This window comes from Arthrobacter sp. 08Y14 (genome assembly GCF_002929455.1).
In the GTDB taxonomy this organism is placed as follows: Bacteria; Actinomycetota; Actinomycetes; order Actinomycetales; family Micrococcaceae; genus Arthrobacter_B; species Arthrobacter_B sunyaminii.
The window spans coordinates 1,016,232-1,246,917 of sequence record NZ_PJIX01000002.1 but is presented as its reverse complement, the minus strand read 5'-3'; the positions used below and the strand labels follow the sequence as shown (position 1 = coordinate 1,246,917).

At 63.2% G+C, this 230,686-nt stretch carries 213 protein-coding genes, 7 tRNA genes, 1 other RNA gene and 1 pseudogene (2 of these 222 only partly in view); 131 read left to right on the top strand and 91 right to left on the bottom strand.

Translation table 11 applies throughout. From position 1 onward, the window contains the following. The 3 genes from CXR03_RS12340 to CXR03_RS18170 form a co-directional block, all read left to right on the top strand. Positions 1-950, top strand: the final stretch of a protein-coding gene (locus tag CXR03_RS12340) for a CDP-glycerol glycerophosphotransferase family protein (RefSeq protein WP_146070504.1). The gene continues 2,008 nt to the left of window position 1, outside the view; 950 of the gene's 2,958 nt are visible here — the last part of the coding sequence; its start codon lies off the left edge, out of view; it ends in the stop codon at positions 948-950. A gap of 347 nt (positions 951-1,297) precedes the next feature. Then, positions 1,298-2,002: an NTP transferase domain-containing protein gene (locus CXR03_RS12335; RefSeq protein ID WP_104103994.1), complete on the top strand. Its 705-nt coding sequence runs from the start codon at positions 1,298-1,300 to the stop codon at positions 2,000-2,002. Positions 2,003-2,089: 87 nt separating this feature from the next. Then, the gene (locus tag CXR03_RS18170; protein ID WP_146070503.1) at positions 2,090-3,214 is read left to right on the top strand and encodes a hypothetical protein; all 1,125 of its coding nucleotides are present in this window, start codon (positions 2,090-2,092) and stop codon (positions 3,212-3,214) included. Positions 3,215-3,764: 550 nt separating this feature from the next. Here CXR03_RS18170 and CXR03_RS12325 read toward each other — a convergent pair. From CXR03_RS12325 to CXR03_RS12305, 4 genes and pseudogenes are all read right to left on the bottom strand, one after another. Further along, positions 3,765-4,300: pseudogene (locus tag CXR03_RS12325) on the bottom strand (integrase core domain-containing protein); the annotation flags it as partial. 804 nt (positions 4,301-5,104) lie between these two features. Beyond that, entirely contained in the window at positions 5,105-8,944 is a 3,840-nt protein-coding gene (locus CXR03_RS12315) for a CDP-glycerol glycerophosphotransferase family protein (protein ID WP_104103991.1), read from the bottom strand. A gap of 90 nt (positions 8,945-9,034) precedes the next feature. Further along, a complete protein-coding gene (gene wecB / locus CXR03_RS12310) occupies positions 9,035-10,153 on the bottom strand; it encodes a non-hydrolyzing UDP-N-acetylglucosamine 2-epimerase (RefSeq protein ID WP_104103990.1) in 1,119 nt (372 codons plus the stop codon). A gap of 122 nt (positions 10,154-10,275) precedes the next feature. Next, positions 10,276-10,524, bottom strand: coding sequence for a hypothetical protein (locus CXR03_RS12305; RefSeq protein ID WP_104103989.1), 249 nt, complete (start codon positions 10,522-10,524; stop codon positions 10,276-10,278). Between the two features lie 174 nt (positions 10,525-10,698). On the opposite strand from CXR03_RS12305, the gene CXR03_RS12300 reads away from it, so the two are divergent. From CXR03_RS12300 to rsmD, 3 genes are all read left to right on the top strand, one after another. Continuing rightward, positions 10,699-11,670: a DAK2 domain-containing protein gene (locus tag CXR03_RS12300; RefSeq protein WP_104104133.1), complete on the top strand. Its 972-nt coding sequence runs from the start codon at positions 10,699-10,701 to the stop codon at positions 11,668-11,670. Beyond that, entirely contained in the window at positions 11,660-13,879 is a 2,220-nt protein-coding gene (recG, locus tag CXR03_RS12295; protein WP_104103988.1) for an ATP-dependent DNA helicase RecG, read from the top strand. The genes CXR03_RS12300 and recG overlap by 11 nt, the downstream gene beginning before the upstream one ends. A gap of 72 nt (positions 13,880-13,951) precedes the next feature. Next, positions 13,952-14,581, top strand: coding sequence for a 16S rRNA (guanine(966)-N(2))-methyltransferase RsmD (rsmD, locus tag CXR03_RS12290; RefSeq protein ID WP_104103987.1), 630 nt, complete (start codon positions 13,952-13,954; stop codon positions 14,579-14,581). Here rsmD and CXR03_RS12285 read toward each other — a convergent pair. Both CXR03_RS12285 and CXR03_RS12280 read right to left on the bottom strand, forming a co-directional pair. Next, positions 14,578-15,381 (bottom strand): spermidine synthase, encoded by an 804-nt coding sequence (locus tag CXR03_RS12285; protein WP_104103986.1) that lies wholly within the window; start codon positions 15,379-15,381, stop codon positions 14,578-14,580. The genes rsmD and CXR03_RS12285 overlap by 4 nt on opposite strands. Further along, positions 15,381-16,625 (bottom strand): aminotransferase class I/II-fold pyridoxal phosphate-dependent enzyme, encoded by a 1,245-nt coding sequence (locus CXR03_RS12280; RefSeq protein WP_104103985.1) that lies wholly within the window; start codon positions 16,623-16,625, stop codon positions 15,381-15,383. Before CXR03_RS12280 ends, CXR03_RS12285 begins: the two co-directional genes overlap by 1 nt. 196 nt (positions 16,626-16,821) lie before the next feature. On the opposite strand from CXR03_RS12280, the gene CXR03_RS12275 reads away from it, so the two are divergent. The 3 genes from CXR03_RS12275 to CXR03_RS12265 all read left to right on the top strand — a co-directional run bounded on the left by CXR03_RS12275 (position 16,822) and on the right by CXR03_RS12265 (position 20,012). Beyond that, complete coding sequence (locus CXR03_RS12275; RefSeq protein WP_104103984.1) at positions 16,822-18,198, top strand: polysaccharide pyruvyl transferase family protein; 1,377 nt, start codon at positions 16,822-16,824, stop codon at positions 18,196-18,198. Between the two features lie 64 nt (positions 18,199-18,262). After that, positions 18,263-18,742, top strand: a complete 480-nt coding sequence (gene coaD, locus CXR03_RS12270) for a pantetheine-phosphate adenylyltransferase (protein ID WP_104053817.1) — start codon at positions 18,263-18,265, stop codon at positions 18,740-18,742. A 4-nt stretch (positions 18,743-18,746) separates the two neighbouring features. Further along, positions 18,747-20,012 carry a polysaccharide pyruvyl transferase family protein gene (locus tag CXR03_RS12265; protein WP_146070502.1) on the top strand — a complete coding sequence of 422 codons (1,266 nt, stop codon included), beginning with the start codon at positions 18,747-18,749 and terminating at the stop codon, positions 20,010-20,012. On the opposite strand, the gene CXR03_RS12260 is transcribed toward CXR03_RS12265, so the two are convergent. Next, positions 20,009-20,653, bottom strand: coding sequence for a YdcF family protein (locus tag CXR03_RS12260; RefSeq protein WP_104103982.1), 645 nt, complete (start codon positions 20,651-20,653; stop codon positions 20,009-20,011). The two genes, CXR03_RS12265 and CXR03_RS12260, sit on opposite strands and share 4 nt — an antisense overlap. 213 nt (positions 20,654-20,866) lie before the next feature. Between CXR03_RS12260 and CXR03_RS12255 the strand changes: the two genes are divergently transcribed. The 4 genes from CXR03_RS12255 (at position 20,867) to mutM (ending at position 23,404) form a co-directional block, all read left to right on the top strand. Continuing rightward, positions 20,867-21,433, top strand: a complete 567-nt coding sequence (locus CXR03_RS12255; RefSeq protein ID WP_104053820.1) for a DUF177 domain-containing protein — start codon at positions 20,867-20,869, stop codon at positions 21,431-21,433. A gap of 2 nt (positions 21,434-21,435) precedes the next feature. Next, positions 21,436-21,639 (top strand): 50S ribosomal protein L32, encoded by a 204-nt coding sequence (rpmF, locus tag CXR03_RS12250; protein WP_055240805.1) that lies wholly within the window; start codon positions 21,436-21,438, stop codon positions 21,637-21,639. A gap of 72 nt (positions 21,640-21,711) precedes the next feature. Continuing rightward, positions 21,712-22,413: a ribonuclease III gene (gene rnc, locus CXR03_RS12245; protein ID WP_104103981.1), complete on the top strand. Its 702-nt coding sequence runs from the start codon at positions 21,712-21,714 to the stop codon at positions 22,411-22,413. 4 nt (positions 22,414-22,417) lie between these two features. Further along, the gene (gene mutM, locus CXR03_RS12240; protein WP_104103980.1) at positions 22,418-23,404 is read left to right on the top strand and encodes a bifunctional DNA-formamidopyrimidine glycosylase/DNA-(apurinic or apyrimidinic site) lyase; all 987 of its coding nucleotides are present in this window, start codon (positions 22,418-22,420) and stop codon (positions 23,402-23,404) included. 338 nt (positions 23,405-23,742) lie between these two features. Here the strand turns inward: mutM and CXR03_RS12235 are convergent, their stop codons facing one another. The 4 genes from CXR03_RS12235 to CXR03_RS12220 form a co-directional block, all read right to left on the bottom strand. Further along, positions 23,743-24,561 carry a serine hydrolase gene (locus CXR03_RS12235; protein ID WP_104103979.1) on the bottom strand — a complete coding sequence of 273 codons (819 nt, stop codon included), beginning with the start codon at positions 24,559-24,561 and terminating at the stop codon, positions 23,743-23,745. Between the two features lie 64 nt (positions 24,562-24,625). Further along, positions 24,626-25,654, bottom strand: coding sequence for an NAD(P)-dependent oxidoreductase (locus CXR03_RS12230; RefSeq protein ID WP_104103978.1), 1,029 nt, complete (start codon positions 25,652-25,654; stop codon positions 24,626-24,628). Beyond that, a complete protein-coding gene (locus CXR03_RS12225; RefSeq protein WP_104103977.1) occupies positions 25,651-28,308 on the bottom strand; it encodes an alpha/beta fold hydrolase in 2,658 nt (885 codons plus the stop codon). The genes CXR03_RS12230 and CXR03_RS12225 overlap by 4 nt, the downstream gene beginning before the upstream one ends. After that, positions 28,302-29,330 carry a 3-oxoacyl-ACP synthase III gene (locus tag CXR03_RS12220; RefSeq protein WP_104104132.1) on the bottom strand — a complete coding sequence of 343 codons (1,029 nt, stop codon included), beginning with the start codon at positions 29,328-29,330 and terminating at the stop codon, positions 28,302-28,304. The genes CXR03_RS12225 and CXR03_RS12220 overlap by 7 nt, the downstream gene beginning before the upstream one ends. A 215-nt stretch (positions 29,331-29,545) precedes the next feature. Here CXR03_RS12220 and smc point away from each other — a divergent pair, with 215 nt between their 5' ends. Then, positions 29,546-33,160 carry a chromosome segregation protein SMC gene (smc, locus tag CXR03_RS12215; RefSeq protein WP_181034569.1) on the top strand — a complete coding sequence of 1,205 codons (3,615 nt, stop codon included), beginning with the start codon at positions 29,546-29,548 and terminating at the stop codon, positions 33,158-33,160. A 31-nt stretch (positions 33,161-33,191) separates the two neighbouring features. On the opposite strand, the gene CXR03_RS12210 is transcribed toward smc, so the two are convergent. Continuing rightward, positions 33,192-33,923: a glutamine amidotransferase gene (locus CXR03_RS12210; protein ID WP_104053825.1), complete on the bottom strand. Its 732-nt coding sequence runs from the start codon at positions 33,921-33,923 to the stop codon at positions 33,192-33,194. After that, positions 33,920-35,188, bottom strand: coding sequence for an MFS transporter (locus CXR03_RS12205; RefSeq protein ID WP_104103976.1), 1,269 nt, complete (start codon positions 35,186-35,188; stop codon positions 33,920-33,922). The genes CXR03_RS12210 and CXR03_RS12205 overlap by 4 nt, the downstream gene beginning before the upstream one ends. A 133-nt stretch (positions 35,189-35,321) precedes the next feature. On the opposite strand from CXR03_RS12205, the gene ftsY reads away from it, so the two are divergent. Beyond that, a complete protein-coding gene (gene ftsY, locus CXR03_RS12200) occupies positions 35,322-36,524 on the top strand; it encodes a signal recognition particle-docking protein FtsY (protein WP_104054772.1) in 1,203 nt (400 codons plus the stop codon). A gap of 116 nt (positions 36,525-36,640) precedes the next feature. Here ftsY and CXR03_RS12195 read toward each other — a convergent pair whose 3' ends face one another. Then, complete coding sequence (locus tag CXR03_RS12195) at positions 36,641-38,338, bottom strand: hypothetical protein (RefSeq protein WP_146070501.1); 1,698 nt, start codon at positions 38,336-38,338, stop codon at positions 36,641-36,643. Between the two features lie 266 nt (positions 38,339-38,604). Here CXR03_RS12195 and CXR03_RS12190 point away from each other — a divergent pair, with 266 nt between their 5' ends. Together CXR03_RS12190 and CXR03_RS12185 are read left to right on the top strand one after the other, a co-directional pair. After that, complete coding sequence (locus CXR03_RS12190) at positions 38,605-39,900, top strand: ammonium transporter (RefSeq protein ID WP_104054774.1); 1,296 nt, start codon at positions 38,605-38,607, stop codon at positions 39,898-39,900. Continuing rightward, a complete protein-coding gene (locus tag CXR03_RS12185) occupies positions 39,897-40,235 on the top strand; it encodes a P-II family nitrogen regulator (RefSeq protein WP_104053827.1) in 339 nt (112 codons plus the stop codon). Before CXR03_RS12190 ends, CXR03_RS12185 begins: the two co-directional genes overlap by 4 nt. Before the next feature lie 347 nt (positions 40,236-40,582). Here the strand turns inward: CXR03_RS12185 and CXR03_RS18465 are convergent, their stop codons facing one another. The 6 genes from CXR03_RS18465 to CXR03_RS12160 form a co-directional block, all read right to left on the bottom strand. Further along, complete coding sequence (locus CXR03_RS18465; RefSeq protein ID WP_104103975.1) at positions 40,583-41,041, bottom strand: DUF6318 family protein; 459 nt, start codon at positions 41,039-41,041, stop codon at positions 40,583-40,585. 110 nt (positions 41,042-41,151) lie between these two features. Continuing rightward, positions 41,152-41,814 carry a DUF6318 family protein gene (locus CXR03_RS12175; RefSeq protein WP_104103974.1) on the bottom strand — a complete coding sequence of 221 codons (663 nt, stop codon included), beginning with the start codon at positions 41,812-41,814 and terminating at the stop codon, positions 41,152-41,154. Between the two features lie 110 nt (positions 41,815-41,924). After that, on the bottom strand, positions 41,925-42,596 hold the full coding sequence (locus CXR03_RS12170) for a DUF6318 family protein (RefSeq protein ID WP_146070499.1): 672 nt from the start codon (positions 42,594-42,596) through the stop codon (positions 41,925-41,927). 225 nt (positions 42,597-42,821) lie between these two features. Further along, a complete protein-coding gene (locus CXR03_RS12165) occupies positions 42,822-43,721 on the bottom strand; it encodes a hypothetical protein (protein ID WP_104103972.1) in 900 nt (299 codons plus the stop codon). Between the two features lie 7 nt (positions 43,722-43,728). Next, entirely contained in the window at positions 43,729-44,406 is a 678-nt protein-coding gene (locus tag CXR03_RS18160; RefSeq protein WP_146070498.1) for a DUF6318 family protein, read from the bottom strand. Between the two features lie 134 nt (positions 44,407-44,540). Continuing rightward, positions 44,541-45,950: a glucose-6-phosphate dehydrogenase gene (locus CXR03_RS12160; RefSeq protein ID WP_104103971.1), complete on the bottom strand. Its 1,410-nt coding sequence runs from the start codon at positions 45,948-45,950 to the stop codon at positions 44,541-44,543. Between the two features lie 129 nt (positions 45,951-46,079). Here CXR03_RS12160 and ffh point away from each other — a divergent pair, with 129 nt between their 5' ends. The 14 genes from ffh (at position 46,080) to CXR03_RS12090 (ending at position 56,315) form a co-directional block, all read left to right on the top strand. Then, a complete protein-coding gene (gene ffh, locus CXR03_RS12155) occupies positions 46,080-47,663 on the top strand; it encodes a signal recognition particle protein (protein WP_104103970.1) in 1,584 nt (527 codons plus the stop codon). 146 nt (positions 47,664-47,809) lie between these two features. Continuing rightward, on the top strand, positions 47,810-48,394 hold the full coding sequence (locus CXR03_RS12150; RefSeq protein WP_181034568.1) for an NUDIX domain-containing protein: 585 nt from the start codon (positions 47,810-47,812) through the stop codon (positions 48,392-48,394). Next, positions 48,384-49,130: an alpha/beta fold hydrolase gene (locus tag CXR03_RS12145; RefSeq protein ID WP_104103968.1), complete on the top strand. Its 747-nt coding sequence runs from the start codon at positions 48,384-48,386 to the stop codon at positions 49,128-49,130. The genes CXR03_RS12150 and CXR03_RS12145 overlap by 11 nt, the downstream gene beginning before the upstream one ends. Next, complete coding sequence (locus tag CXR03_RS12140; RefSeq protein ID WP_104103967.1) at positions 49,130-49,684, top strand: GNAT family N-acetyltransferase; 555 nt, start codon at positions 49,130-49,132, stop codon at positions 49,682-49,684. Before CXR03_RS12145 ends, CXR03_RS12140 begins: the two co-directional genes overlap by 1 nt. 88 nt (positions 49,685-49,772) lie before the next feature. Further along, positions 49,773-50,660 carry a VOC family protein gene (locus tag CXR03_RS12135; protein ID WP_104103966.1) on the top strand — a complete coding sequence of 296 codons (888 nt, stop codon included), beginning with the start codon at positions 49,773-49,775 and terminating at the stop codon, positions 50,658-50,660. Between the two features lie 216 nt (positions 50,661-50,876). Continuing rightward, a complete protein-coding gene (gene rpsP / locus CXR03_RS12130; protein WP_104053841.1) occupies positions 50,877-51,275 on the top strand; it encodes a 30S ribosomal protein S16 in 399 nt (132 codons plus the stop codon). Position 51,276: 1 nt separating this feature from the next. Further along, complete coding sequence (locus tag CXR03_RS12125) at positions 51,277-51,519, top strand: RNA-binding protein (protein ID WP_104053842.1); 243 nt, start codon at positions 51,277-51,279, stop codon at positions 51,517-51,519. A 189-nt stretch (positions 51,520-51,708) separates the two neighbouring features. Continuing rightward, positions 51,709-52,296 (top strand): ribosome maturation factor RimM, encoded by a 588-nt coding sequence (gene rimM / locus CXR03_RS12120; protein WP_104103965.1) that lies wholly within the window; start codon positions 51,709-51,711, stop codon positions 52,294-52,296. Further along, a complete protein-coding gene (gene trmD, locus CXR03_RS12115) occupies positions 52,297-53,103 on the top strand; it encodes a tRNA (guanosine(37)-N1)-methyltransferase TrmD (RefSeq protein WP_104103964.1) in 807 nt (268 codons plus the stop codon). Positions 53,104-53,323: 220 nt separating this feature from the next. Beyond that, complete coding sequence (rplS, locus tag CXR03_RS12110) at positions 53,324-53,683, top strand: 50S ribosomal protein L19 (protein WP_104053845.1); 360 nt, start codon at positions 53,324-53,326, stop codon at positions 53,681-53,683. A gap of 5 nt (positions 53,684-53,688) precedes the next feature. Further along, on the top strand, positions 53,689-54,411 hold the full coding sequence (gene lepB / locus CXR03_RS12105; protein WP_258073611.1) for a signal peptidase I: 723 nt from the start codon (positions 53,689-53,691) through the stop codon (positions 54,409-54,411). Between the two features lie 11 nt (positions 54,412-54,422). Further along, entirely contained in the window at positions 54,423-55,229 is an 807-nt protein-coding gene (lepB, locus tag CXR03_RS12100) for a signal peptidase I (protein WP_104103963.1), read from the top strand. Next, entirely contained in the window at positions 55,226-55,984 is a 759-nt protein-coding gene (locus CXR03_RS12095; protein ID WP_104103962.1) for a ribonuclease HII, read from the top strand. The genes lepB (CXR03_RS12100) and CXR03_RS12095 overlap by 4 nt, the downstream gene beginning before the upstream one ends. A gap of 7 nt (positions 55,985-55,991) precedes the next feature. Further along, positions 55,992-56,315 (top strand): DUF2469 domain-containing protein, encoded by a 324-nt coding sequence (locus tag CXR03_RS12090; protein WP_104053848.1) that lies wholly within the window; start codon positions 55,992-55,994, stop codon positions 56,313-56,315. Between the two features lie 14 nt (positions 56,316-56,329). Here the strand turns inward: CXR03_RS12090 and CXR03_RS12085 are convergent, their stop codons facing one another. Next, positions 56,330-56,950, bottom strand: a complete 621-nt coding sequence (locus CXR03_RS12085) for a GNAT family N-acetyltransferase (RefSeq protein ID WP_104103961.1) — start codon at positions 56,948-56,950, stop codon at positions 56,330-56,332. Between the two features lie 47 nt (positions 56,951-56,997). Here CXR03_RS12085 and CXR03_RS12080 point away from each other — a divergent pair, with 47 nt between their 5' ends. Then, positions 56,998-57,714, top strand: coding sequence for a 2'-5' RNA ligase family protein (locus CXR03_RS12080; RefSeq protein ID WP_104103960.1), 717 nt, complete (start codon positions 56,998-57,000; stop codon positions 57,712-57,714). 272 nt (positions 57,715-57,986) lie between these two features. Here CXR03_RS12080 and CXR03_RS12075 read toward each other — a convergent pair whose 3' ends face one another. Continuing rightward, on the bottom strand, positions 57,987-58,871 hold the full coding sequence (locus CXR03_RS12075; protein ID WP_146070497.1) for an LPXTG cell wall anchor domain-containing protein: 885 nt from the start codon (positions 58,869-58,871) through the stop codon (positions 57,987-57,989). A 225-nt stretch (positions 58,872-59,096) separates the two neighbouring features. Here CXR03_RS12075 and CXR03_RS12070 point away from each other — a divergent pair, with 225 nt between their 5' ends. Beyond that, positions 59,097-59,456 (top strand): YraN family protein, encoded by a 360-nt coding sequence (locus CXR03_RS12070; RefSeq protein ID WP_104103958.1) that lies wholly within the window; start codon positions 59,097-59,099, stop codon positions 59,454-59,456. Positions 59,457-60,535: 1,079 nt separating this feature from the next. Here the strand turns inward: CXR03_RS12070 and CXR03_RS12060 are convergent. Continuing rightward, positions 60,536-60,715: a hypothetical protein gene (locus CXR03_RS12060; RefSeq protein ID WP_104103956.1), complete on the bottom strand. Its 180-nt coding sequence runs from the start codon at positions 60,713-60,715 to the stop codon at positions 60,536-60,538. A gap of 62 nt (positions 60,716-60,777) precedes the next feature. After that, entirely contained in the window at positions 60,778-61,719 is a 942-nt protein-coding gene (locus tag CXR03_RS12055) for a hypothetical protein (RefSeq protein WP_146070496.1), read from the bottom strand. A gap of 247 nt (positions 61,720-61,966) precedes the next feature. Here CXR03_RS12055 and CXR03_RS12050 point away from each other — a divergent pair, with 247 nt between their 5' ends. After that, positions 61,967-63,790, top strand: a complete 1,824-nt coding sequence (locus tag CXR03_RS12050; RefSeq protein WP_104103954.1) for an ATP-dependent endonuclease — start codon at positions 61,967-61,969, stop codon at positions 63,788-63,790. A 415-nt stretch (positions 63,791-64,205) separates the two neighbouring features. On the opposite strand, the gene CXR03_RS12045 is transcribed toward CXR03_RS12050, so the two are convergent. Then, entirely contained in the window at positions 64,206-64,493 is a 288-nt protein-coding gene (locus tag CXR03_RS12045; RefSeq protein ID WP_104103953.1) for a P27 family phage terminase small subunit, read from the bottom strand. 210 nt (positions 64,494-64,703) lie between these two features. Here CXR03_RS12045 and CXR03_RS12040 point away from each other — a divergent pair, with 210 nt between their 5' ends. Beyond that, positions 64,704-65,087, top strand: coding sequence for a hypothetical protein (locus tag CXR03_RS12040; RefSeq protein ID WP_104103952.1), 384 nt, complete (start codon positions 64,704-64,706; stop codon positions 65,085-65,087). Between the two features lie 205 nt (positions 65,088-65,292). Here the strand turns inward: CXR03_RS12040 and CXR03_RS12035 are convergent, their stop codons facing one another. The 3 genes from CXR03_RS12035 to CXR03_RS12025 are packed head-to-tail and all read right to left on the bottom strand — an operon-like array spanning position 65,293 to position 67,114. After that, the gene (locus CXR03_RS12035) at positions 65,293-65,526 is read right to left on the bottom strand and encodes a hypothetical protein (RefSeq protein WP_104103951.1); all 234 of its coding nucleotides are present in this window, start codon (positions 65,524-65,526) and stop codon (positions 65,293-65,295) included. A 49-nt stretch (positions 65,527-65,575) separates the two neighbouring features. After that, the gene (locus CXR03_RS12030; protein WP_104103950.1) at positions 65,576-66,253 is read right to left on the bottom strand and encodes a hypothetical protein; all 678 of its coding nucleotides are present in this window, start codon (positions 66,251-66,253) and stop codon (positions 65,576-65,578) included. 57 nt (positions 66,254-66,310) lie between these two features. Next, positions 66,311-67,114: a hypothetical protein gene (locus CXR03_RS12025; RefSeq protein ID WP_104103949.1), complete on the bottom strand. Its 804-nt coding sequence runs from the start codon at positions 67,112-67,114 to the stop codon at positions 66,311-66,313. 1,085 nt (positions 67,115-68,199) lie between these two features. Here CXR03_RS12025 and CXR03_RS12015 point away from each other — a divergent pair. From CXR03_RS12015 to CXR03_RS11990, 5 genes are all read left to right on the top strand, one after another. Beyond that, positions 68,200-68,649, top strand: coding sequence for a DUF6507 family protein (locus tag CXR03_RS12015; RefSeq protein ID WP_146070495.1), 450 nt, complete (start codon positions 68,200-68,202; stop codon positions 68,647-68,649). Further along, positions 68,646-70,451, top strand: a complete 1,806-nt coding sequence (locus tag CXR03_RS12010) for a hypothetical protein (RefSeq protein ID WP_104103946.1) — start codon at positions 68,646-68,648, stop codon at positions 70,449-70,451. The genes CXR03_RS12015 and CXR03_RS12010 overlap by 4 nt, the downstream gene beginning before the upstream one ends. Positions 70,452-70,461: 10 nt before the next feature. Further along, the gene (locus tag CXR03_RS12005) at positions 70,462-71,268 is read left to right on the top strand and encodes a hypothetical protein (protein ID WP_146070494.1); all 807 of its coding nucleotides are present in this window, start codon (positions 70,462-70,464) and stop codon (positions 71,266-71,268) included. A gap of 284 nt (positions 71,269-71,552) precedes the next feature. Then, a complete protein-coding gene (locus CXR03_RS12000) occupies positions 71,553-72,440 on the top strand; it encodes a LuxR C-terminal-related transcriptional regulator (RefSeq protein ID WP_104103944.1) in 888 nt (295 codons plus the stop codon). 723 nt (positions 72,441-73,163) lie between these two features. Continuing rightward, positions 73,164-73,991: a hypothetical protein gene (locus tag CXR03_RS11990; protein WP_104103942.1), complete on the top strand. Its 828-nt coding sequence runs from the start codon at positions 73,164-73,166 to the stop codon at positions 73,989-73,991. A 121-nt stretch (positions 73,992-74,112) separates the two neighbouring features. On the opposite strand, the gene CXR03_RS18155 is transcribed toward CXR03_RS11990, so the two are convergent. The 4 genes from CXR03_RS18155 to CXR03_RS11975 form a co-directional block, all read right to left on the bottom strand. Further along, positions 74,113-74,682, bottom strand: a complete 570-nt coding sequence (locus CXR03_RS18155) for a hypothetical protein (protein ID WP_181034587.1) — start codon at positions 74,680-74,682, stop codon at positions 74,113-74,115. Next, the gene (locus CXR03_RS18830; RefSeq protein WP_181034567.1) at positions 74,570-75,238 is read right to left on the bottom strand and encodes a tyrosine-type recombinase/integrase; all 669 of its coding nucleotides are present in this window, start codon (positions 75,236-75,238) and stop codon (positions 74,570-74,572) included. Before CXR03_RS18830 ends, CXR03_RS18155 begins: the two co-directional genes overlap by 113 nt. 90 nt (positions 75,239-75,328) lie before the next feature. Further along, positions 75,329-75,637: a hypothetical protein gene (locus CXR03_RS18150; RefSeq protein WP_146070492.1), complete on the bottom strand. Its 309-nt coding sequence runs from the start codon at positions 75,635-75,637 to the stop codon at positions 75,329-75,331. A 177-nt stretch (positions 75,638-75,814) separates the two neighbouring features. Next, complete coding sequence (locus CXR03_RS11975; RefSeq protein ID WP_104103939.1) at positions 75,815-76,312, bottom strand: hypothetical protein; 498 nt, start codon at positions 76,310-76,312, stop codon at positions 75,815-75,817. 330 nt (positions 76,313-76,642) lie between these two features. On the opposite strand from CXR03_RS11975, the gene CXR03_RS11970 reads away from it, so the two are divergent. Beyond that, on the top strand, positions 76,643-77,530 hold the full coding sequence (locus CXR03_RS11970) for a tyrosine recombinase XerC (RefSeq protein ID WP_258073630.1): 888 nt from the start codon (positions 76,643-76,645) through the stop codon (positions 77,528-77,530). Positions 77,531-77,774: 244 nt separating this feature from the next. Continuing rightward, positions 77,775-78,278, top strand: coding sequence for a DUF3145 domain-containing protein (locus CXR03_RS11965; protein ID WP_104103937.1), 504 nt, complete (start codon positions 77,775-77,777; stop codon positions 78,276-78,278). A 135-nt stretch (positions 78,279-78,413) separates the two neighbouring features. On the opposite strand, the gene fabF is transcribed toward CXR03_RS11965, so the two are convergent. From fabF to CXR03_RS11925, 8 genes are all read right to left on the bottom strand, one after another. Continuing rightward, entirely contained in the window at positions 78,414-79,649 is a 1,236-nt protein-coding gene (gene fabF, locus CXR03_RS11960) for a beta-ketoacyl-ACP synthase II (protein WP_104053859.1), read from the bottom strand. A gap of 89 nt (positions 79,650-79,738) precedes the next feature. Further along, positions 79,739-79,984, bottom strand: coding sequence for an acyl carrier protein (locus tag CXR03_RS11955; protein ID WP_104053860.1), 246 nt, complete (start codon positions 79,982-79,984; stop codon positions 79,739-79,741). Positions 79,985-80,068: 84 nt separating this feature from the next. Further along, a complete protein-coding gene (locus CXR03_RS11950) occupies positions 80,069-81,133 on the bottom strand; it encodes a beta-ketoacyl-ACP synthase III (RefSeq protein WP_104053861.1) in 1,065 nt (354 codons plus the stop codon). Then, complete coding sequence (locus tag CXR03_RS11945; protein ID WP_104103936.1) at positions 81,130-82,104, bottom strand: ACP S-malonyltransferase; 975 nt, start codon at positions 82,102-82,104, stop codon at positions 81,130-81,132. The genes CXR03_RS11950 and CXR03_RS11945 overlap by 4 nt, the downstream gene beginning before the upstream one ends. 108 nt (positions 82,105-82,212) lie before the next feature. Next, a complete protein-coding gene (locus CXR03_RS11940) occupies positions 82,213-83,406 on the bottom strand; it encodes a CdaR family transcriptional regulator (RefSeq protein WP_258073610.1) in 1,194 nt (397 codons plus the stop codon). Between the two features lie 118 nt (positions 83,407-83,524). After that, positions 83,525-85,036, bottom strand: a complete 1,512-nt coding sequence (locus tag CXR03_RS11935) for a carboxyl transferase domain-containing protein (protein WP_104103934.1) — start codon at positions 85,034-85,036, stop codon at positions 83,525-83,527. After that, on the bottom strand, positions 85,033-86,256 hold the full coding sequence (locus tag CXR03_RS11930; protein ID WP_104103933.1) for a CaiB/BaiF CoA-transferase family protein: 1,224 nt from the start codon (positions 86,254-86,256) through the stop codon (positions 85,033-85,035). Before CXR03_RS11930 ends, CXR03_RS11935 begins: the two co-directional genes overlap by 4 nt. A 47-nt stretch (positions 86,257-86,303) precedes the next feature. Beyond that, positions 86,304-87,665 carry an SLC13 family permease gene (locus tag CXR03_RS11925; protein WP_104103932.1) on the bottom strand — a complete coding sequence of 454 codons (1,362 nt, stop codon included), beginning with the start codon at positions 87,663-87,665 and terminating at the stop codon, positions 86,304-86,306. Between the two features lie 173 nt (positions 87,666-87,838). On the opposite strand from CXR03_RS11925, the gene CXR03_RS11920 reads away from it, so the two are divergent. After that, positions 87,839-88,534: a FadR/GntR family transcriptional regulator gene (locus tag CXR03_RS11920; protein WP_104103931.1), complete on the top strand. Its 696-nt coding sequence runs from the start codon at positions 87,839-87,841 to the stop codon at positions 88,532-88,534. Between the two features lie 187 nt (positions 88,535-88,721). Beyond that, a complete protein-coding gene (locus tag CXR03_RS11915) occupies positions 88,722-90,482 on the top strand; it encodes an HNH endonuclease signature motif containing protein (RefSeq protein WP_104103930.1) in 1,761 nt (586 codons plus the stop codon). A gap of 153 nt (positions 90,483-90,635) precedes the next feature. Here the strand turns inward: CXR03_RS11915 and aceE are convergent, their stop codons facing one another. Next, a complete protein-coding gene (gene aceE, locus CXR03_RS11910; protein ID WP_104103929.1) occupies positions 90,636-93,374 on the bottom strand; it encodes a pyruvate dehydrogenase (acetyl-transferring), homodimeric type in 2,739 nt (912 codons plus the stop codon). A gap of 360 nt (positions 93,375-93,734) precedes the next feature. Between aceE and CXR03_RS11905 the strand changes: the two genes are divergently transcribed. From CXR03_RS11905 to gndA, 6 genes are all read left to right on the top strand, one after another. Beyond that, complete coding sequence (locus tag CXR03_RS11905; RefSeq protein ID WP_104053870.1) at positions 93,735-94,154, top strand: DUF3052 domain-containing protein; 420 nt, start codon at positions 93,735-93,737, stop codon at positions 94,152-94,154. 5 nt (positions 94,155-94,159) lie between these two features. Further along, a complete protein-coding gene (locus CXR03_RS11900) occupies positions 94,160-94,642 on the top strand; it encodes a redoxin domain-containing protein (protein ID WP_104103928.1) in 483 nt (160 codons plus the stop codon). Further along, positions 94,639-95,610, top strand: a complete 972-nt coding sequence (locus tag CXR03_RS11895) for an NAD-dependent protein deacetylase (protein WP_104103927.1) — start codon at positions 94,639-94,641, stop codon at positions 95,608-95,610. The genes CXR03_RS11900 and CXR03_RS11895 overlap by 4 nt, the downstream gene beginning before the upstream one ends. A 115-nt stretch (positions 95,611-95,725) precedes the next feature. Then, positions 95,726-95,798 (top strand) — tRNA-Val (locus CXR03_RS11890). Between the two features lie 256 nt (positions 95,799-96,054). Then, complete coding sequence (locus CXR03_RS11885; RefSeq protein ID WP_104103926.1) at positions 96,055-97,005, top strand: serine hydrolase; 951 nt, start codon at positions 96,055-96,057, stop codon at positions 97,003-97,005. Positions 97,006-97,082: 77 nt separating this feature from the next. After that, a complete protein-coding gene (gene gndA, locus CXR03_RS11880) occupies positions 97,083-98,519 on the top strand; it encodes an NADP-dependent phosphogluconate dehydrogenase (RefSeq protein ID WP_104103925.1) in 1,437 nt (478 codons plus the stop codon). Positions 98,520-98,612: 93 nt separating this feature from the next. Here gndA and epsC read toward each other — a convergent pair whose 3' ends face one another. From epsC to msrA, 3 genes are all read right to left on the bottom strand, one after another. Then, on the bottom strand, positions 98,613-99,197 hold the full coding sequence (gene epsC / locus CXR03_RS11875) for a serine O-acetyltransferase EpsC (RefSeq protein ID WP_104053875.1): 585 nt from the start codon (positions 99,195-99,197) through the stop codon (positions 98,613-98,615). Positions 99,198-99,239: 42 nt separating this feature from the next. Further along, the gene (cysK, locus tag CXR03_RS11870; RefSeq protein WP_104053876.1) at positions 99,240-100,175 is read right to left on the bottom strand and encodes a cysteine synthase A; all 936 of its coding nucleotides are present in this window, start codon (positions 100,173-100,175) and stop codon (positions 99,240-99,242) included. A 113-nt stretch (positions 100,176-100,288) separates the two neighbouring features. Beyond that, the gene (gene msrA / locus CXR03_RS11865) at positions 100,289-100,813 is read right to left on the bottom strand and encodes a peptide-methionine (S)-S-oxide reductase MsrA (protein ID WP_104053877.1); all 525 of its coding nucleotides are present in this window, start codon (positions 100,811-100,813) and stop codon (positions 100,289-100,291) included. Between the two features lie 132 nt (positions 100,814-100,945). Here msrA and CXR03_RS11860 point away from each other — a divergent pair, with 132 nt between their 5' ends. From CXR03_RS11860 to CXR03_RS11850, 3 genes are all read left to right on the top strand, one after another. Further along, positions 100,946-101,878: a Nif3-like dinuclear metal center hexameric protein gene (locus CXR03_RS11860; RefSeq protein WP_104103924.1), complete on the top strand. Its 933-nt coding sequence runs from the start codon at positions 100,946-100,948 to the stop codon at positions 101,876-101,878. A gap of 70 nt (positions 101,879-101,948) precedes the next feature. Then, positions 101,949-102,689, top strand: a complete 741-nt coding sequence (locus tag CXR03_RS11855) for a zinc ribbon domain-containing protein (RefSeq protein ID WP_104103923.1) — start codon at positions 101,949-101,951, stop codon at positions 102,687-102,689. Positions 102,690-102,773: 84 nt separating this feature from the next. After that, positions 102,774-103,655: a reverse transcriptase-like protein gene (locus tag CXR03_RS11850; protein ID WP_258073629.1), complete on the top strand. Its 882-nt coding sequence runs from the start codon at positions 102,774-102,776 to the stop codon at positions 103,653-103,655. Here the strand turns inward: CXR03_RS11850 and CXR03_RS11845 are convergent. Further along, on the bottom strand, positions 103,652-104,431 hold the full coding sequence (locus CXR03_RS11845) for a YaaA family protein (RefSeq protein ID WP_104103922.1): 780 nt from the start codon (positions 104,429-104,431) through the stop codon (positions 103,652-103,654). The two genes, CXR03_RS11850 and CXR03_RS11845, sit on opposite strands and share 4 nt — an antisense overlap. 88 nt (positions 104,432-104,519) lie before the next feature. Between CXR03_RS11845 and rnpB the strand changes: the two genes are divergently transcribed. The 3 genes from rnpB to CXR03_RS11830 all read left to right on the top strand — a co-directional run bounded on the left by rnpB (position 104,520) and on the right by CXR03_RS11830 (position 107,912). After that, positions 104,520-104,921: RNase P RNA component class A (gene rnpB / locus CXR03_RS11840), an RNA gene on the top strand. A 115-nt stretch (positions 104,922-105,036) separates the two neighbouring features. Then, a complete protein-coding gene (locus CXR03_RS11835) occupies positions 105,037-106,320 on the top strand; it encodes an MFS transporter (RefSeq protein ID WP_104103921.1) in 1,284 nt (427 codons plus the stop codon). A gap of 125 nt (positions 106,321-106,445) precedes the next feature. Further along, positions 106,446-107,912 (top strand): glyceraldehyde-3-phosphate dehydrogenase, encoded by a 1,467-nt coding sequence (locus CXR03_RS11830; RefSeq protein WP_104104127.1) that lies wholly within the window; start codon positions 106,446-106,448, stop codon positions 107,910-107,912. Positions 107,913-108,025: 113 nt separating this feature from the next. On the opposite strand, the gene CXR03_RS11825 is transcribed toward CXR03_RS11830, so the two are convergent. The 5 genes from CXR03_RS11825 to CXR03_RS18460 all read right to left on the bottom strand — a co-directional run bounded on the left by CXR03_RS11825 (position 108,026) and on the right by CXR03_RS18460 (position 112,212). After that, complete coding sequence (locus CXR03_RS11825) at positions 108,026-108,598, bottom strand: peptide deformylase (protein ID WP_104103920.1); 573 nt, start codon at positions 108,596-108,598, stop codon at positions 108,026-108,028. Positions 108,599-108,656: 58 nt separating this feature from the next. Next, positions 108,657-109,814, bottom strand: coding sequence for an acyl-CoA dehydrogenase family protein (locus CXR03_RS11820; protein WP_104103919.1), 1,158 nt, complete (start codon positions 109,812-109,814; stop codon positions 108,657-108,659). Between the two features lie 170 nt (positions 109,815-109,984). Continuing rightward, a tRNA-His gene (locus tag CXR03_RS11815) sits at positions 109,985-110,060 on the bottom strand. 142 nt (positions 110,061-110,202) lie between these two features. Beyond that, positions 110,203-110,805 (bottom strand): oligoribonuclease, encoded by a 603-nt coding sequence (gene orn, locus CXR03_RS11810; protein WP_104053884.1) that lies wholly within the window; start codon positions 110,803-110,805, stop codon positions 110,203-110,205. A gap of 75 nt (positions 110,806-110,880) precedes the next feature. Then, positions 110,881-112,212 carry a hypothetical protein gene (locus CXR03_RS18460; RefSeq protein ID WP_219816228.1) on the bottom strand — a complete coding sequence of 444 codons (1,332 nt, stop codon included), beginning with the start codon at positions 112,210-112,212 and terminating at the stop codon, positions 110,881-110,883. Between the two features lie 337 nt (positions 112,213-112,549). Here CXR03_RS18460 and mptB point away from each other — a divergent pair, with 337 nt between their 5' ends. After that, entirely contained in the window at positions 112,550-114,088 is a 1,539-nt protein-coding gene (gene mptB, locus CXR03_RS11800; protein ID WP_181034566.1) for a polyprenol phosphomannose-dependent alpha 1,6 mannosyltransferase MptB, read from the top strand. Here mptB and CXR03_RS11795 read toward each other — a convergent pair. Continuing rightward, positions 114,051-115,322, bottom strand: a complete 1,272-nt coding sequence (locus tag CXR03_RS11795; protein WP_104103918.1) for a glycosyltransferase family 87 protein — start codon at positions 115,320-115,322, stop codon at positions 114,051-114,053. The genes mptB and CXR03_RS11795 overlap by 38 nt on opposite strands. A 117-nt stretch (positions 115,323-115,439) precedes the next feature. On the opposite strand from CXR03_RS11795, the gene CXR03_RS11790 reads away from it, so the two are divergent. Further along, on the top strand, positions 115,440-115,856 hold the full coding sequence (locus tag CXR03_RS11790) for a DUF3224 domain-containing protein (RefSeq protein WP_104103917.1): 417 nt from the start codon (positions 115,440-115,442) through the stop codon (positions 115,854-115,856). Here the strand turns inward: CXR03_RS11790 and CXR03_RS11785 are convergent. The 5 genes from CXR03_RS11785 to CXR03_RS11765 all read right to left on the bottom strand — a co-directional run bounded on the left by CXR03_RS11785 (position 115,853) and on the right by CXR03_RS11765 (position 119,728). Further along, the gene (locus CXR03_RS11785) at positions 115,853-116,602 is read right to left on the bottom strand and encodes a M50 family metallopeptidase (RefSeq protein WP_258073609.1); all 750 of its coding nucleotides are present in this window, start codon (positions 116,600-116,602) and stop codon (positions 115,853-115,855) included. The two genes, CXR03_RS11790 and CXR03_RS11785, sit on opposite strands and share 4 nt — an antisense overlap. Beyond that, positions 116,602-117,435, bottom strand: a complete 834-nt coding sequence (locus CXR03_RS11780; protein ID WP_104103916.1) for an anti-sigma factor — start codon at positions 117,433-117,435, stop codon at positions 116,602-116,604. The genes CXR03_RS11785 and CXR03_RS11780 overlap by 1 nt, the downstream gene beginning before the upstream one ends. After that, a complete protein-coding gene (locus tag CXR03_RS11775; RefSeq protein ID WP_104103915.1) occupies positions 117,416-117,988 on the bottom strand; it encodes an RNA polymerase sigma factor in 573 nt (190 codons plus the stop codon). The genes CXR03_RS11780 and CXR03_RS11775 overlap by 20 nt, the downstream gene beginning before the upstream one ends. Positions 117,989-118,068: 80 nt before the next feature. After that, positions 118,069-118,749 carry a class F sortase gene (locus CXR03_RS11770; protein WP_104103914.1) on the bottom strand — a complete coding sequence of 227 codons (681 nt, stop codon included), beginning with the start codon at positions 118,747-118,749 and terminating at the stop codon, positions 118,069-118,071. A gap of 157 nt (positions 118,750-118,906) precedes the next feature. Further along, on the bottom strand, positions 118,907-119,728 hold the full coding sequence (locus CXR03_RS11765; RefSeq protein WP_104103913.1) for a DUF4397 domain-containing protein: 822 nt from the start codon (positions 119,726-119,728) through the stop codon (positions 118,907-118,909). Positions 119,729-119,919: 191 nt separating this feature from the next. On the opposite strand from CXR03_RS11765, the gene CXR03_RS11760 reads away from it, so the two are divergent. The 4 genes from CXR03_RS11760 to ettA all read left to right on the top strand — a co-directional run bounded on the left by CXR03_RS11760 (position 119,920) and on the right by ettA (position 123,297). After that, positions 119,920-119,992: transfer RNA gene (locus CXR03_RS11760), tRNA-Arg, on the top strand. A gap of 358 nt (positions 119,993-120,350) precedes the next feature. Beyond that, complete coding sequence (locus tag CXR03_RS11755; protein WP_181034565.1) at positions 120,351-120,947, top strand: single-stranded DNA-binding protein; 597 nt, start codon at positions 120,351-120,353, stop codon at positions 120,945-120,947. Positions 120,948-120,997: 50 nt separating this feature from the next. Continuing rightward, positions 120,998-121,489: a hypothetical protein gene (locus CXR03_RS18635; protein WP_258073608.1), complete on the top strand. Its 492-nt coding sequence runs from the start codon at positions 120,998-121,000 to the stop codon at positions 121,487-121,489. Between the two features lie 125 nt (positions 121,490-121,614). Then, positions 121,615-123,297: an energy-dependent translational throttle protein EttA gene (ettA, locus tag CXR03_RS11745; protein ID WP_104053893.1), complete on the top strand. Its 1,683-nt coding sequence runs from the start codon at positions 121,615-121,617 to the stop codon at positions 123,295-123,297. 136 nt (positions 123,298-123,433) lie between these two features. On the opposite strand, the gene CXR03_RS11740 is transcribed toward ettA, so the two are convergent. Next, a complete protein-coding gene (locus tag CXR03_RS11740; protein WP_104103911.1) occupies positions 123,434-124,318 on the bottom strand; it encodes an acyl-CoA thioesterase II in 885 nt (294 codons plus the stop codon). A 155-nt stretch (positions 124,319-124,473) separates the two neighbouring features. On the opposite strand from CXR03_RS11740, the gene CXR03_RS11735 reads away from it, so the two are divergent. Together CXR03_RS11735 and CXR03_RS11730 are read left to right on the top strand one after the other, a co-directional pair. Continuing rightward, a complete protein-coding gene (locus tag CXR03_RS11735) occupies positions 124,474-124,989 on the top strand; it encodes a thioesterase family protein (protein ID WP_104103910.1) in 516 nt (171 codons plus the stop codon). Then, positions 124,986-125,672: a hypothetical protein gene (locus CXR03_RS11730; RefSeq protein WP_104103909.1), complete on the top strand. Its 687-nt coding sequence runs from the start codon at positions 124,986-124,988 to the stop codon at positions 125,670-125,672. Before CXR03_RS11735 ends, CXR03_RS11730 begins: the two co-directional genes overlap by 4 nt. Before the next feature lie 21 nt (positions 125,673-125,693). Here the strand turns inward: CXR03_RS11730 and CXR03_RS11725 are convergent, their stop codons facing one another. After that, a complete protein-coding gene (locus tag CXR03_RS11725) occupies positions 125,694-126,137 on the bottom strand; it encodes a globin (protein ID WP_104103908.1) in 444 nt (147 codons plus the stop codon). Beyond that, a complete protein-coding gene (locus tag CXR03_RS11720) occupies positions 126,134-126,871 on the bottom strand; it encodes a mechanosensitive ion channel family protein (protein ID WP_258073607.1) in 738 nt (245 codons plus the stop codon). The genes CXR03_RS11725 and CXR03_RS11720 overlap by 4 nt, the downstream gene beginning before the upstream one ends. 96 nt (positions 126,872-126,967) lie before the next feature. Here CXR03_RS11720 and CXR03_RS11715 point away from each other — a divergent pair, with 96 nt between their 5' ends. Next, on the top strand, positions 126,968-127,984 hold the full coding sequence (locus CXR03_RS11715) for an NAD-dependent epimerase/dehydratase family protein (RefSeq protein WP_104103907.1): 1,017 nt from the start codon (positions 126,968-126,970) through the stop codon (positions 127,982-127,984). A 46-nt stretch (positions 127,985-128,030) separates the two neighbouring features. On the opposite strand, the gene CXR03_RS11710 is transcribed toward CXR03_RS11715, so the two are convergent. Both CXR03_RS11710 and pepN read right to left on the bottom strand, forming a co-directional pair. Continuing rightward, positions 128,031-128,507 (bottom strand): OsmC family protein, encoded by a 477-nt coding sequence (locus CXR03_RS11710; protein ID WP_104103906.1) that lies wholly within the window; start codon positions 128,505-128,507, stop codon positions 128,031-128,033. 111 nt (positions 128,508-128,618) lie between these two features. Beyond that, positions 128,619-131,171 (bottom strand): aminopeptidase N, encoded by a 2,553-nt coding sequence (gene pepN, locus CXR03_RS11705; protein ID WP_104103905.1) that lies wholly within the window; start codon positions 131,169-131,171, stop codon positions 128,619-128,621. Positions 131,172-131,446: 275 nt separating this feature from the next. Here pepN and CXR03_RS11700 point away from each other — a divergent pair, with 275 nt between their 5' ends. Continuing rightward, positions 131,447-131,923, top strand: a complete 477-nt coding sequence (locus CXR03_RS11700) for a ribose-5-phosphate isomerase (protein WP_104103904.1) — start codon at positions 131,447-131,449, stop codon at positions 131,921-131,923. Further along, complete coding sequence (locus tag CXR03_RS11695; RefSeq protein WP_104103903.1) at positions 131,923-132,810, top strand: Fpg/Nei family DNA glycosylase; 888 nt, start codon at positions 131,923-131,925, stop codon at positions 132,808-132,810. Before CXR03_RS11700 ends, CXR03_RS11695 begins: the two co-directional genes overlap by 1 nt. A 149-nt stretch (positions 132,811-132,959) precedes the next feature. Here CXR03_RS11695 and CXR03_RS11690 read toward each other — a convergent pair whose 3' ends face one another. Further along, positions 132,960-134,741 (bottom strand): penicillin-binding transpeptidase domain-containing protein, encoded by a 1,782-nt coding sequence (locus CXR03_RS11690; protein ID WP_104103902.1) that lies wholly within the window; start codon positions 134,739-134,741, stop codon positions 132,960-132,962. Between the two features lie 198 nt (positions 134,742-134,939). After that, positions 134,940-135,010: transfer RNA gene (locus tag CXR03_RS11685), tRNA-Gly, on the bottom strand. 140 nt (positions 135,011-135,150) lie between these two features. Between CXR03_RS11685 and CXR03_RS11680 the strand changes: the two genes are divergently transcribed. From CXR03_RS11680 to CXR03_RS11655, 6 genes are all read left to right on the top strand, one after another. After that, positions 135,151-135,224 (top strand) — tRNA-Pro (locus tag CXR03_RS11680). A gap of 56 nt (positions 135,225-135,280) precedes the next feature. Further along, positions 135,281-136,660, top strand: a complete 1,380-nt coding sequence (gene tig / locus CXR03_RS11675) for a trigger factor (protein WP_104103901.1) — start codon at positions 135,281-135,283, stop codon at positions 136,658-136,660. 304 nt (positions 136,661-136,964) lie between these two features. Next, on the top strand, positions 136,965-137,585 hold the full coding sequence (locus tag CXR03_RS11670) for an ATP-dependent Clp protease proteolytic subunit (RefSeq protein ID WP_104054784.1): 621 nt from the start codon (positions 136,965-136,967) through the stop codon (positions 137,583-137,585). Between the two features lie 48 nt (positions 137,586-137,633). Then, the gene (locus CXR03_RS11665; protein WP_104053904.1) at positions 137,634-138,305 is read left to right on the top strand and encodes an ATP-dependent Clp protease proteolytic subunit; all 672 of its coding nucleotides are present in this window, start codon (positions 137,634-137,636) and stop codon (positions 138,303-138,305) included. A 163-nt stretch (positions 138,306-138,468) separates the two neighbouring features. After that, positions 138,469-139,761 (top strand): ATP-dependent Clp protease ATP-binding subunit ClpX, encoded by a 1,293-nt coding sequence (clpX, locus tag CXR03_RS11660; RefSeq protein ID WP_104053905.1) that lies wholly within the window; start codon positions 138,469-138,471, stop codon positions 139,759-139,761. 91 nt (positions 139,762-139,852) lie between these two features. Continuing rightward, entirely contained in the window at positions 139,853-140,464 is a 612-nt protein-coding gene (locus CXR03_RS11655; protein WP_104104122.1) for a DsbA family protein, read from the top strand. A 78-nt stretch (positions 140,465-140,542) separates the two neighbouring features. On the opposite strand, the gene valS is transcribed toward CXR03_RS11655, so the two are convergent. Further along, entirely contained in the window at positions 140,543-143,185 is a 2,643-nt protein-coding gene (gene valS, locus CXR03_RS11650) for a valine--tRNA ligase (RefSeq protein WP_104103900.1), read from the bottom strand. Between the two features lie 314 nt (positions 143,186-143,499). Here valS and CXR03_RS11645 point away from each other — a divergent pair, with 314 nt between their 5' ends. From CXR03_RS11645 to ndk, 6 genes are all read left to right on the top strand, one after another. Then, positions 143,500-144,063 (top strand): NUDIX hydrolase, encoded by a 564-nt coding sequence (locus CXR03_RS11645; RefSeq protein ID WP_104103899.1) that lies wholly within the window; start codon positions 143,500-143,502, stop codon positions 144,061-144,063. A gap of 427 nt (positions 144,064-144,490) precedes the next feature. Beyond that, positions 144,491-145,249, top strand: coding sequence for an SDR family oxidoreductase (locus tag CXR03_RS11640; RefSeq protein WP_104103898.1), 759 nt, complete (start codon positions 144,491-144,493; stop codon positions 145,247-145,249). Between the two features lie 370 nt (positions 145,250-145,619). Beyond that, positions 145,620-148,928 carry an isoleucine--tRNA ligase gene (ileS, locus tag CXR03_RS11635; protein WP_104103897.1) on the top strand — a complete coding sequence of 1,103 codons (3,309 nt, stop codon included), beginning with the start codon at positions 145,620-145,622 and terminating at the stop codon, positions 148,926-148,928. Beyond that, entirely contained in the window at positions 148,928-150,307 is a 1,380-nt protein-coding gene (locus tag CXR03_RS11630; protein WP_258073606.1) for a folylpolyglutamate synthase/dihydrofolate synthase family protein, read from the top strand. Before ileS ends, CXR03_RS11630 begins: the two co-directional genes overlap by 1 nt. Before the next feature lie 5 nt (positions 150,308-150,312). After that, entirely contained in the window at positions 150,313-150,786 is a 474-nt protein-coding gene (locus tag CXR03_RS11625) for a DUF4233 domain-containing protein (RefSeq protein ID WP_104053911.1), read from the top strand. Positions 150,787-150,826: 40 nt separating this feature from the next. Next, positions 150,827-151,246, top strand: coding sequence for a nucleoside-diphosphate kinase (gene ndk / locus CXR03_RS11620; protein WP_104053912.1), 420 nt, complete (start codon positions 150,827-150,829; stop codon positions 151,244-151,246). A 119-nt stretch (positions 151,247-151,365) separates the two neighbouring features. On the opposite strand, the gene mgtE is transcribed toward ndk, so the two are convergent. Next, a complete protein-coding gene (gene mgtE, locus CXR03_RS11615; protein WP_104103896.1) occupies positions 151,366-152,724 on the bottom strand; it encodes a magnesium transporter in 1,359 nt (452 codons plus the stop codon). Between the two features lie 330 nt (positions 152,725-153,054). After that, a complete protein-coding gene (locus CXR03_RS11610) occupies positions 153,055-154,197 on the bottom strand; it encodes an SDR family oxidoreductase (RefSeq protein ID WP_104103895.1) in 1,143 nt (380 codons plus the stop codon). A 99-nt stretch (positions 154,198-154,296) separates the two neighbouring features. On the opposite strand from CXR03_RS11610, the gene CXR03_RS11605 reads away from it, so the two are divergent. Further along, entirely contained in the window at positions 154,297-154,932 is a 636-nt protein-coding gene (locus CXR03_RS11605; protein WP_104103894.1) for a hypothetical protein, read from the top strand. 64 nt (positions 154,933-154,996) lie between these two features. Here the strand turns inward: CXR03_RS11605 and CXR03_RS11600 are convergent, their stop codons facing one another. Next, complete coding sequence (locus CXR03_RS11600) at positions 154,997-155,539, bottom strand: vitamin K epoxide reductase family protein (protein WP_104054787.1); 543 nt, start codon at positions 155,537-155,539, stop codon at positions 154,997-154,999. 504 nt (positions 155,540-156,043) lie between these two features. Here CXR03_RS11600 and CXR03_RS11595 point away from each other — a divergent pair. The 15 genes from CXR03_RS11595 (at position 156,044) to CXR03_RS11525 (ending at position 171,620) form a co-directional block, all read left to right on the top strand. Next, positions 156,044-159,595: an Rne/Rng family ribonuclease gene (locus tag CXR03_RS11595; RefSeq protein ID WP_104103893.1), complete on the top strand. Its 3,552-nt coding sequence runs from the start codon at positions 156,044-156,046 to the stop codon at positions 159,593-159,595. Between the two features lie 326 nt (positions 159,596-159,921). Continuing rightward, positions 159,922-160,233, top strand: a complete 312-nt coding sequence (gene rplU / locus CXR03_RS11590) for a 50S ribosomal protein L21 (protein WP_104053917.1) — start codon at positions 159,922-159,924, stop codon at positions 160,231-160,233. Between the two features lie 90 nt (positions 160,234-160,323). After that, positions 160,324-160,587 carry a 50S ribosomal protein L27 gene (gene rpmA, locus CXR03_RS11585; RefSeq protein WP_104053918.1) on the top strand — a complete coding sequence of 88 codons (264 nt, stop codon included), beginning with the start codon at positions 160,324-160,326 and terminating at the stop codon, positions 160,585-160,587. A 106-nt stretch (positions 160,588-160,693) separates the two neighbouring features. Then, the gene (obgE, locus tag CXR03_RS11580) at positions 160,694-162,268 is read left to right on the top strand and encodes a GTPase ObgE (protein ID WP_104103892.1); all 1,575 of its coding nucleotides are present in this window, start codon (positions 160,694-160,696) and stop codon (positions 162,266-162,268) included. Positions 162,269-162,319: 51 nt separating this feature from the next. After that, positions 162,320-163,588 (top strand): glutamate 5-kinase, encoded by a 1,269-nt coding sequence (proB, locus tag CXR03_RS11575; protein WP_104103891.1) that lies wholly within the window; start codon positions 162,320-162,322, stop codon positions 163,586-163,588. Then, positions 163,585-164,949, top strand: a complete 1,365-nt coding sequence (locus CXR03_RS11570; RefSeq protein WP_104103890.1) for a glutamate-5-semialdehyde dehydrogenase — start codon at positions 163,585-163,587, stop codon at positions 164,947-164,949. The genes proB and CXR03_RS11570 overlap by 4 nt, the downstream gene beginning before the upstream one ends. A gap of 153 nt (positions 164,950-165,102) precedes the next feature. Beyond that, positions 165,103-165,342, top strand: coding sequence for a hypothetical protein (locus CXR03_RS11565; RefSeq protein WP_104103889.1), 240 nt, complete (start codon positions 165,103-165,105; stop codon positions 165,340-165,342). Positions 165,343-165,349: 7 nt separating this feature from the next. Further along, positions 165,350-166,030: a nicotinate-nucleotide adenylyltransferase gene (gene nadD / locus CXR03_RS11560; protein WP_258073605.1), complete on the top strand. Its 681-nt coding sequence runs from the start codon at positions 165,350-165,352 to the stop codon at positions 166,028-166,030. 24 nt (positions 166,031-166,054) lie between these two features. Then, entirely contained in the window at positions 166,055-167,233 is a 1,179-nt protein-coding gene (locus tag CXR03_RS11555; RefSeq protein WP_104103887.1) for a hypothetical protein, read from the top strand. 19 nt (positions 167,234-167,252) lie between these two features. Next, the gene (rsfS, locus tag CXR03_RS11550) at positions 167,253-167,660 is read left to right on the top strand and encodes a ribosome silencing factor (protein ID WP_104103886.1); all 408 of its coding nucleotides are present in this window, start codon (positions 167,253-167,255) and stop codon (positions 167,658-167,660) included. A 9-nt stretch (positions 167,661-167,669) separates the two neighbouring features. Then, positions 167,670-168,353, top strand: a complete 684-nt coding sequence (locus CXR03_RS11545) for a histidine phosphatase family protein (protein WP_104103885.1) — start codon at positions 167,670-167,672, stop codon at positions 168,351-168,353. 150 nt (positions 168,354-168,503) lie between these two features. Further along, positions 168,504-168,579: transfer RNA gene (locus CXR03_RS11540), tRNA-Ala, on the top strand. Between the two features lie 73 nt (positions 168,580-168,652). Continuing rightward, positions 168,653-168,728 (top strand) — tRNA-Ala (locus CXR03_RS11535). 141 nt (positions 168,729-168,869) lie between these two features. Beyond that, the gene (gene nhaA, locus CXR03_RS11530; protein WP_258073604.1) at positions 168,870-170,642 is read left to right on the top strand and encodes a Na+/H+ antiporter NhaA; all 1,773 of its coding nucleotides are present in this window, start codon (positions 168,870-168,872) and stop codon (positions 170,640-170,642) included. Positions 170,643-170,672: 30 nt separating this feature from the next. Then, complete coding sequence (locus tag CXR03_RS11525) at positions 170,673-171,620, top strand: NUDIX domain-containing protein (protein WP_104103883.1); 948 nt, start codon at positions 170,673-170,675, stop codon at positions 171,618-171,620. Here CXR03_RS11525 and CXR03_RS11520 read toward each other — a convergent pair. Further along, positions 171,568-172,305, bottom strand: a complete 738-nt coding sequence (locus CXR03_RS11520; protein WP_258073603.1) for a lysoplasmalogenase — start codon at positions 172,303-172,305, stop codon at positions 171,568-171,570. The genes CXR03_RS11525 and CXR03_RS11520 overlap by 53 nt on opposite strands. A 197-nt stretch (positions 172,306-172,502) precedes the next feature. Between CXR03_RS11520 and CXR03_RS11515 the strand changes: the two genes are divergently transcribed. Together CXR03_RS11515 and CXR03_RS11510 are read left to right on the top strand one after the other, a co-directional pair. Further along, positions 172,503-173,585, top strand: coding sequence for an acyl-CoA desaturase (locus tag CXR03_RS11515; RefSeq protein WP_104053929.1), 1,083 nt, complete (start codon positions 172,503-172,505; stop codon positions 173,583-173,585). 233 nt (positions 173,586-173,818) lie between these two features. Further along, entirely contained in the window at positions 173,819-174,838 is a 1,020-nt protein-coding gene (locus tag CXR03_RS11510; protein ID WP_237686944.1) for an App1 family protein, read from the top strand. An 82-nt stretch (positions 174,839-174,920) separates the two neighbouring features. On the opposite strand, the gene CXR03_RS11505 is transcribed toward CXR03_RS11510, so the two are convergent. Next, positions 174,921-176,036 carry an aromatic acid exporter family protein gene (locus CXR03_RS11505; RefSeq protein WP_146070490.1) on the bottom strand — a complete coding sequence of 372 codons (1,116 nt, stop codon included), beginning with the start codon at positions 176,034-176,036 and terminating at the stop codon, positions 174,921-174,923. 78 nt (positions 176,037-176,114) lie between these two features. Then, the gene (locus CXR03_RS11500) at positions 176,115-177,047 is read right to left on the bottom strand and encodes a LysR family transcriptional regulator (protein WP_104103880.1); all 933 of its coding nucleotides are present in this window, start codon (positions 177,045-177,047) and stop codon (positions 176,115-176,117) included. Between the two features lie 356 nt (positions 177,048-177,403). On the opposite strand from CXR03_RS11500, the gene nrdH reads away from it, so the two are divergent. From nrdH to CXR03_RS11465, 7 genes are all read left to right on the top strand, one after another. Then, on the top strand, positions 177,404-177,649 hold the full coding sequence (gene nrdH, locus CXR03_RS11495; protein WP_104053933.1) for a glutaredoxin-like protein NrdH: 246 nt from the start codon (positions 177,404-177,406) through the stop codon (positions 177,647-177,649). Between the two features lie 130 nt (positions 177,650-177,779). Continuing rightward, positions 177,780-178,220 carry a class Ib ribonucleoside-diphosphate reductase assembly flavoprotein NrdI gene (nrdI, locus tag CXR03_RS11490; RefSeq protein ID WP_258060082.1) on the top strand — a complete coding sequence of 147 codons (441 nt, stop codon included), beginning with the start codon at positions 177,780-177,782 and terminating at the stop codon, positions 178,218-178,220. Beyond that, positions 178,217-180,355, top strand: a complete 2,139-nt coding sequence (nrdE, locus tag CXR03_RS11485) for a class 1b ribonucleoside-diphosphate reductase subunit alpha (RefSeq protein ID WP_104103878.1) — start codon at positions 178,217-178,219, stop codon at positions 180,353-180,355. The genes nrdI and nrdE overlap by 4 nt, the downstream gene beginning before the upstream one ends. A 16-nt stretch (positions 180,356-180,371) precedes the next feature. Next, entirely contained in the window at positions 180,372-181,166 is a 795-nt protein-coding gene (locus tag CXR03_RS11480) for an NUMOD3 domain-containing DNA-binding protein (RefSeq protein ID WP_104103877.1), read from the top strand. After that, positions 181,163-182,137 (top strand): class 1b ribonucleoside-diphosphate reductase subunit beta, encoded by a 975-nt coding sequence (nrdF, locus tag CXR03_RS11475; protein ID WP_104103876.1) that lies wholly within the window; start codon positions 181,163-181,165, stop codon positions 182,135-182,137. Before CXR03_RS11480 ends, nrdF begins: the two co-directional genes overlap by 4 nt. Before the next feature lie 107 nt (positions 182,138-182,244). Then, on the top strand, positions 182,245-182,922 hold the full coding sequence (locus CXR03_RS11470; RefSeq protein WP_104103875.1) for a DivIVA domain-containing protein: 678 nt from the start codon (positions 182,245-182,247) through the stop codon (positions 182,920-182,922). Then, positions 182,919-183,470 (top strand): DinB family protein, encoded by a 552-nt coding sequence (locus tag CXR03_RS11465; protein ID WP_104103874.1) that lies wholly within the window; start codon positions 182,919-182,921, stop codon positions 183,468-183,470. The genes CXR03_RS11470 and CXR03_RS11465 overlap by 4 nt, the downstream gene beginning before the upstream one ends. A 9-nt stretch (positions 183,471-183,479) precedes the next feature. On the opposite strand, the gene CXR03_RS11460 is transcribed toward CXR03_RS11465, so the two are convergent. From CXR03_RS11460 to CXR03_RS11450, 3 genes are read right to left on the bottom strand one after another with little or no spacing between them, the layout of a single operon-like run. Next, positions 183,480-184,046, bottom strand: a complete 567-nt coding sequence (locus CXR03_RS11460) for an MOSC domain-containing protein (RefSeq protein ID WP_104103873.1) — start codon at positions 184,044-184,046, stop codon at positions 183,480-183,482. A gap of 52 nt (positions 184,047-184,098) precedes the next feature. Beyond that, complete coding sequence (locus CXR03_RS11455; RefSeq protein WP_104103872.1) at positions 184,099-184,647, bottom strand: DUF1697 domain-containing protein; 549 nt, start codon at positions 184,645-184,647, stop codon at positions 184,099-184,101. Position 184,648: 1 nt separating this feature from the next. After that, positions 184,649-185,029 (bottom strand): serine/threonine protein phosphatase, encoded by a 381-nt coding sequence (locus CXR03_RS11450; protein WP_104103871.1) that lies wholly within the window; start codon positions 185,027-185,029, stop codon positions 184,649-184,651. 131 nt (positions 185,030-185,160) lie between these two features. Between CXR03_RS11450 and CXR03_RS11445 the strand changes: the two genes are divergently transcribed. Next, positions 185,161-185,826 (top strand): D-alanyl-D-alanine carboxypeptidase family protein, encoded by a 666-nt coding sequence (locus CXR03_RS11445; protein ID WP_219816227.1) that lies wholly within the window; start codon positions 185,161-185,163, stop codon positions 185,824-185,826. Positions 185,827-186,054: 228 nt separating this feature from the next. Here the strand turns inward: CXR03_RS11445 and CXR03_RS11440 are convergent, their stop codons facing one another. Both CXR03_RS11440 and CXR03_RS11435 read right to left on the bottom strand, forming a co-directional pair. Then, positions 186,055-187,536 (bottom strand): amidohydrolase, encoded by a 1,482-nt coding sequence (locus CXR03_RS11440; protein ID WP_104103869.1) that lies wholly within the window; start codon positions 187,534-187,536, stop codon positions 186,055-186,057. Positions 187,537-187,596: 60 nt separating this feature from the next. Next, a complete protein-coding gene (locus CXR03_RS11435; protein ID WP_104103868.1) occupies positions 187,597-188,232 on the bottom strand; it encodes an FMN-binding negative transcriptional regulator in 636 nt (211 codons plus the stop codon). A 97-nt stretch (positions 188,233-188,329) separates the two neighbouring features. On the opposite strand from CXR03_RS11435, the gene CXR03_RS11430 reads away from it, so the two are divergent. Further along, entirely contained in the window at positions 188,330-189,712 is a 1,383-nt protein-coding gene (locus tag CXR03_RS11430; RefSeq protein ID WP_104103867.1) for a CoA transferase, read from the top strand. Positions 189,713-189,721: 9 nt separating this feature from the next. On the opposite strand, the gene CXR03_RS11425 is transcribed toward CXR03_RS11430, so the two are convergent. Beyond that, the gene (locus CXR03_RS11425) at positions 189,722-190,555 is read right to left on the bottom strand and encodes an SDR family oxidoreductase (RefSeq protein WP_104103866.1); all 834 of its coding nucleotides are present in this window, start codon (positions 190,553-190,555) and stop codon (positions 189,722-189,724) included. A gap of 484 nt (positions 190,556-191,039) precedes the next feature. On the opposite strand from CXR03_RS11425, the gene CXR03_RS18630 reads away from it, so the two are divergent. The 3 genes from CXR03_RS18630 (at position 191,040) to CXR03_RS18625 (ending at position 194,430) form a co-directional block, all read left to right on the top strand. Beyond that, complete coding sequence (locus CXR03_RS18630; protein WP_258073602.1) at positions 191,040-192,611, top strand: GH25 family lysozyme; 1,572 nt, start codon at positions 191,040-191,042, stop codon at positions 192,609-192,611. A 186-nt stretch (positions 192,612-192,797) separates the two neighbouring features. Continuing rightward, positions 192,798-192,944: a hypothetical protein gene (locus CXR03_RS18305; RefSeq protein WP_181032299.1), complete on the top strand. Its 147-nt coding sequence runs from the start codon at positions 192,798-192,800 to the stop codon at positions 192,942-192,944. A 181-nt stretch (positions 192,945-193,125) separates the two neighbouring features. Then, positions 193,126-194,430 (top strand): S-layer homology domain-containing protein, encoded by a 1,305-nt coding sequence (locus CXR03_RS18625; RefSeq protein ID WP_258073601.1) that lies wholly within the window; start codon positions 193,126-193,128, stop codon positions 194,428-194,430. Positions 194,431-194,459: 29 nt separating this feature from the next. Here the strand turns inward: CXR03_RS18625 and CXR03_RS11405 are convergent, their stop codons facing one another. Together CXR03_RS11405 and CXR03_RS11400 are read right to left on the bottom strand one after the other, a co-directional pair. Beyond that, positions 194,460-195,440, bottom strand: a complete 981-nt coding sequence (locus CXR03_RS11405) for an SDR family oxidoreductase (protein ID WP_104103864.1) — start codon at positions 195,438-195,440, stop codon at positions 194,460-194,462. A gap of 40 nt (positions 195,441-195,480) precedes the next feature. Further along, positions 195,481-195,819, bottom strand: coding sequence for a hypothetical protein (locus CXR03_RS11400; RefSeq protein ID WP_104103863.1), 339 nt, complete (start codon positions 195,817-195,819; stop codon positions 195,481-195,483). Between the two features lie 72 nt (positions 195,820-195,891). Here CXR03_RS11400 and CXR03_RS11395 point away from each other — a divergent pair, with 72 nt between their 5' ends. Beyond that, positions 195,892-196,626: an SOS response-associated peptidase gene (locus CXR03_RS11395; RefSeq protein ID WP_104103862.1), complete on the top strand. Its 735-nt coding sequence runs from the start codon at positions 195,892-195,894 to the stop codon at positions 196,624-196,626. A 42-nt stretch (positions 196,627-196,668) separates the two neighbouring features. Here CXR03_RS11395 and CXR03_RS11390 read toward each other — a convergent pair whose 3' ends face one another. Next, on the bottom strand, positions 196,669-197,637 hold the full coding sequence (locus CXR03_RS11390; protein WP_104103861.1) for an aldo/keto reductase: 969 nt from the start codon (positions 197,635-197,637) through the stop codon (positions 196,669-196,671). Between the two features lie 158 nt (positions 197,638-197,795). On the opposite strand from CXR03_RS11390, the gene CXR03_RS11385 reads away from it, so the two are divergent. The 4 genes from CXR03_RS11385 to CXR03_RS11370 all read left to right on the top strand — a co-directional run bounded on the left by CXR03_RS11385 (position 197,796) and on the right by CXR03_RS11370 (position 201,148). After that, a complete protein-coding gene (locus tag CXR03_RS11385; protein ID WP_104103860.1) occupies positions 197,796-198,632 on the top strand; it encodes an aldo/keto reductase in 837 nt (278 codons plus the stop codon). A 69-nt stretch (positions 198,633-198,701) separates the two neighbouring features. Continuing rightward, positions 198,702-199,490 (top strand): thioesterase family protein, encoded by a 789-nt coding sequence (locus CXR03_RS11380; RefSeq protein ID WP_104103859.1) that lies wholly within the window; start codon positions 198,702-198,704, stop codon positions 199,488-199,490. Between the two features lie 5 nt (positions 199,491-199,495). Beyond that, on the top strand, positions 199,496-200,314 hold the full coding sequence (locus CXR03_RS11375) for a lipoate--protein ligase family protein (protein WP_104103858.1): 819 nt from the start codon (positions 199,496-199,498) through the stop codon (positions 200,312-200,314). A 48-nt stretch (positions 200,315-200,362) separates the two neighbouring features. Beyond that, positions 200,363-201,148 (top strand): winged helix-turn-helix domain-containing protein, encoded by a 786-nt coding sequence (locus CXR03_RS11370; RefSeq protein ID WP_258073600.1) that lies wholly within the window; start codon positions 200,363-200,365, stop codon positions 201,146-201,148. 23 nt (positions 201,149-201,171) lie between these two features. Here the strand turns inward: CXR03_RS11370 and CXR03_RS11365 are convergent, their stop codons facing one another. The 7 genes from CXR03_RS11365 to CXR03_RS18295 all read right to left on the bottom strand — a co-directional run bounded on the left by CXR03_RS11365 (position 201,172) and on the right by CXR03_RS18295 (position 206,790). Further along, on the bottom strand, positions 201,172-202,047 hold the full coding sequence (locus CXR03_RS11365) for an alpha/beta hydrolase (protein ID WP_104104118.1): 876 nt from the start codon (positions 202,045-202,047) through the stop codon (positions 201,172-201,174). 91 nt (positions 202,048-202,138) lie between these two features. Then, complete coding sequence (locus tag CXR03_RS11360; protein ID WP_104103856.1) at positions 202,139-203,569, bottom strand: lipase maturation factor family protein; 1,431 nt, start codon at positions 203,567-203,569, stop codon at positions 202,139-202,141. Between the two features lie 6 nt (positions 203,570-203,575). Then, complete coding sequence (locus CXR03_RS11355; RefSeq protein WP_104103855.1) at positions 203,576-204,166, bottom strand: recombinase family protein; 591 nt, start codon at positions 204,164-204,166, stop codon at positions 203,576-203,578. A 208-nt stretch (positions 204,167-204,374) separates the two neighbouring features. Next, positions 204,375-204,581 carry a helix-turn-helix transcriptional regulator gene (locus CXR03_RS11350; protein WP_104103854.1) on the bottom strand — a complete coding sequence of 69 codons (207 nt, stop codon included), beginning with the start codon at positions 204,579-204,581 and terminating at the stop codon, positions 204,375-204,377. Further along, a complete protein-coding gene (locus tag CXR03_RS11345) occupies positions 204,581-204,991 on the bottom strand; it encodes a DUF2975 domain-containing protein (protein ID WP_181034563.1) in 411 nt (136 codons plus the stop codon). The genes CXR03_RS11350 and CXR03_RS11345 overlap by 1 nt, the downstream gene beginning before the upstream one ends. 78 nt (positions 204,992-205,069) lie before the next feature. After that, positions 205,070-206,407, bottom strand: a complete 1,338-nt coding sequence (locus CXR03_RS11340; protein WP_104103852.1) for an amidase — start codon at positions 206,405-206,407, stop codon at positions 205,070-205,072. Between the two features lie 218 nt (positions 206,408-206,625). Beyond that, on the bottom strand, positions 206,626-206,790 hold the full coding sequence (locus tag CXR03_RS18295; protein ID WP_181034562.1) for a hypothetical protein: 165 nt from the start codon (positions 206,788-206,790) through the stop codon (positions 206,626-206,628). A 292-nt stretch (positions 206,791-207,082) separates the two neighbouring features. On the opposite strand from CXR03_RS18295, the gene CXR03_RS11335 reads away from it, so the two are divergent. The 8 genes from CXR03_RS11335 to CXR03_RS11295 all read left to right on the top strand — a co-directional run bounded on the left by CXR03_RS11335 (position 207,083) and on the right by CXR03_RS11295 (position 215,373). Beyond that, positions 207,083-207,421, top strand: coding sequence for a PadR family transcriptional regulator (locus CXR03_RS11335; protein WP_104103851.1), 339 nt, complete (start codon positions 207,083-207,085; stop codon positions 207,419-207,421). Then, on the top strand, positions 207,418-208,446 hold the full coding sequence (locus CXR03_RS11330; protein ID WP_104103850.1) for a hypothetical protein: 1,029 nt from the start codon (positions 207,418-207,420) through the stop codon (positions 208,444-208,446). The genes CXR03_RS11335 and CXR03_RS11330 overlap by 4 nt, the downstream gene beginning before the upstream one ends. 106 nt (positions 208,447-208,552) lie before the next feature. Then, the gene (locus CXR03_RS11325; RefSeq protein WP_104103849.1) at positions 208,553-209,533 is read left to right on the top strand and encodes a hypothetical protein; all 981 of its coding nucleotides are present in this window, start codon (positions 208,553-208,555) and stop codon (positions 209,531-209,533) included. Then, on the top strand, positions 209,523-210,791 hold the full coding sequence (locus tag CXR03_RS11320; protein ID WP_146070489.1) for a peptidoglycan-binding protein: 1,269 nt from the start codon (positions 209,523-209,525) through the stop codon (positions 210,789-210,791). The genes CXR03_RS11325 and CXR03_RS11320 overlap by 11 nt, the downstream gene beginning before the upstream one ends. Then, complete coding sequence (locus tag CXR03_RS11315) at positions 210,781-211,482, top strand: ABC transporter ATP-binding protein (protein ID WP_181034561.1); 702 nt, start codon at positions 210,781-210,783, stop codon at positions 211,480-211,482. Before CXR03_RS11320 ends, CXR03_RS11315 begins: the two co-directional genes overlap by 11 nt. Beyond that, positions 211,479-212,708 carry an ABC transporter permease gene (locus CXR03_RS11310; protein ID WP_104103847.1) on the top strand — a complete coding sequence of 410 codons (1,230 nt, stop codon included), beginning with the start codon at positions 211,479-211,481 and terminating at the stop codon, positions 212,706-212,708. Before CXR03_RS11315 ends, CXR03_RS11310 begins: the two co-directional genes overlap by 4 nt. Before the next feature lie 962 nt (positions 212,709-213,670). Beyond that, positions 213,671-214,417: an alpha/beta fold hydrolase gene (locus CXR03_RS11300; RefSeq protein WP_104104116.1), complete on the top strand. Its 747-nt coding sequence runs from the start codon at positions 213,671-213,673 to the stop codon at positions 214,415-214,417. Between the two features lie 71 nt (positions 214,418-214,488). Beyond that, positions 214,489-215,373, top strand: a complete 885-nt coding sequence (locus tag CXR03_RS11295; protein ID WP_104103845.1) for a DUF2268 domain-containing protein — start codon at positions 214,489-214,491, stop codon at positions 215,371-215,373. Between the two features lie 4 nt (positions 215,374-215,377). Here the strand turns inward: CXR03_RS11295 and CXR03_RS11290 are convergent, their stop codons facing one another. After that, on the bottom strand, positions 215,378-216,166 hold the full coding sequence (locus tag CXR03_RS11290; protein ID WP_219816226.1) for a MerR family transcriptional regulator: 789 nt from the start codon (positions 216,164-216,166) through the stop codon (positions 215,378-215,380). A gap of 234 nt (positions 216,167-216,400) precedes the next feature. Here CXR03_RS11290 and CXR03_RS11285 point away from each other — a divergent pair, with 234 nt between their 5' ends. After that, positions 216,401-216,760: an SdpI family protein gene (locus tag CXR03_RS11285; protein ID WP_104103844.1), complete on the top strand. Its 360-nt coding sequence runs from the start codon at positions 216,401-216,403 to the stop codon at positions 216,758-216,760. 105 nt (positions 216,761-216,865) lie between these two features. Then, positions 216,866-217,387, top strand: a complete 522-nt coding sequence (locus CXR03_RS11280; RefSeq protein ID WP_104103843.1) for an adenylyl-sulfate kinase — start codon at positions 216,866-216,868, stop codon at positions 217,385-217,387. 631 nt (positions 217,388-218,018) lie between these two features. Here the strand turns inward: CXR03_RS11280 and CXR03_RS11275 are convergent. Continuing rightward, the gene (locus tag CXR03_RS11275; protein ID WP_104103842.1) at positions 218,019-218,681 is read right to left on the bottom strand and encodes a GNAT family N-acetyltransferase; all 663 of its coding nucleotides are present in this window, start codon (positions 218,679-218,681) and stop codon (positions 218,019-218,021) included. A 106-nt stretch (positions 218,682-218,787) separates the two neighbouring features. Then, complete coding sequence (locus CXR03_RS11270) at positions 218,788-219,504, bottom strand: DUF998 domain-containing protein (RefSeq protein WP_181034560.1); 717 nt, start codon at positions 219,502-219,504, stop codon at positions 218,788-218,790. Positions 219,505-219,557: 53 nt separating this feature from the next. Between CXR03_RS11270 and CXR03_RS11265 the strand changes: the two genes are divergently transcribed. Next, complete coding sequence (locus tag CXR03_RS11265) at positions 219,558-220,124, top strand: TetR/AcrR family transcriptional regulator (protein ID WP_104103840.1); 567 nt, start codon at positions 219,558-219,560, stop codon at positions 220,122-220,124. A 668-nt stretch (positions 220,125-220,792) separates the two neighbouring features. Here the strand turns inward: CXR03_RS11265 and CXR03_RS11255 are convergent. Continuing rightward, the gene (locus CXR03_RS11255; protein WP_181034559.1) at positions 220,793-221,266 is read right to left on the bottom strand and encodes a hypothetical protein; all 474 of its coding nucleotides are present in this window, start codon (positions 221,264-221,266) and stop codon (positions 220,793-220,795) included. A 249-nt stretch (positions 221,267-221,515) separates the two neighbouring features. On the opposite strand from CXR03_RS11255, the gene CXR03_RS11250 reads away from it, so the two are divergent. From CXR03_RS11250 to CXR03_RS11220, 6 genes are all read left to right on the top strand, one after another. After that, entirely contained in the window at positions 221,516-222,439 is a 924-nt protein-coding gene (locus tag CXR03_RS11250) for an aminoglycoside phosphotransferase family protein (RefSeq protein WP_104103838.1), read from the top strand. Between the two features lie 101 nt (positions 222,440-222,540). Further along, on the top strand, positions 222,541-223,185 hold the full coding sequence (locus tag CXR03_RS11245; protein ID WP_104103837.1) for an MBL fold metallo-hydrolase: 645 nt from the start codon (positions 222,541-222,543) through the stop codon (positions 223,183-223,185). A 112-nt stretch (positions 223,186-223,297) separates the two neighbouring features. Further along, on the top strand, positions 223,298-224,497 hold the full coding sequence (locus CXR03_RS11240; protein ID WP_104103836.1) for a S41 family peptidase: 1,200 nt from the start codon (positions 223,298-223,300) through the stop codon (positions 224,495-224,497). Between the two features lie 1,063 nt (positions 224,498-225,560). Beyond that, a complete protein-coding gene (locus tag CXR03_RS11230) occupies positions 225,561-226,334 on the top strand; it encodes a cyclopropane-fatty-acyl-phospholipid synthase family protein (protein WP_104103834.1) in 774 nt (257 codons plus the stop codon). A gap of 300 nt (positions 226,335-226,634) precedes the next feature. Next, entirely contained in the window at positions 226,635-229,184 is a 2,550-nt protein-coding gene (locus CXR03_RS11225) for a hypothetical protein (RefSeq protein ID WP_104103833.1), read from the top strand. A 94-nt stretch (positions 229,185-229,278) separates the two neighbouring features. Further along, positions 229,279-229,788 (top strand): hypothetical protein, encoded by a 510-nt coding sequence (locus CXR03_RS11220; protein ID WP_104103832.1) that lies wholly within the window; start codon positions 229,279-229,281, stop codon positions 229,786-229,788. A 129-nt stretch (positions 229,789-229,917) separates the two neighbouring features. Here CXR03_RS11220 and CXR03_RS11215 read toward each other — a convergent pair whose 3' ends face one another. Continuing rightward, positions 229,918-230,686, bottom strand: the 3' portion of a protein-coding gene (locus CXR03_RS11215) for a replication-associated recombination protein A (protein ID WP_104103831.1). The gene runs 575 nt beyond the window's last position; 769 of the gene's 1,344 nt are visible here — the last part of the coding sequence; its start codon lies beyond the right edge, outside the window — the gene reads right to left on this strand; its stop codon occupies positions 229,918-229,920.

Here is a 230,686-nt window from a genome sequence, read left to right as displayed (position 1 = left end):
TCCCGGTCCCGGAGAACTGCACGCCGGTGCTGCGGGAAAGCCGGGAATGGTTCCGCCTGCTCGCCACTGCCGGCTACCTGGTCAACAACAACAACTTTCCGCACTATTTCCGCAAGCGTCCGGAACAGTTCTATCTGCAGACCTGGCACGGGACACCCCTCAAGCGCGTTGGGTTCGATACCCCCATCGCCGGAACAACAGCCTCCTACCGTGCCCTGCTCCAGCGGGAAGCAAAGGTCTGGGATATGTTGCTCGCGCAGAATGAATTCGCTGCGTACACGTTGGCGGCTGCTTTCGGTTACCGCGGCCGTACCGCCGTTCTCGGGTATCCGCGCAATGACACTCTGGCAGATGTATCAGCACCCTTGCGCCGGGAGGAAGTACGAGAGCGTCTGGGAATTGCTGCGGAGCAGAAGGTGCTCCTCTATATGCCCACATGGCGGGACAGCGCCTCCACGACGGATCCGTATTTGGATTTCAAAATGGCGGAGACACGTCTGGGCGCGGACTATGTGCTGCTGTATCGCGGACACCATAAGATTGCCGGCCGGCGGAAGACCACCGGACAGAGGCTCTACCTCGACGTGACCACGTACCCGCAGGTGAACGACCTTTATCTGGCGGCTGACCTCCTGGTAACTGACTATTCGTCCGCCATGTTCGATTTCTCCGTGACCGGCAAACCGATGTACTTTCTGGCGCCGGACCTTACCCACTACCGGGACGCGGAAAGGGGTTTTTACTGTGATTTCGCGGAACAGTCACCCGGACCTATAACAGACAGCACCGCCGAGTTGATGACAGCAATCCTTTCCGATGGAGCACGCTCAGAGCATTATTCCCTCCGGTACAAGGAATTTGTCGCCCGTTACGCGTCGGCCGATGACGGCGCTGCTGCTGCCAGAGTTGTTCACGATGTTTGGACTCCAGAAACGCATCTGCGGGGATAACCAACTGTAGGCTGACAAACAACGCAGGGCTCCACTCATCACAACAGGCAATTGGGAACGCATGCATGCGTTGCGCCCAAAAAGTGAAGACCCGGGGAGTGAGCACGCACCGCTCGAATAGATCAGTACGCTTGCACCCTGGCTGTCAAAGGTTATGCTGCGACATGACTCTACGGTGCCGTCCTTGATTTGTGGTGCAGGAGAAGAATTCGTCTTTTGTTCCTCCACGCGTACCCTAGGACAAGGAATAAACGATATTGCATCACTAGGGTCGTGCGGCAGGCAAGCCGTATGTACTTATGGGGATATTCCTCTCAAGACACTTCTTCCGAGGGCAGGACGACGCTATGACAGTACAAGCCGTAATACTCGCAGCAGGGATGGGGACCCGTCTGGCTCGACCACATCCTAAATCTCTGACTGAGCTCGACGACGGCCGGACCATCCTGACGCAGCAGGTGGAAAATCTTCGAGCTGCATTCGGTGATGAGCTTCGGCTGACTATCGTAGTGGGCTACAAACTCGAGCAAATTATGGAACATATGCCGGACGCATGCTTCGTCTACAACGAAGCATTTGATCTAACCAACACGTCTAAAAGTCTACTTAAGGCCCTGAATAGTTCATTTGACGGCGGCGTGCTATGGATGAATGGAGACGTCGTTTTTGATCCGCAGATGCTTGAGTATCTAAAAGAGCACATCGTAAGTGATGATTCGTTTGTGGCGGTGGATACTTCATCCGTTTCGGAAGAGGAAATCAAATACACCTTGGACTCGTCAGGATTTGTCAAAGAGCTTTCTAAAACAGTTCGCGGTGGCCTCGGAGAAGCTGTGGGCATCAACTACGTCTCTTCAGGCCATAAGAAAGCACTGATAGCGCGTCTTGAACAGGTTGATGATCAAGACTATTTTGAGCGGGGAATGGAACTAGCCATCGCTCAAGACGGAGTTGAAATCATGCCAGTCGACATAAGCGCGTTTTATGCAGTCGAGGTGGACTTTGCCGAAGATCTGGAGCGAGCTAATATGCAGTTGCCGAAGAGAGTGTGACATTAATCTTCCCATTGGAATGTGAGCTGCTCTTCCGGCACTGTTATCGGGAGAAAAGTCTGAGATTGTCTGTCAGTTAGGATGCGAGTGGAAAATATTACGAGAATGGTAGTGAATCCATCGCCGATTGTATTGCCGCGTCGGATTAGTGGCAGGATACCGCCTCGTCCTGCGAATCAACGCCAAGAGGGCTATGAAGACCTTTTTGATGACCGAACTTTGTTTTATGACGCGGTTTGTACGGACTCCGGAGTGGAACTGATCGGACCACCTCTGCTGAACCTCGAGGCACTAGTCAATGATAGTCTTTTCCTATCGGACAGGCGTCCAGCAGACGTCAGTATTCATTCTTTGAATCGCACGTCGATAACAAAATTACATTACGACACTGCCCCCCAAGGGGTGGTAAATATGATTTCATCAAGTTTGATTGTATCGCTCAATCTGAGTCGAAATTTGCAAGACCTTTTTCGAGATTGCAATGTCTTAGTTACAAAATCTAAAAATAACCGGCTTGAGTGGATATCTGATTGGGTCAAATTTCATGTAACAGAACAGAATGTAAATGCAGTACTCATTTATGATAATGGATCCACTGCGTACGGACCAGAAGACGTCCTGGACGCTATATCAATGCACGGGGTAAAGACCGCAGTCGTTGTTCGCTGGCCCTTCAAATTTGGCCCCCAAGGCGGCAATTGGAATGGGTTGAAAAATGCGCCTTGGGATTCAGATTACTGCGAATATGGAATTATGGAGCACGCTCGGCGAAGGTTCCTTGAAAGTGCGCGGGGTGTCCTGAACGCGGACGTTGATGAATTGGTTATGACTAAGGGAGACGGAACAGTATTTGACGCAGCCCTTGCTTCCCGAACGGGGGCCGTCTACTATACGGGTCGCTGGATCGAAACGGCTGGACAAACAGGAACGTCGGAATCGTTCGCTGACTATACGTATTATGATACTCGCCGTCCTCCTACCACGCCCAAATGGACCATAGCACCGCAAAAAATGTCTCGCGCCATCCAATGGAAGACCCATGCGGTTGTTGGTATAAAGATGGAAGAGTGCAAAGCAACAATGCACCGCCATTTTATGGGAATTAGCTCGGACTGGAAATGGCAACGCACCAAGCAGAAACCGGTGACATCACACCATCAGGTAGATATTGACCTTAGAAGGTCTATGGAGCGCGCGTTTTATACCGAATAGCCTGCGTGTGCTGAATTATGAACTGATGTCCGGTGGTCCCAACGGACTAGTGTGCTGTCTGTACACGGATCAATAGGAGGCCGGGATAATCCACTATCAGAGTGATGATACCTTCCATCTGGTCCATGGCCATCGAGTGTCCGGGTCTGTTGTGGGAATTGGGCCGGATAAGCCTCATCGCCCATCCGGATAGCACGTGAAGAAACTCGCCAAGTTGAATCCTGTGGCATGTCCGGATGGCGAACAGCTCTCTCGGAGTATCCGGCGTGGGTCGGGAACTGATTACATCCCTGGCCAGGGTGCCGTCGGTAGGCAGGAACAGCATCTTTGTTTCGGCCAGGCATTGCCCAGGTCCCTGTCATCACTGCGTATGCGCTGCCGAAAAGGCTGTGCTCCCGGGGCTCGGTAACTGTCCGGTTCGTCAGCGAGATCAGATGAAATCGACCGACCGCGCCTGCGGTGCGGTGCAACCATATCCTCGATGCCTTCCGAATTACTGGCCCTTCAACCTTTAGCGAGGTTGTTTGGGTCCTCGTTAGCAGTCCAGTGCTTATGCGACAGCTAATTGGTTTTCCGTGCGCCCAGTCTTCCCAGTACCGCTTCGGCGTCATACCGCCCAGGGATCGCTGGGGACGTTCATGATTGTAGATAGCTTTCTAATTCTGGGCGAAATACTCTGCTTCAGTGACGGTGTCGATGGTCTCCGAGGCGAGCTGCTCTCTTCGGAACTGGGCGTTGAAGGATTCTATAAACCCGTTCTGCAACGATAAACGCCCAGTCCACCCCGGCAGCGGCACACCGTCAATGAGCGAGCCGGCGGTAAACTCAGGCCCGATGTCGCACCGGACATAGGTCGGTTCGATGCCGGTCTCGGCGATCGCGTTCAGGGCCACGCCAGCACAGAGGAGTTGGGTGCGCAGGTGCCAGCGGGGTTTCCGCCACTCCCACGTCGGATGCTTCAATGCCACCGCACGCAGAGCTGCCCGCAGCTCGGCCTCCTCGAGACCCATGACGGTTTCTTCTTCCGTGAGGCTGATCGGTTCTGGCCCAGAACCGTGCAGCCAGGCGCTCGGACGCCCCGAACTGCGCGGATCCACCTCGTAGACGAGTACGATCCGGACCGAAACGTAATCCCCCAGCTCGGGACGTGTTCGTCCATCGAATGCAGCAGACCTCATGTCTCATGGATTCACCGGTCCGAGAAGTCCCACTGGGGATGTGCCCTGGCCAAGCACGCCTGCCAGCATCGGGTCCGGGCCCACTACGCCCGCATGTCGGACCTTGAGGAAGCCTTGCGGTTGGTGAAGGACAAGCCACATGAACAAACTAAATTTCTGACCAAGTACGCGGCCTACACCCTGCTCGTGGTCGAGAATGGCTTCTCGCCACGCCCGACAAGGGCAGGGGCAGCATGCTGCTGGAACTGAGCGAGCGCTGGTACGACACGGCTTGGAGATTGCTCTTCACCTATTGCTCCAAGAAAGACTGGCACCAGCTATTCGCGACTCCTGTGTGAATGCCAATGCGATCATGGACCGCACGGAGCACAGCGCGATCTGCGTCGATACCAGGAATACCTCCATGAAGCAATATGGGAGCGTCGGTGGGAGCCGGCGGCCTCTTCGACCTCGGTCCTTGGCCCCCACCGGCAATCTCAATGGCATTGAAGGCGATAGCAGGTGGCTTCCAAACCAGTATCCTCGGCCGCGCTCGTGGTCATCGGGGTTCAATCCGTATCTTGGCCTTCGTGACCAAGTACTGTAAACAGCGCACGGACCGGAACAGGCGATCCTATTGCAATGGGACTTGCAATCCCGAATTTCTTGCTATCCCGATTCCAACCACTGCACAGCTCCTAATGCTGCCGGCCTCTGCAATGGAGTGTGCCGTCTAAGCATTTGCGTCTGCCGGCTGTGCTTCCATCAAGGTAGTCAGAAGGAATTGAGATTTTGCGTCTACAGTGTAGGCCGCGGAATCAAACAAATCCTGAGGTACAGAGCCGTTGTGCAGGGCACTCAGACCGTGAAGCAGACCCTCTTCGGAATTGTCGACGATGAGGCCGTAGCGATTTTGCAAGACGTCTCTGGGCCCAGGCATATCAGTACAAATAATGGGCCGTCGTAAGATCATCGCTTCAAACAGCACCATAGGCTGCCCCTCGTGCAGAGAGCTCAATACAAACGCAGAGGCGCTGGAAAGTGCGGGATAGGGGTTTAATCGCTGGCCAGCCAGCATTATGTAGTCTTCAGCTCCTGAACTCGTAATCTGATGCCTAAGGTTATCCCGGAGGGGCCCATCTCCGATTATTATTAGATTGCTGTCCGGATGATCATTGTGGTAGGCAATAAATGCTCTAATGAGCTTGGCATGATCCTTCTCGGGAGAGAGGCGTCCAATTGCCAGGATGTTATGTTCCGTGCGAGAGAACCAGGCTGCGATATCTGCATCAACGGAATCCTTTGCTTTGCTCAGGACGGTTTTGGCATCAATTTGATTGTTGCAATATACGAATCTGCTGGCGTCGATTCCAAAACCGGTACCGAGGTATGCGGCGTTTTTGTTACTGAGGCTTTCCGAGACCGAGATCATGTTCTCGAAATAGTCATATAGCTTAAAGATTGCTTCCAAGTTGGGGAATTTCATTTTCCATTCATTAAACATATCGTTATGAAGATATATCGAATGAGTCGTGTCCGCTGTTCCACCAGAAGCCATCAATGATGCCCAAAAGGGGGAGTATCCGTCGAATTCTATGATGGAATCGAAGGTGGCAGGACCGAATATGCGATAGAACTCCCGTTTCATCGCGCCCATATAGATTTTCCACTGTTCAGCAGAGGCCAGGGAATGCTGCTGCGTAAACTTATCCTGCAGCCAGCGCTCCTCTGGGCGGAGGGATTGCTGTCCTATGCGTCCGACGAGTTGCACATCGGTAGGCAATAGGTCCAGCTGAGAGAGTCGTCCCTGATCTTTGTTCAGTACGTGAGGCTCAACAACCAATACTTTACGAACGTCACTGTTTGGAAGGCTTCGCGCGAGGTTGCGAAATGATGTAGCGATGCCGTTTGGAATAAGGCTGTGATGGAACAGAGCTACGGGCACTTCGTCGGCGGCATCGTCGATGTCTACTTCGTCATTGAAAAAGAAGTCGGTGACTCTTGCCGCCGCGCGGCCGTCTTCGAAGGGGGCAAATTTTTTAACAGCGGCTACGTACTCCTCTCGAGGTCCTGCGGTGGATCCTGACACTGCAGATTCGAGGATTGACGCAAGCTCGCTTCGTTCACGGCAGAAATCGCCCGGCATCTCAGATTCGTCTAGGTACAATCCGCGTTGTTCGCTATATTCGTCGAAGTCGTATGTGTAGTAGACGATGGGACGTTTGGTCGGCATAAAGTCGAAGGCAATGCTTGAATAGTCAGTGACCAGGACGTCAACGGCAGCCAGAAGGTCGCTCGTATCGATATCTGCAGGGACTATTGTTACCCCGAGATCCAGGCCCGCGAGGAGCTTTTCTGTGAGGCGGTGCGCACGGAATATCAAGTGGTGGCCCGAGCCGGCCATTGCCAGCAGATCGGCTTGAATGGCGGCGCTATCCAAAACGCGATCCGTTGTGGATCCTCTCCATGTTGGTGCATATAGCACGACGGGCCGATCGTCACTAAGGTCCAAACGGTTTCGTATCTCACTCCTCAGCGCGTCGCCGATGTTAATCATTCTGTCTAGGCGTGGCGAACCAGTGACACGAATTTTGCCTTTGAACAAGCCGGTAAGGTCATGTCGATCAATTATCGCCCAGGATGTGTGGTCATTTGGCGACATGATATGTGAGGAATGTAGAAAGTTGCGGGCAAGGTTGCTGTGTTCCATGGCCTCGCCCCGCATATCTTTGCCCAGCGTCTTGAAGGGCGTCCCATGCCAAGTGTTCAAGTAACGCTGTCCCTCTCTACGCATGAAGTAGGGAGGGAACGACACATTGTTGATCAAGTGCGATGCAGTTGCCAGCACCCGCAAGTAGAGGTCCGAGTGCGGGGTAGCGAAGAACACGTTGCTGCGGCGGCGCACATCTTCGGGGACGACCGAGGGATCGTTCACAGCCCACACATGGCGATAGCCGCTGAACTCGGGTAGATCAACAAGGTGGCGGAATATGGCCAGAGGGTGACAGCCGACGGTTGACCCGTGGTTGCTTTCCCAAAGGATAGTGCGCGGCCGTATATCTATTGACTCATAGTATTCAAGGTATTGCATCGAATGCTTCTGAGACTTGTTCTTCAAATATTTGGGAACGTCTATGCCGTCTGGGGTCATAAAGATACGAGATTGAATAAGGGTGTGGGCGGCAGCTTCAAATTGCCTGGATTGCGCCAGGGCATTTCCCCACAGATAGTAGAGCTGCGGATCATGACTATTAGATGTGAGGACTGCTCTCTCATAGCCGTCTGCTGCGGCATCCCAGTCATGTGCCGCCGCGAAAGCGTCCGCCGTGCGGCGATGGAATTCAGGGTTTTTTGCGAAGTCCCGGATTTGCAGCCTTCGTGTAGCGATCTGGATTTCGTAAGGGGTGGATTCAGCTTGGTCTGCCAAGTGTCCCTCGGTAGTCGGGAATCCGATCGGCGACGATCTTAGAAGGAAATCGCAAGCTTTCTCAAACTCCCCCATTTTTACGCAGGCAAAACCTGCGCGGTACCACCAGTAGTGATTTCCTGGCTGTTTGGACGCAGCATATTCGTATGCACTGGCCGCGTCACTCCACGCTCCCATGCGTTCATATGAAAATCCCAACTTATAGTGCCAGTATGGTTGGTCTTCATTGAGCGCGATTGCAGAAATATAGTTTTCGGCAGCCTGATCCCAGCGGAAGCACCGATCTTGGGCCAGCCCAGCACGGAAATGGAGTTCTGCATCCAAGGGGTGCTCATTTTTGCGCAGTTCATATGCGCTAGACGCCCTGTCCCAGTCGCCTTTTCCTTGGTAGTACGCACCGATGCCGAACCGGGCCTCAACTGAATCCGGATCAAGAGCTATACCGGCGCTAAAAGCTGCGCGAGCATCCTGCAAATCGCCCGCACGTTCCCACTGTTCGCCTTCCAAGAATAAATGCTTAGCATCGCCGGACTTGAGCTTGTTGGCGATTCGGTAGCTAGCAGCCGATTGCTGGTGGCGACTCAAAGCCGCATAGCTCGCTCCCATTCGAACGTGCCAGGCATGCTCCTCCTCATGGTGCGGGAGGCCGCGTTCAAGAGCCTGCGCTTCTTGCCAGCGTGGGCCCTTGGTTCGCAGATCAGCAGCAACCAGATCGTGGTAACGCGGGTTCGTGGGATCCCCATTTAGTGCCTCAAGGAGGTTGTCCATGGCGCGTTCTTTGTCACCCAAGGCTGAGTAACATTTAAATAGTCTGTAATGCCATGCAGGCTTGTGCGGATCGATGCCAAGGGCGGATTGATAGTGCTCGATGGAAAGTTCATGGCGCCCTTGTCGCTCCAACACGAATGCCAAGCGGTAGTGCCAGGCCGCATTCCCAGGCTCTAGGTCAATCGCACGCCTGAGGAATTGTTCCGCTTGGCCCAAATCGTTAGACCGAAACAGCGCATTACCAAGCTGGTAGTTTATGCGGGCATTGTCTATTTCTCCAGCCTTTAGCAATGATTTGTATATACGAACCGCTGCCGACCAATTCTGGCGCTTCTCGAATTCTCTAGCTGCCTTGAAAGGAGCCTGCCAACCAATCATTTTTCCCCTTTGCCCAACCGGCTTGGCGGTCAGGGTTTTAGTCCGTTTAAAGTTTGCGATTTGAAGGTGGATAGTTCGCCCCACCTGGCGTCACTTCAAGACGAGAATCTTCTGAATTGCGGCAACACTCCTGGCTGCGGCAGTCCCGTCCCCGTAGGGATTCATGGCCTCCGCCATCGAGTTGAAGTACTTCCCGTCGTGCAGCAGGAGGCCCACTTCGTTTACAATCTGGTCCTCGTCGGTGCCGATGAGTTTCACGACGCCGGCGTCCACAGCCTCCGGCCGCTCCGTGTTTTCGCGCATTACCAGCACGGGGACACCCAGGCTGGGCGCCTCTTCCTGAACCCCGCCGGAATCGGTCAGGATGATGTGTGACAGTGAGAGCAACCGGGTGAATTCGCCGTATTCGAGCGGCTCGGTGACCAGGACGTTGCCCAGACCGTCCACATGGGGGAGCACTGCTTCACGGACCAGCGGGTTGGCATGGATCGGCAGGACAATGCTCAGGTCGGGCTCGGCGCGGGCAATGCGTGCCAGAGCACGGCCAATGCCCTGCATGCCTTCGCCCTGGTTTTCCCTGCGGTGCGTGGTGACCAGCAAAACCCTGCGGCCGGACTCCGCAAGGTTTTCCAACTCCGGGTCCTTAAAGGGAACATTCTTTTCCACCGTAGCCAGCAGCGCATCGATGACGGTGTTTCCGGTAACCACGATGCTCGCCGGGTTGATGTTCTCCGCCAGCAGGTTTTGCCGGCTTCCCTCGGTGGGGGCCAGATGCAGCGAGGCAATCTGCGACGTGATTTTCCGGTTGCCTTCCTCCGGGAAGGGAGAAAAGGGATCGCCGCTGCGCAGGCCGGCCTCCACATGGACCACCGGAATGCCGTGGTAGAACGCTGCCATGGCCGCGGCGGTGGAGGTGGTGGTGTCGCCCTGGACAATGACGGCGTCCGGTCGGTTTACATTGAAGAGCTTTTCAAGCCCGTCGATGGTTCGGGCAAGGATGCCGTTGAGGGTCTGGCCGGGCTCAAAGATGTTCAGGTCATAGTCGGGTTCAATCCCAAACAGGTTGTTCACCTGGTCCAGCATTGAGCGGTGCTGGCCGGTCACGGTGACAAAGCAGTCCAGCACGTCAGATTTCTTCAGGGCGGCCACAATCGGCGCCATTTTGATGGCTTCCGGCCTGGTGCCATAAATTGGCATGACAACTGGCATAAATTCCCCACTTAGCTTGACAACAGCCCAATAGCTCGGCTCAGTCTAACCGAAACGCGATTGGGGGGAATAAGAAGTCGGATCCGGGGCAAATGGAGTACTTTGCGCCTCAGCCCACGCGCTTACCCGAAAAGGACCAGCAGGGTTATCAGCGTGGGAACGGAAAGGCACACCAGGGTTGTCAGCACCAGGGCAACCAGACGCTTCTTCCGGTACGCCCGGTCCTTCTCGGATTGGGGTGCGCGGCCGCCCGCAGGCGGGCGGGGCAGAGGATCGGTGCGCTTGCCCCGCTCTGTATCTGTCTGCGGTCCAAGGGGGGCGTCCCTCATATGTCTTGCCGCGGCAACGTCCGCGTACCGCTTGTTGGCCATCCCTCAACTTTCCCACATTTATGCAAATCGTTATCGGCGGCGCCAAGGCGGCTGCGGTAGAGTTCCTACTGACCAAACCGGCACGCAGGCAATGACGCCTGCGGTCCGGATCAGCGGCGCCAGCACGGAAACGGAATCACTTTGCAGACCAAAATCACCGCGAACGCACAAGCGCTGAAGCGATGGTTGAGCAACGCCGAAGTGTCTCTGGGCAATCACAGTGACCGGCTGAACGCGATCAACATCTTCCCGGTGGCCGACGGCGACACAGGCACCAACCTGTATCTCACGCTTCGCTCCGCTTCCCGCGCCATCGCCGACGTCGACACCGCCGACATCGGTGAACTGCTGGCCATCGCCGGACGCGCGGCCATGGAGGACGCCAAGGGCAACTCGGGCACCCTGCTCTCCGTGTTCCTGACCGCCATGGCTGAACCGCTGCAAGGCAGCACCCGGCTTTCTGCGCCGCTGCTGGCCACGGCTCTTCACCGTGCGCAGCTGCGCTCCTGGTCGGTCCTGAGCGATCCGGTTCCCGGCACCATGCTCTCGGTCCTGGAAGAAGCGGCCCGTGCCGCCATGGATGAGGAAGCCGCACAATCCGGCGATGACAGCAATGTGGGCCTGGCCGCCACCCTGCGCGCCGTCATGAATGCCGCCCTCGCCGCCGTCGTCAACACCGAACTCCAGCTGGACGCCCTGACCCAGGCACGTGTGGTGGATGCCGGGGGAGTCGGGTTCCTGCTTGTGCTGGACGCCCTGCGGGCGTCAGCTCTCGGCGAGGAGCTGCAGGAAGAGCTCTTGGACGGCCTGCACGGCTACGACGTGCAGGCCCCGCACATCCATAGCACCATGCCGCGGATGGAGGGGGTGGAAGTCATGTGCACCATCACGCTGAGCCCGCTGGACGCCGCGACGCTCCGCCTGCAGCTGGATGAGGTGGGGGATTCAGTGATCATGAGTGCAGTAAATGCGGTGGGGGAAGGGTACCGCTGGCGGGTGCACGTTCACACGCCCGACGCAGGCACCGCCATTGACCTGCTGCGCACCGTGGGTGAGCCCATGAATCTGACCGTCACGGAGCTGTCCGCCGACGGCCACGAAACCAAGGAAATCATCAGCGAAATCCACGAGGCCCATGAAGTCTAACGTTCCCCCGGAACTGGACTTCCCGCTCGAACGGCGCATAGGTAAGCCCTCCGCCACCAAGCTAGACAAACACCTGGGCCTGAAAACCGTTGGAGATCTGCTGCACCACTTTCCGCGGCGCTACCTGGAACGCGGAGAGCTGACGCCCATCGCGGAAATCCCCTTCGATGAGGACGTCACCCTCATTGCCAGGGTGCAGAGCGCCAACGCCCGGCGCATGCAGACCCGCAAGGGAACCCTCCTTGAAGTGGTGGTCACCGATGACGCCTCCGGAGCGCTGGGCCAGCTGCACCTGACCTTCTTCAACGGCTGGAACGCCCAGAAGGAACTCACCGTGGGAACCCGCGCCATGTTCTCCGGCAAGGTGGGCGTCTACAAGCAGCAGCTCACGTTGACCAACCCCAACTACGTGGTGCTTGATGACGAGGCCGACGACGAGGAAATGGCCAAGCGCCCCATCCCCGTCTACCCCGCCACCGCCAAGCTCAACAGCTGGGACATCAAGAAGGCGGTGGACCTGCTGCTGGACACCATGCAGACCGAACAGCTGCAGGATCCCATTCCCGAGCCCATCCGGAAGACGGAGCATCTGCTGGGCCTGGCCGAGGCTTACGAGAAGATTCACCGGCCCGCGGAAATTGGCGAGGCGTACAAAGCCCGCCACCGGTTCCGCTACCAGGAGGCCCTGGTGCTCCAGACGGCGCTGGCCCGCCGCCGCAGCTACGCAGCCCAGGAAGATGCCACCGCGCGTCCGCCAAAGCCCGGCCGGCTCCTGGACAAGTTCGACGCAGCCCTGCCGTTCACACTCACCGACGGCCAGTTCGCCGTCGGCCGTGAACTCGCCGAGGACCTGGCCCGCCCGCATCCGATGAACCGGCTGCTGCAGGGCGAGGTGGGTTCCGGCAAAACCCTGGTGGCCCTGCGTGCCATGCTTCAGGTGATCGACGCCGGGGGCCAGGCCGCTCTGCTGGCCCCCACCGAGGTCCTCGCCGCGCAGCACTATGAATCCATCACCAAGACCTTGGGCCCGCTGGGGCAGGGCGGCAGGCTGGGGAGCGACGACGACGCCACCCGGGTCACGCTGCTGACCGGATCCATGGACACCGGCGGACGCCGGGCTGCCCTGCTGGACGCCGCGAGCGGGGCCGCCGGTATTGTGATCGGCACCCATGCCCTGCTCTCCGAACACGTGCAGTTCGCGGACCTGGGACTCGTCGTCGTTGACGAACAGCACCGGTTCGGCGTCGAACAGCGGGACGTGCTGCGTACCAAGGGCCGCAGCACTCCGCACCTGCTGGTCATGACCGCCACCCCCATTCCACGGACCGTGGCCATGACCGTGTTCGGCGACCTGGAAGTCTCCACCCTGACCGAACTGCCGGCCGGCCGCGCGCCTATCTCCACCTTCATGGCGCCGCTGGCGGAAAAACCGGCCTGGGGCCGGCGCATCTGGGAGCGCGCCCGCGAGGAGATCGACGCCGGGCGGCAGGTGTACGTGGTGTGTCCCAAGATCGGGGACAAGGAAGAAGAACCGGGAGCCGACCTGACCCTGCTGGACTACGGCCCGCCCCCGGGAGGAAAAGCGAACAAACCGGATCTGGCTTCCGTCGCCGAAATGTATCAGCAGCTCTCGGAGGCGCCGGCGCTCGCAGGAGTGCGGATCGGAGTGCTGCACGGCCGGTTGGATCCCGTGGACAAGACCGAGACCATGGCGGCGTTCACCCGCGGCGACATTGATTTGCTGATCTCCACCACGGTCATCGAAGTGGGCGTGGACGTACACAACGCCTCCCTCATGGTGATCGTGGATGCCGACCGTTTCGGCATTTCCCAGCTGCATCAGCTGCGCGGCCGGGTGGGCCGCGGCGGCCTGCCCGGCACCTGCCTGCTGGTCACGAGGCTGGAACCCGGGCATCCCAGCCGGGAACGGCTGGAGGCAGTGGCATCCACCACCGACGGGTTTGAGCTCTCCCGGCGGGACCTGGAGCTGCGCCGTGAGGGAGACATCCTGGGCGCTTCGCAGTCCGGGGGACGTTCCACGCTGAAGCTGCTGCGCGCCATCCAGGATGAACCGCTGATTGAAAAGGCCCGAGCCTCCGCCACGGCCCTGGTGGCGGAGGATCCGGACCTGACGGAGCACCCGGCGCTGAACGAGGCGATTGAGGACTACCTGAACCCGGAGAAGGAAGCCTTCCTGGACCGCGGCTAAGACGTCCGTTACCCCCAGGCAGGGCAACTGCCAGTGTCCCCGCTCCGATTCAAAGCCCGATAAAGTGAACCCATGAGCCGCATCATTGCCGGAACCGCCGGCGGAACCTCCCTGACCAGCGTTCCCGGAACAGGAACCCGCCCAACCACGGACCGGGTGAAGGAAGCCCTGTTCTCCCGGCTGGAGTCCTATGACGTCCTCTCCGGCGCCCGCGTACTGGACCTCTTTGCCGGATCCGGAGCCCTCGGGGTGGAAAGCGCCAGCCGCGGCGCCGTCTCCGTGGACCTGGTGGAGCTGGCCGACAAGGCCGCGGGTACCTGCAAGCAGAACGCCAAGCTGATCAACGACGCCGCGGGCCGGTCCGTCGTCAACGTGCACCGCGCCAAGGCCGACACCTACCTGCTGCGCGTTCCCGCCGAGGTTACCTGGGACGTGGTGTTCCTGGATCCGCCCTATGACCTGGACGAAGAGGATCTGAACTCCGTGCTGCGGGCCCTGCCCCGGCACCTGGCCGAGGGCGCCGTCGTCGTGCTGGAACGCTCCACCCGCTCACCGGAGCCGGTGTGGCCCGCCGGCATGGAGCGCTTCAGCGAACGCAAGTACGGGGAGACCACGCTGTGGTTCGCAGAGCCGGCGCAGGCCGATGGTGCGCAGGCCGACGACCATGATGCCGAGGACGGACAGGCAGAGGGCGCTTCCTAGGAACCCGACGCGAAGACGTCCAGCCGTTCACCGGTGAGGACGTCGGCCGGATGCGGTCCCGCGGCGAGCAGCTGCACGGTCCAGTCCTCAGGCCAGGGGAAGGCCGTGGCGGCCAGGACAATGTTGCCCGGATAACGCCCGCTGAACATGGACTTCTCTGCCAGCGCAGCGAGTCCCGCGCCGGGAATCCCGGACATCCCCTCCTGCAGGGCGCGGACCTGCCGGCGGCAGAAAGCCAGCCCCGGATCGTCGCCCACATTCACCAGCAGCACCCCTGCCGGGGAGAGCAGGGCCGCGGCTTCGGCGTAAAACTCGGGCGTGGTCAGGTGCTCCGGTGCGTCGGCGCCGGCGAAGACGTCCAGCACGATGGCGTCGAAGGACCCCGGTTCCCAGCGGGGCAGGGCGTCCCGGGCATCTCCTATGACGGTCTCCAGCACGGTTCCCTCCGGCAGCGGCAGATGCGCCAGCACAAAGTCCAGCAGCTCCCGCTCCAGCTCCACGGCCACCTGCTCGGAACCGGGACGTGTGGCCTGGAGGTAGCGGGTGAGGGTCAGCGCGCCGGCACCCAAGTGCAGGGTCCGCAGCGGTTGCCCGGCGGGGGCGGCCAGGTCCAGCACGTTCCCGATCCGGCGTAGGTACTCGTAGAAGATCTCGTCGGGATGGGCGAGGTTCACGTGCGACTGCTCGGCGCCGCCGATGCTCAGCACCCAGGCGCCGGGGGTGAAGCCGTCTTCAGTAATGGTGGCGTGGGCGCCGATGCCGCGCAGCAGCCGGGACGGGGTCTTATCCGAAGCAGCCATCAGAGCACCTGACCCAGCTTCGAGATGCGCTCGGCGGCTTCCTGCAGCACCTCGGTTTTCTTGCAGAACGCGAACCGCAGCAGTGAGCTGGTCCGGCGGGCGCCGTCGTCGTGGCAGAACACCGCCACCGGGATGGCGCCCACCCCCACCAGCTCGGGCAGCCGGCGGGCCAGCGCGGTGGCATCGGTGATGCCCAGGGGTGCGACGTCGGCATTGACGAAGTAGGTGCCCTGCGGCTCAAAAACGGTCAGACCGGCGGCCCGCAGTCCCTCGCTGAGGACGTCGCGTTTGTTCTGCAGGGTCCTGGCGATGCCGGTGAAGAACTCATCCTCCATCCCCAGCCCCAGGGCAATGGCGCTTTGGAACGGAGTGCCGGAGCTGTAGCTGAGGAAGGACTTCACCGCGCGGACGGCGGCGACCAGGTCCGCGGGTCCGGACAGCCAGCCGATCTTCCAGCCGGTGAAGGAGAAGGTCTTGCCTGCCGAGGAAATCGTCAGGGTGCGCTCCGCCGCCCCGGGAAGGGTCGCCACCGGAACATGCCGGGGACCGAAGGTGAGGTGCTCGTACACCTCGTCGGTAACGATCACGGCGTTGTACTTGGCGGCAAGCTCCACGATCCGCTGCAGGGTTTCGGCGGGAAACACGGCGCCGGTGGGGTTGTGCGGATTGTTCACCAGCACCACGCGGGTGCGCTCGGTAAAAGAATCCTCCAGGGTTGCCAGGTCCGGCTGGAAGTCCGGAGCTCTCAGCGGTGCGGTGGTGTGGGTGGCTCCGCTGAGTCCGATCACCGCCCCGTAGGAGTCGTAGAACGGCTCGAAGGTCAGGACCTCGTCGCCCGGACCGGTGAGCGCGAGCAGGGCGGCGGCAATGGCTTCTGTGGCGCCGGTGCTGACAATGATCTGGGTGTCCGGATCCAGGGACAGGCCGTAGAAACGTTCCTGATGGGCGGCGACGGCGTTGCGCAGCACCGGCAGGCCCTGGCCCGGAGCGTACTGGTTGGCACCGGCGCTGATCGCCTCGCGGGCGGCTTCGCTGATGACCGAAGGTCCGTCCTCGTCCGGGAAGCCCTGGCCCAGGTTGATGGCGTTGTGCTTGCCGGACAGGACCGTGATCTCCTCGAAGATGGTCACTCCCAGGGCCCCGTCCGGACCGAGCAGATTGGCGCCGGCGGCGGTGCGCTGCCAGGGCGGGGTGCCGGAAGCCGAAGCGGAGCGGAGAAGACTGGTGCGGTCGAGAGAGCTCATGCCTACCAGTATTACCCGCACTACTGCCAAATTCGAATGGCCTCGCAGAGGGATAACAGGGCGGCGGCAAGCAACGTCAAGGAGAAATGCGTTGATAAAGTGATCTTGAGGTAATGTCTAAGTTGATAAACAGTAGCAGTCTCAGTATATCTACCGTCATGCTATCCTAGCCGAGTTTCATTAGACAGGGTTACGAATGCCAGCCCCAAAAGTACATGTTGATAATATTATTTCATGCCTCAAGCAATCGGCTGAAATCGCTGATGTATGCACCAGCGTGTGGGCCTATAAAGCCAATACGGCCGTAATTGAGTTCGAGAGCAAAGAACTTAAATTCGCATTGGATTTAACCTACATTCAGGGGGGGTTTGTAGGTAGCGTACTAGGGCGAAGCGATCCGGCTCGGAGAACGCTGAGGAACGCTCTTGTTGGTACGTATGAAATGGCTAAGGCTGGCGGCGAAAGACATATACTCGGGGAGATTCCCCTATCTCAGGACTTGCCTTATATTGCTGCAGTGAAATGTCATGAATGGCTCACCCGTGTTATTGGGTTAATCGGTAACCAATTATATATCTCCGATTCCCATATGGAGGCCGACTGTATCAATGCGCTTTGGTGGGATAAGAAACCGAATTTTGGTGATGCAATTGGTCCATGGTTGATCTCGAAGATAGCAAACAAGAGTCCGATTAACGGGCACGGAAGGAAATTGTCTAGCCCGCCCTTGATGACGGTTGGTTCCATACTCAACTTAATAGAGCGGGACGAAACCGTAGTGTGGGGCACCGGACTGATGGGTCCCCTTTCGGATGCAGCAGTGCAGCAGCTAAGTACATTCGAGAACGTTTCCGTCCGTGCAGTCCGGGGCCGGTTAACGAGGGATGAGGTTGTGGAGAAGTTGGGGTGGGAGGTGCCTGAGGTCTTTGGTGATCCAGGTCTTTTGCTGCCTCGATTCCTCCCGATTCCGAAAGGGCGCGAGCAGAAAGACTTAGTCGCAGTCGTACCGCACTACCTGCATATGGACTATTTCAAGCAGTTGGAGTCTAATTCGGTACGTGTGTTGGATGTTCAGGATGGATTGGAGCGCGTCGTTCGACAAATTGCCACCGCACGCGTCTGCTTATCCACGTCACTACATGGAGTAATCATCGCCCAGGCCTACGGGGTTCCATGGGTTTGGGTCCGTGTTGAGGACCACAAATTGGGTGGGGATACTTTCAAATTCGAGGATTTCTTTAGCACGTTAGATGTCTCGGCTGTGAGGTCCGTCGATGTGGCCAAGGACGATATTGCTGCGTTCGACGTCCACGCTGTCGCAGATGCCGCAGCTCTTCCCGAGTTGCAAATTTCCCTTGATGCGCTCCTGTTATCGTTTCCGCTCATGGCACAGGTGGGTGTGTCCAGCAAGGAAACGCCTCATTCGAGTACCACTCCGCAGGGTGTGGAGGAAGTAGAAGTGCCTGAAGATATCGTCAGCTACGTTGAAAATCTCTTGCAGAAAATCGATACGATCGCTGGAGAACTAGCAGAGCAACGCCGGTTGCTCGAACAGTTGGCGAAAACTCACTAGATAAATTTCGGTGTTCGTCTATGAACGGGCGCCTATTGCCCGTTACACCGGGTAGATTCGACCTATGCGACGCGCTGTATGCCCCGGATCCTATGACCCCATCCACAACGGACACGTGGAGGTGATCGCTCGGGCCGCCAGCCTGTTCGATGAAGTCCTCGTAGCGGTGTCCACCAATTACGCCAAGAAGTACCGTTTTTCCGGGCCGGAACGGCTGGCTATGGCGCGTGAAACCCTCGGCGGGCTGCGCGGCGTGTCGGTGGTGCCGATGGGGGAGGGCCTGCTGGCGGACTTCTGCCGCGAACACGGCGTGAACGCCATTGTGAAGGGCCTGCGGTCGGTGCAGGACTACCAGTACGAGCTGCCGATGGCTGTCATGAACCGACACCTAACCGGCATCGAGACCGTGTTCCTGCCGGCCGAAAGCCGCTACACGCATCTCTCATCGACCCTGATCAAGGAAGTCTCCTCCCTGGGCGGTGACGTTTCGGAACTGGTGCCCCGCGCCGCGTATCGCCGGCTATACCAGGAACAGGGCGCTTAGCGGCATGCCGCCGAGGGTCCGCCCGCTCTTCCCGCCCGGGCAGACACCGGAACCCGTGGTCTTCGAGCTGGAATTCCCGGAACTGGCTGGCTCCGGGACGGCGGGCGTCCGGCTTGCGTTGGAGCTCATTGAACTGAACGACGGCGCCGGCGGTCCGCGCACAGCTGTTTCCGTCCGTGCCGTTTCCGTCCGTGCCGTTTCCAGGGCCGGCGGGGGAACGGAAAGCCTGTCACCGGATGCCGTCCCCGGCGCGACGCTCCTCCGTAATGCCTTGCTGGGCGAAGCCGACCTCATCCGTGACGAGGAGTCCCCGGCGGGACCCGGCATCGAGCGCCACCTGATGTCCAACCTGCCGCCGGATGCCACACCCGAACAGCAGTGGGCGGCACTGGAAGATGTCCGACGGCGGCTCCCGGCCATGCTGGCACCGTCGGCCGCTGTGGCGTCCGGTGCCCGGGAGGTCCCGGAGGGCTGCGTCAACCTGCTGTGGTGGGATGAGCGCCCGAACTTTGGCGACGCCGTCGGCCCCTGGCTGGTCCGGCAGATCAGCGGCCTGAAACCGGTCAACGGGTGGCGGCGGCAGCTTAACGTTCCGCCGCTGGTCACCGTGGGTTCCACGGCGGGCTGGCTGGAACAGGACGGCACCCGGGTGTGGGGTGCGGGCCTGATGCGGACGCCGGAGCCCGCGGTAATTGAACGCCTGGCCGGACTGCACGAGGTTCGGGTCCATGCCGTGCGCGGCGCACTCACCGCCGCCGAGCTGCGTTCGCAGCTGGGCTGGACAGTCCCTGAAGTTTACGGCGATCCTGCGCTGCTGCTGCCACGCTTCCTAACGGTGCCGGACGGGCAGCCGTCCCAAGGGAAGGTGGCGGTGGTTCCGCATGTGGATCACCGCGGACTGTTCGCGGATGCGCAGGAAACGGGCGCTCATGTTGTGGATGCCAGGCAGGGGATGGAACAGGTGGTTCGGGAGATCGCCGGATCCCGGTCCTGCATCTCCAGCTCGCTGCACGGGATCATTGTGGCGCAGGCCTACGGGGTGCCGTGGGTCTGGGTGCGAATCAGCGACGCCGTGATTGCAGGGGATACCTTCAAATTCCGGGACTTCTTCACCACCCTGGAGGAATCCGCCGTCACCCGCGTGGACGTTACCGCCGCCCAGGCCCGCACGCTGGATCCGGTGCGTCTTGCCCGCCGTGCGTCTCTGCCGCGGCTGCGCATTTCCCTGGATGTGCTGCAGGACGCTTTTCCGTTGCCGCGGCCGGCTTAGATTGCGCTGGCGCAGGCCGGGCGCAGCAGTGCGGCCGCCAGCCCGCCGGTTTCCTCCACGAACCTGTCCAGCCACTGCTTGGCCGACAGATCCGGTTCCGACGCCACCATGGTGAGCTTCGCCGTCGTGCATTGGCTGATGTTGGTTTCCGCCCGCAGCAGGTGATAGCGCGAGGTGACCACAATGAGCTCGTCCCAGCCGTTGTCCGCGGCCAGGCGGGCGACGGCGCGGGCCTCGCCGCGCGTGGTCATGGGCTCGGGGAAGAAACAGGTCACGGCGGCGCTGGCGGGATCCTCGGTGACCGTGTCACCGGCCATGTAGTCGCAGTACTGATCAGTGGTCACGTTCCCCGGGGTCTCCGTGCTGGAGAGCACCAGTTCCGGAGCTGCGCCCTCGCGGATCAGCTCGCGCCCCACCGGAAAGCGCTCGGAGGCTGCGCCGGCAAGGACCACCACGGCGTCGGCCTTTCCCGGGCTGCCTGCGGAAGCGGCCTGCGGATAGAAGAAGAGGTTGGCGGCGGCGAAAAGCCAGATCAGCAGGACCGAAACCACGCCGGCCACCGCCACATCCACGCTCCGGGGAACTCCGCGCTGCAGCCGGAGCACCAGGCGGTGCGGCAGGGCGCGGAGGGAGGACGACATTCCGTCAGCCTATGCGAGCAGGACGTCCGCCGGTAAACCGACTGCCGCTTGGCCTGTAAACTGGAATGAGCAGCCCGTGCCCTGCCCGATTTGGTGCTTGGTGCGGCGCAGTTTGAGAGAATCGGCCGTATCAGGCTAAGATGATATGTCGGTCTATGTTCTACAGGAGTTCTCATTAGCGTTCAGTCGCGGATTAATCCGGGTTCGTCGCCCTTGACCATTAGTGTCAAGGATCTCGGGCGCAGCCCGGGAGTCATGCGGACTATGCATGAACATGTTCCGGCACCGAAGGACTTCGGTGTTGCGCTTATCGGCGTGCCGGAAGGAGCAGATCTCGATCTGGACCTGAGGTTCGAAGCCGTGCACGAGGGGATTTTAGTATCCGGAACCGTCATCGCTCCCGTTCAGGGAGAATGCGGACGGTGCCTGAAGCCCATCGCGTACGACGAAGAAGTCGATGTGCAGGAACTCTTCTACTACGAGGACGCTGAGTCTTTCGGAACAGAAGAGGAAGAAGAGCAACACCGGATCGAGCGAGATGTCATCGATCTTGAGCCGGTTTTGCGGGACGCAGTGGTCACCACCCTGCCGTTCCAGCCGGTGTGCCGGGAGGACTGCGAAGGCCTTTGCTCCGAATGCGGAGCGCGCCTTGAGGAGGATCCGGGTCACCACCACCAAACAGTGGATCCTCGCTGGGCAGCCCTCTCCGGGCTGGCTGGCAGCGCCGCAGACAATTCTGCGGCAACAAGTACAGAGTCAGACGAGAGAGAAGAGAGTTAGTCGTGGCTGTTCCCAAGCGGAAAATGTCCCGCTCGAATACGCGTGCACGCCGGTCCCAGTGGAAGGCAACTGCCCCCAACCTGGTGAAGACCGTTGAGAACGGCCGCGTTACCTACAGCCTGCCTCACCAGGCCAAGGTCGTGACCGACTCAGCTGGTACCGCGCTGTTCCTTGAATACAAGGGCCGCAAGGTAGCGGACGTCTAAAACAGTGTTCCTTTCCCGGTGCGGTCAGCCGGACCGGGACTTGAATACTGCTTTTCGGGTCAGAACCAAAAAGTGAAGAATACTGAAGAGCTTTTGAAGCGTCTCGGTGTCGATATCGACGCCGGGACGCTTCGTCTTGCGCTCACGCACCGCTCCTACGCTTACGAGCAGGGCGGCATCCCCACGAACGAACGCCTCGAGTTCCTGGGTGACTCCATCCTGGGCTTCTCCGTCACCGACGCGCTGTACCGGGACAACCCGGAGCTGTCCGAGGGCGATCTGGCCAAGCGCCGCGCCGCCGTCGTCAGCACCCGTGCTTTGGCCGGTGTGGCCCGCGACCTTGAACTGGGACAGTACATTCTGCTGGGCCAGGGCGAGAAGCTGACCAACGGGCGGGACAAGTCCTCCATTCTGGCGGATACCACCGAAGCCCTGATCGGCGCCGTCTACCTCTGCCACGGGATGGAAACCGCCCGGGCCATGGTGATGCGCCTGATCGGTCCGCTGCTGCGCAACGCCGAGGCCCTGGGCGCCGGCACTGACTGGAAGACCAGCATCCAGGAGATCGCCGCCAGCCGGAAACTCGGTGACATCCACTACGAGGTCACCGGCTCCGGCCCCGACCATTCCCGCAGCTTCGTTGCCGTGCTCCACATCGGCGACAAAGCCTACGGTTCCGGCGTGGGACACTCCAAGAAGGAAGCGGAGCAGGAAGCTGCCGCCGCCACCTGGAAGATCATCTGCCCCTCAGGCAGCACGGCCGCCGGAGCCTAGCTCCGTGCCCGAACTGCCCGAAGTGGAAGTGGTCCGCCGCGGACTGGCCTCATGGGTCCGCGGCCGGACCATCACCGGCGTCGACATCCTCGATCCCCGCTCCGTGCGGCGCCACGCCGCCGGTCCTGAAGACCTGCGCGGCAACCTCGAGGGCGCGGTGGTCACCGACGTCGTGCGCCGCGGCAAATTCCTGTGGATGCCGCTGGTGGAAGCCTCCGTTACTGACGCTGTCCCTGACGGGCACGACGACGGCGTTCCCCGCCTGGCGCTGATGGCGCACCTGGGCATGAGCGGGCAGCTGCTGATGGAAGATCCGCACCTGCCCGACGAGAAACACCTCAAAGTCCGGTTTACGCTCAGCCCCGCGGTGACTGCCGACGGGACCCCCATGCCATCGGAGCTGCGCTTTGTGGACCAGCGGATTTTCGGGGGAGTCTTCCTCACCGACCTGCTGCCGACTCCCGACGGAGCTCCCGGCGGTTTGTCCGAAACTGAGCTGCCGCTGATTCCGGAGGAAGCTGCCCATATTGCCCGCGATCCGCTGGACCCGGCGTTCTCCTTCGACGAGTTTTACGCTCGGCTGCGCAGGCGTCGGACCGGCATCAAGCGTGCCTTGCTGGACCAGGGCCTGATCTCCGGTGTCGGAAACATCTACGCGGACGAGGCCCTCTGGGCTGCGAAGCTGCACTTTGCCCGGCCGACCGACACCATGCGCCGTGCCGACGCGCTGCGCCTGATCGATTCAGCCCGCGATGTCATGACCCGGGCGCTGGCTGCCGGAGGAACCAGCTTCGATTCCCTGTACGTCAACGTCAACGGGGCATCCGGTTACTTCTCGCGGTCCCTGAATGCCTATGGCCGCGAGGGCGAACCCTGTCCCAGGTGTGCCGCCGCCGGGCTCTCCACGCTGATTCGGCGTGATTCGTTCATGAACCGTTCCTCGTACAGCTGCCCGGTCTGCCAGCCGAGGCCCCGGAACGGCCGCTGGTAGGGACCTTTTAGCGGCTGGGCGGCTTCCCGCTGTCTCTTGCTCTGCTGTGGTCCGCCCGCTACTCAGAATCCGTTGTACAGATAACGGGCTTATCAGGCGGACTTAGGCCCGTTATCTGTACAACGGACGCCACCTGCAGCCGGTTTCGATCCTTCGTGCAGATCACGGGGCTTTGAAGAATCCTTCGTGCAGATTCTGGGATCAAACGGGCGAAAATGGCCTGAATGAGCCCGTTAGCTGCACGATGAATTCCGGAGAAGCCGCAATGAGCCCGTTAGCTGCACGAAGGATTCTCCGCCGAGTGCAAGCCACCACTCACCGGCCCTGATCAACCGAGGTCAGGCCCCGCGAAGCTCCGCCAGGACGCCGTCGGTGAACGGCGGCCATACCTCGGCCGCCCAGGGACCGAAGTCCCGGTCCGTCAGGGTGACGGCGGCAGCACCGGCGTCGGGGTCCACCCACAGGAACGTGCCGGACTGGCCGAAGTGCCCGAACGTCTTGGGAGAGCTGTTCGCGCCGGTCCAGTGCGGAGACTTGGAATCGCGGATCTCGAAGCCCAGCCCCCAGTCGTTCTCCTTCTGCCGGCCGAAACCGGGAAGGACACCGGCCAGGCCGGGAAACACCACAGTGGTTGCCTCGGCCAGACGGCCAGGAGTCGTGAGCACCGGGTTCTGCAGCTCGGCGGCGAAACGGGACAGATCGGCCACAGTGGAGACCGCGCCGGCAGCAGGGGAACCCTCCAACGCGGTGGACGTCATACCCAGGGGAGCGAGCACGCCCTCGCGCAGGTACTCCGCCATGGAAATGCCCGTGGCCTCCTCCAGGGTTTCCCCGAGGACTTCAAACCCTGCGTTCGAATACAGCCGCCGGGTGCCCGGTGCGTAGCGGACGGTGCGCTCGGCGAAGTCATACCCGGCCGAATGTGCCAGCAGATGCCGCACGGTGGAACCCTCGGGTCCGGCGGGCTGGTCCAGTTCCAGCGCCCCTTCGTCCAGCGCCACCAGCATGCTGTACGCCGTCAGGAGCTTGGTGACCGAGGCCAGCGGAAAACGCCGCTCAACGTCGCCGGACGCACCGGCCACGCTGCCGTCGGCCAGAATGACGGCGGCGGCGGCATGCTCGACCGGCCAGTTCTCAATAACCTTGACGCTGTCCATGGGGTTCCTCTGCAGTGAAGCGGTCGTGGCGAATGGATCGGTTGGCTGACGCAGCCCGGCGCAGTTAGGCCGCGGCGCCGCCGTAGTGGGCCGCGAGCCGGCGCATACCGTCCTCCACCGTAACCTCCGGCGTCCAGTCCAGCACTTCCCGGGTGCGGCGCTGGTCAAACCAGTGCGACGTGGAGAGCTGCTCGGCGAGGAAACGCGTCATGGGCGGCTCGTCATGCACCAGCCCGCGGGTTCCGGCGGCCAGCCAGGCGCGTTCGATCACGGATCCGGCGCCGCGGGCCAGCCAGCCGGGAACACTCCACGCCGGCGGGGTGACGCCGGCGGCGGTGCAGATGCCCGCCAGCAGTTCTCCCACCGGGCGGGGCTGGCCGTTGGTCACCACCAGCGCCTGTCCGTGTGCGTGGTCCATCCGTTCGAGTCCGCGGACAATGGCCGCCGCGGCGTTGGCAATGTACGTGGTGTCAATCAGCGCGGTGCCGCCGTTAAGCAGCGGCAGCCGGCCGGACCGCGCGCGGTCGATGACCCGCTCCACCAGCTGCGTGTCACCCGGCCCCCACACAATATGCGGGCGGATGGCTCCCACACGGAACGACGGCGAATCCTCCGCCAGCGCAAGCAGCTCGGCCGCGGCCTTGGACCGGGCATAGAAGCCGCGTGCCCTCTCGGGGTCCGCCGTACCTGCACCGGCGCCGGCAATGGGCTCACCGAAATGTGCCACGGACGGAGAGGAGACAAAGACGAAATCCCGGACCCCGGCACTCTTTGCCGCATCGATCAGCGTGCGCGTTCCGGTGATGTTGGTGTCCACGAAGTCCTGCCACTCGCCGGTGAAGGAAACCTTCGCGGCCAGATGCACGACGGCGTCCATCCCCGCCACAGCGCGCGCTGTTGCCGCCGGGTCGGAGACGGAGCCCGCGACGGACTCCATACCAACAGTCCCGCTTCCGGCCATCGGTGTGCGCTGCAGGGTCCGGACCGTATGGCCCTTCTCTGCCAGCAGGCGGGCCACGGCGCCGCCGAGCAGGCCGCTGGCACCGGTCACCAGGACCCGCCGCGGTGCAGCAGGAGTGGGAACAGAGCTCATTTGCGTCCGCCCGTGCCAGGCACCTTGGCGCTTCCTCCGGCCAGGATCGTCTCCGCCCAGCCCGCCAGGGCCGTGCGGTCAATCTTGGAATTGTGCCGGATGTCGGTGGGCATGGCCGGCAGCACCAGGACCGCTGCCAGCTCCAGTCCGGTACCGGTGGCAACAGCTGTCCGCACCGCGGCGGCCAGATCCTGCGGGGCAGTACCGGGACGGCGCACGGGGTCGGTCAGTTCCAGCACGGCCACCGGTACCTGTGCTCCGGCCGGTCCCACGCCGACGACGGCGGCACGGCCCACGGCAGCCACGGACTCCGCGGCCTGTTCGGCGGCGACCGGGGTGACCACGCCGCCGGGCGTTGTCAGGATGTGGCCGAGGCGGCCTTCCACCCAGAGCCGGCCCTGCTCGTCCAGATGCCCGACGTCGCCGGTGCGGTGCCAGCCCGGCAGCGACGAACTCTTGGACTCAGTGATCCACAGCCGGTCGTAACGGTCCTTGACGTGCGGGGCGGAGACCAGGATTTCACCGGTGAGGTTCGGTTCCACCAGCGGTGTGTCGCCAACGGTTCCGTCGGGCGACAGGGCGGCAATGGCCACCTGCGCTTCGGACACCGGGGTGCCCACGCAGACACCGTTGCCGGCACCGGCGGCCCGGATTTCGTCCAGGCTAATGTCGGTCACCGGCAGTGCTTCGGTCATTCCGTACGGGGTGTGCAGCTCGGCGTTGGGCGTCAGAGCGGAGACCCGTGCCAGCAGCGGTTCGGGAATGGGCGCTCCGGCGGAGAGCAGCAGTTCCACCTGCTGCAGTGCCTTGCGCTGGTCCTCGGTCAGGTCCCCGGAGGTGGCCAGCACATTTCCCAGAGCCGCGGGAGACGCGAACACGGTGGTCGCGTTGACGGCGGCAGCGGCGTCGGCCAAAGCAGCAGCGGTGAGGGTGCGCGGCGAGGTGACGTCCATGTCCGGGGTGACGGACGTGGCACCCAGCGCCGGACCCAGCAGGGCAAAGGGCGCAAACCCGGCCACCAGCGAAGTGCCGGCCTGCAGGTTGTAGGTGTTCTTCAGGGCATCGCGCATGGCGGTGAGTTGACGGTGCGTGTACACCACGCCCTTGGCCGGGCCCGTGGAGCCGGACGTGAAGAGCACGGCGGCGTCGGCGTCGGGATCGGTGCGCAGCCACGGCTCGTCGGAGTCCAAGACGCCCGTGGCGTCCTTGCCGGCGGCGATCAGTTCGGGCACGGAGTGCTTGACGCCCAGCAGCCGGGCCTTGGCGGGGGACAGCGTTTCGGCGCTGATCCGGATGCCCGGCCAGCCAAAAAGACGCGCACCGGTCAGGGCACGTTCGATACCGATGATGTATGCCGGTCCGGCGCCCTTGATGGCGCGGCTCATGCCCTTGGTGCCCAGTCCGGCGTCGGCGACCACGATGACGGCGCCCAGCCGCAGGCAGGCATAAATCAGCGAGGTCAGTTCAATGCCCGGCGGCACGAGCAGGTTGACGCGGTTCCCGGCGCGGACGCCGGCGGCGGACAGGCCGGCGGCCAGCTGGTTGACCCGGGCTGCGAGCTCCGCCCAGGACAGGGTGGCCGGCGGAGTGCCGGCCGGTGCGCCCAGCGGGGCCATGTCGACGACGGCGGGGGAGGAGTCGCCGTCGCGCTCGTCCAGTTCGGCCAGCATGGGGCGGAAGACGGACAGGCCGGCAACATTGCGGCTGCGGATTTCCCGGTTTTCGGTGCCCGGGCCCTTCTCCAGCCAGCTGAAGACGGGCGCGGTGATGTCCACGTCTTCGGGCAGCAGGTGGCTGGCTCCTTCAAAGCGGTGCACGTCGGCCTGGGGCAGGCGGTCCATCAGGTCCCGGAGGTAGCGGTCCGAGAACACCGGGTCCTTGGGTCCCCACAGCAGCAACGCGGGCACGTCCAGGCGCTTGATGCCGTCGGCCACCCGGTTCAGGGTGCGCCAGCTCGGATGCGTGGAATCGGCCGGGATATCGGCGACAAAGTTGGCGACGCCCTCCCGGCGGGCGGAGCCGCGGTACGGTGCGGCGAAGGCGGCCCGCACGTTCGGAGCCAGAGCCGGCTGGGCCAGAGAGTGGGTGACGCGGATGAACGCGTCAGTGGTTTGGGTGCCCCAGCCGTGGACGGCCGGATGCAGGGCAAGGCGCAGCGCGGGCGGCACATCGAAGCCGGCAGGATGGACCGCGGTGTTGGTCAGGATGATCCCGGCGAGCTGGCTGCGGTGCTTCAGCGCCCAGCCCAGGGAGATGAGACCGCCCCAGTCATGGCCCACGGTGATGACTTTGCCGGTCAGGCCCAGCGCGTCCGTGAGGTCCCCAAGGTCCGTGATGCGGTCCTCAAGCCGGCGGAAGGCGCCGGTCCGGACGGAGAAGCCCATGTCCAGCTGGTCGACGGCGATGACCCGCCACGGCTGCTGCGCTTCCGAGCCGGCAGCGAGCAGGCTGCGCCAGAGGTAGGACCAGGTGGGGTTTCCATGGACGCACAGCAGGGTGCCGGCGGGTTCGACGCCGCGGGCCGCCAGCTCCGGGCCGTTGTCCAGCACGTGCCACTTGTGAACGGTTTCGGGACGGTCAACGGCCGCCGTCGAGGGCACCTGGACAAAGGAAGACCAGGATTCCGGGACACCGGGCCAGAGCTGCGCTACCACGCAATCTCCATCATGGTGGTGTTCAGGCCCGAGCCCACGCCCATGCACAGCACCCGGTCACCCGGGTTCAGCGTCCGGGCTTCCTGGGCCAGAGTCATCGGCAGTGATGCCGGTCCCACGTTGCCCCAGCGCGGGAATGTGATGGGAACCCGTTCCCGGACCAGATCCACGGCCTTGATGATGGCGTTGGTGTACGAGTTGGAGACCTGGTGGGTGACATAGCGGTCCATGGAACGCCAGTCCCAGCCCTTGTCATCATGGGCCTCGTTCCAGGCGTCCACCACGAGTTCCAGGCCGCCGTCCAGCAGCCCCTTGGTGTCCGTGTACATGCCGTCAACACCGCCCACGCACAGTTCATGGTGCTGGGTGCCGGCCCGGGAAACTCCGCCCACAATGCGGTGCGAGCCCGGATGGTCGTCGGCGCGTCCAATCACAGCGGCAGCGGCGCCGGAGCCCAGGGTCAGCGTGGCGAACTCGCGCAGGTAGTCCTGGCGGGTGGAATCGGGGCTGTTCAGCCGCTTGAAGGTGGCTTCCTGGGTTCCCTGCGCGTCTTCGCCGGCAACAATCAGGGCGTACTTGATCTGGCCGGATTCGATCATGTTCGCGGCCATGGTGATGCCGTTGACGAAGCCCAGGCACGCGTTGGCCAGGTCAAAGTTCAGGGCGGAGGACGGCAGCCCCAGCTGGTGGTGGATTTTCACGGCCACGGAGGGCTCAAGGTTCCGCCGGGTGACCGAGGTGTTAATGAGCAGCCCGATTTCAGACGGTTCGACGCCGGCCTCGGCAATCGCCTTGGCGCCGGCTTCGATGGCGGCGTCGTCAAAATCGGTCCCCGGGGACCACCAGCGCCGTTCACTGACACCGGCCACCCGCTCCAGCAGCCGTTTGGAGAGCCTTAGCCGTTTCAGCGACGGCGCCAGCCGTTCATCGAATTCGGCTGAGGTCATAACTACCGGTGCTTCAACGCTTGTGACGCTGAGAAGAGCCGTGTTGTTGTGCTGGAAGTTGAAGTTCCCGGTCAAAATGCCTGCCTTGTCTCCTGCTGAAGTGATCGCGCTGGCGGGCTGGAGGCAGCCTGCATCCACGGTTTGATTCACTTATTCCTTAGAGAATCCTACGTTCCCCCTGAGGCCAAAGGGACGTGCAGGCCGTGATTACGCTCTGCGAGTACTGCAGTTAAGTCTCAGGCACCAAGTAGATTTAAGGAATCACCCCTCAGTAGGAAAGATTGGCCCCCGTGCATTTGAAGACGCTGACCATGCGTGGATTTAAGTCCTTCGCATCAGCCACCACCTTCGAGTTTGAACCCGGAGTGACTGCCGTGGTGGGGCCCAACGGCTCCGGAAAATCCAACGTGGTGGACGCGCTGGCGTGGGTTATGGGGGAGCAGGGAGCCAAAACCCTGCGCGGCGGGAAGATGGAAGACGTCATCTTTGCCGGCACCAGCGGCCGCCCGGCTCTGGGCCGGGCGCAGGTGTCCCTGACCATCGACAACGCCGACGGCGCCCTGCCGATCGAATACTCGGAAGTCACCATTTCCCGGACCCTGTTCCGCTCCGGCGGCTCCGAATACGCCATCAACGGTGCACCCGCCAGGCTGCTGGACATCCAGGAACTGCTCTCCGATTCCGGCCTGGGACGTGAGATGCATGTCATAGTGGGCCAGGGCCAGCTGGACCGGATCCTGCACGCCGGGGCCGATGAACGCCGCGGGTTCATTGAGGAGGCGGCCGGCATCCTCAAGCACCGCCGCCGGCGGGAAAAAACCGTGCGCAAACTGGACGCCATGCAGGCCAACCTTGCCCGCCTGACTGACCTCACCTCGGAGCTGCGCCGCCAGCTGGGGCCGCTGGGCAAGCAGGCCGCCGTCGCCCGCCGTGCCCGCACCGTGCAGCAGGACGTCCGCGACGCCCGGGCCCGGCTGCTGGCCGATGACCTGGTGACACTGAACAACGCCATGGCCCGCGACGCGGCAGAGGAGGCCGAGCTCCTGGCCCGCCGGGATAAAGCCGCCGCCGCACTGGCTGCCGCCCGGGCCCGCCAAGCAGAGTTGGAGACCCTCGCCGCGCAGGCCACCCCGCAGGTCAATGCCGCCCGGGACACCTGGTATGCGCTGTCTGCCCAGCGGGAACGGTACCTGTCCCTGATCGCTTTGGCACAGGAACGGCGCCGGCTGCTGGGATCCTCGGACCACCGGGAAGACTCCGGACAGGACCCGGAACGGCTGCAGGCGCAGGCCGAGCGGGTCCGCGCCGAGGCCGCCGCGCTGAAGCAGGCAATCGAGGAACGCCGCAGCGCCCTGGCGGAGGCCGAACAAGTCCGTGCTGCAGCGGAGCAGGATGCCGCCGCCGAAGAACAGCGCCTGGCTGCCGTGCTCCGGGCGGCAGCGGACCGGCGCGAAGGCCTGGCCCGGCTCGCCGGCGCCGTGGGCTCGGCCCGCTCCCGGGTGGATTCCGCCGAAGCGGAGCTGGGCCGGCTGCGTGCTTCCATCAGCGCCGGAGAGGAGCGCCGCCGGCAGGCGCAGCAGGAATTCACCGCGCTGGAGAACTCCGCAGCGGGCGCTGAGGAGAGCGAAGAGAGCCTGGACGCCGAGTACGAAGAAGCGCAGGCCGAACTGGACCAGGCCACCGCTGCACTGGAGGAGCTGCGCCGCACCAAGCAGGAGGCCGACCGGGAACGGGAAACCCTGACCGCCCGCCGCGACGCCCTGCGGGTTGGCCTGGACCGCCGGGACGGTTCCGCCATGCTGCTGGACGCCGGCGTGGAGGGCGTGCTGGCCCCGCTCGCCGCGCAGCTCACCGTCCGGCCCGGATATGAACGCGCCGTTACGGCGGCCCTGGGTTCCGCGGCGTCGGCGGTTGCGGTGGCCGATACTGCCGCTGCGGTCCGCGCCCTGGTCCACCTCAAGGAGGCCGACGGCGGGCAGGTGGATGTGGTGCTGGCGTCCGTGCCGGCGGGGGAGACAGGTGCCGCTTCCCGGCGGCCCGCACCGGTTGAGGGAGCGGTCTGGGCCCTGGACGCCGTTGACGCGCCCGAGGAGCTGCGTCCGGCACTCGGGCGGCTGCTGAAGGACACAGTGGTTGTGGCGTCCCTGGCCGATGCGGCCGAGCTGCTGGTGGAGCATCCCGAACTCACCGCCGTGACGTCCGGCGGGGACGTTCTGTCGGTGTTTTCCGGCCGGGGCGGGTCCGCCTCAGCCCCGGGGCTGCTTGAACTGCAGGCCGCCGTGGAGGAAACCGAGGCGCGGATCCGGGCTGCCGCGGCCCGGTCCGAACAGGCCGGGTTTGCCCTGGCCGGAGCCGTGGCCCGTCGGAACGCCGCTAAGCAGCGCACCGATGAGGCCCTGGCCGGGCTGCATGATTCCGATGCTCGGCTCGCCGCCGTCGCGGAGCGGCTGGGAACGCTGGGTTCGGCGCTGCGCTCCGCCGTGGGTGAATCCGAACGATTGAAGCAGCTCGTCACCGCGGCCGAGGCCAATCTTGCGGCGGAACAGGAAGCACTGGCAGCGGCACGCCTGGCTGCAGCAAGGGAGGCACCGGCTGAGGCGGAACCGTCCACGGAACAGCGCGAGGCCCTGGCGCTCGCCGCAGCGGCTGCCCGGCGGGTGGAAACCGAGGCACGCCTGGCCCTGCGCTCAGCTGAAGAGCAGTACAAAGCTGTGGCCGGCAGGGCAGCAGGCCTGGAACGCGCGGCGGACAGCGAACGCCGTGCCCGCGCCGCCGCAGAGGTGCGCGCCCGCGGCCGTGCCCTGCAGGCCGCGAAGGCCACCGCAGTGGCGGAAGCCGCGCAGGCCGTGCTGGCCTACCTCAACGTGTCGCTGGAAACGGCAGCGGCCGAGCGGGACTCCGCCGAAGCGGTACGCACCGCCTGGGACTCGGAACTGGCGCAGGTCCGGACGGCAGCAGCCAATGCCGCCGCTGAGGTAGCCCGGCTGACCGACTCCGTGCACCGCGATGAACTGGCCCGCGCCCAGCAGCAGCTGCGCGTGGAAGCCGTGGAGACCCGTGCCATCGAGGAGCTGGGGATGACACCGGAACATCTCGTGGCGGAGTTCGGGCCGGACCAGCCGGTCCCGGTGCCGGTCGGCCCGGACCCCGGTGCGGCGGAAGCGTCCGGCGACAAATGGGCTGCCCTGCACGCGCCGGTGGACGAGGACGGAAATCCGCTCACCAGCGGTGTCCCTTACAACCGGGCGGCACAGGAAAAGCGGCTCAAACAGGCCGAACGCGACCTGGCCGCCCTGGGCCGGGTCAATCCGCTGGCCCTGGAGGAGTTTGCCGCACTCGAGGAGCGGCACACGTTCCTCAGCACCCAGCTGGAGGATTTGAAGGCCACCCGCCGGGATCTGCTGGACATCATCAAGGATGTGGACCGGAAAGTGGAGGAAGTCTTCACCGCGGCCTACCGGGATACGGCCGAACAGTTTGAGCGCGTGTTCGCCACCCTGTTTCCGGGCGGTGAGGGCCGGCTGGTCCTGACGGATCCGAGTGACATGCTGACCACCGGCATCGAGATCCAGGCCCGGCCCGCCGGCAAGAAGATCAAGCGGCTGTCGCTGCTCTCCGGCGGGGAGCGGTCCCTGACCGCGGTGGCCCTGCTGGTGGCGATCTTCAAGGCGCGGCCCTCACCGTTCTACGTCATGGACGAGGTGGAGGCGGCGCTGGATGACACCAACCTGGGCCGGCTCATCACCATCTTCGAGGAGCTGAAGGAATCCAGCCAGCTGATCGTCATCACGCATCAGAAGCGGACGATGGAAGTCGCTGATGCACTCTACGGCGTGACGATGCAGGGCGACGGCGTCTCCACCGTGATCAGTCAGCGGCTGGATAAGGACAAGGCTGCCGGCTGACGCTGTCTCTGGCGTCCCTCGGCCCGGCCGTCTACCGGGCGTAGCGCCGCACGAAGTTGCGCAGGATCAGCGGCGGCACTCCCACATCGGCGTGGCGCACGGAGGCCCGGACGGCGTCGGCTTCCTCCGGCGGGAAGTAACCGGCATGCCGGTACACGGTGATGCGGGTCAGCAGGCCCGGAACGTCCAGCTCGGGATGGAACTGGGTGGCGTAGAGGTTCTCCTTGATCCGGAACATCTGCACCGGGCAGGAGGAGGAGCCGGCCAGGTTCACCGCGTTGGGCGGCAGCACGGAGATGGCCTCGCGGTGCCCCACAAAGGCGCTGAAGGAATCCGGAACACCGTCGAGCAGCGGATCCTGCCGGCCGTCGGCCGTGAGCTTGATGTCCACGGCGCCGATCGCCTCGCCGTACTGCCGGTCAACAACGCCGCCCTGATGCCGGCCCAGCGTCCCCACGCCGTAGCAGGCGCCCAGGAAGGGGAAGTCGCGCTCGACGACGTCGTCAAGCAGCGCGCCCAGCTCGCTTTCGACCCGCAGCTGCAGCTCGGATTTGGCGCTGTCCGGATCACTGGCATTGAACGGACTGCCGCTGACAATGATCCCGCTGTAGTCGTCCAGATCGAGGCGCGGCAGGGGACCGGCCTCGAGCCGGATCCGCTGCAGCTGGTCAGGTTCCAGGTTTCCGAAACGGAGGAACGCCTCATATTCTTCGGCAGCGGCGTCGTCTTCGGCCCGGGAGGCCAGCAGGAGGAAAGGCTTCATTCCTTGATCGTAGTGCCGCCGGGCCCTGCCGAGGTGTCCGGCGTCGTACCCTGTGCCGGCGGAACCGGGGCCGACGTTTCAGGTTCCAGGGTCTCGCGGGCGCCAATCCAGGCGAAACATGCCATAACCACGATGGCTCCGGTCACGCCGAACGCCCAGTTGAAACCCAGCGAGTCGGCGAGCAGCCCGGCCAGGATGGGGCCCACAATGGCGCCGCTGTCGCTGGCCATCTGGAATGTGGCCAGCACTTTCCCGCCGCTGCGGTCATTGCCCACCACGTCGCCGACGGCGGCCTGCTGCGCCGGGTTCAGCAGCCCGGTGCCCATCCCGGCAATGGCGGAAACCACCAGAAACATGGGGACGTTGGTGCTGAAACCGATGGCGGCGGTGGCCAGGGCGTTCACGGCCAGCCCGGTCAGCACCAGCGGCCGGCGGCCCCAGCTGTCGGCGAGCCGGCCTGAGAAAGTCAGGACGACGGCGGTTCCGGCGGCGAACGCGGTCAGCGAGATGCCGGCGATCTCCGGACCGGCGGACAGGGCAGCGGCGGCGAAGAGCGGCAGCAGCGAGTTGCGGACGCCGAATGAAGACCACCCGTTGGCGAAGCTGGAAGCCAGCGCGGCCCGGTAGGCGGAATCACCCAGCGCCTCGCGGACGGTCAGCACCGGACGCGCCGCGGGCTTGGGTTCGCCGTCGGCCAGCCGGGCATCCTTGAGCTGGAGGGCCACGACGGCGGCCGCCACCACCAGGGCGCCTGCATAGACGAGGAACGGAACGCGCAGTCCGAAACCGGCCATCAGCCCGCCCGCGAGGGGCCCGGCGATATTGCCCAGCAGGAACGAGGAGGCATACGCACTGGAGACCCGGCCGCGCACCGAAGGTTTGGCCAGCCGGATGATCAGCGCCATGGCCGAGATGGTGAACATGGTGGAGCCGATGCCGCCCAGCCCGCGGAAGACCAGCAGCTGCCAGTAACTTTCAGCGAAGGCACACGCCCCGGTGGAGGCGGCCACAATGAGCAGCCCCGCAATGTAGACCGGGCGCTCGCCAAACTTCTCCAGCAGCGCTCCGCCGGCCGGCGCGAAAACCAGCCGGGTGAAGGCAAACGCGCTGACAATGACGGAGGATGCGGCAACGCCCACGTTGAAGCTCTGCGCAAACTGCGGGAGCACCGGTGCCACCAGGCCGAAACCCAGGGCGATGACAAAGGCGGCGGCAATAAGGACTTTGATTTCCCGCGGAATCGCGAGACGGGGAGGTCGGACCATGATGCTCTGATTCTCTCAGACAGTTCCCGCTCCCGGATGCGTATCCGGGAGGTCGACGGCGGGATCCTCCGTGCGCTCGCACACACGCGCAAACGGGTGCCCGGGAACACACCGGTATGACATGCTAAAGAGCGTGAATGAGACTCTTGCGATTGTGATCTATGTGGTCATCGCTCTTGCGGTCGTCGGCTCTGTGGCAGCTCTGCTGGTCCGGACCCGACGCACCCCCAAGGGCATGTACCCCACCACCCGTGACGCCAATGATCCGGTGACCGGAGCAGGCGCGCATGCCGCCGGCACGGACGTCCTGGACGCGCCCCCGGCGGAGACCGACGTCGTCGTGCCCGATGACCTGCGCGACCTGGAGGCGGCGCCCGCGCCCGCCCCCGAAGCTCCGGCGCTGGAAACCCCCGACCCCGTACAGGGCCGCCTGGCCCGGCTGCGTGCCCGCCTGTCCAAGTCCAACAATGCCCTGGGCAAGGCGCTGCTGGCGCTGCTGTCCAGCGACAAGATTGACGAGGATGTCTGGGACGAGATCGAGGAGACGCTCCTCCTGGCGGACCTCGGCACCGAACCGACCATGGAACTGGTGGACGCCCTGCGCGAGCGGGTGAAGATTTCCGGCAGCCGCGACCCGCAGGAAGTGCACCAGATGCTCCGCGAGGAGCTCATCAAGGTTGTTGACCCGACCATGGACCGCTCCCTGGCCACCACCCGGCACGCGGACAAGCCTGCCGTTGTCATGGTGGTGGGCGTGAACGGCGTCGGCAAGACCACCACGGTGGGCAAGCTGGCCCGCGTGCTGGTGGCCGAGGACAAGGACGTGCTGCTGGGCGCTGCGGATACCTTCCGTGCCGCCGCTGCCGAGCAGCTGGCCACTTGGGGACAGCGCGTGGGCGTGCCCACGGTGAAGTCCGACGTCGACGGAGCAGACCCCGCGTCCGTTGCCTTCGAGGCTGTGAAGGCCGGCATCGACGGCGAAGTGGACGTAGTCCTGATCGACACCGCCGGGCGCCTGCAGAACAAGGTTGGCCTGATGGACGAGCTCGGCAAGGTCAAGCGCGTCATTGAAAAGCAGGCCGAGGTGGACGAGGTCCTGCTGGTCCTGGACGCCACCACCGGCCAGAACGGCCTGATGCAGGCCAAGGTGTTCTCCGAGGTCGTCAACATCACCGGTATTGTCCTGACCAAGCTGGACGGCACCGCAAAGGGCGGCATCGTCGTCGCCATCCAGCGCACGCTGGGTGTGCCCGTGAAGCTGATCGGCCTGGGCGAGGGCGCCGATGACCTGGCACCGTTCGAAGCCGAGGGCTTTGTGGATGCGCTGCTGAGCTAAGCGACCGCACTACGCAAAAGGGGCTCCGCACTTCCGAAAGGAAATGCGGAGCCCCTTTTTATGTGGGGGACGGCCCCTTGAACGGGGACGACCCCTTGAAAGGGGAGGCCTCCGGGCTAGAACGTGAAGTTCAGGACCGTAACCGTGCCCGCAGTGAGCGGGAACGTCTGGGTGCTGGAACCGTATTCGAAGCCCGGCACGGTCAGCCGTTCGGCGGCCGGTGTGCCTTCGGCGGCAGCGCCGTCGATCAGCGTGCCGTCCTGCGTGGCGTAGGAGGTGCCCGTCATCTGGGACATGGTTCCGGTCAGCGCCTTCCCCGGGAGTTCCAGGGTGACGTCCACGGGGGCGTCGGTCTCTGGATTGTTGTTGTTGACCACTGCCACGCTGACGCTGCCGTCCGCGTGGCGTACCGCGTAGGGGTAGGCCAGTCCGCCGCCGGCGGTATCCAGTTTCAGGAACTCACCCGCCGGCATTTCAGCCACCATGGACATGCCGTAGTAGTTGGCCCGTTCATCCACTGCTCCGTTGGGCTGCAGGTAATCGCCGCCGGTGCAGATGGCGGACATGGGCGGGCCGCCCTGGCAGGTGATCAGTGAGCTGTGGAAGGAGACCCGGGAGATGCCCATCTGCGCGGCGCTCAGGGCATAGTCGGCGCTCCAAAGGGCCGAGGCGTGGGTTTTGGTGGTCTCGTTGGAACCGGGGCAGGCGGAGACACCGGTTTCGGGGATCCAGGTTTCCAGTCCCGCTGTCAGGGCCGGCTCCATGGCTTTGCCGCGGAAGTTGTTGGCGTGGTCGTGCAGATGCCGCGTGGTCAGGTTTGCCATGATCGGCTCGCCCAGGGGATCGGCGCCTTCGCAGGAGGACAGCGGATAGTGGTGGAAGGAGAGGATCTTCTTCTGCGGCAGCTCCACCTCGGCGAACGGACCCCACCAGGTCTGCTCATAGGTGCCCGGGCCAACAATGGGAACTTCCGGGGCAACGGCGTGCATCGCCGCGGCGTAAGCCTTCAGCTCGGTCAGGTAATCCTCAATGCCGTAACCGGAGTCCCGCAGCCCGGTCTTGGCGAAGCCGTTGGGTTCGTTGCCCACAGTGATGCCCACCAGGCGCTCGCCGAACGCGGCGGCGGCGTACTTGGTCATGTCCGCTGCGCGGGCAGGGTCATAGTTGCCCAGGTCCACGGTCAGGGCGATCTGCCCGTCTACGGCTTCCAGCAGGGTGTTGACCCGCTCCAGATCCGCGGGGGTGACGGCGCGGACGGGATGGGCTTTGTCCCCGGACAGGTTTCCGGGAATGGCCTCACCTGCCGAGGTCCAGAAGAAACGCCGGTCCACGGCGTTCCCGCCGAAGCGCAGCAGCGGACGGCCGAGTCCGGAAATGGACTCGACCATTTCCGGGTTGTCGCCGGAGAGTGAGGGGTCAGCCAGGTCCGTGGCCTCCAAGGACAGCCCGATCAGACCGTCGGGCAGGGCGGTGCCGGTGGTTGCCGCCGCCACGTTGATGCTCAGCGGCTCCACGGGATTCAGCGGCGAACCGGCGGGCGGGCCAACCTGGTCGTAGTACGTGACTTCCGGAGCAGGGGGCAGTGTCGGCGCCGCCGAAACCGTGAACGGGGTACCGGTGGGTGTGGGAGCTGCGGCCGGGGCGGCGTCGTCGTTCATCACCATCGGCGCAACAACGGCGCCGGCGGCCAGAACGGCTACCAGGGCGGTCCCGGAGATGATCCATGTTTTCTTCTTGTTCTTGCCTGGGTTTTTGTCCTTGCCGTCGTTGGCCGCGGAATCGGGGCCCTCGGACGGCGGAAACTGCTCGGGCATAAAGGATGTACCTCCGGGTAGTGAGACTTAGGGTCCATCCTAGCGGCGGGGTCGGGATGCAGAGTCCGTCCGGACTGCCCGCGAAATTCCGCGTTCTTGAGCGCCGGAGAAGCCGCGAAACGCTGTGGAAACTTTTCCGTCACCGACTGTTCACACCGACCCGCGGTTTGTAATGTTCCGGCAACGTCCCCGGGCCATTGCCGAAATCTTGCCCCGGCAAAGTTCATGGTGCGGGAAGGGCCCGCGGTAGGTGAAGGGACGTGAAGATGGATCTGTCAGCAGGTCACGTCTGGGTGATGATTTCAGCGGCGCTGGTGCTGCTCATGACGCCCGGAGTGGCATTCTTTTACGGCGGCATGACCCGCGCCAAGGCAGCACTGAACATGATGATGATGAGCTTCGTCTCCATCGGACTGGTGGGGGTTGTCTGGGTTCTCTGGGGCTTCTCCATGACCGGGGGCGACGGCGTGGGCGGGCTGTTCGGCAACCCCTTCACTTCCTTCGGACTTGAGTCCCTGATCGGTACAGAAGACCTCATCAGCGCCGGCTTCGGCGCCACCTTCGCCATCATCACGGTGGCCCTGATCAGCGGAGCCATCGCGGACCGCGCCAAGTTCAGCGCCTGGGCCGTCTTTGTGCCGGTCTGGGTGACCCTGGTCTACTGCCCGCTGGCCTTCATGGTCTGGGGTGGGGGACTGCTTGGTGAAGAGGGCGCCATCGGCTCAGTGGTTGGAGAAGCCATCGACTTTGCCGGCGGCACCGTGGTCCACATCAACGCCGGTGTGGCGGCCCTGGTGCTGGCCCTGATCATCGGCAAGCGCAAAGGGTTCGGCAAGGACCCGAGCCAGCGGCCCCACAACATTCCGTTTGTCATGCTGGGCGCCACCCTGCTGTGGTTCGGCTGGTTCGGTTTCAACGGGGGAGCCGCCGGCACCGCCGAAGAAGCCGGCCTCATCTGGGTCAACACCATGGCGGCTCCGGCCGCTGCGATGGTCGGCTGGCTGCTGACCGAACGCATCCGTGACGGACGCCCGACGTCGCTCGGCGCAGCCTCCGGCATTGTTGCCGGACTTGTGGCCATCACCCCGGCCTGTGCGAACGTGAGCCCGCTGGGCGCCGTCGGGCTGGGTCTGCTGGCCGGAGTCCTCTCCGCGCTCGCCGTCGGCCTGAAGTACAAGCTGGGCTACGACGATTCACTGGACGTGGTGGGCGTGCACCTGGTGGCCGGCATTGTGGGCACCCTGGCGCTGGGCTTCATCGCCCTGCCGGTTGAGGGAGAAGGCGGCGGCCTCTTCTACGGCGGCGGCTTCGCACAGCTCGGAGCTCAGCTGGTTGCCATGGTTGTAGCGATCCTCTTCTCCGCCGTCCTGACCCTGGTGATCGGCCTGGCCATCCACAAGGCGATCGGCTTCCGGGTCTCCGAGGAACAGGAAATCAACGGCGTGGACCTGAGCGAACACGCAGAAACCGCTTATGAATTTGGCGGCCTGGGTGTGGGCGGTTCCTTCCGTCCCACTCACGAAGCCGTCCGCACCGCCACGAAGGAGAGCGTCAACTCATGAAACTCGTAACGGCCATTGTCCGGCCCGAAAAACTCGATGCCGTCCGCGGTTCCCTGGAAAGCTACGGCGTGCAGGGGCTGACCGTCAGCCAGGCCAACGGCTACGGACGCCAGCGCGGCCACACCGAGGTTTACCGCGGCGCCGAATACACCGTGGACCTGCTGCCGAAGATCCGCATCGAGGTCCTGGTGGCCAACGAATGGCTCAACGACATTGTGGATGTGCTGGTCTCCACCGCCAACACCGGCCGCGCCGGCGACGGCAAGGTGTGGGTGGTCAACGTGGAGGAAGCCCTCCGGGTCCGCACCGGGGAACGCGGGGACTCCGCCCTGTAGGTATGGGGGACAGGAAGACCCCTTGGGAAGGCTGTGTGGTTGCAGCCAGCCCGAGGGGTCTTCCTGCGTTTGGTGTTTGCGGACTGGGCCGGTTGCCCCCGTCCAGCGCACGCATTCACTGTTGCACTACCAGCGTTTCCAAGGTCCTAACATGCCAGCCACCATCAAGGAACTCGGCCTCCATGATTTGCTCAAGGGGAATGCCGATGCCCTTGGCGGTTCCCTGGTAGCCCTCCGGACCGTAATACACCAAAGGTTCCTGGGTGATCGTGATGATCGCCTGGAAGTAACCATCAGCAGTTGGAACGAAGTCGTAGGAAGGGGTGGTGACACCTTCAACGTGGACTTCACCCCCCGGCTATCCAATCACCGTCCACGTACCCGCTGGCCAAGGTGCGGTAGTAACCGTCGCAGACAAGACAGGTGTCACCGCTGACGGCGCGTACCGGTTCAACGTCTCCGGTTGCATAACCGTAGTTGGCCAACTCGTACCAGTGCGCTGCGAAGGCCTCGAGACCTTCCCTGGATTCCTGCCTTGCGAGCTCAGGCATGACAGGCAGCGGGGCATTCTCGGCAGGACCCTTCACGCTCGCAGGCTTGTATGCGGGAGCGACCGGCGTTGGAGGCGGGGCTGGAACGGCGGTTTCACCGGCATCAGTGGTTTCATGTGGCTCGGCGCTGTTCGTGGTTTGATCGGCAGCCTGCGCTGCGGGATCCGTTTCCCCTCCGGAGCACCCGCTCAGCAGAAGGATGGCGGCTAGGCCCAGAGCACCCAGCCGGAGCGGAGCGACAGCAGAACGGATCATCAAAGTACCCCTTGCGGACAATCGTGCGGGACAGGTTGTGACAGCAAGGGTACGAGGCTGCGGCACGCATCCTGGGTTATCCACAGAGTGATGCCAGAAGCCGTCAGTGCTTACATATTTTCAACCAAGTTCACTATCCAGCGCCCTGAATCATATGTGGCCTCCATGATCTGTGCCGTTGATGCTTCATCACCTGGTCCCTGACCGTAGACCTTGCCGTTCGGGCCGCGGTTTGCACCTGCTTCCTGAATAACCGACAGAAGCAATTGATAGCGTCCTTCAGGTGTCTTTACGAACTCGGTACCGCTCGAGAGAACGTTGAGTTTTCCACCCTGAATCCAATCCTCGTTGACGTAGCCTTCTTCCAAGTCCTCGTAGAAAGATTGGCAGATTGAACACTCCGGTGCGCTTATTTCCTTTACCGGCGCAGGGTCTCCGGTTTCGTATCCGTAATTAATCAAACTGAACCAGTAGTCCCCGAAGGCCACCAAACCTTCTTTGGACTCTTCCTTCGCAAGCTCAGGCATGACAGGTAGAGGCACATTCTCGGCTGGTCCCTCAGCGGTCGCCGGTTTGTAGGCGGCAGTAGGGGTTGGCGTCGCAGAGGGAGTGGCGCTTTCCGTGGGGCTCTCACTCGCTGAGGGGCTGCTGGAGTTTTTCTCGGCTGCCTCGGCGTTGGGGTCGCCGCCGGATTCGGAACATCCGCCGAGCACCAGGATGGCTGCTAGGCCCAGGGTACCCAGCCGGAACGGAGCGACAGCAGAACGGATCATCAGAATACCCCTTGCGAACAATCGTGCGGGACTGGTTATGACAGCGAGGGTACGAGGCTGCGGCACGCATCCTGGGTTGTCCACAGAGTGATGTCAGATGCTTTCAACGGTTACATGTTCTCAACCAAGTTCACGACCCAGTGGTCGGAGACGTACGTTGCCTCCATTATTTGTGCTGTTGTTGTCTTATCGATCGGGTGCTCGAAAAATACCTTGCCGTTAGGACCTCGGTTAGCGACCGCTTCCTGTCTGATCGATAGAAGTAGCTGGTAGCGTCCTTGAGGCGTTTTCACAAACTGGGTTCCAGCAGAGTTGATGTTGATCTTCCCGCCGTGAATCCAGTCATCGTTGACATATCCTTCTTCAAGGTCCGCATAGAAGATATTGCAGCGTTCACAGTCTTGCGCGCTTATTGCCATCACCGGGGCTGAGTCTCCGGTTTCGAACCCGTAATTTACTAAGCTGAACCAATACTCTCCGAAAGCCCGCAAGCCCTCTGCGGACTCTTCCTTCGCGAGTTCGGGCATGACCGGCAGGGGCACATTTTTGGCGGGTCCCTCAGCGGTTGCCGGCTTGTAGGTGGCGGTGGGTGAGGGTGTGGCAGAGGAAGTGGCGTTTTCCGTCGGCTCGGACCTCTCGCTGGCTAACGGGCTGTGCTCGGCTGCCTCGGCGTTGGGGTCGCCGCTGGATCCGGAACATCCGCCGAGCACCAGGATGGCTGCCAGTCCCAGCATTCCAAGCCGTGCAGCGGGAACAGCAGGTCGGGCAGAAGTGCGGATCATCGGATTACCCCCGGGAAAATGGTGCAGGACTGGATGTGGTGCAGGACTGGATGTGATGCCAAGGCTGCGAGGCTCAACGACTGCAGGCAGCGTTATCCGCAGGCCAACAAGCGAACACGAAACTAACGATGGCACTCTCAAAGGCTAGATATTGCCGGGTCCGAGGGAGGTGACGTGTGTGCTTTTGTATCCCGGATCCATGCGCGTGACGGTGGCCCTGCAAATCTAGCAACCGTATCCAGCAGGGTTCACGAGGCAGTCGTCGGCGACGTTGCGCGAATCCGCCTTCCAGACGCTGATAGGTTCCGGGGCCGTATCGAAAATGCCGCGCCCGTCGATTGATATCTCAGGGCCACCATTCATTGAATAAACAGCGGTGAAGTAAACGGTTGCGTACATTTCGAAGTTGCCCGTTGAAGAATATGCATGGCTCGTGGCGGTAGGTTGGCCCACTCGCGACTCGGGTAATGCTGATCCGGGGTCGAAGGTCAATCCACTGCTCGATCCGTCACCGTAGTGAAGGACGTATTCAGTTGGAGTCGCAGTGATCTTTATGTCCTGACCCAGAATCTCGGTGTTGATTATTTGTATTTGGGAATCAACGTAGACGTTGGTCTCTGCACCGATCATTGTGTGCGGCCCGGGCTGTGCCGCCACTTTGCCGGCGGCCACCGGGTGCTCCTGAAACTCCGAGAGAAGACGTGCGGTCACTTCCTCAAGGAGCTTTGCCGGATCTTCGGAGTAGACACAAGCCGGACCGTTCCCGATGAAGTCTTCCCAAATGGGCGGGTCGAGCCTGAGCGATTGTTTCCAAATAACGTATTGTCCGCCTGGTCCCTCGTCACAGGAATTTTCGTCCAGGCAGCGAAGGTACCCAACGTCTTCTGTGAAACACACGAGTTCGTAGGTGTAAATGTAACCCGAGTCGCCGAGGGTTGCTGAGTCGGACCAGACGTTCGTGCCCGGGACGTGGTTCCACCTGCCGAGTTCGATTCCACCTTTGTTCCAATCCTCAAAATCGCCACCGCCAGCAGATGCAGGTTCCATATGAACGATCATGGATAGGCTGAAAATAACCGAAGTGATCAGAAACAAGCCAACGCGATAGATCGGGATCCTAGTCATCTATGACTCACATGTTCTCAACTAAGTTCACTACCCAGCCATCAGGAGTATATGTAGCCTCCATTATCTGCGCCGTAGAGCTTTGACTTCCTGAACTTTCCCCATAAGACACTCCGTTGGGACCCCGATTAGCTCCTGCTTCCTGCTGGACTGACAGCAGGAGCTGATAACGTCCGTTCGGTGTTTTCTCAAACTGGGTGCCGCTTGAGGTGATGTTTATTTTCCCACCCAGAATCCAATCGTCGTTCTCATATCCCTCTTCCAAGTCCACGTAGTAAAACTCGCATAATTGACACTCGGGCGTACTAAGTTCTTTTACTGGTGAGGCGTCTCCGGTTTCGTATCCATAATTCAACAAGCTGAACCAATAATCGCCAAAGGCGATCAGCCCTTCCTTCGACTCTTCCTTCGCAACATCAGGCATGACCGGCAGAGGCACATTCTCGGCGGGACCCTCAGCGGTCGCCGGCTTGTAGGCGGCGGCAGTGGGCGTCGGTGTCGCGGAGGGACTAGCGCTTTCCGTGGGGCTCTCGCTGGCTGTAGGACTGCTTGAACTGTTCTCGGCAGCCTCAGCGCCGGGTTCGCCGCCGTCTCCGGAACAACCGCCGAGCACCAGAATGGCGGCCAGACCCAGCGCTCCCAACCGTGCAGCGGGAACAGCAGAACGGGCAGAAGTGCGGATCATCGAATTACCCCCGGGAAAAATGGTGCGGGACTGGATGTGACGCCAATGCTACGAGGCTGGACGACAGCATACGGAGTTATCCACAGTGCACCAGAGGAATTCCAAAGCGGTCAAAACGACGGCGGTAGGAGCGGTCACAAATCAGAACGGCTGGATTCCCACTCCGGAGGGCCCATGGTTCCGGCAGGGTATGTCTCGAGCGGCACTTCTCCGGATGCCCATGCCTTAAGTACCGGATCCACAATCCGCCAGCATTCCTCGGCGATGTCCGCGCGCACCGAGACCAGCGGATCGCCTGAAAGGATGCCGTCCAGCACTTCGCCGTACGGGGTCATGGCTGATTTGTGCATCGGGGCGCTGAGCCCGGTCCGCTCCAGCGTGAAGACACTGTCCGGACCGTTGACGTTCAACTCCAGTTCCAGCCGGGCCGGGGCGAAGGAGATCCGCAGCCGGGAGGCTTCACCCGCCGAACCGGTGAATCCATCAGGAAGGTGGCTCACCGGCTTGAAGGTAATGACGGCTTCCTGCCGCGTTTTACCCAGAGCCTTGCCCGAGCGCAGGATGAACGGAACACCGGCCCAGCGGTCATTCTCGACCCGGATTTCAACTTCTGCGAGCGTCTCCGTCTCCCGGTCCGGATCAACTCCGGGGGAATCGGCATATGCCTCAACCCCTTCGCCGTCGATCTCCCCGGCGGACCACCGGGCCCGGCGCGTACTGCGCTTATAGTCCTGCGGCACGCTGGATGCCCGAAGCGTGGCGGCGATCAAGTCCCGCACATCCCGCTGGCCAAGCGTTGCCGGAGAGCCCATCGCGATGACGGCCATGGTGTGCAGCAGATGGCTCTGGATCATGTCGCGCAGGGCACCGGCGCCGTCGTAGTACTTCGCGCGTCCCTCGAGCCCCAGCTTCTCGTCGAAGACAATCTCCACGCGGTCAATGTGAAGGTTGTTCCACACGGGCTCCAGGATGCGGTTGGTGAACCGCAGCCCGAGGACGTTCATCACGGTGGCCATGCCCAGGAAGTGGTCCACCCGGTACACGTCGCTTTCGGGCAGCAGGTCCGCGAGCATCCGGTTCAACTCACGGGCCGAGGCTTCGTCGCTGGCAAACGGCTTCTCAAGCACCAGCCGCGTGTTCTCCGGCAGGTCCCCGGGCTTCAGTGCCGCCACGGTGGACTGCGTAACTTCCGGAGGCAGAGCGAAATAGACGGCCAGGGGTGTGTCCAGGCTGCGGATGTCGTTTACCAGCCGCTGGGGATCCTTCAGGTCCACCTGCTGATAGCTGCCGTTCCGGACCGCGGCGTCGAGCGCTTCCTTCCCGTCGTCGTCGGCCTCGGTGCGGGCAGCGGCGAAGGACTCTTTCAGCAGGTCCTGCCAGGTGTCGTCGTCCCAGTCCCGTGAACCTGAACCGATGACGCGGAGGTCGGCGGGGGCGCGGCCGCTGCCGATCAGCTGGCCCAGCCCCGGCAGCAGCAGCCGCTTGGAGAGGTCGCCGGTGCCGCCGAGGATTAGAAGGGTGCGCAGGGGAGAAGTTTCACTCATGGCTCCACCCTGCCATCCGGGCTGCACAACCGGTTAGGGTTTTGCGGAAGTTTTCCAACCCGCCTTGGTACCCTTAACAGCTGGGCCTGCCAAACATGGCGAAGATCTGACGAAAGAAGTGCGCGGCACGTGTTCAATTCACTGTCTGACCGGTTGACTACAACCTTCAAGAACCTCCGCGGCAAGGGCCGGCTGACCGAGGCCGACGTCGATGCCACGGTCCGCGAGATCCGTCGCGCTCTGCTGGACGCCGACGTCGCCGTCCCCGTGGTCCGCGCCTTCACCGCCTCCGTCAAGGAGCGCGCGCTTGGCCTCGAGGTGTCGCAGGCACTGAACCCGGGCCAGCAGGTTGTGAAGATCGTCAACGAGGAGCTCGTGGGCATCCTCGGCGGCGAGACCCGCCGGCTGCGCCTGGCCAAGAACCCGCCCACGGTCATCATGCTCGCGGGTCTGCAGGGTGCCGGTAAGACCACCCTGGCCGGCAAGCTCTCCAAGCACCTGAAGTCCCAGGGCCACAGCCCGCTGCTGGTGGCCGCTGACCTCCAGCGCCCCAATGCCGTCAAGCAGCTGCAGGTCAACGGCGAACGCGCCGGCGTGCCGGTCTACGCCCCGCATCCCGGCGTCTCCTCCGAGTTTGAGTCCGCCACCGGCGATCCCGTTGCCGTCGCGCGCCAGGGCATCGAAGAGGCACGCACCAAACTGCACGACGTCGTTATTGTGGACACCGCCGGCCGCCTGGGCGTGGACGCGGAACTGATGAAGCAGGCCGCGGACATCCGCGCCGCCATCAACCCGGACGAAGTCCTCTTTGTTATCGACGCGATGATCGGGCAGGACGCCGTTAATACGGCTCAGGCATTCAACGAGGGCGTCAACTTCACCGGCGTCGTCCTGACCAAGCTCGACGGCGATGCCCGCGGCGGTGCCGCACTGTCCGTTGCGTCCGTGACCGGCAAGCCGATCATGTTCGCCTCCACCGGTGAAGCCCTGACCGATTTTGAGGTCTTCCACCCGGACCGCATGGCCAGCCGCATCCTGGACCTCGGCGACGTCCTGACCCTCATTGAGCAGGCCGAGCAGAACTGGGACAAGGACGAAGCCTCCCGGATGGCGAAGAAGTTCGCCGACCAGGAAGACTTCACCCTGGATGACTTCCTCCAGCAGATGCAGCAGCTGCGCAAGATGGGCTCCATGAAGAAGATGCTCATGATGATGCCCGGCGCCGCCGGCATGCGTGAGCAGCTGGAGAACTTCGACGAGCGCGAAATCGACCGCGTGGAAGCCATTGTCCGCTCCATGACCCCGCACGAGCGGGTGGCTCCCAAGATCATCAACGGCTCCCGCCGCGCCCGCATTGCCCGCGGTTCAGGCGTGCATGTTTCCGAGGTCAACGGCCTGCTGGAACGCTTTGTGCAGGCACAGAAGATGATGAAGAAGATGGCCTCGGGCGGCGGAATCCCGGGCATGCCCGGCATGGCCGGCCCCGGCGGATTCGGCGGCTCGCGGAAGAAGCAGCAGGCAGCCAAGGGCAAGAAGAAGGCCAAGTCGGGCAACCCGGCCAAGGCGGCTCAGGAGCGCGCCGAGGCCGAGGCACGCCGCGCCGGAGCCCGCAAAGCGCTCCCGACCGGCAGCGCTTTCGGTGGCCAGGATGCCGATTTCGATCCTGCCTCGCTGAATCTCCCCAAGGGCTTCGAAAAGTTCCTGGGCAAGTAGGCTTTACTGCGCACCGCCGGACCAAAAGTCCGGCGGTGCGTGTTTAACGGTCCGGCGTATGCTGGCTGCCGGGCCGGACGACGGCGCGCCGGTCGGTTCCGGCGCGGCACATTGGGGAAGTCCGGCAGCAGGGGAAGAGGCCAAGGGTGGCAGCACAGGGACTGAACGGATTTTACGGGTCAGTGTTCAAGCGCAGCACCGCTGCCTTCGCTCTGATCCGCACCGCGGACGGGCGGATTTTGATGGTGCGCTCCGGCACCGGGGCCTGGGAGCTTCCCGGCGGCGTGGTGAAGGGCGGGGAGGACCCCCGCTCCGCCGCACGCCGCGGGGCGAGCGAGGCGCTGGGAGCCGGGTTCGACGTCGGGCGCTTGCTGGTGCTGGACTGTGTTCAGGGCGGGGACCGGCAGGGCGGCGGTCAGGGAGACTCCATCGCTTTTGTGTTCGACGGCGGCACGCTGGTCACGTCGGTGACAGGGTTTAGTGGAGCCGGAGGGGAGCGCGAAGCCCGCTTCGTTGCCCTGGGGGAGGGCACGGAGGTCTTCGGCTCTGCGACGGCCGGCCTGCTGGCCGGCGCGGTGGAAGCCCTGGACCTGGGAACCGTGACTGAACTGATTGACGGCAAGCCGGCCCGCGGCGAGCCGATTCTCCCGCCGGTTTCCCGTCGGATGATGCCTCCGGTGGACGGTTACAAAGGAATTCTAGGACGTCAGGAGTCCCGTTTTGCCCGCTGAACGAGTGGTATTTGTGCACGGCGCCGGAAGTTTCGGAGCTGCAGCCTGGCCCCGGCAGCACGGACTGGCCCTGGACTACGACTGCCTGTTCCTCAAGCGTCACGGCTTTGACGACGTCGCGGCCCCACAGGCCCCGGATCTGGAGGCCGATGTTGCCATCATTCGCGAAGCCTTGGGGGACGGCGGGCACCTGGTGGCGCATGCGGCGGGCGCCGTTCCGGCCATGCTGGCGGCTCTGCGGGATCCGGGCCGCGTGTATTCCCTGATCCTGTGCGAGCCGGCAGTCTTCTCACTGACCCGTGACCTGCCGGCCACCCGCGCCCACCGCGAACTGCTGCAGCCGTTGTTTGACGCGGCGCCGGAGATGACTGACGAGGAGTACGAGCGCGAATTTGTCCGCCGGGTCTTCGCAACCGACGCGGCCGCCGCAGGCCGTGCCGCCAGGCCGGGCCATACTGCTCCGGCCGATGAAGCTGCCAGACGGTCGGCTGCGCGTCTGCGGCTGCAGACTCCGCCCTGGGAAGCTCCGCTGGAAATCGTTCCCGGAGTCCCCACTCTGGTGCTCACCGGAGGATGGGAACCGCTGTATGAGGAGGTTGCGGATTTCCTGGTCTCCACCGGCGCCGAGCACCTGCAAGTGGGCGGGAATCACCGCCCGCAGGACACCGGTGCCGGCCGTAAAGCCATCCGGGAGTTCCTCTCGGCGAACCGCGGACGCTCGACCCTGGGCGCATAATGCCGATCGGGCAATCCGGCGCTCTCCCCGGCCGTCCGCGTGTGCGCAGTGCCACCGCTGAGGATTTAGTTCAGCTCCCCGCCCTTGAAGCGGCGTCGGACACCTTGCTGGAGGGCCTGATAGGGCCCGACCCGAACGGTTCACTCACTCATGCAGGTGCCCTGCCGCCGCCGGCCAGCGTGGCCGAACTGGCCTCAGCCTGCGGCATTCTGGTAGCGGGAGAACCGCCGGCGGGATTTGCCCGGATCGAGGAAGTGGACGGCCAGGCACACCTGGAGCAGCTTTCCGTTCATCCCTCGGCAGCCGGTGCCGGGTTGGGCCGTTTGCTGGTGGAATCCGCGCTGCAGTGGGCACGGGAGCAGGGTTACCGATCCATGACCCTGTGCACTTTTGCGCAGATTCCGTTCAATGCTCCGTTTTATCGGAGCTGCGGCTTTGAAGAGGTGCCGGAACCGGACGGGCAACTGCGGGAGGTTCGGGAGCACGAGCGGCTGCTCGGACTGGACGACATGGGGCCGCGGGTGGCGATGCGCAGGGACCTGAATCCGAGGTAGACCGGCGGCAGGCGCAGATGCTTGGGAACATGATGACGCCGTCGTCGTGCGTCTTGGAATTAGATGAAGCTTCAAGTAAACTTATTGCATGAACCTTCAAGTAAATGCTTCCGATCTCCTGCCTGCCGATCTGTCCATGGGTACCGTCATGCTCAAAGTCGGTGACATGGCGAAGGTCTCCGCTTACTACCGCGGTGCGCTCGGACTCGAAATCGTAGCGGAGGCCGACGGCGGCCAGTACCTGGGGCGCGGAGCCGTTCCCGTGGTGCACCTGGCTCCGGCACCCGGTCTTCGCGTGGCGGCCCGGGGTGAGGCCGGGCTGTTCCACACCGCGATCCTTTTCGAGACCCAGGCCGATCTGGCAGCCACTGTGGCCGCAGCTGCACAATATGATCCGGCCGCCTTTGTGGGTTCCGCGGACCACCTGGTGAGCGAGGCTTTCTACTTCACCGACCCCGAAGGCAACGGGATCGAGCTGTACTATGACAAGCCCCGGGATACCTGGAACTGGGATGACACGGCGTCCGGCCGTGAGGTGCGCATGGCATCTCTTGCCCTCTCGCCGCAAACCTACTTCCGCGAACATTTGACCGAGGCTGCGTTCGACGGACTGCGCACGGCCGCCGCCGGTGTGGGGCACGTACATCTGCAGGTGGGGGACACTGACACGGCCGCAGCGTTCTACGTGGATACCCTCGGGTTTGATCGCACCGCCGGGTTCCATGGGCAGGCACTGTTCGTTTCGGCCGGCGGCTATCACCACCACATGGCCATGAACGTCTGGAACAGCCGCGGCGCCGGTCCCCGCCGCGACACCCTGGGTCTGGGTGAGGTGCTGATCTCGGTGCCGTCGGTCGACGACGTCGCAGGCCTGGCCGACCGGCTGAAGGTTGCCGGGATTTCCAGCCACCACACGGGCGCTGAGCTGCGGTTCGAGGATCCCTGGCGCAACCGGCTGCGCGTCGCTGTCGGCTAATCCAGCCGTTCCCCGCCCCGCTTGGCCCGGCAAGCGACCCGCCGGAACCCGAGTCGCCAAAGATGGACTCATCTGGCACAATGGTCAGGTACTCGATCTGCGCGGCCCCTCTCTCCGTGCATGCATCTTGTCCTTTTTGAACCCCAACGTTATGGCCCGCCCCACGGGAGCAGAAGTACGGGTTCGCCCCATTTCAGATCAGGAGTGACCACTAAAGTGGCCGTAAAGATTCGCCTTAAGCGCCTCGGCAAGAAGTTCTCAGCACACTACCGCGTTGTTGTCATGGATTCCCGTGCCAAGCGCGATGGCCGTGCCATCGAGGAGATCGGACTGTACCGTCCGACCGAGAACCCGTCGTACATCGACATCAAGTCTGACCGTGCGCAGTACTGGCTCAGCGTCGGCGCCCAGCCCACCGAGCAGGTTGCAGTTCTGCTGAAGATCACCGGTGACTGGCAGAAGTTCAAGAACATCGAAGGCCAGGAGGGCACCCTCCAGGTCAAGGCTCCCAAGGAAGCTTTCGTGGCTCCCGAAAAGAAGTCCGTGATTGTTCCCGAGGCCATCACCCCGAAGGCCAAGAAGGACGAGGCTCCCGCAGAGGCTGAGGCCGAGTAACTTGCTGGCCGAAGCGCTGGAGCATCTCGTCCGCGGAATCGTTGACAGTCCTGAGGACGTCAAGGTTTCCGCCAAGAGCAACCGCCGCGGGGAAACCCTCGAGGTGCGAGTTCATCAGGATGATCTGGGCCGCGTCATCGGACGCCAGGGACGGACGGCACGTGCATTGCGCACCGTGATCGCCGCCCTCGCGAACGGAGAGCCGGTTCGCGTCGATGTAGTGGATACCGACCGCCGCCGCTGACAATCCGCGGCACGGCCGGACTGCATCGGCAGTTCACAGCACTTTCATAGCAGTACCAGTTGAACGCAGTTCACGGCATCCGGCCCCTGCACCAGATAATGGTGGAGGGGCCTGATGTGTTTTCCGGGCCCTAACCTGCCCAACCCCCGGTTGCAGCACCCCGCCGCACCAATACAAGGAGATTCCCCCATGCAGTTACAGGTGGCACGCATCGGCAAGCCGCACGGCATCCGCGGCGAAGTAACCGTCCAGGTACTGACTGATGCCCCCGAAGACCGCTTTGTGCCCGGAACCGAGCTCATCGTCGAGCCTGCGTCCAAGGGCCCGCTCACGGTCATCAGCGCCCGCTGGAACAAGGACATCCTTCTGCTCGGATTCGACGAAGTGGTGGACCGCAACGGCGCTGAGGAGTTGCGCGGGGCAATGCTCTCTGTCGACATCGATGAACTGGACGACGAGGACGACGACGAGGGCTGGTACGAGCACGAGCTGGTGGGATTGAAGGCTCGAATCGGCGACGACGTCGTGGGTACCGTCAGCGGCCTGCGCACCCTCACCGTCCAGGACCTGCTGGTGATTGACGACAATGAGGGCCGTGAGGTCTTTGTTCCCTTCGTCGAAGCAATCGTGCCCGAGGTCAACGTTGAGGGCGGCTACGTGCTGCTGACCCCGCCGGAGGGCTTGTTTGAGCTGAATCTCCCCGAGGACAAGCAGGACAAGCAGGGGAAGGAAAGCGGCGTCAAGGACAAGGACGCTCAGAACGAGGCCGGCCGCTAAGTGCGTATTGATGTAGTCAGCATTTTTCCGGAGTACCTGGCCGCGCTGGATCTGTCGCTGATCGGCAAGGCCCGGCAGGACGGGCTGCTGGACCTGAACGTCCACGACCTGCGGGACTTCACGACGGACCGCCACCGCACCGTGGATGACACCCCCTACGGCGGCGGCGCCGGCATGGTCATGAAGGCCGAGCCCTGGGCGCAGGCGCTGGGTTCCGTTGCGGAGGCGGGGACCGGCGACGGCGGCACCCCCTGCGCTGAAACCCGCCCCGTGCTGATCGTCCCCTCGCCCGCCGGTGCCGTGTTCACCCAGGCCATGGCTTATGAGCTGGCCGAAGAGAAGCACCTTGTGTTTGCCTGCGGACGCTACGAGGGTATTGATGAGCGCGTCCTGGAGTGGGCTGGTGAGCGTTTTGACGTGCGTCCGGTGAGCCTCGGGGATTATGTGCTCAACGGGGGAGAGGTTGCCGTGCTGGCCATGGTGGAGGCCATTGGCCGCCTGGTGCCCGGCGTCGTCGGCAATCCCGAATCCCTGGTGGAGGAATCGCACTCCGACGGCCTGCTGGAATACCCGGTCTACACCAAGCCCTCTTCGTGGAGGGACCGGAATGTGCCGGACATCCTGCTCAGCGGCAACCACGGCAAGATCGCCCAGTGGCGCCGCGAGCAGCAGCTGCAGCGCACCGCAGTCCGCCGGCCGGACCTGCTGGAAAAGTTCGACGTCTCCCAGCTAACCAAGGCCGACAAGGCAGCCCTGGCATCCATGGGATACGAAGTGACGAAGGACCGGATCCTGCCCCGCGGGTGATTGGTGGCGTTTGTTCGGGTGTGGCAGAATAGATAACTGTGTCATCTGGGTCCGCACCTGCCACAGGGGGAGCGCGGCCAACAGAATACACACCGGCGGCCAATCCTCGGCTTCGCCGGTCTTATAGCTTCGGCAGCATCTGTGCAGTCCTTCGTGGCCGCATCCTTGCCTGCCGTTACCAAAGTGAATGACCTGTGGCGTTCACCAGGAGTGATAAACAATGCACATCCTAGATTCTGTTGATGCAGCCTCGCTGCGTTCAGACATCCCCGAGTTCCGCGCCGGTGACACGGTCAAGGTTCACGTAAACATCATCGAAGGCAAGAACACCCGTGTTCAGGTCTTCCAGGGCTTCGTCATGAAGCGCCAGGGCGACGGCCTGCGCGAGACCTTCACGGTCCGCAAGGTCAGCTTCGGCGTCGGCGTGGAGCGTACCTTCCCGGTGCACTCCCCGGTTCTCGACAAGATCGAGGTCGTCTCCAAGGGTGACGTCCGCCGCGCCAAGCTGTACTACATGCGCGACCTGCGCGGCAAGGCAGCCAAGATCAAGGAAAAGCGCGACGCACGTCCCGCCAAGTAATTTTCTTGATCCACGCAGCATCCGCTTCCGGGGAATCTTCGGACTCCTCCCGGAAGCACACGAAACGCCGGTCCACAATTGTGGGCTGGCGTTTTGTGCTCTGCGCTCTCGCCGCAGCCGTTGTGCTGGCGGCACTGGTCCGCGCGTTCATTGTGGACGTCTATTACATTCCGTCCGAATCGATGCAGCCGCTGCTGGAACCGGGCGACCGCGTGGCGGTCTCACGCACGGAGTACCGCTCCGGTGAGATCCGGCGCGGAGACGTGGTGGTCTTTGACGGCCGAGGGTCCCTCGCCCCGCTGAACAGCGGAGATGCCGCCCCGGTTGCGGCGCTGAAGTCCCTGGCCCGCTGGGTGGGGCTGATGGGCAGCGACACGGTCTATGTGAAACGGGTGATCGGACTCCCCGGGGACCGGGTTACCTGCTGCACCGCAGACGAGCCGCGGTTGACGGTTAACGGAACTCCACTGGATGAGCCGTACGTTTATCCTTCGGACGCTCCCAGCGACAAGAACTTCGATGTCATCGTCCCCGAGGGAAGGCTGTGGCTCCTGGGTGACCACCGGTCCGAATCAGCGGATTCGCGTTCGCTCCTGGGCGCCCCGGGCGGCGGCCTCATTTCCGAGGAACGCGTCATTGGCCGTGCGACGGCCATCCTGTGGCCGCTGGAGCGCAGTTCGGATATTGAGCGGCTAGAGTTAGGAGCCGAGTGGAACACGGCGAAATAAGAGGACAGCACATGGCTCAGAACGTCCCGGACGAGCCCACCCGGAATCCCGGACCCAACGTTCACGGAGCGCATTCAGCGCGTCCCCGGGCAGCAGGCCCGGGCCGGAAGGGCAAAGAAAAGCACCGCGGTTTCGGCGGCTGGCTCCGCGAAGTCGCCACCATCATCGTGATCGCGCTTCTCCTGTCCTTCCTCATCAAGACCTTCCTGTTCCGGGCGTTCTACATTCCCTCGGGCTCCATGGAAGAAACCCTGGAAATCAACGACCGGATCTTTGTGAACCTGCTGGTTCCGGAACCCTTTGACCTGAACCGCGGCGACGTGGTGGTCTTCAAGGACACCCAGGGCTGGCTGCCCGAGCTTCCTCCGGCCACCGAAGGACCCGGCGCCTGGATCCGTGACGCCCTCATTTTTGTCGGCCTGATTCCGGACACCTCCGAGCAGCATCTGGTCAAGCGCGTCATCGGCACAGAGGGTGACCACGTGGTCTGCTGCGACGCCGATGGCCGGATCACGGTCAACGGCGAGCCCCTGGACGAGCCCTACATCTATCCCGGCGCCTCGCCGTCGGACATTCCGTTCGACGTGGTTGTTCCGGAAGGCAAGGTTTGGGTCATGGGGGACCACCGCAACGCCTCCGCTGATTCACGTGAACACCTCCAGGATGCCGGCGGCGGGTTCATCGACGTCGAGGACATTGAAGGCAAAGCCGCAGTGACCGCCTGGCCGTTGAACCACGCCGGCTTCATCGGCAGCTACCCGGAAGTCTTCGAAAATATCCCCGATCCTTCCAGCTCCCTTCCGGCCGGATCCCGATGACCGCGACGTCCGCCCGGCCGCGGCCCAAGACGGGCGCCGGAAGCAAGGCTCCCACGCTGCGGCACGAACGGTCCTTTGCCGCCGTCGGCTACAAGGTCCTGGCAGGCTGTGACGAAGTGGGCCGGGGTGCCCTGGCCGGTCCGGTGAGCGTGGGCCTGGTGGCTGTTGACCTGGCCACCGTCCGTTCGCTCAAGGGCGTGCGGGACAGCAAGCTTCTCTCACACAGCGACCGGGAAACGCTGGTGCCCCAGATCAAGAAGTGGGCCCGGGGCTGGGGAGTGGGGCATTCCAGTGCCGCGGAAATCGATTTACACGGCATCATGGGTGCGCTGCGCCTGGCCGGCACCCGCGCCTGGGACCAGATCTGCGCGGACCTGACCCCCGACGTCGTCCTTCTTGACGGCAACTACAACTGGCTTTCACCGGCGCGCCAAGCCAGTCTTTTTGACCTTCCCGGGAACGACGATGACGGTGGCTGCCAGGCGCCCGTGCACACCAAAATCAAGGCGGACATGACCTGCCTCAGTGTGGCCGCGGCCAGCGTACTTGCGAAGGTGGAGCGGGACACGATGATGGTGGACTACGCTGTGACACATCCTCAGTACGGCTGGGAAGTGAATAAGGGATACGCCACGGCGTCCCATCGGCTGGCGATAGACGAGTTTGGGCCCACGCCCCTGCATCGGATGTCCTGGCAGCTGGGAACACGTCCGGAAGCGGATGCCCGGGACCATGAGAGCGTCGTTGGGGGATGATGGAAATATGAGTGCCGAAGACCTTGAGAACTATGAAACGGACATGGAGCTCCAGCTCTACCGTGAATACCGGGACGTGGTGGGACTCTTCAGCTATGTGGTGGAAACCGAGCGCAGGTTCTATCTTGCCAACCACGTAGACCTGCAGGCACGGTCCGCGGACGGGGAAATCTACTTTGACCTGACCCTGCAGGATGCCTGGGTCTGGGACGTCTACCGCTCGGCCCGGTTCGTGAAAAGCGTCCGGGTGATTACGTTCAAGGACGTCAACGTCGAGGAACTCACGCGCAACGACGACCTGACCATTCCCAAGGCCGACGAACTGGGCTGAACCCGCTCAGCCCCCTAGGACCGAAGCGTCGGTGTGAACAGCGGCGGCGAGGAGGGCTGCGGAAGGCTGGCGGCGACGTCGTTCCACTGTGCCCAGGACCCGGAGGGCTTCCGCGGTGCTTCGGCGGCGAGGCTCGAAACCCAGCCTTCAACCATCTTTCCCCGGTGCGGCAGAAAGTGCGGAACCGCAATGGGTGGCGGGAAACCGTTGCGCCACACCGCTTTGTAGCTGCCGACGTTGCCCGCATTGGCCGACCAGCTCACCACATCCCAGCCGAGATCATCCAGGGCATAGGCCACTGCCAGGCCGACGGCACGCGACATGAGTCCCTTTCCCCGGTACTCCGGAGCCGTGACGAACCCCAGATCGCCCGAGTTGGCACCCTTGAACCGCAGGTCCAAAGTTCCGGCGTAGGCACCGCCCGCCTCGAGCGCCCAGGAAATCTCCTTTTCCTGCGGCACCGAGATGGCGGCCACGTACTCCACGGCCATCTCCCGCGTGTACTCCAGGGGAACGGTGGTCCACCGGCGTGTCAGCGGGTCAACGCAACGGGAGAGGACCGGATCAATATCGGCCTCGTCGTGCGGGCGCAGCGTGAGCTCTGACTCGGAGAGGACGGGAATGTCATAAGGCATGGGTCCACCCTAGTGCAGCTGTGAGCCGCGTCTCCTAAACTGCTGAAATGGCGCTTCCCGAGTCACCGCTGTCCGGATACCTGTCCGGCAACCGAAGGTTGTATGCGCAGATGCGGCCCGACGCCGGATCGCTGGAGCTTATCCTCGCCCTCCAGCAGGCGCTGGCAGCACTTACCCAGGTGAACGACGGCGGCCGCCCGCGCTGGATCCCCGAGCGGCAGGTCCACCTGACACTGATCCATTTCGGTAAGGTTCGGGATGTTTATGCAGCGGTTTCCGCTGCCGGAAACATTTCCTGGGACGAGTATGAAGAGCGTCTGGCTGATTACGTGGCGGCGACCGAAGCCGCGATGCCGCGGGAACCCATCCTGCTGGAGCCGGCCGTGCTGTCCCGGTTTGGGCGGCACGGGCGGACCCTGGTCCTGGAGTATTTTCCGTCGTCGGCGCTGCTGCGCGCCCACGAACGGGCGTACGCGGCACTTGAAGTGTTCCTGAACAGCTGCGGGATCCCCGACGTCGGAGCCTTCACTGCTGCGGATCCCAACTTCATGTTTGCCTCCGCTTTGCGTCCCCACATCACGCTGGCGCGCGGCTTTGCCGGGACGCTGCCGGCACCTGTGCACGGAGGTTCGCCCTGCGGGGGTTCACGGCACGGCGTGCACTACGGTTCTGCCCCGGAAGACGGCAGTATTGTCCCGGCCCGGGTTCGGCTGGAGTCCATGCCGGTGGTGTATCCGGAGGCCGGTGACGCCGTCGTTGTATAAAGCGGCGACGGCAGCAGCTTTCGGGGAAATGGGGAACGGAATGCCAGGAATGGGTGCGGGTGTGGGTGTGGGTGACGGGGGATCCGGTCTGCACTACCCGGCGCCGGAGAATCGGACGCGGCCGAAGCCGGCGCCGCCTGGCAGGAACCCATCACCATCAGGCAGTGAAGCGGCGTTCCGTGGCGTAGCCCGGGCGAACAGACGCAGGGAGGGGAACAGGTTGGCCCCGGTGCAGAGCACCGGGGCCAACCTGTCATTTGAGCGACTGCAGGTTAGCTGTCGCTTACCTCAGTGCGTCGGCGGTTGCGAACCAGGGCGGTAGCGCCCAGGCCGGCAAGCAGCAGTCCTGCTCCGGCCATTGCAGCCGTCGTGGAATCAGCTCCGGTATTCGGCAGCCGAGGAGAGTCGGTGGCTACCGGCGGTACCGTCGGATCATCTTCCGGAACGGTGGGTTCCGGGGTGGGCTTGGGATCCGGTGTCGGTGTCGGGTCCGGGGTTGGTTCCGGTGTCGGCTTGGGGTCCGGCGTGGGCGTGGGCTCCGGTGTCGGCTTGGGGTCCGGCGTGGGCGAGGGCTCCGGGGTGGGCGTGGGGTCCGGGGTCGGTTCCGGTGTCGGCTTGGGGTCCGGCGTGGGTGTGGGCTCCGGTGTCGGCTTGGGGTCCGGCGTGGGCGTGGGCTCCGGTGTCGGCTCCGGTGTCGGATCCGGCGTGGGCTCCGTTTCGCATTCTGGAATCGGGCCGTAGACCTCAAGGTCATCATGCCTGTTATCCGTCAGCGTGACCGGTCCCTCAAACCCTTCAGGGTAGACAATTGTTTCGGGCCAGACGAAAGCCCCTGTGATGTCCAGTTTGTCCTGCTGGATGCCCCAGCCCGGTCCGCAGACGTAGTCGGGCAGCAGGCTGACTATGTCCGTAAACCAGTCTGTACCCTCTTGGGTGGCCAGGAGGCTCTGGGGACCAGAGTTTTCCCAAGCAGCAGGCTTCGCAGGGTCATTCTTTTTGTAGACGTACGCGCCGACTTCCTGGGATACGGAAGTATCGGTGCCCGCGCCGTCATCGGGACCGGTTGCCACAGCCGGTTGTATGACGGCCAGAGAGAAGGCCCCTATCGATAGTGCAGTGGCGGCCGCAGCGGCCGTTGGTTTTAAGACCTGTTTCATGGTTCCTTCGACAATCGGTTAAAACTTCAGTGTTCTCTCGGGGGGCCCGTTCATCCTGCCGAAGCATCCTCAGGTCGCACTCAAGATGGCATCAAGATCACGACAAGACTTGCTGTGCGGCGCAATTCCTCCCCAAAGACGCGCTCGCTACTAGAACGGGAAGGGTCATCCACAGCCCCTGGCCGTCGCCCGGCGAAGGTTCTGAGAAGAGCGCAGGGTGGGCATATGAGAGCTAAGGACACCCTGGGACAGCGCGGTGAGGAGCTTGCCGCCGCCTATCTGACCGCAATCGGCATCGAAGTAGTGGACCGCAATTGGCGGTGTGCCGACGGTGAAATTGACCTCGTGGGCATCGACGGCGACACGCTGGTGATCGTAGAGGTCAAGACCCGTTCCTCCCTGGACTACGGGGACCCACTCGAAGCCATCACGCCGGCGAAGCTGGCACAGCTCCACCTGCTGGCGGCCCGATGGCGACGGGCATCCGCCCGGCACTATCCCTCGTTCCGCGTAGACGCCGTTTCGGTTCTTGATAACGGTTCCGGCGCACCGTTGATCGAGCACCTGAAAGAGGTTGCGCTGTGACGCTGGGACGCACCTACGGAGTGGGACTCGTTGGGCTGGACGGCCACATGGTGGAGGTTGAGGCAGACATCGGTCAGACAATGTCAACCAAAAGACACATGAGCTGAGGTTTCACTCGAGGACGAGGACAACCTTCGGAGGGTGCCGAGCTAGTCCATCAGACAGAAAAGTGTGCCCGGCGACACGCCCGTACGCACGCAACACGCTTTCAAATTGTGGTCTTTTCGTCGCTTTCAGGCTGTGCATTCATTCTGCACAGCCTGTGGAGAACCGGTGCCAGATCGGCGGAAATCCACAGAATTTCTCGTACTGCCCTGTGCATTAACTGTGGACGACGGGATCGGCTAATGACATACTTGTAATACAACATGTTGTGTTTTTCGGGCGTCTGCGCACTAGATGTAGTGTCTGGATGTACTATCGTCATGTAAACGCAAAAGGCCTGCTAAGGACTGGAATCCTTAGCAGGCCGTGATGCGGTTGCTCATTACATAAGCAAGAGTCAACAAGTTTGTTCTAGTTCTTCGAACATTTTGCGGTGTGAAAAGAGACTACATCCTTGGTCGCTGAGTATCAAAGATCTTTGGTACGAGGTGGCGACTCCTGCTGTCATATCCATCTACAGACAGGAGGCCCGTTATGGGTCGCATTATCAGGCCTGGCAACGCCGCGCCGAACTCAGGACAGTATTCGATCGTCGGCCCCCGCGGCGGGGCTACAAACCAGGAGCGCACGGCTGTACGCGGGAAGCCGATGCCGCCCACGCCTAAGCCGGGACAGACTTACGTCCTGGTGGACCGCACCAAAAACGGCGCCGGAAGGGGCAGCAAATGAGCCTCGTTAGGGCACTCGCCGGGCTGTCTCCAGAGACACCCGTGCGCCGCGTCCGATCAGTCCTGCCAGGTTCAAAAAACTACTGGGAGGTTTTCGACGCTTGCCGCAATGAGTGGCAGCGTTTGCGTGTCCTTAGCTAGTTCATTCGCCTGGTCCTCCTCCAAGGACTAGACCGATGTATGTGCGCGAGACAAAGTATGCCCCGGCACCGAATAGGTGCCGGGGCATCTTGTGGGATCAGGGATCTAGGAGGCGCGCAGTAGCTTCGCGAAGATGCTCTTTCTTTCCCGACGCACAGGGGAAGCGATCTTGCGTCGATTCTCAGCTGCTTGCTTCGCCTCGAAGAGCTTAGCGAGCTCCTTGATGTCGTAATCGACACGCTCGGCTAGGCGCTTGTCAATGAGGTTCTCGGATGTAACCGTCACGTCTGCCCCTCCTTCTGGGTTGATCCAAAGCTACATGAAGCATAGGACATTTTGGGATACCTTCATCGATTCGCCATGGAAGAGTCAACGGAACCCAGTCCTGCGGCACGGTCGGATCGCAGCCTATCGAGACTGTCTTCGAGCTCCTTGAGTGCAGGCGGTTCATGGGCCAATGAAAGCGTCGTTGCCATGATCCTGGCTGCTACTAGCACCGCCATCCGGTCTGTTTCCGTTAGATCTTCGCTCTTCGGCGCGTTCAGCGACAGCAAGCCGAATTGCACGCCGCCTGCTTTGACTGGCACTGAGATGAAGGACTTGTATCTCTTGTTGTCCCAGTCTGCCCAGTCCTTCTTGTCTTCGTCGGTCGACCGCACAATGGGGGCATTGACGTCTTCGCCATCCATGATTCCCCAAACAGAATGGGCGGGATCTTTGGCTTCCTCCCAGATTGTTGTTGATTCCTCGACTCTGCCATGGCTAACAGGCTCGCCCAAGACTCGACCGTCTGCCGTGGTCTTCAACGTGTAGTAGGTCGCCCTAGTTTGCGGCGCGATGGACAATCCATGCGTGGCTGCGACGGAGACTGTTCGTAGATCCTTTAGGAGCGTTTTCTTTCTGCTGGGTGGGTCTTTGGCAATACCTGCACCCCAATTCGCAATCAAGAGGAGACTAGAAATCGACTGCCTATACGCCTTCTGTGCCTCCTGCGAGGCTTCGTTGGCGTCGCTCTTGGCGTCTGCTTTGGCCTGCACATCCGCGGTTTTGTCGGCGGCAGCGAACAACGGGATAAGCACCATGCTCACGACACGGATGATGATAGTCCACTGGTATGCATTGCCATCGGCGTCAACTAACACAGGATAATACGGGCAGAAGGAGAGGGCACTGATTAACGAGGCGATTAGCGTTCCCGCAATAAAGACATGATGCTCGCGTAGTTCCAGCATCAGCCCACAAAACCGCTCACGAATCGGGTGCTTTTTAGCCGTTGTCGTTTCACTCACCCACGAAGTATGCCAGACCCTCTGTACCTGTAGGCCCAAGATGCCCGAAGGCCTCGTGCGTTACAACGCCACGTACCCGGGGCCAGAATATTATTCTTGGCACCATAACCTAAGCGGATGGTGAGAGGGCACCATAGGCACCGCGCCCTCAGCTGACGAGTCTCCGTGGACAGATCGGCCAGGACTCTAGCTACCAACTTGTTCCGTAGCCTTCAGGCTTCTCCAGCACTCGGTGTAAATTCGCGTCATGACTCCATCTAGTTTCCGCCATGACGCCCTGCTCACCGACCTGGGGATGCAGCGTGGTGATGCAGACAACTTCAGTCTGAAACTGATCAGCGCAACTCTCCAAGGTGGCTCGGTAATCGAGTTTGAGGCTAAGGGCGTGACAGCCATCGCAGGTGCCAACAACTGCGGCAAATCGACGCTGCTTAGTCAATTGGGGCAAAAGCTCCTCAGCAGCTCTAACTTTCCGCAACCACCGCTCGTAGCGTCTGTCATGGAGGAACAAACCGGGAACGAGACCGACTTTCTAGATTGGCTCTGCCGTAATGCGGCTTTTTCGTATAGCGAGGAAAATCCGGCGGGATCTACTTTTCAACGCTTGGAACAATCGATTAGCCTAGATAACTTTCGGACTTGGGGGCAGTATGAGACGACTGGCCATCTTGGGGCTCATCCCATGACCAAGCCCTTTCTGGTCCGCCAGATGAGCGCCGGAGAGCGTAACGTCCAGGGGGCCGGGCGGAAGGCCACCGTTTTAGAGCCGGCTTCACATCCGTTTCATCACTTGTCTGAAAGCTTGGAACTGATGGACGAGCTAAATCGGCTGACGCAGAAGATTTTGGGAAAGACGCTTTCGCTCGATGACTTGAACTACCAGATCGAACTTCGAGTCGGTGTTCCGGAAGTCAACTATCCTCAGCGATTTGAGGATCCCACAGAATATCAGACTGCTATTAACCGTCTCCCGACGTTGTCCTCACAGGGTGACGGCATGCGTAGCCTATTGAGCATACTGATTCCGCTTGTTACTGCGACATACCCCGTCTTCATAATCGATGAACCCGAAGCTTTCCTGCATCCGCCTCAGTCCTTCGCTTTGGGACAGGAGCTCGGGCGGATAGCTGCAGACAAAGACGTACAAATCGTTCTAGCTACACACGATAGAAACCTCTTGGCCGGGCTTCTAAACTCCTCTGCGCCCCTGTCAGTGGTAAGGCTAGTTCGGACAGACGACTCAACCTTGGCCCACCAGCTGCGATCACAAGAGTTGAAGGAAATCTGGGACGACCCGGTTCTCAAATACAGCAGTGTCCTTGATGGGCTTTTTCATGAACTTGTCGTCATGGCAGAGAACGAAAGGGATTGCAGATTCTATGAGGCGGCGCTTGACGCCAGGGATACGACAGCTGAAAGGGATGACAGCACGACACTGCCTGCTACTGATGTACTTTTCGTTCCCACCTCCGGGACGAGTGGAATGTCGAAGGTTGCAAGAGCCCTAAAGGCGCTTCAAGTGCCGGTGATCGCTTGTCCCGATATCGATGTCCTGGACAACGAGATCATCATCAGGGGGATTGTTGAGTCGTTGGGGCATGAATGGACCGCGCAGATGCATGACGATTGGACAACGGTAACTCGCCGGTTTGGTGGCAGCGACGAGCCGGAATTGGTGTCGGTGGTGTATCTCCGCGTGGCCAAAGAGTTCGAGAAGATCGTGGAAGCCGAACCCCTAGCTAGATATGACGCAGCAAACCGCCGCCGCGTGAAAGAAGCACTCGGCGTTGCTCAACGGCCGTGGGATGAGGCCAAGAATTACGGGGTGAGGGTACTGGAACGCGTGAGCGGTGACCCCGCAGCCGTCCAAAGGCTCATCTCGGGATTGGCAGAGCGCCAGGTCGTAATTGTGCACGAAGGAGAGCTGGAGAGTTTTGGTCACAGTCTGGGCGTGCCGAAGGGCAAGGGATGGTTGCCCGCCGCCCTGGTCAAAGGGCTGCAATCATCTCCGGAAGTGCAGGCACAGATAGCATTCCTTCTCGACGCCGCCAAGCCAATCTTGCGCAGATGAAACTGCAACATCTAGATGTCGTGAGAGCTGCAGAGACTGCTTGGCGGCGGGGATATACAATCTGCCCACCACCTCACAAGGGGGGGCTGATGGGGAAAAGAATCTGACAGGCGTCGAGGGCTTTAAGGCTGTTGGCTGTCGGGTATTGCAAGCCGCGCCACTAGGTCGGCCCTGTGAAGGTCGGGGACAGTGCAAAGGAGGCTGAGGTAGGCGCACTTTCCAGACGAGGGGTCGGCGGCAGGTCAACGCGTCCTAGCAGAGCGTGAGCATAATCCTGAGCGGCTTCCCTAGCGGCCGAGAGCGTCCAACCGCCGCGAGGCACCTCTGGTGTCCAGACCGGAAGAAGCTCGCGACCCGATCTGGGCTGCAGCGTATACGGATAGAGCTCCTGGCCAGAGTTATTTCGGTAAAGCATTTACCCGATCACCCTTACGCCGGGGGTGCGACCGTGGTGGCGCTTCATCGCCAGCGCTGCCCCTGCCCTGGATGCGCCGGACTGACCGGGAGAAACTCCGAAGGATTTCAGGGCGGCGATCGCCTGGACACGGGCGAGGCGGATTTCGGAGAGCAGTCCATTGGGGACCATTTGCCCGGAAGATCCGGAGATCATGAGGCCGTCCTCGTTTACACGCTCTTCCATGTGATCGGCAATGGCCAGGAGGTTGCAGGCCTCATAGAGGGCGGCAGCACTGGCAGCGTCCATATTCGAATGCTCGCGTTCGACCTGGAGATAGGTTTCTTTTGCGGAATCGCTCCATGTTTCGGGCAGACCAGAATAAGGGTCCCCTTCTTGGTTTTGAGTCTTTGTGGGGTGGGGTTGAAATGACACGTTTCTCCTTGGTTAGTGAGTCATGGTCGGCTGCGCTCCACAGCGTATTCTGGTGTGTCCGGTTGCTACTTAGGGGAGTTGACAGTGAACGACACGATCGAGTGGACCTGCGATGAATGTGGGCGGGCCATTGAAAATGGCGAGGGGTACGTGACAGTGAATGGGGCCGAGGTGAAGGAAGCCCAGCGCCAGACCGCCGAGTGGAAGAGTAAGCACCGAACGAGCACTATCGATGTCGCTGACTACGCGGACCTGACGAGTACCGTCAAGTGGCAGGCCATACACAACGCGTGTGATCCCCGCTCTGAATTGGGTGACTTCATCATCGACGTAGATCGCCTTGGGACTGCCCGTCATGCATTGGGCTGGACCCTAGAGTTGCACCGCATGGGCTGGGTGAGAGCGACCAACTGGGATTCCTACATCAAGGTCCGGGCTGGAGCGACCATGAGTAGATCGCTGGCTTAGCCGAAATTCAGAAAGCTCTGCGCATCCAGAGGCAGAAGCTATGCCGAACCGGGCAAGCGGCACGGGGGAGGGGGAGTCCCTCCCCAGGTGCGCCGGCCCCTGAATGGAGCAATCTCCACGCAGGGGCGGCGCTCCGTCGAAGCCTTGTGCGTACGTTGTTGATGACATTCGTTCGTCGCCAACGGACTTCGGTTCCTTGAAGGGCCTACCGACGGGCGTGCAGGGCGATGCTTCGTGCTTCTTCGGCCTGTGACCGTTCTTTCGCCTGGCGTGTGCGGTATCCGCGCCAGTATGCGTCCGGGCTGATGCCTTCTGCTTCTGCTCCAGCTGTGACCTGGTCGAGGAGCTGTGGGTGCAGGTCGGCGAGGCGCTCTGGCAGCGGCGAGTTTGTAACGACCTCGGCCACGATGTTCTGGATTGATCTGATATCGATTGCCATCTTGGTTTGTCCTTCTGGGTGGGGTGGGTGTTCGCGGGAGGGGCGGCTGTTAGCGCCGCTTACGGATGGCCAAGGCAGTCTCGGCGGCGGTCTTTGCCGCGTGTGCCTGTGCGGCGGCATGCTTTTCAGCTTCTGTGGGAACCGTTTCGCCCGCGGCGAGGATGCTCAGTGTCTCGATATCGAAGTGGCCTACTCGGGCTTCCATGATGTTGCTGACGTCGGTGACGCCGCCGTCGAAACGGTTGGGCACCGCCCCACGGGCTTTCTTCCAGTCCTGTCCTGGGCGGCCGATTGCGCTGTAGGCGGCGTCTCGTTCGGAGAGAACGCTCTGCAGCTCCTCCCAAAGCTGGACGGCTCGGGCGTGTGTGGTGAGCGTGTGGGCGGCGATCTTCCGGGTGCGCGTTTTCTGTTCCTCGGGGGGAAGGGAGCCGATGAGTTCGTCCAGGCGCTTGCGGGCAGCGTCCACTCGCCGGTCTTGCGCGGTGATCTTGCGGTTCATATCGACATTGGCTGCGGTCAAGGCGTCATAGTCGGCCGTTGCGATTTCCGGCTTTTTCACCAGTGCGCCGTTCTGCCATGTGCTGGCAGCGACCATTCGGTTGCTGATGCTCCGATACTCACTGTTGAGACGGACGCGTTCGGCGATTTCGGTGTTTAGGGCGTCTTGGGCTTTCGTGGCGCCGGGTGTGGTGCCGACGAGGATTTGCGGGTGGGTTTGGGTGGTCATTCTGGGTTGTGCCTTTCTTGGCTTATTGGGTGGAGCCGTCCGGGTGGCTCTCGGGGGTTAGTTGTGGGTGCTGGTGGCAGGGATGGTGTAGAGCATCGCGGAGCCATGAGGTCCTCGACGGCGTGGGCCGAGGAAGTCGTCCGCTACGGCGTAGAAGATGCGTCGCCGGGGCATCACGTAGTCGCCGCCGTCTGTGCGTTGTTCTTCGCAGTCGATAAAGTCTTCGATCGTTTCGGCCGCTGAGGCGTAGAGTCCGGCGGCGGGCCAGCGGGAGCCAGGGGAGGGCGGGGCTTCGTCGCCGTCCCAACCGGTAAGAAACGATGCGAGCCAGTCTCGGGCGGTGAGTTCCTCCTCCTTCCGGGCTTTGGAACGGTGGGCGGCGAGGCGCTCGGCTCCCGTTTTGGCAGGGGCGCGTTCCTCCGGTGTGGGCGTGGGCGCGCGGTATGCGGGGAGGAGTGATCGCAGTTGCGCGATCACGTCTGCTAGATATTTTGCGCGGGCACCGGGGGTCGCTTCGGTTATGAAGACTCGGAGGTCCCGGTAAGGGCGGCCGGCTTCTTGTGTGCCGAGGTCGGGCAGGTTGTGCAGGGCGTTAAGCAACTCCTTCTTGAGGTGTTCCAGGTGGAGCGCTTTGGGTTCGCCGGTGTTGCCTTTGGGGCGGGTCAGGATTGCGGAACCGGAGCGGTAGGCGTCGAGGCGGGCGCCGAGCCAGGGGACGGCGTAGATCTGGGCGAGGACGTGTGGTCCGGGGATTTCCAGTGAGACGCCGGAGTCGGTCTTTAGCGTGACGGGCTTCTCGGCTTTCTTGGAGTAGTAGTGTCCGTCGTGGAGCTGTGCGAGCGAGGATTCGTAGGAGAGCATGGGTGGGCCTTCGGTGAGAGTGGGTGGCCGGTGGCCGGGCTAATTGGTGAGGGCACGGGTGGGTGGCCCGAACATGCAACGATGACGTTTACACGTATCTATTGATTACTTTGTAGAGAGAGACACTCTCTCTAGGAGTAAGAGGAAGAGCTTCCTTGTCCGTCATGTTGCACGTTTGGACCACTCTCCTTGGGTCTTCCCGGCGTACCCGGCGGGCCTAGGAAGGCGTTGACACCCTGGGCGACCGCCCGCCATCGGCGAAGGGACGAGGGAATCAGCAGCTGGGCGGCGGGGCAATTTTGGTTCATATGACTCCTCTCAGCAGCAGGAACAAACACGGATCAGGGAAGAGGGACTGGCGGAGCTCGCGCGACCTGCAAGGACGCGGTGCTCTACGCCAGTCAGCCGCCGCGCACCCCGACGGGCCCGAAGTACGGCGGCAGGGGTGGCAACTCTGCCGCACCCACCGCTTGGCGTCAGAGCTACCAGATGACCTCTGCCCAAAGCACTCTGTTCTGGGCCGCACGAGTAGTGTCGGCGATGCACAACAGGCGAGGCAGAGGGTCATTCCCGCCCCTACATAGGAGGAGTCGGCCAGGGATCACCTTTCTGCTCATTCGGAACACGAATGAGTCCAGGCTCACGGAGAAAACGGCTACTCAGGATGCTTCGAGGACGTAGTACTAAAAAGTGAAGGCCGCCCCGGCTCTGAGCGGGACGGCCTTCACATGTGCCTACTGCTTATCGTTCTTTTGGCGGTTCTCGGCTATCGCGATTACCTTCCTGGCTTCGAACAGGACCCTCTCGGCGGGGGATAAGGAATCAGGGCTCCAGATCAATCGCGTTGGCGCCCCCTCGCTTGTCCAGCGGGGATGCGTGGGTTGAGGCAACCCGTTGTCAGACGCGCTAGACCTCGGTCGTTCACTTTTCGCCTGCCGCATGGTGCATGAGCACCGGTCCACCCCGCTGTCAAGTTCCGCCATCTTAACTGTTATCCACAGCTCCGCCTCACTCTGTTGACCACCCCTTAGCACTCCGTTTGGATAAGGCACCAGACAGCATCAGCGCGGTCATCAGGGGTGGGGATGAAATTCGATATGCAGGCACCATCCGCACCTGCACTTTCAATCGGCAACGGCGGTGACGGGGACTTTGACGTTTCCCCCTCGGTTGTGGGGTCGATCCTCACTGGTGTGGCGGCGAAGGCTCAGACGTACAACAACCTGGCGCGGGCGCTGGAGGTGGCAACCGCCGGAATCGGCGAGGCCGCAAACGCCTGGCCCATCGCCGAGCAGATGAACGGACTGAATACCTATCTCCTGCAGCGCTACATGCGCATCATCGGTGCCCGCACGGTCAAGAACATCACCACCGTTACCGATGTGGTCACCATCCTCATTTCCGCGGATCAGGAAATGAGCGATACGGCGCGCAGCAGCGCCGCGCAGGCAGCCCAGACATCCATCGGCGATGATCCGCTTGCCGACCCCAACGCTCCGGTCCGCGTCGGTCCCGGACCGGGAGCCGTCCAATGATCGGCCAGTGCGGTGACGGGAACGCCGCCATAGATCTGCTCACCTTTGAAGGGCAGTTCCCGGCAACGGATGCCCTGCGGGAACACGCCGTCACCCTCACGTTCGCCGCCCGCAGTGTCCAGGAGGATGCCGAGGAAAGCTCGCGCATCTGGTCCGCGCTGCAGAATCCCGGAACCTATTCGGCCCCCGGCCAGGACATCGTCTACCGCGCCATGATTCCCGTGACGACCGCCGCTGACGGACTCCTGGAAGCGGCGGAAGAGGCCGCCGCCGCTGTGAACGCCTACGCCGACGAGGCCGCGGAAATCAAAACCAGATACCGCCACGGCGTCAAAATCGAGGCCCAGGCCTTCCTTCAAGAGATCGCCGGCGACCCTGAATGGAACAGCACCCGCCGGCTGACCGAGAAACAAGACAGCATCTTGGGCGCCCTCTCCAGCCTGACCATGGAGCTGGAAGCCTCCCAGCGCAGTTGCGCGAACACCCTGGGAAGGATCCGGGGCGGCAAAACCTACAGTGCCTCCGATGAAAACGGCGAAACCACACCCGGGCACACGGCATACGGCCTCACCGGTGGCGCCTACGAGGCGGCGGGTGAAGCGAACCTGCACGCCTGGGGCAACAACGCCGAATGGAACTACACCGGGTTCAAACAGGGCACGATGCTGCAGGGGATGCTCATGGGCTTCGGAGACGGCGTCGAGGACACCGTGGCCTTCGCCGGATCAATGGCCTTCCTCCGCGGAATCGAGAACGGAAAAGCCGCCTGGCGGGGGATGTTCGAGCTGGGCATTCTCAGTGTCCTAGCGATCCAGCCCAATGGGCGCGGCGACGGGGCACGCGACAGGCTCAAAGAAATGGGCAAGGACGCGATTGGTCTTGAGCTGTGGGAGACGGATCCCGCCCGGGCCGGGGGCCGGAACATCTTCGACATCGTCACCATCGTCGTCCCGGGCGGCATTGTCGCGAAGGCCATCAAGATCGGCCATCTGGCCCCCGGGAAACGAGAGGATGTCGGCGGTAAGAAGAACGAAAGCGGTCAGCCGAGCGGCACCTCCGGTCCAAAGGAAGCGGAGGCCGGAGCGGGATCAAAAGTCGTACCCGAGTTCGCAGGCATACCACGGGAGTTCTTCGAGACCGAGAAGCGGCCCGTCTGGGAGAGCACCATGCCCCCCGCTGGCTCTGGAAGCCCATCGTCGGGCAGCTCGGAGGACAGGCCACCAACGGGTCCACCGGAGTTCGGTGTCCGGATCCCGGACCAGAGAGACCCACGGCCCGGGTATGTGGGCCGTGACCCTGCTCTCCAGCCCGAAGTGGGAGAAACAGGTGCAGGTGGCGGCGCCTGGGGGTTTGAACATGCCCAGGACAAGGGCGGCCCGTACCAGGAATTTGTCACCGGGGTAAAAGGCCGTGACGGTAAATGGCTTGAGTATGTCGTCCCAGTGGAGAAGACAGATTTGACGCCTACAGGGCAGGTAAAGTTCGACGGTTACCTCACCGAGCCTGGACCTCCCCCGGCATATGTGTTCCAGGAAGCGAAAGACCACTACGCGTTTATGGCGAACATTCCAGGACGATTGGACGACCAGCTTTTTGAGTGGTTCCAGGGCGAACACGGTCAGTTCCGCAAGCAAGCTACCGCCATCCAGAACATCCCTAATGCCAGGCTGGAATGGAACTTCTCCGAGGAATCAATGAGAGACGCTTTTCTGAAAGCCGCCAGCAAGAATCCCCTCGCACAGGAACTGCTCGAAGATGGGAAGCTCGTTGTGAATTGGGTACCAATGCCGGTAGGGAGATAGGTTGACCATCATGAGATCCGTTGAGGAAATATTCGGAGCTGACAGAAGCGACGCCTACATCAATCTCAACTGGGCCGGCAGGAGGGAAACCCCGTCGGTTCTCGCCGGGCGTCTGGCATCCACGCTGTCCATGCTGTCTGACCGGACGGGGATGAGCTGGTACCGGGACACCGCTGACAGGAACAGCCACGACGTTAATTTCGAGTTGGTGCCAACCGGCGCAGAGGCGCTGGCCGAATTCCTTAACCCCCGTACCGATGAGGGATGGATGGACCTTCCCCCGTGGATGGGATTTCACATCCTCCTTCGCGCCAGCTCCGACAGGAACGCCAAGACGCTGGCGACGCTAAGCGGCTCCACAGCATCAAGCATGGAACGGCGCAACGAGATTCACTTGGAGTTGGCAGATGATTTCCCTCTCGGCACTCCGTCCGAAGCAGCGCGCTGGTTTCTGGAACTGGTCCGAACGTGGCAACCGGACCATGCCAGACTCAGCAACTCAGCCGCACAGCGTGTGACCGGGTTGACCCGCGCAGCGTACTTGTCCTGGACTTCGGCCATAGCCTATACAGAACCGGAAAGCGCCCAGGAAATCGGCATTGCGTTCGGGGACGGCAAGCTGCGCGCAGCTCGCGTATGGACCCCAGAGGGCATCGTTGCTTTGAACCGAGAACTCGCCCAGGCCGGAGCCCCGAGATACAGCAACCGGCCCACCCAACAGAACCCGCCTACGTTCCCGGAGGATTATCCTGAGGAGCTCTCCACCCTCGACCGCGAGATCATCGTGGAATACGGAGTTTCCGCTACTGACGAATGAGGTACGCCACGCCCAACTGACCAAAAATCCAGAAGCGTCACGGCTTAAGGAATGCCCCTCATCGGGAGGTTGGTGCTGGGGGAATGCCTGGTTCAAGGGGATTCCGGTATGTCTTCCAGAGGTTCGGACTAGCGGGGGAAAATCGGAATGTCCAGTTCTGGAGGATCTACGGTCTGACCCGCGCCGCGTATGTCGTGACTCACGAAACTTGTGCACAGTGTCAAGGGGTTCCTGGTTCCGAAGCGCAGTACCAAACAGGAGGGCGGGGAGTGTAGATTCTTAGTATGGATACGGAAAAGACAATGGGTGAAATTGAAGCCCATCCAAGCGCTGTCGCACGCAAATCGGTATTTGTTATATCGCCGATTGGTAGCCCTAACAGTGAGATTAATAAGAAGGCTAATCTGGCGCTAAACTATATTTTCAAGAAAGCGTTTGATTCTTCGGAATGGAATGTTAGTCGGGCTGATGATGGTGACAGTCCGGACTCGATTGGTCATCATGTTATAAGGAGCATTGTTGAATCAGACCTGATTATCGCCGACCTCACAGACCATAATCCCAACGTATTTTACGAGTTGGCCGTGGCGCACGGATATCGGAAGCCGGTGGTCCACCTGATAACAGACGGGCAGTCGATCCCCTTTGACCTAACGGACCAACGCACTATCTCATACGATCTCACTGATCCGTCATCTGTAGATTCAGCGATCAGGAAGCTTAGGGCCTCTTCGGTGTCTGCCATGAAGTCACCGGAAGACCTCATCACTCCACTCTCCAGTTTCGACTCGTTTGACACGCTGCGGCGGGAACTCGGAGGCAACAGTCAGGCTAAGGCTCTTGCCGATGTCCTTGAGGAAGTATCGACGCGGTTGACGAATCTGGAAGGCCGCAGTAGGACTACGGAACGCGCTAAAACCTCTGAGAACCTCGCAAGATGGGTGAAGAAGAAGGAATACGAAAAGACCCTTGAAAAAATTAATAACCTCTCACCCAGGGAGAAGGTGCTAATGGAGTTGGCCGCAGAGGGGCATACCTTTGAAAAAATGGGGACCATGCTGAATGTATCTCCGGAATCTGTAGCCGAAGGTGTAATGAAACTGATGAACAAGCTCGACATAGACAGCTCAAGCGAATTCCGCATCCTGCTCGATCTTCAGGAAATGTTGTAGAAGATCGGTGCCGGCGACTTCATTTAGAGAGCCTCGGTCAGTCTTACCGTAGGAGCTCAACGCTCCGCACGTAGAGCCACCAGTTTGCCGGTTTTCTTGACGGGAACAGTATTGCTTTGAAGGCGCGCGAGGTCTTTCAATCCTGACAGGTAGGCAGCTGAGAGCCTGGTGCTTGGGTTGGGACCAGCCGAGTCCATTTGGTCCGCCAAGAGTCTGCAGAGTTCTGTGTGTGCGGCATGCCGGTCATCTAGGACTTGGGCGCTGGCGGCGAGGTTCGTTTCCAGAGCACTCCGCATGCGTTCCATGGACATGCCTCCTTTGCAGATGGGTGTGAAAACTATTTAGGGGGAGGGAGGAGGCTGTAACGGGGGAGCCACCTACCTGGTTACCACTTTGCGATCTGAACGCCCCTACCCCGTGGGGTTTGGACAGCAGCGCCGCCCGAATTCGGTCACCTGATATCGGGCGGCGCGCCGGCCCTGGTTAGCCTGCAGGTAGCAGAGCGATCTTTGCAACGGCCTGAGGGGCGATAACATTCAAGCTGAACCTGCCTTCGGCCACGATCTGGTTCCTGGAGAACGCATCACCTGGTGTACCCCATTCGGTGACTAGCCCGGCTCGGTCGATACCCAGCACTGTCGGACGTTCGGAGAGCAGCCAAGCCGTACCGGCAGGAACCTTTCGGTTAAAGAATGAGGCATTGTTGAAATGAATGAGTACTGAATGATGCGCCATGAGTTCGAAATGGTTACATCAAGGCAGCAGGTGGCCGCAGTGGTGAATTCCGGAACCTATTCGAGTCGAGCAGGGTTGCAGATCCGTGTGGATGGAATGGTTCGTACGGGGCATATCTTCGCTTTTGCCAATAAGAAGAAGCCTCTCCGCTTCTGCGTTGGAGACCCAGACAGTCACTCCTCCGCATGGAGTGTCTTTGCCAACCGGACATCTAGCGATGTCTACATTGTCCTCCGCACCAGCGCTTCGCTGCATAAGATCAGTCTCCACGAATCCGGTGATTTCCGACATCAACTCATCGGAATGGATGCTCGGACCCTAAACCTCCCGGAGCTTTCGGTCCACAGTCCTGAGGCTCAGGAAGGCAGGATCTTGCATAGGTGGGTACGCGAGAAAGGGTCCAAAAGTGGTTGGACTGATTGCATGCGTATTCTTGTGCCGGCAAGTGAACTGCGTCCGGGAGATGCGAAGCTGGACGGTGTGACATGGGTCCCGGCGCCACCCACGGGCTACGCGACTGAGATCAGATTCTTCATGGTTGCCCCAGGGCGAGGTGAATTCGACCTCACTGAAGGTTTGTCCAAGGAGGGTGCTCTTTCCGTAATCGGTGGTTTCAAGCTGGTCAACGGGGAAGTCCTAGTAGTCATCTCCGCAACCATTCCCGTTTCGGACAACGATCAGCGGATGATCAGGAAGGTGAAGCGTGCAGGACCCAGCATTGCCCACGCCAACTTCGACTGGTCACAGGAGCGACGCCCGAGGACCCTCATAACCACCGGAATTGAGACTCCGACCTTTTGGGACTTGGATGCCTGAGGGGCATAGCAAACCGTCAGGCAGGAAGGCCTTGTCACTGAAGGTGTCTTCTGGGTCTGGACTAGCGGTACGCCCGGCAACATGACCGGAGCGCTAGAGCGCCTGGCTGAGGCACTCGCCTCTAAAAGCGCTCGACGCCATTAGATGTAAGGCGGACAAACACGCCCTCTCTCGGGTCAGGCCATACCGCCCCAAATCCCTGACTTATAAGCAGGTCCTGGAGATCTGCATGCGGTTCTGTGGGCAGCAGAAGGGAAAACTCCTTGACAGATTTCGGTGTGTATCGCTTGTAGTCAAGCAACTGGCCCAGTCCCATCCGAATATTGTTTCTTGTAGCCTCTGCCTTTGCCTCGTATAGCACTCCAGTAGTCTCATCGAATATGTCGCTGTATAGAGGACAGACGGAGGCAGGCGGAGTAATCATCCATCGGGATAACTGGTGGTCACGTCTGGTTAATTCAACGGAGAACTTTTCGACTAGTGCCTGTTCGCGCTTTTCTGCAATTTCTGGAGTGGAGGCAGGAGTGCTGAACTTGGAAACAGTGTGGTTTTCCAGAGGCACCTTTTTTGCTGTTCCCTCATGCTTGGGGGGAGTGGGGGAGTCGCTGAAGTCTTGCGGCCGGCGAAGAGGGCTTCCTACCGGCTTGAGGCGGAACACGTAGACAGTGCGCATCTGTTTGTCTTCGTCCAAAGCGTCTTCGATCGAGTACGGAAGCGCTGTCCTGAAGATCGTGCAGGGTAGTAGCGCTGTCCAGGGCGATCGTGGCAAACGTGTGCCGTAGGCTGTGTGGGCTGATCTGTCCCTGTATGCCCGCCTCGCGGGCCAGCCGCTGAATGGTGCGGAAGACTTCCGATCGGTTCCATGGCTTGCCGGTTGCTGTCGTGAAAATGGGCAGGCTCCCGCCTGCCCCAGTCGCCAGCTCGACACCGGTCGTGTTGAGGTAGGCGTTCAATGCAGCGATGGCGGGAGCGGGTACCGCGACCTTAGCTCCCTTCCCGCCTTTGCGGTGGATGGTGAGGGTTCGGTGCCCAGCGTCGTACCCGTAGTCGGCGGTGCTGGCGTTCAGCGCTTCGCTGACACGGATGCCAGTAAACAGGAGCAGACTGACTAGGGCTTGCGATCGGGGGCTTTCATCCTGAGCTACTGCCAGCAGCACCTTCGCTTGGTCTCGGGTGAGTCCCTGCGTGGCGCTGTGGTCCGCGTCGATGTTCGGGCGGGAAACCGTCTCGACCGGATTTTTATCCACCAACCCGTCTGCGAGCGGCGGACACTTGAAAGTATTGGACGAGCCTGCTTAGGTCTCTATTCCAGCTTCATCTGCTCACCCGGTTCCCGGCTAGAAATATGAATCAGACAAGAAGTCATCTTCGGGGTTTAGCGGTGCGGGATGGTCGTCAAGAAACTCTCGGGTGGTATCGACATTACGAGGATCATAAGTGCCCATGTCGCGATACATGACTTCCCTGTACCGGACCGGTCCAAATTCATGGAGACTCCCGCCCTCTTCAGGGTCGTTCGGGTCTTCCAGATTTACCCAGACGCTCCAGTTGCGGATAAGTTGCAGGTAGTGAGCTCCCCATTTATCCAGTAGTGGAATCAGCTCAGCAGTAAGAAGAAGAGCCTCGTCACCGTCGACAACCGTCATTCGATATATCGATTGACCTGGGGCTATATCAGCCCAAGCGTCCAACATTCCTTCGAGGGCTGGCGCAACATGGGGCAAAGGGCCCTCGTGTTTCATCGTCCTATACTTCCAGCGGCCCGGTTTTACGTTCATGGGCTTAGTCTCCTGAATGTTTCCGCGTCCTCTGTTGACTCGACTTTAGTCTCGATCATTTTCAAGCATATTGCTCTTGTACGTTTCTACATCGAGGCCGAACATCTCGGCCCGTTCGCGATCCTGCCAACCGAGCTGGGGGTTATCTCCATACCACTCATGCTGCATCTGACGCCGTGATGGCGAAGTGTCAGCACCTGAATAAGCCGGCCTTAGTCGTCGCTCATATCGTATGCGCTTCTTGAATGCGGCCACCCGTTCATCGCGGGCTTCTTTCGCCCTGGTATCGACCCGCCTGGCCATCAAGATCGGAATAGGAATAAGAAGCATAAAGATGACCGTCAGTATGATGAACGTAGATTGAAGATCATCACCCGTGGCATCATAATACGCAAACAGAATCATGGACCCGCACGTAAGGACCAGCCAGACGGTGAAAACGACCCACGTACATATGACATCGTCCCGACGCGGCTTGACCTTATCGATACGCTCAAACTCGTCGCTTTCGTCATCGGTGAGAAATTCACTTCTTACGGACATCTCTACTCCTAGTGCGGGCGGCAAATATGCCGATGGTACCTTGTCATGTCCCGGCGCCGCCTCAGCGAACAAGGTCAGCGAACAGTGTGGTGGACACGGTGCTGTCCCATCGTGGCCCCGCCTGGCGAAGCAGTGCCGGGACGTGGAAGATGCCGGATCCGCAGGGTAATGCCCTTCAACTCGCCGCCATGACGGAGGTAGATCAGTCCGCCGCCGGTGTGCCTGCTTGAGGACAGACAGCGATGCGGGGACAGTAAAGGGGTGAATAAAGAGGCGAGCGAAGAATCCCGCGCCGAGACCCCTGCCTGGCCGGGAGAGTTCAGCCGGGCCCTGCGCCGGTTCAGCCGCTACCTGACCAGCGAACGCGGCCGGTCCGAGCACACTGTCCGGGCATATGAGGGCGACGTTGCCCAGCTGTTGAACTATGCGCTGGCCGGGGGAGTGCGGACTCTGGAAGGCCTCGATCTGGGCGTCCTGCGCGGTTGGTTGGGTGCGCTCAGTGCGGCTGGTCTGGCCCGGTCTACGCTGGCCCGCCGGGCCGCCACTGCGCGCAGCTTTACCGGGTGGGCCCTCCGCGAGGAGCTTATCAGTGCGGACCCGGCGCTCCGGCTCCGTGCACCGAAGCGCGACAAGACCCTGCCCGCAGTGCTGCGCGCCGGACAGGTCGGGGCCCTCTTTGACACGCTCGCGGCAGCCGCCGCTGAAGGAGACCCCGTCGCAGTCCGGAACCATGCTGTCGTGGAGCTGCTTTATGCCACCGGGATCCGGGTGGGGGAGCTAACCGGATTGGACATCGACGACCTGAATCCGGAACGCCGTACGCTGACGGTGATCGGCAAGGGAAACAAGGAGCGGACCGTTCCGTACGGACAGCCCGCAGCTGCAGCCGTAGACGCCTGGCTGCGCCGCGGCCGGCCGGCACTGGCAACTGCCGAAAGCGGTCCGGCTCTGTTCCTGGGCCAACGCGGCAGGCGGGTCGACCAGCGGCAGGTCCGCTCGGTCGTCTCCGGACTCTTTGAAGCACTGGGAGACACCGGCGCCACCGGACCGCACGCGCTGCGGCACTCAGCCGCAACTCATCTGCTCGACGGCGGTGCGGATCTGAGAGCCGTGCAGGAAATCCTTGGACACTCCTCCCTGGCCACGACGCAGCTGTATACGCACGTGTCCGTGGACCGCTTGCGCGCGAGCTACCAGCAGGCCCATCCCCGGGCCTGAGCGCAGAATGGAAGGTGCCGAAAGGGCTTCACCGTTTATTGGCGCAAATGGATAACTTGCGGCACAATAAGGCTAAGTTCACATCGAACGAAAGTCTCAGAGAATCACGAGAGTCTCGTCCAATCGAAAGGCATCAGCAGGGTTTATTAGGCGCAGTTCGTACTGGGGTCAGACAAGCAACACAAGGATTTCACTCAGGTTGAAGGTCGTTGGGGAAGACGTACCTACAGCTATGGAGGATGGAATGTCTGTTGTGATGGCCCACGGCGTGTTATTCATACACTCCGCCCCGTCTGCGTTGTGCCCCCATATCGAGTGGGCTATCGGATCCGTCGTGGAAAAGCGAACGGATCTAAAGTGGACCCCTCAGCCGGCTGCTCCCGGGATGCTGCGGACCGAATTGGAATGGACCGGTCCGCAGGGAACGGGATCCCTTCTGGCTTCCGCGCTGCGCGGCTGGGCCCACCTCCGTTATGAAGTCACCGAGGACCAGAGTCCCGGAGCTGACGGCAGCCGCTGGTGCCACACTCCCGAACTGGGCATATTCCACGCCGCCACTGACGTCCACGGCAACATCATGGTGTCGGAAGACCGGATCCGGTACGCCTACGAGAACGGGGCCGGTGACCCCTCAGCTGTTTATCATGAGCTGTCCCTGGCCTTGGGCGAAGCATGGGATGACGAGCTTGAACCCTTCCGGTATGCAGGTGACGGAGCCAATGTCCGCTGGCTTCACCAGGTCGGATAACTGCCCGGGTTACAGGCTGGCCGCACATAAACGCTGGGCCGTACATAAACATAGAAGCTGTACATAAACGCAGAAGAGGGAGGACCTGTTGGTCCTCCCTCTTCTGCGTCGGTAATGAGCTGCCAGCAGGTAGCCTCAGTAGCTGCGCAGGGCGATAACGGCGTTATGCCCGCCGAAACCAAACGAATTGCTCAGGACCACAATGTCGCCGCCGGGCAGGGTCCGGGCCGATGTGACGACGTCGAGCGGGATCTCCGGATCCTGGTTATCAAGGTTGATGGTGGCCGGTGCCTGGCGGTCATAAACGGCCATCGCGGTCATGACCGCTTCCACGGCGCCGGACGCGCCCAGCAGGTGGCCTGTCTGTGACTTGGTTGCGGACACCGCAACGTTGTCCACGTGGGACCCCAGTGCGGCCTTCAGCGCCGTGTACTCAGGCTTGTCACCCACCGGTGTGGAGGTGGCGTGCGCGTTGACATGGACTACGTCCTCGGCCTGTGCCCGCGCGTCGTAGAGAGCCGCTTTCAGGGCGCGGGTGGCGCCCAGGCCCTCGGGGTCGGGAGCGGTGATGTGGTAAGCGTCGGCGGTGACGGCCGTGCCGGCAAGCTCGGCATAGATCCTGGCGCCGCGGGCCAGGGCGTGTTCCTCGGCTTCAAGTACCAGCGCGCCGGCGCCCTCGCCCATGACAAAACCGTCGCGGTCCTTGTCATACGGGCGGGATGCGCGTTCGGGATCATCATTGCGCTTGGAAAGGGCCTGCATCGAGGCGAACGCCGCCATCGGCATGGGGTGGATGGCAGCTTCGGCACCGCCGCAGACAACGACGTCGGCCTTGCCGGAACGGATCAGTTCCAGTCCCTGGTGCAGGGCTTCAGTGCCTGAGGCGCAGGCGGACACCGGGGTATGGGCGCCGGCGCGGGCCCCCAGGTCCAAGCTGACGGCGGCGGCGGGGCCGTTGGGCATCAGCATGGGAACGGTCATGGGGAGGACCCGGCGGGGGCCCTTTTCACGGAGGGTGTCCCAGGCATCGAGCAGGGTCCACACGCCGCCGATGCCCGTGGCGAAGGAGACCGCGAGACGGTCATGGTCTACGTCCTCGATGCCGGAGTCGGCCCATGCTTCCCGGGCGGAAACCACGGCAAACTGGGTGGACGGGTCCATGCGCTTGGCTTCAACGCGGGAGAGGATGTCAGTGGCCGGGGTGGAAACACGCGCGGCGAAGGTTACGGGAAGGCTGTACTGGGCTACCCAATCGTCCTCGAGGGTACGGGCGCCGGGGACACCTTTGAGGGCGTTCTTCCACATGGTGGGAACATCTCCGCCGATGGGCGTAGTGGCGCCCAGACCGGTGATGACTACTTTGCGGGCCATGATTCACTCTCTCGAAAACGTTGGTGTAGCTTCAGGTTCATGCGCTGACGCGGCGGCCGCCGCCGGGATGGGCAGCGGCCGCCGGCGGATTAGGCCTGGGCTTTGGAAATGAAGTCCACGGCGTCGCCGACGGTCTTCAGGTTCTTGACCTCTTCGTCCGGGATGCGCACGCCGAACTTCTCTTCGGCGTTGACGACGATCGTCATCATCGAGATGGAGTCGATGTCCAGGTCATCGGTGAAGGACTTGTCCAGTTCGACGGACTCGGGGGCCAGACCGGTTTCCTCGTTGACGATCTCGGCGAGGCCGGCCAGGATTTCTTCGTTGCTAGCCATGTTGGCTCCTTTTTCTCGTGATGCCGGCAGGAACCGGCGGGGTGGTCCAACCGCGGAGCGGTGTGGTGAATGGGGGCGGACGGGTTACGGAAGAACGATAACCTGTGCGCCGAAGACCAGGCCTGCTCCGAAGCCGATCTGGAGGGACAGCTTGCCGCTGAGCTCAGGGTTTTCCTGCAGCAGCCGGTGCGTCGCCAGCGGGATCGAGGCCGCGGACGTGTTGCCGGCGTCGGCGATGTCGCGGGCAATGATCACGGACTCGGGAAGCTTTAGCTGCTTGGCCATTTCGTCGATGATGCGCATGTTGGCCTGGTGCGGGACGAAGGCCCCGAGATCCTCGGCGGTGACACCGGCGGCGTCGAGGGCGCGCTGGGCTACCTTCGCCATTTCCCAGACAGCCCAGCGGAACACGCTCTGGCCGTCCTGGCGCAGAGTGGGCCACAGCTTGGTGTCGCGCTCGGCGACGTCGGCCGCATCAACGGTGTCGCCGGCCGCTTCGGCGGCGAGGGACAGTTCGCGGATGTCCAGCATGGAATGCGTCATGCCGATGGTGGTGGACTTGCTGCCGTCCGAGCCCCAGACGGACGGGCCGATGCCCGCAGAATCTGACGGACCGACGACGACGGCGCCTGCGCCGTCACCGAGCAGGAAGGAGATAGTGCGCTCGGTGTTGTCGATGAAATCGGAGAGCTTCTCCACGCCAATGACCAGCACGTACTCTGCTGCACCGGAGCGCACCAGGGCGTCAGCCTGGGCCACGCCGTAGCAGTAACCCGCGCAGGCGGCCGATACGTCGTAGGCCGGAGCGGGGGCGGCGCCGAGCAGATGCGCGATCTCGGCTGCGGCTGACGGAGTGGCGTACGGGTGGGTCACGGTGGAGACGATGACTGCGCCAAGCTGCGAGCCGTCGATACCTGCGCTCTGCAGGGCGTCACGGCCGGCAGCTTCCGCCATGTCCACCACTGAAGTGCCCTTGTCTGCACGGTGCCGGGTGATGATGCCCGTGCGCTGACGGATCCACTCATCGGAGGAATCAATCCACTGGCAGACGTCTTCGTTGCTCACGATGACGTCGGGACGGAAAGCGCCAATGCCGTGAATCCGGCTGAACTGGTGGACGGGGGACTGCTTCAGGGTGGGCGTGCTCACGCGTTACCTTCTCCGGTGGTGGTTGCTGCTGCTGCTACTGCGGCGGCCGTACCGGAATGTTCAGCGATGAACTCCCGAGCGGCGTCGAGGTCTTCGGGGGACTTCAGGGCCAGGGTGGGCATGCCCTTGAGCCCGCGGCGGGCCAGGCCGGTAAGGGTTCCCGCCGGCGGCAGTTCCAGCATGCCGGTGACACCCATGGCTGCCATGGACTCCATGCACACGTCCCAGCGGACCGGGCGGGAGACCTGGCTGATGAGGCTGTCCAGGTTGGCTTCGCCGGACACCACGGCGGCGCCGTCGTAGTTGGAGAGCAGCGTGGGCAGGGGAGCGGCCGGGCGCAGCTGCGGGCGGAGGTTCTCCAGCACGCTGACCGCCGGGGCCATGTGGGAGGTGTGGAAGGCGCCGGCAACCTTCAGCGGGATGACGCGGGCCTTGGCCGGGGGTGCTGCGGCAAAAGCGGCCAGCTGTTCCAGGGTTCCCGCTGCCACGGTCTGTCCGCCGCCGTTGGCATTGGCCGCGGTGAGGCCGGCAGCGGCAAGCGCAGCGGCAACTTCCTCGGGGTCTCCGCCAAGCACTGCACTCATGCCGGTGGGAGTTTCCGCGGCGGCGCGGGCCATGGCGTTGGCGCGTTCGCGGACGAAAATCAGGGCGTCGGGTTCGGTCAGTGCGCCGGCGAGGGCCGAAGCCGTGATCTCACCGACGGAGTGCCCCGCGACGACGGTGGAAGCGGTGAGTGCCTTCGGTTCCACGAGGAGCCGCGCCGCCATCAGTCCGGCGGCAACGATCAGGGGCTGGGCCACTGCGGTGTCCTTGATGGTTTCCTCATCAGAGACGGTGCCGTGAGCGATCAGATCCAGACCGGCGATGGCGCTGAGGGATTCGAGGTGTTCCCGAACTCCGGGCAGTTCAAGCCACGGAGAAAGGAAACCTGGCGTTTGGGACCCCTGGCCGGGGCAGACAATTGCGAGCACGTATCAAGCTTTCCAAAGAGACGGTCAGATCCCGGGTGTTTGCGTAGACCAAGCTCCCGGTGCGGTGTTGTAGGAAGTCTACAAGGTGGTTGAGCGCATGCAACCGGCTCAGGAGCGGCTGGCGGAACGCTCGGGAACGGCTTTGCCCGGCGGCGCGAGGCGGCCCACCACCAGGGCCGTCTGCAGCACAAAAGCTTCACGCGGCAGCATCGGATCCCATCCGGTGACATCACAGACCCGCCGCAGCCGGTACCTGACCGTGTTGGCATGGACGAAGAGTTCACGTGCCGTTGCCTCCAGGGAATGCCCCAGTGAGAGGTAGGCGGAGAGTGTCTCGGCCAGCCCGTTGGAGGCGCTCAGCAGTGGTCGGTAAATGCTCCGGACCAGGGCCTTGCGGGCGCTGTCATCGCCGGACATGACCCGTTCCGGCCAGAGGTCGTCAGCCGCCACCGGGCGCGGTGCCGCCGGCCAGGCACGGGCTGCGGTGAGCCCGGCGAAGGCAGCCTGTGCCGACGGTCCGGCGTCGACCAGCGAATCCGCGGGAGGCCCGTAAACCACGGGTCCGGGGCCGAAGAGTTCCGCGAGCCGGCCATAGGAGCCAGCGCTCTCATCCATGCCGCCCAGCACCAGGATGAGCCGTTCGCCTTGGATTCCCACGAGGGCGTCTTCGCTGAGGCGTGCAGTGGCCCGCCGCAGCTCGTTGACGAAGGAGGCATTGGTGTCCGACGGCGAACTGCCCACCATCACGGTGATCCGTGCGGTGGAGGTCCAGCCCACGGCGGCGATGCGGGAACGCAGTGCATCGGAGCTTTCGCCGCGCAGGATGGCATCCACCACGAGTGCCTCGAGCCGTGTGTCCCAGGCGCCGCGGGTTTCCGCGGCGCGTGCGTAGACGTCTGCTGCGGCAAAGGCCACTTCCCGGGAATAGCGCAGGACGGCTTCACGCAGCGGCCCCTGGACGTCGTCGTCGGCCAGCTCGGGCACCCGGTCTTCCACCACTTGAACCACCACCCGGATCAGCTGCAGGGCTTTCTGCAGGCTGATGGAACGGGTGAGTTCGGTGGGTGCTGTGCCGAAGACGTCGCTGAGGACCCAGGCCGGGGAGGCCGGACGCTCGTACCAGTTCACGAAGGAGGCGATGCCCTTCTGGGCCACCATGCCCAGCGCGGAACGTTCATCCGGGCGCAGTCCCCGGTACCAGGGCAGGGAGACGTCCAGCTGCTTCAGCGTGGCAGTGGATAGTTTTCCAATGTTGGCTTTGAGGCGTTCGACGGTGGTGGAATCCGCTGGTTCGGCACGCATCCCGTGTCTAGGCGCGGCTGTGCTGCGAGTCACTGGCATAAAGCTGAGCTTACGGGGTTCGCCGAACAAGCACCATTTTGTGCGAAGGCTACAACTCGGGGTATGTGGTGGCCCTGCATCATCCTGCCGAACCGAGCCTGCGGAACCGGGCCGTGCGCTGCTCAAACCGCACTGCGGACGGCACCGTCCGCAGAGATGCAAGCTCGTATTCCACGGCCTGGCCCATCCTCCGGCAGAAAGCGGGTGCTTCGGCGGCGGCGTCGGGTTCCTCCGGAACGACGTGGTCCACGATGCCGTGAGCCGCCAGGGCGGAGACCGTCACACCCTGTTCCTGCGCCATTTGTGCCCCGTGTTCAGTATCACGGTAGACAATGGCGCTCGCCCCCTCCGGCGGGAGAGAGGACAGCCACGCGTGCTGTGCGGCCACCGTGCGGTCTGCGGGCAGCAGCGCCAACGCTCCGCCTCCGGCGCCCTGTCCAAGCAGCACAGACACGGTGGGACAGTTCAATCCGACCAGGTCATTCAGGCAGCGGGCGATTTCCCCGGCGAGCCCGCCCTCCTCGGCTTCCTTGGAAAGGGCGGCTCCGCCGGTGTCGATAACCGTCAACAGGGGAAGGTTCAGCTCTTCGGCCAGACGCATGCCCCGGCGCGCCTCCCGCAGGGACGCCGGTCCCAGCGCCGGCTGCTTGGAACCGCGCTGGCGGTCCTGGCCCAGCACCACACAGGAAGTCTGGCCAAAACGGGCCAGGGCCAGCAGCAGCCCCGGATCCTTTTCGCCCTGGCCGGTTCCGTTCAGCGGCAGGACGTCGGCGGCTGCAAAGTGCAGCAGCTGGCGCACTCCAGGCCGCTGCCGGTTGCGGGAGATGGTGATGGATTCCCAGGCCGGCACCTCTGCGGGGGACGCGCTCAGGGATGCCGGCTCCGGCAGGGGGTCAACGGGTCCCGGCAACAGCATGGACAGGGCACGGTGGATGGTGCCGGCGAGTTCCTCGGGTGGAAGCACCGCATCCACCAGGCCTCGGGCCTGCAGGTTTTCCGCCGTCTGAACACCTTCCGGAAACGGCTCTCCATACAGGGATTCGTAAACCCGCGGGCCGAGGAATCCCAGCAGTGCACCCGGCTCGGCGACGGTGATGTGCCCCAGCGAACCCCAGGAAGCCATGACGCCGCCGGTGGTGGGATGACGCAGGTACACAAGGTAGGGCAGTCCCGCTTCCTTGTGCCGGCGGACAGCTGCAGTGATTTTCACCATGGAGAGGAAAGCCAGAGTGCCCTCTTGCATCCGGGTACCGCCGGACGCCGGACCAGCCAGCAGCGGCAGTCCTTCCCGGGTGGCGCGTTCCACGGCATCGGTCAGGCGATCTGCCGCGGCAACGCCAATGGATCCGCCGAGGAAACCAAATTCACAAACAACCAAAGCCACCCGCCGTCCGTGCACGAGCCCCTCTCCGGTCAGTACGGACTCGTCTTCCCCCGTTTTTTCCCTGGCAGCGGCGAGATCTGCTTCATAGGCCTTGTTGTGCTCGGTGTAGGTCACAGGGGTGTCCCAAGAGACGTACGTTCCGGGATCAACCACGAGATCCAGCAGGCCGCGGGCATTAAGACGCCGGGGCCGTGTTTGGACACTCATGCGCCCGGTCCCTGAACTCCGGCCTGTCCGGAGTCCCCGGCCAGCCAGTTCCGGATCTCGCTTCCGTGCTGGTCCAGCAGGGGCGGCGCCGCGTGGCTGCGGTTGGTGGTTTCGGTACCTTCCTCAGCGTCAAAGAAACGCAACGGCGGTCCCGGCAGGGCAACCTTGCCCAGGACGGGATGTTCGACGTCGACCACGAGGCCCTGCGAATGCACCTGTTCCCATTCGTAGACTTCGTCCAGCGTCCGCACCTTGCCGGCCGGAATGCCCGCGGCCCGCAGCTTCTCCAGCAGCGGTTCAGCATCAAATTCGGCAAACGCTTCTTCGACGGCCTCAATGACCGCAGGGCGGTTGCGCACCCGCTGCGCATTGCCGGCAAATTCGGGACGGGAGGTGTCGATGCCGAACGTGGCCGCGAACGTTTCCCACAGCTTCTCGCTGCCAACACTGATCTGGACCTTGCCGCCGCGGCAAGAGAACAGGCCGTAGGGCGCAATAGAGGGGTGGTGGTTCCCCTGTGCAGCCGGGACTTCGCCGGCAACGGTGTGCCGGGTGCCCTGAAAAGCATGAACGCCGACGACGGCGGCAAGCAGCGATGTACGGACCACCTGTCCCTTGCCGGTGCGCTCGCGTTCCAGCAGCGCAGCCAGCAGGCCGAAGGCCCCGTACATCCCGGACAGCAGATCAGCGATCGGCACCCCCACACGCTGAGGGTCCTCCGGGCCTGAACCTGTCAGGGACATGAGACCGGCTTCTCCCTGAACAATCTGGTCGTAACCGCTGCGGGTGGCCTCGGGGCCGTCGTGCCCAAAACCGCTGATGGACAGGATCACCAGCCGGGGATTGAGCTCATGCAGCTGCGCCGGGGAGAAGCCGAGCCGGTCCAGCACCCCGGGCCGGAAATTCTCCACTAGAACGTCGGCCCGGCGGACGAGGTCCCGCAGCACGGCCACGCCGTCGTCGGACTTAAGGTCCAGACTGATGGATTCCTTGTTCCGGTTGCACGAAAGGAAGTAGGTGGCCTGCTGGTCATCTTCCGGGCCAACGAACGGCGGTCCCCAGCTGCGGGTGTCATCACCCGTGCCGGGGGTCTCGACTTTGATCACGCGGGCGCCGAGGTCCGCAAGCATCATGCCGGCGTGGGGGCCAGCCAAGGCGCGGCTCAGGTCAACAACGAGGTAGCCGTCCAGCGGGCCGCGGGAAGTGGATGTGGAGCTCATGGAAGTCTCTTTCTGTAGCGGGGATGCGGAGCCAGGCAGGCCGGGGGCTAGAGCCAGCCGGGAACCACCATGACCAGCCAGGCCACCAGTGGTCCGGCGACAACAACGATTCCGCTGTAGCTGAGGATCTGCTTGTAGAAACGGTCCTTGTCCATGCCCTCGGGAGCATTCGCGAGGACCAGCGCACCGTTTGTGGAGAACGGTGAAACGTCAACGATCGTGGATGAAACGGCCAGTGCACAGATGAGTCCAACGGCGCCGATCTCGCCGGAAGCGAGGAAGGGAACGGCCAGCGGAATCAGGGCCGCGAGGATGGCGGTGGAGGAAGCGAAGGCAGAGACAACGGCGCCGATGTAGCAGATGAGCAGCGCAGCCAGCAGGGGCATACCAAGTCCGACGACGCCGTCGGACACGTACTCAACGGTGCCTGCTTCCTGGAGCACACCGACAAAGGTGAGCATGCCGCAAATCAGCAGGACCGTGGTCCAGCTGATCTTGTTGATGGCGCCCTTCTGTGCCTGCGGGGAAACCAACGCCAGGATCACGGCGATGGTGATGGAGACAAAGCCAACATCAACCTTGAATCCGAGGGCGATGACGGCCAGGGCGACCAAACCGGCGATCGTCACAATCTGCGGAAACAGTTCGGTGCGGGATTTTGTGGCGGTAAGACCGTCTCCGGCAGGGTCGCGCGGACCATAGATGTCGGAGCCGAATCCCTTGAACGCGACGTCGGTGCGGCCCGCGGTGCTGAGGTTCATACGTGCCTGGGCAACTTCCTCCACGAAACCGCCCACCTTGCCGCTGCGAAGTTTGCTGCCGCCCAGGACGAAGAACAGGATCAGGGCAATAAAGGTGTTGAAGAGCAGGCTGGCCAGGAATACGGCCAAGGGGCTGGAATCCAAATCGGTTTCACCGATGATGCCGTTGACCGTGACTCCGTAGACGGCAATCGGCGAGAATCCGCCGGCCTGCGCACCGTGGATCACCATCATGCCCATCATCAGCGGATTGATCTTGTGTTTGGCGGCAAAGCCCAGAGCAATCGGGGCCACGATGGCGACGGCGGCGGGAGAGAGTGCGCCGACGGCGGTGATGATGGCGGTGATGGCAAACATGATCCAGGGAATGAGCGCCACCCGGTTTCCGACAAGCTTCACAGCGCCCCGGACCAGTAGGTCAATGGTTCCGTTGTTTTGAGCTATTGCGAAGAGGTATGTCACGCCGACGATGGTCAGGAAGAGCGCGCCGGGGAAATTGGCGAGAATTTCGTCGGTGCTCATATCGAGGAAGACAAAGCCCAGAAGGAAGGCGCCAACGAAGGCAAGCGCCCCCATGTTCAGAGGCAGCACTGTTGCCAAAAGGAACATGGCCACCAGTATCAGGATGGAAAGCAGCGGAGCGGACATCTATGTTCCCTTGGTCGAAGGAGCCGGCACTGCCCCCGGGCTGCCGGCCTAACCTAAAAGTGATGCAGGCCACATCACTGGACTAGCCTCTTAGACACTGGGTCTCTTTGTCAATCCCCGCTATAGTTCGTCTCAGCCGCGGGGATGCCCGGTGGACGTAGAAAGAGGACGCCATGTCTGGCAATGGTGAGGGCAACGGATTTATTCGTGTTTCCAGGCCCCGTTTGTATGAGCGGCTGGTGGAACAGCTTCTGGGTTATATTGCTTCAGCCGGCCTGGGGCCGGGGGACTTGCTGCCGGCGGAGCGGGATCTGGCGGAGCGCATGGGGGTTTCCCGGGCCACGCTGGCGCAGTCGCTGGTCGCTCTTGAAGTCCTGGGAGTGATTGACGTGCAGCACGGAACCGGTGCGGTGCTGGTGTATCGGCCGAGTGTTGCATCGGTGCTGCGCGAACTGCGCGAGCACCGCGACCGGATGCCGGAAATCGTCGAAGCCCGCAGCACCTTGGAAGTGAAGCTTGCCGAACTTGCGGCTGAGCGCCGCACAACTGAGGACCTCGCGTCCATCGACCTGGCGCTGGAATCCATGGCTGCGGAGATTGCCGACGGCAGCCGGGGAACTGCCGGGGACGAGCAGTTTCACCAAGCCGTGGCCGCTGCTGCCCATTCCTCCATCCTGGCGTCCATGATGACGTTCATTTCGGAATTGGTCCGGGAGACCCGGCTGGCATCGCTCGGGCAGCCGGGACGCCCGGAGCAGTCCTTGCAGTCCCACCGAGCCATTGCAGACGCCATCCAATCGTCTGATCCCGCGGCGGCGGCGCGCGCCATGCAGGCACACATTGATCTGGTGTCCAAGACAGGGATCTGAGGACGTCCCGTTATCCGAACTCGAAGGTGATCTACGGTGCGCAGAACCTGTGCAGGTAAGCAGACACCTGGCGTAAGTAGTCGTCTGGAAAAGACGGGTATCTGGTAGTGCTGAATAGTCCTGTTATTGGTCTGTTTGGGGCTGTTTTCGGGACGGAAATGTCGGTGGCAGGTGAAAGCCTGAAGACATGGATCAGAACGGATCTTTTCAACGCGGCGGCACCGGTGAAGCATCCGGTGCCGGGCAGGCTGCTGGGCTGGCCGATGGCGCCAAACGGCATGCTGTGTCCAGCCGGTCGGTCTTTGATGCCGCGCCCGGTGCCGTTCAATCCTGTGCCGTTCAATCCGGTACCGCTCAATCCGGGGTTGTTCAGTCCGGTACCGCGAATCGTGTAGCTGTTCAGAGCCTTGAGGGTCTGACCGGTTCGTTGGTCCTGCAGGGTGCGGAGTCCCTGACCCAGGACGAGTCCTCAGTGGTGTTGTCCCGGTTGGATGCTTTGGTGCAGTGGGCGCAGGCCCAGCAGGCCAAAGTGCTGCACCGGATGGAAACCCTCTTCCGGGACGACCTGCTCGAAGACATCGGCCGGGAGGATCCGGCCCTGACCTTTAGCCTGGCGGCGGAGGAAGCCGCAGCCATCCTGCACCTTCCCACTAACACCGCGAAGATGCTGATGAGTGAGGCGGGACGGTTGTGCACCACGCACACCGCAACCCTGGCCCGGCTGGAGGACGGGAGCCTGGGTTACGGGCATGTGCAGACGGTGCTGGACCAATCCCAAAACGTCCCCGAGCCCGAACTGGCCGGCTTCGAGGCTTCCCTGCTGGAGGCCGCTGCTGCGGGGCAGACCTCGTCACAGTTCCGGGTGAAGGCCAGAAGGCTGCGGGAGGGCCGGTATCCGGAGACCATCCCGGTCCGGCATAAGAGTGCTTTTGAACGCCGGCGGGTGTGTTTGGTGCCGGATGAGGACGGCATGTCGTGGCTGTCGGCGTTATTGCCGGCAGCGAGGGCGCAGCTGGTTTATACGCAGTTGACGACGGCGGCGCGGGGTGAGCAGGCTGCCGGGGATCCGCGGCGGGTGGATGAGTTGCGGGCGGATATTCTGGCTGACCTGCTCGAGGGCGGGGATGCGGTTGGGGATGACGGTGGGGATGCCGGTGGGGATGCCGAGGGGAATGAAGCTGGGAAGGCGGACGGCAGGACCAGAAGCCAGGCTTCCGGCACAGCTGAGCCCGGCACGGACATCGACGAGGGCCTCGCTGATGATCGCCTGGACAACCACTCCGGCTCGGCTGCCAATGGCAGCAACAACAAGGGCGCCAAGTCCCGTGCCCGGGGCCGCACGGAGATCTTGGTCCTGATCACTGCCGAGACCCTGTTCGATGCTGATGAACAGCCTGCCGAACTGCACGGATACGGGCCGATCAGCCCGGAAACTGCCCGTCGTCTGGCCCGGCAGGCGGCGCACTGGACTCCGGTGGAACGGCACCCGGACACTGAGGAGATTCTGCGGGTCGGGCGGCGGCGGAAAGTCCCTGGCGGGCTGCAGCGCTGGCTGCGGGCCCGGGACGGAACCTGCCGGTTCCCGGGGTGCCGGACCAACGCCGTCATCGCCGAGATCGACCACACCAAACCGTGGTCCCACGGCGGGGCCACCGATCACGACAACCTGGAGCACTTGTGCCGGCGGCATCACATGTTCAAGTCCCGGGGTTTTTGGAAGGCACGACAACACAGTCCCGGGATTATTGAGTGGACGTCACCGGGCGGTCGGACCTACCGGACCGATCCGCACCTCACCCTGGCCACAGGACTCAGCACAGGACTGAGCGCGGGTAGCGCGGGACCCAGAGGGGAAGCCAAGAAACCCGCTCCGCCCGGGCAGCCTTATGCCGGGTCGGCCGCGGACACCCTGCCGGTCGACTACGGCCACGATCCGCCACCCTTCTAAAGCGACGCACCCAACCAGTCGGATCCAAGCCGGTGACGGCCTGTGGGTTACAGGCAAAAGAAAAGAACCGCCGCAGTTGCGACGGTTCTTTTCCTGCCCCCAGGTCAGGAGGACATCTGATCAAGACAACATCTGATCAGGACAACATCAGTGCTAGGCGTCGCCGCCGGCGTTGCCGGAGGTGCCAGCGTTCACGTTGAGCAGGTCGTACTTCTTGATCGCTTCAGCGGGCGCACTGGCGTCCACCTCGCCGCGGCGGGCGAGCATTTCCAGGGTCCGAACGACCATGGAGTGCGAATCGATCTTGAAGTACCGCCGTGCCGCAGCGCGGGTGTCGGCAAAGCCGAAATCATCAGCGCCAAGGGTTGCAAACTCGTTGGGCACAAACTGGCGGATCTGGTCCGGGACAGCCTTCATGTAATCCGTGGAAGCAACAATTGGTCCGGTGGCACCGGCGAGCTGCTGGGTCACAAACGGCACCCGGGGTTCGGCGTCGGGATTCAGGAATGCTTCTTCCTCGGCGGCCAGGCCGTCGCGGCGCAGTTCATTCCATGAGGTCACGGACCAAACATCGGCAGATACGCCCCAATCCTCAGCGAGGATCTTCTGAGCTTCAAGAGCCCACGGGACGGCAACGCCGGACGCGAGCAGCTGGGCCCGGGGGCCGTCAACCTTTGCCGGAGCAAGGAGGTAGATGCCCTTGATGATGCCTTCCACGTCCAGGTCCTCCGGAGCCTTGGGCTGCTGGATCGGCTCGTTGTAGACCATGAGGTTGTAGATGACGTTCGGATCCTCGGAATCCGGGCCGTACATCTGCTCGAGGCCGTGGCGGACAATGTGCCCAATCTCGTACCCATATGCCGGGTCGTAGGTCTTCACCGCGGGGTTGGTGGAGGCCAGGATCGGAGAGTGTCCGTCAGCATGCTGCAGGCCTTCACCGGTCAGGGTGGTGCGGCCTGCAGTCGCGGAAATCATGAAACCGCGGGCCATCTGGTCGGTGGCCGCCCAGATGTAGTCTCCCGTGCGCTGGAACCCAAACATCGAGTAGAACACGTACACCGGAATCAGCGGTTCGCCGTGAGTGGCGTAGGACGTTCCGGCGGCGGTGAACGCAGCAATGGAACCGGCCTCGTTGATGCCCACATGCACGATCTGGCCCTGCGGGGACTCCTTGTAGGCCAGGACGAGATCCCGGTCTACAGAAAGGTAATTCTGACCCTTGGGGTTGTAGATCTTTGCCGTGGGGAAGAACGAGTCCATGCCGAAGGTACGGGCCTCATCCGGAATGATCGGCACAATCCGCTTGCCGAATTCCTTATCCCGCATCAGGTCCTTGAGCAGCCGCACGAACGCCATGGTGGTGGCGGCCAGCTGCTTGCCGGAGCCGCGGTTGGCCACTTCGTAGGCCTTCTCGTCCGGCAGGTGCAGCGGCTCGTGCTTAACCCGACGCTCGGGAACATTGCCGCCCAGCTCGCGCCGGCGTTCCAGCATGTACTTGATCTCCGGAGCGTCAGGTCCCGGGTTGTAGTACGGCGGCTGGTAGGGATCGGCTTCGAGCTGCTCGTCGCTGATCGGGATGCGCAGGTGATCCCGGAAGGCCTTCAGGTCATCCAGGGTCAGCTTCTTCATCTGGTGGGTCGCATTGCGGCCCTCGAAGTGCGTGCCCAGGCCGTAGCCCTTGACCGTGTGGGCCAGGATGACTGTCGGCTTGCCCTTGAATTCCATGGCTGCCTTGTAGGCGGCGTAGACCTTGCGGTAATCGTGGCCGCCGCGCTTGAGCTGCCAGATTTCCTCGTCCGTGAGATTAGCAACCAATTCCTTGGTTGCCGGGCTCTTGCCGAAGAAGTGGTCGCGGACAAACCCGCCGTTCTCAGCCTTGTACGTCTGGTAGTCGCCGTCGGGGGTGGAGTTCATGATGTCCACCAGCGTGCCGTCTTTGTCCTTCTCCAGCAGCGAGTCCCACTCGCGGCCCCAGACAACCTTGATGACGTTCCAGCCGGCGCCGCGGAAGAAGGCCTCAAGTTCCTGCATGATCTTGCCGTTGCCGCGGACCGGACCGTCCAGGCGCTGCAGGTTGCAGTTGACCACGAACGTCAGGTTGTCCAGCTTGTCATTGGCGGCAAGCTGCAGCAGTCCGCGCGATTCCGGCTCGTCCATTTCGCCGTCGCCGAGGAAGGCCCAGACGTGCTGGTCAGAGGTGTCCTTGAGGCCGCGGTTCTGCAGGTAGCGGTTGGACTGCGCCTGGTAAATGGCGTTCATCGGACCGATACCCATGGACACGGTGGGGAATTCCCAGAAATCAGGCATGGAGCGCGGGTGCGGGTATGAGGACAGGGCGTGTCCCTCACGGGACTTCTCCTGGCGGAAACCGTCCATGTCTTCTTCGGACAGCCGGCCTTCAAGGAACGCGCGGGCGTACATGCCGGGGGAGGCGTGACCCTGGAAATAAATCTGGTCTCCGCCGCCCGGATGGTCCTTGCCCCGGAAGAAGTGGTTCATGCCCACTTCGTAAAGGGTGGCCGCTCCGGCGTAGGTGGAAATATGTCCGCCGACGCCGATGCCCGGGCGCTGGGCACGGTGCACCATAATGGCGGCATTCCAGCGCAGCCAGGCGCGGTAGCGGCGTTCGATTTCCTCGTCGCCCGGGAACTCTGGTTCCTGGTCGACGGGAATGGTGTTGACGTAGTCGGTGGTGGTTACCATCGGCACGCCTACGCTCTGGGAACCAGCGCGCTGGAGCAGTGAACGCATGATGTACTGGGCGCGTTCGGTGCCCTGCGAACGGATTAGTTCGTCAAGCGATTCAATCCATTCCGCGGTTTCCTCGGGGTCACGGTCCGGAAGCTGGTTGGTTAACCCGCTCAGGATGTCCGTTGTGTCTTCTGCGGCCACGGCAAACCTCTCTCGGGTGCAGATTGTGTCTGCACCAATTACGACTGTGGGGATCCGGTTTCAATCCGGACGATCACGGCGGCTATGCGGATGCTGGTTGCCTCCGGAGCCTCTTCCGTCCACTCTAGTCCCGGAGGGCGCGTCTTGCGTAGCCTGTTCGCTTCCGGCGGCGGGCGGGTCAACCAACGCCCGTGCACGCGGTCCCGCTGTCCCACCTGCGGGTACATGTGATAACCCTCCGGTGCATGCCGCGGAACCTTGAAGGTTCTGCCCAAAAGGTGTTGGCTTGTGTCCAAGACACCGCATCTCGTCCAAATATGTGATTCCCTTGTATTTATGCAGTCAACCAGGAGGAGTGAAGTGAGCGAGGCCGAAGCCGTCACGGAAAACAGCGTGGCGGGAAGATTGGGTTTCAAAGACCAAGACCTGATTCAGGAATTCGGCTACGACGAGGACGTCGATTTCGACCTCCGCGACGGACTCGAGGACTTGGTCGGGAGTGAGCTCCTCACCGAAGAGGACCATGAAGTCGTAGACGGGGTTATCCTCTGGTGGCGTGCCGACGACGGAGACCTCGTGGATGCGCTGGTGGACTCCATCACAACGCTCGACGACGGCGGAGTTGTCTGGGTCCTGACGCCCAAGTCCGGACGGGACGGGTACGTTCCTCCCGCAGACATCGAAGAAGCGGCACCAACGGCCGGCCTGCACGTCACCACATCGCCCGCAGTAAGCGATGACTGGGCTGCCACCCGCCTGGTTGCCCGACGCAAGAAGTAGCCGCCTTGGAGCTGACACCGTCACCGGCAGCTGACGGGCGGTATCCGGCTCCGGACTTTGAGCTCCCCAACCAGTTTGGGGAGCCTGTCCGTTTGTCTGCGCTTCAAGGTCAGCCGGTCCTTGTTGTTTTCTTCCCCTTCGCGTTTTCAGGCGTGTGCTCCGGGGAACTTGATGAGCTTGAGACGGTCCGGGAGGAATTCGCCCGCGACGGGATCCGCATACTGGCGGTCTCCTGCGACTCGAAATATGCCCTGCGTGCCTATTCTCAGGCCCGCGGTTACTCCTTTGACCTGCTGGCGGATTTTTGGCCCCACGGCCGCGTGGCCGGCGCCTACGAGGCGTTCGACGTCGAACTCGGCCGTCCGCTGCGGGCCTCCTTCCTCATCGATGAACAGGGTCTGGTGCGAAGCGTAGTGCGCTCCGGCGCCGGAACACCCCGCCCGCTGCAGGCGTACCGCGATGCCGTTCGGGAGCTGGCTTCTCCGTGACCAACACACCTGCCGGCAGCGACCGTTCCGGCGGCTCCAGACCGGGGCTGGGACTTACCGGCTTTGTCCGCTCCGACCCCGCACCGTCCGCTCCGCCGCCCACCCCCGAGGAAGAGCGTCAGCTCCGCCGTGCCGTTGAGTTGCTGGCCGGTCGCCGGCTGGCCATCCTTACCGGGGCGGGACTGAGCACCGATTCCGGCATTCCCGACTATCGGGGGCCGGAGGCACCGCCCCGGAACCCGATGACCTATCAGGAGTTTGTCGGGGACCCGGACCTGCGCCGCCGTTACTGGGCCCGAAACCACGTGGGGTGGCACCATCTGCGCCAGGCGGCGCCCAATGCCGGCCACGCCGCCGTCGCGCGTTTGGAACGCAGGGGACTCACCACCGGATTGATCACCCAAAACGTGGACCGGTTGCACACGGACGCGGGCAGTGCGCTGGCCGTGGACCTGCACGGCCGCTTTGACCGCGTTATGTGCCTGGAGTGCGGAACCAGGTATTCCCGTCAGACCATCTCCCGGCTGCTGGAAGAACTGAACCCGGGTTTTCTCGAGCGCACCCGGCTGGACGGTGACATTGCCCCCGACGCCGATGCGGACGTCGCGGACACCGAAGACTTTGTCGTGGCTGACTGTCCTGTTTGCGGCGGAATGCTGAAACCGGATTTCGTCTATTTTGGTGAAAACGTGCCCCGGGACCGCGTAGCCGCAGCCTTTGCCATGCTCAATGCTGCCGACGCCCTCCTGGTTGCCGGATCGTCCCTGACCGTGATGAGCGGCCTGCGGTTCGTCAAACACGCGCATAAGACGGGAAAACCGGTGGTTATCATCAACCGCGGCCCCACCCGCGGGGATGACTTGGCAGACCTGAAGATAGACGCGGGCGTGTCGACGGCACTTGAATATCTTGCAGCCGAACTGCCGGATTTGTCCCGGGACGCGGGCGGCCCAAATCAGGGTCCGTGACGGCGAATCACCAGGCGCAGTGAGCTGATTAGGCATTATCCGCAAACGTCCGGTAGAGTAATTCCTCGTGATGCGGCGCTGATCAGGAAAACCTGAGAGGCATAACGGTCACAAAGGGTCTTTAGCTCAGCTGGTAGAGCGCCACGTTTACACCGTGGATGTCATCGGTTCGATCCCGGTAGGACCCACAGAAGAAGCAAACCATGAACCCGCCGCCCGGAAGGACGGCGGGTTTTGCTTTGCGTGAACGGCGTTCGAAGCCGCCACTGACCGCGCCCGGCCGGCTGTTCCGCTTGATGGCGCGCCAAGGCCCGCCTGCGGCGCGCGCCAGGCTGGGCGGCACGCGCGGTCCTTGTACACGGACTCTCAGCTTTTGAACAGTCTCCGTTGCTATTTCTGGGATGGAAGGACAAAAGTGTGCACCCAGGAAGAGGAGGTACCCGCATGCGTATGACGTTCCGGCGTACGGTGGCGACCGTTGTGGCGCTGCTGCTCCCGCTCACCGCTGCCGGCTGCGGCATGGTGACCACGGATGGTGCCGCAACAGGTGCTGCGCAGGAATCGTCCTCCGCCGCCCCGCTTCCGGCGGATGAAGCAGACATGCTCACCGGCGCACTGGATGCCTGTGCAGATGAGGTTAACTCGTCTGGGGATCCAGCCGGGCTAGAGGCCAATACGGAGTTCTCGGCGGCTATTTATGAGAAGTCTTCCGGACGGGCCTGGCATTACAACCCCGGCGGCAGCTATCTGGAAGCGAGTCTCGTCAAGGTGCCCATCCTGCTGACGCTGCTGCGTGTTGCCACGCAGGAACAGCGGGACCTGACGCTGGAAGAGGAATACCAGGCCGTGATGATGATCGAGTACAGCGACAATGATGCCACCACGGCGCTTTATGAAGCCGTCGGGGGAGCACCGGAACTGGCTCAAACCTACGAACTGCTCGGTGTCGCGCAGACCGATGCCTCCGAAATGTGGGGGGTCAACAGCACCGGAGTCGAAGACCAGCTCAGGATTGCACGCGCGCTTCTCGAGGGCGTGGACTGGATCGACCCCGGGCTGCAGGAGTTCGCCGTCGAACTCATGGAGAATGTGGAATCCGGGCAAAGCTGGGGGATCAGCGCCGGAGCATCTGACCGCGGAGCGGAAATTGCTCTCAAGAACGGATGGCTGCAGGATGACGAGCTGTCCTGGAATGTCGGGAGCATGGGCTTTGTGCGCACCGGTGATGCCGAATACGCGGTGGTCGTCCTGACCTCCGGCAACGAGACGATGGAGGACGGAGTCTCGGTGGTGGAGCGGGTGGCCCGTATTATCAACTCCTTTGTCTCCACAGGGACGCCCGACCGTCCCGACACGGAGAGTCCTATGTGGCGGGCGGACGGCTCGGAAGCATAGGCTGGGGGATAAAGACGGCGGGCGAGCGCCAATCGCCGTGCCCCCTTGCTGGGCACCCGAAGAATCGTGGAGAAAACTTGAGCGCACAAATTGGTGTCACCGGCCTGGCCGTCATGGGCGCAAACCTGGCTCGGAATCTTGCCCGGAACGGCTACACCGTAGCCCTGCACAACCGGTCGATCGAGAAAACGGACGCCCTGCTGTCTGCCCACGGCGATGAAGGCGACTTCATCCGAACCGAGTCCCTTCAGGAACTCGTTGATTCCCTGGAGAAGCCCCGCCGCGTCCTGATCATGGTGAAGGCCGGTGCTCCGGTGGACTCCGTGATCGACCAGCTGGTGCCGCTGCTGGAAGCCGGCGACATTGTGATTGACGCGGGCAACTCACACTACGAGGACACCCGGCGCCGCGAGGCCGCCCTGGCGGAGAAGGATCTTCACTTTGTGGGTGTCGGTGTCTCCGGCGGTGAAGAGGGCGCGCTGCTCGGCCCGTCCATCATGCCCGGCGGTTCGCGCGAGTCCTACGACTCCCTGGGCCCCATGCTCGAGAAAATCGCTGCGAAGTACGACGGCGAGCCCTGCTGCAGCTGGATCGGCACCGACGGTGCGGGTCACTTCGTCAAGATGGTGCACAACGGCATCGAGTACGCAGACATGCAGGTCATCGGTGAGGCCTACGACCTGCTGCGCTCTGCCGGGGGTATTGAACCGGCTGAACAGGCCAAAATCTTCACGGAATGGAACACCGGTCAGCTCAGTTCCTTCCTGATTGAAATCACGGCCGAAGTCCTGGCCCACACGGATCCAAAGACCGGCAAGCCGTTTGTCGACGTCGTCGTGGATTCCGCCGGGCAGAAGGGCACCGGACGCTGGACGGTGGTGTCGGGTCTGGACCTGGGCTCGCCTGTTTCCGCTATCGCCGAGTCCGTTTTCGCCCGGGCCCTGTCCTCCCAGCGGGGCCAGCGCGCAGAAGCACAGGAGATCCTTGCCGGCGGCGAAGCGGCCGTCGAGCTGCCCGAAACCTTCGTTGATGACGTCCGCCAGGCGCTCTACGCCTCCAAGCTCGTCAGCTACGCCCAGGGCATCGACATGCTCAACAGCGCCGCCAAGGAATACGGCTGGGACCTGAAGCTGGACCAGATCGCCTCGCTGTGGCGCGCCGGCTGCATCATCCGGGCGGAACTGCTTGATGACATCATGAAGGCCTATGAGGGAGACCAGGCGCCGGCCAATCTGCTGCTGGCTCCGGCCTTCGCGGAGTCCATAGCCGCGGCTCTGCCGGCTTGGCGCCGGGTAGTGTCCGTTGCCGTCCAGCTGGGCATTCCCGTGCCCGTCTTCAGCTCCTCGCTGGCCTACTACGACGGACTGCGCCGCAAGCGCCTGCCTGCCGCACTCACCCAGGGCCTGCGCGACCTCTTCGGGGCGCATACCTACAACCGGGTCGATTCCGAGGGAACATTCCACACAATGTGGAGCGGGGACCACTCCGAGGTGGAAGCAGTGGACACCCACTAGCCAACCGCTGACTACGCAAAAGGCCGCCGGCACCCACTGGGTGCCGGCGGCCTTTGTCTATTGTCTGCGATTTGGCCGCAGTTACGATCTGTCTCAGATATAAATCGCGGGATCAATGTATTCGGCCGGATCCACGGCTGCCTGCGTTTCCTTGACCTGACGGTGCCGCCATCGGGCCGGAATGCCGGTGATGATGGAATCGGCCGGCGCATCCTTAACCACCACGGCATTGGCGCCCACGGCGCTGTTCTTGCCAATGGTCACCGGACCCAGGATTTTGGCGCCCGCCCCCACCGTGACGCCGTCGCAGATGGTGGGGTGGCGCTTGATCCGGGCCAGGGACCGCCCGCCCAGCGTGACCCCGTGGTAAAGCATGACGTCGTCACCGATTTCAGCAGTCTCGCCAATGACCACGCCCATGCCGTGGTCAATGAAGAACCGGCGCCCAATCGTTGCCCCGGGATGGATTTCGATCCCGGTGGCAAAGCGGGTCAGCTGCGAGAGCACCCGGGCAGGAAAGCGCAGTCCGGGCCGCGCCCACATCCGATGGGTCAGCCGGTGCATCCAGATGGCGTGCAGCCCGGAGTAGACCACGAGGTTCTCCATGGAACCGCGCGCGGCCGGGTCATGGGACGCAGCGGCGTCGAGGTCTTCACGCAGGCGTGCTAGGAAGCTCACAGATGACTTTCTGATCGTGCGGAACTGTAGGCGGAGCGGGGATCAGCCCCGGATATCGTCGTAGAGCACGGTGGAGATGTAGCGCTCACCGAAGTCGCAGACGACGGCGACAATCAGCTTACCGGCGTTTTCCGGCCGCTTGGCCAGCTCCAGGGCAGCCCAGACGATTGCACCGGACGAGATTCCGCCGAGAATACCTTCCTTGGCACCCAAAGCGCGCGCAGTGGCAACCGAGTCTTCAACGGAAGCGTCAATGACTTCGTCGTAGATGTCGGTATCCAGCACTTCGGGGACAAAGTTGGCGCCCAGGCCCTGGATCTTGTGCGGTCCGGGGGAGCCGCCGTTGAGGATGGCCGAGTCCTTCGGCTCGACGGCGACAATCTGGACACCGGGCTTGCGCTTCTTCAGGACCTGCCCGACGCCGGTGATGGTACCGCCGGTGCCGACCCCGGCCACGAAGATGTCAACCTTGCCGTCGGTGTCTTCCCAGATCTCCTCTGCCGTGGTCTGGCGGTGGACTTCGGGGTTGGCGGCATTGGCAAACTGCTGGGCCCAGATGGCGTTCTCGGTGGTGGCCACGATCTCCTTGGCCTTATCCACGGCGCCGCGCATTCCCTCGGAGCCTGGCGTCAGGACAATCTCGGCACCGTACGCACGGAGCATGACGCGACGCTCGGTGGACATGGTCTCGGGCATGGTCAGGATGACCTTGTAGCCGCGGGCGGCGCCCACCATGGCCAGGGCGATGCCGGTGTTGCCGGAAGTGCCTTCGACGATCGTTCCGCCGGGCTTGAGGGCGCCGGCCTTCTCGGCGGCGTCCACAATGGCCACACCAATCCGGTCCTTCACGCTGTTGGCCGGGTTGTAGAACTCGAGCTTGACCGCCACCTCGGCGTCAAGGCCCTCGGTCAGGCGGTTGAGCCGGACCAGCGGGGTGCCGCCTACCAGCTGAGTGACGTCGTCGTAAATCCGTGCCATGGTTTGTCCTCTATCCGTTGGAATGAAAGTGAGTCAGGGGCGCTGGAGGTTGCTGCTCCCGGGAATGTCCGCACCGGGGCCCGTTCCAGCCTACCCCTCAGCATGAGGGTGGGTCAGTTGTCAAGCCATTCGGCGTAATATTTCCGTGCCTTGGCAAGCTTTGGATTGATGATGACCTGGCAGTAGCCCTGTTCGGGGTGTTTGGCGTAGAAATCCTGATGGTAATCCTCCGCCACGTGGAAGCGGGGCAGCGGGACGATCTCCGTCACGATCGGATTGTCCCAGTGTTCCTGCGCCCGGTCGCGTGCCTTCTCGAACTCCTCGCGCTCGGCCTCGCTGGTGTAGAACATCGAGGACCGGTACTGGGTGCCGACGTCGTACCCCTGCCGGTTCAGCGTGGTGGGATCATGTGAAATGAAAAACATGTCAAGGATCACTTCACCGTCAATGATGTCCTCGTCAAAGGTCACCGCCACCACTTCGGCGTGCCCGGTGGTGCCGGAGCAGACGCTGTCGTAGTCCGGATGGGCGGTGTGCCCGCCGGTGTAGCCGGAAACGACGTCGGTGACACCGCGGGTCTTCTGGTAAAGGGCGTCGAGGCACCAAAAGCAGCCTCCGCCAAGTACATAGGTCTTCATACCCTGTATCAATGCACGCGTGCCCGCAATGATTCCCGATCTTCCATTCCAATACCCGGTGCGGGGCGAATCATGCCCTGCTGCGGCGCGGCCGAATTGAGCGCGGGAAACCTAGCAGGTAGAACTGAAACCATGGATACAGACAAGCCCGCCGAAGGCGCCGAGCCGGCGGCACCGGGACCGGACCCGGAAACCCCCGTCGCCGCAGCAGAAACGGATGGCTCCGCGCCCACACTTGGCGACGTCCTCCTGGCCGCCGAAGAACTGTGGCCGGAATCCCTGGCTGAAGGCTGGGACGCCGTCGGTCTGGTGGCCGGCCGGCCCTTCCGCACGGTCAGGCGGATTCTCTTCGCCGTGGACCCCACCTCTGAGGTCATTGACGAAGCCCTGGAATGGGGCGCGGACCTGCTGGTGACGCACCACCCGCTGTTCCTGAAGCCGGTCCACTCGGTGGCGGGCACAGGATTCAAAGGTGACGTGGTGCACCGGCTGATTGAAGGCGGCTGTGCACTGCTGACGGTCCACACCAACGGCGACAGCGCCGTGGGCGGGGTCTCCGATGTGCTGGCAGACGCGTTTGGACTCGAAGGGGTGGAACCGCTGGTTCCCGCCGAGGACGGACTGCCCGAAGAAGGCATCGGACGGGTGGGGGAGTTGCCTGAGGCCACCACGCTGGCGGACTTCGCCAAGCTGGTTTTCAGCATCCTGCCCGCCGTCGCCGGCGGAGTCCGTGTTGCCGGCGATCCGCACGGGCTGGTCCGCCGGGTTGCCGTCTGCGGCGGTGCGGGTGACAGTCTTTTTGACGCCGTCCGCCGGCACCAGGCTGACGTTTACGTCACAGCCGACCTGCGCCACCATCCCGCGTCCGAAGCCCGCGAGGCCGCCGTTAACGGTCGCCCCTACCTGATGGATGTGTCCCATTTCGGCAGTGAATGGCTGTGGTTAACGCCTGCGGCCGCTGCCCTGGAAAACGTCCTGAACGATCAGGGCTTCAGCGCGGAGATCCGGATCAGCGGCACCAACACCGATCCGTGGGACTTTGTGCTGACACCCGGGCTGAACTGACCTGCCCCGTTGGCATAGGCTAGGGGGAAGAACCGGGTCAGGTTGGCCCGGTCATAGTTGGAGGTTTTCGGTGGCAAAAGCATCGTCGGAGGAGCAGCTGCGGCTGCTCGATTTGCAGGCTCTGGACAGTACGGTCCGCAAACTCCGGAACCGGGCCCGCACCGTCAGCGACAACTCGGAGATTGCAGCCCTTGCCCTGCAGCGGGCCGCGGCGCAGAGCAGGCTTGTTGCCGCTTCCACCGAGGCCGCCGACATCACGCGTGAACTGACCCGTGCCGAAGCCGACGTCGCAGCCGTGGCAGCCCGGGTGGAGCGCAACCAGAAGCATCTGGACAGCGGCCACGGCACTTCCAAGGAGCTCACCGCCCTGCAGAGCGAAATGGAGTCGCTGAAGCGCCGCCGTTCCGATCTGGAGGACGTGGAGCTTGAAGTCATGGAGCGCCTCGAGACGGCCAAGGCCGCCGAGGAGCAGTCCCGTGAAGCCGCCGCTGCTCTGGACGCTGAAATGGCGGCGCTGGAAGAAAAGCGCGACGCCGAACTGGCGGAAATCGAAACCGAGCGCCAGGCAGTGGTCGCCAGCCGTGAGGAACTGGCAGCCACCTTTGAGCCCGGTCTGCTGGCCGTTTACGAAAAGACGCTGGCCAAGCACGGCATTGGCGCCGCACGCCTGTTCCACGGCACCTCCGAGGGCTCCGGCATGCAGCTGAGCCCCGGAGACCTTGCCGATATCCGCAAGGCCGCAGAGGACGATATTGTCTTCTGCCCCGACTCCGGCGCCATCCTGGTGCGCTCCGATGAGTGGAGCAGCTGACCGGTGACCCTGTTTGACCCGTCCGACGCCCCTGCTGAGCCTTCAGGGAACGCCGCGGCTTCTTCGAACGCGCCCCGGCGCACGCTGATTGTGGAAGCCGACGGCGGCTCCCGCGGCAATCCCGGGCACGCCGGCTACGGCGCCCTGGTGCGCGATCCTGAGACCGGACGCATTCTGGCGGAAAAGGCACAGTACATCGGCAAGGCCTCCAACAACGTGGCGGAGTACTCCGGCTTGGTGGCAGCCCTTGAAATGGCGCACGACATTGACCCCGACTGCTGGATCCTGGCCAAGATGGACTCCAAGCTCGTTGTGGAGCAGATGAGCGGCCGCTGGAAGATCAAGCACGAGGACATGCAGAAGCTGGCAGCCAAGGCCCGGGGGATCGTCAACCCGCGCCGGGTGAAGTACCAGTGGATTCCGCGTGAACTGAACAAGGACGCTGACCGGCTCTCCAATGAGGCAATGGACGCCGGCATGGCAGGGGTTCCCTGGGTGCAGAAGAGCGCAGCTGCAACTGCGCTCCAGGAACCGAAAGAGGTTTCCCAGCTGGACGCCGAGTCCAAACCGACAGCCACCGGCAGGCTGCACCACACCGAGCTTTGGGTCCGGGACTTCGCCGCCGCTGAAGCCTCGCTGGGGTGGCTCCTGGAACGCCTGGGCTACCTGCGCGCGGACAGCTGGAAAACCGGCGCCCGGTGGCAGGGAGCGGACAGCTACGTGGTTATTGAAGCAGGGCCCGACGTGCTGGATACAGCGTATGAACGGCGGCGTCCGGGCCTGAACCATCTGGCCTTCTGCGCCGGATCGCGGGCGGATGTGGACTTGTTGGCCCGGCGCGCCGCAAGCCATGGCTGGACGCTGCTGTTCACCGACCGGCATCCCCATGCCGGTGGTCCGGACCACTACGCTGCCTACCTCGAAAACAGTGCGGGCTTCGAAGTGGAGCTGGTTGCCGAAGACTAGTGTGCGGCTTCCTGCCCGGGAAGGATGAGGTTGAGCTGGAAGGGCTTCCGGGCCGTGGCCGGCACCAGCTCCGCCTCCCATTTCTCTGCGGCAGCGGCGACCAGCTGTTCCGGCGTCTCAGGTGCGGCGCCGGTGCGGGTCAGCAAATGACGCGCGAGCTCTCCGCGGGTGTGCTTGGCGAAGTGCGAAACAACGGTGCGTTTGCCATTCCGAATTTGGAAGACGTTCACCGCCGCTGCCCGAGCCGGTTCCGGCGCCCACGCAGCCGCGTAGGTGCTGGACCGGCAGTCCACCACCAGCTGTTCCGCCGCATACTCATTCAGGACGGGCGTCAAATGGCGTTTCCAGAAGGAAGCGAGTTTGCCCGTTTCCGGAAGCTTCACCGCCATGGACAACCGATAAGCGGGAATCGGATCGCCGAATCCCAGCGCTCCCCACAACCCTGAGATGACGATGACGGAGCTATCCGCAGTGCGCTGCTGGGCGGGAGTCAGCGTTGAGTAGCCCAGGGCGTCGTAGAGCACTCCGGAGTAGATGCGGTGTGCCGGGGCGCAGGGCTGATCCTGCAAGACGGTGTTGCGCTGCACCTCTGCGGCCAGTGACGGGCCGACGCCCAGGACGGCGTGCGCGTCCGCCGCGGCACTGGCCTGCGCCACGGCTTCAAGGACCTGTTTGCGGGCGTCGTTGAGCCCGGGGAAATGCAGCTTGTCGGGGTCAAAAGCCGGACCTGAGACGGCGGCGGTTTTTCCTTCAGAGGGCGGGAGCAAAATCAACACCAATTAATCCTACGCGAGGTGCGTGAGCCTCCCCGGCCGGGGCACTGAACCCGAACAACCTGCCGGAGACGGTAGCATTGAGGCTGGACGGGTTGGCCAGGCGATCGCGTTGGGTCCTTATTGAAGGAGCCACCGAGGAAAGTCCGGGCTCCGCAGAGCAGGGTGGTGGGTAACGCCCACTCGGGGAAACCCGCAGGCCAGTGCCACAGAAAAGAAACCGCCGTTGATGGTGATCCGCTTGGAGCACTGTCTTTTCGGTAAGGGTGAAAAGGTGGTGTAAGAGACCACCAGCGTTCCGGGTGACCGGAGCGGCTAGGTAAACCCCACCCGGAGCAAGGCCATACAGGACGCGTTTGAGGGCTGCTCGCCCGATGCGTCCGGGTAGGCCGCTTGAGGGCGCCGGCAACGGCGTTCCCAGATGGATGATTGCCGCCTCCGGCCCGGTAACGGACTGGAGATACAAAACCCGGCTTATCGGCCAGCCCGTCCACTCAAACAGCCCCGGGGGCAACAGTGTCTCAAGATTTGGCGCTGTTTTTCCGCAGGATTTGCACAAGCGGTGCGCAAAGCAGGCGCACCGGCAACTGCGCGACTATTCTGTGGCAATGTCCAGAACTACGACAAAACGCCGCCCGCTGGTGCTCCGTAATGCGAACTTCCGCGCCCTATGGATTTCCTCGACCGCCGGCATCTTTGGCACTTCCGTTGCCGCTGTGGCGCTGCCCCTCATCGCCGCCGTCGAATTGGATGCCTCGGACTTCGCTGTTGCTGCCCTGTCCGGCGTGGGGTTCCTGCCGTGGTTGCTGTTTGGACTGCCAATTGGCGTTTTGGTGGACCGTTACCGCCGCAAACCGGTGGTCATGGCCGCGCTGGTAGTACGGATAACTGTCCTGATGAGCCTGCCGGTGGCGTTCTGGCTGGACCAGCTCACTGTGATCCAGCTCTTTGTGGTGTCCTTCCTGTCCGGCTTGGCTGCCGTTTTCTCGATGCTGGCGGAGTCGGCCCTGGTTCCCCGGGCGGTTAAGCGTGAGGAACTGATCGAGGGCAACGGTCTCATGACCGGCTCCGCTGCTTCAGCGGATGCAGTGGGCCGGAGCCTGGGCGGCTGGCTGACCTCTGTCTGGGGGGCATCAAACTCGCTCCTGTTGCAGGTGGCCGCGTCCACGGCATCGCTGCTTTCGGTGGCAACACTCAAGGTTCAGGAGGCGGCCACTCCGCAAAAAAGCGGGAGCAGGATCTTCCGCGACATGAAAGAGGGCCTGCGGTACAGCTTTAGCACAGCTCCGCTGCGCGCGATCCTGCTGGTCGGTGCGTTGTGGAATTTGGGCGGCGCAATCGTAGTCTCCCTCATGGTCATCCTTGTGGTGCGGACACTGGGGGAATCCGGAGCCATGCTCGGATTCCTGACGGCGTCCACCGCGCTGGGCGGAACGCTGGGCGGGCTTACCGTAAAGCACGTCACGCAGCGGTGGGGGTCGGGAACTGTGTGGCGTTTTTCCATGCTGCCGGCAGCGGCCGGCTATTCCAGCGTGCTTTTGATGACGCCGGACTGGGGAATGGTGCCGGGATTCGCCGGGCTTTTCCTGGCCGGGTATGCCATCTCCATGAATGTTGTAGTGTCCACCAGCTTCCGCCAGCGGGTCTGCCCGCCCGGAATGCTGGGCCGGCTGGGGTCTGCGTCCCGGATGGTGACCTGGGGAATGCTGGCCGTCGCCGGCGTCATCGGGGGCTTCCTCGTGGAAGCCCTGGGAATCCGCGGCGCCATCCTCATCGGACTGGCGATTGCGTTCCTGGCCCCGGCCGTTGCAGCGTTCGGTCCGCTGCGGGGGATTAGGGATCTCGAAGACTTGGAGCCCGAACCGGCTGACGAAACCCTGGAGGTCCACTGACCGGAAAATGTCAGTGTGACAAACATCTCGCTCAACAAAGCGGTGCGGCAAGTGTGTCCTAATACACTTGGAGGGACGACCAACCGGCACAAAGCAGTGCCGGCTGAGAAAAGGAAGTGAAAATCTTGAGCCAGTTCTCCGATGCCTGCCTGGACACATGGATGGACCGTGAGGCCCTTGCCGAGGCAATGATTCCGCTGATCGGGCGGCTGTACCGGGAAAACAGTGTGGTCACTTCGGTGTACGGCCGCCCGTTGGTCAACCGTTCCGTCATCGACATCCTCAAGGCACACCGTTTTGCACGGCAGATCGATGAAGTTGAACTGCCCGTCTCTGACACGTTCCCGCTGGTGCAGGCACTGACTGAACTGGAGCTGGGCGCCGCATCCATCGACCTGGCCCGCCTGAGCCTGAAGTACAAGGCAGAGGGCGCCGGCGTGGATCTCATGGATTTCCTGCGCCGCGAGCTGGCCGATGTGGTTGGCAAGCACGGCGCTGACGACCGCACCAGCACCGACGTCGTTCTCTATGGCTTTGGCCGGATCGGCCGGCTGCTGGCCCGCATCCTCATCGACCATGCCGGGGGCGGCCAGGGCCTGCGGCTCCGGGCAATCGTTGTCCGCAAGGGAGCGGAAAATGACCTGGTCAAGCGTGCTTCGCTGCTGCGCCGCGACTCCGTCCACGGTGCCTTCGACGGAACCATCACCGTCGACGAGGAAAACAACACCATCCTGGCGAACGGCACCCTGATCCAGGTCATCTACTCCAACGATCCGTCCACTGTGGACTACACGGCCTACGGCATCAACGACGCCGTGGTGGTGGACAACACCGGCCGCTGGCGTGACGAAGAGGGACTGTCCCAGCACCTGTCCGCCAAGGGAGTCTCGCGCGTGCTTCTCACCGCTCCGGGCAAGGGCAACCTGAAGAATATTGTGCACGGCATCAACCACGAATCGATTTCCGACGACGACTTGATTGTCACCGCGGCTTCCTGCACCACCAATGCCATCACGCCGGTCCTGAAGGTGCTCAACGACAAATACGGAATCATCCACGGGCATGTGGAGACGGTGCACTCCTTCACCAATGACCAGAACCTGATCGACAACTTCCACAATGGTGACCGCCGCGGCCGCTCCGCCGCGCTGAACATGGTGATCACCGAAACCGGTGCCGCCAAGGCCGTTGCGAAGGCGCTGCCGGAACTGGCAGGCAAGCTCAGCGGCAATGCCATCCGGGTTCCCACCCCCGACGTCTCCATGGCGATCCTGAACCTGAACTTCGAGACCTCCACCACCAAGGAAGAGATCAACACCTTCCTGCGGGAAACATCGTTGAACTCGGACCTGCACAAGCAGATCGACTACATCGACTCTCCCGAGGTTGTCTCCACCGACTTTGTGGGCTCCAAGCGGGCCGGCATCGTGGACGGACTGGCCACCATCTCCAACGGCAAGAATGCCGTGCTCTATGTCTGGTACGACAACGAGTTCGGCTACAGCTGCCAGGTTATCCGGGTGCTGGAGGAAATGGCCCACGTGAATCCGCCGGCCTACCCTCGCGTTGAGGAGCTGGCCGCCTCGATCTAGGCGAGAGCTTCACCGAAGACACGGCCAATAGACAAAGCAAAAGGCGCGTTTCCCTCTCGGGAAACGCGCCTTTTGCTTTGGTCCGGTTTAGGCTTCCGGGTTTCTGAGTGCCCTTAGTGGCCGAAAGGATCCGGATCCACTCCGGGCATCCACGTCAGTCCCGGAACATTCCAGCCGTGAGCCTTGATGGCCTTCCGCGCCTTCCTGCTCCACCGGTCGTTGAGCTTGTCCACGTACAGCTTGCCGTCCAAGTGGTCGTACTCGTGCTGCAGGACCCGGGCAAACCAGCCGGTGGCCTCAAATTCCAGCGGGGCACCGTTCTCATCGAAACCGGAAATCCTGACCCACTCGGCGCGGTTGACGGGGAAGTTCTCGCCCGGGACGGACAGGCAACCCTCGGCATCGTCCTCCGGGTCCGGCGCCGAGCCAGGCACCTTGGACGTGATGAGCACGGGATTGATGACGACGCCGCGGTCCGGTGCGTCGTCGTCGTTCTGGTAGGCGAAGGTGAACAGGCGCAGCCCCACGCCAACCTGGGTGGCGGCCAGCCCGACACCGTTCGCCACGTCCATGGTTTCGTACATATCGGCCACCAGGGTGCGCAGTTCGTCGTCGAACTTTTCCACCGGAGCGGCTCGGCGGTGCAGAACGGGTTCGCCGTGGATAACGATGGGACGGACGGTCATTGCTGGTCTTTCTGTTGGGTGGGTGGTGCTGGCTGCTGTCTGTGTACGGGGAGAGAGGCTAGGCGGTGATGTGCCGGCCGATGACTTCGCGCATGATCTCGGAGGTTCCCCCGAAGATGGTCAGCAGCCGGGCGGCCAGGAAGGCCTGGGCCACCGGGTATTCCAGGATGTACCCGTAGCCGCCGTGCAGCTGCAGGCAACGGTCGGTGATGGACTGAACCCGTTCACTGGCCCAGAGCTTCGCCTTCGCCGCGGAGACGGCGTCCAGCCGCCCTTCATTGAAGGCGAGGATTGCCGAATCCACGTAGGATTCGGTGACTTCCACCTCGGTCGCAATGTCAGCCAGGACAAACCGGCTGTTCTGGAAATCGGCGATGCGCTCACCGAAGGCGTTGCGGTTCTTTGTGTACTCAACGGTGGCTTCATAGATTTGCCGGGCAACGGCGGATGAAGCGACGGCGATGGCCAGCCGGCCCTGGGGGAGCTGTCCGGCGGCGTACTCCAGGCCGCGGCCCACTTCGCCCACGAGGTTGCCCTCGGGGACGTGGACATCATCGAAGAACAGTTCGGCTGTGTCGGAGGCCTTCAGACCCATCTTGTCCAGCTGGCTGCCCGTCTTGTAGCCCTCGGTCTTTTCCACCATGAACATGCTGAACGAGTCTTTGGTGCCGCGGCCGGTTCCGCCGTCGGTGCGGGCCAGGACCAGGGAGGCGTCGCCGCTGATGCCGTTGCCGATGAAAGTCTTCTGGCCGTTCAGCCGCCAGCCGCCGTCGTTCTCCCGCACGGCTTTGGTGCGGATGCCGCGCAGGTCGCTGCCGGCGCCGGGTTCGGTCCACGCCACTGAGGTGACGGTGTCGCCGCTGACCATCCCCGGCAGCCAGCGTTCCTTGAGGTCATCGGAACCGTACGCCAGCAGGTGGGGGAGGACCATATCGTCATGCAGATGGAAGGCGAGGCCGACGGCGAGATGGTTGGCCTTGGCGAACTCCTCGTCCATGACGGCGCGGTAGCGGTAGTCGGGCATGCCTGCGCCGCCGAACTCCTCCGGCACGGCAAGTCCCAGCAGTCCCTGCTCTCCGGCAGCCTTCCACAGCTGCCGGGGCATCATGTGCTCGGCGTCCCACTTGGCGTACCCGGGAGCGACCTCGCGGGAATTGAATTCCCTCGCAAGGTCACGGAAAAGCTCGTGGTCTTCGTCGAACAATCTGCGCTCCAAGGCGGCGCCTCCTCAATGATTGGCCACAGTACGTTCCAGCGGCGGTGCTGCGGGCCGCCGCAGCACCGGCCGGGCGGCCTCATAAACAAGTCAAACATAAGTTCAAACACAACAAAGGCCGCCCCGATGAACCGGGACGGCCTCTGTGAAACTGATCCTGCCAGTCTCCTTGGGGTGAGTAACGGGGGTTGAACCCGCGACCTCCTGGACCACAACCAGGCGCTCTGCCAACTGAGCTATACCCACCATGTGCCTCGGATAACATATTCGCAAAATCCAGGCGAGTGGTTTTTGCGAACTCATTTATCTGAGGCAGCGGAATTAAGCTTACACGGTTTTTGGGGTGGTCCTGACCAACTGGCACCTAAGACCCCAAAATGTGACCGAGCTAACTCTTGATGCCCTCGGCAATCTTCTTCGCCGTCGCCGAATCCGGGCCCGGAGCCGGCACAAAAACGGCCTCGCGGTAGTACCGGAGTTCGTTGATGGAATCCACGATGTCGCCCAGCGCACGGTGGTTCCCGGTTTTCGCCGGTGCCTGGAAGTAGGCGCGCGGGTACCAGCGGCGGGCGAGTTCCTTGATGGTGGAAACGTCGATGATCCGGTAGTGCAGGTAGTCAATGACTTCCGGCATGTCCCGGGCCAGGAACATCTTGTCGGTTCCCACGGAATTTCCGGCCAGCTGGGCCTTCTTGGGCTCCGGCACCCACTTGGTGATGTACTCGATGACCTGGGCCTCGGCCTCGGCCATGGTCATCCCGTTGGGCAGCTCGTCCAGGAGCTTGGAGGTGGTGTGCATGTTCCGCACAAAGTCACCCATCTGCGCCAACGCGGCGTCATCGGGGCGGATGACCACATCCACTCCGTCACCCAGGATGTTCAGCTCGGAGTCCGTCACCAAGACCGCAACCTCAATGAGGGCGTCATTCTTGATGTCCAGGCCGGTCATTTCACAGTCAATCCAAACAATGCGTTCATTAGTTATTGGCACACAACCAATGTACCGCGCTGCCCGCGGGTGCCTGCCCGAAACAACCGCTTCGTACCGCTCAGGACTCCGTCCTGTTCAGAGGCTTGAATGGCTCCGCTGGCGGCGGTCCGCAGACTCCGGCTGGGAGGGCACGACGGCGGCCGCTGCTGCGTCATACTGCTGGATCGGCAGCTGGCCGGTTTCAGGCGGACCGAAGGTGCGCGTCCAGCGGCTGTCTCCGGCGCCGATCTTGTCTGCTGTGTCAGCTTTGTCTGCCCTGGTGGATTCTGCAGGTTCGGACGACGCTGAGGACGCTGACGACGCTGAGGACGCTGACGACGCTGAGGACGCTGACGACGCTGAGGACGCCGAGGATTTGGCGGATTTGGCGGATACGGCGGTTTTGAGTGTCTGGGCGGGTTTGGGTGTCTCGGCGGAGTCAGGAGTCTGCGCGGGCTTTGCGGCCTCAGGCGCCGGGGCGGGGGTCGAAGCCTCAGCCCGCCGCCGTGCCTTTCTGCTTCCAGCCTTTGCCTGTCCGATATCGATTCCCAGCAGTTCATGTCCTGCGGGCGCCAGAGGGACGCCGGGGCCGGTTGCAGCACTCGTTTTCGTTCCCGGGGCTCCCGGGGCAGGCCGCGCAGAAGGACGGCTGTTTCCCGCGGCGGGCTTGCGGGCGAAAACCGAAACCACCGGCAAGACCCCCGTGGTGGGATCCGCCGCGCGCATTTCCTTGCGGGTGATCGGAGGTTTCGGGTCCGTCCCGGAGGCGGGCCCGGTTGGTGCGGGCCCCGAGACTATCGCTGCCGGTGCCGGTGCCGGTGCCGGTGCCGGGACCGGGATTGCCGGTGTTGAGGTGCGCAGCGCCGGGGCGGGTGATATTGAGGGCGCCGGCACTGAGGTTGCCGGTGCTGAAGGGTTCGGGCGCTCTGGGCCGGCCTGACCCGCCGCGTCATGCACCGCAGGGGAATCCGAGGAAAACTGCCAGACGGCAGTGAAGGACAACAGCAGCAGGAAGGCAACGGCTCCGGTAACGCGCCAATCAATCTCGGCCCACGTCATCGCTCCGACAGCCGTGACGGCCAGGAAGACGCCCCAAAGGAGCAGGTCGTGGTTTTTCCGCCGTACGCTGCCCGGGAGTGCGGTTGGCAGGGATGCCGGCGTTGACTGTGCGGCACCCGAAGCCGGCTCAACGGCGGCAGCCGTACCGACGGCAGATATGACGGCAGATACGGCGGCGGATCCCTCCCGGGACTCCAAGGACTCCTGGGTCTTCTGTCCTGACTCCCGGGGCTTTCGCCGGGACTCCCTGCGGGGACGCAGCCCCGCAGCCTCAGGTGCCGCACCACCCGATACATCCGGTTTCGGGCTGTCAGCAAGCTGCGGCCCTCCGGGTTTATGCTGCCCGCGGACCTGCTGTCGCGTGTCCACGTGCTGCTTATCTCCAGTGTCTGCCCGGTGGCGCCCCACAGCCTGTACCGCCTTGCCTTGTTGTTTCAACGGTTTTCAGTCTATGTGACGTACTGCGCATCCGTAGGATCCTCCTCCGGCGCGTCCGTGCATCCCGGCTTTGTACACCCTGCGGTGCTAATATCTTGGCTACTGACGGTCTTTGCCGCGGTGCGTTTGTCGCGTGTACCGCGGTGCCGCCGGCCGCGCTGGTTTACTGCTGGTGAGTGCTCCCATGAAGTCCGGCTTCGCCGTGATGCCAGGCATGCGCCGCTGCCGTTGGGCAAACTGTACGAACCCAAAGATTGGAACCACGCAGATGACCGCCCAGGTCCCCGCGACCGAGCCTTCGTCTCCCGGCCCGGAGCTAGCGAAAGCCAACCACCCCAATGTTGCGATCATCCAGGGCCTCATCGGTTCCCTCATGATGCTCGTGGGCTCGCTCGGCGTTGGATGGCTGTCTCTGGCCTCGTACGACCTCCGCCGCAACCCCGTGATCATGTGGCTCCGCTTTGAGCCGGAGGGTGCAGTGCTCTCCGTCTTCCTGCTGGCCCTGGGCGGAATGCTTTTGGTCCGCTCCTGGCTGCGGCTGGGCCAGCGCATCACCTCGTGGGGTCCCGAGAGCCGTCCGGTGGTTTTGAAGGCCACCATCGCCTGGGCTGCACCCATGTGCGTGGCTCTTCCGCTTTTCAGCCGCGACGTGTTCGCTTACATCGCCCAGGGCCTGGTGATGGTCAGCGGACTGGACCCGTACAAAGACGGCTACTCCCAGATCTCCAACTATGTGCAGATTGGTGCCGATGACCTGTGGGCCCAGAGCCCCACTCCCTACGGTCCGATTTTCCTCTGGCTGGAGGAACTCGTGGTCCGGGCCACCGGCGGCCAGCCGGAATACTCCATTCTGCTGTTCCGGCTCATCTCCCTGATCGGCGTGGCGCTGTGCGTGTATTACGTGCCGAAGCTTGCGGAACTGCACAACATCAACCCCAACCGTGCACTGTGGCTGACCACCGCAAACCCGCTGTTCCTGACCACGTTCATCGCCAGCATCCACAACGATGCGCTGATGATCGGTCTGGCCCTGGCAGGCCTCTACCTTGCCGCTACCAAGCACGCCATTCCCGGCATTCTCCTCATTACGCTCTCCGTGGGGATTAAGCCGATCACACTGATCCTGCTGCCCTTTGTGGGCCTCATGTGGGCAGGCAAAGGTGCATCCTGGCCGCGCAAGTTCCTCTACTGGTTTATGACCGCGGGAATGTCCCTGGGCCTGCTGTGGATCCTGGGCATCATCAACGGTCTCGGCTTCGGCTGGGTGAGTGCACTGAGCACGCCGGGCAGCGTCTGGATCTGGTACGCGCCGGTTGGCTTCCTCGGCATGCTTGTTGCCACTCTGGGCAATGCCCTGGGCCTGCCGGGCTGGACCTTTGGCGACATTGTTCACACCCTGGGCCGCGTGGCCTCGGTGCTCATCGTGTTCTGGCAGATGTTCGTGGGGGAGTACAGCAGGCTGGTGCGCCGGCTCGCCCTGGCGTTTGCCGCCGTCGTTATGCTCGCACCGATGATTCAGTCCTGGTACGTGGTGTGGCTGATTCCGCTGTTTGCCGTGACCGGCATCCGGAACGACTGGCAGGTTAAGACCCTGTATCTGCTGGTCTCGTTCTTCATGGTGTACGCGATCAGCGACCAGTTGGATATCTGGCCGTATTTCGACTTCAGCCTCAGCGCCGCCCGCCAGATTGCTGCCGTCATAGCACTGGGCTTCGCGCTCTACCTGATCTTCCTGGATCCCAAGACCAAGGTCCTGTTCCGGAAGAAGCTTACGGAGCCGTCTCCGGGCGAACTTCGGGTGCGCTGAGCGGACGGCTGCTGCCTGCCTTCGTCAACCGGACAATCCGGACCAGCGACCAGCCGAAGAGCACCATCAGCGCAATGTTGCGGATGGTCAGCAGCAGGGCAACCCCAATGTTCAGATCGTTGTAGAGCTCGGCGTAGAACATCGGATACACCAGGGTGGTCAGGGAAGCGATGGCCAGCATGAGGCCCGCCGGGACCCGCCAGCTCCGGCCCTCCCAGGCCACACCAACGGCCACCACGGCGCCCAGCCACAGCATGAACTGGGGCGAACCCACTTTATTGAACACAATGAATGCCGCCACCAGGGCCAGCGAACCGGCAATGAGGAGCTGGCCGGCATCGGCGCCCCGCCGCAGTGCCCAGATCAGCAGGACGACGACGGCGATCGCCGCCGCCGCGAGCAGCGGCGTCATCAGCGCGGCCACCGGCTCGCCGAGGGCACCGCGCACTTCGCGGGTGTTGATGATCTTGTCCTCGAAGATGTAGGCACCGGAATCGCCGCCGAGGATGGCCTGCCACAGGCCCGGAGTGGTGAAGGGCGCCTCCATCTGCATGCCGCGTGCACCCTGGGCGCCCACAAAGGACAGCAGGTGACGGATGCCGCCGCCGGCGATGACAATCCCGGCCATCACGGCGGATACCGCTGCCCCGGTGGCCACCACTGTCAGGCGGCGGCGCGAGGCGACCAGCACCGCGAGGATCACGGCAGCGGGCCAGACCTTCATCCAGGTGGCCACGGCAAGCAGCGACGAGGCAACTACGGGGCGGCTCGCCAGCAGCAGCAGGCCCATAATCACCAGAGGGGCCGTGAGACCGTCCACCCGGCCCACCGCAACCGGACCCAGCAGCCCGGTAACCACCAGCCACCAGTAGGAGGCCGCATATCGGGACGGGGTTCCCGGCTTGCTGATGACGGCCACGGCTGCCGCGTTCAGAGCCGTGAAGATGGCGAACCAGACCAGCTGATACGCTCCCCAGCCGAAAACTGCGGAGACAAGCATCGGCAGGAGTGCCCCGATCGGATACACCCAGTCCGTGCTGATGCCCTGCCAGGTCCCTTCATTGATTCCTTCAAAGGCCCACAGCCGGTAGAGATTGATGTCGCTGAGGACGCCGCCGGAGAAGATCAGGGAGGACAATGCGGCAAAAAAGACCAGGTGGACAATAGTGAAGCAAATCCATAACGATTTCCGGCGCATGAAGCGCTCCTGCAGAGAGGTCTTTTTCTGCGGCATTCCGGGTGATTCTCCTTAGGTGATGCAGGTGCCGTGCCGTGATCAGGCACAGCGATAAGGGTACCGGCGGCCGCGCCGCGGCATGCAATCCATTGCCGGACACGGGATACTGGACGCATGACCGACGGAACAGAACAGGTAATAACGGCCGATTTTGATGTCTCGCAGTGGGAGCCCACGCCCTATCAGGTGGAAGGAACCAACAGCGAACTCTCGACGGTCCGCGCGGTAAAGATCTTCGAGGGGGACATTGTGGGGACCAGTGTTGCCGACCTCCTTATGGCCGGAAACGCCGTGGGGGCCGGTTACGTTTGTTCCGAGGTTTTCGCCGGCACGATCGCCGGACGTGAAGGCACCATGGTGATCCAGCACTGGGGCGTTGCTGAGGGTACAGCCACGGCCAGCTCCGGACATATCATTCCCGGCTCCGGGACTGACGGGCTGGCCGGAATCGCCGGAAAAGCCATTTTCACCCAGGAACCCGACGGCCAGCACCGGCTGGAACTGCGCATTACGCTCCCCGAAGACGTTTAGCCGGCCACCGGGCGGAACCACCACAGGGCAGCAACCACCGACACCGCGATGACCGCGGCGAAGGCAGCAAGCCAGAACGCGGACGGGACGCCGGTGCGCTGGTACAGGATGAAGGCGTCCGAGCTCTGCAGGGAACGCCGTCGCCGGGTGTGGACGCTGAGCACGTTGAACCAGTCGCGCACCGCACCTGCCAGCAGGGCGAGGCCCGTGCCCAGGGTGACGTATGAGACGGCATTGGGCGAGGCAAACCACACCAGCAGCACTGAAACAGTGGTGCAGCCCAGGGCAATGAGCAGACCCTGCGCATTGCGGATGAACAGCAGGCCCGCCAGCAGAACCAGCGCACCGGCGGACAGGGCAAATCCGGCCCAGCCGTTAAACGCCGCCCAGACCAGCAATGCACCCACGACGGCGGGTACGGGATAACCCCAGAAGCCGGTCCAGGCAGCGGCGAAGCGGCTGCGGCCCATGCTGCGCATTTGGCCTGAGTGGTCGAACCGGAGCTGGATGCCCTTAACCAGTTGTCCGGTCATCAGGGCGGCGAAGGCATGCCCCAGTTCATGGACAAACGTGACGAAAAGACCAAACCACCGCCACACCGGCCGGGGCACGGTCAGCAGGGCCGCCGCAGCAGCAATGAGCAGCAGGACAGGCAACGGGAGCTCCAGCGGAGCTCCGCGGGAAAAGCCGTCCGCCACCTTCGAAAACCACGTGCTGATGATGGAGCCGGCGGTTCCTGCGTCCACTAAAGATCCAGTTGCCCGCGCAGGATGGAATCACCGGAGTGCGCAGGATCGCCGTCATACGGCTCGTCTGAAATGTCCACGACGGGATACTTGCTGAGGTCAAGATCCTGCGGCAGCACAAAGTGTCCTTCGGTGCCGTCCATGGTTCCAAGGCTCACCATCGACGTCGCGTCAGGGGCGAGCAGCCACACCTCCCGGTAGCCCTGGGCTGCATCGCTGCTGGAGGTCACCACAAGTTCCCGCTTGCCGTCCGGAAGCTCGTCCACGACGGCGCGGCCCGTGTCCGAGTACGAGGCCAGCGGGGACAGCTCCACCGAGGCGATGGCAACGGGTTCCGGATTGGAATCAAGCGCTCCCAGCGCGCCCCAGGTTCCTGCGGCCGCCACGACGACGGCGGCTGCCGCGGCTGCCAGCCACGGCCCGGTGCGCCGGCGCCGGCGGCGGACTGCGTCAAGGTAGGCCACTGGCGAACCGGATCCGGTAGAAGCGGTGGATGAAGGCGTGTTGGCTGAAGTCACCGTAGAGGCGGGAGCTGACAGCGGGTCCGGCCTCAGCTCTTCATCCAGATTCAGCTCGCGGTGGATGCTCTCCCACACCGCGGAGTCCGGTGCCTGCAGCGTGAAGACCTGTCCGGTTCCGTCTGTTGTTCCGGCGGTTGACGCGTCGTCATCCTCGTTTGCTGTGCCGGCCAGGCGGGCGGCGGACACCACACGGCGGAAAGAACCCAGATCCGCGCTGCAGCGCGGACAGGCCTCAAGATGGGCACGCTCCTCGTCAGTGGCTTCTTCACCCAGGGCCAGGAGGGTGAGCGCGTCATCGTGCAGGTGCTGCATCACTGACCTCCAATCTTTGCCTCAACTGGACGAGACTTCGGCGTATATGACTCTTAACGGTTCCCAGCGGCATTTCGAGCCGGTCGGCGATCTGCTGGTGGGTCAGGTCCGCATGGAAAGCCAGCCGGAGGATGGAACCCTGCGGCTCTCCCAGCCGGTCCAGTTCCGCTTCGATGACCACCTTGTCGGCAACACGGTCGGGGTTTCCGGTTCCGTCGTCGTCCTCCTCCCGGTGCTGGGCGGCAGCCAGTTCCCGCAGGTTCTCTTCGCGTGCCCGCGAGGTGCCCATGCCGGCCGCAACATTGCGGGTAATGCCAACCAGCCAGGCCACGAGGCTTGACCGCTGAGGGGAGTAGCTGTCCCGGTACTTCCAGGCCCGAATGAAAACTTCCTGCACCACATCATCCGCTGCTGCGGAATCGGAGAGGCGCCGCAGGGCCAGCGAACGGATCAGGGGTGCAAACCGCCGGTAGGCTTCAGCGAGCGCGCTCTGATTGCCGGAAGCGAAGGCTTGGTCGAGGCCTGCATCCTCCTCCGGGGAACCAAGTGGCATCGGGTGCGGACTCCTGATCTCGGGAAGCCGGTCCTCTGCGGTGCGGCCGTCCGGCCCGCCCCGAGGATCGGCAGTTTTCCCTATGATACCGGTGCCGCGGTCAAGACCACGTTATCTTCGTAGTCGTCCTCCGCTTCGAGCCATTTGCCGCCGCAGGTGACCAGTTTCAACCGGGGTTCTCCGGTGCGGTCGAACAGCCGGTGGCCGTCCAGGCTTCGCTTGGCGATGTTTTCCACCTTCTCGGTGGCGTACCGCTGCACGGAACCGTCCTCGCGGGTAACAGTGACGATGGTGCCGGGGGCAACGTTCTTGAGTCCGGCGATCGGCAGCTGCTCGGTGCGGGAGTCGACGTGCGCTGCGAGCACGCTGGAACCCGCATCTGCTCCCGGGGCGGGACCATACTGATACCAGCCGGCCTGATAGTGGTTGTCGGGAAGAGTCATGGCGCCGTTGTCCTCTACGCCCACGGGAATCACTTCCAGGCTGATTCCCGTTCCCTCGACTTCGACCCGCACCGGCGCCGGGATGCTGACGCTGGTTTCCGGAGTTGCCGGACGGATGGGGATGCTTGACGGCGCAGGAACCGGAGGAGCGGGGCTGGCAGGCTCCGCTGCAGCGGACATTGAAGGAGAGCTGACAGCCGCCGGGGAATTCTCCGCCGGCTGCTCTGCCGGGCTTCCGCAGGCAGAGGTTCCTGCGGCCAGCGCGGCAAGGAGAGCGGCACTGGCCCAAAATTTGCGGCCGGCGGCGGTGCGGGGCATAGGAAGAACTTCCAATCCAGAAGGTGTAAACGATATGTAGCCGGGAAAGGCCAATGAAGGCGGACGCCGGCGGCCGGAGATTGGTCCGGCCGCCGGCTGCGGATCTCAGCCGCCGCCCACCCGGCGTGCCTTGCGGCACGGGGGATGGACGGAACAGCTAGCTGCGGGCTGCTGATGCGGAGTGCTTGCGGCGTGCCACTGCTGCTGCGCCCACCAGGAGCATCATTGCGACGCCGGCACCTGCGGCCAGAGCGCCGCCGTTGCCCTCATCGGAGGAGGCCAGCGCCCCGGGAACTGCGTTCGGGGCAGATTCCATGCCGTGGATGGTCTGGGTGGCCAGAGCAAGGTTGCCGTCCTCCAGCGAACCCCATGCGTACACGAAGGTGTGGGTGCCTTCGGCCAGCGTCAGATCTGCCGGGCCGATAACGGGATCGGTGGTTCCCGCTGCAGCCACGGATGCGGAGATGGTTCCGGCATCAACGGTAAGGGACTTCTCATTTGGGTTTTCCAGCCCGGTGATCACCGGGGTTCCGTTGGCGAGCACATCCACGGCAGGTGCTGCTGCGTCGTGGCGCACGGTCAGGTCCGCCTTGCCCGGCTCGACCGTGGAGAGGTCATTAGTGTAGAAGTTTGCCGTCGGCTTACCGGTTGCATCAAGGTTGGCCACGGCGGTGTAGTTTCCGCCCGCAGCCATTTCCACCGTCACCGGACCGATAATCGGTGCCGAAGCATCGGCGGCGTCGGGGGCGGTAATGGCCAGGTCGTAACTGCCGCCGGGCAGGTCAAGCGGTCCGGCAAGGGTGCCGGGGGTGAAGTCGTCGAGGGTCAGTGCACCGTTGACATACACATCCACCGTCGTGTCGGGTATCGCGTGCAGAACCGAGAGCTGAGCCGTGTCTGCTGCTGCGGCCGGGGTCATAAAACCAACTGCGGCAGTCAAGCCTGCGGCTGCTGCAAGGGCGGTGACGGTCTTACGCATGATCTCTCCTGGGGGTCGCATCTCCGCCGGCAGCGAAGAATTTTATGTTGCTTACATCTCCTCTACTTCCGGGGCCGGGGGTTTGGATGCAAATTTCTGAAAAGTTTTTTTCCAGGATCCCGGGACTCGCCGGAGCCGGCCGGCCACCCCGTGGCCGAGCCCCTGCCGCTGCGTAGTATTATCGTCAGGTCGCCTCCGTAGCTCAGGGGATAGAGCAGGAGCCTTCTAATCTCTTGGTCGCAGGTTCGAATCCTGCCGGGGGCACAGTTTCTGCAGCTGAGAACTTCTGCAGCTGTCTGTCAGTAGTTGAGTTTGTGATGTGTTCCGTGGTGCCGAAACGGCTCACGGGTCTCCGGTACATTCCGGGAGATCCCGTTAGCGTTTCGGCACCATTGCTTTAAGCGGTTTGGCCGGCCTGGTTGTATGCCGGTGTTCCCTCCACATAGCCCCGTTGGCGGGGCCCCATCCACAAAAGGGGTGATTGCCGCCTGTTGTTGCATCGTACGAAGAAGAATTTGCCTGAGCGGCCCCGAAGCGGCCGGCCATGACTTCGCAGCGACCCCAGATGATCTGGTTGCCCGAGCGAAGGATTCGGACTATCCACAGACAGGCAGGGAACAACATGAGCGACACCATCACAGTCCGGGGATACGTTGCCACGGACGTTCGAAGCACCACTGCGGACAGCGGACTCGCGATTGCGGGGTTCCGCATGTGCACCACGGAACGGCGCTATGACAGGGATACGGGAAGTTGGGCTGACGGCCAAACGAACTGGTTCTCCGTTTCCCTCTTCCGCCAGTTGGCCACCAATGCTGCATTCAGCGTTCACAAAGGGGATCGGGTCATTGTCACCGGCAGGCTGAAGGTCCGGCAATGGGTCTCTGATGATGGAAGGAGCGGCACCTCCGTAGACATTGACGCTGAGAGCGTCGGACATGACCTCATGTGGGGTACGGCCAATTACCGCCGAAATGTCCAGGACCGGGCCGTGGGCGGGGTTGGGGCTGAGGGAAGTGAAGGTTCTGCCGGCGAGGACGGCAGTACCGATGACGGCACCGATGACCTTCCCGCAGATCTGGACCTGGACACGGGTGAACTGGTCGGAACCGGGTCCGACGGGACTTCGGGGGACGGATCGGAGAACAATCCACGGGATCCCTTCGCGTTGTCGGAGAGCGGATTGCCGGATGCAGCGTTGTCCAAAACGAAGCGCTGAACGGGAGCTGCAGCGGCGCGTGGGGTGCAGGGGCGTGGCAGAATAGGCGAATGATTCGCGTTCACCGCAGCAGCAGGCTCTCCGGGGTTACTCTTTCTCTGCTTTTGATTGGCTCCGCAGGCCTGCTTGCTCCGGCGGCCGCGCCGGCATCGCCTGCGGGATCCCTGCAAAACAGCACCGCCGCCCAGGCGGTGACTCCCATTCAGGGGGCAGCCGTCCTGCCGGACGCGAAAACCCTGCTTCCAATGGCAGCAGAGCGGACCCCGGAAAGCCTGACGAAGGCGCTTGAAGCGCTCGCCGCCGAATCGCCCACTCCAGACCGTGCCATGATCCGAAAGGCATTCACGGAGGCCGGGTTCCCCGGTGATTCAGTGGAAGTTTCGCTGGATATTACCCCTACCGGTCTGGCCGTCGATTCCATTCGCGGAGCGGCGGCAGTGGATGGATCCTGTCTCTTCGGAGAGGTGCGGCAAGGCGCAGTCTCGGTCAGTGTTCTGCCCGTGCTGGACAGTGGGTACTGCTTCGTGGGCGACCAGCGCTAAGTCTCCTCCGGGAGGGGCCGCCGGGCTGCCTTCGGGAAATGAGCCTGTTGGGCGACCGGCTGTCGATAGTTATGCGTCAAAGGCCAAATGGCACTATTCCGGCCTGACCCACTAGCCTTGAACCTATGGCGGAATTTATCTACACGATGACCAAGGCCCGCAAGGCCGTTGGCGACAAAGTTATCCTCGACGACGTAAGCATGTCCTTCTACCCCGGTGCCAAGATCGGCGTGGTGGGTCCCAACGGTGCGGGTAAGTCCACCATCCTCAAGATCATGGCCGGACTGGACACCCCCTCCAACGGTGAAGCACGGCTCAGCGCCGGCTACACCGTGGGCATCCTGCTCCAGGAACCACCCCTGAATGAGGAAAAGACCGTACTCGGCAACGTCCAGGAGGGCGTTGGCGAGATTTATGCCAAGATCCAGCGCTTCAACGAGATCTCTGAGGCAATGGCCGAGCCCGACGCAGACTTCGACAGTCTGCTTGAAGAAATGGGCAAGCTGCAGGAAGCCATTGACGCTGCCGACGCCTGGGACATTGATTCCCAGCTCGAACAGGCCATGGACGCGCTGCGGTGCCCGCCGGCCGATGCCGATGTCACCCTGCTCTCCGGTGGTGAGCGCCGCCGTGTTGCACTGTGCAAGCTGCTGCTGCAGAAGCCGGACCTGCTGCTTCTCGATGAGCCCACTAACCACCTTGACGCTGAGAGCGTGCTGTGGCTTGAGCAGCACCTCTCCGCCTACCACGGCGCCGTCCTGGCCGTGACCCACGACCGGTACTTCCTGGACCACGTTGCCCAGTGGATCGCCGAAGTGGACCGCGGACACCTCTACCCGTACGAGGGCAACTACTCCACCTACTTGGAGAAGAAGCGCGCCCGCCTCGAAGTCCAGGGCAAGAAGGACCAGAAACTGGCCAAGCGCCTCACCGAGGAACTGGACTGGGTCCGTTCCAATGCCAAGGGACGCCAGACCAAGTCCAAGGCCCGTCTGGCCCGGTACGAGGAGATGGCTGCCGAAGCGGACCGCACCCGCAAACTGGACTTCGAAGAAATTCAGATTCCGCCGGGCCCGCGCCTGGGCTCGCTGGTGCTGGAAGCCAAGAACCTGGAGAAGGGTTACGGCGACCGCAAGCTCATCGACGGCCTGTCCTTCTCGCTGCCGCGCAACGGCATCGTCGGCGTGATCGGCCCCAACGGTGTTGGTAAGTCCACGCTGTTCAAGACCATCGTTGGCCTTGAAGAGCTCGACGGCGGTGAGCTCAAGATCGGTGATTCCGTCAAGATTTCCTATGTGGACCAGTCCCGCGGCGGCATCGACCCCGAGAAGAGCCTGTGGGAGGTAGTCTCCGATGGCCATGACTGGATCCAGGTCGGCCAGGTGGAAATGCCTTCCCGTGCCTACGTCTCCGCGTTCGGCTTCAAGGGCCCGGATCAGCAGAAGAAGGCCGGTGTGCTCTCCGGTGGCGAGCGGAACCGCCTGAACCTGGCCATGACCCTGAAGCAGGGAGGAAACCTTCTCCTGCTTGATGAGCCCACTAACGACCTGGACGTGGAAACCCTCTCCAGTCTCGAAAACGCGCTGCTGGAATTCCCCGGCTGTGCAGTGGTTGTCTCGCACGACCGGTGGTTCCTGGACCGCGTGTCCACCCACATCCTGGCCTATGAAGGCACTGAGGAGAACCCGGCGAACTGGTACTGGTTCGAGGGTAACTTCGAAGCCTACGAGCAGAACAAGATCGAGCGTCTGGGCCCCGATGCAGCCAAGCCGCACCGCGTGACCCACCGCCGTCTGACCCGCGACTAGTACAGCGGCCGGACAGGCGCCGGCGGCAGCCGCCGAAACCAAAAGAACCCGCCCCGTACAAACGGGGCGGGTTCCTTTTTTTAACCGGGTTCCTTCCAAAGCGCGCTAGGCGGCCAGAACGCGGCTTACGTCAGCGTTACGGCTGTTCCGGAATGCGGATCATGCCTTCCTGCGCGACAGTGGCTACGAGCTCACCGGCCCGGTTGAAAATCCTGCCGCTGGCCAGTCCGCGGGCTCCGGAGGCACTCGGCGATTCCTGGACATAGAGCAGCCAGTCGTCCACCCGCAGCGGGCGGTGCCACCACATGGCGTGGTCCAGGCTGGCCACGGACATGCCGCGGGCGGACCAGGCCAGGCCGTGCCGGCGCAGAACCGACTCCAGCAGCGTGTAGTCGCTGGCATAGGCCAGGGCCGCACGGTGCAGGTTCTGATCATCGGGCATCGGGCCGAAGGTCTTCATCCACACGGCGTTGCGGGCCACCTTCTCCGGTCCGGCTTCGAAGTACACGGGCTTTTCCACGTGCCGAATGTCCATCGGCCGCTCGTGGGACCAAGCCTTGGCTACGGGATGATCGATGCCCTGAAGCAGCTCGGCGGTGGTCGGCAGCGACTCCGGCTCCGGAACTCCGTCCGGCATCTCTACCTGGTGGTCCAGACCCTCGCCCGGCTCCTGGAATGAGGAAATCATGGATAGGATGGGGGCGCCGTTCTGGTACGCATGCGTCCGCCGGGCCGAGAAGGACCGGCCGTCACGCAACCGCTGCACACCGAAGGTAATGGGGATATCCGTGTCTCCGGGCCGCAGGAAGTAGCCGTGCATCGAATGCATCAGGCGTCCGGGCTCCACGGTCAGTGCGGCCGCCACGAGCGACTGTCCGAGCACCTGCCCGCCAAACACCCTTTTCCGCGGTTCCTGCTGTGATTGGCCCACAAAGATGTCTTCATCTGTTTGCGCGCCGTCGGCAGGGCTGAGGTTAAGCAGGCTCAGCAGGGAAGCGGTGGGATCGACGGTGTCGGCCATGGGTGGTTGGTCTCCTTGGACAAAAATAAAATATGCACGGGTGAGAGCTCCGGAAAAATCGCGGAGGCCCCCTTCGAGATTAGACGCACCGTCCGGCCACACCCAAGCCGGAGCAGGAATGCGCAGGTGTCCGCAGCGTTTGAGAGGATGGGGTCATGCCTATGAACCGCTTTCCCATCCAGCTGCGCTTCGGCGACGAGGATTCCAACGGACACGTGAACAACGTGCGTTTTGTCCAGTTCCTGGAAGAGGCACGGGTACGCCTGAGTCTCCTGCCGCTTGGTGAGGAACTTAGCCCGGCCGAACCCGCCGCAACCTTCCGATCAGTGACCTCCCGAACCGGGATGACGCTGGTGGCACGTCAGGAAATCGAATACCGAGCCCCCATGGTGTACCGGCAGGAGCCCGTATGGGTAGAGGTCTGGGTGACCGGAGTCGGCGGTTCCAGCCTCACGTACGGCTTCCGCATCGCCGACGACGACGGCACGGTCTACGCCCTCGCTGAATGCACACTGGTGATGGCTGACGCGGAAACCGGCCGTCCCACAGCCCTGTCCGATCTGCAGATCCGGGTGTTGGAGAGCTGGCGCGGGGACCCCGTGCCCTTCCGGGGGAGCAGGCCGGCCAACGCCGGCAACGGGATGTCCGCGTCCGCCGGAGCAACCCGATGACCGCGCCCTCGTCACTGCCGGCAGCCACTGAACTGGTCCTCGCAGACCCCCAGGTCACAGCCGATCTGAGGACATTCGTCGTGCGCGCCAGGGCAGCAGAGGACGGCGCCGTGCGGCTTCAAGCAGTGGGATCCGTGCTGGCTGCCTATGTTTGCGTTCTCCGGCCGCGTGCACTGGGAGAGGACACACCCACCGTCCTTGGGATGCGGACGATGCCGCTCGCTGCCGAGGCACGGCTTGATACTGCCGTATCCCTGGCCTCAGTCGCGGACCGGCTGGCCCGAATGGGGGAGACCGAGACGGTACTGCCGGTGCCGCCCATGACGGTTACGGAAAGCTGGACCGGTGTCGGGGCGCCGCGCAGCGGATGGGAGCGCAGCGACGATATTCCGTTCAAGGCGTTGGAACAGGCCGCGCACCGCGGCATCAGGGAAGTTGCTGCACTGGTTCCCGCCAGCTCGGGAGCGCCGGTGGTCCAGACTGCACGCGGTGCGGTCTGGGGACAGCAACTGCCGGACGTTTCCGCGCCCATCCCGGCCGGTGCGGCGTTCGCTGCGCTGACGCTGGGCTTCTTACCCGCCGGGTCGGACGGGGCCGCAGCCGTGTTCCGCTGCGGCCGCTGGATCCGGCTGAGCATGCCCCGGGGCCACGTGCTGATCCGATCGGCAGCGGTCCTGGCCTAAGTACGGCTGAACGCGCCGGCCCTAAGCGGAATTGACCATCGAGTGTGCGGCGCGCTCCAGATAATCCCACAGCGTCGCTTCGTGCAGCGGGGAGAGGTCCAATGCGTCGACCGCGTCGCGCATGTGCTTCAGCCACGCGTCGCGGGCCTGGGGAGTGACGGTAAAGGGCATGTGCCTCATCCGCAGCCGCGGATGTCCGCGCTGCTCCGAGTAGGTCTTCGGCCCGCCCCAATACTGCTCCAGGAATCCCCGCAGACGCTCTTTGGCTGCGGTCAAATCTTCTTCGGGGTACATCGGCCGCATCAGCGGATCCTCGGCAACACCGTCATAGAAGACGTCAACCAGTTTGACGAAGGTTGGATGTCCGCCCACAGCCTCGTAGAAGTTCTCCGTGTAGGCAGGCTGCGTAAAGGCAGGCTGTACGGACAGCGGGATGGAAGGACGGTTCTCTGACGGTGTGCTCACAGGTTTTTCCCCTTGGTCGAATCGGCAGGTGCGGCAGGCGCCGCGGCAGGCGCAGCTTCGGCGGGAGCGGCAGCAGCGTTTCCGGCGGGAACGTTGCCTGCGGGGCCCTCTCCGGGAACCTCCCGGGGCTCACGGTAATTCCCCTGCGAACGGTTGCCCACCTTGGCCAGCTCGCCGTTGCGGATATACCAGATCACGCCGCGGTCATCGACCATGCGGGTGATGCGGATGCCCACTGACTGCACGGTACCGATGGTGTCGCCCACTTCAATCACATCGCCGATGCCGTACTGGTCCTCGATGGTAATGAAGAATCCGGCCAGGGCATCGCGGATCAGCTCGCGGGCACCAAAACCGAGGGTGATGCCGACAATTCCGACGCTGGCAATCAAGGGGGCAACGTCGATGCCGACGGCCTTGAGCACCATGATGATCACGGTGGTCCAAATGAACAGGCTCACGGCGCTGCGCAGCAGCGCGCCGATGGTGTCTGCACGCTGGGCGCGGCGTTTCCTGTCCAAGGTGCGCATGACGGGCTGGGCCCATTTGAGCTTCGAGGAGCTGAAGAGCGCATACCCCTTCTGAGCGCGCTGGACCACGCGGTTGATCAGGAACCGTGCTGCCGTCCAGAGCAGCAGGCCGGCCAGGATAATGAACCCTGCCTGGATCAGCCCGGACCAGTCAAAGTCCTCAATGGGGACGGATGGGGTGTCGATTTCTGCGGCGGTCAGCAACGGACGGGTACCGTCCCTTTCGTGTGATGGAGCTTCTCTGCCGTGTTGGCAACCAAGCTGGGGGCACAAACAAGGCTACCGGGATAGGCTCCCAACATGCGCATCCTTATTCTTGGTGGAACCCGATTCCTGTCCCGTGAAGTTGCCCGGCAGGCCGTTGCCCGCGGTCATGATGTGACCTGTCTGGCCCGGGGAGAATCCGGGCCGCCCGTCACCGGTGCGGACTTTGTTCGAGCGGATCGGGACGCAGGCGCGTCCGCCTATGAGGAGCTCGACGGCGTTTGGGACGCAGTGATCGACGTCGCCCGCAAGCCGCAGCAGGTTCAGGAAGCCCTGGCCGCACTGTCAGGACGCAGCAGCCACTGGTCGCTGGTGTCCACCGCCTCGGTGTACGCCTCCAACGACACCCCGGGAGAAGACGAGAATGCCGCACTTGTTCCGGCGCTGAAGCCCGTCGACGGGGTATTTCCGGACCCCGCCGACAATGAATACGGTGCCGGCAAGGTTGCCTGCGAAGAACTGGTGCGGGACTTGGGTCCGGGGAGCGTGCTGGTGACAAGACCCGGTCTGATCGCCGGTCCCGAGGATGAAAGCGACCGGTTTGGCTACTGGCCCGCACGGGTGGCCCAGGAACGCAGCCCGGTCCTGATCCCCGACATGGCCGAGACCATGACGCAAACCATTGACGTCCGCGACCTGGCGCTGTGGCTGGTGACGGGAGCTGAGGACAACCGGACCGGCACATACAACGCGATGGGGCCATCCGTTCCCTTCGGAGAGCTTCTGACGCTGTCCACGGCTGCGGCGGGCTACCACGGAAGCTTCCGCACAGCGGATCCGCAGTGGCTGCATGAGCAGGGAGTCGCCTATTGGGCCGGAAACGAGTCCCTGCCGTTGTGGATGCCGGAAGGCTACGAAGGCTTCTCCACCCGTTCGAATGCTGCCGCCGTGGCCGCCGGGCTGGAGCTGCGGCCCGTTGAACACACCATCCGCGATGTCCTCACCGATGAGGAGGCCAGGGGACTGCACCGGGAGCGTAAATCCGGGCTGTCTGCTGCCCGCGAAACGTCCCTGCTGGCCGCTTTGGATGCATTGGGCTCCACCGGCCTGTAGCAAGGCCAGCAGTAGCAGTCAGGCCAGCAGTAGCAGCAGCGCGGTTTCAGGTGGCGACGGTGGTTTCGGGCTCGTGCAGCACCGGGAAATTCACGCTCCGGGCGATGAAACACAGCCGGTTGGCCTCCGCGTGCAGCTCTTGGGCGGCATGAGCCGAGTCGGCCACGGCAACGGTGACCCGGGGACGGAGCACGGCGCCGGTGAACTCACCGCTTCCGTCGCGGTTCAGCCGCAGGGTGCCCTCGGCGTCGTCGGTATAGGCCACCACGGTGATGCCGTGCTTCACCGCAACGTGCAGGTAGGAAAGCATGTGGCACTGAGAGAGCGCCGTGAGCAGCAGCTGTTCGGGGTTCCACCGGTCTGGGTCGCCGTGGAAGGTGGGATCTGCGGTGCCGGCCAGATCCGGCAGGCCGGAGGCACGGATGATGTGGTCGCGGCCGTAGCCGCGGTAAGTGGAGGTGCCGCTGCCCCGGTTTCCCGTCCACTCAAGGGAAACGGTGTACCGGTGTTCGGAAAGGTTCATGGTTCCTGGCATCTCGTTTCTGGTGTGGATCGCTGAAATTGACGATACGACGACGGCGGTGTCCCGGGTTTCGCCGGGACACCGCCGTTGTGTTAGCTGGCCGGGCGGGTGTTACTTGTCCGCAGCCTGGGCTTTCAGGGCACGGACCACGCCGTCACGGCTTTCCAGGATGAGCCGGCGCAGCGACGGAGCTTCGTCGCCCAGAGACTCCAGGAACGCGTCTGTTGCGTCAACAGTGGCCTGAGTCGTCAGCCGGGACGGGTAGAGGCCGGTGACGATCTGCTGGGCAATTTCGTGGGTCCGGGTATTCCAGACTTCACGCACCGAGGAAAAGTACTTCTGGGCGTAGGGTTCCAGCAGTGCGGTGTCCTGCACACGGCTGAAGCCGACAATCGCCGAACGCTGGGCGGCGTTGGGCATATCGGTGCGCTCCACAATGGCTTCCCATGCTGCAGCCTTTGCTTCAGCGGTGGGGATTGCGGCACGGGCCATGGCGGCAGCGAGCTGGCCGGTGGCGGTGGCGTCCTTCTCTGCCTCCGCTGCGATGTCCGCTTCGCCCAGGCGGCCGCCGGCCACCAGGCCGGTGAGCAGTTCCCAGCGCAGGTCGGCATCAATCTGCAGGCCCTCCAGCGTCCGGTCCCCGGAAAGCAGTCCGGCCAGCGTGTCCAGGTGCTCATCCGTCACCGCATGTCCGGCAAAGGACTTCACGAACTGCAGCTGGGAATCCGAACCGGGTGCTGCCGCGGCCGCCAGCTCCCACAGGCTGTCCGCCGCGGCGGCAGTCATGGCCTCCCGGTCTGCCGGCGCCACATAGAAGGCCAGGGTGGTGGCGAGCTGGCGCAGCAGGACCTGGACCACCGAAGAATCGGACTCGGAGCCGATGTTCTGCAGCACCAGTTCCACGTAGTTGCGGGCCGGGATCTCGCCGTCGCGCGCAGCGTCCCAGGCTGAGGCCCACACCAAAGTGCGGGGCAGCGACTCCGCAATGTCCCGCAGGCGCCGGACGGCGGTGTGCTCGGACTTCGGATCCAGGCGGATCTTCGCGTAGGCCAGGTCATCGTCATTCAGCAGCAGAAGGTCCGGACGCTTCCGTCCCACCAGCTCGGCAACGTCGGTGCGTTCGCCGTCGACATCCAGCTCCACCCGGTGGGTGCGGTGCAGCTTTCCGTCCTCGCCGCTGTCGTAGAAACCAATGGCGAGCCGGTGCGGGCGCAGCGTCGGGTACTCGGCCACGGCGCTCTGGAGAACCGCGAACGAGGTGATCACGCCGTCGTCGTCCACTTCCAGCTCGGGACGCAGGGTGTTGACGCCTGCGGTCTCGAGCCACAGCTCGGACCAGCCCTTCAGGTTGCGGCCGCTGGCAGCTTCCAGCTCCGAGAGCAGGTCCTTGAGCTCGGTGTTGCCCCACGCGTGCTTGCCGAAGTACTGGCGGACACCGGCCATGAACTGGTCCTGGCCAACCCAGGCGACCAGCTGCTTGAGCACGGAGGCGCCCTTCGCATAGGTGATGCCGTCGAAGTTCACCTGCACGTCTTCGAGGTCGCGGATCTCGGCCACGATCGGGTGGGTGGTGGGCAGCTGGTCCTGGCGGTAGGCCCAGGCCTTCTCCATGGACGCGAACGTGGTCCAGGACTGCTTGAACTCAGTGGCGTCGGCGGCAGCGAGGGTGGACATGAATTCAGCAAAGGACTCGTTCAGCCACAGGTCGTTCCACCAGCGCATGGTGACCAGATCGCCGAACCACATGTGCGCCAGTTCGTGCAGGATGGTGATGGCACGGCGCTCCACCGTGGCATCGGGCACCCGGGAGCGGAAGACATAGCTTTCCAGGAAGGTAACGGCTCCGGCGTTCTCCATGGCTCCGGCGTTGAATTCCGGGACGAACAGCTGGTCATACTTCTCAAACGGGTACGGCGTGCCGAATTGTGCTTCGTAGAACTCGAAGCCCTGCCGGGTCAGCTTGAAAACATTCTCCGCGTCGAGGTGCTGCATGAGGGACTTGCGGGCGAACACACCCAGCGGAATTACCCGGCCGTCGGAGCTCGTGAGTTCGCTGCGCACTGACTGGTACGGTCCGGCGATCAGCGCAGTGATGTACGAGGAAATGCGGGGGGTCGGCTCAAAGGACCATGTGGCGTTCTTGCCGCCTTCTTCCAGCGAACCCGCGGGCACCGGTTCCGGGGTGGGGGAGTTGGAGATGACATCCCAGTGCGAGGGCGCCGTGACGGTGAAGCGGAACGTGGCCTTCAGGTCAGGCTGTTCAAAGACGGTGAACATCCGGCGGGAGTCCGGGACCTCAAACTGGGAGTAGAGGTATACCTCGTTGTCCACCGGGTCCACGAAGCGGTGCAGTCCTTCGCCCGTGTTCATGTAGAAGGCGTCGGCTTCCACCACGAGTTCATTGGTGGCGGCGAGGTTCGGCAGCTGGATGCGGACGCCGTCGGACACCTCGGCGGGGTCCAGGTCAACGCCGTTCAGGGTGACACGGCTGACGGCGGCGGTCACCGCATCGATAAACGTGGAGGCGCCCTGCCGGGCGGAGAACCGAACCACGGTGGTGCTGCCGAAGACCTCGTCCCCGCGGGTGAGGTCCAGGTTCACGTCATAGGAATCGACGCTGATCAGTTCTGCTCGTTCACGGGCTTCTGAGCGCGTGAGATTCATACCTGGCAAGGTGTTGCCTTTCCAATATGTGCGAAGTGGAGTCCGCCGTCGCCATAACTCAGCCGGACGGAACTCGGCCTGACGGCTTATAACAATTGCAACATTGTCTCACTGGTTAACGCCCGGGCGGAAAGGAACCGCGGATTTCCGGCGAAAGAGTGCAGTTTTTCGGGTGCGGGCACACCATGACGCAGACCGCCGAGCATTATTTGTGCCCGGCGATCACGGGCTAGGCTGGAAGGGCAGGATTTCCCCTCACAGAAAACGGATGGAACATGCGCGTCCATATTGCAACCGACCACGCGGGCATGGAACTCAGTGCCCACCTTCTGGCCCACCTTCGCGGCAAGGGCTACGAGATGGTAGACCACGGCCCGCAGGTTTACGACGCCGAAGATGATTACCCCGCGTTCTGCATCGCCGCAGCCGAGGCCGTGGTGGTTGACCAGCAGAGCGGCGTTGATGCGCTGGGAATCGTGCTGGGCGGTTCCGGCAACGGCGAGCAGATTGCAGCCAACAAGGTCCGCGGCGTCCGTGCCGCGCTCGCGTGGAACCTGTCCACGGCCAAGCTTGCCCGCGAACACAATGACGCGAACGTGGTCGCGGTGGGCGGCCGCCAGCACACGGTTGAGGAAGCCACTGAAATCATTGAAGCCTTCCTCGCCGAGCCCTACAGCAACGCCGAGCGGCACAACCGCCGCATCGCGAAGATTGCCGAGTACGAGACCACCGGTACCATCGCGGAATCCTGATGCCTGAGGGGCATTCCATCCACCGGCTGGCCCGGCAGTTCACTTCGGTGTTTGCCGGCCACCGGCTGGAAGTATCCAGCCCGCAGGGACGTTTCGCGGCTGGTGCACAACGGCTGGACGGACATGTTCTGGTGGGCGCTGCGGCGCACGGCAAGCAGCTGTTCCTGGGCTTCGACAATGACCTGTACCTGCGCGTCCACCTTGGGCTGTACGGCGCGTTCGACTTTGGCGGCGACTCCAGCTTCCTCGGCGCCTCCAGTATTGGAGCCCCGCGGAAAGTGGGGGAGCGGGAGATCGCATCCGACGACGACGGCGGCAGCTATGCGGGTCCGCCCCCTCCCAAGGGTGCTGTCCGCGTGCGGCTGGTGTCGGAGCACGGCTGGGCCGATCTTCGCGGCCCTACTGCCTGCGAGGTAATCACCGAAGCCGAGCGTGCGGCCGTCGTCGCCCGCTTGGGACCAGACCCGCTCCACGACGACGCTGACGGTGCGGAGTTTGCCGCGCGGCTGCGGGGGAGGGGTTCCCCTGTGGGTCTGCTGCTGATGAACCAGGAAATCCTTGCCGGGGTAGGCAACGTTTACCGGGCCGAAGTGCTCTTCCGGCAGCGGATCTCGCCCTTCCGGCTGGGCCGGGATGTGGCAGCGGACGAAGCAGCAGACCTGTGGGCCGACATTGTGTCCGTTATGCGCGACGGCGTTGCCGAGGGCAGGATTATCACCACTTTGCCTGAGGACCGGGACAGCGGTGCCGCCCCCGTGCCCGTGGAAGAGGCCCATTACGTCTACAAACGGACCGGATTGCCGTGCCGCCGATGCGGGACGCCGGTTGCCGGTACCGAGATGGGTGCCCGAAAGCTCTATTGGTGCCTGAGCTGTCAGGAACGCTGAAGCTAAACTCCTCCCGTTCTCCGTGTTTATCCTGTGCGTAGAGACCGTTTTCATCCCACGGAAGGGGCGGTTGGATCGGTAGTTGTTCCCGGTGGGAGTCTTGGTGGGACCCCTGCGGCATCTACCCGCTACCGGGGCCGGTCCTGCCGCTAGCCCGCCAGGGCCTCAAGGAACGCCGCGGTCACGGCCACTGCGTCAGCGGAGCTGCCGGGCAGGAAGACGGCGACGGCGAGATCGCCCTGAATGGCCGCCACCCAGGCGTGGTCGGGCTTCCCACCGCCGGTCCCTGCCGTGCCTGCCGCGGCCATGACAGGTTTGCCGGAGACGTATCCCAGGACCTCCAACTCCTCCGAGGCACGTCCGCCGGCCACATTGGCGCGCAGAATCGACTGCAGCTGTTCCGCCTCGTCGGCTAACAGCGCCGGGGTGTCGTCGGCGGACGAGGGGAGCTCAGTCTTTCCGTCCCCGGACTCCTGCCGAGGCTCGGGGTTGAGGACCAGCACGGGAGAGACCCTTTCGCCCCTGCCCACAGAGGCTGCCACGGCTGCCACGGCGAAGGGCGAAGCGAGTACCGTTCCCGGAACGTCCGCGGCCGTTGTCTGCTCGGCTCCGCCGTCCGGCATTCCGCCGTAGAACGCCGGTGTCCCCAGGCCCTCGGCTGTGCCCAGCCCCAGGCTCTGAGACGCTGCCGCCAGGTCCGCCTCAGCGGGAATGTCGGGTTCTTCGGTTCCTCCCGCTGCGCCGGCGCGGAGCCGGGCCAGCTCGGTAACCGGGAGGAACGAACTGCCCAGAGAGTATTCGCCCAGCAAGGCAGCCTGGGTCCCCTTGCCTCCGGATGAATTGGCGACGGCCAGGACATTGCCGGTGGAGGGCTGGATTGCTACCAGCGAAGCACCGGGTGTGTCGACAAGGAGGGCATCTGCCTGGGACTGGATCCGCAGGTCAAGGGTGGTCTCCAGGGCCACGCCGGGTTCCGCCGGTGCTTCAAAAAGAGGCGGGTCAAGAGTGTTGTCCGCGTTCAGGACACGAACAGTCACCGCGTCTGAGCCCCTGAGCCGGGAATCGTATTCACGCTGGAGCCCGGAGAGCCCGGTGAGATCCCCCGGAGCCAGCAGGCCCTCAGCGGCCATCTCATCTGTTGCGGGCCCCACCGTCCCCAACAGGTCTGCCGCAAAGCCGGGGCTGGGGCCCAGTACCCGCCTTTCCGGAAGGGCATCGGCGCCGGGAATGGTTGCGATCTCGGAATCGAAGGACGGCGACACCTGGTCCTGGCGCACGGTAGTGACTTCAACGAAATCATCGGGACCGGCGGCCTGGACTTTTGCCGTGAGCGCGTCCGCATCCAGACCGAGGAACAGAGATAGGTAATAGACCGAAGCGGCGTACTCATTTTCGCCCAGCACTGACTTGTCCAGGACCACCCGCCAAACCGGCCAGTGGCGCACCAGCACGGACCCGCCGGCGCCCAGAATGTCCGCCCGCGTGGGCGGGGATGCCTTGCGCACCAGCCTTTGCCACGGAAGAAGGTCCGGATGCACCGTGGTGGAACGGAAACGGGTCTGCCAGCCGGTGTCACTTCCGCGCTCCAGCGTCACAGTGGTCTGGTAGGTGTAGTCCTCCGTTGACGCGTTGACGTCCCACACGTAGTTCAAGGTGGCAACGGCCTCATTGGCTGAGACTTCGTCGATTTTTGACACTGTGACGGAAGGTTTAATCTTCATGCCGGAGACCACGTACTCAAGCATGCCGTTCACGGCCTCGACGGTTGAACCGGCGAACTCGTTTCCGGTGACGTCCACGCGGGAGATCCCGTCCGCCAGCGAGGCGACGGCTTCTTCCGGTCCGGGGCGCTCTTCATCGGAACATCCGGCCAGCGGAAGGCCCAGGAACGAGAAAACAAGGATGGCGGCTGTCAGGCGGTTCTTCCCCATGCCGGAAGGATAGTTGCGCGCAGGGAAAAAGGAACGGGGAAAGCTCCGAATTGCTCTTGCGGGGACCTTATCGGCCGTTTCCGGACAAGCCGTCCATGAACGCCCGCCTGCCCGTGGTTCGTGAAGGCAAACAAAAAAGGGCCCCGCACAATAGTGCAGGACCCTTTCGAAGCCGGCGGCAGCCGGTTATATTTACTGAGGGGATGACGGGAATCGAACCCGCGTAATCAGTTTGGAAGACTGAGGCTCTACCATTGAGCTACATCCCCGGCGCCCTAAGGCAGGTTTTACCTTAGCACGGGAATTCCGCTGTTCGGTAATCCCGTCGAAGAACGGGGCTGCTGCAAGGCCTGGCTCCCTCCAATTGTGCACAGGGCGGTTTCTGCCGGTAGGCTGTCAGGTGCACTGACGGGGTGTAGCTCAGCTTGGAAGAGCGCCTGCTTTGGGAGCAGGAAGTCGCAGGTTCAAATCCTGTCACCCCGACTCTGTAGTACACATGGTGCAGACCCAATCCCCAGAAACCTCAGGAGAACTACGCTGTGAAGAGCGCTGTAGAAAACCTCACACCCACGCGGGTAAAGCTCGTCGTCGAAGTTCCGTTTGAGGAACTGAAGCCGAGCATCGACGAGGCCTACAAGACCATCGCCACCCAGGTGCAGGTGCCTGGCTTCCGCAAGGGCAAGGTCCCCAACAGGCTCATCGACCAGCGCGTTGGCCGCGGCTACGTCCTGGAAACAGCCATCAATGACGGTCTGAACGGTTTCTACCAGGGTGCCGTGCAGGAAACGGGCATCCGTCCGCTGAGCCGCCCCGAGGTTGAGATCAGCGAAGTTCCGGATCCCGCCACCAACGAGGGCCAGCTGGTCTTCAACGTTGAGCTGGACATCCGCCCCGAAATCGAGCTCCCGGATTACGCCGGCCTCGAGGTTACGGTTGAGCCTGCTGAAGCCTCCGACGATGACGTCACCAAGGCACTGGATGAACTGCGCGGCCGCTTCGGCACGCTGAAGTCCGTGGACCGTCCCGCTGCCGAAGGCGACTTCCTCACCATGGATCTCGTAGCCAAGGTCGACGGCGAAGAGGTCGACTCCGCTGCGGACCTTTCCTACCAGGTTGGCGCCGGCACCATGCTCGAGGGCATGGACGAAGCAGTCGCCGGTCTGTCCGCTGACGAGTCCGCCACCTTTGAAACCAAGCTGGCCGGCGGCGAGCACGCCGGCGAAGACGCCACCATCACGGTGACGGTCAAGGCAGTCAAGGAGCGCGAGCTCCCCGAGGCCGACGACGACTTTGCCCAGCTGGCCAGCGAATTCGACACCATCGAAGAGCTGCGCGAAGACCTGACCAAGCGTGCTGCAGAGTCCAAGCTCATGGAGCAGGGCGTTGAAGCCCGCGACAAGGTTCTGGAGAAGCTGCTGGAAATGATCGAGGTTCCGGTTCCGGAATCCGTCATCGAAGATCAGCTGGAACAGCACTTCAACTCTGAGAGCGCACACTCCCAGGGCGAAGACCACGACACCGAAGAGCACCGTGCAGAAGTTCGCGAGAACACTGCCGCAGCCTTCAAGAACGAAATCATCCTTGACGCTGTTGCCGACAAGGAAGAGGTAGGCGTCAGCCAGAACGAGCTGATCGACTACATCGTCTCCGCCGCCGGCCAGTACGGCATGGATCCGAACCAGTTCGCACAGCTGATCGACCAGAGCGGCCAGGTTCCCATGATGGTTGGCGAAGTTCGCCGTCGTAAGGCGCTTGCCAAGGTTCTCGAGCTTGCCAAGGTCACCGACACCGCCGGCAATGAGATCGACCTGACCGAGTTCGTTCGCCCCGCAGGCGAAGAAGCACCGGTTGCAGAAGCCGAAACCGAAGCTCCCGAGGCCGAGGTTGCCGAAGAGTCCAAGAGCGACGACAAGGCATAGCCTGCCCAACAGCAGCGCATGACCTCCGGTCAATGCAATGCGCCGTCCGCCCGGAAGGGCAGGCGGCGCATTTGCGTTTAAGCGCCCCCGGCCGCCCGCAGTGCTGTGATCCGCCCCGCCCCGAGCTGTGACCGGCATCGTGCGCCGTCAGCGAACAGCCCGCGAAACGCAAGCAGATCACACGCGCAACAGGTTAGTGTCCTAGGAGAGATAAACGGCGGGACCAGCTGACGCGGTTAGCGGTTCTGTACCCCGCCAGAGCGAGAGGTCACTCAGTATGGCAATTGCACCCAACACACCCACAATGGCAACGGTGGACCCGGCCAGCCGGGACGACTACATCTACAATCGTCTGCTGCGTGAGCGGATCATCTGGTTGGGCTCGGAAGTCCGCGATGACAACGCCAACGCCATCTGCTCCCAGCTTCTGCTTCTCTCCGCTGAGGATCCCGAAAAGGACATCTTCCTCTACATCAACTCTCCCGGCGGGTCAGTGACGGCCGGCATGGCCATCTACGACACCATGCAGTTCATCCCCAATGACGTAGTCACCGTGGCAACCGGCCTGGCAGCGTCCATGGGACAGTTCCTGCTGTCCTCCGGCACCAAGGGCAAGCGCTACGCCACCCCCCACGCCCGCATCCTCATGCACCAGCCCTCCGGCGGCATCGGCGGCACCGCTTCCGACATCCGGATTCAGGCTGAACTGATCCTCCACATGAAGCAGGTCATGGCGGAACTGACCGCCGAACAGACCGGCCAGACCGTGGAGACCATCCTGAAGGACAATGACCGTGACAAGTGGTTCACGGCCCAGGAAGCACTGGAATACGGGTTCTTTGACAAGATCTCCGCACATGCGGGCGGCGTCACCGGCGGCGGCGGAACGGATCAGGACAAGGGCGCGGCTCCGGCCGAGGACTAACCCTTCCTCTCTTCCAGCGCACTTTTCTTAGACTTCAGGAGCAAAGCAATGAACATGAATTTCGGAACCGCAGGCGGATCGGCGCCGCAGATGCCGTCCAGCCGATACGTACTGCCGCAGTTCGAAGAGCGCACGCCGTACGGCTTCAAGCGCCAGGACCCCTACACCAAGCTGTTCGAGGACCGCATCATCTTCCTGGGTGTCCAGGTCGACGACGCATCTGCTGACGACGTCATGGCCCAGCTGCTGGTCCTTGAGTCCAATGACCCGGACCGCGACATCACCCTGTACATCAACTCTCCGGGCGGTTCGTTCACGGCCATGACGGCCATTTACGACACCATGCAGTACATCCGCCCTGAAATCCAGACGGTTTGCCTGGGCCAGGCGGCCAGCGCCGCAGCTGTCCTTCTGGCAGCCGGCACGCCGGGCAAGCGCCTCGCGCTGCCCAACGCCCGCGTGCTCATCCACCAGCCGGCACTGGGCGGAGGCGAGCGTGGACAGGCTTCGGACCTGGAGATCCAGGCAGCTGAAGTCATGCGCATGCGGACCTGGCTGGAAGATACCCTGGCGCTTCACTCCAACCACACGTCGGAGGAAGTCAACCGTGACATCGAGCGTGACAAGATTCTCACGGCCGCCGGTGCCCTCGAATACGGACTGATTGACCAGGTGCTTGACTCCCGCAAGATCAAGACTCCGGCCATTAACCGGATGTAAGCCTCAGGAAGGCCCGCGGCGCGAAATATCGCACCGCGGGCCTTTCGGTTGCTGTATCACTGAACCAAGTGTCCTAGAGTGGAACATGCTGACCGGCTTCACTGTCCCCTCGGGACGACTGCCGGCGCTGAATTAACGATGGACCATCTAAGGGGACTGAACTATGGCTCGCATTGGTGAGAGCACGGATCTGCTCAAGTGCTCTTTCTGTGGAAAGAGCCAGAAACAGGTCCGCAAGCTTATTGCCGGTCCCGGAGTCTACATCTGCGACGAGTGCATTGATCTCTGCAACGAGATCATCGAAGAAGAGCTCTCCGAGGTAGCTGACCTCGGCTCCTTCGAACTGCCCAAGCCGCGGGAGATCTTCGATTCACTGCAGGAGTATGTGATTGGCCAGGAACCGGCCAAGCGTTCCCTCGCCGTCGCCGTTTACAACCATTACAAGCGCATCCAGTCCGGCCACGCACCGCGCAACACAGGCAATCTGTCTGACGCCGTGGTCTCCGATGATGTGGAAATCGGCAAGTCCAACATCCTGCTGATCGGTCCCACCGGATGCGGCAAGACCTATCTGGCGCAGACCCTGGCCCGCCGTCTGAACGTACCTTTCGCCGTCGCAGACGCCACCGCACTGACCGAAGCCGGCTACGTGGGGGAGGACGTCGAGAACATCCTGCTCAAGCTCATCCAGGCCGCAGACTATGACGTCAAGAAGGCCGAGCAGGGCATCATCTACATTGACGAGATCGACAAGATCTCGCGCAAAAGCGAGAACCCGTCGATTACACGCGATGTATCCGGCGAGGGCGTGCAGCAGGCCCTGCTGAAAATCCTGGAAGGCACGGTTGCCTCGGTTCCCCCGCAGGGAGGACGCAAGCATCCGCATCAGGAGTTCATCCAGATCGACACCACCAATGTCCTCTTCATTGTTGCCGGCGCCTTTGCCGGGTTGGAGGAGATCATTGGTTCACGCTCCGGCCGCAAGGGAATCGGCTTTGGTGCACCGCTGAATGAGAACGCCAAGGAAGCCGACTCGTACGCCGACGTCATGCCCGAGGATTTGCTGAAGTTTGGCCTGATCCCGGAGTTCATCGGCCGGCTCCCGGTGATCACCACGGTCTCGAACCTGGACCGGGAGGCACTGATCCGGATCCTCACCGAGCCGAAGAACGCGCTGATCAAGCAGTTCCAGAAAATGTTCCAGCTTGACGGCGTTGAGCTCACCTTCGAACCCGCCGCCCTGGACGCCGTTGCGGACGCAGCGCTGTCCCGCGGCACCGGTGCGCGCGGGCTGCGCGCCATCCTGGAAGAAGTCCTGTTGCCGGTCATGTTCGACCTGCCCAGCCGCGACGACGTCGCCACAGTGGTCATCACCGAAGAAGTGGTGACCCAAAAGGCCGAACCCACACTGATTTCGCAGGCAGTTGCCACCAAACGCCGGAACAAATCAGCCTGACCGCGGGTTTGCACGAATAACCAATGCTGTTCCCAGCAACCCGCGATCTTCGCCGCGGGTCCGCAATGCCCTGAAGGAGAATTTCGTGAGCTTGCCCGATTCTGCAGCAAAAGCCGATTTTTGGTTCGACCCGATCTGTCCATTCGCGTGGGTCACTTCCCGCTGGATGGGTGAAGTGGAGCAGGTCCGCGACGTCACCACCGACTGGCACGTGATGAGCCTGTCCCTCCTGAATGAAGGACGGGACCTGCCCGAGGACTACATGGAGCGCATGAAGGCGGCCATCAAGCCGGTACGCGTCATCATTGCCGCCTCTGAGCTCCACGGCGACAAGCACATCAAGCCGCTCTACGATGCCATGGGCACCCGGATCCATGTCGGCGGCAATGCTGATCTCGACGCCGTCATCCGCGAGTCCCTCGACGAGGTTGGCCTCCCGGCCGAGCTGGCGCTGTTTGCCGACAGCGATGAGTACGACACCCAGCTTCGTGCTTCGCACCAGGAAGGCATCTCCAAGGTGGGCGACGACGTCGGAACCCCCATTGTTGCTTTCAACGGCACCGCCTTCTTCGGGCCGGTCCTGACGCGCATACCGCGCGGCGAGGAAGCGGGCCGGATGTTTGACGGCGCCGTCATGCTGGCTGAAAACCCCGCCTTCTTCGAGCTCAAGCGCAGCCGCACCGAAAGCCCGCAGTTCGACTAACTGCATTTGCTTCCAGCAAACAGAACGCCCGGCCGGAGATTTCCGGCCGGGCGTTCTGTTTATTCTGTGCTGTGTCTGTTACTCGGCCGCAGGAGCCGTTTCCACCGGCGCCAGCTCGACGCCGGATACGGCGAGTTCACCCTCGCCCGTGGCCAGCGAGAGCTCGCGGACGTTGCCCGCTGCCTTCAGATCGGCGAGGCCGGCCTGCAGCTGCGCAACCTGCGCCTCGGACGCCGTCACAGTGGCTGTGAGGACCTCGGTACGCTGCTTGACCTTCGCCTCGGACTTGGCCTTGCGGATGCCGCCCAGGGCGGTGGCGACGGTGGCCAGGATGCCGGCGTCGGCCGTGGCGACTGCGGAGGACAGCGCGTCAACGTTCGGCCACGGGGCGCGGTGCACCGAGCCGTTACGCCACCAGCCCCAAACCTCTTCGGTGGCGAAGGGCAGGAACGGGGCGAACAGGCGCAGCAGCGCATCCAGCGTGGTGGCCAGGGTGGCCAACACTGAAGCCTGCTCTGCTTCGCCGGCGGCACCGTAGGCGCGGTCCTTGATCAGCTCCACGTAGTCATCCGTAAAGGACCAGAAGAAGGACTCGGTCAGCTGCAGTGCCTTGGCATAGTCGTAGCGCTCAAACGCCGCGGTGGAAGCATTGACCACCTCGGCCAGCTGCTTGAGCAGTGCGGAGTCCAAGGCGTTGGTGATCACCGAAGTGTCCGCCGTGACGACGTTTGCCTCGGTGGCACCCAGGTTCAGGACGAACTTGGAGGCGTTGAGCAGCTTGATGGCCAGGCGGCGGCCGATCTTCATCTGCGCAATCTCGTAGGCCGTGTCCGCGCCCAGCTTGGCGGAGGCCGCCCAGTAGCGCACGGCGTCGGATCCGTAGTCGTTGAGCACGTCGGTGGGAACCACCACGTTGCCCTTGGACTTGGACATCTTCTTGCGGTCCGGGTCCAGGATCCAGCCGGAGATGGCGGCGTGCTTCCACGGCGCGGCGTGGTTCAGGGCATCGGCGCGCACCACGGAGGAGAACAGCCAGGTGCGGATGATGTCGTGGCCCTGCGGACGCAGGTCAAACGGGAAGACCTTGCTGAACAGGTCCTCGTCCCGGCTCCAGCCGCCCACAATCTGCGGGGTCAGGGAGGACGTAGCCCAGGTGTCCAGGACATCGGCGTCGCCCACGAAACCGCCCGGCTGGTTGCGCTGGGATTCCTCGTAGCCCGGAGCCGGTTCGGCGGCCGGGTCCACGGGCAGCTGCTCCGAGGACGGCAGCACGGGGTTGTCGTAGTCCGGGTTGCCGGAGGCATCCAGGGGATACCAGACCGGAACCGGAACGCCGAAGAAGCGCTGGCGTGAGACCAGCCAGTCACCGTTCAGGCCTTCGATCCAGTTCTCGTAGCGTGAGCGCATGAAGGACGGATGGAAGTCGATTTCCCTGCCGCGGGCAATGAGGGCTGCGCGGCGGTCCTCGTCGCGGCCGCCGTTGCGGATGTACCACTGGCGGCTGGTGACAACCTCGAGGGGCTTGTCGCCCTTTTCAAAGAAGTTGACCGGGTGGGTGATCTTCTTCGGTTCGCCTTCGAGGTCGCCGCTTTCGCGCAGCATTTCGACAACGGCTTCCTTGGCGCTGAAGACGGTCTTGGCGGCGACGGCGGCGTAGTTTTCCTTCGCCTTGTCCGTGGTGATCCAGTCCGGGGTATCAGCAAGCAGACGGCCGTCCCGGCCGACGACGGCGCGGGTGGGCAGGTTCAGCTCACGCCACCAGGTGACGTCGGTCTGGTCGCCGAAGGTACAGATCATGGCGATGCCCGAACCCTTGTCCGGCTTGGCCAGCGGATGTGCCCGGACCTCAACTTCAACGTCGAACAGCGGGGAGGTGACCTTGGTGCCGAACAGGCGCTGGTAGCGCTCGTCGTCGGGGTGGGCCACCAGTGCCACACAGGCCGGAAGCAGCTCGGGGCGGGTGGTCTCGATGAAGATCTTTTCGCCGTCGGGCGCATGGAAGCTGATGCGGTGGTAGGCGCCGGGCTGTTCGCGGTCCTCCACCTCGGCCTGGGCCACTGCGGTGCGGAAGGTGACGTCCCACAGAGTGGGGGCCTCGGACATGTAGGCGTCCCCGGCCTTGAGGTTCTCCAGGAAGGCGCGCTGGCTGACGGCGCGGGAGTTGTCATCGATGGTGCGGTAAGTGCGGGTCCAGTCAACGGACAGGCCCAGGGTGGAGAAGAGGTCCTCGAAGACCTTCTCGTCCTCGACCGCCAGCTCTTCACACAGCTCGATGAAGTTCCGGCGGGAGATGACATCGAAATCGCGCTGGTTCTTCGGCGCGGTTGCCGGCGGCCGGTAGTCGGGATCGTACGGCTTTGTAGGATCGCAGCGGACACCGTAGTAGTTCTGCACCCGGCGTTCGGTGGGCAGGCCGTTGTCATCCCAGCCCATGGGGTAGAAGACGTTCTTGCCGGTCATGCGCTGGTAACGCGCCATGACGTCGGTCTGCGTGTAGGAGAACATGTGCCCCACGTGCAGCGAGCCGGAGGCCGTGGGCGGGGGAGTGTCGATTGAGTAGACGTCCTCGCGGACCGTGTCTTCGTTGAACGCGTACGTTCCCTCATCGCGCCAGCGGCGGCTCAGTGTTGCTTCCAGCCCTTCAAGGGCGGGCTTGTCGGGGACGGATACGGTCTTGGGTTCATTGTCGGGCGTGTCTGTGCCCGGAAAGTTTTCAGCCATAGTGCCATTCTTCCATGCGGGCAGCGCGGCACGGGGACTGTTGCGGCTGCCCGCCGGCGCCGCCGGTCGGAAGCCCTGTTCGGAGCCGGGCACGCGACCGTAGCATCCGGGGTATGGCAACGCTTCAGGAGAATCCGGCGTCGATCCGCATCCGCCGCATCTATGAACCGACCGACGGGAAGTGCTGCTCCACGGGGCGCGCTCGGAGACGGAGAACGAAGCCGTGGTGCTCCGCGAATACCTGCTCGGCCTGACCGGCCGCGGCCGGGCCATGACATTCAAGTCTTCGCCGCCTGGTGCGGCAAGATAGCAGCATGAGTCTTGATGATCTGCTGACCAGCCTCAGGGCACTTCCGGATTCGGAGCCGCGGGAGGAATATCTGCGGTTCCTGACCACGGCCGGGGATGCTGCCCTGCGCCGGGACGGGGGTCCGGAACATGTGACCGGCTCGTGTTTTGTGTTTTCGCCGAGCTTCGATCGTGTTCTGCTGTGTTTCCACCGCAAGGGGCAGTTCTGGGTGCAGTTCGGCGGGCACCTTGAGCCGCAGGATGCAACAGTGGCCGAAGCTGCCCAACGGGAGGCCCGGGAGGAATCCGGAATCAGCGCCCTGACCCTGCTGAGCCCCGCCATCATGGACCTTGACCGGCATGATCTGAACGCGGGGTTCTCGTGCTCAGCGCACTGGGATGTGGGATACGCCGCGGTTGTCGGTCCGGACGCCGTGATTTCCGTCAGCGATGAAAGCGAAGACGTCCGGTGGTTCCCGGTCGACAAGTTGCCGGCTCACGTGCCTGCTGGTTTCGGTGCCCGGCTGGAGCACGTCCGGCGAACGGCCATGTCGCTGTCTGACGCGCTGTTGACGCAGCCGGGTTGGTAGCCGTCATCCCCAGCATGCCGCTGGAGCCAGCCAGGCAGCCGGACCATCTGAAGCGGAAGCCCCTGTGGCTCTGAAGGTGAACAGGTAGGCAAGGAGCATGACCATTGCGGCCAATACTGCCGCTGCTCCGACAAAGGACAGCGCCAGGTATGTCTTATCCCGGGCCGTCAGGGCCTGTCCTTTGTGCCGCGGCGGGCGCCTCAACCAGTAGAACGCGGCCGGTAGTTGAGACAGGGCTCCAATAAGCATCAGGGGAAGATACATGCTGGGTGGCAATGTGGCTCCAAGCAGGATAAGAGGAACGTGACAGTGACAGTGGCAGTGTTTCGTCACTGTATATGCCGCTCCATGTGCAATGTAGCCGCAACACGGTAACACCACAGCAACACAGAAGCCGGCCCGGGAGTAGAGTCGCTAGGGTGGTGCCATGACCCCTAAGCGCGCAGTAGTTACCGGAGCAAGTTCAGGCATTGGAGCGGCGGCCGTACGGGCCCTGCGAAACTCGGGCTGGGACGTGGTGGCCGTGGCCCGCCGCGGAGACAGGCTTCAGGCGCTCGCCGCCGAGACCGGCGCGCAGGCCATCACGGCCGACGTGACCGACGGCGAATCCGTGGCCCGGATGGCTGACGAGGTGCTCGCTGCCGGGGGAGTGGACGCCGTCATCAACAATGCCGGCGGCGCCTGGGGCGTGGACTCCGTGGCAACCGGAAAGCTTGGCGACTGGGAAGCCATGTACAACGTCAACGTGCTCGGGGCGCTTCGCGTCACCCAGGCCTTCCTGCCCGCGCTGCGTGCTTCCGGCCAAGGCTCCGTGCTGATGCTGACCTCCACCGCGGCGCTCGCCTCCTATGAAGGCGGCGGCGGATACTGCGCTGCCAAGTCCGCTGAGCAGGCGCTCGCCGAAACATTGCGTCTGGAAGAAGCGGAGAACAACGTCCGCGTCATCGAGATCCTGCCCGGCATGGTCAAGACCGAGGAGTTCTCCCTGAACCGGCTCGGCGACAAGGAGGCAGCGGAGAAGGTCTACGCGGGAGTGGAGAAACCCCTCACCGCAGAGGATGTCGCCGACGTCATGGCATACTCCCTGAACCTGCCGCACCACATCAATTTGGACAAGGTGGTGCTGCGCCCCGTCGCCCAGGCCGCCAACCACAAGGTCGTCCGCCGCCAGCCGGACCAGGCTTAGGATCGACACTCCGGCGTCGACAGTCCTAACGTCCACAGCCCCAACTTCGACAACCCCGGGGGTGTGGCCTAAACTGGCGGGAGCAGCTTTGACCCGGCCATCACCGGTGAGCTTCCGGAAGAACGGCGCCGTACCCCTTTCCAGATACTTGGAATGACCGTGTGCCCAGTAGAACCGGACGGGTAAGCCCGTCACAGCAGTCAACGAGCGGCAGCCTGACTCGGCAGCGCAGTGCACTGAAGATTAACAGCACAGCGCGGACGACGACGGCGGCAAGCGAGGTGGTACCGCGGGTTCCCCGCCGGCATTGGCCGGCAAGAACTCCGCCCTCGCATCCTGTACTTCAACAGAACTACTTGCCGCTATCAGGATGACGAATATGCCCTCTATCTATCCCAAGGCCACTACGGCCGCCGCCCCGGCAGAAAACGCCGCCCCGTCTTCCCCCAAGTTTCCGGAACTTGAAGAACTGGTTCTGAAGTACTGGGACAAGGACGGCACCTTCCAGGCCTCCATTGACGCCCGGTCCGCCGGCAAGGACGGCTCCAACGAGTTTGTCTTCTACGACGGCCCGCCCTTCGCCAACGGCCTGCCGCACTACGGCCACCTGCTCACCGGTTACGTCAAGGACCTGGTGGCCCGCTACCAGACCCAGCGCGGCCGCCGCGTGGAACGCCGTTTCGGCTGGGACACCCACGGCCTGCCCGCCGAGCTCGAAGCCATGAAGCAGCTGGGCATGTCCGACAAGGTCCAGATCGAGAAGATGGGCATCGACAAGTTCAACGACGCCTGCCGTGCCTCCGTGATGGAGTACGCCGGTGAGTGGAAGGACTACGTCACCCGCCAGGCCCGCTGGGTGGACTTCGAAAACGACTACAAGACGCTCAACGTCGAGTACATGGAGTCGGTCATCTGGGCCTTCAAGACCCTCCACGAGAAGGGCCTGACCTACAGCGGCTTCCGGGTGCTCCCGTACTGCTGGAAGGACGAGACCCCGCTGTCCAACCATGAGCTGCGCATGGATGACGACGTCTACAAGGACCGTCAGGACCAGACCGTTACGGTCACCTTCCCCATCACTGCGGGCGACAACGCACTCTCAGCGGAGCTCGACGGCGTCCTCGCCATCGCCTGGACCACCACGCCCTGGACACTGCCCACCAACATGGCCCTCGCCGTCGGACCCTCCGTCCGTTACGCCGTCGTGCCCGCCGGACCCAACGGCACGCCGCAGGACAACCCGGAGGCCCGCTACCTGCTGGCCGAAGACCTGGTGGGCTCTTACGCCAAGGACCTGGGGTACGACGACGCCGACGCCGCCCGTGCGGCCGTCACCTCCGTGCACCTGGGCAGCGAGCTGGCCGGACTGGCCTACGAACCGCTGTGGAACTACTACACGGACACCGAGAAGTGGGGCACGCAGAACGCCTGGCGGATTGTCGTGGCCGACTACGTCACCACCACCGACGGCACCGGCATCGTCCACCAGGCTCCGGCCTACGGTGAAGATGACCAGAAGATCTGCGAAGCCAACGGCATCCCCGTCATCCTGTCCGTGGACGAGGGCGGCAAGTTCCTTCCCATGTTCGCCGACGGACCGCTGTCCGACATTGCCGGACTGCAGGTCTTTGATGCCAACAAGCTCATCACCCGCGTGCTGCGCGCCGACGGACGCCTGCTGCGCCAGGCCAGCTACGAACACAGCTACCCGCACTGCTGGCGCTGCCGGAACCCGCTGATCTACAAGGCTGTTTCCTCCTGGTTCGTGGAGGTCACCAAGATCAAGGACCGCATGGTCGAACTGAACCAGCAGATCAACTGGATCCCGGAAAACGTCAAGGACGGCCAGTTCGGCAAGTGGCTGGAAAACGCCCGCGACTGGTCCATCAGCCGCAACCGCTATTGGGGCAGCCCCATCCCGGTCTGGGTTTCCGATGACCCCAACTACCCGCGCACCGACGTCTACGGTTCGCTGGAAGAGCTCAAGGCCGACTTTGGCCGGCTGCCGCTGAACCATGCCGGCGAGCCGGACCTGCACCGCCCCTTCATCGACGAACTGACGCGACCTAACCCGGACGATCCGCGGACCCCCGAAGAGGGCCAGTCCACCATGCGCCGTGTCGAAGACGTCCTGGACGTCTGGTTCGACTCCGGCTCCATGCCGTACGCCCAGGTGCACTACCCGCACGAGAACGCCGACTGGTTTGAGCACCACAACCCGGGCGACTTCATCGTGGAGTACATCGGCCAGACCCGCGGCTGGTTCTACACGCTGCACGTCCTGGCTACCGCCCTCTTTGACCGCCCGGCCTTCCGGAACGTCATCAGCCACGGCATTGTGCTGGGCTCCGACGGGCAGAAGATGTCCAAGTCCCTGCGCAACTACCCGGACGTCTCCGAGGTCCTGGACCGCGACGGCTCCGACGCCATGCGCTGGTTCCTCATGGCCTCGCCCATCCTGCGCGGCGGAAACCTGATCGTCACCGAACAGGGCATCCGCGAGGGCGTCCGCCAGGTCATCCTGCCGCTGTGGAACGTGTGGCACTTCTTCACGCTCTATACCAACGCCGCGAACAACGGCAACGGCTACGAGGCGAAGACGCGCTACGAGTCCACCGAACCGCTGGACAACTACATGCTGGCCGCCACCGGTGACCTAGTGCGGACCATGACCTCCGAGCTGGACAGCTACGACGTGTCCGAGGCCTGCGAAACCCTGCGCCAGTACATGGACACGCTGACCAACTGGTACATCCGCCGCAGCCGCACCCGGTTCTTCGATGAAGACACCCAGGCGTTTGACGTGCTGTACACCTGCCTGGAAACGGTCTGCCGGGTCGCCGCTCCGCTGCTGCCGCTGGTCTCCGAGGAGATCTGGCGCGGACTCACCGGCGGGCGCTCCGTGCACCTGACCGACTGGCCCGACGCTGAGCTGTTCCCGCAGGATCCCGCCCTGGTGGACCGAATGGACCGTACCCGCCGGATCGCCTCAGTGGGTTCGTCCCTGCGTAAGGCCGCCAACCTCCGGGTCCGGCTGCCGCTGTCCGAACTGACCGTCGTCGCGCCCGATGCCGAGTCGCTGCAGGGCCAGTTCGCGGCAATCATCGCCGATGAACTGAACCTGAAGTCCGTCCGGCTGATGGAAGCCGCTGCCGCTGATCCGGCCGAGTTCGGCATCACGCAGAAGCTCGTGGTCAACGCCCGCGCCGCAGGCCCCCGCCTGGGCAAGAACGTCCAGACCGCGATCAAGGCCTCCAAGTCAGGGGACTGGTCGGTGGACGACGCCGGCACGGTCACCGCGGGCGGCCTGGAACTGCAGCCGCAGGAATACACGCTGGAAACAGTGGTGGAAACCGCCGACGGCGAATCCTCCAAGGCTGTCTCCGTGCTGCCCGGCGGCGGCTTCCTGGTGCTGAACACCGAGGTCACGCCGGAGCTGGCCGCCGAGGGCACCGCCCGCGACGGCATCCGTGCCATCCAGCAGGCCCGCCGCGACGCGGACCTGCACATCAGCAATCACATCCGCACCGAGGTAAAAACCTCGCCGACCGCCGCTGCGGCCCTGGAAGCCAATGCGGAGTTGATCAAGTCAGAAACCCTGACCGACCAGCTGGTGGTCACCGCCGTCGAACTTGCCGACGACGCTGAAGAATTCACCGTCACAGTGGAGAAGATCTAATGAGCATGTCCGACGGGCCCTCCGGGGCAATCGACGGTTTCTCCGTCGAAAGCGTTTACGCCGAGCTGCTGAGCCGCGCCCCCGAGAACAAGATGGAGCCGCGCATGGCGCCGCTGTTCCGTGCGATGGAGGTGCTGGGGGAGCCGAACAAGGCGTTCCCGATCATCCACATCACCGGAACCAACGGCAAGACCTCCACAGCGCGGATGATCGAGGCCGGGCTGCGGGCCTACGGGCTGCGCACCGGCCGGTACACCAGCCCGCACCTGAGCAAGGTCACCGAGCGGATCAGCATTGACGGCGAACCTGTCTCCGACGAGACGTTTGTCCGGATCTGGGACGAAATCCACCCGTACCTGAACATTGTCGACGGCGAACTCGAGGCCGCCGGGGAACCGCGCCTGACCTACTTTGAAGCTGTCACCATCCTCGCGTTCGCGGTCTTCGCCGACGAACCCGTGGACGTGGCGGTCATTGAGGTGGGCCTGGGCGGCATCACCGATGCCACCAACGTGGGAGACGGCTCCGTTGCCGTCGTCACGCCCATCTCCCTGGACCACACCGAACTGCTGGGCGACGACGTCGCTGACATTGCGATGGAAAAGGCCGGCATCATCAAGGAGGGCGGCTTCCTGATCAGTGCCGCCCAGCCGATGGAAGCTGCACAGGTCCTGCTGGAAAAGGCCCGCGAAGTGGGCGTCCCGTACCGCTTCGAGGGCGTCGAATTCGGTGTCGAGTCCCGCGTGATGGCGGTCGGCGGCCAAATGCTCACCATCGCCGGGCTCGCCGGGCGCTACGAGGAACTGCTCCTGCCGCTGCACGGCAAGCACCAGGCGGAAAACGCCGCCGTCGCCGTGGCAGCGCTGGAGGCCTTCATTGGCGGCGGAACCAAGGAACTGGACGTGGAACTGCTCCGCACCGGGTTCTCCACCGTCTCCTCGCCCGGCCGCCTCGAAGTGGTGCGCACCGCGCCCACCATCGTGGTGGACGCCGCGCACAACCCCGCCGGTGCCAAGGCATCAGCCGAAGCGGTACTGGAAGCTTTCAGCTTCACGTCACTGGTGCTGGTGGTCGGCATCCTGGCGGAGAAGGACTCGGTGGGCATCCTCACCGAACTGCGGGAGACCCTCGGCGACCAGATCGCCGGCGTCTGCCTTACGCAGTCCAGCTCCCCGCGCGCCCTCTCGGCCGAAGACCTGGTCCAGGACGCCGTCGACGCCGGATTTGCCGATGAAGACCTGCAGGTGGAACCCGGCCTGGACAATGCCATTGAATGGGCCGTGGCCAAGGCCGAGGAAAACAATGACCTGGCCGGCGGCGTGCTCATCATCGGCTCCATTACCCTGGTGGCCGAAGCGCGCACCCTTCTCGGAAAGTAATCACCATGGCAAAACTCACCAAGGCGCAGCGCGAGTGGCGCCCGGGAATGCCCAAGAAACGGCGTTCCATCCGCATCATGTTCGCCTCGACGGTCCTGGTTCTGGAAGCGTTCCTGGTGCTCTTTGCGACGCTCGCCGTGTTCGGCCTGCAGCGCGACGTCCTGTCTCCCGCCATCATCCTCACCGGCGGATTGGTGCTCTTCGCGGCATTGATTGGTACCTGCGCAATTCTGTCCAAGCCGGCTGGTCCGGTCATTGGCTGGATCCTGCAGCTGGTCATCATCGCCACCGGTTTCCTGGAACCGATGATGTTCCTGATTGGAGCAATCTTTGCCGCGACCTGGTGGTACGGACTGAAGACCGGCATGCGCCTGGACCGGGAGAACCGGCAGCGGGACCGCGAGCAGGAGGAATGGGAAAAGGCCCATCCCGAAGGCCTGGAGGACACGGGCACTGCCGGCACAGCCGTCACCGACTAGGCTTAGATTCGAAAACCGCTACTTCGCAAGGAGATTTACCGTGAGCACCGAACGCACACTTGTACTGATCAAACCCGACGGCGTGAAGCGGAATCTCTCCGGCGCAATCCTGGCCCGAGTAGAAGCCAAGGGCTACACCCTGGCTGAACTGAAGAAGGTGAACGCCACCCGCGAGGTGCTCGAAGAGCACTACGCCGAGCACGAAGGCAAGCCGTTCTACGAACCGCTGGTCGAGTTCATGCTCAGCGGCCCCATCGTGGCGGCCATCTTCGAAGGCGAACGCGTCATCGAGGGCTTCCGCTCCCTGGCGGGCACCACCGATCCGACGACGGCGGCGCCGGGCACCATCCGCGGCGACTTTGGCCGGGACTGGGGCACAGCAGTTCAGCAGAACCTGGTCCACGGTTCGGATTCCCCCGAGTCCGCAGAACGCGAAATCGGCATCTGGTTCGGCAAGTAACCCGCTCAAGAAGCGTAAAGCCGCGAGGGCCTGACCACGGAACGCATCCGTGGTCAGGCCCTCGCGGCTTTACGGGGGACAGGCACTCCAGCGGAGGACAGGGACGGCCGGCCGGCTAGCTAGAGCCCCAAAACCGAGGACGCGATCAGGAAGTAGATGATCAAGCCCGTTGCATCCACAAAGGTCGAAATAAAAGGATTCGAAAACACTGCCGGATCCACCTTGAGCGCTTTGCCCAGCAGCGGCATCAGCCCTCCAACGCCGGCAGCCATCGTGCAGACCCCCAGCAGTGCCAGGCCAATCACCAGGCCCAGCGGCACGGTGAACAGGATGGAGGCAAGCACGAAGCCCAGCCCGCCCAGCAAGATACCCAGCCAGGCACCCACCCGCAGCTCCCGGGCCAGGACCTTGAAGACGTCCCTCGGCCGGACGTCACCCAGCGCCAGGGCGCGGGTAATGGTGGTCGCTGCCTGGTTTCCGGTGTTTCCGCCCGTGCCTATCAGCAGGGGGATGAAGAGGGACAGCACCACCTGCTCGGCCAGGGTGGCTTCGAAGGCGCCCATGACCTGGACCGTCAATGTTGCACCCAATGCCAGCACCAGCAGCCAGACCACGCGCGCACGCACGATACTGCGCACGGGGGTGGCGAGGTAGGGCCGGCGCAGCGGTTCGGCGCCGCCGGCCCGGGCTGCATCCTCGCTTTCAGCGTCCTCCAGAATGCCCAGGGCGTCGTCCACGGTCAGAATTCCCACAAGCCGGGTTTCGGCGTCGACAATCGGGAGCACCAGGACTTTCGCGTCGGCGCAGTACCTGGCCGCTTCCTCTGCATCCAGGGCGGCGGGGGCGGACAGCGGGTCCTTCATCAGGCTCGCCACAGGGTCTGATTCCGCGGCGCGCAACACATCCCGCAGGGAGACCACACCCACCAGGCGACGGCCTTCGTCGACAACCGGAATCGTGTAGATGCTTTCAGCATCATCCAGTTGGGCCCGAACGCGGGCCATTGTCTGGGCGGCTGTGAACCAAGGGCGGGTCGTGACAAACTGCGGGCTCATATAGCGGCCCACGGCACCCTGCGGGTAGCCGAGCACGGTGTTCGTGAGTGCACGGTCCTTGTCGCTGAGTCCCAGCAGCAGGCGCTTCGCCACTGACGCGGGCAGCTCATCGAGCAGCGCCACCCGGTCATCGGGGCTCAGCCCGGCAAAGACCTCGGCCACCTGCGCGTCCTGCAGTCCCGCCACGAGGTCCGCCTGGAGGAGGGCATCGAGTCTCTCGAAGACCTCCAGGGCCCGCTCCTTGGGCAGTGTGCGGAAGGCAAGCGCCCGGTCAATGCTGTTCAGCCGTTCGAGCTGCTCCATGGTCTCTGCCACGCTCAGCCGGTCCAAGGCGCGGGCAACATCGGGCAGGCTGTTTTTGTCCAGGGCATCGGCCAGCAGTTCGGCGCGTGCATCAAAAGTCAGGGTGGGGGACTTAATCATGATCCCGGTTCCTCCGGTGGGGCACACCTAAAGGCAGCGGCATTGCCGCGGCGGGTGCGGGAAAATGAGCGGGGATGCAAAATACCGCTGCCGCACAAGATCACGCCCCAAAGAGCAGGTCGAGGTGCTTAGGGGACCCGGATTGGAAGGCGGGGCTCGCGCGGCGCGGTGTATCGACTATGTCCGTCGTCCATGCGTGCGGTTCACCTCCTGTCCTTCTAACCCTTCATAACCGGGCGGACGCGCCAAAGCAGCACGTCAAACCCGGGTTGTGCTCCGATCCTACTCCAGATGCAGCGTTGACCCGCCCCGATGGTGCGCCAGGACACCTTACCCCTGCATTTCTCCGGGACCTTGCTGCCGGACCCAAGGGATCAGGCGTTCGGACTGCAGCCTGGCGAAGAGGTCCTTGAAGGCATCTTCGGTACGGCGGTAGCCGGTGAACCCCGCCACCCGGCTCTTGCTCATGTCGGTCAGAACCTCGATGTTCCGGCCCAGATCAGCGTCGGTGTGCCACCAGGTTGCCAGCCGGGAGAGGTTCGGTTCAGCCAGGCCATGGCGGGCGGCCAGCTTTTCCCACGCCTCGTCCATGTCCGCCATCTGCTCCTCGAGGGGGCGCGGCTCGGTGTCAAATCCGACCGGTTCCACGCCGAAGTACTCCGCCAGGCGCGGCCACAGGGAACGCCAGCGGAACACGTCGCCGTTGACCACGTTGAACGCTTCGTTGGCGGTGTTCGGAGCGGTTGCGGCCCACAGCATGTGCTCGGCCAGCAGACCGGCATCGGTCATGTCGGTGACCGAATTCCACTGGGTTTCCGAGCCCGGGAAAACAAACGGCAGCCCAAGTTCGCGGCACAGCGTCGCCTGCGCAGCCAGCGTCTGGCCCATGTTCATGGCGTTGCCGACGGCGAAGCCAATGACGGTGTGCGCCCGGTGCACGGACCAGGCGAAACCCTGCCGCTGCGCGGCCGCCATCAGCTCGTCTTCCTGGGCGTAATAGAAGTTGTCCACCGGAAGCCGAGGTTCATCTTCGGAGAACGGAGTGTCCGGCATGGGACCTTCGCCGTAGGCCTCGAAGGGGCCCATATAGTGCTTGAGTCCGGTCATCAGGGCCACGTGTTCCAGCGGTGCGTGCTCCAGCGCCGTGAGGAGATTGCGGACCATCGCGGAGTTGACCGCAATGTTCTCCACTTCGGTTTCCTGGCGGGACCAGGAGGTGAAGAAGACATGCGTCGGACTCTTGTCTGCCAGGGCGGCAGTGAGGCTTTCGGCGCTGGTCAGGTCCGCGGCAACGGGCACGACGCCGGGACGCGCCGGATCCGGGGCGCCTCCCTTGCGTGACAGTGCCAGGACGGTCCAGCCCTGGTTGACAAGCAGGTCAACGATGGCGGCGCCGGCAATTCCGGTCGCTCCGGCCACCAGTGCAGTAGGGACAGTGCCGTTGGGCCGGGGTGCGGGGGTTTCTCGAAGCATGGTTCTCCTGAAGACTTGTGGGTAGTGCTTAGAGGCGACAACCGGGCACCGCCGGGGGAAATTCCTGACGCCTGCGCCCAATGCCCCTAGGCTGGGCCCATGGCACTCATCTATCACGCAGAATTGCACCCGGACAAAATGGAACTTCTTGCCTCCTGGCTGCCCACGAGGTCGTGGTTTCCCCGCGTGGGGGAGCTGCCCATAGAGCGCGTCGGCTCGTTCCGCTTCGATGACCCGGACGGCGAGGTGGGTATTGAGACCCACCTTGTCGCCGTCGGGGCCGATGTGGTGCAGGTTCCGCTCACCTACCGCGGAGCTCCGCTGGAAGGCGCTGAGAAACACCTGATTACCACCATGGAGCATTCGGTGCTAGGCACGCGGTGGGTCTACGACGCCTGCGGGGATCCCGCCTATGCTCAGGCGCTGACGGTGTCGATCCTTTCCGGACAGGGCCAGGCGCCGCAGTATTTTGAGAACGGCGGCGTCCGGGAAGACATTCCGGAGTCCGTCAGCGTGGTTGCCAGCGGGCTGCCGGGTGGCGAAGAGCTCGCCGAGGGCCCGCAGCCGGGTCCGGCCGATCTGACTGTGGCGCACATCCGGGCCGGGGACTGGGACCTGTCCGTGGTGCGGGTGCTGGAGCTTGGGGGAGAGGCAGTGGCCGATCCGTCCCTGACCGCCACCTGGCCCGGGCAGGACGTTCCTGTCCTGCTGGCTTGGGCTATGCCGGCTCAGTAACGAAGCGGGGGCCCGACCAGCCTCCCGGCGGGTCGGGCCCCCGTCCAACGGGTATCCGCCGTTCTTAGCCGATGAAGGAGTTCATGAAGCGGAAAAAGATTGAGGCGGCAGTGGCCACCCACAGGAGAGCCACAATGACCCAGGCCCATTCTGAAAGGAACTTCACCAGGCCTGCCGGGGCAGGAATAACGCCGTGGGCAAGATTGCGCACGGTCGTGAAGACGAAGAGCGGAATCATGGCGGCCCAGACAACAATGCAGTAAATGCAGAGTACGTAAATGTCGAACAGCGCCTGGCTCCACAGCCACACGACAAACACCATGCCCAGCGTCACCCCGGCCTGCATGCCCAGCCAGTACCAGCGGGCGTACCTGGCTCCGGCCAGCATTCCCATGGCGGACGTGATGATCACGGCGAAGGCCACGATGCCGATCAGCGGATTGGGGAATCCGAAGATGGCCGCCTGCCAGGTTTTGAAGACGGTGCCGCAGGAAACCCAGGGATTGATGTCGCAGCTGGTGATGTAATTGGCGTCGGCAAAGACACGCAGCCGTTCCAGGACGAGGACGCCCGAGGCCAGCCAGCCGACGACTCCGGTCACGAGCATGATCCACGCAAAACCGCGCTCCGAACCCTGCTGTTCCGGGGCCCGGCGGATGGCTTGCTGATGGGCTGCGCTGGAAGGCACGAAGAACTCCTTTTGGCTGGTGGTGATACGGAATGAGTCTATGCGTTGTTGCGGGCCAAAAAGACGGCCGTGTGAGATAATGGCTTTGGCTGATGGCGGAACCACATTCCGGCACCGGTCCAGCGACAGGCTTCCGGTTCTGTCGGTGACGCTTCCCAAGCAGTTCGCCCATCAATCCGGATGGGAACCAGGGAATCCGCCGATAAGACCTACCCGCAGCGGCAACGTCGTGAACGTGCCGCGAGTAGCAGGAAAAGCGCCGCTGGTCTTCGAGTGATACCGCGCCCTACAGATGGCGCGACCTCGGATGACATCCAGACGACTTCCGGCTGGCGGCAGCAACTGATGCGCCGCACAGCCGACACATTGCCCGCTGGGCATTGGAATGTGGCCAGTGCCGCAGGGGCCGGAGCGAAGTTTTTTATGAGTGATGCACTGAATAATGACCTAGCAGCAAATGAAAGCAGCATCGAATCCGCACCTGCGGCAGATGCGCCCCAGGTTAAGGAACCGGCAAAACGTGCCACCCGCAGCCGCCGCAAGTCGGTGGCTGCTTCTGCACCCGCTGCCGACGAGGCAGTCAAGGAAAGTGCCAAGGAAAGTCCGGTAGCCGGCGGCTCTGCGGATACTGCAGCGTCTGCGGATACTGCGGCGGCCGAACCTGCCGCCGAGAAGCCCAAGCGGGTGCGGGCCCCGCGCCGCAAGACGGTTCCGGCAGGGGAAGCCCCCGCCGCCGCTGAAGTCACTGCAGAGCCGGCAGCCGAAAAGACCGGCACCGTTGAGACCGGCACCGTTGAGACCGCTGTGGGAACTGAGCCTGCCGCAGAGGCCGCTCCTGCTGTCGAGGCGCCCGCTAAAGCCGTGCGTCGTCGTCGTGCCCCCGCCAAGAAGCCGGTGACTGAGACCGCTGCGGCGGATGTTCCGGCCGCTGAATCCGCACCGGCAGCTGAATCTGCTCCGTCCGAGGAAACCCCGGCCGGCGCCCCCCAAGCCAAGGCAGCACCCAAGACCCGTGCCCGCCGCCGCCCCGCAAAGGCTGCCGAAACACCGGTGGAGTCCGCCGGGGGTGCGCCGGCCGACGTGCCTGCCGCCGCCGCAGCAGCGGATGACACGGTTGCCTCCGCTGCCGCCGCGCAGACTCCGTCGCCCGAGGGGAGCGCGGCCGCTGAAGCAGCCCCGGCCGGAACGGTGCAGCAGCAGGAAGCGAAAGCCGAAGAAGAGGATGCTCCCTCCAGCCTGAATCCGTTCGCGATTCCGGCGCTGCCCCTGTTCCACGCACCGGACCTGAGTGTTGTCCGTCCGGTCCCGGCGCACGCCGCCGAGGAGAGTGTCGAAGCCGAGGAGGATTCCGAGGACAACCGCAGCCGCCGCCGCAGCCGGCGCGGACGCAGCCGTACCCGCGGTGAATCTTCCCCTGCCGCTGCAACTGAGGGTGAATCCGAAACCGGGGCTTCCCCGGAAGAGGCAGCCGCCGCGCCGGACGCCGCTGAAGGTGTCACCTCCCGCCGTCGCCGCCGGCGCCGCCGCGGGGATGCCGATCTTGAGCTCACCGGCGGGACCGACGATGATCCGCCCAACACGGTAACCCGGGTCCGGGCCCCGCGGGCCCACGCCGATGCCCCTGTTTCCGACCGGGTAACCAGCGTCAAGGGTTCCACCCGTCTCGAAGCCAAGAAGCAGCGCCGGCGCGAATCCCGGGAATCGGGCCGCCGCCGCCACGTGATCACCGAGGCGGAGTTCCTGGCCCGCCGTGAATCCGTTGACCGGCAGATGATTGTCCGCCAGCGTGACGAGCGGATCCAGATCGGCGTCCTCGAAGACGGCGTCCTCGCCGAGCACTTTGTCTCCAACACGCAGCAGGACTCCCTGATCGGCAACGTCTACGTGGGCAAGGTCCAGAACGTGCTGCCCAGCATGGAAGCCGCCTTCGTGGACATTGGACGCGGCCGCAACGCCGTCCTGTACGCCGGTGAAGTCAACTGGGACGCTGCCGGTTTGGATGGCCAGCCGCGCCGCATTGAGCTCGCGCTGAAGTCCGGCGACTCCGTCCTGGTCCAGGTCACCAAGGACCCGGTGGGCCACAAGGGCGCCCGCCTGACCAGCCAGATCTCCCTGCCGGGCCGCTACCTCGTGTACGTGCCGGGCGGCTCGATGACGGGCATTTCCCGCAAGCTGCCCGACGTTGAACGCAACCGGCTGAAGAAGATCCTCAAGGACCACCTCCCCCAGGACGCCGGTGTCATTGTGCGCACGGCCGCTGAAGGCGCGTCCGAAGAGGAGCTGATGAATGACATCAACCGGCTCCGCGCACAGTGGGAGAACATCGAGGCCAAGGCCAAGTCCACCAAGACTCTGGCACCTGAGCTCCTGTACGGTGAGCCGGACCTGACCATCAAGGTGGTCCGTGACGTCTTCAACGAAGACTTCTCCAAGCTGATCGTTTCGGGCGAGGAGGCCTGGGACACCATCGAGGCCTACGTCACCTACGTGGCGCCGGACCTGGTGGGCCGGCTGGAGAAATGGACCAAGGACGAAGACATCTTCGCCGCCAGCCGCATTGACGAGCAGATCGCCAAGGCGCTGGACCGCAAGGTGTTCCTTCCTTCGGGCGGCTCCCTGGTGATCGACCGCACCGAAGCCATGACCGTGGTGGACGTCAACACCGGCAAGTTCACCGGCACCGGCGGCAACCTCGAAGAAACCGTCACCAAGAACAACCTGGAAGCGGCCGAGGAAGTTGTCCGGCAGCTGCGCCTGCGCGATATCGGCGGCATCATTGTCATCGACTTCATTGACATGGTCCTTGAAGCCAACCGGGACCTGGTCCTGCGCCGCCTCGTGGAGTGCCTGGGCCGGGACCGGACCAAGCATCAGGTTGCTGAGGTAACCTCCCTTGGGCTGGTCCAGATGACCCGCAAGCGCATGGGCACCGGCCTGCTCGAAGTCTTCGGGGAAGAGTGCGAGGCATGTGCCGGCCGCGGTGTCATCACGCACGACATTCCCGTGGAGCACCGCCGCAGCACCAGCTACAACGGCAACCCCGCAAACAGCGTGGTGGCTCATGCGGTGTCCGAGGACAACCACCAGCAGCACCTGAAGCAGGAGAAGCAGTCCCGCGGGGACCGCAAGCGCAACCGCAGCCGCGGCTCCGGCGCTCCGCAGCAGCACAACGCTGCAGCACCGGCCGAGGAGCCGGCCAAGACGGTGGAATCCGGTCAGAGCGAGGCCGAGCGGCAGGCCAAGGCCAAGGCCGAGGCCGCCCGCGCCGCTCTGGCTACGATCGCTGCCGCCACCGCTGCAGCCCATGACACCGTCGAGTCGGGGGAGAAGGCCGCAGACCGGAATCGCCCGGAACAGCCCGGGTCGGAGCCGGCGGCCGCGTCCGCCGACGCCGGGGTCCCCGAGTCTGTTGCCGGCGCCGTCCTGAACATTCAGGGCGAGACCGTGGTGGTTCCGCGCCGGGACCGGCGCCAGCCGGCCCGGGAAGAGTCCCGGTTCACCCTTGAGAGCCTCACTGAGGCCTTCAACGAGGTAGCTGCGGCGGCGGCACCGGAGCAAAACCGCGAGGCGGAGGAGAAGCCTGCACAGGATACGCCGGCACGGCCGCCGCGCCGGTCCCGCCGAAGCAGTGCTGCCGCGCGGAACGTTCAGGCCCCCGCCGCCGCTGAAATGCCCACCCGGGCGGCAGTTGCCACTCCGGCCCCGACTGAGGCACCGGAGTCATCTGCTGCACCGGTTGCAGTTTCTGCGCCCGTGCGGGCTCCGCGCCGTCGTCGTGCTGCCGGCAGCCCCCAGGGTGCCTCAGGGGCGGACGCCATCCAGACCGGCGACACAGCCTCCGCTGTGCCTGCCGCTCCGGTGGCTGTGCGCCGCACCGTTGCTCCCGCCGCGGTCCAGAAGCAGGAAAAGCGCCGCGAGAGCGGTGGCAGCGCGCCGGTGATCCTGGGCGTTGGTGTCCCTGCTTCGGAACTCTAAGAAACTGAGCGGCGCTCTGAACTGAACAGCGCAACGGAGGCGGCCATCCCCATCAAAGGGGGTGGCCGCCTCCGTCTTTGCCCGGGGGACACGGTGGAGCGCGAAATGCTATAAAGTAGAACGAGAGCAGTGACGTCCGAAGAGGCGGCGCGCCTGGAAGCCCAGCATTTGCGGGTTATCGGTTGCGTAGCGTAACCTTGAACTTCGGTGCGAACGCCTTCGAAACCGTTTTCGGTACAGGGCGTGACTGCATGGCGCAAGGCGGGCAATTTGAGCCCAGCCAAATGCGCATCCAAGTATTAACGTCGAGAGAAGTGAGTTCCCAAGTGGTGTACGCGATTGTCCGCGCTGGCGGCCGCCAAGAAAAGGTTTCCGTTGGAGACCTCGTAACCCTGGACCGCGTCCCCGGTGGAGCCGGCAGCACATTTGAGCTGCCCGCCCTGCTATTGGTTGATGGCGACCAGGTCACCTCTTCCGCACAGGACCTGGCCAAGGTCACCGTGACGGCAGAGATCGTTGAGAATTTTCGGGGTCCGAAGATTGTCATCCAGAAGTTCAAGAACAAGACCGGCTACAAGAAGCGTCAGGGCTACCGCTCCTCGCTGACCAAGGTCAAGGTTACGTCCATCAACTCCTGATTCTCGTGCCGGCTCCATCAGGAGCCGGGAACGCGGGAAGCATCCCGCCCCTGAGTTTCATAATCAGTTAGCAAAGGCAGGCAGTAGAAAATGGCACATAAGAAAGGTGCGAGTTCCACTCGCAACGGTCGCGACTCCAACGCCCAGTACCTCGGCGTAAAGCGTTTCGGCGGCCAGGTTGTTAAGGCAGGCGAGATCATCGTCCGCCAGCGTGGCACCCACTTCCACCCGGGCGAGGGCGTTGGCCGCGGAGGCGACGACACACTGTTCGCCCTCGAAGCAGGCGCAGTTGAATTCGGCAGCCGTCGCGGCCGCCGCGTCGTGAACATCGTGGCTGCTGCAGCCGCCGAGTAATCACCGGCAATTAGCTTTTCCGACGGGGCGGGCCATCAGGCCCGCCCCGTCGTCTTTTAAGCCAAGTAGAATTGGCATGATCAAGTAGTTCCTTTGAAGGAGAACCATGGCCAGCTTTGTAGACCGCGTAGTGCTGCATGTTTCGGGCGGTACAGGCGGCCATGGTTGCGTGTCCGTCAAGCGTGAAAAGTTCAAGCCCCTGGGCGGACCCGACGGCGGCAACGGCGGTGACGGCGGCGACGTCATCCTGCGCGTTGACTCCAGCTCCACCACGCTGCTCGACTACCACCATCTTCCGCACCGCCACGCCACCAACGGCGGCAACGGCATGGGTGACTGGCGCAACGGCAAGACCGGCGAGACCCTCATCCTGCCCGTTCCGGACGGCACCGTCGTCAAGAGCAAGGACGGCGAAGTCCTCGCCGACCTCGTGGGTGAAGGCGCCGAGTACATTGCTGCCGCCGGCGGCCAGGGTGGGCTGGGCAACTCCTCTTTGTCCTCCCAGAAGCGCAAGGCTCCGGGTTTCGCACTGCTGGGTGTGCCCGGTGACGAGCGGGACATCGTCCTTGAACTGAAGTCCATTGCCGACATCGCGCTGGTGGGCTTCCCGTCGGCCGGCAAGTCCTCGCTGATCGCCGCCATGTCCGCGGCCCGGCCGAAGATTGCCGACTACCCCTTCACCACCCTGGTACCGAACCTGGGCGTGGTGCAGGCCGGCGACGTCCGTTTCACCGTGGCCGACGTCCCGGGCCTCATCGAGGGCGCCTCCGAAGGCAAGGGTCTGGGCCACAACTTCCTGCGCCATGTTGAACGCTGCGCCGCGCTGGTGCACGTCCTGGACTGTGCCGCGCTGGAAACGGACCGCGATCCGCTGGGCGATCTGGACATCATCGAAAAAGAGCTCGAGAAGTACGCCGTGGACATGAGCTTCGCCGGCTCCGACGGCGACGTCGTTCCGCTGAACCAGCGCCCTCGGCTTGTCGCCCTGAACAAGGTGGACGTCCCCGACGGCCGCGACATGGCCGAATTCGTGCGCCCGGAACTGGAGAAGCGCGGCTACCGCGTCTTCGAAGTCTCGGCCTCCAGCCACGAGGGCCTCAAGGCCCTGGGCTACGCCATGGCAGAAATTGTCCGTGACGCCCGTGCCTCCGTTGAAAGCGCGCCGCCCCGGGTCAAGACCCCCACGCTGCGCATCCGGAATGCCGACGCCAAGGGCGGCTTCACCATCCGCAAGGAAGAGCGCAACCTGGAACCGCTGTTCCGCGTCCTGGGGGATAAGCCGGTTCGCTGGGTGCAGCAGACCGACTTCACCAACGACGAGGCCGTGGGCTACCTGGCCGACCGCCTGGCCAAGCTCGGAGTGGAAGACAAGCTCTTCAAGGCCGGTGCCAAGCCCGGCGATGCCGTGGTGATCGGCGAGGGCGACGGCGTCGTCTTCGACTGGGAACCGACCATGATCGGCGGCGCCGAGCTGCTGGCAGCCTCCCCGCGCGGATCTGACATCCGCATCGAGGAGTTCTCCCGTCCCACCCGCGAGGAGAAGAAGGAAGATCATCAGGCCCGCCGGGATGCACGGGCGGCGGCGAGGGCTGAGCTCGAAGCCGAGCGTAAAGCCGGTATCTGGACCGAATCGGTGAACTATAAGCACAATCCGCCGGCAGCTCCCAAAGACGGAGAATAGCGGCTTCACACTGCCCGGTTGGGCGCAGGATACGCATAAAGTGGTGGAGACATGACTGAACACACAGCATCCCCGACCACTGTTCCTGCGCCCAAACGGGCGCTTCGCTCCCGCTCAGGGCTCGCCCGGGCTCAGCGCATCGTCGTCAAGGTGGGCTCATCTTCCCTCACCACCGTTGCCGGCGGCATTTCCGATGAAGCCCTCACCGCGTTGGCGGATGTCCTGGCGGTCCGGCGGGCAGCAGGTACCGAAATCATCCTGGTGTCCTCCGGCGCCATCTCCGCCGGACTGGCGCCGCTGGGACTGGCCAAGCGCCCCACACAGCTGTCCTCCCAGCAGGCTGCTGCCTCCGTGGGACAGGGACTGCTGATGGCCCGTTACACGGAAGCCTTCGGACGCCACGGCGTCACCGTCAGCCAGGTCCTCCTCACCGTTGAGGACCTGATGCGACGCACCACCCACGCCAACGCCAACCGGGCCATGGAGCGGCTGCTGAATTTCGGCGTCGTGCCCATCGTGAATGAAAATGACACCGTCGCCAGCCACGAAATCCGTTTTGGCGACAATGACCGGCTGGCCGCCCTTGTTGCCCACCTCGTGAAAGCCGACGCGCTGATCCTGCTCTCCGACGTCGATGCGCTCTATGACGGGCCGCCCTCCGAAGGCGCCGTGCGCATACCGCAGGTCACCGGCATGCAGGACCTGGAAGACGTCCGGATCGGCAAGGTGGGCAAAGCCGGTGTGGGCACCGGCGGAATGGCCACCAAAGTGGAAGCCGCCACCATCTCGGCACAGTCCGGCATTCCCGCGCTGGTGACGTCCACGGCCAATGCCGCAGCTGCCCTGGCAGGCGAGGACGTGGGCACCTGGTTTGTGGGCCGCGGCCGCCGCCAGCCGGTCCGGCTGCTCTGGCTGGCGCACGTAGCCCGGATCCAGGGCACGCTGGTGGTGGACGACGGCGCCGCCAAGGCTGTTGCGGACCGCCGCCGGTCGCTGCTGGCGGCGGGCATCACCGCCGTGACGGGACACTTCGAGCCGGGCGATCCGGTGGCCATTTCCGACCCGGCCGGAAACGTTATTGCCCACGGCCTGACCAACTACGCGTCCGATGAGCTGCCGCAGATGCTTGGACGGTCCACCCGTGAACTGTCCAAGGAACTGGGGCGCAGCTTCGAACGCGCCGTGGTGCACGTGAATGACCTGGTCATCCTGCAGGACCACAAATCCGGGGGAGCGCCTTCCGGACCGCCGTCCGGTGCGTCCGCGGCGCCCGGATCCGCCGTTGCCAGCCCCGAGCCCGCCAATACACTGGGAGGATGAGCACCGTGAATGCACATTCCGACATCGTCGAAGATGAAACAGCCGAAAGCGAACAGGCCGGATCCGGAACACCGGAGGAATCCAGCTTCCGAACTGCAGCCGAAGACGTCGAGGCAGGCGTCCACGCAGCGGCCGACCGGGCCCGAATTGCGGCCCGGCGCCTGGCCCGGGCGAACCGCGCCTGGAAGGACCTCGGCCTGCAGGAGATCAGCAGGAACATTGTTGCCAAACAGGACCTGGTGCTGGCTGCCAACGCGAAAGACGTTGCCGCCGGGAAGGCAAAGGGAACCTCCGAGGCACTCCTGGACCGGCTGACCCTGACGCCGGAACGGATTGACGGCCTGGCGGCCGCCCTGCAGATGCTGGCCGGCCTGCCGGACCCGGTGGGCTCGGTGGCGCGCGGGCAGACCCTGCCCAACGGGCTGCGGCTGCGCCAAGTGCACGTTCCCATGGGGGTGGTGGCAGCCATCTACGAAGCCCGCCCCAACGTGACCGTGGATATTGCCGGGCTGGCACTGAAGAGCGGCAACGCCGTCCTGCTCCGGGGCGGCAGCGCGGCGGAAAACACCAACGCCGTGCTCGTGGATATCATCCGCGACTCCCTGGACGCCGTCGGGCTCCCGGCGGACGCCGTGCAGAGTGTCGACGCGTACGGGCGGGCCGGCGCCAATGTCCTGATGAAGGCGCGCGGAAAAGTTGATGTGCTGATTCCGCGCGGGGGACGCGACCTCATCCAGGCCGTGGTCGCCAACGCAGCCGTGCCGGTGATCGAAACAGGGGAGGGCAACGTCCACATCTATTTGGACCACAGCGCCCCGGTGGAGATGGCCGTGGACATCCTGCTCAACGCCAAGACCCAGCGGCCCAGCGTCTGCAACACTGTTGAAACCCTCCTCGTGCACCGCGATGCGGCTGCCGCCGGGGACGTCCTGGCGGCACTGGCTGCCGCCGGCGTCCGGCTCCATGCCGATGAAAGGGTTCGGGCCATGCTTCCGTCCGGTGTCGATGCACAGCCCGCTGTCGATGACGACTGGGGCCGTGAGTACATGGACCTGGACCTCGCCGTGGCCATGGTTGATGACATGGATGAAGCGCTGGCCCACATCCGCCGCTGGACCACCGGCCACACGGAGGCGATTATCACCAATGACCTTGCCAACGCCGAACGCTTCATAGCGGAGATCGACTCCGCAGCGGTGATCGTCAATGCCTCCACCCGCTTCACCGACGGCGGGGAACTCGGCCTGGGTGCCGAAGTGGGCATCTCCACGCAGAAGATGCACGCCCGCGGTCCGATGGGGCTGCGGGAACTGACCACCACCAAATGGATTGTCCAGGGCGACGGCCAAATCCGGATCTGATGCGCAGCCGCAGCGGGTCCGGAGTGCGCGCAGCGCGCCCCGGACCCCGCCGGGTGCGGGTCACCCGCGCTTACGCGTAGACTTGTTGGAAACCACTACTCCGTCTGCTGCGGCCGGCGGGCTCAACTACTCATAGCTCTCTAGGGGAGATTCATGCTGACCCAGCTTTCCAGCGCCGTACTTGCTGCCAGCGAGACGGCCGAACACCACGTCTCCATTCCGATGGACCCGATCATGTACGGCGTCATTATTATGGGCGCCTTCCTGGTGCTGATGTTCGCAACCATCTCTTTCCAGAGCGTGGGACAGCGTCACGACGCAACCCCCGAGCATGTTGATCCCCAGCGTCAGTTCCCGAACAAGCACGACCACGGCCAGGGTATCGAGGGCTGATTCCCCAGTGGGATCACAGGAAACGTATCTGCCGACGGCACAGCCGGAGCAGGAACACGCAGGCCGGCGGGTCCGGCTGGGCGTTATGGGCGGGACGTTTGATCCCATCCACCATGGTCACCTTGTGGCGGCCAGCGAAGTGGCCTCCGTTTTTGGTCTGGACGAAGTTGTCTTTGTGCCCACCGGGGAACCGTGGCACAAGTCGGCACGGGAAGTCAGTCCGCCGGAGCACCGGTACCTGATGACCGTCATTGCAACGGCATCCAATCCCCGCTTTACGGTCAGCCGCGTGGACATTGACCGTCCCGGACCGACCTATACCATCGACACGCTGCGGGACCTGCGGGAGTCGCGCCCTGATGCGGAACTGTTCTTCATCACCGGTGCGGATGCCATGGCACAGATCCTCTCCTGGAAAGACATCCAGGAGCTGTGGTCCCTGGCCCACTTCGTGGGTGTGACCCGTCCGGGACATGTGCTGGAAAACATGGGCCGGGATGATGTCAGCCTGCTTGAGGTGCCGGCCATGGCCATCTCCTCGACCGATTGCCGGGAGCGGGTGGCCGACGGAGAACCCGTCTGGTACCTGGTGCCGGACGGAGTGGTGCAGTACATCGCCAAGCACGGGCTCTATGCCGCTGAAAGCCAGCATGCCAAAGAGCCTGCAACCTCAGAGCCAGTAGCTTAATCAAAGAAACCGGATGGGTAGGAAATGACTAACGGTCCAGAGTCCGCAGACGCACCGCGGCGCAGCCGCCGCGCGGCTGACGTACCGGTGGACGCCCCTGTAGGGCCCCGCGAAAGGGAGTCCCAGCAGCGGGCCAGGGACCGTGAGGCCCTGCGTGCGTACAAAGCCCTGGCCGACAAACAGCCGCGCCCGGATGAATCGGCGAATCCGCCGACCCGCCGCCAGCTGAGGTTGATGCAGCAGCAGCGGGCCGGAGCCGACCCCGCCCCCAAACCGGTTCCCTCCAAGCCTTCCGGCGACGCCGACGCCGCCGCTGTTGTGGACGCACCGCCCGCAGCGCTGCCTCCGGTCCGGGAAGGCGGACGCCGTGACCGGCGCCGCCGCGCCCAGCAGGATACTCCGCCGCAAGGCACACCGGCGCAGGATTCGGCATCGGAAGGGAAACCTGCCGCAGCCGCTTCGGGCGGCGGCAGCGGTCCCAAGAGTGCCGATCCCAATGCGGATATTGCCGGCATGACGGTGGAACAGGCGCTGGTGGCGCGGGAAGCGCTGCAGGCGCAGGCCCGGAACCAAGTGGCAGCCATGGAGGCCATTCAGGAGAAGGATCCCACCGCCGTCGATCTTGAGCTGCTGGCCCAGCAGAAGGCGCTGGCGGAGCGCGCGGCGGTACTGAACCGGCGCACGCAGAACATGCAGCGCATCTCGCAGGAGAACGAGCAGCGCAAGCCGTCCGCTAATGATCCCTCCACTGCCCACAACCTGGCGATGGTCACCCCGCTGGAATTCGTCAAGGTTCCGGGCGTGGACCGGCCGGTCATGCGGCGCCCGCCCACCTCGCACGTGCCTGTTGTCACTTCCACCACGCCGAAGCAGGCCGGCAAGACGGTCCCCGCACCGCCTCAGGGCTCTCCCCGCGGCGGAGACAAACGCTTTGAGGTTCGCCGGACTCCGGCTTCCGCCGATGTACGGCATTCGCGCATTCTGGCCCGGGCTGATGCCCTGGTCAACGCGCCACTTGATCCTGCTGACGGCGCCAAGCCAGTCGGTGCACGAAGCGCTTTCGGGCTTGACCCGTTGGACGTAAAGACGGCCGGACTCGGCCGCACCCGGCGACTGCGTTTTGTATCGCTGGGAGTTGGTGGTCTGGGCATTCTTGCCCTGATCATTTCAGTAGCAATGATCGTCGGCGGCTTTGGCAGCTGACGTTATACAAGGAGACACTTTGAGCGCCACCGAATCATCCATCGACATCGCACGGGTGGCAGCCCAGGCAGCCTCCGAAAAGCTGGCTAACGACATCGTTGCCATCGACGTCAGCGAACGCCTGGCCATCACGGACGTGTTCCTGATTGCCTCTGCCTCCAATGAGCGCCAGGTTAACGCCATCGTGGACGGCATCGAAGAGGAGCTGGCCAAGAAGAACCTGAAGCCGGTGCGCCGCGAGGGGCGCAGCGAAGGCCGCTGGGTCCTGCTGGACTATGCCAACGTTGTGGTGCACGTCCAGCATGAGGAAGACCGTGTCTTCTACGCGCTGGAACGCCTGTGGAAAGACTGCCCGGCCGTTGACCTGCAGATCGAAAACGAGACTGCTCCGGCTGCTTCCGCACCGGCCGTGCCGGATGCCGAATAACACCCGGCTGTGACTTCTTCCGCGGCCTGGGATCCGGCCCGTACCGGTAGGCGAGTTGTCTTTTGGCGGCACGGCCGGACGGAATGGAACCGTGCGGGCAGGTTCCAGGGCCAGCAGGACATCGCCTTGGATCCTTCCGGCGCCCATCAGGCCGTGGAAGCAGCCGCTGTGCTGGCGCACCTGCATCCCGATGCCGTTATTTCCTCAGACCTGCGCCGTGCACTGGTAACCGCGCAGGCTCTGGGGACGGTCACCGGCAAACCTGTGGACACAGACCCCCGGCTGCGGGAAACCTTCGCAGGAGCATGGGAGGGCATGCTCTTCGCGGACATTTCCGCCAAGTTTCCCGAGGAACAGGCCGGCTGGTCTGCCGGCAGCGGTGACGTGCGGGCCGGCGGCGGCGAAAGCCGGGTCGATGTGGGGCGGCGGGTAGCCGAAGCCGTCACTGAGGCCGCCGATGCCCTGGCACCGGGCGGAACCCTGGTGGCGGTCAGCCACGGAGGTGCCATTCGCGCCGGCATCTGCGCGTTGCTGGGCCTGCCCACGAACTCATGGACGGTCATCAGCGGAGTATCCAACTGCCACTGGTCGGTGCTGGAGGAACGCGATGCCTCCGGGGGCGGCGTGCGCTGGAATCTGGCCCAGCACAATGTGGGACTCGACTCCCTCCCCAGCGGCCCGCTGGAAGGCTAGTCCGCCGGACGGACAGGTCCGCAGCAGGACACAAATTTCACCGGTGTAGTTCGATTTTGCACTCCGTTATTTCTGTACTAAAGTAGAGGAGTTGCTTCGGCCCGGGGGATACAAATTCCAGGGATTCGGGCATAGTTGAAATAGATTATTGGGGCTGTGGCGCAGCTGGTAGCGCACCTGCATGGCATGCAGGGGGTCAGGGGTTCGAATCCCCTCAGCTCCACCAAACTCTTCGGGAAATCGAAGGATTTGCGGTGGAAACCCGGTAGAGAAGAAGTCACCGGATAAGCACTTGTTTTGGGGCTGTGGCGCAGCTGGTAGCGCACCTGCATGGCATGCAGGGGGTCAGGGGTTCGAATCCCCTCAGCTCCACCAAAACTTTAATAAAAGATGTCCCGCCTAACAGCGGGACATTTTTTTGTTGACGGACTGTCCGCCCGCACCGCCTCCGTGGCAGGATGCAGGGATGGGTGATCTGCCCGGATGCTGCCCCCGCGCTCTGGCAGCCGCGTGATCATGGAGAAGATTTCGGCCGCGCTGCTCCTTGCCTTCACCTTTCTTGCGCTGCTGTGGGCCAACCTGCCTTTCGGGGCAACCTACGCGCAGTTCTGGGGCACCGCCGTCGACCTCCGCATAGGCGGCTCTGCGGTGGAAATGACCTTTCACGACCTTGTGAATGACGGACTGATGGCTCTCTTCTTTTTTACCGTGGGGCTGGAGGTCAAGCGGGAGTTCACCATCGGTGAGCTCACCGAACCGGGGCGGGCGGTGGTCCCCGTGGCGGGTGCCCTGGCCGGGCTGGTGGTTCCGGCCGGCATCTTTTTGCTCCTGAACCCCACCGGCGAGAACGCCGCAGTGTGGGGCGCAGTGATCTCCACGGACACGGCCTTTTTGGTGGGAGCCCTGGCGGTGGCAGGACCAAAGTCCTCCGGCCGGCTGCGGGTATTTCTTCTCACCTTGGCGGTGGTGGACGACATCGGAGCGCTGGCGGCAATTGCCGTTTTTTACACGACGGACCTGGACCCGGTTCCGCTGCTCATCTCGGTGGCCCTGCTGGCTCTGGTGGGGCTGGTCCGGTTCCTGCCCGCTGGACGCGGCCCTGCTTACGCAGTGCTTAGCCTGGCGACATGGGCCGCGCTGTATGCCTCCGGAGTGCACCCTACGCTCGCGGGGGTGGCCATTGCACTGCTCATTCCGGTTTTCCCTCCGCGCCGCGGGCAGGTGGAGCGGACCGCGGAACTAGCCCGGGCCTTCCGGCAGTCGCCAAGCCCGGAATACGCAGCGGCCACGGCGCGCAGCCTGAAAGAATCCATTTCCATCAATGAACGTCTCCAGCGTTCCTACGGGCCATATGTGTCCTTCCTGATACTGCCGCTGTTCGCCCTCGCCAATGCCGGTGTTCGGCTGGACGGTGAAACTTTGGCGGCCGCAGCGACTTCCCGTCTGACGTGGGGCATCATTGCCGCGCTGGTGGTCGGCAAGACGGTGGGCATCACCGGAGCCGCCGCCATGATGCGCGCCTCAGGCCTTGGCCGGCTGGCACCCGGGCTGACGCTTGCCCGGGTGGGCGGAGGAGCAGCACTGTGCGGAATTGGTTTCACCATCTCCCTGTTCATTGTGGAACTTGCGGTGGAAGATCCCGCCCTGCAGGCGCAGGCCCGGGTGGGAATCCTCGCTGCGTCCGGCACCGCCTTCGTCCTGGGCTGGGCCTGGTTTCGCATTCTGGACCGGGTGCAGCCTCCGTCGTCTACCGGACGCATCCTGGCTCGGCCGTTTGATCCGGAGCGGGACCATTTCCGCGGGGATCCTTCTGCCCCGCTGCAGCTTATTGAATACGGCGATTTTGAGTGTCCGTTTTGTTCGCGGGCCACCGGTTCCATTGATGAAGTCCGGGAGCACTTTGGACCGCGGCTGGTCTATGTGTGGCGGCACCTGCCATTGAGCCGTGTGCACCCGCATGCGGAGGAGGCCGCGCGCGCCAGTGAGGCCGCGGACCGGCAGGGTGCATTCCGGGAATACTCCCAGCTGCTGTTCCGGCGACAGGAGCATCTGGATTCCGCGGACCTGATTGGTTATGCCGGAGACCTGGGGTTGGACATGGAACAGTTCCGCGACGACCTGCAGTCCGCACCGGTAGCCAATCGGGTCAAGGATGACGCGCTGGACGCTGAGTTCATGGACCTGTCGTCCACCCCCACCTTCTTTATCGGCATGGTGCGGCATGCCGGACACATCGACGCATCAACCCTGATCCGGGAACTGAACGCATCCTCGGAGCGTCAGCAGTGAAGGCACGCTGCGATTCCATAGGGTGGCCGCATGATCATTGAACCCTCTGCCGCCAATGAGCCGCACCGCCCCGCAGCGACGCCAGGACGTGCCACGGGCACGCGGAACGCCGGTGATGCCTGGGTGGCTGGGCCCGACGGTCAGCGCTACTGGGGGAAATATGGTGCTGCCGGGCTTCTCGCCGTGGATCCGGAGCGGGGAATCCTGCTTCAGCACCGTGCTTCCTGGAGCCATTACGGGGATACCTGGGCCCTGCCCGGCGGTGCCCGGCATGAGGGCGAGTCCGCAGCGGCGGCGGCGTTGCGGGAAGCCGCAGAAGAAGCCGGTGTGCCGGCCGCGTCCATCCGGGTCCGCATGATGAGCGTGCTGGACCAGGGCGTGTGGACGTACGCGACCCTCATCGGTGACGTGACGGTACCGTTCGAGCCCGTGATCAGCGACGCCGAGAGCCATGCGCTGGCCTGGGTCCCCCCGGATGAGGTTCAGGCTCTTCCGCTGCACCCCGCTTTTGCCCGGTCCTGGCGGTGGCTGCGGCCGTTGCTGGACATCCGCCCGGTGGTGGTTGTCGACGCCGCGAACGTTGTTGGGGTGGTCCCGGACGGTTGGTGGAAAGACCGCGCCGGGGCGGCAGCACGCCTGCTCCATGCAGTTTCTGCCCTGGCTGCACGGGGGCTTCCCGGAGAGCCCCTGGGGCTTCCGGACGCTGTCTGGTTCCCTGAATACGTGGTGGTTGTAGAGGGACAAGCGCGAAAGGTCGCCGGCGCGGAAGATCCGGACCCGCTGGTCAGGCTGGCCAGGGCGGATGGGTCCGGGGATGACGCGGTGGTGGCTGAGGTGGAGCAGTTGCTGGCAGGCGGTCGCAGCGTCACGGCGGTCACCAGCGACCGCGGGCTTGCTGACCGCTGCCGATCGGCCGGGGCGCGGGTTATTGGGGCCGGTCGGCTGCGGATGTACTTCGCAGCAGGCCGGCAACAATGAGGCCCTGTCCCGCACAGTAGGTCAGCATGACCAGAGCGCTGGTCCAGATTGGCATCACCTCGGGCATGAAGATACGCAGCGCCAGAATCGTGTCGGAAGACAGAAACAGCACGCCGCCGACTGAAACCATCGGACTGCACCGTGCGGCCGTGGCCGCTGTGCCGGCAAGCACGATCCCGTAAGCCGCCACGGCCAACGTCAGGTTGCCCAGAGCCGGCCACAGCACCAGCAGCATGAGTACCCACCACAACGCAAACACGAGCGCCCACCGGGGGAACGGCCGATGTGCCACGAATCGGGCCATGAGCCAGATGTAACAGACGTGCGCAATGCCAAAGGAACCGAGCATCACCGGCAGCTCCGGGGCGAACGGGAAGAAGGTACCGGCGCCGTCGCCAAGCCAGGAGAAGAAAAGCGCCGCCAACAGGAGAGCTGAGGGCAGAGCGGCGCTGGACACGCGGCCGGATCGGCGGAGGCCGGCACGGCCGGCACCGCGGACTGCCCACACGGCGGCGACGGCGAGCAGCGGCATCAGCGTCAGCTTGGTCGGTTCCGCGATATCGGCTGCACCGGCGAGGCGGGCACCGACATGGATGACGGAGAATGCCGCAAACGGTGCGAAGCCCCACCACCACCGGGGCCGGGGTGGGGCACTGGTTCCACTATGTGCGGGGGCGTTGGTCAAGGAGATTCCTTCGATCGGCTGAGGCCCATCGTACGGCGTGACGCACGCGTAGATCCGCCGGATTGCGCAAAGGAAGAACTATCTGTGCGCCCGATCACAAGGTTCTCGGCCGGATTCGGGTTAGGGTGGGAGATATCTATAGAGCAGAACTTGCTCGTATACCGACGGCTGGGAAGCCGAAAGACCCAGAGGGCCGCATGAGCACAACTGCACAACCAGCCAAACGAGCAGCATCGAAGACTCGCACCAATTCCGTCGTCAGCGCCTATTCAGGTTTGCTGAAGGCCGTCCGTGATGAAGGCCTGCTAAAGCGGCGCCGTTCCTTTTACATCACGACGTTTGTTTTTCTCTGCGCCGGGCTAGTGGCCGCAGGCACGGGTTTCTTCCTCATCGGTGAAAGCTGGTTCCAGCTGCTGATTGCTGCAGCGCTGGGCGTGCTGTTTACTCAATTGGCATTTATTGCCCATGAGGCAGCCCATCGGCAGGTGTTTGAGTCCGGTCCCGCGAATGACCGTGCTGGCCGCTTTGTTGCCAACGCCGTCGTCGGGATCAGTTACCAGTGGTGGATGAACAAGCACAGCCGGCACCACGCCAACCCCAACACGGTGGGCAAGGATCCGGACATCGACATGGACACCATTTCCTTCCTTCCGGAGCAGGCTGCGCGCCAAAAGGGCTTCATGGCCTGGTTTGCCCGCCGCCAGGGCTGGCTGTTCTTCCCGCTGCTGATGCTCGAGGGAATCAACCTGCATGCCACGTCCATCAAGCACCTGTTTGCCAACAAGCAGATTAAGGGCCGCTTCACGGAATTGACCATGGTTTTCCTGCGCCTTGGTCTCTACGTCGGTGCAGTGTTCTTCTTCCTGCCGGTGGGCATGGCCTTTGCCTTCCTCGGTGTCCAGCTGGCGGTGTTCGGCGTCTACATGGGTGCCTCCTTCGCTCCCAACCACAAGGGCATGCCGATCCTCCCCAAGGACTCCAAGGTGGACTTCCTCTCCCGCCAGGTCCTCACGTCCCGCAACATCAAGGGCAAGGGCATGAACACGCTGATGGGCGGGCTCAACTACCAGATTGAGCACCACCTGTTCCCGAACATGCCCCGCCCGCACCTGGCGCGCGCCTCGGAGATCGTCAAGGCATACTGCGCCGAGCACAAGATTCCGTACACCGAAACGTCCCTGACGCAGTCCTACGGGATTGTTGTGCGGTACCTGAACACGGTGGGCCTCTCGGCGAGGGATCCCTTTGACTGCCCCATGACTTCACAGTTCCGGCGCTGATCCGCAGCCGGCAGAAACCGGCAGTGCTGTCTTCGGACGGTGCTGCCGGTTTTCTTTTTGTCTGTTCCCGCCCCGATCAGCCGCACGGCCGGGTGCTTCGGCGGGCGACAGCAGCCGGCGGCCGTGTCTGACAGACTGGAGCCATGTCGTCTACACCCTCAGACCCGTCAGCCAGCCCCTCCGCGTCCGCCGGTGCTGCTCCCTCCGTCAAAGAGCAGGCCAGCCACATTGGCATGCGTCTGGAAGATGCCCTTCACAGTTACCGCGAAGGCCGGGCCCGCAAACGCGGTGAAATCCAAACCGTCCTGCCGTTCACCGGTTATGGAACCACCGAGTGGGTCCGTGTCCTGGGGCGGGTCATCCTCGCCAAGCCGGGTTATGCCTCGCCCGATGAGAATTCGGCCGGTGCCAAAGCTATCCGCGACGGCATCCGCGGCTGGCGCAACTTCATGAGCCCGCCCATCAACAAGGCATCGGTCACGGTGGAAATCGGCGATGAGTGCTATCCCGTGACCGCTGACCGCGGGGGTGTCATCGACGTCGTAATCCCCGTGCAGCTGACGCCGGGCTGGACCACGGTGACGCTGCGGTCGGAAGACTCCGAAGCCGCCGCCGCGCCCGTGTACATTGTGGATCCGTCCGCCCGGGTGGGAGTGGTCTCCGATATTGACGACACCGTCATGGTGACCGCCCTGCCGCGGCCGTTCCTGGCGGCATGGAACACTTTCGTGCTGGATGAGCATGCGCGCACGCCCACTCCGGGAATGGCCGTGATGATGGACCGGCTGTCCCGGGAAAATCCCGGCAGCCCGGTGCTGTACCTGTCCACCGGCGCGTGGAATGTGGCAGCGACGCTGACCCGATTCATCACCCGCAACCTCTATCCGGCCGGTCCGTTGCTGCTGACCGACTGGGGTCCCACCCGGGACCGCTGGTTCCGCAGCGGACCGGAGCATAAGAAGACACAGCTGGAGCGGTTGGCGAAGGAGTTCCCGCAGATCAAATGGCTGCTGATCGGGGATAACGGCCAACACGACGAAGCGATCTATGCTGAATTCGCCAAACGGCATCCGGAGAATGTCCGGGCCATCGCCATCCGCCAGCTTTCAGCCGGGGAAGCCGTCCTGGCCGGCGGCCGCTCGCCGTCGCGGTCGGGCGAGCGGCCGGCCGAGATTCCCTGGATCTACGCTCCGGACGGTGCCGGCATGACCCGGCAGCTGGCGGAGCTGGGCTTGCTGCCCGAGGCCGGTTAGCGGCTGGTGGGAACCGGCAGCGGCGCCGTCTTTATCCGGTCGCTGCCGGAGACCGTCAAGGCCCAGGTTGCCACTCCCGCGGCTAGGGCTGGTCTTCTTCGGTTCTAATCGTGCGCAGAACCCGGCGCATACTCATCGCCAGGGATGCTGTGACGTCCACGGGACTGTCCGGGGACGCCGCGGTGTTCATATCGGTCTGGAGCTTGAGCACCGCATCCCGTGCTGCTGAGTATTCCTCGCTGTCCGCGTCCCAGTTTTCCACGGCCTCTCCGCAGGCCAGCATGGCCTCGGAGAGCTGTTCGGAGAGCTGTTCGGGCACCGGCATGTCCTTCGGACTGGTCCAGATCGCGGTGGCAAGGACTTCGGTCATGTCCTCCACGTACAGGGTGACGCGCTCCATGGCACGCAGTGCCCGGTAATCAGCATCCAGGTCGTGGTTGTGGCGGCGGCTGCGCAGGTTGCCGTGGCGGCTGGTGTCCGCCAGCTGGACGGACTCCCGCACCTCCCGGCTGAAGGAGATAAGTTCTGTGCGCCTGTTGGACCAGTCCTCATGTTTCGGCGGCCAGGACTCGGAGATGGCCTGACCCATGTCCTTGAGCTGGCGCGCCAGCGACAGGCGCAGCGAGGCAAGACCGTCCACGGCGCCGCTGAGATGCAGCGGAGGGAAGACGACGGCGTTGATGGTCAGGCCCACCACGACCCCCACCAGCATCTGCACGGTGTAGCCAAGAGAGTAGCCGTCCGGATCGTCAATCCCAACCACCAGCACAAACAGGGCAGCCATGGGCAGGTAGTCCCGGCCCGCACCCAGCTTGGGGATACCTGCGAGCAGGACTCCGAAGCCGACAACCAGGGCGATGGTCCAAGTGGTGGGGCTGCCCAAGAGTAGGCCCGCCAGAGCCAGCCCAATGCCCGCAACGAGGCCTGCCAGCGTTTGAAGGCCGGCTTTCACCGAACCTGAGATGGTGGGGTACATGCTGACCAGGGCGCCCAAGGGAGCGTAGTACGGGTACTGCGCGGCGACACCGGGCACGAAGGGCGCAACGGTCCAGGCGATTGCCACTGCCATGGCAGCTTTGATGGCCAGCTGGACACGGGTGTACCGCAGTATGCCGGCGAAACGCGTCGGGAGGGCAGTGAGCGAGGTTCCCCGCAGCAACTGGCCGGTTCGGCGAAAGAGGTTTCCGGTAGAGGGCATCAGCTCAGTATGGACCGAGCCCCGCCCGCGAGCCGATTTCAGCAACGCAGATCACACAGGCGCCGGTGCCGGTTCGGTTCAGAGTCCCGCCGTCGTTCGCGGTGCGATGCTCCGGGTCCTCAGTACTTCGGCCAGCTGATGCAGGAACAGGCGGACCTGCGGATTTTCCCGTTCATTGATGAGCAGTGCGAAGATGCTGCGGGCAAGACGGATTTCGGGCACATCCAGAACCACCACGTCGTCGTGCCGGTTGAGCATGGCCAGCTCCGGGACCAGTGCCGCTCCGAGTCCTGCGGCGGCCATCTCCAGGCTTGCGTTGAAGTCATCGCAGTACGCAGCCACGCGGGGATGCAGATTGCAGCTGGCGAAAAGCCGTTCAATGACCAGGGCATCGGGCGTCCCCGGGTGGTGCATGATCCATGGCATGTCCGAGAGCTGCTCGGCGGAGACCTGTGATCCCTCCCGGATGCCCCAGGACCGGGGGAGGACCACCCGGAAGTCATCGTCGCCGAGCCACTGGCGGCTCATCGTGGAGGGCCAGGCCAACCCGCCCTGCCCCACCTGGTAGATGAGCGCGACGTCGAGCTCGCCTCCGGTGCGCAGTCCCTGGATGGTCTGGCCCGGTTCAGCGACGTGGATTTTGAGGTTGATGCCCAAATCCTGCCAGCCGGGGGAACGGATCAGGCGGGGCAGGGCAAAGGTGGCGAGGCTGGGAAAGATGCCCAGGCGCAGCTCGTGGCTGGTTCCGGCCTCAGCCCGGGCCGAGGCTGCCATTAGCGCTTCCATATCGGTGAGAACCTTGGCTGCGTGGCGGGCCATGACGACGGCGGCTTCCGTGGGCACTGCCGTTCGGGCCGAACGCTCGAACAGGCGGGTGCCGGTGGCGCGCTCCAGTGCTGACATCTGCTGGGAAACGGCGGAAGCGGTGTATCCGAGCCGGAGGGCGGCGGCGGCAAAGGACCCCACCCGGATGACTTCCAGGAGGGTCTTGAGGTGGATCGGGTTTACCACTGGTGCCGCCTTTCAGGGCCAGGGCGCGGTTACGGGGGATGCCGCCGTCGACCACTTTATCCGCGCCGGACGCGACACGCCGTCGTACCGCGACACGCGATGAAATTGTGGCCTTCGCTACGCCGCCTAAGCTGTGCGTTCGCTCTGCACAGGCTGTGGAGAACCCTCGGCCCTCCGGCGGGAATTCACGGAATTTTCCTGCCAGCCCTGTGCATTAGCTGTGGACGACGGGCCGGGGGAATGACATACTTGTAATACATCATCTTGGGGTTCCCGCTGGAGCTGCGCACTAGATGTAGTGTCTGGATGTAGTATCAATGGACAGACTTCAAGGCTTCACATAGGGGAGACCAACCATGACCGTTACGGTTTACACCAAACCTTCCTGCGTTCAGTGCAACGCTACCTACCGGGCGCTGGACAAGAAGGGCATCACGTACCAGATCGTGGATATGTCCCAGGATGCCGAGGCCCTGGAACGGGTTCGCGCACTGGGCTACATGCAGGCTCCCGTCGTCGTTACCGAGCAGGATTCCTGGTCAGGTTTCCGGCCGGACAAGATCGACGCGCTGGCTCAGGCATCGGTAACCTCGGTCGCCTAAAACGGCTTCCGCAGCACCCGCACCACACCGCAATACCCGCACCGTCAGGAGCGCAGGAACCATGTCACTGGGGATAGCAGACCGCACCGGGCTTGGCCCGGAAGCGGGATCCGCAGCAGATGAGCATCCGATGACCGATGCGCCCCTGATTTTCTTTTCATCGGCATCCGGTTACACCGGGCGCTTCGTCGAAAAACTGGACACGCAGGCGGGAAGAATCCCGCTGCACACCTCCGAACCCACCCTGCTGGCCCAGCGGCCTTTTGTCCTGCTGCTGCCCACCTACGGGGGCACCGCGGCGCAGCCCGGTGCAGCAGCACGCGGCGCCGTTCCCAAACAGGTCATCAAGTTCCTTAACAACGAACGCAACCGCTCCCTGATTCGGGGAGTCATCGGCGCCGGAAACACAAACTTCGGGGAATCCTATTGCCTGGCGGCGGACATCGTCTCCGTGAAGTGCAGGGTCCCCGTTCTCTATAGATTTGAACTCATGGGCACGTCCGACGACGTCGCCAAAGTTAACGAAGGATTGGAAGAGTTTTGGACGCATCAGTCGCAGAAGCCGGCATGACGGACTCCGAGGAGCTCCCCGCGGCCTATAAGGACCTCGGTTACCACGAGCTCAACGCCATGTTGAACCTGTACGGCAAGAACGGCGAGATCCAGTTCGACGCCGACCGCGCTGCTGCGCGCCAGTACTTCCTTGAGCACGTGAACAACAACACCGTGTTCTTCCATGACCTGGAAGAGAAGCTGGAATACCTGGTCAAGAACGAGTACTACGAGAAGGAAACTCTCGACCAGTACTCCATGAACTTCATCAAGGACCTGTACCAGCGCGCCTACAAGAAGAAGTTCCGCTTCGAAACCTTCCTCGGTGCCTTCAAGTTCTACACCTCGTACACGCTGAAGACCTTTGACGGCAAGCGTTACCTGGAGCGCTACGAAGACCGTGTGTGCATGGTTGCCCTGCACCTGGCCCGCGGCGACGAGAAGCTTGCCACCCAGATGGTGGACGAAATCATCGGCGGCCGCTTCCAGCCGGCCACCCCCACCTTCCTGAACGCCGGCAAGGCCCAGCGCGGCGAGCTCGTTTCCTGCTTCCTGCTGCGCATCGAAGACAACATGGAGTCGATCGGCCGTTCCATCAACTCCGCCCTGCAGCTGTCCAAGCGCGGCGGCGGCGTGGCCTTCGCCCTGACGAACATCCGCGAAGTCGGCGCGCCGATCAAGCAGATCGAGAACCAGTCCTCCGGCGTCATCCCCGTGATGAAGCTCCTCGAGGACAGCTTCTCCTACGCCAACCAGCTCGGCGCCCGCCAGGGTGCCGGTGCCGTGTACCTGCACGCCCACCACCCGGACATCAACCGGTTCCTGGACACCAAGCGGGAAAACGCCGACGAGAAGATCCGCATCAAGACCCTCTCCCTCGGCGTCGTCGTTCCCGACATCACCTTTGAGCTGGCCAAGCGCGACGAGGACATGTACCTGTTCTCCCCGTACGACGTCGAAAAGGTCTACGGCGTGCCGTTCTCCGACATCTCGGTCACCGAGAAGTACTACGAGATGGTGGACGACGCCCGGATCAAGAAGACCAAGATCAAGGCCCGCGAGTTCTTCCAGACCCTGGCGGAAATCCAGTTCGAGTCCGGCTACCCGTACATCATGTTCGAAGACACGGTGAACCGGGAAAACCCGATCGACGGCAAGATCATCATGTCCAACCTGTGCTCCGAGATCCTCCAGGTTTCCGAGCCCACCACGTACAACGATGACCTGTCCTACGCCGAGACCGGCAAGGACATCTCCTGCAACCTCGGTTCGCTGAACATCGCCAAGACGATGGATTCCCCGGACTTCGGGCAGACCATCGAGACGTCCATCCGCGCCCTGACCGCCGTGTCGGACATGAGCCACATCGGTTCCGTGCCGTCCATCGCCAAGGGCAACGACGCCTCGCACGCCATCGGCCTGGGCCAGATGAACCTGCACGGCTACCTGGCACGGGAGCGGGTGTACTACGGCTCCGAAGAAGGCATCGACTTCACGAACATCTACTTCTACTCCGTGGTCTACCACGCGGTGCGGGCCTCGAACCTGCTCTCGATCGAGACCGGCCGCAAGTTTGCCGGCTTCGAGCGCTCCAAGTACGCCACCGGAGAGTTCTTCGACAAGTACGTGAACCAGGAGTGGGTCCCGAAGACGGAGCGCGTGCGCGAACTGTTCCAGGGCATCCACATTCCCACCCAGGAAGACTGGGCTGCGCTGCGGGCTTCGGTCATGGAGCACGGCATCTACAACCAGAACCTGCAGGCTGTGCCGCCCACGGGTTCCATCTCCTACATCAACAACTCGACCTCCTCCATCCACCCGGTGGCCGCGAAGATCGAGATCCGCAAGGAAGGCAAGCTGGGGCGCGTTTACTACCCGGCTCCGTACCTGACGAACGACAACCTGGAGTACTACCAGGATGCGTACGAAATCGGCTACGAGAAGATCATCGACACCTACGCCGCTGCCACACAGCACGTGGACCAGGGCCTGTCCCTGACGCTGTTCTTCAAGGACACCGCCACCACGCGTGACATCAACAAGGCGCAGATCTACGCATGGCGCAAGGGCATCAAGACCATTTACTACATCCGCCTGCGCCAGCTCGCGCTTGAGGGCACTGAGGTGGAAAATTGCGTCTCCTGCATGCTGTAGGCGTTAGGTAGCCGGCATGGAAACGACGACGACGGCACCGGTGGGGTTTGTTTATGGCATCCGGCTCCGCGGAGAGCGGGAATACCGCTATGTGGGAATGACCACCAAGACCGTCGCTCGTCGTTTCGCTCAGCATCTGAAGTGTGCTCGGGACGGCCGCAAGACCCCCTTCTATGACTGGCTTCGCAAGCAGGACCAACAGGGGGTTCGGGCAGATGAACTGCAGGAAGTATGGGACCTGACCGACCTTGGCCAGTCAGAAATCGATTGGATTGCCTACTTGAAAAGGGATGGGCACCGCCTTCTGAATCTTTCGGAGGGCGGTCTTGGCCCCACAGGAGTCCTATGGACGGCCGAGCAGCGTGAAGCTGCTCGGCTTAGGTCCACAGGACGAAAAGGGCTCAGCCGCTTCGGCGAAGCAAACCCGTTCTATGGGCGGTCGCACACTCCGGAGCAACGCCTCAAATGGGCGGAGGAGCGGAAGGGCCAGTACGCTGGTCAGGAGAATCCTAACTTCGGCAAGTTCGGCGCCGAGCATCCCGGATTCGGACATTCCATGACGGCGGTAGCCCGTCAGGAACTGTCGGAAGCTAGGACAGGTGCAGGCAACCCGAACTTTGGTAAGCAGGCCAGCACGGAAACCAGGGCAAAAATGTCTGCGGCTCGATTGGGCCGTCCCATGCCCTCAAGTCACCGCAGCGCCCACACCAGACATCACACCAATAAAGGTATTGAGAAGGCCGACTGCAGGTATTGCGTCGAGAACTCAGCCACACAAAGTCTCTCTTCAGAAAGCGAATCGGAGTCATGACAGAGAAAATCAAGCTGATCGACAGCGTCCAGGCGATCAACTGGAACAAGATCCAGGACGATAAGGACGTGGAAGTCTGGAACCGCCTGGTCAACAACTTTTGGCTGCCGGAAAAGGTGCCGCTGTCCAACGACGTGCAGTCTTGGAACACGCTTACCCCGGAAGAGCAGCAGCTGACCATGCGCGTGTTCACCGGGCTGACCCTGCTGGACACCATGCAGGCCACTGTTGGTGCCGTCTCCCTGATCCCCGATGCGCTCACGCCGCACGAGGAAGCGGTTTACACGAACATTGCGTTCATGGAATCCGTACACGCCAAGAGCTACTCCTCGATCTTCTCCACCCTGTGCTCGACCAAGGAGATCGACGAGGCCTTTCGCTGGTCCACCGAGAACGAGAACCTGCAGAAGAAGGCACACATCGTCACGGATTACTACCGCGGCGATGACCCCCTGAAGCGCAAGGTGGCCTCCACACTGCTGGAGTCCTTCCTCTTCTACTCCGGCTTCTACCTGCCGATGTACTGGTCCTCACGGGCCAAGCTGACAAACACGGCAGACCTGATCCGCCTGATCATTCGTGACGAGGCCGTGCACGGCTACTACATCGGCTACAAGTTCCAGAAGGGCCTGGAAGGCGCCTCCGAAGAGCGCAAGGCCGAGATCAAGGACTACACGTACGAACTGCTCTTCGAGCTGTACGAAAATGAAGTCCAGTACACGCATGACCTGTACGACGGCGTCGGCCTGGCCGAAGACGTCAAGAAGTTCCTGCACTACAACGCCAACAAGGCGCTGATGAACCTGGGCTACGAAGCCATGTTCCCGTCCACCGTGACGGACGTGAACCCGGCCATCCTGTCCGCACTCTCCCCGAACGCGGATGAGAACCACGACTTCTTCTCCGGGTCCGGTTCCTCCTACGTGATCGGCAAGGCCGTGAACACGGAAGACGACGACTGGGACTTCTAGTCTTTATGTAAATGTGCACCATTACAGCAGCATCGGACCCACAGGTCCGGTGCTGCTGTCTTTAACGCCGAGCCGCAAACGGCCAACTTGCGAAGTGCGCACCCCGGATGGAGGAACTACTGGTCTTTTATGCTGGCTTGGGATTCCCAAAACTGCTAGCCTCGGGCTCGGTCACGGGAATGAAGACTTCGATATGCACGGATCCCAACGAGAAATGGACACCCATGTCGGTGGAAAGAATGTCGCTGTTTGCTCAGGGTGACAACGGTGGTGGCGGCAACGTGATTCTTTTCGCGGCACTTATTGCAGTAGTGCTGCTGGTTGTCTTTATCTGGAAGTCTTTCAAGCCGAAGAGGACGCCGGATGGTATGGCAGCGCCTCAGGAGAAGCCCAGACCGAAGTCAAGGATGAAACAGACCATGACTGCTGAGGAAGTTGCCTCCAAGCGGTTCCAGCCGGTGAAACTCGGGGAGGGATACGACGGGCAGGAGGTTAATGCCTTCCTTGACAGAATAGTTCGGGAATTCCAGCGGCTCCAGGAGGAAAATGAACGCCTGCACCTGAAGAAGGCGAACCCCCTGAGCGAACCTGTCACTATTACCGAACCCATTCTCACAGCTAAAGAGGTGGTCTTACACGACTTCCCTCCCAACAAACTCCGCGGAGGTTATTCGCCGGACGAGGTTGACGACTTTCTCGACCAGGTTGTTATTGGGCTCAGGCAGTGGACCTCTGAGAATGAGGAGCTCCGGGCCGAGCTGGCCGGAAACATAAGCTCGGCATGACCGACAACAACTCGGCCGGCCGCATTGAGCCGCCGCTGGCCGGGACCGAAGCGAAAACCCTTGCCGGTTCCCTGGACCGGCAGCGGGCAACTTTCGCCTGGAAAACAGCGGGTCTGGATGCCGAAGCACTGGCCGTGAAACTGGGCTCCTCCGCCATCACACTCGGTGGGCTGCTCAAGCATCTGGCCGGGGTGGAGGATATCTACTTCTCCTGGCGGCTGTGGGGCCGGGACCCTGGTGCTCCGTGGAACACCGTGGACTGGGAGAACGATCAAGACTGGGACTGGCGCACTGCCGCCAACGACAGTCCCGAGGATCTCTACCGCCTGTGGAACGACGCCGCTGTCCGTTCCAGAGCAAGCCTTGCCGAGGCGCTGGACGTCGGAGGGCTTGACCGGATGCTCCCCGCCGTCGGCGGGGAATCGGGGAGCCTTCGCCGCATGCTGATTGATTTGATCGAGGAGTATGCCCGCCATGTGGGGCACGCAGATCTGATCAGAGAGTCGATTGACGGGCTGGTGGGGGAGGACCCGCCGGCCGAAACGTAAAGTCCGGCGCTAGGGCAGCCTGCCAGGGCGGAGCATCGAGGGCACGTGCGCCCGGGCGGGATCCAGCGGAACAGGGCTGATCAGCAGCACCGGACCCCGCTGGAGGATTCCGCTGGTCAGGGGCCGGCAGCGCAGGCCGCCCCGGCCACGCATCGCCTTGTGTGCGCCGGGGGCCAGGACCGCATCCATCCAGGCACAGGGGTGTGCATGCCGGCCTCCGTGGAAGTCAACGCTGCCGGCGGCTGATCTGAGCGTGAAGTCCTGCCCGATAAGAGGTGCGAGTTCAGCGCCGCGGAGCACCACATTGCGGCGGGGGAGCAACGGATCGAACTGATCAGCGCCGAGGTCCGCGGCGATGGCCTCCAGGGACTCGACGGCGAACAGGGTGACGGCAGCATCCATGTGGGCCGCCTTGCCGAAGAACCGGTCACCCACAATTCCCTTCCCCGCTACTACCTCCACCCGCTCGGCATCAGCGGTCGCAACGTCGACTGCACCGTCCCGGGCGCGGCCGAAATAGGCGTGGGCGCCGGAGACGAGCAGGTGGAGGATTTCGACGTCGTACTCGTAGCTCATGTTCTCTACGCTAACGGCTCGCACCTACAGCGGACGCGCCGCGGATCTGCTGCTACTCGGGAGTGAGGCGGTCCCGCAGGTTCATGGTGGTGTTCCAGCTGCGGATGGTCATGGACTTGTATAGCGGCGATGCGATGACCGCGCTCAACCGGCTTTTGGTTAGTTCAGCGCTGAGGCGCTGTGAGTAGATGACGCCGTCGCCCGGCCAGACATGGTCCACACCCTCCCGCGGGCGAAAGGCCGTCATGGCCGTTTCAGCATCGATGCCCATCAGGAAAATGGCGTCGGAGTGGTATATCTCCGGCTGTTCGCCGAACCCCTCAGGCTTGGAGTCGATCACGCTGTGCAGCTGCTCCGGACTGAGCACCAGCACCTTGATGAGGTCATCATCCAAGTCGAAGTTCTCCACCAGAGCCGCTTCGATCTCTCGTCCCACCTGTTCCGGGCAATCGGGTGAGGCAAGCAGGACGTTGCCGCTCGCAATATACGTGGACACCTGCTGGTATCCCATATCCTCCAGATGCTCCCGCAACGGTTTCATCGGGACCTTATTCCTGCCGCCCACATTGATGCCGCGCAGAAGAACCAGATAGGAATTCATTTCACGTCCTCGTTCCTTTCGCCTGGTGCAGCCGGTCCGTCGGCAACAGAATGTCGATGGACGTGGTCATATCGGCGGCCTTGGCGATGGCACCGGAAGCAGTGAAAGCCACGGACACCCCGTCACGCCGGACTTCCCGGATGAGGACCGGCACCCGCCCGCCGTCGAGGTCGAGCCACCAATCCTCCACGAACATCGCCAGGCCAAGGTCATCCAGAAGATTCTCCGCCTCCTCCAGTTCCAAAGCCTCCGCCCGCTGCCTGTGCAACAGGTCAAACGGTATGAAGCCACCAGCGTCTGTCATATGGATGTACCCCACATGCTCGCCGTCACCGGAGCGGCGGTGATCAAAGGTATTGTCCGGCGAGAGTTGCTGCAGCATGCAAGGACACTAACACCGCTGCCTGCCGGGGAACATCGGTCCGAGTCGCTGCCACACACGGCATAGCCGTTATGGAACAGTCTGGAGTGGAGGTGGAGATGCCACGACAGCGCGCAAGGTTATTAAGGACTGTGATCGTCTGCGTCTTTCTCGGCCTGCTGGTTTATCTATTCTGGCCCGGCTCCAAGGAGCTCCCGGCCCAGTCAGCGCAGCCCGCTGCGGCCGCCGTGCTGGACTTCGATTCCCCGGACAGCATGCTGGTTGTGGTTAATAAGAAGCGCCCGGTGCCTGCGGACCACGCTCCGCAGGACCTTGCCGACGCCGGCGGCGTGCCGCTGCGGGCCGAGGCCGCAGCGGCCTACCGGCAAATGGCCGCGGAAGCGGGCGCCGCCGGAGTTCCCATGTCCGCGGTGAGCGGCTTTCGGACCGGAGCAGAGCAGGACCAGCTGTACGTCTCCTACACGGAGAACTTTGGGCCGGAGGCAGCCGACGCCATTTCGGCCCGTCCCGGGTACAGCGAGCATCAGACGGGGCTGGCCATCGACATCGCCAACCCGGACGGAACCTGCGCCCTGGAATCCTGCTTCGCCGAAACCTTGGCGGGTTCGTGGGCGGCCGCCAATGCCCAGCACTACGGCTTCATCATCCGTTATCCGGCAGGAGCCGAGCACATCACCGGGTACGCCCACGAACCGTGGCATCTGCGGTACGTGGGGACGGAACATGCCCGGACAATGCACGACGCCGGCACCACCTTGGAAGAATATCTGGGACTTCCTGCCGCGCCGGGTTACTGACCACGGACAAGGCCCGGCCGCGGCGCGGCTGGCTGTCGCCGTCGCCCTCAACCACCAGGCTAAGTTCCGCCAGGGCGAGGATCTGGCGCGAGACGGTGGAGCGGTCCGGTGCTGCGGAAATGGACCACGCCGATGAACGCGCACGGGTGCGGGAAGAGGAAGGCATCGTAGCTGCCTAGTTCTGGTCCGGACGGCCCTCTCCCGAAACGCCGTCGCGGGTGCTGCCGCTCAGAGGCCGGACCAGGTGAACCTGCCGCCGAGCAGCGTTGCCGAAACCGGCATGGTGCGCAGCTGCTCACCGGGCGTGGTCAGGGGATTCATCTCGGTGACGGCAAGGTCGGCCGCCTCGCCCACCTGCACCCCCGACCGTCCGCGGGTGCTCGCGGCCAGGGCAACCTCCGCCGGCACGCACTGCTCGGGGTGCCACGGCTCGCGGCCGTCCCGGCTCCGGCTGACCGCTGAGGCCAGCGCAAACCAGGGATCAAGGGGAGCCACCGGGGCATCGGAACCCAGCTGCAGGTTTGCCCCGGCACGGTGCAGGGAGGCCAGCGCGAAGGCCCGCTCGGTGCGTCCGGGCCAGAACATGTCGGCCACATCCCGGTCATCCATGGCGTGCTCGGGCTGGACGCTGGCGGCCAGGCCCAGCTCCTCGAAACGGGCAAAGTCCGCCTCCCGCACCAGTTGTGCGTGCTCGATCACTCCGGTCATGCCCAGCTCTTCGAAGGTATCCAGGACCTCCGTGTTGGCCCGGTCGCCGATGGCGTGAATTGCGGCACCGATACCGGCGTCGCGTGCGGCAGCCATGAGCATCCGCAGCTCATGCATCGGGACTGTGTTTTGGCCGCAGGAGTGCTTCCGGCCCGCGGGGAGCCCCGGATACGGGTCCCAGCACCAGGCTGTGCGGGTGTTCAGTGAACCGTCCACGATGACCTTGAGCGGGCCCATGGTGATGAGTCCCCGACCGTCCAGCACGTCGCCGGTTTTCACTCCGAGTTCGATGGCGCCGGCCAGCCGGTCCGGCCACACCGAGACCTCAACCCGCAGCGCATCAACACCGTGACGGACGCGCTCGGGCCAGAGCTGCAGGTTGTCGGCGTTTTCAAAGTCCACAATTCCGACGACGCCGCGGCGGGCTGCCGCTTCAGCGGCCCGCCGGTAGGCCTCGAACGAGATGGCGTCCGGATCCTCTAGTTTCTCCAGTGTCCGGAAGCACTCCGCTTCCCGGACCAGGCCGCCGTCGGCCCCTGTGATGCCCAGAGTGCGGACTGCCGCCGTGTTGACCCAGAGGCAGTGCAGATCGGCGCTGATCAGGACCACCGGCGTCGTGCCTGAGACGGCGTCAAGCCCGGCGCGTGTTGGGCTGTCCGGCCAGAGAGCATCGCGGAAACCGAAGCCCACCAGGGGTTCCCCGGCGGTTCCGGTCGGAATGGCTGCTGCGACCAGCGCGAGGACATCCGCGGCGCTGCCGGTGCCCGTCAGATCCAGCCGCTGCTGCCGAATCACCCACTGGGTGAAATGAACGTGGTTGTCCCACAGGCCGGGGAGAACAAAACGCCCGTCGAGGTCGTAAACCTCATCAGTGTTCCGCCCCGGTGCAGCGTCCTGCACCGGACGAATGGCCGCGATGCGTCCGCTGTGCAGCGCGACGTCGTGCAGTCCCGGGAGCGAAGGAAACGAAGCGTTCCTCAGCAGGATGCTGTGCGGGTCCATGAGTGTCCTTTGTGGATGCAGGGCGTTCATAGGCTGGACGGGCGGGTTCCCGGCAGCGTGTCAGCCAAGGGTTTCGGCGTTGATTTGCCTCATATGCGCGGCCAACGGCGGATTGGCGTAGGGTCCCGGGCGCTCCAGGTGGTCGATGACGCTCCGGATTGTTTCGGGGCTCTTGCCCTGGCTCATCTTGTCTTTGCCCTCCATCCGGGTGACCGGCAACCGGAAACCTACGGTGCCGTGGACAATGCGGTGGGCGTACTCGCTGTTCTCGCTGGTTGCGTGCAGCAGATGCGGCTCGGGCAGCGGCGCTTCGAAGTGTTCCACCAACCGGTCCAGAACTGCCAGATTTTCGGCGTCCGACAGGATTTCCGGCGTGCCCCAGAGATGGGCGACGGCGAAGTTCCAGGTGGGGACGCCGGGACCGCCGTCGTACCAGCCGGGGGAGATGTAGCCGTGGGGGCCCTGGATGATCGCCAGCATTTCGTGCCGCCCCAGCTCGTGTATCTCCTCATCGGGCCGGCCAACATGGCTGAGCAGGACTATCCCCTCGGCGTCCTCGTCCAACAGGACCGGATAGTGGGAGGCGACCAGTCCCCGGCCGTCCACCTGGCTGATGAAAGTGCACCAGGGATTGCTGCGGACCAGGTCCTTGATGGCCTCTGCATCATCAAGTGCATAGCTGGGGTTGTCTCTCATCGGTCCTTCCTTAGCGCGTGCCGCGTTCGGGCCACCCTAACAGGACGCTGAACGCGCCGTGGCTGCGCACCGGAGTCGACACGTGCATACTTCGTTTATGACGGCTCAGACCCCCGTACCGGAACTGTGGCGCAGCCTGGCACCGTTGCTTCCGGACGGTTTCGAAGCGGCTGCCCGGACCGGACCGCGGTGGTGGTGGGCGGGCCCGCTCGACGTCGAAGGCCTCGGGTTAGGGGCGCTGCAGGCGCTCGCAACTGCGGTCTCCGCTTACGCGTCTTCCTCCGGCCGCCGGGACCGGGTTGGTTTTGCTTCCGACGGCGCAGCGGCGTCATTTGCTTCATTTGCCCACCTGCGCGTCAACGGCGATCCGGTCAGGGGATTCGCTCCGCTTTCCGGGTTCCGGCGCAGCGCCGACGGCTGGGTTCGGCTGCACGCCAATTATCCGCACCACGAACGCGCCCTGCTGGCGGCTCTGAATATCAGCAGGCCTGAGGAGGTGGATGCCGAGGTGCGCCGGCGCACCTCGGCGGATGTGGAGGAAGCGGTCACGGAACACGGTGGTCTGGCCGCGGCGGTGCGCACCCCCGAACAGTGGGCGGGCTCAGAGCCCGGACGCGCCGTACGTCAGGAACCCTGGCTCCGGTTGGAGCTCGAAGCCGCCGAGCCGGCATCCCTGCCGAGCGGCCGCGGCGGCATCCTGGCGGGATTGCGCGTTCTGGACCTGACCCGGGTCATTGCCGGCCCGTCGGGCAGCCGGATCCTCGGCTCACTGGGTGCTGACGTGTTGCGCGTGGATCCGCCGGCCTTCCCGGAACTGGAGGACCAGTATGTGGACACCGGGTTCTCCAAACGCAGCACCGTCGCGGACTTTGGCGACCCGGACGCCTACCGGAGGCTGCGCACGCTGCTGGAGAGGGCCGACGTCGTCCTCACCGCCTACCGTTCAAAGGCGCTGTCCCGCTTCGGGCTCGACGCAGCGACGCTGCGGGCTGATCATCCCGGGCTGGCGGTGGTCTCGCTGGACGCCTGGGGGGACCGCGGCGGGTGGGCCGGCCGGCGCGGTTTTGACAGCATTGTGCAGGCTGCCGCGGGTATCTCCCACCTCTACGGGGGCACCGGGGAGGACGGTCAGTGGCGGCCGGGTGCGCTCCCTGTGCAGGTTTTGGACTACGCCACCGGGCTGGGGATGTCTGCTGCCGCCGTCGCCCTGGTGGCTGCCCGTGCACGTGGACTGAGCGGATCCGCTCATTTGTCGTTGGCGCGGACGGCTCTGGAACTGATGGGGTTCCCCGGTCCTCCGGCCGGCACCGAGCCCGTGGTGCTCGAGCCTGTGCTGCGCAGCTGCCGGAGTGACTACGGTGACCTGATCTACGTGCCCCCTCCGCTGCTGATCAACGGAGCACAGCTTGAGTACCGTTGGCCACCGCCGCGTTACGGCAGCGCCGCATTGTTTTGGAATGGATCGGACCGAGTGGATTGAGGGCTGGCGCTAGCCCGCCACGCGTGCGCGCTGCGCGGTGTCGACGGCGGCTACCACACCGCCGTCGACCAGCAGGTCCATGCCGGTGATGAAACTGGCATCGTGTCCCAGCAGAAATGCCGCCGCGTTGGCGATGTCTGCCGGTGTGCCCACGCGCTTGGTGCCCGAGCCTTCGATCATGGCCCGCATCTGTGCACCCGATTCACCTGCGAGTTCCTGCTGGCCCATGGGAGTGGAAATGACGCCGGGGCTGATGCTGTTAACTCGTGCCCCGCGGGCGCCCCAGGCAAGGCTGGCCGCCTGCACCCGCACCTGGTTGGCGCGTTTGGCGATGCCGTAGGCGTATCCGGGGTTGTCGATGCCGGCGAGGAACGGGACCAGAAGCAGATCATCCGTCGGCACTGCGGCAAGGCTGGCCAGAACGTCAGCAGGAATCTGGCCGCCCACCATGTACGCGGACATGCTGGAGATGAAGACGCCGGAGCCTCCCGGGGCAATGACCTTCTGGAATTCGTCCAGGACCACCGCGGTACCAAACAGGTCCACCTTCCAGATGGCCTCCACCGGCGCTTGGACGGGAGAAAGCCCCGCGGTATGCACGACGCCGGTGACCGTTCCCAGTTCCGCGGCCGTTGCCGCCAGTGCCGCCACGGAATCGCGGGAGGAAACGTCCACCCGCTGGGAAACGACGTCGTACCCGTCCCCCAGCGCGGTGGAAACGACAGTCTCCAAGAGGGATTCGTCAAAATCGGCCAGCAGGACCTTGCGGCCGGCGCCCGAACGGCGCAGGACGGCCTGTCCCATGCCACCCATTCCAACAATTACCAGTACGTCCGTTGCCATGATGCTCCAATGCCCATCGGATTCCGGCAGGGGAGCCTGCCGGATGATTCTGACAGTACCCGCTGATGTGCAGCAGGTGGCTGGTTTCCCCAAAGGCCAGCACCTCAGTGCTGACCGGGAAACATTCTGCGGCAGAGGTTATTCGGATGGCGGCTCCGGTTGCCAAGGCAATGAACTTCAAAATGTGAGTATGTAACGATTTACCTGCAAAGTACTCTAGTCGGCCCGTGCAACCTGACGTCCGGAATTATCTTGGCCTACCGTAATAGCAGGCTCCGGGAATCAATCCCCTCGCCGCGACAAACGGTGAATCAGTTCTCCATTCCCACCTTTTCCCGGGAGAGGCGGCTGCATCGGGGACCGGAACAGCCGAACGGCAAGGCTGGGGGGCTGCGCAGTGCGGCAAAACGGTAATCGAAAACCTTTGTGGTTTTTCACATCTGCGTAATGCGCGGGAACACCAACAACACCATCCAGGAAATAAATGAAAACGACGACGCTTTCCACTGGCCTCACATCGGCAGCGCTGGCAGCCTTGCTGGCCGTCACCTGCTTGGCAGGTCCGGCCGCGGCTGCCGTCCCTGCTATGGGCGCTGACATGCCTGCCTCCAGCCTCAGTGAGGCCGAGCAAGCCAAAATCATTGGTGAGAACGGTGCACGGATGGGCCAGGGTATCCACCGCCTCACCGTGTCCGGCGATGCCCAGCTGCCGGCCCCCGATGAGATCCTCGAAACGCCCGGAGCCGGCGACCCTTCGGCGTCGGATCCCGAGGCGGGGACATCGTCGCCTACCGGATCTGAACCGCAGACTGCTGCGCCTGACACTGCTGCTCCTGACGCGGCCGAACCCCTGGGCGGAAACTGGCGTCCCCCAGGAATCCAGGGCATGGATGTCTCCAGCCACCAGGGCAATGTCGACTGGAACCGTGCCTGGGCTCAGGGAGCCCGGTTTGCTTACGCAAAGGCCACCGAGGGAACGAGCTACAAGAACCCGAACTTCAACCAGCAGTACGGCGGATCGTACAACGTGGGTATGGTCCGCGGCGCCTACCACTTTGCGCTGCCCAATGTGTCTTCAGCTGTTGATCAGGCCAACTACTTCGTCAACAACGGCGGAGGCTGGTCAGCGGACGGAAAGACACTTCCGCCCCTCCTGGACATCGAGTACAACCCCTACGCTTCCCTGGGAAATACCTGTTACAACATGAGCGCAACCCAGATGGTCAACTGGATCAAGGCGTTCTCCAACCAGGTGAAGGCCCGCACCGGCCGCACCCCGATGATTTATACGACCACCGACTGGTGGTCACGGTGCACCGGCAACAGTGCGGCCTTCGGGGACAACCCCCTGCATATTGCCAGCTACAACGAGGTGGGCGCCGGTCCGCTCCCGGCGAGCTGGAGTTACTACAGTGTGTGGCAGTACAGCAGCACCGGACCGTTTGTGGGGGATTCAAACGTTTGGAACGGGACTCAGGCCGCATTGACCGCTTTCGCCCGGAACGCGCCTGCCGCGGCGGGACCGTTCAAGGATGTACCGGCCAATTCACAATTCGCCAAGGACATTACCTGGCTTAGGGATGCCCGGATCACCACGGGATACGCGGACGGGACCTACCGTCCCCTGGAACCGGTCAGCCGCGAAGCCATGGCAGCCTTCCTGTACCGGGTTGAGGGCAGACCCGCCTACACCCCGCCGGCCCAGTCCAAGTTCAAGGACATCGCGGGAAGCGAGTTCTACAAGGAGATCAACTGGCTTCGTGCAAAGGGTGTGGCCACCGGCTGGAACGGCACCCAGTTCGGACCGAAACTGGCCATTAACCGGGACGCCATGGCCGCCTTCCTCTACCGGTTGGCGGGAAGCCCCGCCTACAGCGCTCCGCGGGTCTCGCCGTTCAAGGATGTGGCGGTTAGCAACATGTATTACAAGGAGATCAGCTGGCTGGCTGCCACCGGGATCTCCACCGGCTGGAGCGACGGAACTTTCCGTCCCTACGAGCCGATCAAGCGTGATGCAATGGCGGCTTTCCTGCATCGCTACGACACCAAGTTCTAGCTCTGCCCGCACGGCACCCGGCGGAGGGCTGCTTCATGCACCGTTCGCCGGGTGCCGGGTGCCGGGTGCCGTTCGCCGGGTGCCGCCGAAGGGTGACGGGTGCCGGGGGCCGGGTGCCGCCGAAGGGTGACGTAATGAACTCCGGATCGGTCACCCGGGGTCTGCGGCGCCGATACGATTTAACGCATGAACATCGAACTGCGGATCCCGCCGAAACTGGGACGGGAGCTGGAGGAGCTGGCTGAAGAACAGGGGGTTCCCGTGGAAACCCTCATGATCAACGGAGCCCGGCTGCTCCTGGAGCACCGCAACCGCCGGAATCACCTCGCCTAACCGCATTCCAATAACCAGCGGACAGCGTTTCCGGCATTCCTGCCTTCCGGCTGGGACAATAGATTCCTGCGGATTCTTGCGGGTATCAAACGCTGAAGTGTCGGACGATAAATCCGGCCAATCCATTTATCGTCCGGACGATGGACTAATATCGCAGCGTGCCGCTACGATAAACCCAATCATGAAAAAGAATACCGCCTTCCGGACTGCTGCCGTCCGTGTCCTCTGTGCCTTAGCCCTTGCGTCCGTTGCCGTTCCGGGAAGTGCTGCAGCCGCTGCGCATCCGGTGCGCGGAACTGTTGCCGTACCGGCGGTTGAGGTGCAGCAGCCGGAGGTTCCCGACATTCCTCCCGTGGCTCCGGATACCCCGAAACCTGACCCCGGTCTTCTGTCTCCGGAAGCGGCTCAGGCATCCGTCGATGCGGCGGCCGCTGCGGCCGGAGTATCCGGCTCGGGTGCAGCCGTTCCGGATGCCTCAGTGGAAGCGGTCCGGAGCGACGCCTTCGCTTCAGCAGTGTTTGACCTGATGAATGCCAAGCGCCGGGCGGCGGGGGTTCCCGCACTGATCTGGAACCAGCAGATCGCTGACGGTTCCCAGGGCTGGGCGAACCATTTGCGGGTTGCCACAGCAGATCCGAACTTTGACTGGAACGGCATTCACCGCCCCGATGCCGGCCTGTCCGTCATTCCTTCCGGCGCCAACTGGTACGGGGAAATCATCGCGTTCAACTTTTCAGCGGCGTCCGTGGTGGATTGGTGGATGAATTCTCCAGCCCACCGGGCTGCGATGCTGGATCCGCGGGAGACGCATGCCGGGGTGGGCTACGTAGTGCCCACCAGCGGACCGTACAAGGGATGGCATCTGGTGGTCTCCAACCTGGCCGGTTACCCCAAGGCCGCTCCGCCGGCTCCGGTGTCCCCCTTCAGCGATCTGCAGAGCGGACAACAATTCCTGTCCGAGATGAACTGGATGCACGCCAAGCGCGTCTCCACCGGGTGGGCAGAAAAGAACGGGACCAAGACATACCGTCCTTTTGAGGCGGTGTCCCGGGAAGCAATGGCGGCTTTTATGTATCGGCTTTCCGGTTCACCCGCATTCACGCCACCGAAGAAATCCCCCTTCGCGGATGTTAAAACTTCCCATCCTTATTACAAAGAAATAGCGTGGTTGTCGGCCAAGAAAATATCGACGGGCTGGAAGCAGAAAAACGGCACGCAGATATTCCGTCCCGGTATTCCGGTGTCCAGGGACGCCATGGCCGCCTTCCTGTACCGGCTGAAGGGGTCTCCAAAATTCACGGCGCCCAAAACATCGCCTTTCACCGACGTTAAGAAATCCCACCAGTTCTACAAGGAAATCTCCTGGCTCGCGGCCGACGGGGTGTCCACCGGCTGGCCCGCCGCAGGCGGCGCTTCGGAGTACCGGCCAGGACAAACCATCGCCCGTGACGCCATGGCCGCATTCATGAAACGCTGGGCTTCCTAGCACCTTCGTCGGTGCAGGATCCTTTCGGATCAGCCCGCCGCGGCGGCCAGCTGGTCCGAAAGGGTCATGAATCCCGGGTCAATCTTCTGTTCCGCGGGGTGGGCGTCGTACCAGGCGAGGATTTCCGCCGCACCCTGGACGAAGGGGATTTGGGCGGCGAACCCCGGTACCAGCGACTTGATCTTGGTGTTGTCGAAGATGACCGAGTGGGACTTGTCGCCCAGCAGGCCCGGCCCGCGTCCGGGATCGTGGGCGGCAATGGTGTCCGACGAGACATGCACCAGCCGCGGTTCGGGCACACCCGCCGCCGCGGCCAGAATCCGGTAGATCTCATTCCACGGCAGGAACTCATCCGAGGTGATGGTGTAGCTGTCACCCACGGCCGCGGGCCGGCCGAGCAGGCCGGTGAACGCACGCGCAAAGTCGCGGCTGTGTGTCAGGGTCCACAAGGAGGTGCCGTCCCCGTGGACGAGGACGGGCAGCCCCGCCCGCATCCGGTGCAGGTCCGTCCATCCTCCCGTGAGCGGAATCATGGTTTGGTCGTAGGTGTGGGAGGGGCGGACCACGGTTCCGGGAAAACCCTCATCCCGGTAAGCGGCGGTGAGCAGTTCCTCGCAGGCAATCTTGTCCCGCGAGTACTGCCAGAAGGGATTGCGCAGGGGAGTGGACTCCAGGATGGGCAGCCGGGCCGGCGGTTTCTGATAGGCCGACGCTGAGCTGATGAACACATACTGGCCGGTGCGGCCGCGGAAGAGCTCCATGCTCGCCGCCAGCTGCTCCGGAACAAACGAGATGAAGTCCGCAACGGCGTCGAACTCGCGGCCGGACAGGACTTCGGCAGCCGCCCTCGGATCACGGATGTCCGTGTGCAGGACCTCGGTCCCGGCGGGAGCCGGCCGCGAGGTTGAGGCTCCGCGGTTGAGGAGGGTGACCCGGTGGCCCAGTTCAGCCGCATGCCCGGCCACGGCGGAGCTGATGACCCCGGTTCCGCCGATGAGAAGAATGTCCATGTGTGCTCCCTGCTCGGATCCAACGGCTGCCGGAGCCAGTCTACGGAGTCTCGGTTTCTGCGCCACCGGTGCGCTCGCCAAGGCCCGTCTTTCGGCCGCCGCTGGTGCGCCGGGTGACGGCTGATGCCCACACCCACGTGGCGCGCCGGACGCCGGCGTCAGTCCACAGCACCTGGACCGCCTTGGCATTCCAGGTGCAGGCTTCGCCCTTGACCCGCTCGGCGGAGCTGGGAAACCGGATCCAGGCCCAGACGGGAATCCCCGGCACCGACGTGGCGGCGGGGTGGTGTTCGAAGTCCAGCTCCTCGGGGGTGAGTTCAATCGGCTCCGCTCGCCGGGCGTAGCGGGCGGCGATCCGGGCTGCCGCATCCTGATCCATACTTAAAAGTAGAACACATATTCGAATAGGGCCTGCTCTGGAGTTCTCCGCTGCGGCGGGCACAATGGGAGCATGTGCGGACGATATGTGATGGCCAAGGCAACATCTGACCTGGTGGCAGCCTTTGCCGCGGAGCAGGCTGTGGGTGAGGACATTGCTCCGTCCTGGAATGTGGCCCCCACCGACAATGTGCGCATCGTCACCGAGCGCGTCCACCGCGGGGAAGAGCACGACGACGACGGCCGGCCTGCCGCGGTCCGCCGGCTGGCCACGGCCAAGTGGGGTCTGGTGCCGGTATGGGCGAAGGACCCGAAAATCGGATCCCGGATGATCAATGCCCGCCGGGAAACGGTGCTGGAAAAGCCGGCGTTCCGCAAGGCCGCCGTGAAGCGCCGGGCGCTGGTGCCGGCCGACGGCTACTACGAATGGGAAAAGTCCGGCAAGACCAAAATCCCCACGTACCTGTATTCGCCGTCCGAGGATCCGCTGGCCTTTGCCGGTCTGTATGAGTTTTGGCCTGATCCTTCCCTGCCCGAAGACCATGAACACAAATGGCTGCTGAGCTTCACCATCATCACCACCGAAGCCAGCGATGCACTGGGCCATATCCACGACCGCACACCGCTGATCGTGCCCCCGGACCTCTACTCGGACTGGCTGGACCCGGAACTGACGGAAACCACGGGTGTGCAGCAGCTGCTGGATGCCATCCCGGAACCGGTGCTGACCCCGCGGGTGGTGTCCAACGAGGTCAACTCGGTGCGCAACAACGGGCCCGAGCTGATCCTCCCGGCGCAGGAGGCATAGCGGGCGAAAGACGAATTCACCGAATCTTCCGCCCGCTGCCCCTCACCAGGCGTAGTCCTCCGGCGCGGTGCGGTGGCCGGGGAAGATGGTGTCGAGCTTGGCGAGCGCCTCGTCGTCGAGCTCCGTGTCCAGCGCCTTGAGTGCGTCGTCGAGCTGTGCCTGAATCCGCGGACCGACAATTGGGGCTGTGACGGCGGGCTGGTGCAGCAGCCAGGCCAGGGCCAGGATGCCGGGGGCAACACCGAGCTCGTCGGCGAAGTCCTCGTACTGGACCAGCGCTTCCCGGTGGGTTTCCAGCGCTTCCTTCGCCCGTCCCTCCGTGCGCCGGCCACCCTCCTCGGTCTTCCTGATCACGCCGCCGAGCAGGCCGCCTTCCAGCGGCGACCACGGCAGCAGTCCCAGACCGTACTGCTGTGCCGCCGGGATCACTTCCAGTTCCACGGCACGGGTGATGAGGTTGTAGATGCTCTGTTCACTGACCAGCCCCGTGAAATTCCGGCGCTGGGCAGCCTCCTGGGCGCGGGCGATGTGCCAGCCGGCAAAGTTTGAACTGCCGTTGTAGATGATCTTGCCCTGCTGCACCGCCACGTCCATGGCCTGCCAGATCTCGTCCCACGGAGTGTTCCGGTCAATGTGGTGGAACTGGTAGAGGTCAATGTAGTCGGTTTGCAGCCGTTTCAGGCTGGCATCCAGGGCCCTGCGGATATTCAGTGCCGACAGGAACGTGTCATTGGGGCGTTCACTCATGGATCCGTACAGCTTGGTGGCAATGACCGTATCCTCGCGCCTGCCGCCGCCCTTGGCGAACCAGCCGCCCACAATTTCTTCGGTCCAGCCCTTCTTGTCCCAGCCGTAGACGTTGGCGGTATCAAAAAAGTTGATGCCTGCCTCCCGTGCGGAGTCCATGATGGCATGGGCGTCCGCTTCCTCGGTCTTGGGCCCGAAGTTCATGGTGCCCAGGCACAGGCGGGAGACACTGAGGCCGGAACGGCCCAGGTGGGTGTACTGCATGGAGGAATCCTCACGTAGTGGACGGCTGAGCACCGGCCCCGGGCAGCGGGACCGCGGATGCAGGACCCATTCTGCTCGTCCGGGCACTCCCGGGCTAGGGGTATCCAACAGTTCCCGCGGGAAATAGGGTGGAGGCCAAACGCACTGAAAGGCACTCAATGACGCATGAACATGTCCCGGGACTGGATCTGAACAATGGAGTCCGCATTCCGCAGCTGGGCTACGGAGTCTTCCAGATTCCCCCGGAGAGCACCCAGGAAGCCGTGGAAAGTGCCCTCGAAGCCGGCTACCGCCACATCGACACGGCAGCCGGTTACAAAAACGAAGCAGCGGTGGGAGCCGCCGTCGCAGCGTCCGGGATTGCCCGCGAGGATCTCTTCATCACCACCAAGCTCCGCAACGGGGACCAGGGCCGGGCACGTGCCGCGTTCGAGGACAGCAGGGAAGCGCTGGGCCTTGAGCACGTGGATCTGTACCTGATCCACTGGCCGGTTCCCTCGCAGGGACTGTACCTGCAGGCCTGGCAGGACCTGGAGCAGATCTACGCCGACGGGCTGGCGCGCGCCATCGGCGTTTCCAACTTCCTGCCGGAGCATCTGGACGAACTCACCCAGGCCGCAGACGTCCCGCCCGCCGTCAACCAGATCGAGCTGCACCCCACCTTCCAGCAGCGGGCGCTCGCGGATGCGTCCCGCCGCCACGGCATGGCGGTTGAGGCGTACAGCCCGCTGGGGCAGAGCCGGGATCTGACGACCAGCGCTGTAGTTGATATTGCGCGGCGCCACGATGCAACACCGGCCCAGGTGGTGCTGGCCTGGCACCTGGCCTCCGGGAACATCGCCATCCCCAAAACGGCCACTCCGGAGCGGATGCGGGAAAACCTCGCCGCCGTGAGCCTGGAGCTCGCTCCCCGCGACATGGAACAGATCAACGAGCTCGACGCCGGCTCAAGGATCGGTGCGGACCCCGCCACGGCCGCCTTCAGCCAGTACTGACTCAGGCACCCCGGAGCCGCCGCTGATGTAGCCTGAGACACAAACCTGAACCACAAGGAGGGCACATCTGTGGCCGAGTCGTATTACCGCGCCCTGGGCGAGGAAACCTTTGAATCCACCATCCATACGCAGGGCGCCTGGAATGAGCACGAGCAGCACATGGCACCCGTGGCCGGCCTGCTGGCCCACGCGCTGGAAACCTGCAGTCCGCGTCCGGACATGCGCGTGGCACGGATCAGCTACGACATTCTCGGCGTCATCCCACGCGGCACCTTCGACGTGCGGACCAAGGTCCTGCGCCCGGGGCGCACCATTGAACTGCTGGAAGCGGAACTGATTGCCGGCGGTCGGGCGGCGGTGCGGGCCACCGCCTGGCGGCTGGCCCTGGGATCCACCGGCGAAGTGGCGGCCCTGGAGGACGCTCCCATGCCCGGGCCGGACGGCCTTGAAGAAGCCCGCGGAATGACCGAGTGGCCGGGTGAGTTCATCGGATCACTGGACTTCCGTGCCGTGCCGGGCCTGCGCCCGGGCCGGGGCCAGGTGTGGATCCGCACGCCCTACTCCATGCTGGAGGGGGAAACGACGTCGGACCTGGCGCGGATGGTGGGCCTGGTGGACACCGCCAACGGCATCGCGGCCCGGGTACCGCCGGGCGGGGACAGCTACATGTTCCCCAACGTAGACCTGCAGATCCACCTTCACCGGACGCCCCGGGGGGAATGGCTGGGGCTGGACACCCGGGTCACGTTTGGAACCGACGGCATCGGACTGACCTCCTCCGTGCTGCACGATGAGCAGGGGCCGTTCGGCCGCAGCGAGCAGATCCTGACCGTGCGCCGGCTCGGCGGGCAGGCTTAGGAACCGTGTCCGCTGTCACCTTCCTCTCCACGGGCGGAGCCGCTGCTGCAGAGCCGCTCACCGTGGTGCGACAGGAACAGAGCCTGGGTGCGGCGGCGGATCTGCACTTCGCGCTCGGAATGCTGGACTCAGCCAAGCGGGGGGAACTGGGGCCGACGCTCCGCCTCTACCGTCCCCGCCCCACAGTGGCGCTGGGCCAGCGTGACGCCCGCCTTCCGGGGTTCGATGACGCCGTGCGGGCCTGCCGTGCGCAGGGATTTGAGCCGCTGGTGCGCAAGGCCGGAGGGCGTGCAGCGGCCTACCATCAGGGCTGCCTCGTGGTGGACCACGTGGAGCCCGGGACCAATGCAGTGGCAGGCTCCCGGGCACGGTTTGCCGCCTTCGGTGACATGTATGCCTCGGTGCTGCGGCGGGCAGGTGCTGATGCCGCAGTGGGTGAGATTCCCGGAGAATACTGTCCGGGCGAGTTCACTGTCCACGGCACCACGGCCGGCGGTCGGAAGATCAAGCTCGTCGGCACGGCGCAGCGTGTGGTCTCCGGTGCCTGGCTCTTTTCCTCGGTGTTTGTGGTGCAGGATGCCGCGCCCCTGCGGCGGGTACTGGACGAGTGTTACGCGGCACTGGGCCTGGACTGGAACCCGGACACGGCCGGCGCCGCGGAGGACACCGGCACCGTTGACCTGGAAGGTGTCGAAGCGGCCCTGATCGAGGCATATGCTGCCCGCACTTCGCTGGGCTTTGGCGATTTCGACACGTTGGCACGGTCCCTGCAGCCCGCCGCCGCGGTGTCCGGCGCCACTGCAAGCCAGCGATCCCTGCTGTGATCAGTAAGCTGGGTGATGGATCTGCACGTGAGAAACGAAGGAGAGACGTTGGCAAAGAACAGCATTGAAAATACGGCACTGAGGCTGAGGGCAGTTTTGGAGGTCCTGGCAGCGGAAGATCCCTCCGCCGAGCGCCGGATCAGCAGGGGAGAAGTCCTCTCTGCCGCCGTGTCCCGGGTGCCCTTGACCGGCAGCGAGGCGGAACTGCTGGCCAGCGGGTCGGCACGCGGAGAACGTGCCCTGTCCAACGCCAGCAGCAAACTGGTCAAAGCAGGCTGGATCACCAAGGAAGGCCGGGCCGGTTGGAGCATCACCGCCTCCGGCCGCCGGGCACTTCAGGATTTCCCGGACACCGCCGATCTGCTGGCTGCCATGAACGGCAAGGCTCCGGCCGCCGTACCGCCCGCAGCATCCGCTGACGTGGAGGAAGTCATTGAAGGAGCGCTGCAGGAAGCTGCGGCAGTTCCCGGAATCCCACCGGAACACCATGGTGCCCACGAGGGCGCCGAGCTGCCCGAACCCTCCTTTCCGCAGCCGGACGCCGTCGTTATTGCCGGCAACATGGGCAGCGCCCTGGGCCGGGCGGACTGGGACCCCGCCGGTCTGCAGCTCACCTTTGACCGCAGTGACGAGCTTTGGAAGCTCACTGCGGACCTGCCCGCGGGCCACTATGAATACAAAGTGGCGCTGGACGGATCCTGGGACGAAAACTACGGACAGCACGGACACCGGGACGGCGCCAATCTGAACATGGTGCACGACGGCGGCCCGCTGACGTTCCTGTACGACCATGCAACGCACACGGTGGTCACTAAGCCGGACGTCAGCGCCTAATCAGGTACCAGCCTGATCGGGTACTAACCGTCCGCCGGTTCCGGCGAGAGCCCGTGCCGGTTCAGGAACCCCAGCACGGCTTCGGCCAGAATCTGCCACCCGTGGTCGATCACCAGGGAATGGCCGCTGCCTTCCAGTTCCGCGTACTCGGTGACTGACGCCGAGGAACGGTAGCGGCGCGCAGCTGCCCGGACCACCGAGGCAGGAACCACGCGGTCACGGCCTGCACCCACCAGCAGCAGCGGACCCCTGGCGGCGGCGGTGTCCATCCGGACCGGCGTGCGCGGATTAAGGTTCGCCACCGCGGCCTGGAACAGCGGCCGTCCCGGTGCCGGCATCACACAGGTGGCGTGCAGGTCATAGGATTCGCGTTCGGAAACGGCATTGGCGAAGTTCCGGCGGAAACGCTGCGGGGTTTGGCGGACGATTGTGTGGACGTTCCGCGGGTTCCGCAGCACAGGCAACAGGGACGCCAGCTGGACAGGCGGCAACCGCAGGACACCCCGGAATTGGACCGGAGCAACCGCAACTGCCCCTGCTGCAAGCCTGCGGGCCAAAAGCTGCTGGGCCAGCAGCCCGCCAAAGGAGTGGCCCACCAGCACCGGAGGGCGGGGCAGCCTCCTGATGAGTCCCTCATAATGGCTCAGGGCTTCGGCCACTCCGGTTCCGGCCATTGGTTCCGGAAAGGCATTGGCGGCAGGAAGGCTATCCGGTTCGCCCGGCCAACCCGGAGCCCATGGCGCATAACCGCGCTCCTGAAAGAGCTCCAGCCAGGGGTCCCAGCTGGTGGAGTGGAGCCACAGTCCGTGGATGAACACCACGGGGGTGCGGTCCTCGAACACCGGGGCGTCCGAATCCAGGGCAGCGAAAGGAATGGGCGGGCTCCCCACTGGGGTCATGGTCAGGGCTCCTCGCATCGGCAGTAATCCGGTCCGCAGGCTGGGTGGTAACTGGTAAGTCTGCCATTGCCGGGTTTCCCGGCGGTAGGTGTCAGGGAACGATTCGCCGGACCGGATCGATGAGAAAGCCCGCTGGCTCGCGGACCCACCACACCCCGTCGGCCCGGCGTTCCGCAGCCGTGGAAAAACGGTAGCGGTACACCCGTGCACGCACCCACCGGGGAGGTGTGCCGGCAAAGGGATCGGTGCGCAGCAGGGCCAGGGTGCGGCGGTCGCCGTCGAGCAGTTTCTGCAGCAGCACGGGAAACCAGGATCCGCCGGAAGCGCCCAGCGCCAAAAACCACATCAGCCAGTCCAGCCGCAGATGGTACGGAGCGAACTGGCGGGGCATCCTGCCCGGATCACCGGGCTTTCCCTTGAATTCGTACTCCCTCCACTGGGCATCGGGACCCGGCTCGTCCAGTGTCCCCTCGATAACCACCTCGTTGCGGGAACGGGTGATACTGCCGAACGCGCCGTACGCGTTGGACAGGTGCCAGCGGTTGAAGCTGGCGTTCATCAGCTGGTTTTTGCTGAACAGATTCCGCAGCGGCTCCCACGCCCAATAGAGCATCAGCAACGTCACAGCCAGTACGACGACGGCGAACCAGACCGGGGTGGCCTCAGCGGGCGGGGTGCTGAAGGCGGCTCCGGGCAGCAGCGCCTGGAGGTTCGAGTTTGCGACTGCGCTGAAGGCGAGCAGGACGGTGAGCACGTTCAGCCAGGCGAAGTTGCCGGAAAGGATGAGCCACAGCTGGGTGATGATGACGATGAGCGCCGCCACTCCGGCCACCGGCTGCGGAAAGAACAGGAAAAAGGGCACCACCAGCTGCGCGAAGTGGTTGCCGAGCACTTCGGCCTTGTGCAGCGGTTTGGGCAGGCGGTGGAAGTACCAGCTGGCCGGATTGGGCATCGGCTGCGTCTCGTGGTGGTAATACAGTGCGGTCAGATCCCGCCACACCCGGTCCCCGCGCATCTTGATCAGTCCGGCGCCGAATTCCAACCGGAACACCAGCCAGCGGAAGAGGAAAAGCACCGTGACCGGGGGAGCCACCTCGTTGGAACCCAGGAACGCGGCCAGGAAGCCAGCCTCAAGAAGCAGTGATTCCCAGCCGAAGCCGTAAAACGTCTGGCCGATGTTCACGATGGACAGGTACAGCCCGAACAGCAGCAGGAAGGCCAGCATCGGCAGCCAAGGCGGTCCGGTCTGTGGCAGCCCGGCCACCAGCAGGGCTGCGACCGCGGCGCCGGTCCAGGCCACGGCCAGCAGGAACCGGTCCGAATAATGCCAGCGGAACAGGGTGGGAATGCCGCGTCCGGCGGTCCGGGCCAGAAACCGCGGTGCCGGCAGCAATCCGTGTTCACCCAGCAGCGCCGGGAACTGGTTGACGGCGGAGATGAAGGCGATCAGGTACACGGCGGCGATGCCGCGCTGGAGCACCTGGCGTGCAAACTCGTATCCTTCGGCGTTGAAAAGATCCATGGCACGTCAGCCGTTGGGCTCAGAGGGCGGCGTTCGTTGGACGATGCGGTACACCGTGCTGCGGGCGACCTTGAAGAGTTCGGCAATTTCGGTGGTGGTGTGTTGTCCCGCGTTATACAGGGAGACCACGTGTGCTTCCTGCGCTTTGGAGAGTTTGGGCTGCTTGCCGCGAAGCCGGCCTTTTGCCTTGGCGATCTGCATGCCTTCCCGGGTTCGGGCCCGTATGAGGTCGGATTCGAACTCGGCAACCATGGCCAGGACGTTGAACAGCAGGCGGCCGACGGGGTCCGACGGATCGTGGATGGATCCGCCGATACTCAGCTTCACATTTTTCTTCGTGAGTTCTTCGAGGATGTCCCGGGCGTCGGGCAGGGAGCGGGCGAGGCGGTCGAGCTTGGTGATGACGAAGGTGTCCCCGTCACGGACCGCGGCCAGGGCCTGACGCAGTCCTGGCCGGTCACGGTTGGTGCCGGTCAGCCCGTGGTCGGTATAGATCAGGTCCTCCGGGACACCGAGAGCTGCGAGTTGGTTCTGCTGAACAGTGAGGTCCTGCTCGCTGGTGGAGACGCGGGCATAACCGACAGTGTGGGCGCTCATGGATCCGAATGTAGCGGTTGCGCTACCTTCACCGGGCATACGAGTGGGCGGGGTATACGCGAATTCGCAGGTCAAACAGGTATATGGACATTCCGGGATAGGTAAGTTGGGCGGATGCGCCCTGGTGGGGGACCGGCTTGCGGGCCCGAGTTCGGAGCCGGGCGCCCTTAGCGAACGGGCCTGTAGGGATGGGGTGGTGCAGGGAGAGTCATTCCTCTTCCCAGAGCAGGATCTCGCCAGGTTGGCAGTCGAGAACGCGGCAAATTGCCTCGAGGGTGGAGAACCGGACAGCTTTGGCTCGCCCATTCTTGAGGACCGCGACGTTTGCGGGGGTGATCCCTACTCTGTCTGCGAACTCACCCACTGAGAGCCCACGCTCGATCAAGAGAGCATCGATCGTTACTCGGATCGGCATCAGACGACCCCGTCGAGTTCCGTCCGCATGGAAGCTGCGCTGCGCAACAAGGAACGAAGGGTGAGCAGGACCAGAGTCAGCGTGGCTCCCACGAGCGCGCCTCCAATCAGCAGGAGCCCTAATACCGGCGGCCCAGGAATGAGGAAAAGCGTTCCTGCCACGACGACAGTCGCGATAGCAAGTGCGACTGCCATGATGTCAACGAGTCTCAGCGATGACGAAGTGAAGATGCGGCTGTCCCTGATGTATCCGACAAGAATCCCGGTGATCACGAGGACGACTTGAATACATATACCGAACAGGATCGCAGCACTGACCAGTGGAGTCTCAAGTTCGGAGAACTCCGGATAGTCCGCCGCCATTGACCGGGCACTGAGAACGACGAAGATCTGTGCGGTGATGACTGTCATTAGAAGCAAGGCGAGAGCTATCCGCGTAACGAGCACCATCGCTGGTCTAACCATTCCCCCAAAATTATCCATACGTCACTATCGAATATCAATCGATTGAATGTCAATAGATGGGAGTATGTCGGGATCCAGAGCTGCTGCGATACGGCGGGCGTACGTCAGGAGTTCCCGGTCCTGGTGGGCGGCAGCGACACACTGTAGTCCGAAGCACATTCCACCCTGCGGGTTGGGTGCCGGCAAACTCACTGCCGGTAGCCCGGCGAAGCTGAACGGCGCAGACATAACCGCGTCCCCGGTTGACGACAGCCCTAGAGGCGGCAGCCCCGCGGCGCTGGGTGTCACCCAGATATCGATACCAGTCGCGCTCATCGTGTCCGCCAACCGGTCGCGGAAGGTTGCCCGCCACGAAGTGGCGGCTCGGTATTGATCCGACGTGATGCGTTGACCATCCTGAATCGCCGCAGCGGTCCGCGGCCGATACAGGGCGGAGTACTTCATCCACCATGACGCGTGGACCTGTGCCAGTTCGTAGCGCTGAAAGATGGCGAGATTACGATGAAGGGCCGCAATATCCGGAGTAAGAGACCGCTCACGGATCTCGTAACCGGCATCCCGAAGCAGATTCATATGGTGCTCGAAGGCACGCAGCCCTGGTGGGGAGGTCGATCTTAGGTAGTCACTTGTTGGGATTCCCAGCACAGGTAGCCCGGCTGGCGCTGGCCTGCTCTCTCCTGTCCAGCCGCACAGGATTCCTGCAGTCACCTGGATCGAGTCCAGGTCGGACGCGAATAATCCAACGGTGTCCAGTGACGGTGCGTTGGGGATGACACCGTCTGTGGGTATTGCTCCCCAAGTGGGGCGGAATCCAACAACTCCACAGAATGCTGCCGGTCTTATGATGGACCCCACTGTCTGTGTTCCCACCGCTATCGGTACCATCCCTGCGGCCACTGCCGCAGCAGATCCGCTACTTGAGCCACCAGGTGTCCTGGTCCGATCTCTGGGATTGAGGGTGGGGCCAGGCTCCGAAATGGCGAATTCGGCCGTTACAGTCTTGCCAACCACGATCGCACCAGCCTTCTGCAGCCGGCCGACCAGACTGGCCTGCGGCCCCGCCAAGGCTTCCGGCGGGAAACCGGACCCTGCCCGGGTCTCGAATCCATCAACCCTGATGATGTCTTTAACTCCTACCGGCGCACCTAGAAGTGCCGATGGCTCCTGAGCTGGCTCCATGAAGTTCTTGAGCTTTTCGCTGCGATCAGCTTCCGGTACGAATGCATGGATCAGACGGTCGTGCTCATTGATCAGTTTTATGGCCGCTGCCGCCGTCCTGACAGACCCAGATTCCCGTGCGTTCTCAAACAGGGATGCCGGCTGTACAAAAGCGGGCACCCCTTCCGACTCGGTTGAATACATCGACCCAGCGTAGGGCCTTCCGTTAGACAGCCGTAGGACTTCTGTCCACAATGGTTATTCCGTCCCAGTCAGGGATCCCTCAGGGCGAAACCCAAAGCGTGCGTCGCGAACCTGGAACACCAGTCGCAGCTTCGTCAGCTTGTATTGAATCCCTCGCGCGATGAAGGGTGCATCGAGAGGCGCAACCGTGGGGGTGCACGGCTTTGTATTCGAAATACCTACGTGGCAGGAGGCGTGCTCTGGTTCTTGTCGGAATCGTAAGACCGCAGCCCGTGCTTCACCCCGAGGCGGACGATCAGGTACAGGATAAAACCAACGACCGCCGGCACCACGACCCACATGATGAAGAGGACGATGAAGAAACCGAATCCATCTACACGCATAGCTACCCCACGATTCATAAGCGATTAGTCCCTCGAGCGTAATGCTACGGACCGCACGCCCGTGTGAAGCCGCAGACAACGACCGGATCCTCGGGGTCTCGTTCAGCACAACGGTGATTTGAAGGCGCCTGACGCATGAGGCGATCGCGCCGTGCGACCGGCTATTGCGGTACCTATGACGATGCTCTTCTATTTCTGCACGGCCAGAAGGTAGCAGTGCCCCAAGAGGATTAATCGAACCGTTATATCTCTTTGTGGCGAATATGCAGATTTTCTGAGTATCGTTCCTTCCATGAGTAAGCACGAAATGCGAGAACCAACCTTCCTGGTCCTCTCAGCGCTGGCCGATGGTCCCAAGCACGGTTACGCGCTCATCGCCGAAACTAAGAAGCTCTCCGGCGGCAGGGTTAAACTTCAGCCCGGAACGCTCTACGGTGTTCTGGACCGGTTACGCGATGAAGCCCTGGTGGAAGTCTCCGGAGAAGAGATTGTTGACGGGCGTGCCCGCCGTTACTACCGGATCACGGACGAAGGGGCCACGACATTAGGACGCGAAGCAGACCGGCTGGCAGCCAACGCACGGCAGGCCATGTCGAAGCTCAGGCTCCGCGCGGCAGTTGCCGGCGCATGAACACTTCCACTTCCGAATTGGAGATCACCTATCAGCGGGCCCTGTCCGCTTATCCCCGGCGTTGGCGGGAGGAACAGGGCGACGAGTTCATCGGGGTGCTACTCGACGTGGCTCGGAGCGAACATCGAAGCACTCCGACCGCCTCCGAGCTGCTGAATATTGTTGGCAGCGGTCTCATGGCCCGCGCCATGCACCTGCTCGGCCGGGTCAGCCGAACGCGCCGGAGCGTTCTGGCGTTCACCGCAACCGTTCTGACCTTCTATCTCGCTGTCACCATGATGCTGCTGGGAGAGTGGGGCCCCTGGGTTCGTCCCGGTACGCTGCGCTGGCGGCCCACCGGGCAGGGATTCACGGAACAGGCTCTTCCCCTCGGCCCGTTCACCACCGGCGCTTCACTGATATATCTGCTACTCATAGCGGCATTTATATGCACTTTGCTGCAGCGGACAGCGCTGCGCCGGTCCTTATTCCTCAGCGCGGCCGCTGGTGCTCCACTGGTCAGTCTGGCCGGCCAACTGACAGGTACCCTGGCGCCGCCGCTGCACACGATGCTGACCCTTAGCTTTCTGGCCATTGTCGCGTTGGCCGGGACTCCTGCGGCCACACGTCCAGGCCGGGTACTGCTTACTGCAGCCGCGGTGTGTTTCACCTCCGGAGGGGCAGCTTTGGCAGTTTTTCGACTCTCCGGAGAGCAAGCCCTCTTCTTCTACAACCCGTTGAGCGTCGCTGCGGTGGATGCCCACACTCTGACACTCGCCGCGACCGCATTGATGCTGGCCGTGGCCGTGCTGCTGCTGAGCACCACCAGACAGTTGCCGTGGACCACCATAGTGGTTGTGCTGTTCGCTCCCGCGATAGCGCTCCTGTGGAGCGGACCCTTGGCTGGGTATGCGCTGGTGCTGCCCCCTGGCCAGAGCGGCCTCTGGCAGTGGAACACGCCGCTGCTGATCTCCGCTTTGAGCGCCGGAGCGATTACCGCTCTGATCCTGCGACCCTTCAAGAAGAAGACGCTCCGCCCAGCCTAATCCTGCAACAGCAGCTCTCTTTTCTCCTGTACTACTTCACGGCCATGCCTGACAGGCATCTCCGGCGCTAAACGACACCCAAAGACCAGTCTCACAAAGGACCCTCATGGACCGGAAAACTCTCCTGCCCGCATCTTTCCAAGCCGTGATCCCAGATGCCGACCGGCGCACGGTATCTGTTCCCGGTGCCGGCGACCGACGCCGCCGCGGACTCTGCGCGGCTGCATTGTTCACCGCAGCGGCAGCGCTCGGCGGCTGTGCGGCGGATACAGCTGCGGTCCCTGCCGAAGCCGGTACCGATGCCTATGACATTTACCTCGCGGAGGAGGTGGACACCATCGAATTTGGGCAGGACGTCCTGCGTTTCCACTGCCTTGTGGACAACGGGTACACGGAGTTCAAGGCCTTTGTACCGGAAAGCCCGAACCAGCGCGCCCGCCAGGACGTAGATCAGATCACCACGAAGGGATCCTTCTTCGCCAGTGAACAGGACGCCAAGAGCCGGGGCCTGCGTGAGGAACCGGCCGGACCGGCGCCAGCCAAGGTCTATACCCATGACAGTTCCTTCGGCACCATCAGCGACGCGTGTGATGCCACCGCGTGGGATGCTCTAGGCTCGGATGCCCGGCAGATTCATGTGGAGTACCGGCAGCTCGGCAACGCATTCGGGGCACTGGGCATGAGCCTCTCAGAAGACCTGGTCCGGTTGCAGCACACCGTGGCCCAGTGCCTCGTCGATGCCGGCGAGCCGGTCACAGCGGCGCAGGACCAGCTCTTCGGTATTCGGCCGGACATCGAACTTGGCCAGCCGGTGGTGTACCCGGAGCGAATCGGCCCCAAACAGACCCAGGGCGTGGAGATCATTCCGGCTGACGCCGAGATAGCCTACGTTCCGACACCGGCCGAGTCGGATTTGGCCGTGAAGTACTACGAGTGCTCACAGCAGACAGGTGCCCGCGAGGAATTTGAGCATCTGCTGAGCGAAGCAAAGACAGAAATTGTTGCCGAACACGAAGCAGAGTTGAGCGAGCTCAATCCGAAAATCCAGGAGTTGGCGCGGAAGGCAGCTGATCTCAGTGGCCGCTGAACCCGGAACAGCCCGGCCCCACCGAAAGTATCGTCGAGGCACCGTCGCTCTCGCGCTGTGTGTGGTCACACTGATCCTGGGAGCGGCAGGCGGAACCTTCCTCATCGCACCACAGCTCAAAACCGCCGAACAGGCGGCCGCCGATGCCCTGCCCCCGGCCGCACGGCCGGTCACCGCGTCAGTGGAACAGCGGGTACTTACCGAGCAGACCGTGCTGCGAGGCATCATCAGTGCCGGGGACAGCACCTCCGTCGTGCCCTCCGCCGCACTGGCGGCAACTTCTCCGGTAGTCACAGCTGTCCCTGTTTCCGCCGGCAGCAGCATCACCCCGGGGACAACGGTGTTGGAAGCCAACGGCGAACCGGTGTTTGCCATGGACTGGAATTTCGCTCCCTACCGTGACATTACCGGCGGCAGCCGGGGTCCGGACGTCGTTCAGCTACAGGACACCTTGGCCGAGCTCGGTTACGCCACCTCGTTGAACGGGGTGCTGGATCCCCTCACCCAGAGCGGTCTGAGCATGTTTTATGCCGACCGCGGCTACACCGCGCCCGTTGGCGGAACCGACAACACCCGCGCGGGGCCCGGAGCGAAGATATCGGGCACCGTAGTGCCGGATACCGTCGCAGATCCGGAGACCTCGGAACCATCCTCTGGCGGAGCTTCCCTCCCGGCTGCCAGCGTTGTCCTGATTCCGTCCGGGCTGCACACCGTGACACAGGTACTGCCCGGCGTCGGGTCATATCTCACCGAACCCGCGCAGCCGCTGTTGCGCCTGAACGCCGGCGCGAACGTCGCCGTCGCCGTCCTGGACGCCGGAACTGCGGCAACCTATGCCGCCGGCGACGAGGCAGTGTTGACAGACTCACGGGACGACACCGAGCATCCCCTTGAAATTTCCTCAGTCGGCACTGAACCGACGGAAGTGCCAGGCGTTGGCAACGGAATCAAGGTGGTCTTCAGCTTCCGCGGCACCGCCCCGGCCCCAACTCCCGAGGGAAGCACCCTGCTGATCCGCGTGACTCTGGAAGGGGATCCAGAACCGGTCGCGGCAGTTCCAGTAACCGCTCTTTACGCCCGCAGCGACGGAACCTCATTTGTCACCGTGGCGGGAGACCCGCAGACCGGTACGGATTCCCTGGACGTGACAGTGACTCCCGGCCGCGATATCGGGGGCTGGGTCGCAATTGATGCCCAAAACGCTGAATCCCTGCCTGTGGGCAGCATCATCGTGGTGGGTATGACCCATGAGCAGTGACCTGTTTGCTGAGCAACCGGTGCTGGAAATCCGGGACGCCTCAAAGACCTTTGGGAACGGCCCCGCCGCGGTCACCGCACTCCGTGCCGCCAGCTTCACTGTCTACCGCGGCGACTATCTGGCCCTCGTGGGACCGTCCGGCTCGGGAAAATCCACGTTGCTGAACCTGCTGGGATTGCTGGATTCCCCCAGTACCGGTTCCTACCGGGTAGAAGGGATCGAAACCACGACGGCGGCCAACCCCGACATTCTTTCCCTGCGCGGGCACAAATTCGGTTTCGTCTTCCAATCCTTCCATCTGCTGGACGGCCGCAGCGCCTTGGAGAACGTGGAGCTGGGCATGTTCTTCACCGGGCACAGCCGGGCCGAGCGGCGGAACCTCGCGGCGCAGGCACTGCACCGCTTCGGACTTGACCGGCGCATGCATGCAGATCCCCGGGAACTCTCCGGCGGGGAACGCCAACGGGTGGCCATCGCCCGTGCCGTCGCCAAGCAGCCCAGCGTGCTGTTTTGCGACGAACCGACCGGCAACCTGGACAGTCGTAACACCGGGGTGATCTGCGATCTGCTCGAGGAACTTAACGCCTCCGGCCTGACCATCCTGACGGTCACCCATGACGATTTTCTGGCTCGGCAGGCACGACGGCGGCTGGACGTGCATGACGGTGTTGTCAGCGAGCTGGACCTATGACCGGATCCAGAAACAAGGCTTTGCCGGCAACCCGGCTCCGCACCGCCGACCTGCTCACTGAGGCCTGGCGGTCCATTGCACGAACGCCTTGGCGGTCCATGCTCACCGCAGTGGGCACCTTGCTCAGTGCGGCGGCGTTCGTCGCAACACTGGGCATCTCCGGAACTATCAATCAGCAGGTGTCGGTCACTTTTGACCTCCGCCGTGCCACCACCGTGACGGTGGAAGCCGGGGACGGCCAGCGCGCTGGCCTCGTGACTGACTCCTTCCTACCGGAATGGGCCGAACCGCAACGGCTGGACCATGCCAGAATGCTCAGCGGCGTTACCGCGGCGGGTGTGCGCATAGGCGTTGACGGACACACCATTGCCCGCGGACCCAACGCTTTCGACACGGCTGAGCCCGTTCCGCTTATCGCCCTGGATGACGGCGCACTGGCGGCCATGGATCCGCGCGTCGTCCTGGGACGTAGTTTCGATGCAGGCCATCAGCAGCGCGGTGACCACGTCATTATGCTGGCGGCCGGCACAGCCGAGAAGCTTCGGGTGGCCCGTACCGGCGTCGCTGTCTACGTGGGCGGGCGGGCGTACACCGTGACGGGGATTTATGATGACGTGGCTCGCGGCCCGGACGCTTTGGCGGCAGCTCTGGTCCCTCTGTCCTTGGCACCGGAACTCGCAGTCGAGGGAGCGCAGCAGCCTCAGGCAGTGGTCGCGACCCTTCCGGGAGCGGCCGCCCAGGTGGGGGCGCAGATTGCTTTGGCTCTGCAGCCAAATGCACCGGAAACATTGGCGGTTGTAGCACCGCCGGATCCAAAAACCCTGCGCCAGGAGGTTGAGGGCGGGGTCACCCAGCTGAGCCTGCTGGTGAGCGTCATTGCTTTGGTGGTCGGAGCGGTGTCCATTGGAAATGCGGCAATGGCTGGTATTGCCCAGCGGACTGGGGAGATTGGGCTCCGGCAGGCACTCGGCGCACGGCGCAGGGACATATTCGCTCAACTCCTTGGTGAGACAACCGCTCTTGGCCTGCTGGGCGGGGCTGCCGGGGCTGGGGTCGGCATCCTCGTCACCGTTGCCGTGAGTTTGTCCAACCGGTGGCAGCCGATCCTGGACCTGCGACTGGCTGTGGCTGCCGTAGCAGCCGGGGCTGTAGCGGGGGCCTTGGCAGGGTTCTGGCCTGCTCTCACCGCAACACGCATTCCGCCCGCCCAGGCTCTGAACCGGTAACCCCTGAACGTCCAAGACGTGGGAGGTCGGCACTGTATACCTCCCTGCGGGAGGTATCGCGGTGAAGGATCCGCAGGTGGAACGCTGACTGAGGCAGTGAGTCACCTCAAACCGAGGCAGTCTGCAATTAGGCGTGGGCCATGAGGGTGGACTGCGTTGAAAGCGCCGCTCGCGTACGGTTGACGGATGCGAAGCAAACACGGAATGTTCAGCTGGAAAATGACACGCTTCCTCTTCTCCATCGGTAGTTTCGTTGCCATGGCTGGAATTCTCCGAATCGCGACGGCGGCCTCGTGGGGGTACATCTGGTTTGTACTGCTCGGGCTTGCTTTCGTAGCACTGTCCACCCGTGGTCCATGGGATAGCGAAGCAAGCGGCCGCAATCGGTCAGTTTTGGGTTTCCGAGTTCGTCAATAGCAAGTCCGTAGCGACATGCTAACTACAAACCACGGGGTTAGCATCAATAGCCCGCAGGGGAGCCCTCACAGCAACGTCCATGGGAAGCGTGTCTGTGCAACTCTGCACGCCATGGAAATCCCGTACTTGTGTCTGCTACGCCTCTTACTCCAACGCCCTTGACGCCGCTGAAGTGGTGGCACGTGGTGACTAATTCGCAGCGGATCGCCTCCGGCGCGCCCCGATTATCAACAGGATGACCCCGGTTGCCGCTAGGAGAACATTCGCAACAAGATAGACGCCGCCGTCGCCTGCCCGCGCCATCGCAGACCAGCTCGATAAGACGCCAACAGTCGCCAACAGTAAAAGGATCGTCCCCATAGCTTTCATCCGGCGCCTCCCTTCATCGTGGACTATATATCGACCCGACCCTACCCTTCACAGTGCTTGGTTGAGGATCCGCTCGCGGGCCACTAGGCGTTCGTGGTAAGGATTCGAGACCGGACACCCCGTCCTTAGCGCCATTGGGCAGCGAGGCGGTCGAAAGGCTCTGGGATGATGGCCTGATGTACATAGACGTGGGCGATGGCGACGAACCGGTGCTGATGCTCCACGGAGCCGGTGTCAGCGGGTGGATGTGGTCACCCATGCGTGCGCTGCTGAACTCTGCAGTGAAAGCGATCGTTCCCGACCTCCCCGGATTTGGCCGCAGTGCTTCCTATCCGTACGTTTCGCACAAGGCCACCGTCGAGGAACTACGCGCAGTCATAGAAGGTTACGCCCCGCAGGGAGCGCACATCGTCGGGTTCTCACTAGGAGCACAACTGACGATCTTGCTCGCGTCGGAGGTGCCCCACCTCGTACGGAGCGCAACGGTAATCAGCGCAGAAACCAAACGCGCCCCGCTTCCCGGTCCCACGCTCGGTCTGCTGGCACTGGCTGCACCACTCTCCCGTCAGCGGTGGTTCGCCGAAGCTCAAGCCCGCCAACTCGGTATCCCGAAGGACCTTTGGGCTGACTACCTGCAAGGCAGCGCGACGACCTCTCGCGAAACCCTCCTGGCCAGCGTCGGCGAGAACATTCGATTCACACTTCCCGCAACATGGAGCGACTACCCGGGCTCCGCCAGCGTCCTCGTCGGCTCACGGGAGAGGAAACTGATGCACGACTCTGCCAGTCTTACCTCGTCAGCTTTGCCCGGGAGCACCCTGCTCACAGTGAAGGGGGCTGCGCACGACATCCCGCTCTCAGACCCACGTGTCGTCGCGTCGGAACTCGATCGCCAGATGAGCGACTGGCGGACGCGCCCGTAAGCCCATCGGTATACGGGCCCGGGGACAGGGAAGTTGACCCTGACGCAGCGTCAGGCTTTACGTTCGGTCTCATGACTATTACTACCTTGAATACAAAAGCTGGGATGGGAGCCGTACTACGAGCTTCCGAAACAGATCGCAGTGACGTGCTGCGCGGTGTGCTGGCTCCTATGGAGGGAATGTTCCGGCATTTTCCCGGCAAGGTCGACCTGCTGACGATGCACAAAATGAGTTTCGGATTTCCCCCTAACCAGCCTGGAGCCGAAATCCATCAGGCGCTCGAGCTGCTTCGCAAGAATGACGTGTGGGTCCGAGTTGAAAGGGCAATGGCCGATGCGCTGGACCAGCAACTCGCCGCGACCCCGGGCATCCACGTCCCAGACATTACCGTCCTCATTATTCTGGGAAACCCGCACGATGAGTACTTCATGGGCCCGCTCCGCGGGTTCAGCGGAAACGGCAGTTCAACCGGATACATCTCACTGACCCTGTGGCCGACTCAGGAGAATCTCAACAGGATTGAAGCGGCAGCGGTCCACGAGCTGAACCACAACCTCCGCTACGCGCCTGGAGGGGTTGTCTGGGATCCCGCCCAGGTCAAGGTCGGTGAGCAAATCATTTCCGAAGGCTTGGCCGATGCCTTCGCACGGCAGTCTTACGGCCATGCCGGGTACACACCCATCGGAATCCCGCACCTCCACGATGACAGAGTCTTCGAGAAAGTCGCTACCGGCCTGCAGGTTCAGGGAATGCAGAATTTCACTGCCTGGGTGCACGGCGACGAATCCGCCCAGCGGTTCGGCGGGGAACCTGTTGGATTGCCAACAGGGGCCGGATACGCGGCAGGAAACCGCTTGGTCGACGCGTACCTGGAAACCACCGGGTTAACAGCCGCTCAAGCGCTGCATGTTCCGAGCCAAGAAATCATCAAAGTCGCTCTTGGCGCAGTTCGCTGATCCGCTACTCCCAGGCAGCAGTGTCCGGATCTATCCCTACAGAGCGCACATTGGCGTCAATGACCTGCTTCAACCAAACCGCTAAACCAGGCTCGACCTGCTCGTAAAACTCCCGAAATCCGGCTTCGGCTACGTACCGTCTCGCAATGACGACATGCATCGAGTGGGTGCAGTGGAAGTACTCGCTCATCACTTCACGGTGTTCTTCCGCCAGAGCGTTCGCCCGCTCATCGCCGGGGAGAACGCTGCCATGTTTCGCTTCGGCCAAGCGTTCCGTAACGGACTGCATGGCTGAAGAAACGAGGTGCCAGTCCTCGGTGGTCCGGCTGGCGGAACGTTCCGTGTACTCGCCCCACTGCGGAGAGTCCGCCCACCGCTCACGCGCAGCAACAACCAAGGATTTGTCCCAACCCTCCCCGAAAGCCTGTACCTCCTCAGCCGCCGACAACAAAACTCCCTGCTCATCAGCTGCCAGCAGACGCTGAACTTGCCGGTCAACCTCCTGGAGGTGAAGGATCTTTGCCGCGAGCTCTGCCCGACGGCCTTCCAACTCCTTCCTACGTGCGGTGGCCCCGGCCTCCAATAGTCCCGGGATTCTCTGCAATGGCACGCCGAGATCACGAAAAAGAAGCACCCGCCGCAGACGGGCGACATCAGCTGGCGAATACACCCGATACCCTGCCGCGCTGCGACAGGAGGGAGCAGCTACCCCAGACTGGTGCCAATGATGCAACGTCCGCACACTCACGCCGAGTAAACGCGCGACTGCCCCCACACCACTAAAATCATTCACTTGCACAGCATTACAGTCAGAAACCCTGAACCGCACATCCTGTGCGCTGAGGGACCGGCTTACGGGCGGAGGTCGTGACATCCTGAGGGGCATGCCCCTCCTGTGAATCCAAAGGAGAAACTGGCGATACACGCTGAGCTACTGCGAGTCGGCGTTCAGCCCTTTCCCCAAAGGTATGTTGGGGAACGCACTCTCCGTTTTCGCTCAATCTTTGAGAACACATAGGCTGAAGACATGGGGATCTTCATTGGTATTTTCTTGATCGCGATGGGAGCCACCCTTTCGTGGGCGGCAGAAGCAACGGCAACCGGACGCGTTGGAATGAACTCTTCGATCGGAATCCGCGTTGGCTATGTGACTCACTCGCCGGAAGCATGGCTTGAAGGACACCGAGCAGCTCGTACGTTGATCCATTGCAACGCAGCAGTCCTCGTAGTAGCAGGCGTAGTTGCGCTTTTTCCGGCTTTCGCCGACATCGCTTCGTGGATAGCTATTGCCGCCAGTTTGATCTGCCTTGGTCTGATGCTGCCAACAGTTAAGCGGGCGAATCAGGCCGCCGAACGGGTCGCATTGTCCACCGGACACGATAGCTAACACTGCTAAACACGTTTCTAACATTGATCGCTCACCGTCCCGTTGCAGGATCCTAGATCGGACGGTCCTTGCATTTGCGAGGCATCGGATAGAACAGTTGGGCAAATGCGCTCCCACGTCCTTTTCATCAGCGGCCGTTCCGGCGTCGGCAAGTCCACCGCTGCATTGGCGCTGCACGAACAACTCATTGGAAACGACGTCCAGCACGCCGTCATCGAGGGCGATTACCTCGACCTAGCCCATCCCGCACCACACGTGGCATTTCCCGCTGACGATCTCGCAGAGCAGAATCTGGCCGCGATGTGGACCGCCTACCGATCACTGGGTTACCGCCGACTCATCTACACCAATACGGCGGCCATCCTCACACTGTCCAGCTTGGTGGCAGCTCTGGGCGATGATCCACTCGTCACGGCGGTTCTGCTGCGCAGCAGCGACGAATGCGCTCGTCCACGGTTGGAGCGCCGAAATCACGGAGCAATCGACCCCGCTCTGCTCGGTCATAGTGCCTTTATGGCGAACCTGCTCGATAGGGAAGCTCCGGCCTCCGTGCACCGGATCGATACCGACCAGCTCCAACCGTCAGAGGTGGCGGCCCAGGTGCTTGCTCTCACTAATTGGGCGTAACTCCGTCTCTCGCCACGACGCTCTGGGGATCCCTCATCAGGACGCTGCCGACCCATGATGAGCACGTTGACGAGTTGCCAAATTCACTATCGAGCCCACGCACCAGAGCGCTGCGCAGCCGACTGACCGTGTGTGCCGATGCCGCGGTGCCGACATCTTGAAACGACCCCATCCCGCCATGGTCCAAGGTGAGAGCATTTTCGCGTTGCCTCAAGCAAAATGCCTCGGTCTGCGATATCGATGAATTGTTCGTCGAGCCAGTCGGCAACTTCTATTCGTTGCTTGTCCTGCTCTGCCCGGGCCGCAGCACGTAGCTCCTCTGCTGCGGCGATTATCTCGTCTCGGATGGCTTCCACGCTGTACTGCTGTCTACGGCCCATTCACAAATCCTATGTAGGAAAACTCTGGTCCGCCGCGTGTACTCGCTCGGCCGGGATTTGGATGACCAACATGGTTCCAATGAACTCATTGACCGCGCCAACGCATAGAAGGATTATGCCGAGCCGCCGGGGTGCCATCACGCCAGCATATTCGACGGCACAATCGAGTGCCCGTAAGCCGACAGGCTCACGGGCACTTGAGGTCGCCTTGTGAGTGTGGGTGGTTTCTCAAAAAAGACCAGCGGCCGAACCTAGCCGTCGCTAAGGAGAATCCCAAGATAGTCTGCGGAACGTACGTGTCCTCTCACGTCGAGGTTCCAGGCGGGCCGTATAAACCTTTCCGAGCTAAGGCGCAGGTACTGAACCTCTGTTACTTCCGTAGGTTTCCACGATTCCCTGAAAATCCCATTGGGCTCGTAACCCAAAGATTTTGACACACCTAGAGAAGCCGAGTTCCAGACTGCTGCCTCGGAGACAGCGGTGTTCGCCTTTAACCAATCAAATGAGTAGAGGATGACTGCTGTTCGCATCTCCTTGCCGAGGCCTTGGCCCTGAGCATCTTGGCGGAGCCAGGAGCCCGTTGACACCGTCTTGAGAGTGCCAAACCCTTCGGCACTCAAGTCCTGACACCCGACAAAGTCGTTGCCTCTCCAGACTCCGAAGTGGAGTGCCCACTTCTCCGGTGTCGATTCTGCACGTGCCCGCCAAATCCGTCGTGCAGTGTTTGCGGAAAGATCTTCAGGGCGTGCCTCCGTCCACGGATGGGAAAAAGGCATCTGCCCTGGGGGATGTATGCCAGCCTCCGCGGCTTCCACGGCAGCGGGCAAGTCCGCATCTTGGATCGGTCGCAGAACCAAACGTGGAGTGGAGAGAACTAATCCGAAGGGTGGCCACAAGGTGGCTAGGCTGGTCACCCCTAATCCTAACCAGACGTTGTGACGTTGATCCGGCTCGAAATCCGTAACCTCCTAAGTGCACGGCCCGTTGAGGGATCGTCAGTGGGGATGATTTATCACCGTCCTATGCAGCCAGGGACGTCGTCGGCCCGGAACCAAGAATCGCTTCTTGGTTTGAGCTGGTGCTCCGGTGTCCGAGTGTCGTCATGAGTAGGATCACGCCCAGCACGGCGCCCCATATGGTGAGGGTATCGAAGGCGAGGCGCTCGGTAATGCCGAGGCCCAGTGAAATCGATGGCCCACCGCTGATCGCATCGATGAAGAGGACAAAGCCGGCTATCGAGAGTGTGAGACTCGCCAAGGTCAGGGCTGACGTCCATCGTGCTGCCGTGCTGCCTTTGAGTGCGAAGACGAGGATGGCCATCCCGATCCACTGCATCAAAGCCTGGGCAAGGGCCACGGCGTCATGAGCCTCCGGGTAAACATCCCAGGCTAGGAAACCGACCAGCATCACAAGCACACCTCCCGCTGCGACGAATGACATAGCGGTTTTCCCCGTCCGCTGCCGAGGCCAGGCTGACCATAGAAGGATGGCTCCGACAGCCATGAATGCTCCGTTGGCAACCGTCGAACCGTTGGCCAGCAGATGGCCGGGGGAGCAGATGTAACGCTCAACGCGCGTGCCGGCGTCGAACGTCCTGCAAGCGGTCACGCCGAGATCGCTAATGAAATTTGAAGACCAGGAGTACGGGTTCGGCCACTGCGCCGCCGCAATTACCTGAGCCGGAAAGGTCAGCAGGCACAGAGTCCACAGTACGGCGCCCCAACGAAGTCGTGTCATGCCCCCGAGCATACAATACGAACGTATGGTTTGGTTCGGAGTAATCTCAAACCATGACTTCGGCGGGCGCGCAGCGCATTCTTACGGCTGTGCAGGACATTCTGGTTGAGCGGGGCCTTGAAGAGGTGACGATCCGCAACGTCGCTGCAGCCGCCGGCCTCTCGATAGGTGCCGTACAGCATCACCATAAGACGAAAGACGATTTGATCATGGCGGCCATGAACGAGGTCTCCAGGCACTTCATCGAGCGGGTGGGCTCCGCAGTGCACCCGGAGGCATCAGCGCGGCAGAATCTGGACGCAGTGTGCAGGATTCTCGGGGGAGTGGACGACGAATCCCGGACCGCTTCGGTCATTTGGTTGTCCTACGCCTCGAAGGCGACAACCAGCAGCGCAGTTGCCAGCGCCCATCAGGAATCCTGGCGCCTCATGGAAGAAGGCCTGACAACACTGCTCCGGCAATGGAACCCAGACCTCACCCGGGATGACACCGCCATGCTCATGGCACTGCTCGATGGCCTAGCCATTGCCAGGGTAACCGAGACCGACCGAATGACATCCGAGCGGGCTCAGCGACTCATCGACCAATACCTCAACAGGCTCGAACCTCGGTCCTGCTAAAGGATGGGTCAGCATGCGCCTAGCTATATGTTTGGTGAGCCCAAGAGGGCCAAGAATCGGCGTCCGTGTCTAAATCGATTCCTTGCAAGCGGATAAGGCAAACTTCGCCCGGAGATCGTTTTCATCGTCCGGACTGTAACAACGATGAAACAAAGCCCACACAGGACGCCAAAAAGGGAAAAGAGATTCTCCGCAAACGCCAGCATCCACACCGAAACCAACGTTTGCACGACGGCTATTGATGCTGCGGCATACGCGAGGACGCGGCTTTTGGCGGAGGGGGCAGCGGCGGGTGTGCTGCGGCCGTGGTCTTCAGCAAGTTGTTGCCCCGAAATCACCAGCAGCTGAACTGTGAATATCAGAAAGACCCCACCCAAGATGAGGCACATCGAGAGAGCCGGCTCGGTTGAAGTGAAGTAGCCAACGACAATGGCGCCTACTAGAGCCCCTATGAGCGGTTCGTTCCTCATGGTGATCCCCTTTCAACATGCTTGGGTGGTGCTGGGTCTCCAGCACCACGCTCCAAGACTACGATGTGACGTATTTCTGCCTGAGGGAGCAGGAGTCCACCGCAACTCACCGTCACCTGGCGCGCAGACATGCTGGTCCATCAGGGGACCGGCTTACGGGTACGCTGCGCTCATCTGGCTTAGATCATCGACTCGAATTCAGGCGGTAGGCCCCATCGCATCCTCGATCGCCCTTCTGCGTTCGTTGATCTGGTGTGAGGTGTCCGGGTCGAAGGTTCTGCCGGCGGCTTCTGCCAAGTACCAGAGCATCTCGTGAAGTTGCCTAACAACTTTGAACGCCGGGAACATATCTTTCGCTGTTTCTGGATCCGCTTTCCAGCTAATTCCTTGGAAGAGGTTTTGGGAGACATGCTGCCCGGCGCCGAAGCAGTCAAAGACAGTGCATCCGTGGAAACCCCGAGGACGCAAGATGTCGTGGATGGTGCAGGAGAAGTCGGAGTTCAGGTTTTGGCAGGGAGTTCCTGCCGGCTTGTTGATGGCGAAATCCGAGGTGCGGGAAAAACCCAGAGCCGTGCAACAAAGCGCGAAGCAGTTGCCGCAATCAGGGCGCAGGGATTGCCGATCAAGGACGGGTGCGGAGGAAGCTGCGGAGTCGTTCGATGTATAGGGCATGTGATCTTCTCTGAATGAGTTCGGTGAGGGACCGGGTGCCAGGGGAACTCATGAAAGAGTTCCCCTGAAGGGCACGCGGAACCACCACCGCTCCCAAAGGAAGCGCGCGGGAACCGCTGCATCGACTCTGGATCACAGAGAAAATAAGAATGTCACTACGGCCAAACGTAGCATCGCGTCCTAACTGTCCGTTAGCGGTCGGCTTACGGACGCCGGCTTACATGCGCCAGACGCAGTAGTGTCCCCGACATGAGGATGCACCACGACGAGCTCCGAATCAGCGCGAGAACTGTGGAACAGCTGATTTCGGAGCAGTTTCCTCAGTGGAGCCACGAAGTCGTTGAGCAGATCGAAACCGAAGGAACAGTCAACGCAATTTACCGGATCGGCACTGCTCTAACGGCGCGGTTTCCACTTCGCGCTTCCGATCCCGGCCTCGTGGCTACAGAGTTGGAGAGAGAAACAACGGCGATGAAAGAGCTGCAGGTTGTCTGCCCGTTTCCGGCCCCAATGCCCGTCGCCACGGGGCGTCCAGGCCATGGATACCCATTGCCATGGATGATTCAGTCATGGCTGCCCGGCGAGTCCGCGACACAGCAAGGTTGTGCACAAGCCGAAGAATTCGCTAAGGATGCTGCTCGACTCATTCGAGCACTCCGTTCGGCACCTACGCAAGGCCGTTGTTTCACTGGACCCGGTCGCGGCGGACACCTCTCGGACTCCGACCGCTGGCTGCAAACATGCTTCCATGAAAGTCAGGAACTACTCGACGTGACTAGCCTTAGGGCTCTGTGGGAACGATTTCGGATTCTGTCGCGTACCCAAGCTGACGTCATGACGCACGGTGATCTGATTCCAGCGAACCTTCTTGTGCAGGATGAGCGCCTTTCCGGTGTACTCGACACCGGCGGGTTCTCGCCGGCTGACCCTGCTCTCGACCTTGTCGTGGCTTGGCACATGTTTGACATTGGTGCACGCTCAGTATTCCGTGATGCACTCGGGGCCGGCCTCAACGAGTGGCAACGTGGTGCGGCCTGGGCGTTCCAGCAGGCTATGGGTCTGGTCTGGTATTACCAGACATCTAATCCCGGAATGGCTCAGCTAGGTCGAAGCACTCTCACCCGTATCGTGAACGATGCTGAGCTCTCAATCACGCTTCCGACTGTGCGGTGAAGGATCCCTCAGGGTGCAGGGAGACCAGGCCCTGGGGTGATCTATTGTCAGAGCGAATGGGTGAATTACTCGAAGACACCGCAACTGGAAGGGGTTCTGGTATGGATCTAACGAAGTACGGTCATGCTTGTGTTCAGCTCACAGAGGGCGCAACTACGATCGTGATCGATCCGGGTGCTTTGACCCCGGAGCCCGAAGCCTGCCACGGCGCCGAGGCAATACTAATCACTCATGAGCATTTCGACCACCTCGATCAAGGCATCCTTGAAGCCGCTGTAGCGTCCAGGCCAGATTTGCGGATTGTTACATGTGCAGGCGTTGCCCAGAAGCTGGAGGCATCCGAGCGCGTTCGAGAGCATGTGGAAGTCATGGAGGACGGCCAGACGGTCTCCATTGGTGACTTTGAGATAGCAGCCGTTGGATCATCGCATGCTTACAGCCACCCCGACGCTAGCCCTGCGAACAACATCGGGTTCCTCATCAATGACACAGTTCTGCACCCCGGAGACGCGCTGACGGACGTTCCCGCACCCGTCCTTCTGGTTCCCGGGCAAGCTCCCTGGCTGACAGTTCCTGCCCTGGTCGAGTACATCCGTAAACGGCAACGGGATCGTGTCTATGCGATTCATGACGGGTTGCTCAACCATTGGGGGCTGCAAGTATTGGACTCCGTCCTCGATATCGAAGCCCGACGTGCCGGACTTGATATCAGACGCCTCCTCGTCGGCGAAACCGTTCATCTCTGACCTCGAATTAGAACTCCCGACCGGGACATCGCTCGTGGTCGTGGTCCCATGAGCCCACGCGAAAGCTGATCCCTGCCGCTAGGAAGAGGTCCCCATATGCGAAAGTATCTTCATGAGTGCGCAATCCGTCCCGGACGATCAAGACCATTTGGGCCGCGGCGCCGGGTATCTTTCAGCCCGGTCTTCCGGGCCGGCATGGATGCTCGATCCGGCCGATCCAATCCTCCAGCGGCACGCCGACCGCCAGTCCCTGGGACCTAACAACGCCGCCGACTACCGGAATTTCATCGATGACGCGGCAGCGTTGAAGTACCTGATGCGCACCCGCCATATCGCCGTCGTGCTCGATCCCGACAAGGCTCACGCCACCGACGGGATCATCGATCGGTGGGCCCAGGGGTTATCCGCCTCGAAGCCCACAACGTTGGCTGGCTGCGTCGGATCTTTAGGGATGGAACTAGGGAAGGCCCTCGGTGACGGGCACCTCCATGTGCGCCACGGCGAGCATCACGGCACGGAGAGGGAAACTCTTGGTGAGGACCCCGGTCCAGCGTGGGAAACGACGACGATGAACAGCATCAGGATCATCCGAGTCAGAACCTTCGACGGATCCGACGGGGTCGAATCCGTCCTTCAAGCCGGGGCAGAAAATCACGCCGAGGACTTCACCTTTCAGGACATCATCGTCGATCTGCGCGGCAACGGAGGAGGAGACGACTCCTACGTCACCTCTTGGTTCACACCCCACGTTAACGAGTCATGGACGAGGCCGTGCGAAGAGCACGGGATGACATTGTCGTCCTCGGGTTCGCCCATCGTCTACTGGAATTACGCGACGTGGTTACGGCTCAACGACCACACCGTGCCCGTAGCGTTCACTGCAAAACACCTTCGTCCCCGGCATGATGACTGCGTCATCGTCACCGCTTCCCAGAATGGTGCCAATCATTCTGGGACCACCTTGGAGCCTGGCCGCACGGAACACTGGCAGGGACGGATGATCGTTGTCATCGATGGTGGCACGGGTTCCTCTGGCGAATCAGCGGCCTTGTTGCTAAAGAACGCGTTCGACGCCGTCCTCGTAGGTGCGCCGAGTTACGGAATCATCGACTACGGGAACTCAACCCCCTATTACCTACCTACTAGCGGCATGCAAATACAAGTGCCGTCTCAAGCCAATAACTGGGGAACTGCCATCGACTTCATCGGTATCCAACCAGATGTTCCGCTTCCCGCATCGACGCCGCTCCGCGATATCACAAGTACTTTCAGCGAGCTCCACAACTCCCGAACCACTGAAACTCACAGCTGACGTCCACTGTTGCAGTTGCAGCCAGGGATCGCTTGCGGGACGCCTGATGAGGAGTCTTTCTCGGGCTGCGTCGATGAGTTCGGGTGTCATCGAGTCGTGGCATCATGCTGAACATGACGCCTCCGGAAAATCGGTTTATGTGGTTCCTTTGTGGGGGAGTTTCTGCCCTGTTCCTAGTTATGCTCTTTCTCATCACAAGTGGTGTTTTGGGCTACGTTTTTGATCCTTAGAGAATTGGGCGGCACCACGAACATCAACCGACAGTTCAAGGAAACCGGGGCGGTCTGGGTCTTCGAAGCATAGGTAAAAGGATCGGCTCAGCGGGCACTCAATTGTCCGCTGAGCCAGCGGCCTATGGACAAGGCGCTCTGGTTAGAGAGGCTTGCCGTCGAATATGCTGGCGTGATGGCACCCCGGCGGCTCGGCATAATCCTTCTATGCGTTGGTGCGGTCAATGCGTTCATTGGAACCATGTTGGTCACCCAAATCCCGGCGGAGCGAACAGGCGGCTGGCCATACGTCATCATTATGTGTGGGCTCCTCGTAATGTTTTCCGGGTATTACACAGGGAAGCGCAAGGCTTAAAACCCAAAGCCATCCGACGCGGTGGACCCCTGACCGAAGCCGATCATCAGCTCCTGGCCCTGCGGCGGGCACAACGTAGTGTGCGGACAGCAAGGTTAGAGCGGCAGGCCTCGGCGGGAGGAAATCGTGATCAAGCGGGGGAAACGTCGTTTTAACTGGCTACTTGCTGCCATTGCGGCGTCGATTGCAGGCGCTGTGGCGATGTTCTGGCGGTCGGGAAGCTGTACTGACTTCGTTGCCGTGGCGGGCAAATGCAGTCTTGGGGCGTCGCCGCCCACCATCATCTTGGCGGTACTCCTTTGGGGCCTGGCGGTGTGGCTTCTTTACGTATGGTGGAGCGACGATCGGCGAGCATGAGGCCAGGCCATGGAAAGTGGGGAGTGCCGAAACGAGCCGGTGACGCGGCTGCTCAGGGATCCATGCCGGACAAGCGGATATCCCAAGCGGTCGCTTCTATGAATCGTGAGAACATCACTGAGTGACCAACGACACTACGCTCGAGCTGCCGCCCCTGTATGAGTCCCTGACCTGGCTCACCCCGCTTTCCGAGGAACGTGCCGCACACCTTGTGGCGTTCTTGTCAGAGCCGGCGCCGGGTGAGGTGCTGGACATGGGGTGCGGATGGGGTGAACTGCTGCTTCGTGTTTTGACGTCCGCCCCGCAGGCACGGGGACACGGAGTGGACAGCGCTTCGGCATCCATCGAACGGGCGAGGCAACAGGCATTGACTCGTGGGCTGCTCAACAGAGTGACGTTTGATTTGATGCCCGGGGCAGAAGCTCAGGATGGCCCCGCAGACGCTGTCATCTGCATCGGGGCGAGCCAGATCTGGGGGCCGCCGGTAGAGGACGCACAGCCGCTCGACTACGCCGCAGCCCTGCGCGCCCTTCGAACTCTGGTGCTCCCCGGCGGCCGACTCGTCTACGGCGAGGCGATCTGGTCAGCAACACCTCATCCGGCTGCTACGGCCCCTCTGGCTGGACGTGATGACGAGTACCTGACAGCTGATGCGTTACGCGAGCAGATCCGCGCCGTTGGTTTCGAAGTGGTGGACGACGACCATGCCAGCATTCAGGAGTGGGACGTCTTCGAGGCCGGATATCGCGACAGATTCACCCGTTGGCTGGAAGCACATGATGCCCACCATCCCGCCGCTGGGCAGGTCCGTCGGCAATATGAGAAACAACGCGCTGCATATGAAGAGGGCTACCGAGGCGTACTCGGGATGGCGTATTTCTGCCTAAGGGGGTAGGAATATGGGTCGTCCACCTTAGATAGCTCCCGACGGCAGTTGTGGCATCGTAGCTTCCGAGCGGCACCCGGGCATTCAATCCGGTGAAATGCAATTCTTCAGCTGCCCTTCAAAATCCCGGCACTGAACGCAATTGTGTTTCTGCAGCTTCCCCTCACCGGAGCGGCGGAGCATTGAAAAGAAGATGCGGCAACGGTACTGAGATTTCCAAAAGAGCTGGCACGGTAATCCCGGTCCGGGCAAATACAGAATTGTCGTTAGGATTGGCTGGTTCGCACCCAAGTACCCCGGATTGAGTCCATGAGCCGCAAAAGCAAACAGCTGATCCGTTCCCATAACAAGCCGGACTTCGGTCTGCCTTGGATTCCTATCTTTCTCGGGGCTGTCACCTTGGTTATCGGAATCACCGGGTTCGTGGTTACCACGATGCAACCGGCCTCCGAGGTCCGGATCGTTGTTGAGGGCCAGCAACCATGGAATATTTCCCAGGAAACGGTCGAAGCGGCGCTTGATGAACCGGTTGCTTCCTGGCGGCCGCTGACCCTCGTGGTCACTGACCGGACACTGAGCCTTGAGGAACAGCAGGGGAACCTTGAACCGGGCACCGATATCCTGCTGAGCACCCGGCTCCCGGAACCCAACAAGGAACGTGCCCCCTACGACACGGTCAGGCAGATACAGGCCGTCGGCAAGGTGGGAATCCGTCCGGTCTTCGATGATCCGGACCAAAACCTTGTCGCAGGCCAGGACATCCACGATGCCTACCAGACCAACGTCGGGCTGGGCCACGGGCCGCTGGCCGTGGTGGCCGCGGCGCAGGAAGCCTCCCTGCAACTCTCCGACCGGTCTGACCAATCATTCTGGCCATGGCTCCTGGGTACCGTTCTGGGTCTGCTGCTGACGGCGTTCGCCATGTCAAAGGCTCTGAAGCGCCGCTCCCTGTGGGAAGCCCGCTTCCGTCGGCTTACCGCCGCTCAACGTCGTCTAGCCGGGGTGGTCCTGGATCTTGAAGCTCTGGAAGTCACCTACCGTGCCGTCGATCCGGAACAACGCCCGCCGGGGTTCACCGAAGCGTGGACCAAGGTGCGCGATGCGTCTTTAGACTTGGCCCGTACCGAGAAAGAAGTTGTTGCGGCTGTGCGCGGGCGCAGCAGCGGCATGACAGCGCGGACCGCCAAAAAGGTGGAAAAGTTCGAAACCCAGGTCTCGGACTTGGTGGCAGCAGCCGACGCTGTGATGGGGGCCGGCACCGTCATTGGAGATTTCGGCAGTGGTGAAACTACTTTTCAGCGACTGGGCGCACCGCTGGCATTCGCCGCCAGGGAACTGTTGACGCGTCTGCGCGCCGCCCCGGCCGGCGCCGTCGAGCCCCAAATGATCACCAGCCTCGAATCTGCGCTGGACTCACTGCTTGAGGCCGGCGCCGGCACGGCGGGCGGCACCGAGCCGGTTGTGCATACCTGGGAACGGGCGGAGCGCGGACTCAAACGCCAAGCGCAGACCCTCTCCCGAATGTTGCGCCATATGCTGCCCCGGCGCAGGCTGCGCCGCATGCCGGCGCGTCCCGTCGTGGTCCCGCGGCCCACCGAAGACCTGACCGTGTTGCGCACGAGCCTCGGCCTGGCCCCCCAGGGGTCCCGCCGTTCCCTGGATGCGCTGGATGCAGCAAACGCCATGGCCCGCGAAGTCTTCGGCAGGCTACCTGAATTCGATGATGCTCAGGAAGAGGCACAGACACGGCGCAGGCTCCCGGCGAATCCCAAGCTCCGCAAGGGCATCGGCAGGGGTGCCAAGGTGCTGGCCGGAATCATCCTGGCCTTCACCGCCCTCTTCCTGAGCACGATGGTCACTTTCGCTATCGATGATGCTACGGGAACGTTACCGACCGGAAGCCGGCCGCTGCAGGCGCTGAGCTTCGAGCCGGACGCCGGCGGGTTTGATGTGGAAAAGATCCGCCGCGACGTACAAGACAATTTCATGGAAGACCTCGAAGTGACGGTGGTCGCGGGGGACGCGGAGGACGACCTGCTGCTCAGTATGGATTATGCGGTGAATGCCCGGAAGTACGACCCGGAGGATCCCATGGCGAGCAGGCGCGTCGACGCCAACCATCTGCTGGAAACCATGTGGAAGCTCAAGGCCCAATACCCCCACTTGGTTGACGAGAGCACCGGAGAACTGCTCCCCGGGCAAGCGGTGGTACCCGTATATTTCTTCGATAACGGGTACACGACGGTGCCAGCGTGGTTGACTTCGGAGGTCTATTACGCAGATGCCCGCCGGATGGGCCGATTCAACTGGGATACCAGCGAATTCTTCATTAGTAAGCCCGAGGAAGCGGTGTCCGAATCTCTGGAGCAAATCTCCAAAGCCCAGCAGTGGAACGGCTACACGTGGCAGATTCGTGACTCGGACCCCCTGTTGCTGCTCCTGTTCCCGATCATGGGGATTGTCCTGTTCATCGGTTACCAGGTGCTGCGCTACGGCGGCAGCATGTCCATGCGTCTGGGCCGCTTCGGCAAAGACGCTGTCAGGTTGCGCACCGTCCGTAAGGATCTGGAGGCATTGACCATGGGGCTGGACGATTCGCGGCTCAACGCGGTGTTAATGTTCGATCGCGGTTCGGCACCGCTGGCGGCCGATAGTGACCAACGGCTTTTCGAAAGTGCGTTGGCCGTGGCTTGGCGGATGGCCGACGAACTCGCGTCCCGCCCGTTGGCCCAGCGCCTCGGCCCGGAGTACACGGATCAGATCCGCAGGTTCGAATACCTGGTCTCGGTGCTCTCGGTGCGCGATACCGATGTTGCCTGGCGCGCCCAAGCCCTGCTCGACGCCGAACGCGAGGCCTAGAACGGAACTAAGCCCGATCCTCTGCGTCCGGACGAGCACAGTTGATATCCCGGTCCGACACCAAGGTTTGCCGGCGGCCTGTAGCGTGTAGGCCATGAAGAATCTACCGCTGTCGCTCACACTTGCCGCTCTCTCCGGTGCGCTCACCCTGAAAAGCCCGGCTGACTTCTCCCCGGGGATGCGCCGCGCCTACGTCCTCGCTCCCGGCGCCGCCCTTGGCATCATCGCAGCCGCTGCCCTGCGGAGTGGCGTCAAGAAAGGGCGGAAGTTGGCTGCCGCCGGGAGAGTCGACCTCGTCACCCCGGCCGCTGCCGGTTCCAACGACGGCGCCGACGGCACCGCACCTGTCCCTTCCTATGTGCGCGCAGATGCGGGCCCGGCGCGGGTTCCGGCTTTGGCCTTGACCTCACTGGCGGCGACGGTGGGCGTCGCTGTGAGCGGGTTCCTGGCATTGAGCCTGGTGCTGGACAAGCGGATCGAAACGTGGTTGGTCAGGCGTGGGGTGGCACGGCCGCGCCTGGTGATGGCGGTAGTCACTGCCGCGAGCTCCCTGGTCCTGGACCAGGTGGCGGATTCTAAGGATTCCGGGGGCGCCCGCCAGTAGACCCGCCGTGGTGTCCCTAACCGGGCGAGGCTGAACTGCACAGGGCTTAGTTCAGCGATCAACTGAGGATTCGGATGACGACTTCCTGAATCGATCCAGAATCCTGGCTGGGGTCAGGGCCATAGGTAGTCAGGTGACTGGTCCGTTTGATGCGGTCCCGGGTAAATCTGTTTCAGAGGATCCGGGTGCCCCTGCTCGGAGCTTCGCCCAGTGGGCCAGCCGTTCGGCAATGGCCCGCTCGTACCCGCGCGCTGTGGGTTGGTAGAAGGTTTCCCTTGGCATGCCGTCGGGGAAATAGTTCGCACCCGAGAATCCGGTCTCGGTGTCGGGGTCGTACTGGTAGCCGCCGCCGTAGCCGAGGTCTTTCATCAGCCGGGTCGGGGCATTCAGGATGTGCGCCGGCGGCATCAATGACCCGGTTCGTTTCGCCGCAGCACGCGCCTTGCTGAACCCGCGGTACACGCCAACGGACTTCGGTGCGGTGGCGAGGTAGACGACGGCCTGCGCGATGGCGAGTTCGCCTTCGGGCGAGCCGAGGCGTTCATACACGTCCCAGGCTGCGAGGGCCTGTTGAACGGCCTGCGGGTCGGCCATGCCGACATCTTCGTTCGCGAACCGGGTGATGCGGCGGGCAATGAACAGGGGGTCCTCACCGCCGTCGAGCATCCGCGCCAACCAGTACAGCGCCGCGTCCGGGTCCGAACCCCGCATGGCCTTGTGCAGGGCGGAGATCAGGTTGTAATGACCTTCCTGCCCCTTGTCATATAGTGGTGCCCGTTTCTGCACCGCCGCAGCAAGCGCCGCCGTGTCCACGGGTGCAGGAAGGGCATGGACCTGTTCGATCATGTTCAGCAGATAGCGGCCGTCACCGTCCGCCATCGCAACCAGCGCCTGCCGG

Coding starts and splice junctions, on each gene's coding strand:
- CXR03_RS12335 (WP_104103994.1), top strand. CDS start 1,298: ATGACAGTACAAGCCGTAATACTCGCAGCAGGGATGGGGACCCGTCTG.
- CXR03_RS12315 (WP_104103991.1), bottom strand. CDS start 8,944: ATGATTGGTTGGCAGGCTCCTTTCAAGGCAGCTAGAGAATTCGAGAAG.
- wecB (WP_104103990.1), bottom strand. CDS start 10,153: ATGCCAGTTGTCATGCCAATTTATGGCACCAGGCCGGAAGCCATCAAA.
- CXR03_RS12305 (WP_104103989.1), bottom strand. CDS start 10,524: ATGGCCAACAAGCGGTACGCGGACGTTGCCGCGGCAAGACATATGAGG.
- recG (WP_104103988.1), top strand. CDS start 11,660: ATGAAGTCTAACGTTCCCCCGGAACTGGACTTCCCGCTCGAACGGCGC.
- rsmD (WP_104103987.1), top strand. CDS start 13,952: ATGAGCCGCATCATTGCCGGAACCGCCGGCGGAACCTCCCTGACCAGC.
- CXR03_RS12285 (WP_104103986.1), bottom strand. CDS start 15,381: ATGGCTGCTTCGGATAAGACCCCGTCCCGGCTGCTGCGCGGCATCGGC.
- CXR03_RS12280 (WP_104103985.1), bottom strand. CDS start 16,625: ATGAGCTCTCTCGACCGCACCAGTCTTCTCCGCTCCGCTTCGGCTTCC.
- CXR03_RS12275 (WP_104103984.1), top strand. CDS start 16,822: ATGCCAGCCCCAAAAGTACATGTTGATAATATTATTTCATGCCTCAAG.
- coaD (WP_104053817.1), top strand. CDS start 18,263: ATGCGACGCGCTGTATGCCCCGGATCCTATGACCCCATCCACAACGGA.
- CXR03_RS12265 (WP_146070502.1), top strand. CDS start 18,747: ATGCCGCCGAGGGTCCGCCCGCTCTTCCCGCCCGGGCAGACACCGGAA.
- CXR03_RS12260 (WP_104103982.1), bottom strand. CDS start 20,653: ATGTCGTCCTCCCTCCGCGCCCTGCCGCACCGCCTGGTGCTCCGGCTG.
- CXR03_RS12235 (WP_104103979.1), bottom strand. CDS start 24,561: ATGGACAGCGTCAAGGTTATTGAGAACTGGCCGGTCGAGCATGCCGCC.
- CXR03_RS12230 (WP_104103978.1), bottom strand. CDS start 25,654: ATGAGCTCTGTTCCCACTCCTGCTGCACCGCGGCGGGTCCTGGTGACC.
- CXR03_RS12210 (WP_104053825.1), bottom strand. CDS start 33,923: ATGAAGCCTTTCCTCCTGCTGGCCTCCCGGGCCGAAGACGACGCCGCT.
- CXR03_RS12205 (WP_104103976.1), bottom strand. CDS start 35,188: ATGGTCCGACCTCCCCGTCTCGCGATTCCGCGGGAAATCAAAGTCCTT.
- CXR03_RS12195 (WP_146070501.1), bottom strand. CDS start 38,338: ATGCCCGAGCAGTTTCCGCCGTCCGAGGGCCCCGATTCCGCGGCCAAC.
- CXR03_RS12190 (WP_104054774.1), top strand. CDS start 38,605: ATGGATCTGTCAGCAGGTCACGTCTGGGTGATGATTTCAGCGGCGCTG.
- CXR03_RS12185 (WP_104053827.1), top strand. CDS start 39,897: ATGAAACTCGTAACGGCCATTGTCCGGCCCGAAAAACTCGATGCCGTC.
- CXR03_RS18465 (WP_104103975.1), bottom strand. CDS start 41,041: ATGATCCGTTCTGCTGTCGCTCCGCTCCGGCTGGGTGCTCTGGGCCTA.
- CXR03_RS12175 (WP_104103974.1), bottom strand. CDS start 41,814: ATGATCCGTTCTGCTGTCGCTCCGTTCCGGCTGGGTACCCTGGGCCTA.
- CXR03_RS12170 (WP_146070499.1), bottom strand. CDS start 42,596: ATGATCCGCACTTCTGCCCGACCTGCTGTTCCCGCTGCACGGCTTGGA.
- CXR03_RS12165 (WP_104103972.1), bottom strand. CDS start 43,721: ATGACTAGGATCCCGATCTATCGCGTTGGCTTGTTTCTGATCACTTCG.
- CXR03_RS18160 (WP_146070498.1), bottom strand. CDS start 44,406: ATGATCCGCACTTCTGCCCGTTCTGCTGTTCCCGCTGCACGGTTGGGA.
- CXR03_RS12160 (WP_104103971.1), bottom strand. CDS start 45,950: ATGAGTGAAACTTCTCCCCTGCGCACCCTTCTAATCCTCGGCGGCACC.
- CXR03_RS12140 (WP_104103967.1), top strand. CDS start 49,130: ATGCCGATCGGGCAATCCGGCGCTCTCCCCGGCCGTCCGCGTGTGCGC.
- CXR03_RS12135 (WP_104103966.1), top strand. CDS start 49,773: ATGAACCTTCAAGTAAATGCTTCCGATCTCCTGCCTGCCGATCTGTCC.
- rimM (WP_104103965.1), top strand. CDS start 51,709: ATGCAGTTACAGGTGGCACGCATCGGCAAGCCGCACGGCATCCGCGGC.
- rplS (WP_104053845.1), top strand. CDS start 53,324: ATGCACATCCTAGATTCTGTTGATGCAGCCTCGCTGCGTTCAGACATC.
- lepB (WP_104103963.1), top strand. CDS start 54,423: ATGGCTCAGAACGTCCCGGACGAGCCCACCCGGAATCCCGGACCCAAC.
- CXR03_RS12095 (WP_104103962.1), top strand. CDS start 55,226: ATGACCGCGACGTCCGCCCGGCCGCGGCCCAAGACGGGCGCCGGAAGC.
- CXR03_RS12090 (WP_104053848.1), top strand. CDS start 55,992: ATGAGTGCCGAAGACCTTGAGAACTATGAAACGGACATGGAGCTCCAG.
- CXR03_RS12085 (WP_104103961.1), bottom strand. CDS start 56,950: ATGCCTTATGACATTCCCGTCCTCTCCGAGTCAGAGCTCACGCTGCGC.
- CXR03_RS12080 (WP_104103960.1), top strand. CDS start 56,998: ATGGCGCTTCCCGAGTCACCGCTGTCCGGATACCTGTCCGGCAACCGA.
- CXR03_RS12075 (WP_146070497.1), bottom strand. CDS start 58,871: ATGAAACAGGTCTTAAAACCAACGGCCGCTGCGGCCGCCACTGCACTA.
- CXR03_RS12070 (WP_104103958.1), top strand. CDS start 59,097: ATGAGAGCTAAGGACACCCTGGGACAGCGCGGTGAGGAGCTTGCCGCC.
- CXR03_RS12050 (WP_104103954.1), top strand. CDS start 61,967: ATGACTCCATCTAGTTTCCGCCATGACGCCCTGCTCACCGACCTGGGG.
- CXR03_RS12045 (WP_104103953.1), bottom strand. CDS start 64,493: ATGGACGCTGCCAGTGCTGCCGCCCTCTATGAGGCCTGCAACCTCCTG.
- CXR03_RS12035 (WP_104103951.1), bottom strand. CDS start 65,526: ATGGCAATCGATATCAGATCAATCCAGAACATCGTGGCCGAGGTCGTT.
- CXR03_RS12030 (WP_104103950.1), bottom strand. CDS start 66,253: ATGACCACCCAAACCCACCCGCAAATCCTCGTCGGCACCACACCCGGC.
- CXR03_RS12025 (WP_104103949.1), bottom strand. CDS start 67,114: ATGCTCTCCTACGAATCCTCGCTCGCACAGCTCCACGACGGACACTAC.
- CXR03_RS12015 (WP_146070495.1), top strand. CDS start 68,200: ATGAAATTCGATATGCAGGCACCATCCGCACCTGCACTTTCAATCGGC.
- CXR03_RS12010 (WP_104103946.1), top strand. CDS start 68,646: ATGATCGGCCAGTGCGGTGACGGGAACGCCGCCATAGATCTGCTCACC.
- CXR03_RS12005 (WP_146070494.1), top strand. CDS start 70,462: ATGAGATCCGTTGAGGAAATATTCGGAGCTGACAGAAGCGACGCCTAC.
- CXR03_RS12000 (WP_104103944.1), top strand. CDS start 71,553: ATGGATACGGAAAAGACAATGGGTGAAATTGAAGCCCATCCAAGCGCT.
- CXR03_RS11990 (WP_104103942.1), top strand. CDS start 73,164: ATGATGCGCCATGAGTTCGAAATGGTTACATCAAGGCAGCAGGTGGCC.
- CXR03_RS18150 (WP_146070492.1), bottom strand. CDS start 75,637: ATGACGGTTGTCGACGGTGACGAGGCTCTTCTTCTTACTGCTGAGCTG.
- CXR03_RS11975 (WP_104103939.1), bottom strand. CDS start 76,312: ATGTCCGTAAGAAGTGAATTTCTCACCGATGACGAAAGCGACGAGTTT.
- CXR03_RS11965 (WP_104103937.1), top strand. CDS start 77,775: ATGTCTGTTGTGATGGCCCACGGCGTGTTATTCATACACTCCGCCCCG.
- fabF (WP_104053859.1), bottom strand. CDS start 79,649: ATGGCCCGCAAAGTAGTCATCACCGGTCTGGGCGCCACTACGCCCATC.
- CXR03_RS11955 (WP_104053860.1), bottom strand. CDS start 79,984: ATGGCTAGCAACGAAGAAATCCTGGCCGGCCTCGCCGAGATCGTCAAC.
- CXR03_RS11940 (WP_258073610.1), bottom strand. CDS start 83,406: ATGCGTGCCGAACCAGCGGATTCCACCACCGTCGAACGCCTCAAAGCC.
- CXR03_RS11935 (WP_104103934.1), bottom strand. CDS start 85,036: ATGAGTGTCCAAACACGGCCCCGGCGTCTTAATGCCCGCGGCCTGCTG.
- CXR03_RS11930 (WP_104103933.1), bottom strand. CDS start 86,256: ATGAGCTCCACATCCACTTCCCGCGGCCCGCTGGACGGCTACCTCGTT.
- CXR03_RS11925 (WP_104103932.1), bottom strand. CDS start 87,665: ATGTCCGCTCCGCTGCTTTCCATCCTGATACTGGTGGCCATGTTCCTT.
- CXR03_RS11920 (WP_104103931.1), top strand. CDS start 87,839: ATGTCTGGCAATGGTGAGGGCAACGGATTTATTCGTGTTTCCAGGCCC.
- CXR03_RS11915 (WP_104103930.1), top strand. CDS start 88,722: ATGGATCAGAACGGATCTTTTCAACGCGGCGGCACCGGTGAAGCATCC.
- CXR03_RS11885 (WP_104103926.1), top strand. CDS start 96,055: ATGCGTATGACGTTCCGGCGTACGGTGGCGACCGTTGTGGCGCTGCTG.
- cysK (WP_104053876.1), bottom strand. CDS start 100,175: ATGGCACGGATTTACGACGACGTCACTCAGCTGGTAGGCGGCACCCCG.
- msrA (WP_104053877.1), bottom strand. CDS start 100,813: ATGAAGACCTATGTACTTGGCGGAGGCTGCTTTTGGTGCCTCGACGCC.
- CXR03_RS11860 (WP_104103924.1), top strand. CDS start 100,946: ATGGATACAGACAAGCCCGCCGAAGGCGCCGAGCCGGCGGCACCGGGA.
- CXR03_RS11835 (WP_104103921.1), top strand. CDS start 105,037: ATGTCCAGAACTACGACAAAACGCCGCCCGCTGGTGCTCCGTAATGCG.
- CXR03_RS11825 (WP_104103920.1), bottom strand. CDS start 108,598: ATGACCGTCCGTCCCATCGTTATCCACGGCGAACCCGTTCTGCACCGC.
- mptB (WP_181034566.1), top strand. CDS start 112,550: ATGACCGCCCAGGTCCCCGCGACCGAGCCTTCGTCTCCCGGCCCGGAG.
- CXR03_RS11795 (WP_104103918.1), bottom strand. CDS start 115,322: ATGCCGCAGAAAAAGACCTCTCTGCAGGAGCGCTTCATGCGCCGGAAA.
- CXR03_RS11790 (WP_104103917.1), top strand. CDS start 115,440: ATGACCGACGGAACAGAACAGGTAATAACGGCCGATTTTGATGTCTCG.
- CXR03_RS11780 (WP_104103916.1), bottom strand. CDS start 117,435: ATGCAGCACCTGCACGATGACGCGCTCACCCTCCTGGCCCTGGGTGAA.
- CXR03_RS11775 (WP_104103915.1), bottom strand. CDS start 117,988: ATGCCACTTGGTTCCCCGGAGGAGGATGCAGGCCTCGACCAAGCCTTC.
- CXR03_RS11770 (WP_104103914.1), bottom strand. CDS start 118,749: ATGCCCCGCACCGCCGCCGGCCGCAAATTTTGGGCCAGTGCCGCTCTC.
- CXR03_RS11765 (WP_104103913.1), bottom strand. CDS start 119,728: ATGCGTAAGACCGTCACCGCCCTTGCAGCAGCCGCAGGCTTGACTGCC.
- CXR03_RS11755 (WP_181034565.1), top strand. CDS start 120,351: ATGAGCGACACCATCACAGTCCGGGGATACGTTGCCACGGACGTTCGA.
- CXR03_RS18635 (WP_258073608.1), top strand. CDS start 120,998: ATGATTCGCGTTCACCGCAGCAGCAGGCTCTCCGGGGTTACTCTTTCT.
- ettA (WP_104053893.1), top strand. CDS start 121,615: ATGGCGGAATTTATCTACACGATGACCAAGGCCCGCAAGGCCGTTGGC.
- CXR03_RS11740 (WP_104103911.1), bottom strand. CDS start 124,318: ATGGCCGACACCGTCGATCCCACCGCTTCCCTGCTGAGCCTGCTTAAC.
- CXR03_RS11735 (WP_104103910.1), top strand. CDS start 124,474: ATGCCTATGAACCGCTTTCCCATCCAGCTGCGCTTCGGCGACGAGGAT.
- CXR03_RS11730 (WP_104103909.1), top strand. CDS start 124,986: ATGACCGCGCCCTCGTCACTGCCGGCAGCCACTGAACTGGTCCTCGCA.
- CXR03_RS11715 (WP_104103907.1), top strand. CDS start 126,968: ATGCGCATCCTTATTCTTGGTGGAACCCGATTCCTGTCCCGTGAAGTT.
- CXR03_RS11710 (WP_104103906.1), bottom strand. CDS start 128,507: ATGAACCTTTCCGAACACCGGTACACCGTTTCCCTTGAGTGGACGGGA.
- pepN (WP_104103905.1), bottom strand. CDS start 131,171: ATGAATCTCACGCGCTCAGAAGCCCGTGAACGAGCAGAACTGATCAGC.
- CXR03_RS11700 (WP_104103904.1), top strand. CDS start 131,447: ATGCGCGTCCATATTGCAACCGACCACGCGGGCATGGAACTCAGTGCC.
- CXR03_RS11695 (WP_104103903.1), top strand. CDS start 131,923: ATGCCTGAGGGGCATTCCATCCACCGGCTGGCCCGGCAGTTCACTTCG.
- CXR03_RS11690 (WP_104103902.1), bottom strand. CDS start 134,741: ATGGGGAAGAACCGCCTGACAGCCGCCATCCTTGTTTTCTCGTTCCTG.
- CXR03_RS11670 (WP_104054784.1), top strand. CDS start 136,965: ATGGCAACGGTGGACCCGGCCAGCCGGGACGACTACATCTACAATCGT.
- CXR03_RS11665 (WP_104053904.1), top strand. CDS start 137,634: ATGAACATGAATTTCGGAACCGCAGGCGGATCGGCGCCGCAGATGCCG.
- clpX (WP_104053905.1), top strand. CDS start 138,469: ATGGCTCGCATTGGTGAGAGCACGGATCTGCTCAAGTGCTCTTTCTGT.
- valS (WP_104103900.1), bottom strand. CDS start 143,185: ATGGCTGAAAACTTTCCGGGCACAGACACGCCCGACAATGAACCCAAG.
- CXR03_RS11645 (WP_104103899.1), top strand. CDS start 143,500: ATGAGTCTTGATGATCTGCTGACCAGCCTCAGGGCACTTCCGGATTCG.
- CXR03_RS11640 (WP_104103898.1), top strand. CDS start 144,491: ATGACCCCTAAGCGCGCAGTAGTTACCGGAGCAAGTTCAGGCATTGGA.
- ileS (WP_104103897.1), top strand. CDS start 145,620: ATGACGAATATGCCCTCTATCTATCCCAAGGCCACTACGGCCGCCGCC.
- CXR03_RS11630 (WP_258073606.1), top strand. CDS start 148,928: ATGAGCATGTCCGACGGGCCCTCCGGGGCAATCGACGGTTTCTCCGTC.
- CXR03_RS11625 (WP_104053911.1), top strand. CDS start 150,313: ATGGCAAAACTCACCAAGGCGCAGCGCGAGTGGCGCCCGGGAATGCCC.
- mgtE (WP_104103896.1), bottom strand. CDS start 152,724: ATGATTAAGTCCCCCACCCTGACTTTTGATGCACGCGCCGAACTGCTG.
- CXR03_RS11610 (WP_104103895.1), bottom strand. CDS start 154,197: ATGCTTCGAGAAACCCCCGCACCCCGGCCCAACGGCACTGTCCCTACT.
- CXR03_RS11605 (WP_104103894.1), top strand. CDS start 154,297: ATGGCACTCATCTATCACGCAGAATTGCACCCGGACAAAATGGAACTT.
- CXR03_RS11600 (WP_104054787.1), bottom strand. CDS start 155,539: ATGCTCGTGACCGGAGTCGTCGGCTGGCTGGCCTCGGGCGTCCTCGTC.
- CXR03_RS11595 (WP_104103893.1), top strand. CDS start 156,044: ATGAGTGATGCACTGAATAATGACCTAGCAGCAAATGAAAGCAGCATC.
- rpmA (WP_104053918.1), top strand. CDS start 160,324: ATGGCACATAAGAAAGGTGCGAGTTCCACTCGCAACGGTCGCGACTCC.
- obgE (WP_104103892.1), top strand. CDS start 160,694: ATGGCCAGCTTTGTAGACCGCGTAGTGCTGCATGTTTCGGGCGGTACA.
- proB (WP_104103891.1), top strand. CDS start 162,320: ATGACTGAACACACAGCATCCCCGACCACTGTTCCTGCGCCCAAACGG.
- CXR03_RS11570 (WP_104103890.1), top strand. CDS start 163,585: ATGAGCACCGTGAATGCACATTCCGACATCGTCGAAGATGAAACAGCC.
- CXR03_RS11565 (WP_104103889.1), top strand. CDS start 165,103: ATGCTGACCCAGCTTTCCAGCGCCGTACTTGCTGCCAGCGAGACGGCC.
- CXR03_RS11555 (WP_104103887.1), top strand. CDS start 166,055: ATGACTAACGGTCCAGAGTCCGCAGACGCACCGCGGCGCAGCCGCCGC.
- nhaA (WP_258073604.1), top strand. CDS start 168,870: ATGGAGAAGATTTCGGCCGCGCTGCTCCTTGCCTTCACCTTTCTTGCG.
- CXR03_RS11525 (WP_104103883.1), top strand. CDS start 170,673: ATGATCATTGAACCCTCTGCCGCCAATGAGCCGCACCGCCCCGCAGCG.
- CXR03_RS11515 (WP_104053929.1), top strand. CDS start 172,503: ATGAGCACAACTGCACAACCAGCCAAACGAGCAGCATCGAAGACTCGC.
- CXR03_RS11510 (WP_237686944.1), top strand. CDS start 173,819: ATGCGTCTGGAAGATGCCCTTCACAGTTACCGCGAAGGCCGGGCCCGC.
- CXR03_RS11505 (WP_146070490.1), bottom strand. CDS start 176,036: ATGCCCTCTACCGGAAACCTCTTTCGCCGAACCGGCCAGTTGCTGCGG.
- nrdH (WP_104053933.1), top strand. CDS start 177,404: ATGACCGTTACGGTTTACACCAAACCTTCCTGCGTTCAGTGCAACGCT.
- nrdI (WP_258060082.1), top strand. CDS start 177,780: ATGACCGATGCGCCCCTGATTTTCTTTTCATCGGCATCCGGTTACACC.
- nrdE (WP_104103878.1), top strand. CDS start 178,217: ATGACGGACTCCGAGGAGCTCCCCGCGGCCTATAAGGACCTCGGTTAC.
- CXR03_RS11480 (WP_104103877.1), top strand. CDS start 180,372: ATGGAAACGACGACGACGGCACCGGTGGGGTTTGTTTATGGCATCCGG.
- nrdF (WP_104103876.1), top strand. CDS start 181,163: ATGACAGAGAAAATCAAGCTGATCGACAGCGTCCAGGCGATCAACTGG.
- CXR03_RS11470 (WP_104103875.1), top strand. CDS start 182,245: ATGGAGGAACTACTGGTCTTTTATGCTGGCTTGGGATTCCCAAAACTG.
- CXR03_RS11465 (WP_104103874.1), top strand. CDS start 182,919: ATGACCGACAACAACTCGGCCGGCCGCATTGAGCCGCCGCTGGCCGGG.
- CXR03_RS11460 (WP_104103873.1), bottom strand. CDS start 184,046: ATGAGCTACGAGTACGACGTCGAAATCCTCCACCTGCTCGTCTCCGGC.
- CXR03_RS11455 (WP_104103872.1), bottom strand. CDS start 184,647: ATGAATTCCTATCTGGTTCTTCTGCGCGGCATCAATGTGGGCGGCAGG.
- CXR03_RS11450 (WP_104103871.1), bottom strand. CDS start 185,029: ATGCTGCAGCAACTCTCGCCGGACAATACCTTTGATCACCGCCGCTCC.
- CXR03_RS11440 (WP_104103869.1), bottom strand. CDS start 187,536: ATGGACCCGCACAGCATCCTGCTGAGGAACGCTTCGTTTCCTTCGCTC.
- CXR03_RS11435 (WP_104103868.1), bottom strand. CDS start 188,232: ATGAGAGACAACCCCAGCTATGCACTTGATGATGCAGAGGCCATCAAG.
- CXR03_RS11430 (WP_104103867.1), top strand. CDS start 188,330: ATGACGGCTCAGACCCCCGTACCGGAACTGTGGCGCAGCCTGGCACCG.
- CXR03_RS11425 (WP_104103866.1), bottom strand. CDS start 190,555: ATGGCAACGGACGTACTGGTAATTGTTGGAATGGGTGGCATGGGACAG.
- CXR03_RS18630 (WP_258073602.1), top strand. CDS start 191,040: ATGAAAACGACGACGCTTTCCACTGGCCTCACATCGGCAGCGCTGGCA.
- CXR03_RS18305 (WP_181032299.1), top strand. CDS start 192,798: ATGAACATCGAACTGCGGATCCCGCCGAAACTGGGACGGGAGCTGGAG.
- CXR03_RS18625 (WP_258073601.1), top strand. CDS start 193,126: ATGAAAAAGAATACCGCCTTCCGGACTGCTGCCGTCCGTGTCCTCTGT.
- CXR03_RS11405 (WP_104103864.1), bottom strand. CDS start 195,440: ATGGACATTCTTCTCATCGGCGGAACCGGGGTCATCAGCTCCGCCGTG.
- CXR03_RS11400 (WP_104103863.1), bottom strand. CDS start 195,819: ATGGATCAGGATGCGGCAGCCCGGATCGCCGCCCGCTACGCCCGGCGA.
- CXR03_RS11395 (WP_104103862.1), top strand. CDS start 195,892: ATGTGCGGACGATATGTGATGGCCAAGGCAACATCTGACCTGGTGGCA.
- CXR03_RS11390 (WP_104103861.1), bottom strand. CDS start 197,637: ATGCAGTACACCCACCTGGGCCGTTCCGGCCTCAGTGTCTCCCGCCTG.
- CXR03_RS11385 (WP_104103860.1), top strand. CDS start 197,796: ATGACGCATGAACATGTCCCGGGACTGGATCTGAACAATGGAGTCCGC.
- CXR03_RS11365 (WP_104104118.1), bottom strand. CDS start 202,047: ATGACCCCAGTGGGGAGCCCGCCCATTCCTTTCGCTGCCCTGGATTCG.
- CXR03_RS11360 (WP_104103856.1), bottom strand. CDS start 203,569: ATGGATCTTTTCAACGCCGAAGGATACGAGTTTGCACGCCAGGTGCTC.
- CXR03_RS11355 (WP_104103855.1), bottom strand. CDS start 204,166: ATGAGCGCCCACACTGTCGGTTATGCCCGCGTCTCCACCAGCGAGCAG.
- CXR03_RS11350 (WP_104103854.1), bottom strand. CDS start 204,581: ATGCCGATCCGAGTAACGATCGATGCTCTCTTGATCGAGCGTGGGCTC.
- CXR03_RS11345 (WP_181034563.1), bottom strand. CDS start 204,991: ATGACAGTCATCACCGCACAGATCTTCGTCGTTCTCAGTGCCCGGTCA.
- CXR03_RS11340 (WP_104103852.1), bottom strand. CDS start 206,407: ATGTATTCAACCGAGTCGGAAGGGGTGCCCGCTTTTGTACAGCCGGCA.
- CXR03_RS18295 (WP_181034562.1), bottom strand. CDS start 206,790: ATGCGTGTAGATGGATTCGGTTTCTTCATCGTCCTCTTCATCATGTGG.
- CXR03_RS11335 (WP_104103851.1), top strand. CDS start 207,083: ATGAGTAAGCACGAAATGCGAGAACCAACCTTCCTGGTCCTCTCAGCG.
- CXR03_RS11330 (WP_104103850.1), top strand. CDS start 207,418: ATGAACACTTCCACTTCCGAATTGGAGATCACCTATCAGCGGGCCCTG.
- CXR03_RS11325 (WP_104103849.1), top strand. CDS start 208,553: ATGGACCGGAAAACTCTCCTGCCCGCATCTTTCCAAGCCGTGATCCCA.
- CXR03_RS11315 (WP_181034561.1), top strand. CDS start 210,781: ATGAGCAGTGACCTGTTTGCTGAGCAACCGGTGCTGGAAATCCGGGAC.
- CXR03_RS11310 (WP_104103847.1), top strand. CDS start 211,479: ATGACCGGATCCAGAAACAAGGCTTTGCCGGCAACCCGGCTCCGCACC.
- CXR03_RS11300 (WP_104104116.1), top strand. CDS start 213,671: ATGTACATAGACGTGGGCGATGGCGACGAACCGGTGCTGATGCTCCAC.
- CXR03_RS11295 (WP_104103845.1), top strand. CDS start 214,489: ATGACTATTACTACCTTGAATACAAAAGCTGGGATGGGAGCCGTACTA.
- CXR03_RS11285 (WP_104103844.1), top strand. CDS start 216,401: ATGGGGATCTTCATTGGTATTTTCTTGATCGCGATGGGAGCCACCCTT.
- CXR03_RS11280 (WP_104103843.1), top strand. CDS start 216,866: ATGCGCTCCCACGTCCTTTTCATCAGCGGCCGTTCCGGCGTCGGCAAG.
- CXR03_RS11270 (WP_181034560.1), bottom strand. CDS start 219,504: ATGACACGACTTCGTTGGGGCGCCGTACTGTGGACTCTGTGCCTGCTG.
- CXR03_RS11265 (WP_104103840.1), top strand. CDS start 219,558: ATGACTTCGGCGGGCGCGCAGCGCATTCTTACGGCTGTGCAGGACATT.
- CXR03_RS11255 (WP_181034559.1), bottom strand. CDS start 221,266: ATGCCCTATACATCGAACGACTCCGCAGCTTCCTCCGCACCCGTCCTT.
- CXR03_RS11250 (WP_104103838.1), top strand. CDS start 221,516: ATGAGGATGCACCACGACGAGCTCCGAATCAGCGCGAGAACTGTGGAA.
- CXR03_RS11245 (WP_104103837.1), top strand. CDS start 222,541: ATGGATCTAACGAAGTACGGTCATGCTTGTGTTCAGCTCACAGAGGGC.
- CXR03_RS11240 (WP_104103836.1), top strand. CDS start 223,298: ATGAGTGCGCAATCCGTCCCGGACGATCAAGACCATTTGGGCCGCGGC.
- CXR03_RS11225 (WP_104103833.1), top strand. CDS start 226,635: ATGAGCCGCAAAAGCAAACAGCTGATCCGTTCCCATAACAAGCCGGAC.
- CXR03_RS11220 (WP_104103832.1), top strand. CDS start 229,279: ATGAAGAATCTACCGCTGTCGCTCACACTTGCCGCTCTCTCCGGTGCG.